At 37.9% G+C, this 230,686-nt stretch carries 192 protein-coding genes, 10 tRNA genes, 1 other RNA gene and 3 pseudogenes (1 of these 206 cut by a window edge); 123 read left to right on the top strand and 83 right to left on the bottom strand.

Features of this window, described 5'->3' with window-relative positions; translation table 11 throughout:
• From GA0116959_RS01035 to GA0116959_RS01015, 5 genes are all read right to left on the bottom strand, one after another.
• Positions 1 to 740, bottom strand: partial view of a BaiN/RdsA family NAD(P)/FAD-dependent oxidoreductase gene (locus GA0116959_RS01035; protein WP_092717405.1) — the 5' portion only. 460 nt of this gene lie to the left of the window's left edge; 740 of the gene's 1,200 nt are visible here — the first part of the coding sequence; the start codon lies at positions 738 to 740; the stop codon falls past the left edge of the window.
• Positions 741 to 795: 55 nt separating this feature from the next.
• Positions 796 to 1,677, bottom strand: coding sequence for a 1-aminocyclopropane-1-carboxylate deaminase/D-cysteine desulfhydrase (locus GA0116959_RS01030; RefSeq protein ID WP_092717533.1), 882 nt, complete (start codon positions 1,675 to 1,677; stop codon positions 796 to 798).
• A 54-nt stretch (positions 1,678 to 1,731) separates the two neighbouring features.
• Positions 1,732 to 2,862, bottom strand: a complete 1,131-nt coding sequence (locus tag GA0116959_RS01025) for an HlyD family secretion protein (RefSeq protein ID WP_092717402.1) — start codon at positions 2,860 to 2,862, stop codon at positions 1,732 to 1,734.
• Between the two features lie 67 nt (positions 2,863 to 2,929).
• A complete protein-coding gene (locus GA0116959_RS01020) occupies positions 2,930 to 4,582 on the bottom strand; it encodes an MFS transporter (RefSeq protein ID WP_092717399.1) in 1,653 nt (550 codons plus the stop codon).
• A gap of 12 nt (positions 4,583 to 4,594) precedes the next feature.
• Complete coding sequence (locus tag GA0116959_RS01015; RefSeq protein ID WP_092717396.1) at positions 4,595 to 5,143, bottom strand: TetR/AcrR family transcriptional regulator; 549 nt, start codon at positions 5,141 to 5,143, stop codon at positions 4,595 to 4,597.
• A 184-nt stretch (positions 5,144 to 5,327) separates the two neighbouring features.
• On the opposite strand from GA0116959_RS01015, the gene GA0116959_RS01010 reads away from it, so the two are divergent.
• Positions 5,328 to 5,519 (top strand): NF038215 family lipoprotein, encoded by a 192-nt coding sequence (locus tag GA0116959_RS01010; RefSeq protein ID WP_092717393.1) that lies wholly within the window; start codon positions 5,328 to 5,330, stop codon positions 5,517 to 5,519.
• 246 nt (positions 5,520 to 5,765) lie between these two features.
• Here the strand turns inward: GA0116959_RS01010 and GA0116959_RS01005 are convergent, their stop codons facing one another.
• Positions 5,766 to 6,221 (bottom strand): DIP1984 family protein, encoded by a 456-nt coding sequence (locus GA0116959_RS01005; protein WP_092717390.1) that lies wholly within the window; start codon positions 6,219 to 6,221, stop codon positions 5,766 to 5,768.
• Between the two features lie 210 nt (positions 6,222 to 6,431).
• On the opposite strand from GA0116959_RS01005, the gene GA0116959_RS01000 reads away from it, so the two are divergent.
• From GA0116959_RS01000 to GA0116959_RS00990, 3 genes are all read left to right on the top strand, one after another.
• Positions 6,432 to 7,055: a LysE family translocator gene (locus GA0116959_RS01000; protein ID WP_092717386.1), complete on the top strand. Its 624-nt coding sequence runs from the start codon at positions 6,432 to 6,434 to the stop codon at positions 7,053 to 7,055.
• 400 nt (positions 7,056 to 7,455) lie between these two features.
• Entirely contained in the window at positions 7,456 to 7,899 is a 444-nt protein-coding gene (locus tag GA0116959_RS00995) for an ABZJ_00895 family protein (RefSeq protein WP_053578547.1), read from the top strand.
• A 69-nt stretch (positions 7,900 to 7,968) separates the two neighbouring features.
• Entirely contained in the window at positions 7,969 to 8,877 is a 909-nt protein-coding gene (locus GA0116959_RS00990) for a TIGR01777 family oxidoreductase (protein WP_092717382.1), read from the top strand.
• Here GA0116959_RS00990 and GA0116959_RS00985 read toward each other — a convergent pair.
• Both GA0116959_RS00985 and hemB read right to left on the bottom strand, forming a co-directional pair.
• On the bottom strand, positions 8,863 to 9,984 hold the full coding sequence (locus GA0116959_RS00985; protein WP_092717379.1) for an NAD(P)/FAD-dependent oxidoreductase: 1,122 nt from the start codon (positions 9,982 to 9,984) through the stop codon (positions 8,863 to 8,865). The genes GA0116959_RS00990 and GA0116959_RS00985 overlap by 15 nt on opposite strands.
• A gap of 18 nt (positions 9,985 to 10,002) precedes the next feature.
• Positions 10,003 to 11,016, bottom strand: a complete 1,014-nt coding sequence (gene hemB, locus GA0116959_RS00980) for a porphobilinogen synthase (RefSeq protein WP_092717376.1) — start codon at positions 11,014 to 11,016, stop codon at positions 10,003 to 10,005.
• 106 nt (positions 11,017 to 11,122) lie between these two features.
• Between hemB and GA0116959_RS00975 the strand changes: the two genes are divergently transcribed.
• The 5 genes from GA0116959_RS00975 (at position 11,123) to GA0116959_RS00955 (ending at position 19,585) form a co-directional block, all read left to right on the top strand.
• Positions 11,123 to 11,620, top strand: coding sequence for a thioesterase family protein (locus tag GA0116959_RS00975; RefSeq protein ID WP_092717531.1), 498 nt, complete (start codon positions 11,123 to 11,125; stop codon positions 11,618 to 11,620).
• A 282-nt stretch (positions 11,621 to 11,902) separates the two neighbouring features.
• Entirely contained in the window at positions 11,903 to 13,054 is a 1,152-nt protein-coding gene (locus tag GA0116959_RS00970) for an HlyD family secretion protein (protein ID WP_092717373.1), read from the top strand.
• 6 nt (positions 13,055 to 13,060) lie between these two features.
• The gene (locus GA0116959_RS00965) at positions 13,061 to 14,593 is read left to right on the top strand and encodes a DHA2 family efflux MFS transporter permease subunit (RefSeq protein ID WP_092717370.1); all 1,533 of its coding nucleotides are present in this window, start codon (positions 13,061 to 13,063) and stop codon (positions 14,591 to 14,593) included.
• Positions 14,594 to 15,178: 585 nt separating this feature from the next.
• Positions 15,179 to 17,368: a TonB-dependent siderophore receptor gene (locus GA0116959_RS00960; RefSeq protein WP_092717367.1), complete on the top strand. Its 2,190-nt coding sequence runs from the start codon at positions 15,179 to 15,181 to the stop codon at positions 17,366 to 17,368.
• A 990-nt stretch (positions 17,369 to 18,358) separates the two neighbouring features.
• Positions 18,359 to 19,585, top strand: coding sequence for an acetamidase/formamidase family protein (locus GA0116959_RS00955; protein ID WP_092717363.1), 1,227 nt, complete (start codon positions 18,359 to 18,361; stop codon positions 19,583 to 19,585).
• 3,083 nt (positions 19,586 to 22,668) lie between these two features.
• Here GA0116959_RS00955 and GA0116959_RS00950 read toward each other — a convergent pair.
• The 4 genes and pseudogenes from GA0116959_RS00950 to ssb form a co-directional block, all read right to left on the bottom strand.
• Positions 22,669 to 22,878: a hypothetical protein gene (locus GA0116959_RS00950; RefSeq protein ID WP_092717359.1), complete on the bottom strand. Its 210-nt coding sequence runs from the start codon at positions 22,876 to 22,878 to the stop codon at positions 22,669 to 22,671.
• Between the two features lie 170 nt (positions 22,879 to 23,048).
• Positions 23,049 to 23,837, bottom strand: coding sequence for a hypothetical protein (locus GA0116959_RS00945; protein ID WP_092717355.1), 789 nt, complete (start codon positions 23,835 to 23,837; stop codon positions 23,049 to 23,051).
• A gap of 130 nt (positions 23,838 to 23,967) precedes the next feature.
• Positions 23,968 to 24,660, bottom strand: coding sequence for a hypothetical protein (locus GA0116959_RS14375; protein ID WP_244878541.1), 693 nt, complete (start codon positions 24,658 to 24,660; stop codon positions 23,968 to 23,970).
• A gap of 90 nt (positions 24,661 to 24,750) precedes the next feature.
• A pseudogene (ssb, locus tag GA0116959_RS00935) lies at positions 24,751 to 25,004 on the bottom strand (single-stranded DNA-binding protein); the annotation flags it as partial.
• Between the two features lie 195 nt (positions 25,005 to 25,199).
• On the opposite strand from ssb, the gene GA0116959_RS00930 reads away from it, so the two are divergent.
• Positions 25,200 to 28,988, top strand: coding sequence for an SIR2 family protein (locus GA0116959_RS00930; RefSeq protein WP_092717352.1), 3,789 nt, complete (start codon positions 25,200 to 25,202; stop codon positions 28,986 to 28,988).
• Positions 28,989 to 29,392: 404 nt separating this feature from the next.
• Here the strand turns inward: GA0116959_RS00930 and GA0116959_RS00925 are convergent, their stop codons facing one another.
• The 9 genes from GA0116959_RS00925 to ssrA all read right to left on the bottom strand — a co-directional run bounded on the left by GA0116959_RS00925 (position 29,393) and on the right by ssrA (position 37,088).
• Complete coding sequence (locus GA0116959_RS00925) at positions 29,393 to 31,864, bottom strand: DUF927 domain-containing protein (protein ID WP_092717349.1); 2,472 nt, start codon at positions 31,862 to 31,864, stop codon at positions 29,393 to 29,395.
• A complete protein-coding gene (locus tag GA0116959_RS00920) occupies positions 31,861 to 32,172 on the bottom strand; it encodes a hypothetical protein (RefSeq protein ID WP_092717346.1) in 312 nt (103 codons plus the stop codon). Before GA0116959_RS00920 ends, GA0116959_RS00925 begins: the two co-directional genes overlap by 4 nt.
• On the bottom strand, positions 32,150 to 32,548 hold the full coding sequence (locus GA0116959_RS00915) for a hypothetical protein (RefSeq protein WP_092717343.1): 399 nt from the start codon (positions 32,546 to 32,548) through the stop codon (positions 32,150 to 32,152). The genes GA0116959_RS00920 and GA0116959_RS00915 overlap by 23 nt, the downstream gene beginning before the upstream one ends.
• Before the next feature lie 2 nt (positions 32,549 to 32,550).
• Positions 32,551 to 33,234 carry a Rha family transcriptional regulator gene (locus tag GA0116959_RS00910; protein WP_092717340.1) on the bottom strand — a complete coding sequence of 228 codons (684 nt, stop codon included), beginning with the start codon at positions 33,232 to 33,234 and terminating at the stop codon, positions 32,551 to 32,553.
• Entirely contained in the window at positions 33,231 to 33,614 is a 384-nt protein-coding gene (locus GA0116959_RS00905; protein WP_092717337.1) for a hypothetical protein, read from the bottom strand. The genes GA0116959_RS00910 and GA0116959_RS00905 overlap by 4 nt, the downstream gene beginning before the upstream one ends.
• Before the next feature lie 3 nt (positions 33,615 to 33,617).
• Positions 33,618 to 33,833 carry a transcriptional regulator gene (locus tag GA0116959_RS00900; protein WP_092717334.1) on the bottom strand — a complete coding sequence of 72 codons (216 nt, stop codon included), beginning with the start codon at positions 33,831 to 33,833 and terminating at the stop codon, positions 33,618 to 33,620.
• 130 nt (positions 33,834 to 33,963) lie between these two features.
• The gene (locus tag GA0116959_RS00895) at positions 33,964 to 35,172 is read right to left on the bottom strand and encodes a hypothetical protein (RefSeq protein ID WP_092717331.1); all 1,209 of its coding nucleotides are present in this window, start codon (positions 35,170 to 35,172) and stop codon (positions 33,964 to 33,966) included.
• A gap of 148 nt (positions 35,173 to 35,320) precedes the next feature.
• Positions 35,321 to 36,550 (bottom strand): tyrosine-type recombinase/integrase, encoded by a 1,230-nt coding sequence (locus tag GA0116959_RS00890; RefSeq protein WP_092717528.1) that lies wholly within the window; start codon positions 36,548 to 36,550, stop codon positions 35,321 to 35,323.
• 179 nt (positions 36,551 to 36,729) lie between these two features.
• Positions 36,730 to 37,088, bottom strand: a transfer-messenger RNA (tmRNA) gene (ssrA, locus tag GA0116959_RS00885).
• 459 nt (positions 37,089 to 37,547) lie between these two features.
• Here ssrA and GA0116959_RS00880 point away from each other — a divergent pair.
• Both GA0116959_RS00880 and apbC read left to right on the top strand, forming a co-directional pair.
• Positions 37,548 to 38,003 carry a hypothetical protein gene (locus tag GA0116959_RS00880; protein WP_092717328.1) on the top strand — a complete coding sequence of 152 codons (456 nt, stop codon included), beginning with the start codon at positions 37,548 to 37,550 and terminating at the stop codon, positions 38,001 to 38,003.
• Positions 38,004 to 38,376: 373 nt separating this feature from the next.
• The gene (gene apbC, locus GA0116959_RS00875) at positions 38,377 to 39,657 is read left to right on the top strand and encodes an iron-sulfur cluster carrier protein ApbC (protein WP_092717325.1); all 1,281 of its coding nucleotides are present in this window, start codon (positions 38,377 to 38,379) and stop codon (positions 39,655 to 39,657) included.
• A gap of 137 nt (positions 39,658 to 39,794) precedes the next feature.
• Here apbC and GA0116959_RS00870 read toward each other — a convergent pair whose 3' ends face one another.
• The gene (locus tag GA0116959_RS00870; RefSeq protein WP_053578518.1) at positions 39,795 to 40,346 is read right to left on the bottom strand and encodes a DUF2062 domain-containing protein; all 552 of its coding nucleotides are present in this window, start codon (positions 40,344 to 40,346) and stop codon (positions 39,795 to 39,797) included.
• 276 nt (positions 40,347 to 40,622) lie between these two features.
• Here GA0116959_RS00870 and GA0116959_RS00865 point away from each other — a divergent pair, with 276 nt between their 5' ends.
• The 7 genes from GA0116959_RS00865 to GA0116959_RS00835 all read left to right on the top strand — a co-directional run bounded on the left by GA0116959_RS00865 (position 40,623) and on the right by GA0116959_RS00835 (position 49,583).
• The gene (locus GA0116959_RS00865; RefSeq protein ID WP_092717322.1) at positions 40,623 to 41,216 is read left to right on the top strand and encodes a LysE family translocator; all 594 of its coding nucleotides are present in this window, start codon (positions 40,623 to 40,625) and stop codon (positions 41,214 to 41,216) included.
• 123 nt (positions 41,217 to 41,339) lie between these two features.
• On the top strand, positions 41,340 to 41,909 hold the full coding sequence (dcd, locus tag GA0116959_RS00860) for a dCTP deaminase (protein WP_053578516.1): 570 nt from the start codon (positions 41,340 to 41,342) through the stop codon (positions 41,907 to 41,909).
• A 243-nt stretch (positions 41,910 to 42,152) separates the two neighbouring features.
• Positions 42,153 to 44,135: a hypothetical protein gene (locus tag GA0116959_RS00855; RefSeq protein ID WP_092717319.1), complete on the top strand. Its 1,983-nt coding sequence runs from the start codon at positions 42,153 to 42,155 to the stop codon at positions 44,133 to 44,135.
• A 9-nt stretch (positions 44,136 to 44,144) separates the two neighbouring features.
• A complete protein-coding gene (locus GA0116959_RS00850) occupies positions 44,145 to 44,840 on the top strand; it encodes a hypothetical protein (RefSeq protein ID WP_092717316.1) in 696 nt (231 codons plus the stop codon).
• Between the two features lie 23 nt (positions 44,841 to 44,863).
• The gene (locus GA0116959_RS00845; RefSeq protein WP_092717313.1) at positions 44,864 to 47,215 is read left to right on the top strand and encodes a DUF6160 family protein; all 2,352 of its coding nucleotides are present in this window, start codon (positions 44,864 to 44,866) and stop codon (positions 47,213 to 47,215) included.
• A gap of 21 nt (positions 47,216 to 47,236) precedes the next feature.
• On the top strand, positions 47,237 to 48,349 hold the full coding sequence (locus tag GA0116959_RS00840; protein ID WP_092717310.1) for a hypothetical protein: 1,113 nt from the start codon (positions 47,237 to 47,239) through the stop codon (positions 48,347 to 48,349).
• Positions 48,350 to 48,563: 214 nt separating this feature from the next.
• Positions 48,564 to 49,583: a DUF6160 family protein gene (locus GA0116959_RS00835; RefSeq protein ID WP_092717306.1), complete on the top strand. Its 1,020-nt coding sequence runs from the start codon at positions 48,564 to 48,566 to the stop codon at positions 49,581 to 49,583.
• Positions 49,584 to 49,664: 81 nt separating this feature from the next.
• On the opposite strand, the gene GA0116959_RS00830 is transcribed toward GA0116959_RS00835, so the two are convergent.
• The 4 genes from GA0116959_RS00830 to GA0116959_RS00815 all read right to left on the bottom strand — a co-directional run bounded on the left by GA0116959_RS00830 (position 49,665) and on the right by GA0116959_RS00815 (position 56,424).
• Entirely contained in the window at positions 49,665 to 51,380 is a 1,716-nt protein-coding gene (locus tag GA0116959_RS00830; RefSeq protein WP_092717303.1) for a proline--tRNA ligase, read from the bottom strand.
• 96 nt (positions 51,381 to 51,476) lie between these two features.
• Entirely contained in the window at positions 51,477 to 54,581 is a 3,105-nt protein-coding gene (locus GA0116959_RS00825; RefSeq protein WP_092717300.1) for an efflux RND transporter permease subunit, read from the bottom strand.
• Between the two features lie 22 nt (positions 54,582 to 54,603).
• Positions 54,604 to 55,728, bottom strand: coding sequence for an efflux RND transporter periplasmic adaptor subunit (locus tag GA0116959_RS00820; protein ID WP_092717297.1), 1,125 nt, complete (start codon positions 55,726 to 55,728; stop codon positions 54,604 to 54,606).
• A 54-nt stretch (positions 55,729 to 55,782) separates the two neighbouring features.
• Entirely contained in the window at positions 55,783 to 56,424 is a 642-nt protein-coding gene (locus GA0116959_RS00815; RefSeq protein WP_092717294.1) for a hypothetical protein, read from the bottom strand.
• A gap of 276 nt (positions 56,425 to 56,700) precedes the next feature.
• On the opposite strand from GA0116959_RS00815, the gene pilG reads away from it, so the two are divergent.
• The 6 genes from pilG to GA0116959_RS00780 all read left to right on the top strand — a co-directional run bounded on the left by pilG (position 56,701) and on the right by GA0116959_RS00780 (position 65,139).
• A complete protein-coding gene (gene pilG / locus GA0116959_RS00810; protein ID WP_092717291.1) occupies positions 56,701 to 57,084 on the top strand; it encodes a twitching motility response regulator PilG in 384 nt (127 codons plus the stop codon).
• Positions 57,085 to 57,107: 23 nt separating this feature from the next.
• Complete coding sequence (locus tag GA0116959_RS00805) at positions 57,108 to 57,476, top strand: response regulator (protein WP_053578506.1); 369 nt, start codon at positions 57,108 to 57,110, stop codon at positions 57,474 to 57,476.
• A gap of 6 nt (positions 57,477 to 57,482) precedes the next feature.
• Positions 57,483 to 58,019, top strand: a complete 537-nt coding sequence (locus GA0116959_RS00800) for a chemotaxis protein CheW (protein ID WP_053578505.1) — start codon at positions 57,483 to 57,485, stop codon at positions 58,017 to 58,019.
• A 42-nt stretch (positions 58,020 to 58,061) separates the two neighbouring features.
• Positions 58,062 to 60,134 (top strand): methyl-accepting chemotaxis protein, encoded by a 2,073-nt coding sequence (locus GA0116959_RS00795; protein ID WP_053578504.1) that lies wholly within the window; start codon positions 58,062 to 58,064, stop codon positions 60,132 to 60,134.
• Positions 60,135 to 60,308: 174 nt separating this feature from the next.
• On the top strand, positions 60,309 to 64,676 hold the full coding sequence (locus GA0116959_RS00785) for a hybrid sensor histidine kinase/response regulator (protein ID WP_092717288.1): 4,368 nt from the start codon (positions 60,309 to 60,311) through the stop codon (positions 64,674 to 64,676).
• A 4-nt stretch (positions 64,677 to 64,680) separates the two neighbouring features.
• A complete protein-coding gene (locus GA0116959_RS00780) occupies positions 64,681 to 65,139 on the top strand; it encodes a hypothetical protein (protein ID WP_053578501.1) in 459 nt (152 codons plus the stop codon).
• A gap of 76 nt (positions 65,140 to 65,215) precedes the next feature.
• On the opposite strand, the gene dapE is transcribed toward GA0116959_RS00780, so the two are convergent.
• The 3 genes from dapE to GA0116959_RS00765 all read right to left on the bottom strand — a co-directional run bounded on the left by dapE (position 65,216) and on the right by GA0116959_RS00765 (position 67,611).
• Complete coding sequence (dapE, locus tag GA0116959_RS00775; protein WP_092717285.1) at positions 65,216 to 66,352, bottom strand: succinyl-diaminopimelate desuccinylase; 1,137 nt, start codon at positions 66,350 to 66,352, stop codon at positions 65,216 to 65,218.
• A gap of 114 nt (positions 66,353 to 66,466) precedes the next feature.
• On the bottom strand, positions 66,467 to 66,619 hold the full coding sequence (locus tag GA0116959_RS00770; RefSeq protein ID WP_171250309.1) for an entericidin A/B family lipoprotein: 153 nt from the start codon (positions 66,617 to 66,619) through the stop codon (positions 66,467 to 66,469).
• A 125-nt stretch (positions 66,620 to 66,744) separates the two neighbouring features.
• Positions 66,745 to 67,611: a DUF1853 family protein gene (locus tag GA0116959_RS00765; protein ID WP_092717282.1), complete on the bottom strand. Its 867-nt coding sequence runs from the start codon at positions 67,609 to 67,611 to the stop codon at positions 66,745 to 66,747.
• A gap of 96 nt (positions 67,612 to 67,707) precedes the next feature.
• Between GA0116959_RS00765 and GA0116959_RS00760 the strand changes: the two genes are divergently transcribed.
• From GA0116959_RS00760 to GA0116959_RS00710, 11 genes are all read left to right on the top strand, one after another.
• Positions 67,708 to 68,091: a YbaN family protein gene (locus GA0116959_RS00760; protein ID WP_092717279.1), complete on the top strand. Its 384-nt coding sequence runs from the start codon at positions 67,708 to 67,710 to the stop codon at positions 68,089 to 68,091.
• A gap of 7 nt (positions 68,092 to 68,098) precedes the next feature.
• Positions 68,099 to 68,614: a cell wall-recycling L,D-carboxypeptidase ElsL gene (gene elsL, locus GA0116959_RS00755; RefSeq protein WP_092717276.1), complete on the top strand. Its 516-nt coding sequence runs from the start codon at positions 68,099 to 68,101 to the stop codon at positions 68,612 to 68,614.
• Between the two features lie 268 nt (positions 68,615 to 68,882).
• A tRNA-Val gene (locus GA0116959_RS00750) sits at positions 68,883 to 68,958 on the top strand.
• Positions 68,959 to 68,982: 24 nt separating this feature from the next.
• Positions 68,983 to 69,059, top strand: a tRNA-Asp gene (locus GA0116959_RS00745).
• A gap of 50 nt (positions 69,060 to 69,109) precedes the next feature.
• Positions 69,110 to 69,186: transfer RNA gene (locus GA0116959_RS00740), tRNA-Asp, on the top strand.
• Positions 69,187 to 69,207: 21 nt separating this feature from the next.
• Positions 69,208 to 69,283 (top strand) — tRNA-Val (locus GA0116959_RS00735).
• 12 nt (positions 69,284 to 69,295) lie between these two features.
• Positions 69,296 to 69,372: transfer RNA gene (locus GA0116959_RS00730), tRNA-Asp, on the top strand.
• Between the two features lie 28 nt (positions 69,373 to 69,400).
• Positions 69,401 to 69,476: transfer RNA gene (locus tag GA0116959_RS00725), tRNA-Val, on the top strand.
• A gap of 38 nt (positions 69,477 to 69,514) precedes the next feature.
• Positions 69,515 to 69,591 (top strand) — tRNA-Asp (locus GA0116959_RS00720).
• Between the two features lie 95 nt (positions 69,592 to 69,686).
• Positions 69,687 to 69,762, top strand: a tRNA-Val gene (locus tag GA0116959_RS00715).
• A gap of 72 nt (positions 69,763 to 69,834) precedes the next feature.
• Positions 69,835 to 70,296, top strand: a complete 462-nt coding sequence (locus GA0116959_RS00710; RefSeq protein WP_092717272.1) for a DUF2750 domain-containing protein — start codon at positions 69,835 to 69,837, stop codon at positions 70,294 to 70,296.
• A gap of 32 nt (positions 70,297 to 70,328) precedes the next feature.
• Here the strand turns inward: GA0116959_RS00710 and GA0116959_RS00705 are convergent, their stop codons facing one another.
• The 4 genes from GA0116959_RS00705 to yccS form a co-directional block, all read right to left on the bottom strand.
• Entirely contained in the window at positions 70,329 to 71,111 is a 783-nt protein-coding gene (locus tag GA0116959_RS00705; protein ID WP_092717269.1) for a YdcF family protein, read from the bottom strand.
• A gap of 122 nt (positions 71,112 to 71,233) precedes the next feature.
• Entirely contained in the window at positions 71,234 to 73,912 is a 2,679-nt protein-coding gene (locus GA0116959_RS00700; RefSeq protein WP_092717266.1) for a PepSY domain-containing protein, read from the bottom strand.
• Between the two features lie 167 nt (positions 73,913 to 74,079).
• Positions 74,080 to 74,640: a YcxB family protein gene (locus tag GA0116959_RS00695; RefSeq protein WP_092717263.1), complete on the bottom strand. Its 561-nt coding sequence runs from the start codon at positions 74,638 to 74,640 to the stop codon at positions 74,080 to 74,082.
• An 85-nt stretch (positions 74,641 to 74,725) separates the two neighbouring features.
• Positions 74,726 to 76,900 (bottom strand): YccS family putative transporter, encoded by a 2,175-nt coding sequence (gene yccS / locus GA0116959_RS00690; protein ID WP_092717260.1) that lies wholly within the window; start codon positions 76,898 to 76,900, stop codon positions 74,726 to 74,728.
• Positions 76,901 to 77,036: 136 nt separating this feature from the next.
• Between yccS and GA0116959_RS00685 the strand changes: the two genes are divergently transcribed.
• Positions 77,037 to 78,245, top strand: coding sequence for a multidrug effflux MFS transporter (locus tag GA0116959_RS00685; RefSeq protein ID WP_092717257.1), 1,209 nt, complete (start codon positions 77,037 to 77,039; stop codon positions 78,243 to 78,245).
• Positions 78,246 to 78,304: 59 nt separating this feature from the next.
• Here GA0116959_RS00685 and GA0116959_RS00680 read toward each other — a convergent pair whose 3' ends face one another.
• The gene (locus tag GA0116959_RS00680; protein ID WP_092717255.1) at positions 78,305 to 79,012 is read right to left on the bottom strand and encodes a nitroreductase; all 708 of its coding nucleotides are present in this window, start codon (positions 79,010 to 79,012) and stop codon (positions 78,305 to 78,307) included.
• 380 nt (positions 79,013 to 79,392) lie between these two features.
• Between GA0116959_RS00680 and GA0116959_RS00675 the strand changes: the two genes are divergently transcribed.
• A complete protein-coding gene (locus GA0116959_RS00675; protein WP_092717251.1) occupies positions 79,393 to 80,694 on the top strand; it encodes a DcaP family trimeric outer membrane transporter in 1,302 nt (433 codons plus the stop codon).
• 561 nt (positions 80,695 to 81,255) lie between these two features.
• Entirely contained in the window at positions 81,256 to 82,485 is a 1,230-nt protein-coding gene (gene gltS / locus GA0116959_RS00670) for a sodium/glutamate symporter (protein WP_053578487.1), read from the top strand.
• A gap of 160 nt (positions 82,486 to 82,645) precedes the next feature.
• Here the strand turns inward: gltS and chrA are convergent, their stop codons facing one another.
• A complete protein-coding gene (chrA, locus tag GA0116959_RS00665) occupies positions 82,646 to 83,848 on the bottom strand; it encodes a chromate efflux transporter (protein ID WP_092717247.1) in 1,203 nt (400 codons plus the stop codon).
• Positions 83,849 to 83,984: 136 nt separating this feature from the next.
• Between chrA and GA0116959_RS00660 the strand changes: the two genes are divergently transcribed.
• Both GA0116959_RS00660 and GA0116959_RS00655 read left to right on the top strand, forming a co-directional pair.
• A complete protein-coding gene (locus tag GA0116959_RS00660; protein WP_092717244.1) occupies positions 83,985 to 84,977 on the top strand; it encodes a patatin-like phospholipase family protein in 993 nt (330 codons plus the stop codon).
• Between the two features lie 308 nt (positions 84,978 to 85,285).
• On the top strand, positions 85,286 to 85,798 hold the full coding sequence (locus tag GA0116959_RS00655; protein ID WP_092717525.1) for an acyl-CoA thioesterase: 513 nt from the start codon (positions 85,286 to 85,288) through the stop codon (positions 85,796 to 85,798).
• 216 nt (positions 85,799 to 86,014) lie between these two features.
• Here the strand turns inward: GA0116959_RS00655 and GA0116959_RS00650 are convergent, their stop codons facing one another.
• On the bottom strand, positions 86,015 to 86,236 hold the full coding sequence (locus GA0116959_RS00650; protein WP_053578483.1) for a hypothetical protein: 222 nt from the start codon (positions 86,234 to 86,236) through the stop codon (positions 86,015 to 86,017).
• A 546-nt stretch (positions 86,237 to 86,782) separates the two neighbouring features.
• Between GA0116959_RS00650 and GA0116959_RS00645 the strand changes: the two genes are divergently transcribed.
• The 4 genes from GA0116959_RS00645 (at position 86,783) to GA0116959_RS00630 (ending at position 91,151) form a co-directional block, all read left to right on the top strand.
• A complete protein-coding gene (locus GA0116959_RS00645) occupies positions 86,783 to 87,787 on the top strand; it encodes a CobW family GTP-binding protein (RefSeq protein WP_092717241.1) in 1,005 nt (334 codons plus the stop codon).
• Between the two features lie 68 nt (positions 87,788 to 87,855).
• Positions 87,856 to 88,386 carry a YaeQ family protein gene (locus GA0116959_RS00640; RefSeq protein WP_092717238.1) on the top strand — a complete coding sequence of 177 codons (531 nt, stop codon included), beginning with the start codon at positions 87,856 to 87,858 and terminating at the stop codon, positions 88,384 to 88,386.
• Positions 88,387 to 88,810: 424 nt separating this feature from the next.
• Positions 88,811 to 89,149 carry an FKBP-type peptidyl-prolyl cis-trans isomerase gene (locus GA0116959_RS00635; RefSeq protein WP_053580242.1) on the top strand — a complete coding sequence of 113 codons (339 nt, stop codon included), beginning with the start codon at positions 88,811 to 88,813 and terminating at the stop codon, positions 89,147 to 89,149.
• 196 nt (positions 89,150 to 89,345) lie between these two features.
• Complete coding sequence (locus GA0116959_RS00630) at positions 89,346 to 91,151, top strand: sensor domain-containing diguanylate cyclase (RefSeq protein ID WP_425304194.1); 1,806 nt, start codon at positions 89,346 to 89,348, stop codon at positions 91,149 to 91,151.
• Here the strand turns inward: GA0116959_RS00630 and GA0116959_RS00625 are convergent.
• Positions 91,146 to 91,589: a GNAT family N-acetyltransferase gene (locus tag GA0116959_RS00625; protein ID WP_092717232.1), complete on the bottom strand. Its 444-nt coding sequence runs from the start codon at positions 91,587 to 91,589 to the stop codon at positions 91,146 to 91,148. The two genes, GA0116959_RS00630 and GA0116959_RS00625, sit on opposite strands and share 6 nt — an antisense overlap.
• Positions 91,590 to 91,846: 257 nt before the next feature.
• On the opposite strand from GA0116959_RS00625, the gene pgaB reads away from it, so the two are divergent.
• The 4 genes from pgaB (at position 91,847) to GA0116959_RS00605 (ending at position 96,254) form a co-directional block, all read left to right on the top strand.
• Complete coding sequence (pgaB, locus tag GA0116959_RS00620; protein ID WP_092717522.1) at positions 91,847 to 93,850, top strand: poly-beta-1,6-N-acetyl-D-glucosamine N-deacetylase PgaB; 2,004 nt, start codon at positions 91,847 to 91,849, stop codon at positions 93,848 to 93,850.
• Positions 93,851 to 93,861: 11 nt separating this feature from the next.
• Positions 93,862 to 95,154 (top strand): poly-beta-1,6-N-acetyl-D-glucosamine synthase, encoded by a 1,293-nt coding sequence (pgaC, locus tag GA0116959_RS00615; protein WP_092717228.1) that lies wholly within the window; start codon positions 93,862 to 93,864, stop codon positions 95,152 to 95,154.
• On the top strand, positions 95,144 to 95,548 hold the full coding sequence (gene pgaD, locus GA0116959_RS00610; protein ID WP_092717225.1) for a poly-beta-1,6-N-acetyl-D-glucosamine biosynthesis protein PgaD: 405 nt from the start codon (positions 95,144 to 95,146) through the stop codon (positions 95,546 to 95,548). The genes pgaC and pgaD overlap by 11 nt, the downstream gene beginning before the upstream one ends.
• Positions 95,549 to 95,768: 220 nt before the next feature.
• Complete coding sequence (locus GA0116959_RS00605) at positions 95,769 to 96,254, top strand: hypothetical protein (protein WP_092717222.1); 486 nt, start codon at positions 95,769 to 95,771, stop codon at positions 96,252 to 96,254.
• 296 nt (positions 96,255 to 96,550) lie between these two features.
• Here GA0116959_RS00605 and GA0116959_RS00600 read toward each other — a convergent pair whose 3' ends face one another.
• On the bottom strand, positions 96,551 to 97,336 hold the full coding sequence (locus tag GA0116959_RS00600) for a crotonase/enoyl-CoA hydratase family protein (protein WP_092717219.1): 786 nt from the start codon (positions 97,334 to 97,336) through the stop codon (positions 96,551 to 96,553).
• Between the two features lie 211 nt (positions 97,337 to 97,547).
• Here GA0116959_RS00600 and pnuC point away from each other — a divergent pair, with 211 nt between their 5' ends.
• The 3 genes from pnuC to GA0116959_RS00585 all read left to right on the top strand — a co-directional run bounded on the left by pnuC (position 97,548) and on the right by GA0116959_RS00585 (position 99,073).
• Positions 97,548 to 98,132: a nicotinamide riboside transporter PnuC gene (gene pnuC / locus GA0116959_RS00595; RefSeq protein WP_092717216.1), complete on the top strand. Its 585-nt coding sequence runs from the start codon at positions 97,548 to 97,550 to the stop codon at positions 98,130 to 98,132.
• A gap of 30 nt (positions 98,133 to 98,162) precedes the next feature.
• Complete coding sequence (locus GA0116959_RS00590; RefSeq protein ID WP_092717213.1) at positions 98,163 to 98,438, top strand: hypothetical protein; 276 nt, start codon at positions 98,163 to 98,165, stop codon at positions 98,436 to 98,438.
• 137 nt (positions 98,439 to 98,575) lie between these two features.
• The gene (locus GA0116959_RS00585; protein ID WP_092717210.1) at positions 98,576 to 99,073 is read left to right on the top strand and encodes a DUF2505 family protein; all 498 of its coding nucleotides are present in this window, start codon (positions 98,576 to 98,578) and stop codon (positions 99,071 to 99,073) included.
• Between the two features lie 170 nt (positions 99,074 to 99,243).
• Here GA0116959_RS00585 and GA0116959_RS14370 read toward each other — a convergent pair whose 3' ends face one another.
• Positions 99,244 to 99,447, bottom strand: a complete 204-nt coding sequence (locus GA0116959_RS14370; protein ID WP_092717206.1) for an amino acid transport protein — start codon at positions 99,445 to 99,447, stop codon at positions 99,244 to 99,246.
• A gap of 160 nt (positions 99,448 to 99,607) precedes the next feature.
• Between GA0116959_RS14370 and def the strand changes: the two genes are divergently transcribed.
• Positions 99,608 to 100,093 carry a peptide deformylase gene (gene def, locus GA0116959_RS00575; RefSeq protein WP_092717203.1) on the top strand — a complete coding sequence of 162 codons (486 nt, stop codon included), beginning with the start codon at positions 99,608 to 99,610 and terminating at the stop codon, positions 100,091 to 100,093.
• Between the two features lie 135 nt (positions 100,094 to 100,228).
• Here the strand turns inward: def and metH are convergent, their stop codons facing one another.
• Complete coding sequence (metH, locus tag GA0116959_RS00570; protein ID WP_092717200.1) at positions 100,229 to 103,921, bottom strand: methionine synthase; 3,693 nt, start codon at positions 103,919 to 103,921, stop codon at positions 100,229 to 100,231.
• Positions 103,922 to 104,347: 426 nt separating this feature from the next.
• Between metH and GA0116959_RS00565 the strand changes: the two genes are divergently transcribed.
• Positions 104,348 to 105,967, top strand: coding sequence for an inorganic phosphate transporter (locus GA0116959_RS00565; protein WP_092717197.1), 1,620 nt, complete (start codon positions 104,348 to 104,350; stop codon positions 105,965 to 105,967).
• An 81-nt stretch (positions 105,968 to 106,048) separates the two neighbouring features.
• Here GA0116959_RS00565 and GA0116959_RS00560 read toward each other — a convergent pair whose 3' ends face one another.
• The 3 genes from GA0116959_RS00560 to GA0116959_RS00550 all read right to left on the bottom strand — a co-directional run bounded on the left by GA0116959_RS00560 (position 106,049) and on the right by GA0116959_RS00550 (position 108,749).
• Positions 106,049 to 107,599: a hypothetical protein gene (locus GA0116959_RS00560; protein ID WP_092717194.1), complete on the bottom strand. Its 1,551-nt coding sequence runs from the start codon at positions 107,597 to 107,599 to the stop codon at positions 106,049 to 106,051.
• Positions 107,600 to 107,779: 180 nt separating this feature from the next.
• Complete coding sequence (locus GA0116959_RS14225; protein ID WP_092717191.1) at positions 107,780 to 107,947, bottom strand: hypothetical protein; 168 nt, start codon at positions 107,945 to 107,947, stop codon at positions 107,780 to 107,782.
• 184 nt (positions 107,948 to 108,131) lie between these two features.
• A complete protein-coding gene (locus GA0116959_RS00550) occupies positions 108,132 to 108,749 on the bottom strand; it encodes a rhomboid family intramembrane serine protease (RefSeq protein ID WP_092717189.1) in 618 nt (205 codons plus the stop codon).
• A gap of 159 nt (positions 108,750 to 108,908) precedes the next feature.
• Here GA0116959_RS00550 and nfuA point away from each other — a divergent pair, with 159 nt between their 5' ends.
• Positions 108,909 to 109,547 (top strand): Fe-S biogenesis protein NfuA, encoded by a 639-nt coding sequence (gene nfuA, locus GA0116959_RS00545; protein ID WP_053578466.1) that lies wholly within the window; start codon positions 108,909 to 108,911, stop codon positions 109,545 to 109,547.
• Between the two features lie 281 nt (positions 109,548 to 109,828).
• Entirely contained in the window at positions 109,829 to 111,883 is a 2,055-nt protein-coding gene (locus GA0116959_RS00540; protein ID WP_092717186.1) for a TonB-dependent receptor domain-containing protein, read from the top strand.
• Positions 111,884 to 111,924: 41 nt separating this feature from the next.
• Here GA0116959_RS00540 and GA0116959_RS00535 read toward each other — a convergent pair whose 3' ends face one another.
• Together GA0116959_RS00535 and GA0116959_RS00530 are read right to left on the bottom strand one after the other, a co-directional pair.
• Positions 111,925 to 112,926 carry a hypothetical protein gene (locus tag GA0116959_RS00535; protein ID WP_092717183.1) on the bottom strand — a complete coding sequence of 334 codons (1,002 nt, stop codon included), beginning with the start codon at positions 112,924 to 112,926 and terminating at the stop codon, positions 111,925 to 111,927.
• A 14-nt stretch (positions 112,927 to 112,940) separates the two neighbouring features.
• Positions 112,941 to 113,969 carry an alpha/beta fold hydrolase gene (locus GA0116959_RS00530; protein WP_092717181.1) on the bottom strand — a complete coding sequence of 343 codons (1,029 nt, stop codon included), beginning with the start codon at positions 113,967 to 113,969 and terminating at the stop codon, positions 112,941 to 112,943.
• Between the two features lie 320 nt (positions 113,970 to 114,289).
• Between GA0116959_RS00530 and GA0116959_RS00525 the strand changes: the two genes are divergently transcribed.
• Complete coding sequence (locus GA0116959_RS00525; protein WP_092717178.1) at positions 114,290 to 114,904, top strand: carbonic anhydrase; 615 nt, start codon at positions 114,290 to 114,292, stop codon at positions 114,902 to 114,904.
• Positions 114,905 to 115,062: 158 nt separating this feature from the next.
• On the opposite strand, the gene GA0116959_RS00520 is transcribed toward GA0116959_RS00525, so the two are convergent.
• Positions 115,063 to 115,692, bottom strand: a complete 630-nt coding sequence (locus tag GA0116959_RS00520; protein ID WP_092717175.1) for an arylesterase — start codon at positions 115,690 to 115,692, stop codon at positions 115,063 to 115,065.
• A gap of 11 nt (positions 115,693 to 115,703) precedes the next feature.
• On the opposite strand from GA0116959_RS00520, the gene GA0116959_RS00515 reads away from it, so the two are divergent.
• The gene (locus tag GA0116959_RS00515; RefSeq protein ID WP_092717173.1) at positions 115,704 to 116,438 is read left to right on the top strand and encodes an ABC transporter ATP-binding protein; all 735 of its coding nucleotides are present in this window, start codon (positions 115,704 to 115,706) and stop codon (positions 116,436 to 116,438) included.
• On the top strand, positions 116,435 to 118,912 hold the full coding sequence (locus GA0116959_RS00510; RefSeq protein WP_092717170.1) for an ABC transporter permease: 2,478 nt from the start codon (positions 116,435 to 116,437) through the stop codon (positions 118,910 to 118,912). Before GA0116959_RS00515 ends, GA0116959_RS00510 begins: the two co-directional genes overlap by 4 nt.
• Positions 118,913 to 118,945: 33 nt before the next feature.
• Here the strand turns inward: GA0116959_RS00510 and GA0116959_RS00505 are convergent, their stop codons facing one another.
• On the bottom strand, positions 118,946 to 119,758 hold the full coding sequence (locus GA0116959_RS00505; RefSeq protein WP_092717167.1) for a rhomboid family intramembrane serine protease: 813 nt from the start codon (positions 119,756 to 119,758) through the stop codon (positions 118,946 to 118,948).
• 80 nt (positions 119,759 to 119,838) lie between these two features.
• On the opposite strand from GA0116959_RS00505, the gene mtgA reads away from it, so the two are divergent.
• The gene (gene mtgA, locus GA0116959_RS00500; RefSeq protein ID WP_092717164.1) at positions 119,839 to 120,513 is read left to right on the top strand and encodes a monofunctional biosynthetic peptidoglycan transglycosylase; all 675 of its coding nucleotides are present in this window, start codon (positions 119,839 to 119,841) and stop codon (positions 120,511 to 120,513) included.
• A gap of 114 nt (positions 120,514 to 120,627) precedes the next feature.
• On the top strand, positions 120,628 to 122,709 hold the full coding sequence (gene ppk1, locus GA0116959_RS00495) for a polyphosphate kinase 1 (RefSeq protein WP_092717161.1): 2,082 nt from the start codon (positions 120,628 to 120,630) through the stop codon (positions 122,707 to 122,709).
• Between the two features lie 63 nt (positions 122,710 to 122,772).
• On the opposite strand, the gene oxyR is transcribed toward ppk1, so the two are convergent.
• The 4 genes from oxyR to rubA all read right to left on the bottom strand — a co-directional run bounded on the left by oxyR (position 122,773) and on the right by rubA (position 126,089).
• Positions 122,773 to 123,678, bottom strand: a complete 906-nt coding sequence (gene oxyR, locus GA0116959_RS00490; protein WP_092717158.1) for a LysR family transcriptional regulator OxyR — start codon at positions 123,676 to 123,678, stop codon at positions 122,773 to 122,775.
• Between the two features lie 6 nt (positions 123,679 to 123,684).
• A complete protein-coding gene (gene estB, locus GA0116959_RS00485) occupies positions 123,685 to 124,629 on the bottom strand; it encodes an esterase EstB (protein WP_053578454.1) in 945 nt (314 codons plus the stop codon).
• A gap of 53 nt (positions 124,630 to 124,682) precedes the next feature.
• Entirely contained in the window at positions 124,683 to 125,861 is a 1,179-nt protein-coding gene (locus GA0116959_RS00480) for an NAD(P)/FAD-dependent oxidoreductase (protein ID WP_092717155.1), read from the bottom strand.
• A gap of 63 nt (positions 125,862 to 125,924) precedes the next feature.
• Positions 125,925 to 126,089, bottom strand: a complete 165-nt coding sequence (gene rubA / locus GA0116959_RS00475; RefSeq protein WP_004694381.1) for a rubredoxin RubA — start codon at positions 126,087 to 126,089, stop codon at positions 125,925 to 125,927.
• Positions 126,090 to 126,614: 525 nt separating this feature from the next.
• On the opposite strand from rubA, the gene GA0116959_RS00470 reads away from it, so the two are divergent.
• Positions 126,615 to 127,157 carry an adenine phosphoribosyltransferase gene (locus GA0116959_RS00470; RefSeq protein ID WP_092717153.1) on the top strand — a complete coding sequence of 181 codons (543 nt, stop codon included), beginning with the start codon at positions 126,615 to 126,617 and terminating at the stop codon, positions 127,155 to 127,157.
• A 38-nt stretch (positions 127,158 to 127,195) separates the two neighbouring features.
• On the opposite strand, the gene GA0116959_RS00465 is transcribed toward GA0116959_RS00470, so the two are convergent.
• Entirely contained in the window at positions 127,196 to 127,702 is a 507-nt protein-coding gene (locus tag GA0116959_RS00465; protein ID WP_092717150.1) for a YqiA/YcfP family alpha/beta fold hydrolase, read from the bottom strand.
• A gap of 598 nt (positions 127,703 to 128,300) precedes the next feature.
• On the opposite strand from GA0116959_RS00465, the gene lysS reads away from it, so the two are divergent.
• Positions 128,301 to 129,827 carry a lysine--tRNA ligase gene (lysS, locus tag GA0116959_RS00460; protein ID WP_053578450.1) on the top strand — a complete coding sequence of 509 codons (1,527 nt, stop codon included), beginning with the start codon at positions 128,301 to 128,303 and terminating at the stop codon, positions 129,825 to 129,827.
• A 143-nt stretch (positions 129,828 to 129,970) separates the two neighbouring features.
• Positions 129,971 to 131,416, top strand: a complete 1,446-nt coding sequence (locus GA0116959_RS00455) for a capsule assembly Wzi family protein (RefSeq protein WP_092717519.1) — start codon at positions 129,971 to 129,973, stop codon at positions 131,414 to 131,416.
• 649 nt (positions 131,417 to 132,065) lie between these two features.
• On the opposite strand, the gene trpS is transcribed toward GA0116959_RS00455, so the two are convergent.
• Positions 132,066 to 133,079 (bottom strand): tryptophan--tRNA ligase, encoded by a 1,014-nt coding sequence (trpS, locus tag GA0116959_RS00450; RefSeq protein ID WP_092717147.1) that lies wholly within the window; start codon positions 133,077 to 133,079, stop codon positions 132,066 to 132,068.
• Positions 133,080 to 133,275: 196 nt separating this feature from the next.
• Between trpS and GA0116959_RS00445 the strand changes: the two genes are divergently transcribed.
• Positions 133,276 to 134,208, top strand: coding sequence for a DUF808 domain-containing protein (locus GA0116959_RS00445; RefSeq protein ID WP_092717143.1), 933 nt, complete (start codon positions 133,276 to 133,278; stop codon positions 134,206 to 134,208).
• 43 nt (positions 134,209 to 134,251) lie between these two features.
• Entirely contained in the window at positions 134,252 to 135,157 is a 906-nt protein-coding gene (gene ypfJ / locus GA0116959_RS00440; RefSeq protein ID WP_092717140.1) for a KPN_02809 family neutral zinc metallopeptidase, read from the top strand.
• Positions 135,158 to 135,212: 55 nt separating this feature from the next.
• Here ypfJ and GA0116959_RS00435 read toward each other — a convergent pair whose 3' ends face one another.
• Positions 135,213 to 135,770 carry a hypothetical protein gene (locus GA0116959_RS00435; protein WP_092717137.1) on the bottom strand — a complete coding sequence of 186 codons (558 nt, stop codon included), beginning with the start codon at positions 135,768 to 135,770 and terminating at the stop codon, positions 135,213 to 135,215.
• A gap of 232 nt (positions 135,771 to 136,002) precedes the next feature.
• Here GA0116959_RS00435 and GA0116959_RS00430 point away from each other — a divergent pair, with 232 nt between their 5' ends.
• Positions 136,003 to 137,502 (top strand): cation:proton antiporter, encoded by a 1,500-nt coding sequence (locus tag GA0116959_RS00430; RefSeq protein WP_092717134.1) that lies wholly within the window; start codon positions 136,003 to 136,005, stop codon positions 137,500 to 137,502.
• Between the two features lie 80 nt (positions 137,503 to 137,582).
• Here GA0116959_RS00430 and GA0116959_RS00425 read toward each other — a convergent pair whose 3' ends face one another.
• On the bottom strand, positions 137,583 to 138,560 hold the full coding sequence (locus GA0116959_RS00425) for an alpha/beta fold hydrolase (protein WP_092717131.1): 978 nt from the start codon (positions 138,558 to 138,560) through the stop codon (positions 137,583 to 137,585).
• A 106-nt stretch (positions 138,561 to 138,666) separates the two neighbouring features.
• On the opposite strand from GA0116959_RS00425, the gene GA0116959_RS00420 reads away from it, so the two are divergent.
• Positions 138,667 to 139,002, top strand: coding sequence for an MGMT family protein (locus GA0116959_RS00420; protein WP_092717128.1), 336 nt, complete (start codon positions 138,667 to 138,669; stop codon positions 139,000 to 139,002).
• A gap of 59 nt (positions 139,003 to 139,061) precedes the next feature.
• Here the strand turns inward: GA0116959_RS00420 and GA0116959_RS00415 are convergent, their stop codons facing one another.
• The 5 genes from GA0116959_RS00415 to carA form a co-directional block, all read right to left on the bottom strand.
• A complete protein-coding gene (locus tag GA0116959_RS00415; protein ID WP_092717125.1) occupies positions 139,062 to 139,508 on the bottom strand; it encodes a universal stress protein in 447 nt (148 codons plus the stop codon).
• Between the two features lie 591 nt (positions 139,509 to 140,099).
• Positions 140,100 to 140,717, bottom strand: a complete 618-nt coding sequence (locus GA0116959_RS00410; RefSeq protein ID WP_092717121.1) for a CatB-related O-acetyltransferase — start codon at positions 140,715 to 140,717, stop codon at positions 140,100 to 140,102.
• A gap of 163 nt (positions 140,718 to 140,880) precedes the next feature.
• The gene (greA, locus tag GA0116959_RS00405) at positions 140,881 to 141,357 is read right to left on the bottom strand and encodes a transcription elongation factor GreA (RefSeq protein ID WP_092717118.1); all 477 of its coding nucleotides are present in this window, start codon (positions 141,355 to 141,357) and stop codon (positions 140,881 to 140,883) included.
• Positions 141,358 to 141,446: 89 nt separating this feature from the next.
• The gene (carB, locus tag GA0116959_RS00400; protein WP_092717115.1) at positions 141,447 to 144,677 is read right to left on the bottom strand and encodes a carbamoyl-phosphate synthase large subunit; all 3,231 of its coding nucleotides are present in this window, start codon (positions 144,675 to 144,677) and stop codon (positions 141,447 to 141,449) included.
• A gap of 14 nt (positions 144,678 to 144,691) precedes the next feature.
• On the bottom strand, positions 144,692 to 145,831 hold the full coding sequence (carA, locus tag GA0116959_RS00395) for a glutamine-hydrolyzing carbamoyl-phosphate synthase small subunit (protein ID WP_092717112.1): 1,140 nt from the start codon (positions 145,829 to 145,831) through the stop codon (positions 144,692 to 144,694).
• A 310-nt stretch (positions 145,832 to 146,141) separates the two neighbouring features.
• Here carA and GA0116959_RS00390 point away from each other — a divergent pair, with 310 nt between their 5' ends.
• Positions 146,142 to 146,615 (top strand): hypothetical protein, encoded by a 474-nt coding sequence (locus tag GA0116959_RS00390; RefSeq protein WP_053578436.1) that lies wholly within the window; start codon positions 146,142 to 146,144, stop codon positions 146,613 to 146,615.
• An 86-nt stretch (positions 146,616 to 146,701) separates the two neighbouring features.
• On the opposite strand, the gene GA0116959_RS00385 is transcribed toward GA0116959_RS00390, so the two are convergent.
• Both GA0116959_RS00385 and yhbY read right to left on the bottom strand, forming a co-directional pair.
• Entirely contained in the window at positions 146,702 to 147,241 is a 540-nt protein-coding gene (locus tag GA0116959_RS00385) for a DOMON-like domain-containing protein (protein WP_053578435.1), read from the bottom strand.
• 5 nt (positions 147,242 to 147,246) lie between these two features.
• Positions 147,247 to 147,570 (bottom strand): ribosome assembly RNA-binding protein YhbY, encoded by a 324-nt coding sequence (gene yhbY / locus GA0116959_RS00380; RefSeq protein WP_053578434.1) that lies wholly within the window; start codon positions 147,568 to 147,570, stop codon positions 147,247 to 147,249.
• A gap of 196 nt (positions 147,571 to 147,766) precedes the next feature.
• Between yhbY and rlmE the strand changes: the two genes are divergently transcribed.
• The 4 genes from rlmE to GA0116959_RS00360 all read left to right on the top strand — a co-directional run bounded on the left by rlmE (position 147,767) and on the right by GA0116959_RS00360 (position 151,865).
• Positions 147,767 to 148,417, top strand: a complete 651-nt coding sequence (gene rlmE / locus GA0116959_RS00375) for a 23S rRNA (uridine(2552)-2'-O)-methyltransferase RlmE (RefSeq protein ID WP_053578433.1) — start codon at positions 147,767 to 147,769, stop codon at positions 148,415 to 148,417.
• Positions 148,418 to 148,548: 131 nt separating this feature from the next.
• Positions 148,549 to 150,438, top strand: a complete 1,890-nt coding sequence (gene ftsH / locus GA0116959_RS00370) for an ATP-dependent zinc metalloprotease FtsH (protein ID WP_053578432.1) — start codon at positions 148,549 to 148,551, stop codon at positions 150,436 to 150,438.
• A gap of 137 nt (positions 150,439 to 150,575) precedes the next feature.
• Positions 150,576 to 151,427, top strand: a complete 852-nt coding sequence (gene folP / locus GA0116959_RS00365) for a dihydropteroate synthase (protein ID WP_092717109.1) — start codon at positions 150,576 to 150,578, stop codon at positions 151,425 to 151,427.
• Positions 151,428 to 151,550: 123 nt separating this feature from the next.
• Positions 151,551 to 151,865 carry a DUF5713 family protein gene (locus tag GA0116959_RS00360; RefSeq protein ID WP_092717106.1) on the top strand — a complete coding sequence of 105 codons (315 nt, stop codon included), beginning with the start codon at positions 151,551 to 151,553 and terminating at the stop codon, positions 151,863 to 151,865.
• 608 nt (positions 151,866 to 152,473) lie between these two features.
• Here the strand turns inward: GA0116959_RS00360 and GA0116959_RS00355 are convergent.
• A tRNA-Leu gene (locus GA0116959_RS00355) sits at positions 152,474 to 152,559 on the bottom strand.
• A gap of 206 nt (positions 152,560 to 152,765) precedes the next feature.
• Between GA0116959_RS00355 and GA0116959_RS00350 the strand changes: the two genes are divergently transcribed.
• Positions 152,766 to 154,529, top strand: coding sequence for an alkaline phosphatase D family protein (locus GA0116959_RS00350; protein WP_092717103.1), 1,764 nt, complete (start codon positions 152,766 to 152,768; stop codon positions 154,527 to 154,529).
• A 43-nt stretch (positions 154,530 to 154,572) separates the two neighbouring features.
• On the opposite strand, the gene GA0116959_RS00345 is transcribed toward GA0116959_RS00350, so the two are convergent.
• The gene (locus tag GA0116959_RS00345) at positions 154,573 to 155,304 is read right to left on the bottom strand and encodes a hypothetical protein (protein ID WP_092717100.1); all 732 of its coding nucleotides are present in this window, start codon (positions 155,302 to 155,304) and stop codon (positions 154,573 to 154,575) included.
• Positions 155,305 to 155,484: 180 nt separating this feature from the next.
• On the opposite strand from GA0116959_RS00345, the gene GA0116959_RS00340 reads away from it, so the two are divergent.
• The gene (locus GA0116959_RS00340; protein WP_092717097.1) at positions 155,485 to 155,994 is read left to right on the top strand and encodes a hypothetical protein; all 510 of its coding nucleotides are present in this window, start codon (positions 155,485 to 155,487) and stop codon (positions 155,992 to 155,994) included.
• Positions 155,995 to 156,052: 58 nt separating this feature from the next.
• On the opposite strand, the gene GA0116959_RS00335 is transcribed toward GA0116959_RS00340, so the two are convergent.
• From GA0116959_RS00335 to GA0116959_RS00325, 3 genes are all read right to left on the bottom strand, one after another.
• On the bottom strand, positions 156,053 to 157,393 hold the full coding sequence (locus GA0116959_RS00335; RefSeq protein WP_053578426.1) for a CitMHS family transporter: 1,341 nt from the start codon (positions 157,391 to 157,393) through the stop codon (positions 156,053 to 156,055).
• Positions 157,394 to 157,870: 477 nt separating this feature from the next.
• Positions 157,871 to 159,202, bottom strand: a complete 1,332-nt coding sequence (gene paeA / locus GA0116959_RS00330) for a polyamine export protein PaeA (protein WP_053578425.1) — start codon at positions 159,200 to 159,202, stop codon at positions 157,871 to 157,873.
• 127 nt (positions 159,203 to 159,329) lie between these two features.
• The gene (locus GA0116959_RS00325; protein WP_053578424.1) at positions 159,330 to 160,319 is read right to left on the bottom strand and encodes a LysR family transcriptional regulator; all 990 of its coding nucleotides are present in this window, start codon (positions 160,317 to 160,319) and stop codon (positions 159,330 to 159,332) included.
• A 745-nt stretch (positions 160,320 to 161,064) separates the two neighbouring features.
• Here GA0116959_RS00325 and GA0116959_RS00320 point away from each other — a divergent pair.
• The gene (locus GA0116959_RS00320) at positions 161,065 to 162,666 is read left to right on the top strand and encodes an isocitrate lyase (RefSeq protein ID WP_092717094.1); all 1,602 of its coding nucleotides are present in this window, start codon (positions 161,065 to 161,067) and stop codon (positions 162,664 to 162,666) included.
• A 134-nt stretch (positions 162,667 to 162,800) separates the two neighbouring features.
• On the opposite strand, the gene GA0116959_RS00315 is transcribed toward GA0116959_RS00320, so the two are convergent.
• Complete coding sequence (locus GA0116959_RS00315) at positions 162,801 to 163,931, bottom strand: glycerophosphodiester phosphodiesterase (protein WP_092717092.1); 1,131 nt, start codon at positions 163,929 to 163,931, stop codon at positions 162,801 to 162,803.
• A 268-nt stretch (positions 163,932 to 164,199) separates the two neighbouring features.
• Here GA0116959_RS00315 and GA0116959_RS00310 point away from each other — a divergent pair, with 268 nt between their 5' ends.
• From GA0116959_RS00310 to GA0116959_RS00295, 4 genes are all read left to right on the top strand, one after another.
• Positions 164,200 to 167,295 (top strand): multidrug efflux RND transporter permease subunit, encoded by a 3,096-nt coding sequence (locus tag GA0116959_RS00310; protein ID WP_092717089.1) that lies wholly within the window; start codon positions 164,200 to 164,202, stop codon positions 167,293 to 167,295.
• A 127-nt stretch (positions 167,296 to 167,422) separates the two neighbouring features.
• Positions 167,423 to 168,784: a magnesium transporter gene (mgtE, locus tag GA0116959_RS00305; protein ID WP_092717086.1), complete on the top strand. Its 1,362-nt coding sequence runs from the start codon at positions 167,423 to 167,425 to the stop codon at positions 168,782 to 168,784.
• Between the two features lie 81 nt (positions 168,785 to 168,865).
• Positions 168,866 to 169,450, top strand: a complete 585-nt coding sequence (locus GA0116959_RS00300; protein WP_092717083.1) for a DUF4112 domain-containing protein — start codon at positions 168,866 to 168,868, stop codon at positions 169,448 to 169,450.
• Positions 169,451 to 169,485: 35 nt separating this feature from the next.
• Positions 169,486 to 169,836, top strand: a complete 351-nt coding sequence (locus tag GA0116959_RS00295; RefSeq protein WP_092717080.1) for a bleomycin resistance protein — start codon at positions 169,486 to 169,488, stop codon at positions 169,834 to 169,836.
• Positions 169,837 to 169,889: 53 nt separating this feature from the next.
• On the opposite strand, the gene htpX is transcribed toward GA0116959_RS00295, so the two are convergent.
• Positions 169,890 to 170,795 (bottom strand): protease HtpX, encoded by a 906-nt coding sequence (htpX, locus tag GA0116959_RS00290; protein ID WP_092717077.1) that lies wholly within the window; start codon positions 170,793 to 170,795, stop codon positions 169,890 to 169,892.
• A gap of 471 nt (positions 170,796 to 171,266) precedes the next feature.
• Positions 171,267 to 172,133 (bottom strand): lytic transglycosylase domain-containing protein, encoded by an 867-nt coding sequence (locus GA0116959_RS00285; RefSeq protein WP_092717074.1) that lies wholly within the window; start codon positions 172,131 to 172,133, stop codon positions 171,267 to 171,269.
• Between the two features lie 498 nt (positions 172,134 to 172,631).
• Here GA0116959_RS00285 and ttcA point away from each other — a divergent pair, with 498 nt between their 5' ends.
• Positions 172,632 to 173,552 carry a tRNA 2-thiocytidine(32) synthetase TtcA gene (gene ttcA / locus GA0116959_RS00280; RefSeq protein ID WP_053578415.1) on the top strand — a complete coding sequence of 307 codons (921 nt, stop codon included), beginning with the start codon at positions 172,632 to 172,634 and terminating at the stop codon, positions 173,550 to 173,552.
• A 214-nt stretch (positions 173,553 to 173,766) separates the two neighbouring features.
• Positions 173,767 to 174,150, top strand: coding sequence for an SCP2 sterol-binding domain-containing protein (locus GA0116959_RS00275; protein ID WP_053578414.1), 384 nt, complete (start codon positions 173,767 to 173,769; stop codon positions 174,148 to 174,150).
• Positions 174,151 to 174,214: 64 nt separating this feature from the next.
• Here the strand turns inward: GA0116959_RS00275 and GA0116959_RS00270 are convergent, their stop codons facing one another.
• The gene (locus GA0116959_RS00270) at positions 174,215 to 175,327 is read right to left on the bottom strand and encodes an MltF family protein (protein ID WP_092717071.1); all 1,113 of its coding nucleotides are present in this window, start codon (positions 175,325 to 175,327) and stop codon (positions 174,215 to 174,217) included.
• Positions 175,328 to 175,691: 364 nt separating this feature from the next.
• Between GA0116959_RS00270 and greB the strand changes: the two genes are divergently transcribed.
• A complete protein-coding gene (gene greB / locus GA0116959_RS00265) occupies positions 175,692 to 176,186 on the top strand; it encodes a transcription elongation factor GreB (RefSeq protein ID WP_092717068.1) in 495 nt (164 codons plus the stop codon).
• A 90-nt stretch (positions 176,187 to 176,276) separates the two neighbouring features.
• Positions 176,277 to 176,366: transfer RNA gene (locus tag GA0116959_RS00260), tRNA-Ser, on the top strand.
• A 442-nt stretch (positions 176,367 to 176,808) separates the two neighbouring features.
• On the opposite strand, the gene GA0116959_RS00250 is transcribed toward GA0116959_RS00260, so the two are convergent.
• The gene (locus GA0116959_RS00250; protein WP_092717065.1) at positions 176,809 to 177,711 is read right to left on the bottom strand and encodes a LysR family transcriptional regulator; all 903 of its coding nucleotides are present in this window, start codon (positions 177,709 to 177,711) and stop codon (positions 176,809 to 176,811) included.
• A gap of 149 nt (positions 177,712 to 177,860) precedes the next feature.
• On the opposite strand from GA0116959_RS00250, the gene GA0116959_RS00245 reads away from it, so the two are divergent.
• From GA0116959_RS00245 to GA0116959_RS00225, 5 genes are all read left to right on the top strand, one after another.
• Positions 177,861 to 178,895 carry a cupin domain-containing protein gene (locus GA0116959_RS00245; RefSeq protein WP_092717062.1) on the top strand — a complete coding sequence of 345 codons (1,035 nt, stop codon included), beginning with the start codon at positions 177,861 to 177,863 and terminating at the stop codon, positions 178,893 to 178,895.
• 22 nt (positions 178,896 to 178,917) lie between these two features.
• Entirely contained in the window at positions 178,918 to 180,138 is a 1,221-nt protein-coding gene (locus GA0116959_RS00240) for a 3-hydroxybenzoate 6-monooxygenase (RefSeq protein WP_092717059.1), read from the top strand.
• Complete coding sequence (maiA, locus tag GA0116959_RS00235; protein ID WP_092717056.1) at positions 180,135 to 180,773, top strand: maleylacetoacetate isomerase; 639 nt, start codon at positions 180,135 to 180,137, stop codon at positions 180,771 to 180,773. The genes GA0116959_RS00240 and maiA overlap by 4 nt, the downstream gene beginning before the upstream one ends.
• A gap of 34 nt (positions 180,774 to 180,807) precedes the next feature.
• The gene (locus tag GA0116959_RS00230) at positions 180,808 to 181,512 is read left to right on the top strand and encodes a fumarylacetoacetate hydrolase family protein (RefSeq protein WP_092717053.1); all 705 of its coding nucleotides are present in this window, start codon (positions 180,808 to 180,810) and stop codon (positions 181,510 to 181,512) included.
• A gap of 90 nt (positions 181,513 to 181,602) precedes the next feature.
• Positions 181,603 to 182,949, top strand: a complete 1,347-nt coding sequence (locus GA0116959_RS00225; protein ID WP_092717049.1) for an MFS transporter — start codon at positions 181,603 to 181,605, stop codon at positions 182,947 to 182,949.
• 241 nt (positions 182,950 to 183,190) lie between these two features.
• Here GA0116959_RS00225 and GA0116959_RS00220 read toward each other — a convergent pair whose 3' ends face one another.
• Complete coding sequence (locus GA0116959_RS00220; RefSeq protein WP_092717046.1) at positions 183,191 to 184,189, bottom strand: NADP-dependent oxidoreductase; 999 nt, start codon at positions 184,187 to 184,189, stop codon at positions 183,191 to 183,193.
• 55 nt (positions 184,190 to 184,244) lie between these two features.
• The gene (locus GA0116959_RS00215; protein WP_092717043.1) at positions 184,245 to 185,048 is read right to left on the bottom strand and encodes an oxidoreductase; all 804 of its coding nucleotides are present in this window, start codon (positions 185,046 to 185,048) and stop codon (positions 184,245 to 184,247) included.
• 379 nt (positions 185,049 to 185,427) lie between these two features.
• Here GA0116959_RS00215 and GA0116959_RS00210 point away from each other — a divergent pair, with 379 nt between their 5' ends.
• From GA0116959_RS00210 to GA0116959_RS00195, 4 genes and pseudogenes are all read left to right on the top strand, one after another.
• Entirely contained in the window at positions 185,428 to 186,276 is an 849-nt protein-coding gene (locus GA0116959_RS00210; RefSeq protein ID WP_244878546.1) for an alpha/beta fold hydrolase, read from the top strand.
• Positions 186,277 to 186,317: 41 nt separating this feature from the next.
• Complete coding sequence (locus GA0116959_RS00205; protein WP_092717037.1) at positions 186,318 to 187,181, top strand: alpha/beta fold hydrolase; 864 nt, start codon at positions 186,318 to 186,320, stop codon at positions 187,179 to 187,181.
• Positions 187,182 to 187,232: 51 nt separating this feature from the next.
• Positions 187,233 to 187,625: a helicase gene (locus tag GA0116959_RS00200; protein WP_092717034.1), complete on the top strand. Its 393-nt coding sequence runs from the start codon at positions 187,233 to 187,235 to the stop codon at positions 187,623 to 187,625.
• 9 nt (positions 187,626 to 187,634) lie between these two features.
• Positions 187,635 to 188,884: pseudogene (locus GA0116959_RS00195) on the top strand (NADH:flavin oxidoreductase/NADH oxidase family protein).
• Between the two features lie 59 nt (positions 188,885 to 188,943).
• Here GA0116959_RS00195 and GA0116959_RS00190 read toward each other — a convergent pair.
• The 3 genes from GA0116959_RS00190 to dsdX all read right to left on the bottom strand — a co-directional run bounded on the left by GA0116959_RS00190 (position 188,944) and on the right by dsdX (position 192,502).
• Entirely contained in the window at positions 188,944 to 189,384 is a 441-nt protein-coding gene (locus GA0116959_RS00190; RefSeq protein ID WP_053578404.1) for a winged helix-turn-helix transcriptional regulator, read from the bottom strand.
• A 430-nt stretch (positions 189,385 to 189,814) separates the two neighbouring features.
• Positions 189,815 to 191,146, bottom strand: a complete 1,332-nt coding sequence (gene dsdA, locus GA0116959_RS00185; protein ID WP_092717031.1) for a D-serine ammonia-lyase — start codon at positions 191,144 to 191,146, stop codon at positions 189,815 to 189,817.
• Positions 191,147 to 191,164: 18 nt separating this feature from the next.
• A complete protein-coding gene (gene dsdX / locus GA0116959_RS00180; RefSeq protein WP_092717028.1) occupies positions 191,165 to 192,502 on the bottom strand; it encodes a D-serine transporter DsdX in 1,338 nt (445 codons plus the stop codon).
• Positions 192,503 to 192,729: 227 nt separating this feature from the next.
• Here dsdX and dsdC point away from each other — a divergent pair, with 227 nt between their 5' ends.
• Entirely contained in the window at positions 192,730 to 193,653 is a 924-nt protein-coding gene (gene dsdC / locus GA0116959_RS00175; protein ID WP_092717025.1) for a DNA-binding transcriptional regulator DsdC, read from the top strand.
• A 101-nt stretch (positions 193,654 to 193,754) separates the two neighbouring features.
• Here the strand turns inward: dsdC and GA0116959_RS14150 are convergent.
• Together GA0116959_RS14150 and GA0116959_RS00170 are read right to left on the bottom strand one after the other, a co-directional pair.
• Positions 193,755 to 193,889, bottom strand: a pseudogene (locus GA0116959_RS14150) (succinyl-CoA--3-ketoacid-CoA transferase); the annotation flags it as partial.
• Between the two features lie 244 nt (positions 193,890 to 194,133).
• Complete coding sequence (locus GA0116959_RS00170; RefSeq protein WP_092717022.1) at positions 194,134 to 195,015, bottom strand: LysR family transcriptional regulator; 882 nt, start codon at positions 195,013 to 195,015, stop codon at positions 194,134 to 194,136.
• A 620-nt stretch (positions 195,016 to 195,635) separates the two neighbouring features.
• On the opposite strand from GA0116959_RS00170, the gene GA0116959_RS00165 reads away from it, so the two are divergent.
• From GA0116959_RS00165 to GA0116959_RS00065, 21 genes are all read left to right on the top strand, one after another.
• Positions 195,636 to 197,060 carry a GntP family permease gene (locus tag GA0116959_RS00165; protein ID WP_092717019.1) on the top strand — a complete coding sequence of 475 codons (1,425 nt, stop codon included), beginning with the start codon at positions 195,636 to 195,638 and terminating at the stop codon, positions 197,058 to 197,060.
• Positions 197,061 to 197,095: 35 nt separating this feature from the next.
• Positions 197,096 to 197,881 (top strand): 3-hydroxybutyrate dehydrogenase, encoded by a 786-nt coding sequence (locus GA0116959_RS00160; RefSeq protein WP_092717016.1) that lies wholly within the window; start codon positions 197,096 to 197,098, stop codon positions 197,879 to 197,881.
• A 552-nt stretch (positions 197,882 to 198,433) separates the two neighbouring features.
• Positions 198,434 to 198,856 (top strand): MarR family winged helix-turn-helix transcriptional regulator, encoded by a 423-nt coding sequence (locus tag GA0116959_RS00155; protein WP_244878540.1) that lies wholly within the window; start codon positions 198,434 to 198,436, stop codon positions 198,854 to 198,856.
• A 1,097-nt stretch (positions 198,857 to 199,953) separates the two neighbouring features.
• Positions 199,954 to 200,766: a hypothetical protein gene (locus tag GA0116959_RS00150; RefSeq protein WP_092717013.1), complete on the top strand. Its 813-nt coding sequence runs from the start codon at positions 199,954 to 199,956 to the stop codon at positions 200,764 to 200,766.
• 20 nt (positions 200,767 to 200,786) lie between these two features.
• Complete coding sequence (locus GA0116959_RS00145; RefSeq protein WP_092717010.1) at positions 200,787 to 202,247, top strand: purine-cytosine permease family protein; 1,461 nt, start codon at positions 200,787 to 200,789, stop codon at positions 202,245 to 202,247.
• Positions 202,248 to 202,263: 16 nt separating this feature from the next.
• Positions 202,264 to 202,953, top strand: a complete 690-nt coding sequence (locus tag GA0116959_RS00140) for a cysteine hydrolase family protein (RefSeq protein WP_092717006.1) — start codon at positions 202,264 to 202,266, stop codon at positions 202,951 to 202,953.
• A 654-nt stretch (positions 202,954 to 203,607) separates the two neighbouring features.
• Positions 203,608 to 204,756 (top strand): FAD-dependent oxidoreductase, encoded by a 1,149-nt coding sequence (locus GA0116959_RS00135; protein ID WP_092717003.1) that lies wholly within the window; start codon positions 203,608 to 203,610, stop codon positions 204,754 to 204,756.
• A complete protein-coding gene (locus GA0116959_RS00130; RefSeq protein WP_092717000.1) occupies positions 204,753 to 205,562 on the top strand; it encodes an alpha/beta fold hydrolase in 810 nt (269 codons plus the stop codon). The genes GA0116959_RS00135 and GA0116959_RS00130 overlap by 4 nt, the downstream gene beginning before the upstream one ends.
• 11 nt (positions 205,563 to 205,573) lie before the next feature.
• A complete protein-coding gene (locus GA0116959_RS00125; protein ID WP_092716997.1) occupies positions 205,574 to 206,326 on the top strand; it encodes a maleate cis-trans isomerase family protein in 753 nt (250 codons plus the stop codon).
• Between the two features lie 22 nt (positions 206,327 to 206,348).
• Positions 206,349 to 206,984, top strand: coding sequence for an N-carbamoylsarcosine amidohydrolase (locus GA0116959_RS00120; RefSeq protein ID WP_092716994.1), 636 nt, complete (start codon positions 206,349 to 206,351; stop codon positions 206,982 to 206,984).
• 86 nt (positions 206,985 to 207,070) lie between these two features.
• Complete coding sequence (locus GA0116959_RS00115; RefSeq protein WP_092716991.1) at positions 207,071 to 207,769, top strand: nitroreductase; 699 nt, start codon at positions 207,071 to 207,073, stop codon at positions 207,767 to 207,769.
• 359 nt (positions 207,770 to 208,128) lie between these two features.
• The gene (locus tag GA0116959_RS00110) at positions 208,129 to 209,172 is read left to right on the top strand and encodes a 2,5-dihydroxypyridine 5,6-dioxygenase (RefSeq protein WP_092716988.1); all 1,044 of its coding nucleotides are present in this window, start codon (positions 208,129 to 208,131) and stop codon (positions 209,170 to 209,172) included.
• A 135-nt stretch (positions 209,173 to 209,307) separates the two neighbouring features.
• Complete coding sequence (locus GA0116959_RS00105; protein WP_092716985.1) at positions 209,308 to 210,252, top strand: PDR/VanB family oxidoreductase; 945 nt, start codon at positions 209,308 to 209,310, stop codon at positions 210,250 to 210,252.
• A gap of 126 nt (positions 210,253 to 210,378) precedes the next feature.
• On the top strand, positions 210,379 to 211,572 hold the full coding sequence (gene fdhA, locus GA0116959_RS00100; protein WP_092716982.1) for a formaldehyde dehydrogenase, glutathione-independent: 1,194 nt from the start codon (positions 210,379 to 210,381) through the stop codon (positions 211,570 to 211,572).
• Positions 211,573 to 211,745: 173 nt separating this feature from the next.
• A complete protein-coding gene (locus tag GA0116959_RS00095; RefSeq protein ID WP_092717513.1) occupies positions 211,746 to 214,133 on the top strand; it encodes an FdhF/YdeP family oxidoreductase in 2,388 nt (795 codons plus the stop codon).
• Between the two features lie 63 nt (positions 214,134 to 214,196).
• Entirely contained in the window at positions 214,197 to 215,000 is an 804-nt protein-coding gene (gene fdhD / locus GA0116959_RS00090) for a formate dehydrogenase accessory sulfurtransferase FdhD (protein ID WP_425304193.1), read from the top strand.
• Position 215,001: 1 nt separating this feature from the next.
• Positions 215,002 to 215,610, top strand: coding sequence for a molybdenum cofactor guanylyltransferase (gene mobA, locus GA0116959_RS00085; protein ID WP_092716979.1), 609 nt, complete (start codon positions 215,002 to 215,004; stop codon positions 215,608 to 215,610).
• Between the two features lie 65 nt (positions 215,611 to 215,675).
• Positions 215,676 to 216,683: a GTP 3',8-cyclase MoaA gene (moaA, locus tag GA0116959_RS00080; protein WP_092716976.1), complete on the top strand. Its 1,008-nt coding sequence runs from the start codon at positions 215,676 to 215,678 to the stop codon at positions 216,681 to 216,683.
• 1 nt (position 216,684) lies between these two features.
• Positions 216,685 to 216,939 (top strand): MoaD/ThiS family protein, encoded by a 255-nt coding sequence (locus GA0116959_RS00075; protein ID WP_092716973.1) that lies wholly within the window; start codon positions 216,685 to 216,687, stop codon positions 216,937 to 216,939.
• 2 nt (positions 216,940 to 216,941) lie between these two features.
• A complete protein-coding gene (locus tag GA0116959_RS00070) occupies positions 216,942 to 217,385 on the top strand; it encodes a molybdenum cofactor biosynthesis protein MoaE (protein ID WP_092716970.1) in 444 nt (147 codons plus the stop codon).
• Positions 217,386 to 217,597: 212 nt separating this feature from the next.
• Positions 217,598 to 218,179 (top strand): TetR family transcriptional regulator, encoded by a 582-nt coding sequence (locus GA0116959_RS00065; RefSeq protein WP_092716967.1) that lies wholly within the window; start codon positions 217,598 to 217,600, stop codon positions 218,177 to 218,179.
• Between the two features lie 32 nt (positions 218,180 to 218,211).
• On the opposite strand, the gene GA0116959_RS00060 is transcribed toward GA0116959_RS00065, so the two are convergent.
• Complete coding sequence (locus GA0116959_RS00060) at positions 218,212 to 219,258, bottom strand: xylose isomerase (RefSeq protein WP_092716963.1); 1,047 nt, start codon at positions 219,256 to 219,258, stop codon at positions 218,212 to 218,214.
• Positions 219,259 to 219,284: 26 nt separating this feature from the next.
• On the bottom strand, positions 219,285 to 220,334 hold the full coding sequence (locus GA0116959_RS00055; protein WP_092716960.1) for an aromatic ring-hydroxylating dioxygenase subunit alpha: 1,050 nt from the start codon (positions 220,332 to 220,334) through the stop codon (positions 219,285 to 219,287).
• Positions 220,335 to 221,375: 1,041 nt separating this feature from the next.
• On the opposite strand from GA0116959_RS00055, the gene moaCB reads away from it, so the two are divergent.
• From moaCB to GA0116959_RS00030, 5 genes are read left to right on the top strand one after another with little or no spacing between them, the layout of a single operon-like run.
• Positions 221,376 to 222,347 (top strand): bifunctional molybdenum cofactor biosynthesis protein MoaC/MoaB, encoded by a 972-nt coding sequence (moaCB, locus tag GA0116959_RS00050; RefSeq protein WP_280513238.1) that lies wholly within the window; start codon positions 221,376 to 221,378, stop codon positions 222,345 to 222,347.
• Positions 222,347 to 223,576: a molybdopterin molybdotransferase MoeA gene (locus GA0116959_RS00045; protein WP_092716954.1), complete on the top strand. Its 1,230-nt coding sequence runs from the start codon at positions 222,347 to 222,349 to the stop codon at positions 223,574 to 223,576. The genes moaCB and GA0116959_RS00045 overlap by 1 nt, the downstream gene beginning before the upstream one ends.
• 22 nt (positions 223,577 to 223,598) lie before the next feature.
• On the top strand, positions 223,599 to 224,348 hold the full coding sequence (modA, locus tag GA0116959_RS00040) for a molybdate ABC transporter substrate-binding protein (RefSeq protein ID WP_092717506.1): 750 nt from the start codon (positions 223,599 to 223,601) through the stop codon (positions 224,346 to 224,348).
• A gap of 27 nt (positions 224,349 to 224,375) precedes the next feature.
• Complete coding sequence (gene modB, locus GA0116959_RS00035; RefSeq protein ID WP_092716951.1) at positions 224,376 to 225,059, top strand: molybdate ABC transporter permease subunit; 684 nt, start codon at positions 224,376 to 224,378, stop codon at positions 225,057 to 225,059.
• A 1-nt stretch (position 225,060) separates the two neighbouring features.
• A complete protein-coding gene (locus GA0116959_RS00030; RefSeq protein ID WP_092716949.1) occupies positions 225,061 to 225,702 on the top strand; it encodes an ATP-binding cassette domain-containing protein in 642 nt (213 codons plus the stop codon).
• A 525-nt stretch (positions 225,703 to 226,227) separates the two neighbouring features.
• Here the strand turns inward: GA0116959_RS00030 and GA0116959_RS00025 are convergent.
• Positions 226,228 to 226,881 (bottom strand): TetR/AcrR family transcriptional regulator, encoded by a 654-nt coding sequence (locus tag GA0116959_RS00025; RefSeq protein ID WP_092716946.1) that lies wholly within the window; start codon positions 226,879 to 226,881, stop codon positions 226,228 to 226,230.
• Between the two features lie 93 nt (positions 226,882 to 226,974).
• On the opposite strand from GA0116959_RS00025, the gene GA0116959_RS00020 reads away from it, so the two are divergent.
• Positions 226,975 to 228,057, top strand: a complete 1,083-nt coding sequence (locus GA0116959_RS00020) for an MBL fold metallo-hydrolase (protein ID WP_244878544.1) — start codon at positions 226,975 to 226,977, stop codon at positions 228,055 to 228,057.
• Complete coding sequence (locus GA0116959_RS00015; protein WP_092716939.1) at positions 228,054 to 228,878, top strand: SDR family NAD(P)-dependent oxidoreductase; 825 nt, start codon at positions 228,054 to 228,056, stop codon at positions 228,876 to 228,878. Before GA0116959_RS00020 ends, GA0116959_RS00015 begins: the two co-directional genes overlap by 4 nt.
• A gap of 147 nt (positions 228,879 to 229,025) precedes the next feature.
• On the opposite strand, the gene GA0116959_RS00010 is transcribed toward GA0116959_RS00015, so the two are convergent.
• Positions 229,026 to 229,970 (bottom strand): LysR substrate-binding domain-containing protein, encoded by a 945-nt coding sequence (locus GA0116959_RS00010; RefSeq protein ID WP_092716936.1) that lies wholly within the window; start codon positions 229,968 to 229,970, stop codon positions 229,026 to 229,028.
• A gap of 249 nt (positions 229,971 to 230,219) precedes the next feature.
• Between GA0116959_RS00010 and GA0116959_RS00005 the strand changes: the two genes are divergently transcribed.
• On the top strand, positions 230,220 to 230,686 hold a 467-nt coding region (locus GA0116959_RS00005), incomplete at its 3' end, for an acyl-CoA dehydrogenase family protein (RefSeq protein ID WP_171256835.1).

The following is a 230,686-nucleotide window of genomic DNA, read 5'->3' as shown; positions in this document are numbered from 1 at the left end:
GAAAGTTGCAATGAACTTGGGCCACTTAAACCTCGATGTGTAAACAGCAAAGCTTCAGTAAAGCTATTTAAATCATTGGATAAAGTCGCATCTACGGCATTGCCACTTAAACGAGTGGTGACTTCTTTAAATTGATCTGAAAAAGTAAAAGGCACTAGGCCTGCACGCGTTGGATAAATATGATGTCCAAACTGTTTGGCAATTTCATATCCAATTCCTGATCCGCCCAATGTTGGAATAGATAAGCCACCTGTTGCGACCACGACAGATTTTGATTGGAAATCACCCATCGAAGTGGACACTTGAAAATTTGAATCATCTAGAGTGCTGACATTCTTGACTTCACAACTGGTCTTAATATCAACTAAGCCTGTTTTCTCACATTCAGCCAAGAGCATCGCCAAAATTTCTTTGGCACCATTTAAGGTAAAAAGCTGGCCATGTTTACGTTCTTCATATTCTATGCCGTGTTCGCACACTAAACCAATAAAATCCCAATTGGTATAACGTGTTAAAGCGGAAATGACAAAATGGGGATTATGAGAAATAAAGTTTTCAGGTTCGACATACAGGTTGGTGAAATTACATTTTCCACCACCAGACATGAGAATTTTTTTACCGACCTTATTGGCTTTTTCCATGACCAAAACTTTACGCCCACGTTGGGCTGCCATATATGCCAACATCAAACCTGATGCACCTGCACCTAAAACAATGACATCATACTGATTTGTAGACATGGACAAACTCATGGGAGATAAAAGCAGGGCATTATAGACAATTTTACACTCAATTTCAGGTTTGATCTCTGTGATTCGTACGTCCTTGTAATCCGCCTGTATGTATAACCAAAATACGTGAACCTTGCGGAAAATAATGATGTTGAATCAAATCCAATATGCCCTTCATCATTTTAGCGGTATACACTTGTTCAAGGGGTATAGCATGCTCTATCTCAAAAGACTGCATAAATTTTAAGAGTTCGGGTGTGGTTTTTGCATAACCTGCACCGCAATAAGCATCGGTCAGTTGCCAGTTTGTTTTCTGCGTCCATTTATGGATATCACGTTTTAAAAAATCGCCTTTTAAGGCAGAAAATCCTAAAATCGTTTGCTGTGCTGAACTGGCTTCAATGAGCCCAGAAATTGTGCCGCCTGTGCCAACTGCACAGCAAATCACATCATAATTTTGTACATCTTCATGAGAGAGGATCTCTTTGCACCCTTGGATCGCAAGTGCATTGGTTCCACCTTCAGGAATAATAAAATATTCAGGAAATTGTTGTGTTAACGCTGTTAGATACTCAGGTTGATCTCTTTGCCGATATTGTTCACGAGACACAAAATGCAGTTGCATCCCCAATTCAGCTGCAAGGTTGAGCGTATGATTGAGTGGCTGATGAGCAAGTTCTTCACCGCGAATGATTCCAACACTTTCAATTCCCAATAAATGAGCCGCATAAGCGGTGGCAGCAATATGATTGGAATAAGCCCCCCCGAAAGTCAGGACTTTATTTAAACCTAGATGGTGTGCTGCACTGAAATTGTATTTTAATTTAAAAAATTTATTGCCTGAAATATAGGGATGAATCTGGTCTAAGCGCTTAACTGTCACTGTAAGTTGACTACTAAGATTCAACTTTTGATAAGTCACAGATTGTGCAATTTGGTCAAAGATGGCTGAATGATTCATCGGACTATTGTTTCCAAAAGCAATATCCATAAATTTTGATTATTTAACATCAGATTGAGTATCCACAGAAGTCACTACCGACATGCCTGGTCGTAAACGTTCGATTCCTTGTTGATTTGAATCAATCGCGATACGCACTGAAATGCGTTGCACTACTTTGGTAAAATTACCTGTAGTATTGTCAGGTTTAAGAACACTAAATTCAGAGCCTGCGGCAGGAGAAATCTCCTCCACTTTCCCTGTAAATTTTTGTTTCCCCATTGCATCCACATGAAACCATGCTTTTTGACCAATATGCATATCAGTAATTTGAGTTTCTTTAAAGTTTGCAATGACCCATGTTTTTGCAGGAATGAGATACATTAATTGTGTACCAGCAGCAACATATTGTCCCACTCGAGGAGTAACCTCTCCAAGCTGACCATCCATGGGGGCTGTAATTACACTATAGTCCTTAGTCGTCATGGCTTGGTCGAGTTTTGCTTGGGCACTTGTGATTTGAGCATTTAAACCTTTTTTCGCCACTTCCGCAGTTTTCAGCGCCTCCTTGGCCACCAAAACATTTGCCTCTGCCTGTTTAACTAAGGCTAAATTATTTTTTACATCTGCTGCGGCTTGGTCTTGTTCAGCTTTTGAAACTGCACCGCTATTCGATAATTGCTGATAACGTTTTAATTGTGTCGAAGAAAGTGCGTAAGCTGCTTGAGTCTGTTCGACTTTGGCTTGAGCTGCAAGAATATCTGCCTGACGTTGTTGAATGGTTTGTGCTTGATTGGCTAAATTGTTTTTAGCTTGATCTACACCCGATTCAGCCTGAGTAATATTTTGGTCATAAGTGGTAGTATCGATATGCAATAACACCTGACCTTTTTTAACATGATCAAAATCATTGACCTGCACATCTTTGATATATCCATTGATTTGCGAAGATAAAATAGTCGTTTTACCCTTAATATAGCTGTTATCTGTCGATTCTATTTCATTTTGAAAAGGCCCAATTTTCCATGCCCATAGAATAATACTTATCCCAATCAGTAAAATAAAAAACATCAAGATGAGAGTACGCTTCGCCGTTGGAATTAATTTACTCGATGGTGGAGGTAAAGTGTCCACGGGTTGCGTTTGAGCAGCATCGACTGTGTTTTCTGGAGTCTCTTGATCCTTTGACATATTATTTTCTCATAAAATATTGAAGCGTACGGGGCAAATTAAATCAGACTGAGAAGATGAAATAATCTTAGGATGTATCTGAGCTGAATGGTTGTTTTCGCAACAAGTATTGACTTTTTAGAATATTAAAGCTGCCCCAAAGCAAAAGTAACAGGGCAAAAATGCCGTTCAATGCAATAACATCATTATATGCACGTACTTGGGCTTCACGATTTACTGTCTGATTTAAGCTGCGTAAGGCCTGATTTTGTTGTAATACGGGGTCTAAAGTGTAGGTTGTTGCATTGTGTTGATAGACTGCAAGCTGTTGAGTAAGCAAAGGGCTGTTTTGTGGCAGTTTGCTGATAATTTCGATACGGTGATTTTGAGTTCTCATATATTGATAGCTAGAAAAAAAAGCATTACCGAGTAAACCGCCGAAAGTTTGGGTCGCAGAAAACAGCACAATAAAAGTGAGTACATAAGAAGGGCCTTTCTGTAAGGCATTAATAAAGCCCGTTAAAAGTAAAGGCCCAATAAATACACCACTGGCAAAACCCACTAAAAACTGACTCGGATAAAAATTGGCTGGCCGAACGTCACTGGTTAAATGTAAATCTAGACCACAGGCGATCAAAACCAGTACCACAGCTAAAACCAGATGCCAGCTAATTCGTTCCTTAGAAAAAGTAACGGTACTAAAAATAGTTCCTGAAATAATCCCGATAGCAATGACTAAATAGAAGGATACAAATTGGTCTGGTCCCATTCCCATGGTTTTGAGGAAGTTTACCGCAGCGTAACTTTGTTCTGACATTAAAAAGCGGATGGCAAGTGCGCCAATAATAAAACGAACAGTAGATGAGGTACCTAGCCAGCGTGTCATGATCAGGGGATTAGCACGAAAATTCTCGTAGGTTAAGCCAATTACAATGAGTACAAATCCAGCAATCAAGGCATAGGCGAGCCACTCTGTATTCAACCACCATAAAATAGGCCCTTGTGTCAGTACAATACAGAGCAGAGCAAAACCGGGCGCCAGTAAGAAAAAAGTGAAAAAATCTTGTTTTTCAAAGGTAGCTATTCTTAAACTACGAGGCAATTTAAGTGAAACCACCATTGCAAGACAACAAAGTGCCAAGCCGAGTTCAAAAGTATAAAGCACAGCCCAATCATCTACATCGACTAAGGCTGGAGAAATAACCCATGCGAGTGGCATCCCGAGTTGTTGAAAACCAAATGCAAGATAAATACCACGACCAAAATTGGCACGTGTAAAAGCCTGCATAATATAATACATACCCAATGAACTTAAGGGCGCAGCCACCATTCCACTGATTAAGCGAACAAATAATGCCATTTCAAAATTATGTACAAACAGATGCAACATTAAAACAAGAATAAAAAGCACTAGACCAATTTCTGAAAATAGTCGCAGCCCATATTGTTGGCGTGCTTTAAATAAAATGAGATTCGAACTCATGTTAGCCATGACATAAGCCGCAGGAATCCATGCAGCTTGGGAGGGAGTTAACCCATACTCTCCCTGAATGAGTGGCAAATTAGCAGTGATAAAACCATTACTTAAACTACCTGAAATTGCGATGAAAACCCCAATCAAAAAATAAAGGATTTTTTTACGCAATGAATGAGCAATGACTGCGGGAGAGCCAGGCAGGGTGGGTTGTTCCTCGGGTGTCCAGTCTGGAGCAGGTTCGAGGAGACGTGGTTCTTTTGCCATGATGATCCCTGCTTAAGCCCGCATACCATTCAATAATAAATCAATTGCTCGGCTTGCTAAAGCCCGTTGTTCATAATCTGTTAAACCTTGAAATGAAGAACGTAAAATCGCGGTTAGCATGGCATAATCTTTGGGAGTCAGATCCGAACGGCATATTTTATGCGCAATCGCTTTATCAATCAGCGGTTGTAAAATCGAATCACGGCGTTGATAAATTTCGATCATAATGGGGTCAGAACGTTCTATCACTCGCCAATATTCCATGAGAGCAGTTAAGTCAGGAAGATGATCAATATGACTTTGAATTAATTGAACGAAACCATCATTAAATTGCGAATAATAATACGCTTTTTTTTCTAGACGCTCTAAAGCCTGCTCAATTAAAGCCAATACTAAAGCCCGACGATCCTTGAAATTACGATAAAATGTTGCGCGTCCTAATTTGGCTTGGTTAATGACCAACTGTAAAGGCGCATTGATACCGTGTAGACGAAATATATCAGTAGCTGCATTTAGAAAAATTTGACGATTTTGTACCGCATTTTCTTGACGTGTTGACATAAAGAATAGATGAATAAAACTGTTTGAATATTTAACGGACATCTTTGTCCGGTGTAAATAGTATACTTTGTATTTATTTGTAATAATATCATAAGGTATTGAATTTAAAATATATATAAATAATGCTTAACTACTTATTAATGTTAAGCTAAAAATAGAATAATATCGAAAAAGAGGATATGTAATGAAAAAACTATCCATGGGTTTGTGTATGAGTCTATTATTGCTGTTAACAGCATGTGATATAAAAAATGACTACAATAAACCTAAAACAGAAGTGAGGACCATGATTATTGGTGGAATGCCTGTACATGATCATGATTATAAAACCGCTCGATTGAGTGCCTTAGAAACCCAAAGTCCAACTCGTGAATAAATTAGAACAGAAGAGGGTGGACATATTGTCAGTACAGGGTAGTGAAGAGTGCAATGTAAGAAGTAACAGATGCGTAGTGCTACGTCAGATGAGTGAAAAATTTGAAGTAGACGTTTTACTTCTTGCATACAGTTTGTCTTATTTGAAACCTTACCCACTGTAAAAAAGGTCTTGTACTCGCCCAATATGTCCGAACTTGTGAGTAAAGAATCACGCTTATATATTTGTCATTCTTTACGAATTTGGTTAGATCAAATCAATTTGCCAATTAGAAGCTTGTATATCTAAATTATTTTGACGTAATTGAGCACTGATATCATCTGCTTGCTTTTGTAAGTCACTCACAGTAATGACTTTAATCCAGCGTATTTCACTTGAGCTATAACGTGCGTTGTCACGACGTGAATGATCAATTGCTTGTTGTAGAATGCGATGTTGGCTAATGAGTGCATCACGTTCATTTAATACTGCTAATAATATACGACCATTGCTGGTTTTGGCTTGCGCATTGGTCGCGTGAATGCGTTGAATCAAATGATGCAACTCAGTATTAACCTGAAAAGCTTCATTTAACAAAACATTGGGATCTTCACTGGGTTGATCGCCTTCCTGAACCAAAACATTTTGATTGATTCGTTGTTGCAAGGAGGCCAATTTGGTTTGTAAATCGCTTCGGAGAAGAAGAGCTTCTGCAAGTTTCATTATTTCCCTATATTCAGATCGACTATTTAATTTTACTCATCATCTTGCAATGAATGATGCTGCTGGGCAATTCTATTTTGTATCTGAAATTTTATAGTGAGAAATCATTTTATTTTCTGATGAAAAAGAAAGATAAAATTTTAGGGTAATCAGCATCTAAAACACGTAGAATTACACAACCCATTTCCTGCATAAATTTAGGTATAAGTTTTGGAATCTTTATTTATCTTAGGCTCAATTACGTTGGCATTGATGTTAGGCGCGATTAGTCCTGGTCCAACGTTTATTTATGTAGCGAAAAATTCAATTGCGATTTCACGTAAACATGGTTTATTTACAGCTTTAGGTACGGGAACTGGGGCCGCATTGTTTGGCTTTTTAGCTGTTATGGGATTACAAGCTGTTTTGTTGGCTGTACCTTCTGCATATTTGCTTTTGAAAGTCTGTGGTGGTTTATATTTACTGTGGTTGGCATATAAAATTATTAAACATGCGAAACAGCCGATGCAAAATACTTTAGGTGATGTACAACCGATGAGTTATGCGCAGGCTTATCGTTTAGGTTTAATCACGCAATTAAGTAATCCAAAAATTGCCATTATTTTAGCCAGTGTGTTTACTGCCTTATTGCCTCAAGACATTCCGAGCTATTTTTATGTGGTTTTACCTATCTTGTGTTTTTTTATTGATGCCAGTTGGTATTCATTGGTTGCTGTTGTGTTGTCAGCAGAAGGACCAAGAAAAGTGTATTTAAAATCGAAAGTTATTTTTGACCGTATTGCGGGTGGTGTGATGACGTTACTGGGATTAAAACTCATTTTTGGTATGAAATAATTTGCTTGACTATCGACCGCAGTTTAGTCGTTTTGAAATTGTTAAATTTACAAAAAACAGAACAAAAAAAATCAGTTATATTTCTTTTAAATACTTGAATTCAGAATAAATCAAATCGCAAAAAAGAAAAGACCGACGATTCGAGTGATGGTGAAATCGTCGGTCAAAGAAATCTGTTTCAAGGTTTAGCAAGGCTGCTGACTGTACCAAAACTTAAAACTAAGTTTATTGCTTTAGGAAAAGTTCACCGAGAATATTGTGGATGCCAGTCCAAATTCGCGGATTTATGAACTTCATGTTCTATATAACGTAGACATTTACAGATTGGTTGACAAGAAAGTGAAAAAAAACTCATTTTTTTCTATACTGATGATCATCATATGATTCAAACAGGTTTAAAGTGTCTTTAACTCGATATTTTTTATGGTTTTTTTTATTTTGTTTTATATTTACCTGCATTTGCGGCGTATTGGCTGCGCTATTGCCAACAGGTATGGGGGGGATTTTAACGATTGTGCCTTATTTAATGGCGATGATTTTAGTCCTTTACAAATTTTTAAAACAGCAGCACCGTGCGCCTACTGATCAAGAACGAAAAAAAATAACACTCGGATTTACCCTTATTTTTTGGGGTTATAACGTATTTTTTTTACTGGTTGGTCTTTTAATTTTCGCCAAAAGTGATCCCGATATTTGGCAAAACTTTCTTTTATATATCAAAAATCCACAGTTTATGAGTGTAGTACTCATCATGTTTTTACTTATCGCAATTCCGCTTTATATTTTGACTTACTGGTTTTATGGCAAGCAAGCACAGCGCATGGCCGATAAGATGTTTGGTTAAAATCATTTGCGCGATGCTTGAAATTTCACTTTAGTTGATCTATAGATAGAAGAACAGTGAGATCATAAAATGCAAAAATCATATGTATTGATTACCGGTGCGAGTGGTTTTATTGGCTCTTATTTAGTGCCTTACTTATTGGCACGTGATTATGGCGTGATAGGGTTATCTCGACAGAAAAAAAATTCATCCGATCATCCGAATCTCACTTGGATTCAGCATTTAGATGAACTAAAAACAGATCAAATTGATTATGTAATTAATCTTGCAGGTGAGAATATTGGACAGTCACGTTGGACAAAGCGCCGAAAACAACAATTAATTGAAAGTCGGGTTAAAATGACCGATCAACTTTATCGTTATCTCGAAAAAAGACAGATTTTCCCCAAACGAATTATTTCGGCTTCCGCAATTGGCTATTATGGTATTGACCCATCAGAACAATGGTCAGGCCTATGTACAGAACAATCTGCACCGCAATCTATTTTTATGTCTGAATTATGTCAGCTTTGGGAGCATGCAGCTTTAAATTTTAAATCACAACATACTAAAATTGTGCGTTTCGGGGTTGTTTTTGCTGGGAAGGGTGGGATTCTTCCACAAATGTTATTACCGATCAAAATGAATTTAATTGGAAAAATTGGACACGGTCGACAACCTGTGGTTTGGGTGCATATTCACGATATATTACGCGCTATTGAGTTTTTAATGATCAATGAAACCAAAGCTCAAGTCTTTAATGTCGTATCACCAGAAAAAATGAATCAAGCAAAGTTTGCACAAATCGCCGCGCAGCAATTACAGCGAAAACCACTTTTAACGCTGCCCAGTGTCATATTGAAAATGCTATTGGGTGAACAATCACAACTGGTTTTGAATGGTCAGTATGTGCAACCGGAAGCCTTATTAGAGGCAGGTTTTGAATTTGAATATCCGTATTTGAAAGCTGCCTTACAAGATCTTTTAGGGCATCGCTAAAAGATCAGTGTTTAACCTTTCTGCGCTATAAAGTGCAGGATCAACCAGTGTGGGTTGGTTAAGAATCAATTGTCTTAATAAACGTGCGGAAGCAGGCCCCATACACAAGCCATTACGGAAATGTCCGAAATTTGCCCATAGATTATTGATATTCGGTATTTTTCCAATATAAGGTACGCCATGCGGAGAACTTGGTCTAAGGCCAGCCCATTGCTTAACAATCGGATATTTTGTCAATTCAGGAACCATTTCAAAACAAGCATCCAAAATCGATTGCTGTGTTCGCGCGTCTGGTGTGATATCAAACCCACAATTTGACATGCTTGAACCGCATACCACATGTCCATCTGCACGAGGAATTAAATACATGACCTTATTCATACACATGCTTGGTAGCCAGTTTTGTGGGGTTTTAAATAACACCATTTGTCCCTGAATAGGTCGAATGGGTATCTCAATATCCAGTTGTGCTGACCACATTTGCGACCATGCTCCTGTTGATATGACAAAATGGTCTGCAAAATAGTGTTGATAATTTTGATCGGTCACAGATTGAATTTTGCCATTCACTTTATTCAGCTGATGAATACAACAGTTTTCAATCAATTCAACTTGTGGGTGTTGTTTTAAATAACGTGTGATCGATTGAAGCAAGCGTGGATTTCGAATATTGGCGATCTGTGGAAAATAAAGCGCGTGTTGAAATTGAGTGCTAATTAAAGGATTGATTTGCTTGATTTGCTTTTGGTGTAAATAATGACATTTCTGCATAGGTTCTTGAAACTTTTGTGCATAGTTTAAACCCTGCTCAAAGTCTGCTTCATCAAAAATCATCATGCCTGTTTCTTGAATTTCAAAGTCAATGCCTGAAACAGGTTTTAATTTTTGATTCCATTCTATATACAATGATTTACCATGGCGTGCCAGTAGGTTGACTGCTGGATCGTATCGCCAAGGATACATTGGGGAAAGAATACCACCGCCTGCCCAAGAGGCTGCCTTCCCAGCACTTTTTTGATCAAAAATAATGACAGAACATCCTTGTTCCACAAGCTCTAAAGCCGACATTAGACCGCTAATGCCTGCTCCAATAATGGCAATTTTCATAGCTTGTGTGATTAACCCTTATTTCATATTTTTAAGTTTAAGTGCAGCTTCTTCTGCAAAATAAGTCCAGATACCATCTGCACCAGCGCGGCGACAACTCATCAAAGACTCAATAATCACATCATCAGATAGCCACCCATTTTGAATTGCGCCTGCGAGCATGGCATATTCGCCACTAACTTGATAAACGAAAGTCGGCACACCAAAAGTATTTTTCACTTCACGAACGATATCTAAATAAGGCATACCTGGTTTGACAATGACCATATCGGCACCTTCTTGAATATCCAGTGCAATTTCATGTAAAGCTTCTACACGGTTGCCAATATCCATTTGGTAATTGTATTTATTACCACCTTTTAAGTTGCTTGATGAACCGACTGCATCACGAAAAGGACCATAAAAGCTTGAGGCATATTTCGCAGAATAAGCCATGATGCTGGTATAAATATGACCATTTGCTTCAAGCGCGGTACGAATTGCTCCAATGCGTCCATCCATCATGTCACTTGGTGCAATTACATCTGCACCTGCTTCAGCATGGCTTAAGGCTTGTTTAATTAAACATTCAACTGTTTCGTCGTTCAGAACATAACCTGTATCATCGATAATACCGTCCTGACCATGAGTGGTATAAGGATCGAGTGCACCATCTGTAATCAGCACCATTTCTGGAAGCTCTTTTTTGAGGAGGCGCAGCGTATTTTGAACGAGGCCATTTTCATTCCATGCTGCTTCAGCGGTTAGGCTTTTATCTTCTTGTGGCGTGACAGGAAAAAGTGCCAATTTTGAAACGCCCAAGTCCAGTAAACGTTCTGCTTTTTTTAACAGCAGATCAGCAGATAAACGCTGAATATTCGGCATACTGGGAATATCTTGGGTTTGATTCTGTCCTGGAAGAACGAATACTGGATAGATGAGATGATCGGTCGTCAGTTGAGTTTCGCGTACCATCGACCGTAATTTGTCATTTTTACGAATTCGGCGCATGCGAGTGGCTGGAAAAGCTGGACGATTGAACGTATAAGTCATAACAATCTCATTGATCAGTATTAAACTAGCGCTATTGTAGCCCTAGAATTAAATTTTGGGGCAAAAGTTAAGTGCTATTTCTCAAATAAAGGTATTCGTGTAGATGATGACTGATTCAGATAAAAAATGGACGGGGAGTATTCATTTGGGCTCGAAAGTGGATATAGATATTGTCCTTAAACAGTTGTGTCATGCATTTAATAGTTCTCCCTACTTTAAACACAACGATATGTTGATGCGTGTGGTCGATGGTCAAATCGAGGCTTATATTGAGATGCAGCCTTTCATGATTGGAAATGTTGCTTTTCAAATCTTACATGGCGGAGTCGCTGCGACTATTCTGGATAGTATTGGTGGAATTGTCGCGATGGGCGAATTGTATAAAAAAGCCGAAGCTGCTGAATTGCCGGACACGATCAAAAAAGTGACCCGTTTGGCCACCGTAGATATGCGTGTGGATTATCTCTCACCTGGTCGAGGGAAATATTTTATTGCACGTGCAGAAACTTTACGTTTAGGTCGGAAGGGCTGCACTATGCGCATGACTTTGGTCAATGATGAAGATAAAGCCATTGCTACAGCAATAGCCTCTTATGCGTTTTAAGGTTGTTTTAAGCTTGGTCAAATAAAATAAAAAGAATTGACTAAATGATTCGGCATAAAATGAAAATTGAGTGCCGAATTTAATTTAAAGACTGATGAGTTACGTTTTTTATTATCACATGATGATTTTTTGTTATTAAAATTGTGCTGACTCTATTAAAGAAAAAATGACTTTCTCATCCAGACCATCTTAGGCAATCGGGTATTTAACCCAGCCCTCTGTTGTAAAGCAGAATGATACACAGGTGGAGGTGACCAAGTTTGTTGGATTTAGGAATAATTGATGACAGATGCTCAAAACACCTCACCCGAATTGGGTCAAATGCCTGAACCTTCAGATACTGTTTTAAAAGCAAAACGCAAAAAAGCATTAGTTTTTGTTGCTCTGATTCTGATCATCGCTGCAATCCTCTATGTACTCTGGTCACTATTTTTTAATCATTCGGTCAGTACTGACAATGCCTATGTAGGTGCAGAAACAGCCTCAATTACCTCTATGGTAAATGGCCAAGTTGAACAAGTGTCGGTGAGTGATACTCAAAGTGTTAAACAGGGTCAATTATTGGTTCGAGTGGACAATCGCGATGCACAGATTGCAGTTGCTCAGGCACAAGCTGAATTGATGAAAGCCAAACGTCAATATAAGCAAACACAAGCCAATAGTAGTGCACTCAATTCTCAGGTCTTTGTCAGTGATGACGGAATTCACAGTGCAGAAGCGCAAGTAGCGAAAGCGAAAACTGAATTGAATAAAGCACAGGATGATTTGTCTCGTCGTCTTAAGTTGAGTGTATCAGGCGCAATTTCTAAAGAAGAGCTGAGTACCGCACAAAGTGCTGTAAATAATGCACAAGCAGGATTTGATTTGGCTCAAGCAGGTTTAGCACAGGCTCAATCGAGTCAGAAAGCCGCACAAAGTACCTTGGCAGCCAATGAAGCACTGATTTTGGGAAGTAATGAAACATCAACGCCCGATGTATTGATTGCACAAGCGCGTTTAAAACAAGCCATGCTAGATTTAGAGCGTACTGAAATTAAAGCGCCATTTGATGGGGTTATCACGCGTCGAAATATACAGGTTGGACAACGTGTTGCTGCGGGCAGTGTTTTGATGATGCTGGTTCCGATGAATAAGCTGTACGTCGATGCCAATTTTAAAGAGAGTCAATTGGCTAAAGTAAAAGCTGATCAGAATGTTATTCTTACTTCTGATCTATATGGCGATGAGGTTGAATTTCATGGAAAAGTTGTAGGCTTTTCAGGGGGTACAGGTTCAGCCTTTGCTTTAATTCCTGCACAAAATGCCACAGGAAACTGGATTAAGGTGGTTCAGCGTTTACCTGTTCGAATTGTACTTGATCCTCAAGAGTTGACGGAGCACCCGTTACGTGTAGGGCTCTCTATGGAAGCGAAAATTAACCTCGCTTCGAAGTAGTTGCCTATGAACCAGAATAGCTATATCCCCTTTGGCGACTTGAAAGGGCCTCGTCTCATCTTTGCTGCTTTTGTGTTGGCTTTAGCCAATTTCATGGTGGTTCTAGATATGACCATTGCCAATGTTTCTGTGCCCCATATAACGGGAAGCTTGGCAGTATCAAGTTCACAAGGGACTTGGGTCATTACTTCCTATGCGGTTGCCGAAGCCATTTGTGTTCCATTGACAGGATGGTTGGCAGGACGTTTTGGTGGCGTTCGGGTTTTTGTTGTCAGTTTGATCGGTTTTACCATTTTTTCTGTATTGTGTGGATTGTCGACAAGTTTGGAGATGTTGGTATTTTGCCGAATAGGGCAGGGTTTATTTGGTGGGCCGATTATGCCACTGAGCCAAACTTTGTTAATGCGTATATTCCCCCCAGAAAAACAGTCCCAAGCCATGGGGATGTGGGCGATGACGACTGTAATTGGACCTATTTTAGGCCCCATTTTAGGTGGCTCTATTAGTGATAATATGTCATGGCACTGGATTTTCTTTATTAATATTCCTGTCGGCATATTCTGTGCACTTGCGGCTATGCGTTTATTAAAACCCGCAGAAACGGCCATTTCAAAAATCAAGATTGATAGTATTGGTTTATTTCTACTGATTATCTGGATTGGTGCATTGCAACTGATGCTCGATCTGGGACACGAAAATGACTGGTTTAATAGCACTTTGATTTGTGCTTTAGCCATTATTACTGTGGTGGGTTTAATCATTTTTATTATTTGGGAACTCACAGAGAGACATCCCGTTGTTAATATTCAGATTTTTCGTTATCGTGGTTTTACTATTTCAGTTTTATCGCTTGCTTTTGCGTTCGGTGCATTCTTTGCCAGTATTGTGCTTATTCCGCAATGGCTACAAATAAATTTGGGTTATACCGCAACGTGGGCAGGTTATCTTACTGCGACTATGGGGTTTGGCAGTTTAACCATGTCACCAATTGTGGCGAAAATGGCCACCAAATATGATCAACGTGGTTTGGCATGTTTTGGTCTGATGATTTTAGCTGTAGTGACCTTAATACGTTCTTTTTGGACAACGGATGCTGATTTTATGGCATTGGCATTACCACAAATTTTGCAAGGTTTTGCGGTCCCTTTTTTCTTTATTCCTTTGTCTAATATGGCCTTGGCTTCTGTTCAGCCACACGAAATGGCCTCTGCGGCAGGTTTAATGAATTTTTTAAGAACCATGGCAGGGGCAATTGGTGCATCTATTGCAGTGACTTTATGGGATGATCATGCCAAAGTCGCACGTAGTGAAATGGTGTCAAACTTGCATGTCAATGAAGTTCAGAATACTTTGATGCAAAAAGGGATGAGTTCTGAGAGTGCTTTAGCGTATATCTCCAGCTTGGTGGATAAAGAAGCTTTAACGTTATCTGCAAATCATGTGTTTTTTATCTTATCGATGATTTTTGTTTTTGCAGCTTTGATTATCTGGTTATGTCCTAAACCTCAAAAAGGCGTCGGTGGACAACCGATTCATTAACAAAATCACCTACTATTCATGATGAATCAAAGATTCTAATACGTATAAAAAAAGCTTTGCTGGATGATCAAGCAAAGCTTTAGTTTTATAAATCATAATTGATGTTGATTTAAGAATTTAGTGAGTGAAATTTAAAAAATAAATGATTATAAGTTCTCGTTTTTTATTTTAAAAGTGAGAGTAAATACAGGGATACAGACTATTTAGTGCTAGTTAATTTTGTTTTAATGTGATTTTAAAGACTGGATTGTCAAGATAAATTCCCTCTATCTAGTACAACAAAATATAGCGCACTTTATACAGGAAAAAAATTGGTATCTCTTGTTACACGTAGTAAAAAAGGCATTTTCATATTATGGTTGAATAGTCTAATAGCACAGCTTTTGAGGGGTTTTTATTAGTGGTGCTATACACCCAAAAATGCTCAGATAAACGTACAACATTACTTTTCATATTTATTGATAATAGCATTCAACAATATTTTTATTAAATTTTAAATAATCTTAGATAAAACTTATTAAATTGACCTTTTTTATTTTTTTAACCGACTTAAAAGTATTATTAATGGTTAAAAGGTCATCGTTCATGTTGTCACAAGACATTCAGAAGACAGATAAAAAATATTTGTCGAAAATGATAAAACTCATTATGGTAGGCACAACATATGTTGCCACTAATAGCCTAGTATCTGCCTCAGATGATATCGCACAAAATAGTACAGCCACTCAAGTACTACCGACGCTTACTGTTACAGCAAATCAGTTAGGTGAAATAACAGAAAATAGTGGCATATATACTCCAGGAGCAATTGCTACAGCAACTCGGTTGGTTTTAAAACCGAAAGAAACACCACAAACGATTAGCGTGATTACCCGTCAAGAAATGGATGACTTTAATTTAAGTTCTATTGATGAGGTAATGCGTCATACACCAGGCGTAAGCGTAGTTACTTACGATAGTGAACGGACTGAATATTATTCACGAGGTTTTGCAATTCAGAACTTTCAATATGACGGTATTCCTATGAATCGTGATTCTGCTTACTCAGCAGGAAACACTTTAAGTGATATGGCTATTTATGACCGTATTGAAGTGCTCAAAGGAGCAACTGGCTTATTGACTGGTATTGGAGATCCAGGAGCAACAATTAACCTGATTCGAAAAAAACCAACTCAAGAGTTTCAGGGCAGTGCTTCAGCCGATCTAGGTTCATGGAATACATACCGGAGTGAAGTGGATTTAAGTGGGCCAATAAATGAATCAGGAACTATCCGTGCTCGTGGTGTTGCTGCTTACCAAGAAAAAGAATCACAACTTGACAACTATGAACGTAAATCTCCTGTTTTCTATGGAATATTAGAAGCTGATCTATCTGAAAATACTTTACTTACTGTGGGTGCTGATTATCAGGACAGTAAGCCCAAAGGATCAACTTGGGGAGGAATCCCAATTTATGATGCGACAGGCCAATTTAATAAAATGCCTAAAAGTTTTAACAACGGAGCAAATTGGAGTAACTGGGAACAATATACACGAACTATATTTTCAACTTTAGAGCATAAATTTGATAATGATTGGATCGCTAAATTGCAATTAAACCACCAAATCAATGAATATGATGCACGTTTGGGTGCTGCCGCAGGTGGCAATCCAAATCCAGTAACTGGGGAAGGTGTTTCTATGTGGCTTGGGAAATACAAAGGTGAAACTAAAAGTAATGCAGCAGACGTATATGCCACAGGGCCATTTCAGCTTTTTGGTCGTCAACATGAGTTAGTGCTCGGTGCAAATATTTCTCAAAGTACTTGGAAAAATAATGGTTATAGCGCTCCTAGTGACTATAAGACCAGTGTAGATCAATATTACCAATGGGATGGCAATGTTCCAGAACCTGACTGGCAAAAAGGTAGTCATTGGAGCAATGACGAAACGACCAAACAAAATGGACTTTACGTTACTTCTCGTTTGAATTTACGTGATGATTTAAAAGTAATTTTAGGTGGGCGTGTTGCAAATTATGAATCAGAAGATACGAAAAAGTCAGGCATATTCGTGCCTTATATCGGCACCGTTTATGATTTAAATGATAATTATTCACTTTATGCAAGTTACAGTACGATATTTAAACCTCAATCTAAAAAAGATATAAATGGGAAAGTTCTTGATCCGCTGGAAGGTGAAAACTACGAAGTGGGAATGAAGGGTGAGTTTTATGGTGGGCGTCTAAATACAAGCTTGGCATATTATCAGCTTACGCAGAACAATTTTGGTAAAGAGCTTCTACTAACTGCAACTCCTGCTGGAGAGATCGCTTATGAAGCGTTACAAGGTGTCAAAACTAAAGGGGCTGAATTAGAAATTACGGGCGAGATTATGCCTGGTTGGAATTTACATGCTGGCTTTAATCATAAGGTTTCAAAGCAGGAAGGTAAGAAAGAAAGTACTTTAACCCCTGAAAATGAATTTACGCTTTATACCAGTTATAAAGTTAATCAATGGGTTGACGGTTTAACCGTAGGTGGTGGTGTACGTTGGCAAGATGAGACATGGGGTGATGTCAGTAATCCACTAGACAAAGACTCATTTAAACATGTCGTATCCGACTATTGGTTAGTTGACGCTATGGCAAATTACGAGGTAAATGACCAGTTATCACTTTCATTTAATGTGAATAATCTTTTAGATGAGAAATATTATACGATTTTTAGCTGGTATAGCACTTATACATGGGGTGAAGGACGTAACTATAATTTAGGACTCAAGTACAAATTTTAAGACATCTTCAGTTTTTATTCGTTTACCATTTAGACTGTTGAGATACAGCCTAAATGGTATTTTAGTTTAAAATGCAATTTCTATTCCATAAAATATCGAATTAAAATATCCATTTCAGCAATTGAAACACATCAGTTCTAATTTCCGTGAGTTCTTCTTTTTAGATGTGTTTCGTTATAAAAAACAGGGCTTATATATTGATTGAATTCACTTAATTTGAGTCCAAAATTTATCTTTGTGGATTTTAAAATTTAAATATTAATACAAGTATTTGATTTTTATGTAATTAAAAAAATTATGTCTGAATGATCTTACTTTTTACTCTTAATCTTCACGTGGAAGTATATCAGTGAGTATCTTTAAGCTTTTACTTGTACATCTGAAATCATAGCTAGCCTATTACACGCGTGTCACACCTGTGTAAAATTTTATCGTGATTATGACTTAGATAAAAAGCGTTCACGTTTTATGTTAATGAAAAGCTTCTTTTTTACATTTCTTCTAGGACCTACTCGAACGGATTCAAAATCCAGTCAAGATTGAGTAGGACACAAGCGTATTTCTTGCATGACGTAGCATGACGTAGCATGACGTAGCATGACGAAACAACGGTGTCTTATTGGACGTAGTAGGACAAAATATAATTATAATGAAATAGCTAAAATCCACTGATAGCAATACTTTGAAGTGGTTTCTATATGTCTTTTTTAACGCACCTCGTTTAACAAAATTATAAATACTCTGTCATGCAAGATTTAAAGTTATTTTGTGATACGGAGCATGACAAAACAACATGTTTAACTTTGAGGGAATAGATAGCAGGTTTTGTAGTCACTTAAGTATTTATGCACCTGATTAGATCGGATGTTTGTAAGTAAATAGTGCATTTTTCATGTAAATTATCCAATAAACCCAATTCTAGCGTGGCATGGAATTTGCTGTAGACGTATTTACAATATTTTTATTTTTCAATTATTAAAGGTATGTTCTATGTTTAAGCACACGCTCATTTCAATATTTATTTTCAGCGCTCTTGGTTCTTCAGCAGCCTATGCAGAAAGTTTTAATATTCTTAAGCAGATATCAAATAAACCTGTTCAGCTCAAAGATGGCGAATACAAAGGCAATTATTATGTTCCTTCGACTTTAGATACGATTACTTGGGGATATTTGCCAAATAAAGATGCTAAGCCTGTTATTTCGGTTCCGTCTGGCAGTGTGGTGACTTTTGATACAGTTTCACATGAAGGTTTACTTGAAGATCAAGGACGCGATGCAGAAAAATTCTTTAAATCTAAAGGCGTGAAAGCCGAATATATTTTAGATGAAGCAAAAAAGATTACTCAATCTAAATTGAGTCATGATTTTCATAAAGATGGTCCACATATTGTGACTGGACCTGTTGAAATTCAAGGTGCTCAACCAGGTGATATCTTAAAAGTAGAAGTGATTAAAGTTGAGCCACGTGTTCCTTATGGCGTCATCTCCAACCGTCATGGTAAAGGTGCACTCGTTGGTGAATTTCCGAAAAAACCAAAACAAGAAAATGCCTCCGCTGCCCATCCTGAACGATATGGCAATGTTTCGGTATTTACCCCTATAGAAAAAAATTCGCAAGGTGAGTATGAAGGTGTCCTAAAAACAGAATCAGGTAAGTCTATTCGTTTCCCACTTTATCCTTTTATGGGGATTATGGGGGTCGCTGCGAATACCTCCGAACCTGTGCATTCTGTTCCGCCAGCAATGTATGGCGGTAACATTGATATTAATGAATTAGGTGCTGGATCAACTGCCTATTATCCTGTGCAAGTCAAAGGTGCTCTCTTCTATACAGGTGATAGTCACTTTGCACAAGGAGATGGTGAAGTAGCTTTGACAGCGCTTGAGGCATCCGCTCGTGCAACGCTTAAATTTACTTTATTAAAAGCAGGTAAAGATAAGATTCCTGGTAAGGAAATTGTACAACCTTTAGCAGAAAATGCTGAGTTTTGGATTACACCAGGATTAGACGAAGACTTAGATGAGGCTATGAAAAAATCCACTCGTGAAGCAATCCGTTTTTTAAATCAGGAATACGGTATTGATGAGGCAATTGCCTATGCTTATTTAAGTGCTGCTACAGATTTTGAAGTTTCACAAGTGGTGGATAAAACCAAAGGAATCCATGCCAAAATACGCAAAGCGGACTTCAAAGAGTTTAGTGAAGAGCAAAAATAAATAGTATTTGTATATATAGAGAAATACAGGGAACGCAGCACTATAACGCTTTTATGTTTGGTTATATTCAGGCATAAAAAAAGGCTTAACCCCTTTAGGATTAAGCCTTTTAGTTCCAAAACTAGGCATATTTTGCCGGTGGCGACAATTGAACAAATATTATAAGTGTATGTTTTATATTGTTTAAATTTTATATAAAAATCCTAGTGTACATGACAGTGTACAAATTACTTGTTGCTAGCCTATTTTCTCTGGGTTTGGTTGTCGTACTGGGTGATGAACTCAAGAGGTAAAAATACCCCCCTTGATACACTCCACTGCGTTTTCATTCTTGATTATTGGCCGATCTATATAGCGGTTTACTGTGTTTTTTCACTGCTCCTCTATTTGGTGGCTCAGGTAGGAGTAGATTCAAAATCCACATTTGGAATGCTGAATTAACTTGGTCACGTTTTAAATGTCAGTAAGTTTGTTCATATCTCCCCCTAGGTAAAAGGGTTAGATTTTATATCCGCATTTCAAATACCAATAAGCCTGATAGATGCTCCCCCAATGGTCGAAGCTCAAACGCTTTGAACCTGTCAAAACCTGACATTTAGTCTTACGTAGTCTTACAATATCGGTATTCGTTAAATACGGCGTAAACCTTGCTGTGTGTATATTTGAGCATGGTTTTGATGGTCTTTTTAATGTGGTGCTGTAAGACAAAAATAAGGTCAAAATTCTTTACGTAGCTATACAAAACTGGGGGGGCTTGATGAAATGGGATTCCCTAAAAATAGCGGTAAACCTTGCTAGATATAGCATTTAAGCAATTTTAATGGTCTTTCTACTGGTGGCCCATCAAGGGAATTAAATAAACGCCGTAAAGAATAATTTAAGGCTGTTTTGTTTTACGTAGTTTTACGGATTGATATGTAGAAAAACACTGTATGCCTTACTGTAACTGACATACATAGCAATTTATATAAATATGCTGTAAAACAAAAAATACTTGGATGTACTTGGATGGATTTTAAATCTGACCAAGTTTTTTCTTTATGATTCTTGATGAAACAAGGCTTTATTCTTAGACGTACTTAGACAGATTGAAATTAATGCCAGATTATTGTGATGTTTGCTACGTATGGCTTTGACATGGCTTTTATGTCGTTTCTTGAATGAGTATTGTCTAAGTAGGATTTTGACTATTTAGGTTGACGTACGTTGACGGAATAGGGTTTCCATAAAACTATCAAAATCCTTTCATCTTATAGCTCTGACCACTGTTTTACAGATGATTTAGCATGTATGCCGTCAACCTAAAATAAGGCTAATCTTGCATGACGTAACATTACAAAACCATATTTCTTGTTGGACGTAGCAGGACGAAGCGCAGTTTTAATATAATAGCTGTATGCCTTGTATAGTTTGGCTTTGACTGCATTTTTATAGGTGCTTTTATGATTGCCTTGTCCAACAAATACAAAAGGCTTGTCATGCAAGATTTTGCGACACGTAGCGACACGGAATTGATTTATTTACCTTGACGTACCTTGACGAAATGCAGTTTTAATAAAATGGCTGTAATGCTTATATAGTAAGGCGTTGATATAGTTTTTATGGTGCTTTTGGGTGGAGTGCTGTCAAGGTAAATTAATGATGTGTCGTATAGCTAAATTTCTCCCTTTCTTGTGCGACGTAGAACGACAAAGCCTATTTTCATTAATGGGCTATAGGCCAAGGATAGTAAGTCTTTAAGACTGTTTTATATTGCTTGCCGTCGTACAAAATACGAAGTTCTTGTATCACTAGAATTAGGGAGATTTTGTTTGACGTAGTTTGACAAAGCGTAGTTTTGGTAATTTGTTTTAAACCCAATGGTAGCAAAGCTTTGAAGCATTTTTATAAGGTATTTATTAACGTACCTTGTCATGCAAGATTTAAGGATGTTTTGTGATACGTAGTGATACAGATATGGATATATGCCTGTATGTTTTCACCCTATTAGATTTGAAATCCATAATGGTGAATTTCAGATTCTAAATCCTGAATTTAGTTATACGTAGTCATACAGATTTACCTTGACGTACCTTGACGAAATATTACTTCTTAAAACCTAGTGAAAATAGCTGTGATACTTTATTCATAAAGGTCTGAGTGCATTTTATTTCTTTTTTCTAGGGTGGTGCTGTCAAGGTAAATGGCTTATGTCCTGTATAACAAAATATACGGCGCTTTCTGCAAGGTGAATGGTATTTCTTGCTATACGTAGCTATACAAAACAGCATTTTCAAGTATGAGTGAATGGCCTGCGAGCACAGCTTTTCAGCTTGTTTTACTGGTAGGTGCTGTATATCTAATTAACAGGACAGAATGTAGCGTTTTCCTTGATGATTCTTGATGAAATGGCACTTATTGAAAACGGCTGCAATCCCCAGTAGATAAGGCCTTGAAGCTGTTTTTAGTGGTTTTATGGTGGAGCTTCATCAAGGAAATATTGAATAAAGCTTATCTGGTATGAAATACGGATTCTTCTTGGACGTACTTGGACGGATTGGAATTTATAAAAAACATATAAATACGCTGTAATGTTCGATTGATAAGGCTTGTATGAAATTTAATAGAATACTTAAGTCATACCTTGTTCAGGTAAATTTTTGGCTGTTTACGTTAACGTACGTTGACAGGATTGGTATTTCACAAAATAGGATAAAGCCTTTTTGTATATGCCTTTAAGCACAATTTAATGCCTTATTTACGCCGTATGCCGTCAACCTAAATTAATATGACTTGTCTAGCCAAATTCATGGCGTTTTTGTCAGTGAAAATGTCAAAACAATTGAGTTGTTTTTTAGTGGTTTATGACTGTCTCAGCACAATTAGATGTCAGAGGATTTGTCTAATTAGACTGTACCGATCTATAGCTGTCTAAGGCATTGACACGTTATCTATCGACTCAGTTGTCATGATTTTCATGATGGCTAAACCAATCTAAAGCCATTTATTCAGTTGTGGTGCAAATACCCATGACTGGTGATTGAATCTGCATGGTGATAATGACCATTCAGCTAATAAAAAGCCCCAAGTTAAGGAGGCTGTTTTTAATCTTCTACGGAAAGGATTGCCACTGTTGTATGAAACAATCCTAGGTCCCCTTCAATGGTTTCGGTGCCAATATGCTCAATTTGATAATTATGTTCACTCAGCATGTGGTTTATCCCTTTTTCAAAACAAATACCACCCACATCAACATTGCGACAATAAGGGCAACTTCTTAAACTATCTGTAGACACCTTAAATATTTGTTTCATCTTTAATTCCTTTAAAGTTTAGTATTTTTATCTCAAGATTGGATCTATAGCTAATCAATCCTGATAGGATTCACTCCAAGTATTTAATTATTTTCCAGACTACAGATTAGTGCAACTACTTTGCTAAGAACTAATAGCCTTAATAATGAGAATAAAAACTATAAAAATGATTATTTACTTTTTAATACGAGTTTTTTTAGCCTTTCATTTAATTCCTTATCAGTTTTTATATCGGTTTTTATACCTATTTCCTGTCTTAAGCTATACATTACATCTACTGCTTTTGTATTTATCTTAATCATAAAGTCATGAATTTTTGGTTCTGCATCGGTGCAAAGTTCTTGAACTAAATCGCCTTTATCTTGTGCAGCCTGTAAATACTTATGAGAAAAATTTAATTTATCGTCAAATATTTGTAATGCATTTTCAATATTTTTCTGCGCAGGATCTTCAACCTGAAGATCTACTAAGCGAGACTTAATTGGCTCTAACTCACTCATAATTTTAAAATAGGTTTTGTAAGCTATTTCACAATCCTGTGAGGCATCAAAAATACTTGATATTGGATCTTCAATTAATTTTAATTCTGTAAAGAAAATTTCATAAAATTCAACGAGCTTAACTTTAGTTTTAGTATCACAAACAAACATTGACTGATCAATCGCTGCAACAAAATTTTCAAATCTTGGTTTAAATTCATCGGATGTCTTTTTAGGATCTACTGTAATCATTGATAAGGAAGCTATCATTCGAGAGTAAGAATCAACGGTTTTTAAATATGTATTTCTTCTTATCTCATCAATTGAGGTTTTTCTTTGTATATGTTTTGCCGTATACCATGAAACCACCAAACCGACTATAAGGCCTAGTGCGGCTATACTTGCTGCAAATATCGTTGCATCAGCTTGTATATTCGCGGCTTGTATGGTTTCAGAAACTATTTGATTTTTTTGGTTCATGCTATTTTCTTAAGTATTTTACAATTTCATTTATAGAAAATATTAACTGATATATTGAGATTCAGTACGACTTAATTCTGAATTTTCGGAGTCCATAAAAAGGGCAAGGTAATTTGAAAAAATAAATATATTACAGCACTCTTAGACCTTTTGAGAGTTCGGTTAAGTTACTTATTTCCAAGCTGAGACTTTCAATTGACTCGCGCTGTCTTTTAAGTCTGCTTAAATAAGACTCCCTGGAATCACCAAACCGATCAATATTCTTTTCCAATAGTGGATATCTCTGGAAAAAGTCTTCATCTTCTTTAAGTTTTTTGCCAATTTGATTTATTTCTTTAAGTATTTTTTTGGAAGCATTATAAAAATCTTTTGCCTCAGAATCTGGTCCAAATGACTTCTCTGTAATTTTTTCCAATGCTATACATTCCAGTGTTATAAGAAATTCTTGTTTCACAATATCTAATGATGCTGCTTCATTATTAATATTTTCATCTCTGCAAACACTTACATATAATTGAGCAAGTTTTTCCAATAAGATATTAATTCTGCTTAAGATAACTTCACTTTCTTGTTCTTTTCTCTTTTCTATATGTTGCACCCTCCAATCACTGAAAAGAATAAATGCAGCAACTGGAGCAAGAAAGGCTGCAGCTAAGGTTAGAGCATCCTTTATAACGTCATATGCAATAGATCGATTAAAGTCATAATCGTAAATCGGGTAATTGCTTTTCAGAAAGAAAGCTATCGCTAAGTACCAAAATATTCCTCCAAAAGTCCAAAATCCGACCTGTTTTATCTTTTCTTCTAAAGTCTTCTTAGTCATAAATCCCCCTAAATTTAAAGAGATATTAGTTTAAATGAGGAAAATACACCATTATTAAAAAAGCCCCATCAAAGGGGCATATAAGCACTAAAGCAATTGCAGAACATCAGCTCGAATCTCGGTTATTTCCTTTTCTGATCCGCTTTGGTCTTTCCATTTACGTGTACGGAATGGGCCCTCTATATAAACCTTTCCGCCTTTCTTAAGGTACTTACTGGCAATCTCAGCTAATCGGTTACTAGTGGCGATTCCGTAGCCTCTTTGCGTTCTCCAGTGGTCTTGTCTTTCTAATGTTCCGAGGTTGCCACGCTGAATGTGGTAATGCTACTACCGTTGGGATCAATTTTTTATTAAGGGAGAGGTTCAGTATGCCAAAATATTGGATAATTCTAAAAGCACGTGAATAAAATTTTTACTAGTTAAATATGAAAAAATAGTAATTATTTTAATAGTAAATCATGTAATTTAAAATGAAATATATATGTTATAAAACAATTATTTAAAAATATATATGCTTTTATATAAAGTTGAGAATTAAAATGCGCTTTACTAAAACTGGTCCTAATATTCCCGATGAATTAATTGAAGCACAAAAAAATGGTGAACTTCTATTTTTCTGTGGTGCGGGGGTTTCGGTTCCAGCTGGATTACCTACTTTTTATAGTTTAACGAAAAAAGTTGCTGAAGAATTACATGCACTAGATGATGAAAATAATGAGATTTCACAATTACTATTTAATTCTCAATTCGATAGAACATTTACAGCCTTAAAAAGAACTTATGGTGATGAGATTGTTGATTCTGTCTTATTAAATGAGCTAAAACTCAAAAAAACTCCATTACTAAGGAATCATGAAAATCTTTTAAAACTTTCGATAAATGAAGAAAAGAAACCATTTCTTATAACAACAAACTTTGATCTACTTTTTGAGAAAGTGGATAAGAAAGTAAAATCTTTTGTTCCACCATATTTACCAGATCTAAAATCTAAAGATCCATTATCAGGCATTGTTTACTTACATGGTAAATGGATAGATCCAAAGAAAAATGAACCTAATAATCTTATTGTTTCATCTCAAGACTTTGGTAGTGCTTATTTATCCCATGGTTGGGCAACAAGATTTTTATCAAATCTATTGACACGCCGTACAGTCGTATTAATTGGTTATTCGGGAGATGATACTTTAGTTCGTTATTTACTTGAGGGACTAAACTCTGAAAATTCGGACAATAAAAATAAGATATATGCCTTTGAACGAGGAGAGCAAAGCAAAATTGATCAAAAGTGGGCTCAGCTTGGTGCTATAGGTATTTCATACCCTAATCATGATGATCTATGGGATACAATTACAGAATGGGCAAAATATGCGGGAGATGATGATAAGTGGAATACTCACATTTTTGAATTTAGTCAAAAAAGCCCAAAAGATTTAGAAGCATTTGAGAGAGGACAGGTTGCCAATTTTATTTCAACATTTAAAGGTGCTCAAAAGTTTCAATTATTTCAGCCCACCCCAAAAGCAGAATGGATTTATGTTTTTGATAAATATATCAGGTTAGGAAAACTTAAAAACGTAAAAAATCAAACTGGTCAAAATCTTATATTAGATCCTATCGATTTATATGGGATAGATACAGATTTTATTCGTTCAGACTTAGAATTAATTCCTAATCATTTAATAAATAATGTTGGTGAAGATTTCATTGATAATTTAAATACTGAGCACTCAGGTAAGCTAAGAGAAAGAATATCAAATTTACGATATCAAAGGTTATGGGCTGTAAACTCAAGAATTACAAGTTTAATAAGATGGCTCGTAAAAGTTATTGAACAACCTGCAGGTATATGGTGGGTCGCCAATCAGAATAACTTACATCCATTAATGACCCGTGAAATTGAAGAGCGAATTACTAAAGAGCCTAATTCATTTTCTGAGAATAAATTAATTTTTTTCAGAAAAATAATATTAAGTCATAAGCTATTAGAAAGACAACCTACAATAACTTGGTATGAATTAAAATTTATAGTAGAGAAAAATGGCAATGTATTTACTGAGTCAAACTTAAAGGATCTGGAGTCATTACTTGAACCAACATTGAGAGTATGTAGTGATTTATCATATATCTCCTATTTGAACACTGAAGAAGATGAGAATCTAAAGATAAATTTTAAAACTCAATTTATTGGTTTTAGTCATGATTCTATTAATGTCCACGAAAACTCATTAATAAATGTTATCAATATCCTCGTAGTGTCATTACTTAAATATATAAAATTGCTTCAACACACCTCTACAACTGTTAGTTCATTTTTAAATTTTGAATATCCCATAATAGCTCTTAAGGATTTTGATAATGAAATGCGAGATGCTTATGAAAATACTGGAAAAATCATTGTTTGGTTAAGCCATTTGATTAACAGGCAACTTCAGATAGATGAAAAGGAGATTTATGCGCTTTCTAAAGAATGGCCAAAAAATGATTCATTTATTTTCAATCGTTTAAGATTATTTGTATGGATGTATTCTCAAAATATTCATGAATTTGATATCGGAAAAAATATCGAAAACTTCTCTGATGATTTTTTTTGGAGCTCAGTTCTAGAGGCGGATCTATTTAAATTTATTTCAAAAAAATGGGATAAAATACCTGAGCAAGATCGCATAATTATCGAAAATAAGATTATAAGATACTATCCAAATAATAAAGATTACGCTGACGACTTATTTGAAAAGAGAAGAATTTATCATACTGGGCGGTTACTAAATCAAATTCGTAATTCGAAAATAGGTTTATCAGAATCAGCTAAAAAAGATTTATTAAAAATAAAATCATCTGATAAATGGAAGAACAGTTTTTTAGATGAAGAACCATTTATTCCTGGTGCTATTTCAGGTTTAGTAAAGACTAATACATCTATAGATATGTTTGATTTAGGGCTAATAACAGATTCAACAAAATTATTGGATGAAATTAAAAAAATTGAGAATGAGAGGAGTGTAGTTCTTGAACAAAATAGACCATTTATTGGTTTAATACAAAAAAATATTCAACATGTTCTAAACATACTTTTAAAAGAGCTTGAGTTGGGTAACTTCCGTGAAGATTTTTGGCAGCAGTTATTTGAAAATATTCCTGAAAGTACAACCCTAGAAGAAAAATTAATTGTGGCTAATGCAATATTTCTTTTACCAAATGAAGTGATTTTTAATTGTCGCTTCAGTCTATCTAGATGGATTGATGAGACACTTGTAAATACCTGTATTTCAAATCATGGACTATTTTGGCAAGTCTGGGATTATGTTTTCAATTCACTAAATACAATAGGTCCAGATGCAACAAAAAGTTCTATCGGTGAAGTTAAACGAGGAGGAAAAGTTATAAATTTATCTCGAAAAACTTTAGATCATGCTTTGAATTCACCTATTGGTAAATTAGTTTATTCAATATTTTCAACTTTTAATGCTTGGAAATTAGACCCTAAGATTTGTAGAAAAAATTATCTTTCAAGATTTGAATTAGCATTAAATAGTGTTGGTGAAGGAGCTGATCATGCGGCAGTGATGATAGCATATCGTTTTAAATTCATTTTTTATCATTATAAACAATGGACTGAACTTAATTTAATTCCACTTTTAAATATAGAGAACCCAGTAAGCGAATCTGTTTGGCATGGAATAATGCTTGAGACACCTCCCCCAAAAGCAGCATTAATCATAAAGCCTTATATAACTTCATTGTTTAAAAATAAAACTGAATGGCTTGGTAGTGAAAAGTTAAAAAATAACTTAGCTACATATCTCGTTATTGTAAGTTACTGGTCATATCCTAAAGCTAAATATTATTCTGATATTGATCTTAGAAATATGATCCGAAATTTTGATAATGATATGCTCTCACATACCTTGTGGGTGTTACAGAAAGTAGTAACTGAACAAAAAAACTGGGCAACATTTGGACGACATTTTATTAAAAATATTTGGCCTAAAGAAATAAGATTTCAAAATTCAAGAACGTCTGAACGATTACTAAATTTAATTTTAGAAACACCTGATAGTTTTGTAGATATTCATAAACATGTAATGCCCTATTTAGGAAAAATAGATTCAGGATCCTTATTTATGTTCAGATTGGTCACAGATGATAAGGTTTTCCTTTTAGAAAAATATCCTGAAGAAATTCTTTTATTATTAGATAAAGTAATAGGTTCAAGAATTGAACATTATGATCATTATTTGAAGGACATATTAGAGAAATTAATTTCAGCGAAACCAACTATTAAAAACCATCCATCATGGAGAAGGTTAAAAGAAATAGCCGAAGATTAAAATCAATGAAATTGAGTAATTTTGCACTTAATTATCTATGTATGTTACAGGAGCAGTATTCCTTAAGATCTTCTTTCCTGCCAGCTATTTTGCTCTTATCCTGTTGGCTCATATATGTGTGTGTTTTGAGGTGGACATGGTGGACAAAGTGGACATTGGTAATTATCTGTATGATTTTAAATAAATAATACCGTCCACCTATGTATCAATTTGCATCATAAAAGGGTGGACATAAAAAATAGATGAAGTGGACAGAATAGATTGCATTGAATCGTGTCCACCTATTAAAATAGATATATTCATATAAAGTGGACATAATAATACCTATATATAACAATAAATTAGATTTCAATATTACTGCTATGTCCACCTTGTCCACTACGTCCACCTTATTAATATAGGTTTCAGGTTTCATTATCTAGACTCTGCATGGCTTCTGCGCTGAAATGCATCATTCTAGGCCGTGTACCATCAGGTAGATTATTACTGCATTTCTTCACATAGAGCTTTTTATCACCCTCTATGAACTCCTTAATCCAGCCATGTTTGATCAATGCCTTTTTTACACTGGCCTCATTCATTCCGATACACATTTCCTTTTTAAACATGGTCGGGGATACCAGGTAAACTTTATCTTCAGGATCATAGTAGCCGACACGGTTATTTATACGTGGGCGTATGACCTCACCGTCTGCTTGCCTGATTACGGTTAGATCCTCAAAACGGCTTGTGCCATTGGCCTCAAAAAATGCCTTAATATGCTCAAGGGTTTTAGTTTCTTCCATATTTTCGCCATTGCCTAGATTACCCAGCCAAGTGTTAAAGCAGTATGCTACTGCCTCAAATGCACGACCTTGTGTCCATCCTGTGATGCCTGCTTGTGTGGCCAGTTCTCCAGCAGTGGCCACAAGTGCAAAACGGCGTAAAACACGGCTAGCTTGCCCATTCTTGATATGAGTGTGCTGTTCAACAAAGCTATCCAGTAAGGCTTGGGCTTTCTGCATGACTGCGTCTTTATCTTGGGTTAGATATTCCAGCCATTTAATTCCTGCATGGCCATAGTGCTGTGATGCCAATTCATTAATGCGGTTACCAATATCTTGTGGTGCTGTGCCATAGTTAATACAGTCAAATACGCCGTATCCTTTACCTGCATCACTGGGGATATGTGCAAAGCGGAGTAATAGCCCTGCATCCAGTTCAATACTGCCACGGCGCAAATGCTCCTCAAGGGTCACTTCACCCGTAGAGGTATACATAAGGCTAAATTGCTTGGCATCGCGGTTTTTACCGGCCTTGGTACTTCGGGCTTTGCCTTGTCCACCAGTCAGCATATAGACAATATCAGACACCGCTTTCGGTACTGCTTGGCGTAGTTCATCCAGGTTTAAAAAGCTATCGTTTCTTAACTCTGCTTCATTCTCTAAGGCGTTGTCCGTGGTGCGCCATGACTTAGAGATATGCTTAGGATTACCCCATATACTGCATGATGCTTTGGTCACGGTACTTTTCCCATCGGTCGATGAACCATAGATGTGAAAACCGCCACTTTCAGCACCTAAAGGCAAAACCAGTTGGCCAGAAAAGGCACTGGAGAAGGCCAGTACAGCTAAAGCATGAGGTTCAATTAACCGGCTAAGTTCCTGCCATTCTTCAAAGCTCCCTGATACGGTGTAAGGGCTTTTACTGTCACTGTGAAAAAGTAGTTCCTCATCTTCACTATTGCCATACGTTTTATTGGGTGTGGCAAAACAAGAGCCATGCCATCCTGCACGATCGACACACCGAAAGCGTTGCTCTATCGGGTAGTCTTGAATGTAGTTAATGAATACATTTTTCTTATAGGCTTGGCGTGGAGGCATCAGGCCATGATTGGCAATAATCTTTAAAGCTTCCTGTGCTTCACCCATGAAATGCTCATAAGGGATTAACAACCGGTGCAGTGTATTGTCCTTATCATGGAACTGTAGAACACGCTTCCAATTGTCATTATTGAGGCTTCGTGCTTCACCTAAAATAATGGCAGAATGACAGATAAACGTCCGTGTCTGTTTAAGTTGGCCTTCCTCATCTCTTTTTTCTTTAATCAGGTAGAGGCCATTGTCCAAAATATGCAGAAATGCGCCGTCATCCATTTTAAAAGGCTTGGCCAAGTGGCCTTTAGGCAAAAAGCTCAGTTTAGGTAGTTGCTCTATCGCTTCATCAAGAAAAGCAGTGACTTCCTCTTTGCTGTCAGTTTTTAATAGCTCAGTCAGAAATTCAGCATCCATGATCTTTTGATACTGATTCAATAATCGGACTGGTGTGTTCTTCTCTAGGCTTTGGAATGCTTCAAGCTGAATATGTTCAGGGCGAACTGGTAGATAGAGCTGCTTGAATCCTGCCTGTGATAACTGCTTAATCACAAATTGAATTTGCTCAAAATCAAATGGCTTAAGTGCTGTTTGTTTAGCATTGCATAGGATAGGGAGTACCACTAATACAACGGCGTAACCGGTTTGAGCAATCTTAAAAAATGTCTCAAGGTTGTGGGTAATAATGACAGGTTTATCCTGGTCAAAATCACCATAGCTTGCAAAGCCTTTGGCCAATCCATCGGGGATGATAGAAACACGCTTTGCATCCTGTAATACAGCACATTGAACAATCTCTAATTGGCCGTTCACGATAGGCAAAATTAAAGGTTGGTCGTAGCTCATACCGTCTATCTCTATATGGCTTTGATCAACATAGATCGGCTGTAATGGATTACCAAAACGCTCAATGATTGAATGGTTTAAATGCGCTATTTCCTGTTGTTTAAATAGGGTGCATTGCGCTAAAATATTGCTAGGCTTATCAAGGTCATGCTGAAAGTTTTGGGCGGTGTTATTCATAGTGACACCGCCTTTTTATTTGCTTCCCATTCTATTTCGAATTTCTGTTCTTGAGCTTGATTAAATTCAGCAGATTCTTGAATCATAGTATTGCTGATTGCAATGAGGCGTTTTAGGTCGTTAAAGCATGACTCAGGGATATTGTAGACATTACTTAGGTATTCTTTGGTGCGTTTAAATTCATTAGCAATAGCCCCTAGCATTACACTTGTGTCAGCCATTTGTTCATAGGCAAGTGAATAGGCATCCACCATGTCACCAGCATCATAAGTTTTAGATGTGTTATTAGAATGAGTTTGTGTAGGCATGATTAATGCGCTCCTGTTGAACTAAAGGAGCTTTGCCATTCACGACCAAATGAGGGTGGCAAAGCTGAAAAGGGTTGGTCGACAGGCTCAACAGGTGACCTGCACATATAAATATGTCCCTCTCCAGCTTCACCATAACATGCGAACGCATAGAGATTTCACGCACAAAAAAAGCCCTTGCGGACTGTGCGCCTGTTGAGAGTTTATAGCCGACCAAAGCTAATTCACCATGAGGGTGAACGCCCTTAGCATAACTAGGCACATCACAGCTTTCAAGACCTAAGATGAAAATTCCTAAAATTAATGCTTTAGATATTGCTGAATTACAACGTTCATTTCGATAAGAAACGAACATTGCAAATGAACGTGTATTCATTCTTATTCTACCTTGCCAAAAAACTTGGCCAATACCTGCATGCCTTTAGGCAGAATGAAAAACTCAATTTTTGTAAAGGTATACGGATCACCATTAGGGCGTATTCTGGCTACTTCCTCATACTTGGTTTCACAATAGTCACGCTCCTGACTGTAGTAGGTCGATGCCCGGGTGTTGTTTAGCATCCGGTCCCAACTATGCTGACGAAGCCAATTCGCGAGAATGGGCTGTTTAATATTCAGAATCTTACATGCCTGTTGAAATTTCACACCTGAAGGAGTCTGAGTTATGGTTTGTATCGACTTTTCCAAACCAATATTTTTATGTTCAAGCTCAATGACCTGTTCTGTATATTCAAGTAAGGCCTTGCGTAGAGCTTGAGGGCTATTTAGATCAACATTAAGCTGTTTAGTCTGTTGTTCTAACTCTTGCCAACGGTCGACAATTTGGGCAGTAAATTCAGGTGATAACCGTGCCACTAGAATCAGGCTGTCACGTTTATTGAGTTCGTAGTAATCAAACCACTGGCCACGGTATTCAAATTTTAGTGGCTCAATTTGAGCGTCTAAAATTTCAGCACCTAATAAATCTTTAATGGTCCTAATTACATTTTTATGTTCTTTGCCAGTCAGCTCTGCAATATCACGGCTAGACATGGTTAATACTGGCATGGTTAATTGATTCATACCTTGTCCCCTATGTTGATTGCATCTAATAAAGTGGCCAGATGATGCATAGCCTGCTGTTCAACATCGAGCATTTGAACAATATGTTTAGGTGATATGTGAATAGTTTTAAGACGTGCAGGGCGGATGTACTCGGCAAGGGCATCAATGCGTTTTTTAACCAGCTCTGTGTATTCCATAGGTTCATCAATGCCAGCTTTAAGACTTCTCTGGTACTGAGTATCTAATACGCCGTATAGGTCATCTAAAGTGGTAGATGTATCTTTTAATTGGCCATGATTATGTGCTGTCACTAAATCACGATTGTAGATGTCCTTTGCCACGGCATTGAGTTGACGGCTGGCATTTAAGGCAATGGCTTTAATTTGTGTTTTAGTCATGAATTAAGCCTCCATCACTGAAAGGCTTTGCTTTTGGCTGTTATGCCATTCAACAAGCTCGGCATAGTCAAAATAGACCGGGGCTTGTTTCGTATCACCTGTTTTTATCGGTCGAGGAAATGCTGCATCAGTACGCACGATATGACGCAATGATTCACGGCTTATGTCCAGTAGTTCACAAGCTGTTTTGAATTGAACGCGGATTGGTTTGATAGTCATTTATGCACCTACATGGCTAAATATTGTTAGTGCATAAAAACAAATTATCTAAGGTGTCATACAAGTGTCACTTCTATAAAAAAAGGTGTCACCTTTAAGTGACACCTTTCTATAATTTAATATAAAACTGTTATTTGTTTGGGTTTGTTATAGCGCAAATTCTTTTAACAAGATTTACTTGTATGATATTTTTGTTTTTTAGAATATTGGTTATAGCAGGGGTATGTTCTTGATGTGGATATTCATTTTCTAAGTATTTGGCTTCCCATGCTTTTATTGCTAACAATAATTCAGGTGCATGATTTGGATGATTTGGATCAAGTGCAGGATGTGTATTATTAATATTAGAACGATGAGGCTCTATAGTGGGCTCTTGCTCAATTTCTGCATTTTTAAGTCGCTCCCATTTTTCACTAAAAAATTTGTCAGTTTCTTGATAGTGATATTCTTTAAAGGTATCTAATTTATTCAATCTTATATCGCCGTATCTTATATTTTCATATAAGGTATGTCCTATTTTTATATCAACAATTAAATCTCTTAATGGCTCGAAATATAACAAGTCATCTTCATCTATTAGAATATGATCTAAATGAAAGTAATCAGTATCAAATCCAAGGTCTATTTTATTAAATTTTGAGTCATCCAAAAAATCTAAAACAAATGATATAGATTTTTCTGAATTTAGTTTATTTAACTTAATAAACTCGCCATTTCCAATACGAATATATACGTCACAATGCTTATAAAACTTTGTTTGTTTTAGAAATTTTGCAATGGTTGCTAGCGGTCTATTAAATCCTTCCGTAAAGTTTTCTATGCAGAATATTAACTCTCTATATTTTTGGCTTTTTTGATTTATAGCATCAATCATGTTGATTGCTTTCTGATTATTCTTTAATGGTCTCCCTAGTTCTATAAGTTCAATTAAATTAAGTATCTTAAATTCTTCTAGTTCCTGAATATCACTTTTCAACCAAACATATTGTTTAAATTGTTTTGTAAATTCACTTTCAGCAATTATTTTATTTTCCAAATGCTCTCCATCTAGGGAGTCACAATTATTGGCTATAAATGCACATAAAGCATCTTTTAACTGCCCTAATCCATATTCATTTTCGTATACTTTTTCTATTAATACTTCATTGCAGATTCTCACTTCAGGTACAACACCACCCTCACATGAATAAGTTGTTATTGACTCAATGGAACTATTTTTTAAAAAGTGTAAAACCTCAAACCATCCTTGATCCGATTTTTCATATAACTTTTCCAATACGTCTAAAACTTTTACATAATTTTCTATTATAGATTTTTGTTTTCCCTCGAATAATCCCATATATGCCTCCCACAGCATCCCCAAGAAATAGCTAAGCCAATCGAATTGGGTATTCGACTTTCGGGAGCAAACCTAGACTTAGCAAACTGAATATAAACGATATTGAACTATATATGTGTATATCTTGGCATTAGTGCGACAAGGTATGTCACTTAACCTTTTTAAATTGAATAATGCTCTGGTCTGCTATTTCCTCTAAATGGGTTGCATACCACTGCATCATATTTGCCCTGTCCTGTAAGTACTGGGCTTTGTTATATACCCCTGCTACGCCGTCCTTCACATGGGCTAAAGCTGCTTCAATATGACGTTCATCAAAACCACGATTATTTAACAAGGTACTGGCGATATGTCTAAAACCATGTGGTGTCTGTCTGCTCTCATATCCCATACGCCGTAAAGCCATAATAAAAACGGTGTCTGATTTGGGTTTGCTCTTGTCTGATCTGCTTGGAAATAAGTACTCTGAATTGGTTTCATAGGTTTTTAATTCTTGAAGTATTACCACTGCTTGAGTGGATAAAGGCACGACATGCTCACGGCGTTTCTTCATTCGATATTCAGGGATATTCCATAAGCCTTGTTCTAAGTCGAACTCATCCCATTTGGCTTCCCTCAGCTCAGTAGGTCGGCAAAACAACATAGCCAAAAGCTGTAAACCCATTCGCACATCAAGGGTCGGGTAGTTGTTAATTGCACGAAGTAGGGCAGGTAATTCCTGTTCACTTACATGAGACATATTCTGCTTCTTGCCTTGCTGTAAGTATTTTTGAATGCCTTCTACTGGGTTGTAATCAATTCGACCTGTAACCTTTGCAAAGTCGTATATATCTCTGCACATGGCGCGAACTCGATTGACTTGTTCATAAATACCTTTCTCTTGTTGTATTCCTTTTAAATGATTCATCCATTCAATCGGTTTTATGGTGGTGTACAAGCGTTTGCCGAAAATAGGGAATACATGCTTCTCTAATGCACCTTTGTTTCGGGTCATGGTGTCTTGTACCCAAGTATTAGTTTTTGTGTCTAGCCATTCACGGGCCAATACTTCAAAGGTGGCATTGTTCTGTTCCAGTTCTTGCCGCTTTCGTTCTTGCTTGGTAATGATTGGATTATCGCCGTGTGAAATATCCTTAATAATCTCGGATGCCTTTTTTCTTGCACCTTTACCTGATAATTCAGGATAAGTACCAATCCCAAGCCACGACCATTTACCATCTGCTTTTTTATATCTGAATAACCATGCCTTTTTACCATCAGGCTTTACACGGAAATACAAGCCATCGCCATCCAACTCTCGGTATTCTTTTAATTCAGGCTCTAAGGTGGCTAATACGGTATCAGCCAATGGCCTACGTTTAATATCTGCTCTTTTCATATCTTGTACACCAGTGAGTTCAACAAAACATGCAATGTACATGACAGTGTACACGGCACATGTACACTGTAGCTAGTTATGTTTAGTTATGTTCAGGCATAAAAAAAGGCTTAACCCCTTTAGGATTAAGCCTTTCAGTTCCAAAACCAGGCATATTTTGCCATGTTTGGGAAGGTATTTGGTGGAGGTGGCGGGAGTTGAACCCGCGTCCGCCAGCATTACGCTCGAGAATACTACATGCTTAGATATCGTCTATTATTTTAACTCTTTGTGACCCGACGAACAGGATACAAATCGCGATCCTCTAAGTTTAGTATAAAGCCCCGAGGCTTGGCTTTATACGGCCTTGTGTGCGTGCGCTTCAGTCGGTCTCTCTAACCACAAGTATTCGGAGAGGCGGACAAGCTGCCCTTAGGCAGCTAGAGCGTATGATTCGTCGTTTGCGACTAAAAAATGCAAATTTGATTTACGAGAGAAAATGCGCTCTCGGCATGCATCTATGAGTTTCATCACCAGCGTCGAAGCCAGAAACACCCCCAAAGTACAAGGCGAGTATAGCACAAGTGCTAGAAATTGCGATGCAATTTCTGAACATTTAGACAGTTAAGCGTGTTTAAGAGTACTATTTACTTCATAGAAAGTTTTTAAAGCCAATTTATCTTATCTGCTATATTGTTCTGGTCATTAGTAAACTTACTAGATTTTCATTAAATTCCTTAAATGATAACCAATAAGTTGGATAAAATAGGATAGATAGAAACTCAACCAAAGCATGAACTTAAAGAGCGATGCACTAATTCATAAATAGATTGAACTGGCATCGAAAAATTCAAAAAAATACCCCCAAATTTGATAAAAAACTATTTCTAAATCAAGAGGGTGGTTTCACTACACTCTGTACAGCATTTGTTTCAAAATGCAGTTTTAGATTTAATTTTTCCTTAAAGACTGTATAACTATTATGAAATAACATGCAGATAATACTGAGGACAATATCATGACCAATGACAATAAATTAGACGATTTAAAAAACAAAGCATCTGACTTGGGAGATGACTTAAAACTTAAAGCGAAAGAAGTTCAACTACAAGGTGAAAAGGTAGTCGATGATTTAAAACATAAAGCATCTGAGGCAAAACTTGAAGGTGAAAAAGCGTTAAATAATCTAAAAGATGACACTCAGACAGAAGAGCAAACAAAAAGTAATGAAAGTTTAGATGACTTAAAAAATCAAGCTACTGAGCTTAAAGATAAAGCACAGGAAAAACTTGAAACCTTAAAAACTGAAGCCAGTCAAAAATTTGAAGAGGCGAAAGTAAAAGCCACCGAATTAAAACAAGAAGCGACTGTTAAATTCGATGAGCTCAAGGCACAAGCGACCACCAAGTTTGATGAGTTAAAGAAAACAGCAACTGAAAAATTGAATAAGTTTAAAAAAGATGATCAAGCGTAATGTTGAATATTTAGTAATTTTAAAATGTAATAATTTTAAATAAGTAACACCATAAAAATAAGACTGTTGATGATTTATGAATGCTTTAACTGATAAAGCTGGATTAAGGATCAGCAGTTTTTTTTAACATTTTGGAATTATAAAAATAAAATATTTATATAGATCAGCAATAAATTTAACTTAAATGAAATTTTTTTAAGTTTCATTAGCATCATTATTTGAATGATTGTGCTCGTTTTTATTTATTGAACTTTAAGTACAACAGGCGCTGATCTGTGGGTTAACTTAAACACCAGATATTAATGATTAACCTTCATCGTATTTAAAGTTAAACTATGACATTCAGTTGTATGTACATACTTGGAGTAAATTTATGTCGTGGCTTTCTTCGCTTAAATCTGTTTTTTCACCGGCTCAGGGGGTGAATGAAGAAGAAATCCAGAATGTGCTGCAAAACTATGTATTGCCAAACTCTTCTCATTTACTAAAAGACCGTATCACTCAAGTGAATGTAGAAGGACAGATATTACAAATTACTGTTCGCACCTATCCCGATGAAGCAGAGGATTTGCAAAAAATTCATGATGATTTAGCAGTAGCACTGGAAAAATGCGGTATTCAAGAATTGAATATGCATGTAATTCAGCAAAAGCATACTCAAGCTGCAAACACTATTCCTCCAAAGCAGGCCGACATTGCTCCTCAAGGTTCGAGTTCAACTCAAACAAAAACTACACCTTCAGCAAATCCAAAACTTCCTCCTACAATTGATGCTTCCGCAAGAACTGATTCAATTGAAGCTCAAAAACAAGAAGACTTAAATAATCCACCTATCCAAAAACCAGCTCCACAACAAAGAGATGTCACAAAACATCCGCGTATTCAAAATATTATTTTGGTTTCATCGGGCAAGGGGGGGGTGGGTAAATCAACCACAACCGTGAATCTTGCACTGGCTTTACAAAAGTTAGGTTTAAAGGTCGGCGTGCTAGATGCTGATATTTATGGCCCAAGCATTCCGACTATGCTCGGAAATGCGGGACGTACTCCAATGATTGAAGCGGAACAATTTGTTCCGATTGAGGCTTATGGCATGGCTGTACTTTCGATTGGGCATTTAACCGGTGATAACAATACACCTGTAGCTTGGCGCGGGCCGAAAGCAACAGGCGCTTTAATGCAATTATTTAATCAGACTTTATGGCCAAATTTAGATGTTTTGATGATCGATATGCCTCCCGGTACAGGAGATATTCAACTCACACTGGCGCAGCGTATTCCAGTCACTGGGGCGGTCATTGTGACTACACCACAAAATGTTGCTTTATTAGATGCGACAAAGGGAATTGAGTTGTTTAATAAGGTTCAAATTCCTGTTATGGGTGTAATAGAAAACATGTCAACCCATATTTGTTCGCACTGTGGGCATGAAGAGCAAATTTTTGGTACAGGAGGAGGAGATCAATTGTCTGCACAATACAATATTCCTTTACTGGGGCGCTTGCCTTTAAATACTCAAATTCGTGAAAATGCTGATGCCGGTAGACCATCCGTTATTGCGGGTGATGATGCAGCCGAAAGCTATATGTTGATTGCAGAAAAAATTATCAATCAATTACCCAAAGTTGAAAAGCCAGAAAACAGAATTTTTTAATTCTAAATTAAACGCTTTAATAAAAGCGAAAAGCAAGAAATGAACGATTTATAAATTGGAGCAGTTAAGGTGTTTTTGTACATTCACCTTAACTGTTTTCAGCTTAAAACTGGTGTAGACAGTATGATTTGCTAAAATTAATATTCGCTTTTAGTTAAACGACGACGTCTATAATGAAGAATAATATTCCAGCGCCAAATAAGACGAGTAAGAATAAAAAATATCAAAGCAAAAATCAGCGCTTCTAGCATTAAACCAGATAATAAAATTTTCGCTAAACTTAAATCGATATGTCCTTCACCAAAATGAGTAATGACGTGACTGATCTGATGCAATACACCCATGATCATATCTTGATCAATCATATTGACCTGAAATATTTTTGCACCCAACCAAAAACCCACATACAAAATAGGAACTAGCGTAAGCGGATTAGTTAGCCAAGCCAAACATAAACTGATCGGTAAATTTACTTCAAAAAGCAATACAGTCAATACAATCAAAATACTATGAAAAGGCAGTGGTAACATGCCCCAAAAAGTGCCAATAAAAATGGCTTTAGAAATAGATTTTCTATTTATATACCACAGCAAAGGATTTAAGGTACGTTGACCAAAAATCTTCATCAATTTCATCTCTGCGATTTTATGCGAAGAGGGAAGCCATGATTGGAAGAATTTTTTTGCCATAAAAATAAGATGCTAAAGTAATGAGGTATTGTGCCTGAAAAGGCCTATGGTATGACAGTTTTAACTAAAAGGACTGTTCATAAAAATACGGTAAAGCATTTTTTGAAATCTTTTATAACAAATGACCGTACAGTTATTACAGTGTTTGCTATATAAGCAATTGAAACTTAATTGTTTATTAAAATATAAATAAATTTTCTAAAAAATATGAAATTCCTCATTTGCTCATTACAATAAATTAATTTAGTCTTCGTGCTCTCTACAGAGAGGTCGCATATGATTTCATGGTTTTTTATCGGTTTGGTTGTGACCATTTTATTGACGCCCGGTCCAACAAATACTTTGCTTGCATCATCTGGGATTCAGGTCGGTGTACGCCAATCATTGCGACTTATTCCCGCAGAATCTATCGGCTATTTAATTTCGATCACCATTTGGGGCGTGATTATTGGAACAGTTTCAAGTGAATTTCCGATCATTCCGATTCTGCTAAAATTATTAAGTGCTTTGTACATTATTTTTCTTGCGATTAAATTGTGGAAAACAGCAGAGATCCAAGCCAGTTACCAACAACCTAGTATTCGTGCTCGTGAATTATTCTGTGCAACATTATTAAACCCTAAAGCACTTTTGTTTGCCTCAGCTATTTTCCCAAGCGCGGCATGGTTAAGTATGCATGCCTATATCATACATATGCTGATGTTCTTGGTTTTAATTATTCCTATTGCCTTGTTCTGGACCTTTATTGGTTCTATTTTAGTGTCCAATAAATTACGTTGGCTGAATCAAACCAATTTGCAAAAAACCGCTTCTTTGGTTTTAGTCAGTTTTTCTATTCCACTGAGTTACTCTGCGCTTTTAAGTCTCTAAAATAAGAGCGTAATACTGATGATGGCAAAAAAGCCGTACAGGCCCTGTTCATGATTTTCATTGTGACCAATTTCAGTTAAAGTACAGCTCAATAATTGATTTAACTCTTTTTGGATAGAAATAATGGCAATTAAGTCTGATCGTTGGATTCGTGAAATGAGCGAAAATCATGGCATGATTGAACCGTATGCAGAAAACCAAGTACGTTATGATGAAGCAGGTGAAAAACTCATCTCTTATGGCGTATCTAGTTATGGTTATGATGTACGTTGTGCACGTGAATTCAAAGTATTTACTAATGTGCATTCCGTGATTGTCGATCCAAAAAACTTTGATGATAAAAGCTTTATCGATATTGAATCTGATGTGTGTATTATTCCACCCAATTCATTTGCTTTAGCACGTACAGTTGAGTATTTTCGTATCCCACGCAATGTTTTAACCATTTGTTTAGGTAAGTCGACCTATGCACGTTGCGGCATTATTGTGAATGTAACGCCTTTGGAACCTGAGTGGGAAGGTCATGTGACGTTAGAATTTTCAAATACAACCAATTTGCCAGCCCGTATTTATGCAGGCGAAGGAGTGGCACAAATGTTGTTTTTTGAATCTGATGAAGTGTGCGAGACATCATATAAAGACCGTGGTGGTAAATACCAAGGTCAAACAGGTGTGACTTTGCCGAAAGCTTAAATTGTATAAATAATTGAATAAGCGGATCATTTTGATCCGCTTATTTTTTATATTATTCATTCATCGGAAATTGGAGACATTTATCCTTTTTTTTTTGCAATTGCATAAATATTCAGCATAATAAAAAGTTGTATAGACTTGGTAAAAGTATTGTTGTAATGACAAATTAAAAAAATGGACGTGCCAAGTTTAGGAAGAAATGAAAATAATGATGCGGAGCATCTGATAAAAAGGAAGGTCTTGATGACTGCACTTCGTTATACGGTAAAATTTAAGAAAACTTTACTGGCTTCACTGATAGGTTTAAGTGTGAGTCAATATACTTTTGCGCTCCAAGAAATTTCTGATGCTGGTTTAAGTGAAGCTACAGGTGAGGGTATTGCCATGCTCCCTGAAAACTTTAGAATGGTTTTTCAAGGGGCGAATGACAACCCTAATTTAACATCGGGTATGGGTATTGATTACCTCGATCGTACTAAAGACACTGGTTATATTCGTTATATTCCAGTCGGGCCACTAACGACAGAAGCCACTGCAAGGGGAGCTCAAAAAGCCGATATTTTCTTATACGGTTTGGCTTTGTCACGTGCAGATACCGATATTAACAATCGTTATAATAGTTCGAGTACAGGTCAGGTTAAATCCTGGGGTACAACGAATAATCCATGGTTGCTCAAAGTACAAACTGCACCAAGTACACCAGATTTTGCTGGGGTAAATAAACCGCTTTCTTATTTAAGTTTTGAAGCACCTGCTTATGATATTGCAGGTTTTACAGGTGCAAATAGTACAGATGATTACCATTTAAAATTAGGTTTGTGGACCGATGTGTTTATGCGTAATCCGACAGTTGCTGCGCCTGATAATAATCCGGCAGGATGGGGCGCGGGATTGTCCAATCGTTTGCGATTACAGGCCATCTGGAATAATTTTAGTATCAATGGTAGTTCGATTAATCTTTTTCAAACTTTGGGTGGTGCAACGACTAGTGGTGGTTTAAGTACATCTTATAATAACACGCTGGGTTTGGCCGGAACTTTACGGTTCAATGGTGGTGATACACAGGCTACAGACACCAGTGGGTTTAAAGCCACCGTAGTCAATGGTACTGCGGCCCGTACCACAACCAATCAGGCAATTTATCTCTACAGTTCGACAGATACAACTCGAGCAACTACTGGAATGGCTAATAATACTTGCCCAGATGTTGCATCTTGTTATCAATATCGGGCACTCCGTACTACAGATACTTACAATGGCGTTTCATATACACTTCCTAGTAATTTATCGGTATTGCGTTTTAGTACTCAAGGTGTTGCTGGTGAGAATGCTTCAACGCCAGCAATTGATAGCGCTGCAACAGCGCCAACATTTGCTGAAAATGAAGGTTTGTTTTTGTATGGAGCCAATTTTAATTTGGTACTGGGTTCGCTCTATCAACCTTTAGTCATAGGTGTAGCCGATGATGGTAAAAACTTGAATATGGAAATCACGCGTATTCCTAATCAGGCCAATGTTTATCAAAAAATTTACACTGATTATGCTAATCCAGCCTCAACGACTTACTTGGGTTCAACTTGTAATGTGTACCAATGTGGTAAAACAGTCGGTGGAACATTTTATCCTGCCACCCACAGCAGTATTACTATAGGTTCTACAAAATATTCTGGTGCTGGCAGTAATCTGGTCACAGGATATAGTGGGGCAGATGCGATTGGAGTTTCTTTTGGCGCATTGAAAAATATAGCAACTTCTAATATCACGCAAAATTATTATCAGCTGCAATCTAAATATCGTCAGAAAAATCAATCAGGTACAACTCCACGATGGGAGTACCTTCAAGATAATGGGACCTATACTTCAGGAGCTACAGCTACTACCGGTACTTACAGTGAATTTAATCTGGCGGATTGGATTAATGTAGGTTCAGTTAATCATGCTACTTTTTCTATTGATCCACGAGTATCTCACGCGGCTTATAAAGTAGAAGGCAGGGTTGATGCTGGAGATTTCTGTACAGGTGCAGTTGCACAAAGTGGCGCTTGTGCTGGAGCAGCATGGGGGGCTTTACCGGGTGCTGTGGTGAATGGTTCATCTTGGGTAAGTAATCCTGGATCTGCAACGCTACCATCTACCCGAGAATATTTTGCGCCTAAAAACTTAGGTTCTGCAGTCATTGATGGCATGTTAATTCAACATATGAAAATTACCACTCGGGGGCTGTAGGAGTAGATGATGAATAAATCAATATTATGTGCTGCACTATGGACTTTAATAAGTGTAAATGCACATGCTGAGTTACAAGCTGTAGAAAATTACGAACTCGCAAAAATAGATGGACAAGCATCTTCTGCTGCAACGATTGATTGGTTACTCAGTCTTAATCAAATAAGTCAAACCAATACGACTTCTGGGTTTCTGGATACTTATTCTTTTGATAGCTCAACGTGTAGTGATTTAAGATTTTGCCGATTTGCAATGTCTTTGAACAATCGGGTAGATGCTGCTGGTAAAAAACAGTGGGTTGTATTCAAAGGTGTTCAAGGCACGATAGATCTGCAACAAGTTCAAATTGATGGGACAGATTTACTTTATAAAAATACAAGTGGCGTAGATCAAATTAAGGCAGCGCTCCAAGTGAGCTTCAGTGAAAAATATCCGATCAGAATTCGTAACTTCGGTTTTAGTGCCTTAGCCATTGAAACAGATACGGTAGCCAATGAAGGAACAAATAATGTTCCAGGTTACTTGGCCATGGGAAATGGTGGGAGCGGAGTAGGCGCTTATGCTGCGGGTAAATATACCAATACGACAAATGCCTTTGATAATGGACGTGAAACGGGTTTTACTGGATTGACCATGAATGGAAATCTTGCCTTACAGGGAAGTTTGAAAATATTTAGCTGTACGAGTGATATGTCTCGTTGCTAGAAATGATCACGGATAGGATGATTATGAAAAAAAATAAAAAATATCAGAAACCCATTTTCCAATTAACGGTATTGGCAGTGAGTTTGTATATAGCAAATAGTCCAGTTTTTGCGATGCAGGAGCTAAATGATACTGCTATGCGTCAGGTTGATGCTCAAGATGGAATTTATATAAATACCGCATACGATAATCTAAATATTGATCGACTCTATTGGGAAGATAAGGCAGGTTTGCCTCTGGGTACCGCTGAAACCAGTCTACGTGCTTATGCAGAAGGCATTGCTATCACAGGTAACAATTTAGGTACAACATATCAAATTCAAACAGGCACAAATGTTTCTGGTAAAGCGGGTATAGATCTGAAAATAGAATCACGCTATGGCACCATTAGTGCGGATAGTTTTCGTTTATGTGATGCAGCAGGAACAAGTTGTGATACCAGTGTAGGTGGGTTAACAGTACAATCCACGGAAAATGCGACATTGCATTTTAAGACACAAGATGGATTATTTAATCAAAATAGTTTATCTGATGCAGAAATATCACTTAAACATATTAATCTTTATCTGACACAGCGAGAAAACGCTGCAGATCCTTCGTCTACTAAGAATCAATTAATTTTTAAAAATTTTAATTTTAATTTTACAGGCAAAGGCTACATGTATGTCGATCCAATCAATGGATTGATACTTGAAACACGAGATGACGGGGCTGTTCATTTAAATCGAGTGTGTGAGGTGGGAGCTGATTGTTCTGGTGGAATGACGTTTGCAAATTCTAAACCCGGTCTAAATATTGATTTGGTCATGAAGAGTAATACGGGGACTAGCTTTAACACCGATAATGCCAAAGGAATGATTCGTTTAGGAGCTTCAGGATATATTCCGAAAGCAAAATTACAATTTCGTGGCACCAATGGTGTAGATAGTGCTGGTGAAGCAATTTTAGGTAAAGCATTCACAAGGAATAGTACCACTCTTACTGCAGCACCGACTGCCAGTACAATTATGGGCAGTACTGGATTAGCGACCCGAATGTATGCTGAGTTCAGTAATGAAAATAATTTACCAAGCGGGGAAGCTGCAACTACACTAGAGTTGGGACATGGTGGTACGCAAGCTTATGGCTTATCTTTTAGTAATCTAAGTCCTTTGTTGGTGCGTAAGCAAAATGGTGGAGGAGCTCTAAATACAGATCGTGCTTATTTTGATTCAGGTAATGTTTATATTAATCTAGCAGATACCAAGCGCATGGCCTTGCCGCAAAATGCTGTACTCAATGCTGCACCATTTTTAACTGGAAATTTGACCGTTCCAGATAACTATTCACAATTACTTCACAGTCGTAGCAGTGGAGCGAATCCACGTTCTCTGGTCATCGCTTCACGTGGTACCAATTTTCAGGCTTTAGCTAGACAAACTCAATTTATTGCCAGTCCAGATGTATATAAAGATGGAATTACTGCAAATGATCCAAGTGGTGGCGGTACATGGGGCTTAGGTTTACCCTTCTATAATCTCAATAGTAATATCGCGCTTTATGGTGGTCCGACAGCTACAGAAGGGAATGGTACGACTGCGGAACGTTTAGGCTTTGCACTTTCTATGGCAACACAAGGGATTAACTATGATTTTACCAAGACCGTTGCTCAGAATCTGGCGTTGGGAAATGATGGATCAAAAACAACCTCAATTATGCTCATTGACGGTAAAAAATATGGTGCTAGCGATAGTAATGGTGATGGTTTAAGAGATGAAGCTTTAACAGGCGATCCTATTAACTACTATCTTGGTATCCGTAATATTGACATGTTGATGAATGGCTATGGCAGTATTGGTCTTGAAGGCGGCAAACTCAATATTAATATTCCGAAGTTTATGCTCGCTGCTGCGGGCCAGTTCGCAGTCGGTTATTTACCAGGATCACAATATAAAACTATTGGTAAAGGTTATGCACCAATTAATGGTTTTATCACGAATAATGATGTGCTGTTCGGTTTACGCTTGCGCATGGAAGGTGGTGTTGACATGGTGATGGTACCAGGGGGTAATACTCTTGATAGCAATTATATTAGTTTTGATGGCACAATGAATCTGACCAATGGTGCGATTCAAATCGTTGAGCCAATTGATAATTCAATTGTTGGGCTGGATAATATCTCAGGTAAAATCAGCTTTAGTAACCAAATTAAAATTAACAAGGATAATGTTGATTTAAATACCTCATTAAGAATTAATCCCAATAATCAGGCTTCGGATGTATTACGCGTTAAAGACTTGAATTTCTATCCAACAGGTGGAACTGCACAGCGTTTAGGTGAAATGGTTTTTACTGGCGGGAAAATTAATAGCCAGTTTAATATCACCCCGCATTAAGTCAGCATAGGAGATAAAAATATGAAAAGGATGAACTATTTAGCAATCGCTATGCTGGGTATGATGAGTGGAAGTGTTTTAGCCGCGACAGGCAATAGTTTAAAGGTATTAACGGACAGTGAGTTGTCGGCAGAAACAGGACAGGCATTATTTAACATGTCTTATATCGGGCCAGGGGGAACCAATCCAAACGTTGACACGGGTTTTTATAAATTAGGAATGGAAGCTCAACTTGATTTAAATGCCAATATTAAAAAACTCCAGTTGGGCTGTGGGGGAGTTAAAGGGGCAGGTTGTGATATTGACCTTGATAACGTGAGTTTTACAGGTATTGTGCCTACTGGTAATATGGCAGGTGGTACAGATGCAGGACCTGCATCGGATTTCACCCTGATTAATCCTTTTTATGAAATTGCCATTAAAAATCCAACCAGTGCTTCTACTCGGGAATTGGTCGGTTTTAAAATAGGTGCCGATTCTATTTGGGGCATGCTCTCGATTGGTAGCCCACCCACGAATGGTAGTGACCCTAATGTTGCAGCTAACCATACAGGTATTAATAGTATCAGTGGTCATATGCCAACCATTATCAATAACGGTATTGTTCCTACTACTATTTGTAGTTATGCACCTACTACACAAAATGGTTGTACGGGTTTTCTAAATTTCGAGCTTACAAGTACCAATTCCACGATTAATGCTAATGAACCTAATACAGGTGATAATTACTTTGATTTATTAATGCAACGTGCTAGTCGAGTTAACTTAAATGGAATTAAAGTAAAATCCTTACTTAATTTAACGATTAATTCAAATTTAGACCAAGATTTAAGATTTATTCATAACATTACTGCAGGTAGTGATCCTAATGGGAATAGAAAATATGATCCTGGTGAAAGTGTAGATAATTTCGGTATATCTGTGCAGGGACAGGATGTCATGTGGAATACCAACGGAAAATGGTTGAATGCACAAAAAGGTTGGTGGATGGAACTGCCAGAAAGTAAAATCGAAAACTTCACCACAAGACGAGTATATACGACGTTGGGTGCAGTATTTGGCTTAGATTTAAAAGATTTGAATCAAAATCAGTTTCCAGTGGATAACTGTTATGGTGGTTTAACATTCTGTTAAATTCAAATTGATAAAAATAATGAACTCATTTTTAGCAATTTTTTAGTCTTAAAATGAATAAATTTTAATGTCGTACATTTAATTTATGGTGTAAATAGTTGAATTTTGTCTAGTGGAATTGTGGTTAAAACCATTTATCTTATACTCATGATGATATGTTTTAACTGTGCTAGACTTTGGACATATTTTAAACACTTGTCTATGGATTAGGACAATGAAAAAAAACAAAAAATTGGGATGCTTGTCTTTATTATTATTAAGTCCAATCACGATGGCGATGCAGCCACTTGATGATCACAGTCTTTCCAATACCACTGGGCAAGATGGTTTAACAGTGGATGTGAGTATTTCAAAAATTGATTTTAATCAAGTAGCAATTATTGATAAAAATGGTTTTACGCCAAACGCGACTACAAAAGCAGCTTTGGTGATGGCAAAAAGTCCTGGTGCTACGGCTCCTATTGGCGTAGATTTTGTTGAAATTTTCAATGCAAATGGCACCATTCAAAATAGTGCTTCACAAGCGTTAAAAGTGGTTGTTGATACAGATGCTGGCTCAGGAATCAATGGTGCATTTGCTAATCTTGCCCTATCTTTAGGCAATCAGGTCAATGGGCTTCGTATACGTCCGTTTTCAGCATATATGGTGCCTGATGGTTCAGATGCTATTTCCTCTGTTCTGGGTTCAACGTATACCCAAAAATCCATTTTTACGACGGGAACGAGTTTAAAAAACAATATTACAGAATTATTACGCAGTAGTAGCAATATTGATATTAAATTTATTGCGGCCAATAAGCCGACTATGAATATTCAATTGGGTCATTCTCCACAAGGTCAATTGATCAAATTTGGTGGTGCAATCGATTCGATTTGTGGGTCGACGACGGCACAACCCGATGGTTGTTCATTTAACTTGGTTTCAGGAAATACGGGTGCACAATTTGATGCACAAATTACAGGTAAAGATGCCAATGGTTTTTCTTTAAATGGTTTTTATCTAAGTTTAGTCAATGATGTCACAAGTGGTTCCGAAAACATTCCGGGTGGAATCGTTTTTGGAAATGAAGGTGTTTCTGATAAGTTGAATATATCTATTAAAAACCTTCAACTTGGAGAGAAAGGGCAATCCAATGCCAATGTATTTAATGGACTACAAAATGGCTCAATGGGTAACATTGGGGCAGTCGGTGTGTCAGCGACAAACCTTAAAGTCAATGTTCGAGGTATGTAACGCCATCATTGTTTTTATCATTTAAGACATATTTTTATCATAAAAAATCCCGCGCTAGGCGGGATTTTCAGGTCATCGTCATTATTGAGCAAGTTTAGCCAAGAGCGCTTCTTTGCTAATATTTATAGACTCTGCATCATTACGACCTTTATATTCAAAAGTGCCTGCATCTAAACCTTTTTCACCGAGTACAATACGATGTGGAATACCTGTTAATTCTAAATCAGAAAATTTAACGCCTGGACGTTCATTACGATCATCAAGAAGTACATCATATCCAGCCGCTTGTAATTCTGTATACAAGGCTTCAGCAGCCTCTACTGTACGTGGGGATTTATGCGCATTCATCGGTACAATCGCAATATCAAAAGGAGCAATCGATTTTGGCCAGATAATTCCTTTATCATCAAAGTTTTGTTCAATTGCAGAAGCAATCACACGTGTAACGCCAATACCGTAACATCCCATAGTGACCACCAAAGGCTTACCATCTTCTCCGAGCACTTTACAATTCAGCGCTTCAGAGTATTTTTGACCCAGTTGGAAAATATGACCGACCTCAATACCGCGTTTAATCTGAATCGTCCCTTGACCATCTGGTGATGGATCACCTTCAACCACATTACGTAAGTCATAAACTTCAGTAAATGTTGCATCACGTTCCCAATTGACACCTGTCGCATGTTGATCGGCGAGATTGGCGCCTGCTACAAAGTCAGACAAGACTGATGCAGCACGGTCTACGATGACAATTAAACCTTTTTCGACTAGACCTTGTGGCCCAATAAAACCTGTAACGAGATCCAGCGCTGCAATTTGCTCTTCTGTTGCAAACGTTAAAGGTGAAGCAATGGCAGCATGTTTTTCAGCTTTAATTTCATTGAGTTCATGGTCACCACGAAGGAATAAGGCAACAACAGGCACTTGACCTTTCTCATCTGGTTTACCTTGAACCAATAATGCTTTAACAGAGTTTTTTGTTTCTGTTTGAAGAAACGTAGACACCTCTGTAATGGTTTTTTGATTGGGCGTATCCACCAGTTTTAATTCTTGAGTCGCAGCCGCACGTTCACCGACTAAAACGGCTTCAGCCATTTCGACATTCGCTGCATAATCAGACTGGGTAGAGAATGCGATATCATCTTCACCACTTGAGGCTAAAACATGGAACTCATGCGAACCTGAACCACCAATTGAACCTGTATCGGCTTGAACTGGACGGAAATCTAAACCTAAACGCGTAAAGATACGGCAATATGTATCGTACATGATGTCATAGGTATTTTGTAATGATGCTTGGTCTACATGGAAAGAATAGGCATCTTTCATAATAAATTCACGAGAACGCATTACGCCAAAACGTGGACGAATTTCATCACGAAATTTGGTTTGAATTTGGTAAAAATTGATTGGAAGTTGTTTGTAACTTTTGAGTTCGTTACGCGCAAGATCGGTAATTACTTCTTCATGGGTAGGACCAAGTACAAAGTCGTTGTTATGACGGTCTTTGAAGCGCAAAAGTTCTGGGCCATATTGAACAAAGCGACCTGATTCTTCCCAAAGACTTGAGGGTTGCGTTACAGGCATAAATACTTCAAGTGAACCGGCACGATTCATTTCTTCACGTACAATCGCTTCCACTTTATTGAGTACACGTACGCCCATCGGTAACCAAGTGTATAAACCTGAAGCCAATTTGCGAATCATTCCCGCACGTAACATAAGTTGATGTGAAATAACTTCAGCATCGTTTGGGGTTTCTCTTAACGTAGCAAACAAAAAGCGACTCGCGCGCATGAAAACTGTCCTAATAACAAAGCGTTAAAGCATAAGATTATATGATAAAAAATGAGGCGAACATTTCAGCATGTCACCTCAGAGTAATGGCATGGATTATGACATGATTTTATGAATTTGGCGCGTCATAAAATTCTTAAAGTCATCCAAGTAAGTAAAGATCACGGGGACAACCACTAAAGTAAGAAGGGTGGAGGTAATCACGCCACCAATCACCGCATGCGCCATAGGTGCACTTTGTTCACCACCTTCACCGAGTCCTAATGCCAGTGGAACCATGCCCATCACCATCGCACTGGTGGTCATTAAAATAGGACGCAAACGGGTCTTCCCTGCTGCAATAATGGCATCAAAGCGCTGTTCACCACGATCCATAGCTTTTTTGATAAAATCAATGAGAAGAATGGCATTTTTAGTGACCAAACCCATCAGCATGATAATGCCAATTATCGAAAATAAATTTAGGGTAGAGTTGAATAAAAATAATGCCAAAAACACCCCAATTAACGAGAGGGGGAGGGAAGCCATAATCGCTGCGGGATGAATAAAACTATTGAATTGTGATCCCAATACAATGTAGATAAATACAATCGAAAGAGTAATGGCCGTCATGGCGTAAGCTGCCGATTCGGCCATATCCTTGTTTGCACCCTGAGTCTCAAAACTATAACCCGCAGGTAACTCAAAATCATCTTGGATTTTTTGAATCTCTTGACCGATATCGCCAGCAGGTCGACCTGCAGTATTGGCTTCGATTAAAACTTCACGGGCTAAATCGCGTCGATTAATTTGCGATGCACCCAAACTTTCTTCAAACTTTGCAACACTTGCCAATGGAACCAAAATGGATTGACCTGAGGCATCTGTTTTTGAGGAGTTGAGATAAAGATATTCAATATCACGGGGCAGAGCGCGGTTGTTTTCACCTAAACGTAAATTGACATCATAGCTTTCACCTTTTTCATCTTGCCAAGAAGTGACATTATCACCTGCAAGTAAAGGCCGAACTACATTGGCTATTTGATTGACAGATAAACCTAAATCACTAGCAAGTAAACGATTAATGTGTACTGCTAAGGTTGGTTTGGGTTCTTTGAGAGAACTCTCCACATCGACCAAGCCATTTACTTTAGAAATTTCTTTCAGGAAACGATCAGATATTTTCTGTAACTCATCAAGTTCAGGGCCTTTAATTGAAATTAAAACTGGTTTTTGTCCACCAGAAACGGTTTCATCTGCAGAAGCAACCGAAGTAATACGGATACCTGCAACGCTTTGTAATCGTTGACGGAATTCATTATTGAGTTGGGTTAAGCTTTTATCACGCTCTAAACGCGGCGTCACACTCACACGTAAAGTGACATGATTTTTACCTCGATCAGTTGCACCATTAATAATTCCGTAAGTATTGAGTACTTCTGGATGCTTACGAATAATGTGCTCAACTTGTAACAGCTTGGCTTGTGAGTATTCAAGTGACGCATTGACAGGCGTTTCAAATTTAATTCGAATTTCGCTTTTGTCTGGTACGGGCACAAATTCGGTCCCAATGAGAGTGGACAGTCCGAAGGCGCCAAAAAGCGAAGCAAGAGCAATCAGCAGGGTCGCCATTCGAAAGCGTAAAGCCAATTTTAATAGTTTTTCATAATAATGACTTAAGTTGTCGAGTTTATTTGAAATCCAATTAAAAAAGCGCTTAATTTTCCCCGGTTTTTGATCGGTGATATTTTTTTCTGCCCAGTGTGCAGAAAGCATGGGGTCAAGGGTAAAACTGACAAACATCGAAATCAGAACAGCAGTACTGACTGTGACACCAAACTGATAAAAGAAGCGACCAATAATACCGCCCATAAAAGCCACAGGTAAAAATACCGCGACAATAGTTAAAGTCGTTGCTAAAACTGCCAGCCCAATTTCTTTTGTGCCATCTAATGCCGCACTTACCGGATCTTTGCCCATATCAGTATGACGAACAATATTTTCTCGTACCACGATCGCATCATCAATGAGTAAGCCAATACTCAGTGAAAGTGCCAACAAAGTCATCATGTTAATCGAGAAACCAAACGCCCAAATAAAGGTCAGTGTGCCGAGCAAAGCAATTGGTAAAGTTAAGCCAGTAATGGCAGTTGAACGAAAAGAACCTAAAAACAGTAAAACAATCAGAACGGCCAAAACTGCGCCTTCAATAATGGTGCGCGCGACATCCTTAATACTGGCACGAATACCTTTGGAACTATCCACCACTACTTTTGCTACAGTTCCTGTGGGTAATTGTTTTTTAATTTGAGTGAGGGCTTTATAGGTGGCATTTACCACTTGGATAACGTTAGCATCGGAACTGCGCAAAATATCGATAGCCACCGCAGTTTGACCATTTAGATAGGCACTTGATTCTAAGTCTGCTTGGCTATCTTCAATTGTTGCAATTTGTTTTAAGAATATCGGTGTACCATTTTTGGTGGCGATAATTAAATCACCGAAAGACTGCGGATGAATAATTTTAGATTTAATTTCGACCACAAGTTCTGAAGACGATTGTTTTAATACTCCAGCAGGAACTTCTATATTTTCATTTTTTAAGGTATTGATGACCTGATCAATACCAATCGCAAAACTTTGTAATTTTTGTGGATTTATTTCAATTCGAATTTGACGTTGCGCATCCCCTAAAAGATTAACTGCCCCTACGCCAGTGACTGTACGAAGTTGTGGCACAATTTTCTGATCTAAATAAGCGCTTAAATCTCTCAATGGTAGGGTTTTAGATTCAAATACGATCGACATGACAGCATTTGCAGTTGGATCATAACGCTCAACAATAGGATCTTGGATTTCATCACGAAATTTGGCAGTTACACTGGAAATTTTATCTCGAATATCTTGAGCTGCAACAGTAGAGGAAACATCTAAATTAAATTCGACAATAATCGTTGAAAGTCCTTCGCTAGACTGAGAAATGACTTGTTTTAAACCAGAAATGGTATTGATCTGTTCTTCCAATTTTTGTGTAATTTCAGATTCAATGGTTTCTGGCGATGCGCCAGGGTAAGTGGTATAGACCACTACAAATGGAAAATCAACATCTGGAAATTCTTCAACGCCCATTCGTTGCCAAGAAGCCAAGCCTAAGACCAATAGGCATAACATCATCATGAGAGTGAAAACAGGGTATTTAACGCTAATTCGGGTCAACCACATAACAATAACCTGTGCTTATTTATTATTTTTGAGTGATGATCACGTCATGATCAAGATCTTGTTCATCAAATTTTATACGGCTAATTTGGTCGCCTTTGTTTAAACCTTGTACCACAGCAGAATTGTCATGATAACGTTGTTCTAAAATCACCAGATGAACTTTTGCAATTTTTTGATTGCGGATGACCCAAACATAGGCTTGATTTTTAATATCTTGAATGACGTCTAGAGGAATTAGCTGACCAGAAACGGGTTGGGAGGCAAGAATATTGCCATCTACAAATGCACCAATACTGATTGAGTGAATGCTTTGGTTCGGTTTTGCAAAAAATTCTAGCTGGCGACTAGCGGGATCTGCGATGGGAGAAATACGCGTTAAAACTGCACTTAGTGAAGCAGGATTACCTTGAATCGTGTATTCAATATTCTGACCCACTTTTAAAGCTGCTTGCATGTCACTGGGTAATTTCGCCTGTATTTCTAAATGTTTTGGGTCGACTATTTCAAATAATGTTTGTCCGACCGTAACTGTTTGTCCTTTTTCTATTTGGCGTTGCGTAATCACACCAGAAATAGGACTTAAAATGGTGCCGTCAAGATTCGCTTTCTGTGCGATATTCACATTTTCCTGTTGGGCTTTTACATTTTCCTGTTGGGCTTGATAGTCGACTGTGGCTTGTTCATATTCCACCTTGGAAATAAAACCTTGATCCAATAACCGTTTTTTTCGCTGCATCATATTTTTAGCGAGCGTGGCTTGTGCTTGAGTCGAACTTAAATTCGCTTTGGCTTGGGCTAAACGTGCGGCATTGTCTGGATTATTTAGGCGAACCAAGATTTGTCCTTGAGATACTGTTTGTCCAACTTGTGCATTGACCTCGGTTGCAGTCGCCGTGATTTGAGCTTGAATGCTGCTTTGATTTACAGCACGAAGAGTGCCTGTAAATGGAGTTTTTGCTACAGCGCTGCCATCTTGTACCAAAACTAAATCTTGGGGGATGAGTTCAATTTTTTTTATCGTTTCAACTGAAGGTTCCACTTCATTTTTTTTGCAAGCGCTTAACATGCTTAGATACAACACACTGCATGTAAAATAGACGATAAAGACATTTAATTTATTGTTTTTAATATGCCTGTAAAGTTGCATGCGTGCTTATCCTTAATCATATGGGGCGACAATTCTGTTTTAGTAGAAAAGCATTTATTCCAATGTTTTTAAACGTGTAATAATATTGTCGTATTTGGTCTGTGTATTACGATAGTAGCTTTGTAATACTTCAATATTATCTTTCCTTTCTTTAATATTTTTCTGATTGTTTTCCAGTGTACTTTTGAGTACGGCAGGAATACCTTGTCCTTTACGTAAGTGTTCCATTTCTTGACGTTTAAAATAAATTCGATCATTTTGCAATTGTTTTAATTGATCTTGCTGAAAAATGATTTGTTTTTTTATTCCTTTTAGAGATTCATTTTTTTTTGTCAGTGCAACTTGAGCATTGCCATAGGCTTTTTTGAGTTTTAAATCTGCTGCATTTTGTCTGGCTTGTGCTGCACGTTGTGGCGCTTTCTTAGCATCTGCTTCACTGTTATATGGGCGATTACGTTGAATCACTTGCATATTTTGGTCTAATGCTTCGTAGCCAAAACGAATATGATTGGGTGTCACATTGCTACTAATATTAGCTACACCTTTATGATCGTAATAGCGGTACCATGTTGGCTTCAAAGGTTCTTGAGCACTCAGATAGACTGATTGAAAAATCATGACGACCAATAAAATGAATTTTCTGGTCATTTTTTTTTGCCCAATGAAAGCAAGTTTTTGTTTAAACTGACTTTGCATTGTATCCCCCAATTTAAAGTTGACTAAACTACTTATTAAAAGTAATAAAAAGGTATATTAGACTCAAAATTGAGAATAAAAAACTCTCTAGAGTCAAAAAAAATGGTTGATCGATGTAAAGTGTGAGATAAGTCTTATTAAAATGCCAAAACGCGTCTTTGTTCTGAAAATGCTCATTGAAAGTGCAAGTAAAGATATGTTAAAAACGTTGGTAACTTGTAATAAAACTCACTACTCAAATTGTTTGTGCATTCTAAAAATGAGAAGGGTCATTAAATGGACGATAAATTCCAAAATCTAAAAGTCATGGTAATTGATGATTCAAAAACGATTCGCCGTACTGCAGAAACATTATTACAGCGTGAAGGATTTGAAGTAGTCACAGCAGTAGACGGTTTTGAGGCATTATCAAAAATTGCAGAAGTTAATCCTGATATTGTATTTGTCGATATCATGATGCCACGCTTAGACGGTTATCAAACGTGTGCATTAATTAAAAACTCTCAAAATTATCAAAATATTCCTGTGATTATGTTATCGAGTAAAGATGGCTTATTTGATCAGGCGAAAGGTCGGGTTGTTGGTTCAGATGAGTATTTAACCAAACCTTTTAGCAAAGACGAATTATTAAATGCAATTCGAAATCACGTCACCGCATAAATTAAATTATATTGGGGAAAATCATGTCACGTATTCTTATCGTTGATGACTCACCAACTGAAACATTTCGTTTTAAAGAAATATTGACCAAACATGGCTTTGATGTTCTTGAAGCTACAAATGGTGCAGATGGCGTCACCATGGCTCAAGCGGAGTTGCCAGATCTTGTATTAATGGATGTGGTGATGCCTGGTGTTAATGGTTTTCAGGCAACACGTCAAATAGCACGCGGTGCGACTACAAAACATATTCCAATCGTGATTGTCAGTACTAAAGATCAGGCTACTGACCGTGTTTGGGGCAAGCGTCAAGGTGCAAGTGATTATTTAACCAAACCTATAGACGAAAAACAATTAATTGATGTGATTAAACAGCACCTCGATGCAGGATAAAACGCTATGGCAGCGAATGGATTTATCGAATTACTTCGGCTGGCTAAACGTGGTAATAAAAACTACGTTACCACCGAAAATGAAATAAACCGTTGGTCAGGCATTGCTTTTGAGATGATGGGGCAATATTTTGTTGCCCCTTTAGGGGAAGTATTTGAAGTAATTTACCCGCCGAAATATACACCTGTTCCAAACACTCAAGCATGGGTCATGGGATTGGCAAATATTCGCGGGCGTTTACTTTCAGTGACTGATTTAGCTCAGTATATTTCGGGTCAAAGAAGTCAGTTTTCACCTACTCAGAAAGTTTTGTGTATTAGTCATAATGACCATTATGTCGGTTTGGTAGTAGATCAAGTTTTGGGAATTCAACACTTTAATAAGAAAAGTTTTTTTTCTAAACAAAGTGAATTGCAAAGTAATTTAACTGAATACTGTCAGGGATGTTTTTATCAACATAACCAGTATTGGCATGTTTTTTTATTTAGTCGATTATTGCAAAATCCAAAATATATGAATGCATCTATAAAATTTATAAATTAATAGTCGCACTAAAGAATAATGGCGAACTTGGGGAGAGGCTGAATGGGCTTTAAACTTAAAAAGAAAAATACAGGTGAAAGCAGTGCTCCTAAAACAAGGAATGCTTTACTCACGAAAATTCAATCCCAAACGGATCAATTATCTCGAGTATTTGGTGATAGTGAAAAGTCTAAGCCATTTCTGTATGGTGCGATTGCAAGTTTATTTTTAGCAACGCTACTGTTGCTCTATTTATTTTATAGTGTTCCACGCAATAACCAATTAACCCAAAGCTTGGGTGACTTGCGTCTTTTATCTCAAACGATTTCGCGTCAAGCAACTGAAGCAACTGCATCTGGAACGAAAGAGTCGATTGACAAACTGATCCAATCTCAAAAGGCATTCACCGAAAATCTTGAAACTGTGAAAGATATTCATTCACAGACAGCAGCTTTGGATGCTGTTGAAAAGCAATGGAAAACTATATCGGACAGCATTGATTTAATTAATTCTCAACAAAAAATCATTAACCAACTGTACGATACCAATATTGCGATTGGTGAAAGTATTCCTGGGATTCAGGCTGAATATAACTTGATGGTTGACCAAATGGCACGTCAAGATATGCCAAGTAATCAGGTGGTACTTGCAAAAAACCAAGTATTTATTGCGGAACGTATTCTTCGCTCTATTAACTCAGTACTTACAGGGAATGATAATTCTCGTGAATCAGCCAATGACTTTAGTGCAGACACTGAAACATTTGGTGCATATTTAAATGCTCAGTTAAATGGAAGTAGTGAGCTTGGGGTGGTACAAATTACTGATCCTGAATTACGTGAATCATTGGTCGGCATTAAGGCTGAATATGATGATGTATTGAAATCAGCTTCTGCAACCATTCTTCAAAACTCTTCACAAATTGTAAAAGTACGCCAAGCGTCTTCGTCTATTTTTGCCCAAGCAGATGAGCTATTAAATAACTTAAATAAATTATCGGGTAGCAGTAATTGGTCTACCACGATTCCTGCCTTGTTAATGATTTTACTGTTAACTGGCTTTTTATATTCGGTCTATAAATTATTGGGACTACGTGGTGAGTCAGATAAAGAACGTGTAGTGCGTTTACAAGAAGAATATGACCGTAATCAGAATGCGATTTTACGTTTACTCGATGAAATTGCCGATTTGGCGGATGGTGATTTGCGTTCATATGCAACGGTATCCGAGGACTTTACTGGTGCGATTGCAGATTCGATTAACTTTGCTATTGACCAGTTACGTGACCTTGTATCGCGTATTACTGATACTTCTCATGAAGTTGCACAATATACTGCCAACACTCAAGGTATTACCAATCAGCTTGCTGAAGCTTCAGAACATCAAGCACAAGAAATTGCAGGGGCATCTGCTGCAATTAATGAAATGGCCATGTCAATTGACCAAGTATCGTCAAATGCGACCGAGTCTGCAGTGGTTGCTGAACGTTCAGTACAAATTGCTGCAAATGGTGCAGATGTTGTAAACCGTTCAATTGAAGGGATGGATACCATTCGTGAGCAGATTCAAGAAACGTCAAAACGTATTAAGCGTTTGGGTGAATCATCACAAGAAATTGGGAACATCGTGGCCTTGATTAACGATATTGCCGATCAAACAAACATTTTGGCACTGAATGCAGCCATTCAGGCATCAATGGCAGGTGAAGCAGGTCGTGGATTTGCCGTAGTTGCAGATGAAGTACAGCGTCTTGCTGAACGTTCAGCCTCTGCAACCAAGCAGATTGAAGGATTGGTAAAAACCATTCAAACCGATACCAATGAAGCTGTAATTTCGATGGAACAAACCACGTCGGAAGTTGTTCGCGGTGCGAACTTATCTAAAGATGCGGGCGTTGCACTAGACGAAATTCAAAATGTATCGGGTAATTTGGCAAAACTGATTGCCAATATTTCGGATGCGGCAAAACTTCAGTCTGCTTCAGCAGGTCATATTGCAACGACCATGAATGTCGTACAGGAAATTACCTCGCAAACGACGACTGCAACTTTTGATACTGCACGATCTGTATCTGAATTGGCGAATATGGCTGAATCTTTACGTGAATCGGTAACAGATTTTAAATTACCTGATTAAGTCTAAAAATAGTGGATGGAACGGTGCATTTTACTCAAGGATGGAATGCACTATTACAAAAACAGATAATGCATCGACAAGATAAACTTAACGTTAAAGTTGGGTCTTGCGTGATGGTGACAATTAAGTTTGATCGCCCTTCTTGGTGGCAGATAAACGTAAGAAGCCTAAACTATGAAAGAAATATTAAAAAATTTAGTTGAAACGACCACGCTTCCTGAAGATAGCTATCTTGATCAGGATGCAGAGATTTTAGAAATTTTTGTTGAAGAAATAGAAGAAATTTTTGTTGAATTGAATCCATTATTAATCGATTGGTTTGCAAACCCGAATGATCCAGAAATTTTAAAGACTATTCGTCGTCATTTTCATACTCTCAAAGGTTCTGGGCGTATGGTGGGGGCGAAGTCTGCAGGCGAGCTTGCTTGGGCTGTAGAAGATAGCTTAAATCGCGTCATTTCAGGTGCAATTCCTTTAGATATGACAGTACAGCGCTATACGCAAACTGTATTTAAAATTTATCAATATAAGTTGTACCCCATTTTTAAAACTGTACAAACGACAGATATCGACTTGCGTCCACTGGTTTTATTAGGTCAACACATACAGCAAAATCGAATTTTAGCACCTGAACTGGAACAGCTCCTTGAGCTGTCTACTACATTGAATGCAGAAAACCAAATTACAGGGTTGGAGTTAGAAGAGTCAGAGTCAAACGCAATTGATAGTCTTGCAAATCAAGCGAGTGACATTGAAGAAACAGTGGCAATCTTTATTGAAGAAGCTGAAGAACATTTGGCGATTATTGAACAATTCTTAAAAAATGAACACAACCAAAGTCAGGGTTATAATAGCTTAATCCGCGCCCTACATACTTTGCGTGGCAGTTCATCCATGGCACAAATTGAACACATTTTTGAAGTCAGCAGTAAGGTTGAAAGTTTATTTAAAACACTTCTACAAGAAGAAATTATTTCGTCTTCAAAGCAAACTGCAATTTTAATGCAATATGCAGAATTTATTGGGGATTATTTACATACCTTAAGGCTGGGACAAACAGAAAAACTCGATACGATTTTTGCAACATTCAATACTGCATGGAATAACTATGGTTTTGCTTCAACTGAATTTGATTCAGAGCTTAATCCTCAAGGGATGGTGTCTAAACTAATTGCTTTAAATATCGATTTATTATTAGATGCAGAATTTGAATTTGAAAAACGTGCTAAATCAGAATATCCAGAATATCTCAAAAAATTAGCTGAGCAAGCACAACAACTTTTAATTCATACAGATAATCGTGCTGCAACAGGAATTTATGATTTTACTCAGGAACTAAAATTAAATTATGAAGCGCTTGTTTTAAAACCAGAATTACTCAATATTGACTATGCTTATGAGCTATTTTCATACGCTCATCAAGAATTTATTCATCTGTTTGATACCTTGGCAGCAGGACAACGTGTCATCTTGACCGATGAAGTACAGAAAATCTTAAGTGATCTTTCTGCTTTTGTGCAACAAGACCTAGAGCAATTTAAAACCACTGAAGCTGTACAAGCAAAACCGCTTGAAACTGTAAATAATCTATCTACAAGTATTGATTTAGCAAAAATTTCTCAAAGAATCCGTTCGGATCGTGCACACATGCAGGCAGAGGATTCCAATCAGGAATTTGATGCCGACCTGTTGGATATTTTCCTTGAAGAAGCTGAAGAGCTATTGGCCGGTATTGACCAAGATTTAAATACTTGGTCAAAAGATTATACAGATACTACATCTCTAAATAATTTAATGCGTTATTTGCACACTTTGAAAGGTGGCGCAAACATGATTTTAGCATCACATATTGGTTTGATTGCGCATGAATTAGAATCAATTTATGAGCGTGTGATTCGTCAACATATTCAAGCCACGCCTCAGCTCATCAGTATTATTCGCCTGATACAAGATGATATTGCCGATCGAATTCAAATTATTCGTGAGCAACACCTTGATTATTCAGGTCGTGAATCTATTGCTATCTTGCAAAATATTCAAGACCTTGCACAAGTTGGAAGCATAGAGGAGCTGGCTTCTGAAATTTCTGAAGTTGCGCATCTAGCTGAGCAACCCGTTGAATCTACCGAAATAGGCCTAACTGAACCAGAGAAAGTTCAGGAAAATATTTCATCTCATCTTGACGCTGCTCATGATCCCGAAGAAAGTATCCGTTCAATTGCGGAAGAAGTATTCTTTGAAGAAGCAGAAGAAATTTTAGATTCTACCGATCAGTTGCTAAAACAGTGGTTTGAGCAGCGTAGCGACCGTAGTTTACTTCTACAATTACAACGTGCAGCCCACAGTATTAAAGGTGGAGCACGAATGGTTGAAAATGAACCCGTCGCTGTTATTTCGTATCAGTTAGAAACGACATTTGAGCAGTTTGCAGTCCATCATTTTAATTCAAATGCTTACGATTCTTTATTGGAAAGTACCTTTATCTGGTTGAGAAAAGCGATTTTCGATCAGGACTATAGTCATTTTGACAGTTTAAAGCTGAGTTTAGAATCTATTGAATTTGTGGATGTTACTGCACAAATTCCAACACGTGTGAGTAAATTTGATCACACTTCTGCGCCTAAAATCATTGAATTTGTTCAAGGAGATGGCACTGAACCGCCTGCGATGTTGGGCGAGTGGGATTCAAGTACTCAATTAGAAAATAATAACGAGATGATTCGTATCTCTGCCGATTTGGTAGAGAAGATGATTGATTTATCTGGCGAAAATGCGATTAACCGATCCCGTATTGAAATGGATTTGGGTCAGCTAGGTCATACTTTAAACGAAATGGAATTGGCGATGAAGCGTTTAGCTGACCAATTACGTCGTATGGAAGGTGAGTTAGAGTCACAAATTATTGCAAAACATGGTTCAGAAAACTCTCGTTATATCGATTTTGATCCGTTAGAGATGGATCAATATTCATCTCTCAATCAATTGTCTAAATCTTTGGCTGAGTCAGCCTCAGATTTGGTCGACTTTAAAACCACTTTGGCTGAAAAAATTCGTGATACTGAAGGATTGTTATTGCAGCAATCACGTATTCAGGCAGAAATTCAAGAAAGTCTGATGCGGACTCGACTGGTGCCTTTCTCGCGTTTATTACCGCGTCTACAGCGCATTGTACGCCAGACTTCCTCTACGTTAAATCGTCCCACGGAATTGGTGGTAAATAACACCGAAGGTGAGCTGGATCGCACGATTTTAGAGCGTTTGGTGACACCATTTGAACATATGTTACGTAATGCGATTGATCATGGTATTGAGGATGCAGAGCAACGCATTCAGACTAAAAAACCTGCAATTGGGCATATTGAACTGAATATTAGCCGTCAGGGCACAGATGTATTGGTGTCTTTTAGTGATGATGGTAAAGGTATTGATGAAAAAAATATTCAACAAAAAGCCTTAAACTTAGGTTTAATTGAAGCTGATCAGTCGTTGGATAAGCGAGAACTTCTTCAATTTATTTTTCATCCAGGTTTTAGTACCGCTAAAGAAGTCACACAAATTTCTGGCCGTGGTGTAGGACTGGATGTTGTTCAAAGTGAGATTAAAGCTTTAGGTGGTCATGTCACAGTTGACTCTGAATTAGGTCAAGGAACCACTTTCACGATTCGAGTACCGACCACCGTATCGGTGAGTGATGCCTTAATGGTTAAAGCGGGAGATCAACAGTTTGCGATTTCTTTGGCCCAAATTGAGCGTATTGTCCGGATTTCACCTTCTGCACTGGAAGACTATTTTAATAGTAAAGAAGATTTCTTTAAAATTGATAATACCAGTTATAAATTGCGCTATTTATCGGAGTTTGTCGCCAATCAACCTCTACCTCGCTTAAGCCATGTTGCACATTCATTGCCTGTATTATTAATTAAAGGCAATAGTGGTCAAACCATCGCATTATTGGTGGATCAATTAATTGGTTCACGCGCACAGATTGTAGTTAAGCCGATAGGGCAGCAGTTCTCAAGCGTAGGCGTGGTGGCAGGCGCAACTATTTTGGGTGATGGGCAGGTTTGTCTGATTTTAGATGGTCAAAATATTGCACGTCAAATTCAAGCGACGCAGCGACTAAAACATGCGGTAGAACAACGTGAATTATCGCGTCATAATGATGCTCGTCGCTTGATCATGATTGTGGATGATTCCGTGACAGTGCGTAAGGTAACCTCTCGTCTGCTGGAGCGTCAGGGCTACGATATTGTAACTGCCAAAGATGGTGTGGATGCAATAGAACAGCTTGAAAGTATAAAACCTGACTTGATGTTGCTTGATATTGAAATGCCGCGTATGGATGGTTTCGAGGTAACCAATTTGGTTCGACATCATGAGATACATAAGGATTTACCTATTATCATGATTACCTCCCGGACAGGTGAAAAACATCGTGAACGTGCATTTAGCCTAGGCGTCTCACATTACATGGGTAAGCCCTTCCAAGAGGCAGAACTTCTCAGCCATGTTGAACACTTGTTAGAGATGAGTCAGGGGTAATCAAATGAGCCAAAATATGATTTCAAATGCTGCTGTTGAAAAAATTAGTCAACAAGAGTTGCATCATCTGATTACTGTATCGACAGGATTTATTGATGCTTACATTATAGATTGCCATGATCGAGAGGCGATGCTGCTACCACAGAATATTGTGTTATCTGCACTCGATAGTGCAACTCAAGTCCCGCATGTAGAATGGCATGAATTGAAACTGCCTGTGTATGCAGTAAATGATCCAGAGCGTAAAACAGGTGTGGCTTTAGTGATTGAAGGTGATGAAATCAATCAGCGTTTTGCTTTAATGTGCAATGAAATGCCGAGAACGATTCGTCTGCGTATTTCTGAATTAATTGATGAAGAACGTCCAGCAAATGATCCCACCATTTTTCAATATGTACGTATGGCAGATCAAAGCTTTCATATACCCAATTTAGTTAACATTCAAAATACTTTGAAGCTTTAATTGAATGCCCATAATCACGATTTATATTAAAAAAAAAGGAACTTATTTAAGTTCCTTTTTTTGATTAACATCCAATTTAATTGGCCAATAAGCCTTCTAAAATTTGTTCATAAATTTCAGCAAGAGGTTCTAAGTCTGCTACGTTCACATGTTCATCAATTTGATGAATACTGGCATTTAAAACACCGAGTTCAAGTACTTGTGCGCCAGTCGGGGCAATAAAGCGGCCATCAGAAGTACCACCAGAAGTCGAAAGTTCAGTTTCGATTCCTGTTACATTACGAATCGCATTTTTCGCAGCATTCACTAATTCTCCTATGGGAGTCAAGAAAGGTAAACCAGACAAGGTCCACTCAATATCATAGTTGACTTGATGACGGTCCAGAATGTTTAAAGTGCGTGATTTAAGCTCTTCTGCTGTAACTTCAGTGGAGTAACGGAAGTTAAACAACAAATCCATCGTACCGGGTACGACATTGGTCGCACCTGTACCCGCAGCAATATTAGAAATTTGGAATGTAGTCGCAGGAAAGTATTCGTTACCATTGTCCCATACGGTATCACACAGTTCAGCTAGTGCTTTAGAGGCAGTATGAATAGGATTAATCGCAAGATGAGGGTAAGCTACATGGCCTTGCTTTCCTTTTACCAGTACTTTGGCATTCAATGAACCACGTCGACCATTTTTAATAATATCACCAAGTTGATGGGTACTTGATGGTTCACCCACTAAACACCACGTCATTTTCTCATTGCGAGCTTCTAACGCTTCAACAACTTTTACTGTGCCATTAATAGATGGACCTTCTTCATCAGAAGTAATCAAAAATGCAATAGAGCCTTTATGGTTTGGATACTTTGCTATGAAACGTTCAGAAGCAACGACCATCGCCGCCAAAGCAGTTTTCATATCTGCACTGCCACGACCATATAGTTTACCATCCCGAATTTCGGGTACAAATGGATCAGAATTCCATGCTTCTAAACTGCCTGTTGGAACCACATCGGTATGTCCCGCAAAACATAAAACGGGTGGTTCAATCCCTTTACGTGCCCATAAATTATCGACATCTTCAAAACGCATAGATTCAATATTAAAGCCAATTTTCTCTAATCGTTCAGCCATAATTTTTTGGCAACAATGATCGATTGGTGTGACAGAAGGTTGACGTAATAATTGTAAACTAAGCTCTAAAGTTTCTGAGTGGTTCATATCGGCTAGATCAATCGAAAATTTGGCAATATAATAGGGGAATGACGAAGATAAGGGGAGTTTTAAATAAAAAAAACCTTATCTAAAGATAAGGCTTTTTCATCAACGAGTGAATTAATTTCTACGGATTTCATCCGAAGTTTTTTCAGCAGTATTGGTTACAGCGTCACCTGCTTTAGATACATCTTTACCCACACCTTTAAATGTATTACAACCCGTTAAAACAAAAGCCATAAGAAGGGAAGCAGCTAGAACTTTTTTCATCATCATCTCCAAATATAAAGTCTTTATTTTGATGTGATCTCAGGTTAATTAATGTGCTCCATAAAAAATATGTGTTTTTGATTGTAGAAAAGTAATTAATTGTTATTACAGCAGTATTCTGGATAAACTTATTCATCAGAAGTGCAAGAAAGTAGTGGAGCTGATCTAAACATATAGAAATTGGATTGATCTTTCTGCCGATATAATCCGTTTGTCCACCAATCTGCTGTTTGGCTGCTGACAGAGTGAGCTGGACAAATCCATTCAAGCCGCTGTAATCGATAAAATCCATCATTTTTATGTGGGATAACACTGCCCCAACATCCTAGACGACGCTCAAGATTCACCCATTCTGGCGTGTCATTTGAGAAATTAAGCGGTACATAGAGTTGACCCTTTAATACGACATAGCGTTGTTCAATTCTATGGTCTAAGGCATCTTCAAATTGAAATTGTTTTTGACTAAAGTGATTAAGTTTACGCAATAAAGTATCACTTCTGTTCAAACCATACCAATACCTTAGAGAAGAGTCGCGTTCGGCCAAATAATATTTTAAAGCAACTTCCCAGTGTTCAACTTGCTGAGTATTCTGATTAAATAAGACAAAATCCAGTTCACCTAAAGTTTTTGCACCTGCTATTTTTTGAATACTATGACCGATTAATTGATAGGGATGATAATCCTGATCAAGTAACCAAAACCAAAGCAGCATTTCAAAACGTAAGCCCAAACGCGTGCTTTTAAGCTGTTGTACAAAAAGCTCAAGGGCTTGTGGATGCTGGTCTAAAAACAATAATCTAGAATGATAATTTTGAAAATGTGTATTCCAAATCTCATTGTTATGTAAATTAAAGGAATGTTTGACAGTAAGTTCTATTGGAATCGAAGCTAAAATATTCGGGCTAAAAATGCAAAAAGCCAATTGACGAACCAGCAAGTGATTAAATTCGAGCCAAGGTTCATCACAATAAAAAGCGGGCTGAGAGGCGAACATAACAACACCTAGCGTTAAATTAAAAGTGCACAATTCCAGCGGATAATGTGTAAAAACACTTTATACTAACGCAATTAGTAGGAAGGCGACTGTGCAATGAAAATATTGTTTTGGCGAAGTTTAGTGGTGATTTTTATCATTCTAGGCTTTATCGGAGCGATTTTACCTGGGATGCCGACCACAGTTTTTTTAATATTGGCTGCATGGGCGGCGTCTAAAGGTTGGCCTCAGATGGATGCTTGGCTGTTGAATCATCCAAAATATGGTACAACTTTAAGATCATGGCGTGAAAACGGTACTGTACCGCGTAAAGCAAAATGGTTAGCTAGCATGATGATGTTGATCAGCGCGGTAGTGATGCTGTTGACCAATGCACCGATCTGGGTCAAGATTTTTACCGATTTAATCATGCTGAGTGTTGCGATTTGGCTGTGGTTACGTCCTGAGCCTTCAGCTTTACCGATTAAAGAAATAGAGTAATCAGCACATGTCATATTCTTTAGAACACGCAGATATCTGGATTGATTTGGCAGAGCAAACTTTAAGTTTGCCTAAACTTGAAAAAAAATATGTAATTTCTTCGGGTAAAAATGGAATAGGCGAACAACAAGATTCAGGTAAAACGCCACGAGGCTGGCATACCGTTGCACTTAAATTTGGTCATCATGCGCCTCAAAATGCAGTTTTTATTGCACGTCAAGCGACTGGAGAAGTGTATAACGCAGCTTTAGCTTCACAATTTCCTGAACGAGATTGGATCTTATCGCGAATTTTGTGGTTGAAAGGTTTGGAAGAAAACTTTAATCAGGGGGAAGGTTGCGATACGTTTAAACGCTATATTTATATTCATGGCACACCCGATACAGAACCAATGGGCATTCCATTATCACATGGCTGTATTCGGATGCGTAATGAAGATGTGTTAGAAGTATTTGATCTTATTTCTGAAGATGCTTTGGTGTATATTTCAGAAAATAGCCTAAAGCTGAAAAAATCATCATAAAAATTAATGTAAACAAATCAGATTTTATAAAAGTATGGGTAAGTCGTGATTTATAAATGTTGATTATGTTTATTTTTTTAGAAAAAATGGATTGGTTTAAATTTACTTTTAGATAAAATAGGCAAAAAATTATAGAAAATGTTTGTTTTTATAGCGAATAACCTATTTTTTAATCACTCAAACATAAAAAAATGAAAACAGGCCGAAAAGCGTTTGACAGGCTGCATAGATTCTCTATAATGCACGACACAAACGATGAAGTCGTGAAGGGCGCTTAGCTCAGTTGGTAGAGCGTCTGCCTTACAAGCAGAATGTCGGCGGTTCGATCCCGTCAGCGCCCACCAAGCCTTTACGTTAAGTACTTTAGTGCAGCGGTAGTTCAGTTGGTTAGAATATCGGCCTGTCACGCCGAGGGTCGCGGGTTCGAGTCCCGTCCGCTGCGCCACTTTAGTTCTTAATACATTGTTTGTACTTTAATAGCGATATTATGTAAGTGCAGCGGTAGTTCAGTTGGTTAGAATATCGGCCTGTCACGCCGAGGGTCGCGGGTTCGAGTCCCGTCCGCTGCGCCATTTACATGATAGACCTTTTAAGGGCGCTTAGCTCAGTTGGTAGAGCGTCTGCCTTACAAGCAGAATGTCGGCGGTTCGATCCCGTCAGCGCCCACCAGATTTTTGTGATGCAGCGGTAGTTCAGTTGGTTAGAATATCGGCCTGTCACGCCGAGGGTCGCGGGTTCGAGTCCCGTCCGCTGCGCCATTTTAAATCGAAATGTTAAACCCTTTAAGGGCGCTTAGCTCAGTTGGTAGAGCGTCTGCCTTACAAGCAGAATGTCGGCGGTTCGATCCCGTCAGCGCCCACCATATCTTCGGATATAAAACTTAGTCAATAAGTTTGAAACGCAGCGGTAGTTCAGTTGGTTAGAATATCGGCCTGTCACGCCGAGGGTCGCGGGTTCGAGTCCCGTCCGCTGCGCCATTTTTCAATATCTTATATAAAAAATGCTTATCAAAAGACTACACATTGCATTTGTCTAGCATCATAAAAGTAACCCTGTTATTTTTTAATTTTAGGGGCGCTTAGCTCAGTTGGTAGAGCGTCTGCCTTACAAGCAGAATGTCGGCGGTTCGATCCCGTCAGCGCCCACCATATATTCTCCTTGCTCAATATCTGTTTTTTTCATAGAATCTGCATCAATAATAATTTTAAATATTGCATACTATGAGAAATCCTTATCAACGTAAAGCTGCCTCCAAAACGCTGCATCCTGCATATAATCCTCAAGATATTTATAAACAATTTATTGAAAATATTGTTGCTCAAAATTCCGTGATTGCATTGTTTGATGAAGGGTGGGCTTTATGTGCAACTCCAACAGGACAGCGAGCATTTGCGATTTGGCAAAATAAAAGTTTGGCAAAATTATTAATTAAAGACCATTGGCATCATTATCAACTTCAGAATATTTCACTCAAAGATTTTGTTGATAAAGTCATTCCTTTTTTGCGCAAAGAAAGCACCTCAGTGTCACTAGATTTAACACCAGAAGGGCAGAATATTTTGGTTGCACCTGAAAAATTGTTATTAGACATCAAAAATTATTTATATCAACTTTATCGACAGAAACCTGAATTATTTAAAGAAACTCATTTACCTTTACCACGCAGTATTCGCTTAAATTAGTTTCTTTAATTTTTAAGAGATTGTCTAAATACTTAATATTCGTTGAGCATCCATCCGCTGATAAAAGCAAAGTATTCTCTTAACCATGAGTTATAACGAATATATAACGGTGTGGTTGCACTCAAGCCAATGATTTGTTGATAGCCTTGTCGTTTAGCAATTGCTTTTGCACGTAAGATGTGGAAATCGCTGGTTGCAATTGCGATTGGTTCACGTAGAGCAATTTGATGTGCTGCAAGCAAGCTTTGGCTATTTTTTAGATTTTGTTCTGTGCTGGTACTTTTATCTTCAAGTAAAATACGAGATTGATCAATTTGATGTTGCTTCTGTAGATATTGAGACATCACTTCAGCTTCGCTGATATTTTGCTGAAAGCCTAATCCACCCGTCATAATAAGTAGGGTCTGAGGATGCTGTTTAGCATAAGCTGCACTCACATCTAGACGGTGTTTGAGGGTGAGAGAAGGTTGGCCATTTTCTATGCCACTTCCGAGTACAATCACTGCGGCACTTGGGGGTGCGATAAGGTGGTGATTAAGAGTAGAAGATAAGTAAATAAAAAATATTAAAATACTACTGAGCCAGAGAAAGAAAGCAGTCCATAACCCAGACCATATTTTCTGCCTAAATTTATTTATCTGAATACAGCTTTGAATCCAATCAAATGCCAAAGCATAAAAAATTAAGCCCATTCCAATAATAACAGGGAGAATAATACCTAAATGGACTTTATTCTGAGAGATGAGATATAGGCCATCAAGTGCCAACAAACCACCTAAGATGAAACTAAGAGAACGTTTTAGGCGGTTAGACATATGCGGTTTCTGAGAAAATAGTCGATTTAGTTTAAACGAATTAAAAATGTTTACTGATAAAAAATCGAGTCTGGGGACTCGATTTTTTATGTTTGGCTGAAATAGGCTTAGATTAATCTTTTTTAGTAAACATCACGACGATAACGCCCTTCCTGACGAAGCAGATCAAGTTTAGATTCACCTAAAATATCAATCAATGCTTGATCTACATCACTGGCCATCCCATTAATACTGCCACAAATATAGATAACGGCATCTTTATCGATCCACGATTGAAGCATCTGGGCTTGCTCACGTAGAAGATGATGAACATACACTTTTTCTGTCTGATCACGCGAGAAAGCCAAATCCAAGCGTTGTAACATGCCTGTCGTTTGCCATGCTTCAATAGTACTTTGATAGAAGAAATCATACTCGCGCTGGCGTTCACCGAAAATAAGCCAGTTTTGTGTATAGTTTTGTCGAGTACGAGCATGTAATAAGCTCATTAAGCCAGCAATGCCAGTACCATTTCCAATACAAATAATTGGACGATTGTCATCAATAAGATGGAAAGATTCATTGGTGCGAATACGCAATCCAATTTCACTATTTAATGCTGTATGTTGTGTTAGCCATCCAGATCCCAAACCGAGTTGACCTTGATGATCTGATTGCTGGCGCACCACCAAACGCAATACCTGCTGAGACGGAATACTGGCAATTGAATATTCACGAGATGGCAATGGACTAAGCTGTTCAAGTAAATGTTCCATATTGGCAAAAGGTTCAACGTCGAGAGTCAAATCTTTATTGCAAAGTGCTTGCTCAATCGAGATTTGTAAGGAATCGACAGGAGTATGGGCGGAAATTTGATGCTTTTGCATAAAGTCTGCAATACGTTCAGCACTATTGCCAGGTTGAATTTCTGCAATATCACCTGCTTGCCAATGAACCTCATGTTTAGGCTGTAATTCAATATTAAATGCAGGCGCACCCAAACTATTTGGATTGAGGATATGGCGTTGTTTAAGCGTCCATAAATCAAAGGTTTTTTCAATATTCATGGCTTGCAGCTCAAGTTTTGTGACTTTTGCTAAAGCGCTATTCCAAGCCTGAATGTGTTCATTGTTGGCATTATCTACTTCAATCAATCCAAATAATGGTTGTGCACCATTTGCATTTAACCAACGGTCTAGCTCATGTCCAAAACTACAAAATGTTTCTGGATATTCGCGTGAACCTAAAGCTAAAACAGCATAATGGAGATGTTTTAAATCCATCTGTTGGGAAAGATTTTTCTTGGTGAAACTTGAGGCTAAATCAGGTGCTTCACCAGTTCCATAGGTACTGACCACAAATAAAATTTGTTCAAAACTTTTAACTTCATCCAAATTCAAGTGTTGTAAGGACTTCACCGTTACAGGTTGATGAGCTTCTTGCAAACTGGTGGCAGTCCGCCATGCTAATTGTTCAGCAGTACCTGTTTGGGTTGCGTAAGTAATCAACCACGGTTTTGCATTTGGATCAATTTTTACGGCTGTCGCAGCAAGGCGAGCTTGTTCAGTTAATTTCTTTTGTTTACGCCGTTTAAGATAAAGCATCCATCCTGTGACAAAGAATAAAGGCATGACCATTGAAGCCAGCATGGCCAAGAATTGATAAACAGGACCAAAGAAACTGCCGCGGTGAACCGGCAGCATGCTGCTCATGATCTTTTCGTTTAACTTTTGATCTTCATACAATTCCATTTTTTCAATGGTTGATGTTTTATAATTGAAAATGGCTTTATTACGTGCTCGTTCATGCTGTGGAATAGCATCTACAAAGTTTAATTCAATTTTACCATCTGGTTTTTTGGGTAAATTTACGGTCAGGGTCGAATAATCACGACCAACTTGAGCATTAAAACCAGTCCATGTTTGGGACAATGCCAAATTGATTTGTTCTACGGATAAACCCTTTTTCTCATTTCTTTGGTTGGAATCTGATTCACCACGATTAGGATTATTTTCTGAGGTTCGGACTGGATTTGATGCAGAGTGTTGGGCTTCATGTTCAGGTTTTTCAAGGCGTTGACGGGTCTGTTCAGGTTTTTGACCTTCTGCATTTTGACCGCGTGATTTGCCTTCTTGCATTTCAGGTTGCGGGCGTTCTACTCCCATCACTTTAAACATGCCATTTCGCCACCAGTCATAAGACCAGTACAAGCCAGTACAAGCCAGGACTAAGTAGAAAATAACCACCCATGTTCCAACAACTGCATGTAAATCCCAAAGAAAATTACGCCCTTTAAGTTTAGGCTTAAGCATGAACCATTGTTTTAAGGAGTGTTTTTTAGGCCAGCGTAAGTATAAACCACTGAGTACAAAAAGAATCAGGATCAGCGCACAAGCACCAGTAATCTGTTTACCGACGGGTCCAACTGTTAAATTACGATGTAACTGTTGAATAAAAGCAAAGAATTCTTTGCCTTTAATTTCAGGTAAGACTTCGGCTGAATAAGGATTGACCATCATGTTGTAACCCCTACGAGCACCTTCTTTAACAATATTGATGCTAGAAGAGGAGGCCGGGTCTTTGACAATGGTTATACTATTAATTTTTATTTGTGGGTCAGTGATTTGAAAGTGCTGATAAAGCTGTGAAGGAGTCAGTTTGGCACGATTTTCGACTTGTACATAATAGCTGTCTGGATTTAACCATTTCTGAATAGGCTGTTCATACGAATAGATGGCGCCAGTCACGCCCATAATCGAAAGAATTAAGCCCGCTGTAATGCCAAGAAACCAATGAATCTGAAAAAATATTTTTTTTAACATGGCAGTCAAAGATACGAAAGATGAACATAATTAGCACGAATTATAACTGAACTTTAAGAAGATAATATGGATTTTGAAGGTAATATTTATTCTCATTATCATTTGTATTCTTTCATTAAAAAGCCTCCACAATTGTGGAGGTTTTTTTAGAGGGTTCACTTAACCCATTAAATCTTGTTCGCTGGGCCCACGCTTTCGATCAAATGTTTACGAATAGTATTAAACGAAAAATTCTTTGAATTTAAACGTTTTGGTAGAACGTAAGCGCCTTGTTGACCTTTTACTTTGAAGTTGACCAGCATAAAGTCAGGCGTGTCATACCATTCATAAATGTCTTTCCAGCCAATCGCACCGACACCTTGTTGTGCACCCATTTGTTGGCGCATCACGATGCCATGCGGTTGTATGCCTAAACGAATGCCTTTAATTTCCTGAACTGGAAATTCATTCATTTTACGTTTTACATACCACTCTAAACCGAACTTGCGCACTAAAATGTACGCCACAACAGCGACCAAAGCGACCCAGCAAAAAATGGTTGAATAGTTTTTCAGTAAAACAATACCGACAATCGATAAAACAGCGATCACGGCCATAATAATCCATGATTTAGTGCTAATTTTATTGGTACTGCGCCATATGGCAAGTTGAGCTTGACGTTGTTCAGCCTCTGAAATTTCATAGTTCACAGGCTGAAGGGTATAAGCGTATAAATTTTTCGCGGTCATAATCAAAATAACAAATTTAGAACTTTAAAAAGTTTAGCATTATTTATCATCATTCAGTGAGTATATTGTTCCAAAATCATCCTATTTATAATGAAGCCAATTCAGTAGATTTTTCATCACGGTCATGACTTAGACTTTGTTTTAAGCGACTGAGCTGTTTCAAGATACTAAACATGAGAGAAAGCTGTTGTAAAACGATCAAAGCACTTTGATCCTCTTCATCATTGTGGGCAAGACGTTGACGAATGGTACTGAGCATATTTTGAATATTAAGATCGGGCATTTCATCTTTGAGTAATGAGCCTTGAATATTGTCTAAACCCAGTTCTAACAATTGAAGGACTTCCTGATCTTTTAATTTTTCACGATGCGCACCCAAAGCAGCAATGTAGCTGAGCAGGGTATGATTTAAACATAAGAATTCGAATGCTAAACTTTTTTGAGTCGGATCAAAATCAGGTTCTGTGGCCAAGGTTGAAATTAGGGAAGCGAGTTCAGCATCATTATTATGTGCAGCACGACGAACCACACGATATTTCAAACCATTATTGCGACCAAATTTATATTGCTCGGTTACTTCTGCCAAATAATTACATTGCGCGGTCAGAGAACGATTGATGGTACGAGACAGACGACGGAACTTCCAGTCCGGAAAAATGAAACTCACACCAAACCATGCCAGTGCACAACCAATTAAGGTGTCTATCATTCTAGGCAAAGCCGCTGCAAAACCTACACCATCGAGATTAAAATTAATCAGCGCTAAAATGGTAACAAAAGCAGTAGCTTGTGCATATTGTTTACTGCGTAATTCAAAGAACAGCACCCCACTTAAAATGAGAACCAATAATTGTCCTTCAATAGATGGAACAAAGTACAAGATGGTATAACCTAAAATAATACCGATCAGTGTACCGACAATACGTAAGCGCAAACGTCGTTTAGTGGCATTAAAATTAGGCTGGCTCACAAAAAGCGCTGTTAGTAATACCCAGTAACCATATTCAATATTGCTGACTTGAACAAACACATAACCAATCAGCAAAACAATGGACACTCGTACAGCATGACGAAATAACACCGATTCTGGGGTCAAATGCTGTTTTATTCGAATGACAATATCATCCCAGCCTTTTAAATCATCATCTTTCAGTTGATTTTCAATATGTTTGGTCTTATCGAATTTGATATGTCGTTCCGTTTCAACATTACGCAGTTGAGCATCAATCGATTTTAAATTTTGATATAAAGCGAAAAGTGCATTGACGGAAACTTGATCATAGTATTGTTCTGCACGTAATTTCTCTAATGACAGTTTTAGATTGGCAAAAGTATGCTTAAAGCGCGTGTTATGTTGGTAGGTTTCGCGGTGTAAAATGCTATAACTCAAATCTTTACATGCTTTGGCCTGAATCGATAAAACACGCTGAAAGCGAAATAAAATATCACTGTGTTCGAAAATTTTAACCAGTTTTTGATAATCAATATGGGCGGAATCTGCACGTTCATGAATGTCTTGAGCCACAAAATAATATTGCAGGCTACGACGAGTATCTTTTTGTCCTCGGTCTCCTTTGAGACGGGTTAAAAGCGCAGTTTTCATTTCATTGAAAATACCCACCAATTTGCCATTTTCCAAAGACAATTCAATCATGGTGTGTTGATAACTGCTAGGCGTCATATCAACATCAAACAAGTTAGATTTAGCAAACAGGAAGTCTGCTAATGAGGAATAGCATTGCGATAATTTATCTTGAACTTGGCGAACAGGAAATAATAAAAAACTAATGGTCGAAATTAAACCATACCAAGCAGCACCGATGACCAAAAGAAGTGCTTGTGTATACCAATGATCGAATAGTCCAACGCCTAACATGGAGTAAACCGAAATAACCAGGCATCCATAGGAAATAGTGGCATAACGTCGACCCAGTGAACCGAGGAGTATCCAGCCGATACAGGAGACAATCAGCCCTAGAGCAAATAAAATGGGATAAGGAAATAAAAGATAAACCGAAACAGCAGTAATGAAAAAACCAATATAGGTATAAATCAGGTTCATAATACGAACCGAAAAACGGTCGTCAATATCACTTAAACCTGCTGCTACAACGCCAAGAGTCAGTGGAATCGTTGCAATTTGATGCCCCATAAAATAGGGAACAAAAGCGGTACCTGAAAATGCAATCACCATCCGTATGTTGTACATGAAGGTGGTGTTGTAAGTGGTTTGCTTAATACGTGTGAGCCAAGATTTCAAGTTATGTCCTTACCCCAAAGTGATCGATGTCGCTTGAAGTGAAATTATGTGATTTTTCACATTCAATTCTTAGAAATAATACGATGTACAGTGTAAGCTAGTCTTTAAAACTCTGATTTAAAAATTAAGTAATTATATGTCTGCACAACCCGCTACTCCACAATATTCTACAGCATGGATTATGCTGTTGGCATTACTGACCTCTTTAGGTCCGTTGTCGATTGATATGTATTTACCCGCCTTGCCGCAAATGGCTCAGGATTTTGGGGTAACTACACAAATGGTTGCCAATACTTTGCCAGCATACTTTTTGGGCTTAGCTCTGGGACAATTATTTTATGGACCGCTCAGTGATCGAATTGGTCGAAAAAAACCCTTATATTTTGGCTTAACGCTCTATATTGTAGCAAGTGCACTGTGTATTTTCGCTACAAATGAGTGGAGTTTAATTGCAGCACGTATTTTACAGGCAGTGGGCGGCTGCGTCGGGGTTGTGATTGCGCGGGCAGCCATTCGTGATCGTTTAGATATGCAGGCTTCTGCACAAGCATTCGCCAGTATGATGATTGTCATGGGAATTGCACCCATTATTGCCCCCAGTTTAGGAGCGATAATACTGAAATTCTTTACTTGGCATGCGGTGTTTGTCTGTCTCATGCTGATGGGGTTAGTATGTTTGCTGTGTGTTCACTTTTTCTTTAAGGAAAGCTTGGCACCAGAACGCCGTTTAAAATTAAACCTGAAACAAATCTTAAATTTATATAGTGTCATTATTAAAGATGGCAGTTTTAGATGGCCGATGTTGGCGGGCTGTTTTTCTGGCGGGGTTTTATTCTGTTATATCAGTGCATCAGCTTCTGTACTAATGGATGACTTTGGTCTAAATCAACAGCAATTTGCCTATGCTTTTGGCTTAAATGCCTTTGGGATTATGTTGTTCTCGACCCTCAATAAAAAATTGGCTTATAAGTTTCATGTATTTACACGTTTGAAAATGGGCGCTGTATTACAACTCTTGGGTGCATTAATTTTATTGATTACTGGTTTTATGCATGATATTGGCTTATGGATTATCATGCTTGGTATGTTTTTAGCGGTGTCTGGTATTGGTTTTACTGGACCAAATGCCATGGCTTTAGCCATGTCTCAGCAAGGGGCACGAGCAGGAACAGCCAGTGCAATTATGGGCAGTATGCAGTTTGCTTGTGGTTTGCTGGGTGGAGTAATTTTGAATTTTCTAGTCTGGAATTCACTTTTAAATATGGGGATCTTGATGTTGATTTTTGTTGGAATTACTATACTTTGCATTCTGAAATTAACATCAAGCTTAGCAACAGAGTCATGATTTGAATTGAATTCATAAAAAAGAGACCTGATTCAGGTCTCTTTTTTTTATAAAGGCATTTATGCGTCTAGAAACACAGTGAATTCTTCAACCGCAAGGCGAGGGGTAATAAACGTATTGATAATATCGTTCGGATCGGCATAACCCAGGGCAATGGTACACACCAATTCTTCATCTTCAGGTGCACCTAGCTCATCCAGTACGACTTGATGAAAATGGTTCCATGCCGCTTGAGGGCAAGTATCTAAGCCACGGGCTTTTGCCGCGACCATAACATTTTGCAGCATCATTGAAATATCCATCTTGGCTCCAATCCCCATGCCTTTATTGACAGTGAAATATAAAGCCACAGGTGCATCAAATAATTCGTAATTACGTAAATGCTGACGCGCCATTTTTTCTTTGTCGCCTTTTTGGATATTCAATAAACCGTATAAACCCCAGCCATTTTCACGACGGCGTTCAATAAACGGAGAAATCCATTTTTCGGGATAATAAGCAAAAGTTTCTTGATATTGTTCAGCAAGTTCAGGCTGTCTGAATATTTCATTCTGTACTTTACAAACCCGTTCGATCATTTTATCGCGTTTTTTGCCCGTCACCACATACACTTTCCAAGGCTGTGTATTGGTACCAGATGGTGCACGACAGGAGACATTCAAAATATCTTTAATGGTTTGCACGTCCACAGCTTTATCTAAAAAAGCGCGAACTGAATGGCGCGATGTAATCGCATCATCTACGTAGCGAACTTGATCCAAATTCATGAAAATTCCTTTTGAAATGATATTTTTTAGCCTTTTCGATTATATACATTCGTCGAATAGCACTTTCTCAGACTTTATGTAAATCTACATTAACTTTAAGAATACATTGACTATATTTTAGATATCAATCTAAAAAAAGAATTATTCTTTAGTTTTTGTTCGATAAAATTGATTTTAATATGGCATATAACTTGCTGTATGCATGACAGCATATAGTTTACATGTGTTGTATTTTTTTAAATATTTTAGGCTTTTCACTGTATTGGTAAGCATAATTTGCATGATTTTTGAGACTTAAAATAAAGAGTGAACTGCCTATTTATTTTTAAGTTTTAAGATCATAGATGCACGGATGCGGAATAATTAAATTGGAGATTAAAATGAGTCGCTTACTCAACGGTAAATTTATGGTTAAAGGTTTAGCACTGGCAATCACTGCGGTTATGGTGAGCACAGCGCATGCAGGTAAAACTGAACAACAACAAATTCAAGAACTACGCAAAGAAGTAGAAGCATTAAAATCCTTAATGCAACAGCAGCATCAAGTTCAGCAGCAACAGCAAACCCAAATTGCGCAAGTTCAGGCTCAACCTGTACAATTGGCCGCTGCTCCAGTAACTAAATCTGAGACTTCATTCACAGGTTTAAAAAGTAAAGCAGGCGCAAGTGTAAACATATACGGCTATGTACGTGGTGATGCCAACTATATTATTGAAGGTGCAGATGATGACTTTAACTCCGTAAGTAAAGTAGGTGGTCCTTCTAGTAGTGATCCTAAATTAGTAAATGATAAATTACGTGCAACGGCAAAAACGACACGTTTAGGTTTAGATTTCAGTACTCCTGTTGAAACTGGCAAAGTTGGCGGTAAAATTGAAGTAGATTTTGCTGGAACCAATGAAGCGCTTCGTATTCGTCATGCTTATTTAACCTACAACGATTGGTTATTTGGTCAAACCACGTCTAACTTCTTATCAAATCATGCACCAGAAATGATCGATTTTGGGACAAACGTGGGCGGTGGTACTGCACGTATTCCGCAAGTACGTTATGGAATGAAGTTAGCGCCTGAGACTCAATTATTCCTTGCGGCTGAAGAAGGAAATAGTGCTGGCGACGGAATTAAATACCGTATTCCAAATTTGACAGCAAAATTAACGCAAGGCTTTGCGGGTGGTCTAGGCTCGGTTTCTGCACGTGCTTTGGTAGAAAATTATAAATCAGATACAGCCAATGATGATGAATTTGGCTATGGTGTTGCACTAGGTGCAAACTATAAAATGTCTGATGTATTAAAAGTATCGGCAGATGTTTCTCATGTAAAAGGCAACAATAACTACTTATATGGAACCAGTGCCAATGATGCTTATGAGGTAGATGTAAATAATAATATTGAGCAGAATGAAGTGACTGCTTTACAAGTCGGTGCAACTTATAAATTTTCGCCTACTTTACGTTCGACACTCGCATACGGTGCGTTATTTGCCGATGATGGCACGGACTATGCTCAGCTGAACGATACCGCAAATGAGACCGTACAACAGGCTTGGATTAACTTTATTTACACACCTGTTGCTCCAATTGACTTGGGTGTAGAATATATTAATGGTAAGCGTGAAACATTTGCAGGCCAAAGTTATAAAGATAATCGTATTGGTTTGATGGCAAAATATAGTTTCTAATTTAAAAACGAAAATCAAAGAGGTGATTTATTCACCTCTTTTTTTGTTTTAAATATTTGTCTTAGTGATTGTTTATTCTAAATATTTATTTTATAAATCAAAATCAAAAAACTATAATTTCAAATGATCGTTAAAAGTGTAAAAAAATAAAAAATTTCCTTAAAATAAATGCATAATGTCGCACTTTTAATCATCTTGATTCTTTAAAAAGAGTCATTCAATTGTCTAGATGAATACTTCAGTCTTGCTGCAAAGATATTAATCTAAATGATTTTAAGGCTAAGAGTGCAAGAAAAATGAAATGCTGACACTGAGGGCGGAAATGAACGATTCGATGGTCTGTTTAAATCAGTGTACCTCGTTTCTCAGCATTTGATGATTTCAATCAAATTGATGTAAGTTCTGAATTTTAACTTGGCTTGGTCGGTAATATTTTTATAAAGAAGCACTTTTGTGAGATTTGGCTACAGTTCAAATCTTCTTATTCTTTATAAAAGCTAAGTTAACATTTATATGGATAGCGTATAAAAAACTATAATTTTGTGCGCTTAGGGAAAATTTATGGATTACATTTTAAATCCAACATTCAGTTTAATGCTTGCTGTGTTGGTGCTCTACATGGGACGTATTTTAAATAAATACATTCCATTTCTGACCAAATATAATATTCCTGAACCTGTGGCTGGTGGTTTAGTCGGTGCGATTATTTTTTATTTATTTCACCATTTTGCGGGTTACACCATTTCAGTCAATAAAGCGATGCAAGATACATTCATGCTCATGTTTTTTGCTTCGATTGGTTTAAGTGCCAACTTTGCCAAATTAAGAGAAGGTGGCAAACCATTATTGATTTTCTTACTGGCTATTTCTGTTTTTGTGATTGTGCAAAATGGCGTAGGTATGGTGGTTGCAAGTGCCGTTGGTCTTGATCCATTAATGGGTGTAATTGCAGGCTCTATTGCTTTAATTGGTGGATTAGGTACAGCAGGTGCTTGGGGGCCAATTTTTGAAACCAAATATGCGGTTGAAGGTGCATTACCGATGGGGATTGCCAGTGCAACCTTTGGTATGGTTTTAGGCGGATTGATGGGTGGGCCTTTGGCACGTTATCTAATTAAAAAGCATCAACTGGCGATGCCTTTAAATTCAGAAGTGCGTAAGGAAAAAGATGCAGCTCCCTTATCTGATCAAGAGTATGCATTTGAAGCACCACACAAAGTTCGTCTGATTACTGCTGACAATGCTGTTGTGACTTTGGGAATGTTTGCTTTTGCTTTGGCTTTTGCAGAAATTTTGAAAAACTTAACCATCGGGACTGCATTTGAGTTGCCTACTTTTGTATGGGCATTGGCAGGCGGTATTTTGCTCCGTAATGTGGTTGAAAGCATTTTTAAACGCGAAATTTTTGATCGTTCAATTGATGTTTTTGGCAATACTGCATTGGCTTTGTATTTAGCGATGGCTTTGGTGTCACTTAAATTATGGCAATTGTCAGATTTGGCGATTCCGATGATTATTCTTCTGATTGCGCAATCGATTGCGATGTGGCTTTTTGCTGTTTATGTTTCATTCCGAGTGATGGGCAAAAACTATGATTCTGCTGTATTGGCATCTGGATTATGTGGTTTCGGAATGGGGGCAACGCCAAATGCGATTGCGAATATGCAAGCGATTACCAATATGTACGGTCCATCTCATAAAGCATTTTTAATTGTACCTTTGGTGGGTGCATTTTTCATTGATTTGGTGAATGTCGTGGTGATTCAAGGCATTTTACAATTCTTTGGTTAATCGATTGATTCTAAAAAATGAATTGATTCAAATGCCAGTCAATTGCTGAATTGACTGGCATTTTTTATTTTAGATTGAGCTGTTATTGGGCCAGTAAAAAACACTGTTTGTATCGCTTTAAATCAATAGATTCATGACTGCATGAAATCGTAATTTATCTTCATGTTAAAAGAAAAAATATAATCTGATAGACAAAAACACTACCCACTAAACTGAGCCAAACAGGCAGTTGTGTTTTCAATAATCCAACCACCACAGTGACAAAAATGAAATCGGTAAAATGAATAATCGAATCTGTAGCCATTTCAATGAGCAAGTAAAGAAGTAGACTGACGACGCCTGCATTAATACCGATAACAGCATGACGAATATCGGTCTGATTCATCCACCATGACCAATAAGGTAAGGTTGCAAAAATAAGAAAAAAAGAGGGCAGAAAAATACTGATCGTCGCAATTCCAGCATTCAATACGGGATAATCAGTAATGGGAATTAAAGCGCCTATATAACTTGCAAAACTAAATAACGGACCAGGCATAAGTTGAGCAAAAGCATAGCCTAAATCAAACTTTTCCGCTGAAACTAAATTGCTGGTGACAAAATCCTGATGTAAAAAAGGTAAAATAATATGCCCCCCGCCAAACACTAGAGAAGCGGTGCGATAAAAACTTTCAAAAAATGTCACAGCCTGAAAAGTAGCGAAAAATTGAAATAGACAAAATGGCAAAATAAACAGAAGCAGCCAAAAGAAAGCATTCATTTTTTGGGTCAAAGAAACTTGGCTGATGAAAGCCTGATCAACAGATTTTTTCCCCTGAACAAGCGGAGAAAACCGGTTAAAGCCTATTCCCACGAGCGCTGCGATAGAAATGATGAGAATTTGATTGATGGCTAAGTCGAGGGTGTAAAGTAGCAAGGTACAACTCAACATCAAGATGTATTGCCACAGTTGCGTACAAAAACTACGTAACATTTGCCAAAACGCCCAAATGACCACTGCTAATACAACCAATTGAATATTGTGAAAAAATGCTGAAGATATGAATGGAAAAAATGATTGACCTAAAACGGCAATTAAGGTCATGAGTATGGCAGAAGGTAAGGTAAAACCTAACCATGCCAGAACAGCGCCGTAATAGCCTTTTTTGACATAACCGATAGCCAGCCCGACTTGACTGCTGGTCGGTCCAGGTAATATTTGTGCCAATGCGACCAGTTGAGCGTATTCAGCATCATCTAACCAGTTTAATTGTTTCACACAAGTTTGATGAAAAAATACCAAATGTGCAGCAGGACCACCAAATGACAGGCAACCGAGTTTTAAAAACGTAAAAAAAATGGTGTGATAATAAAGTATAGGCATGGTTGCTTTTAGTGAAGGTGAACGGTTTAAAGTGTAATATTTTGAGATGACGGTTTAACGAAACACTACATTTTTGTTTTAAAATTGCGCATACACTAAGCAACGCTTAAAAGGCATACTTAATTTTTTATAGTCGATGATATGTATGAAATATAGCTTTATTGCTTGTACTCTATTTATTTTAGCAGGGTGTCAAAGTATTCCGCAGTCCAGTATTACTAAGGGATCGGTCAGTTTATCTGAATCTACCTTAGCTGAAGCTCAAGTGCATACAGATCGTTTGGACTTTAAAAAATTAAAAAAACAAGAAAAACGTCCCATTGTTGCTTTGGTGCTCGGAAGTGGTGGAGCACGTGGTTATGCTCATATCGGTGTCATTCAAGTCTTAGAACAACACGGTATTCATCCTGATTTTATTGTGGGAACCAGTGCAGGCAGTATTGTGGGTTCCATTTACGCCAGCGGTAAAACAGCAAACGAATTGCGTGATATTGCTTTAAATATGAAAGCCAATGATGTACGAGATGTAAAAATTGATTTAAAAGGTTTCTTTGACGGTAAAAAAGTAGAAAACTATGTCAATGAACAAGTGAATAATACCCCTCTAGAAAAGCTGAAAACGCCCATGTATGTGGTGGCAACGCAATTAAAAGAAGGCAAAAAAGTGGTCTTTAACTATGGGAATACTGGACAGGCCGTACGTGCTTCGGTCTCTATTCCGAGCATGTTTGTTCCCACAAAAATTGGTGAAGATGAATATGTAGATGGCGGCTTGGTGAGTCCTGTACCTGTGGAAGTAGCGCATGATTTAGGTGCAGATATTATAATTGCAGTTGATATTTTGGCACAGCCTATTCACACAGAAACCAGTAATGTATGGGGGTTGTTTAATCAAAATATTAATATTATGCAAAATCATCTAGCCAGAGAAGAATTGCAATATGCAGATGTGATCATTCAACCTGAGTTAAAAGAAAAAGCGCATATTTTCGATGTGAAAAATCGTGAAATCACGATCCAAGCGGGAAGGGATGCTGCACAAAAACAACTCAATGCTATTTTTACTGCTATTGCTCAAAAGAACGATTCATCTCCTGTTAAAACGCGACAACTCACTGCTCAAGATTAATTTAACGTGATCTGATATAGAGAATTTAAGGCAGGCTAGGCCTCTTAAAGGGCTTAAATACTGGATATTTTTGACTACAATGAAAGTATAAAAGTTATCGATGATTTTTATTACCGCGATTTTCATTTTTTGATTCGTTTATCTGCACTGACTAGAGTTGAAAGTTTATAAATATAGATTTCTGAATGGAAATAAAATTAGTATAAATAATAATGATGGCTTTCTGGCGCAATAAGCCCGCCAAGCGTGTTGAAAAAAGTTATAATCACGGCCAATACTATTGTCTGCTAAAGAGTCTAGAGAAAGCGATGTCCCCATTAGATCAAATTGCTCCAGTATTAGATGACCAGTCTGAATTAACCATGTCTGTTTTAATGACGCCAGATATGGCCAATTTTTCAGGAAATGTGCATGGTGGAACAATTTTAAAGTTATTGGATCAAGTCGCGTACGCTTGTGCTAGCCGATACTCAGGCAGTTATGTGGTGACTTTGTCAGTAGATAAAGTCAATTTTAAAGAACCCATTCATGTGGGTGAGCTGGTCACTTTTTTGGCCAGTGTGAATCATGTAGGACGTACGTCCATGGAAATTGGTATTCGTGTAGAAGCACAAAATATTCAAAAACGTACTGTTCGCCATACCAATAGCTGTTATTTCACTATGGTCGCTGTAGATGAAAAAGGCAAACCACAAAAAATTCCAGCACTGGCTTTAGACAACGACTGGAAGCGGTGTCGTTTTGAAGCTGCTGAACAGCGTAAAGTGGCTCGTTTACAAGAGAGTCATCACCCATCTTGCAGTATTTATAAAAAATCATAAGTATTATTGAATATTAAGTAATATTCAAAGTATGGAATCAAGAAATCGCATTTATGCGGTTTTTTTAGTTTTATAAGATTATTTTTAAATTTTAAATAGATTTAAAAAATAGAATGTCAAAAAAGAAGCTGGATGAGTATTAAATCCAGCTTCTAGACTTAATGATTAATTTGCACAAATTAAAGCAAATAATTCATGAAGACTTCATTTTAAAAATTATTGAGCGGCTGATGGTGCTGGTGCTTCTTGTGCAGCTGCTTCTGATGCAGGTTGATTTGAAGAAGGTTGGCCAGCGGCAGATCCAAGATTTGTTGTTTCAGGTTGCTCTTGCGTAGAAACGACCACTTTTTCTTGAGTTTTTTGTTCAGCAGTTGCAGCAAAAGTAGTTGCAGTGGCAAAAGCAAAAGTAGAAGCAAGTAAGATTTGAGTTAATTTCATTTTAGGCATCCTTAATATTCATTAAAAAATTAAACAGTTCATATTTACCATCACATAAACACGAACTGGAGCTCATGCTAAAGTTGTTCGAGTTCAGGATCAATCAAAGCAACAAAGTGAAACAGTTCAATTAACGTGAAAAATACATGTCATGATTTAATGTTAATTTCATGTAACAAATCGCTTTAAAAGTGGACATAAAATGTATGTAGATATTTCTATTTGTGCTTATTGATCATTTTTACTCACCGAGATAAAACAAAAAATTAAAAAAATCAGGTTTATGAGCACTATATTTTTTTCTAAAAATGTAAATATATATTTCATTTTTCAAATTAAAATAGAATTAGTGGTTTAAAAGGTCGCTAAACATATAAATCACAGTTGAGCAGAAGTGGGTCAAAGTAAAAAAAATTAAAGGATGTGAGCATTGCATGGAGTTCACGTTAAAAAAGACCAAAGTAGTTTAAAATGACAAAATGCCTGATAGCATTTATCCAATTTTGCTTTATATAAAGCGCTCCTAAAGTTGATAGAGATTAAGTTTTGAAACTCATTCCTGCCATAAAAGCCGTTCCCACCCATATTATTTCTGGATTTTTAGGTGCGGGTAAAACGACATTGTTGAAATATCTACTAACTCAAAAGCCTGAACATGAAGTATGGGCCGTACTGATGAATGAGTTTGGTCAAATTGGTGTAGATCAGCACATGTTGACCCAAACTGAAGGCTATGAAGTGAAAGAATTACTGGGAGGCTGTTTGTGTTGTAGCAGTCAATTGCCAATGCAAATCGCATTGTCCAGATTAATCTCAGAAACTCAGCCAGATCGCTTGTTTATTGAACCGACCGGCCTCGGACATCCAGCGCAACTTTTGGAACAATTGACTGAACCGCATTGGCAGCAAAATATTGCGATGCAGGCGCTCATCACTGTAATTGATGGCTCACGTTTACATGATGAGGCTTGGAGTAAGCAGAATTTATATACAGATCAGTTAAAAGCGGCACAAATAATGATCGTCTCTCATGTGGATAGAATGAAGTCTGTAGATGATCAAGCCTTATATAATTTAAAAAATGAATATCAGGCTTATCAGCAAACATGGCTGATGAGCACTCAAGGCGAAATTCCACTTGAACAAATCAATCTACCTTATAGCGGGATCAAACGTAAAATTCAGCCTCTGCTTCATTTACAAAAAAAAATAGCGGTTGGGCAGAGTCTGCCTGAGATTAAAAAATTGCCTTATCATTATGTTGAAACAGCGCAAGGCTATAGCATTGCAGGTTGGAAGCTGCCAAAACGTTGGCTTTTTGATTTTTATCCTTTATTGGATTTGTTATGTGAGCAACAAAATTGGTTGAGAATCAAAGGTATTTTTTATACCAATCAAGGCTGGAAAACATTTAATTTTAATCCTTCTCAATTTAATTATCAGTCTGCGGAAGAAAATATTGATAACCGAATTGAAATTATTGTACAACACCAGCGAGATTGGCAATTATTTGAAGAACAACTGTTTAAATGTCAGTTGAAGTCTGACTAAATTTAAAAACAGCACAGCAAAAACTGTTTAAATCTTATATGCTAAGCGCCAAATTTGAGGACTTTTTTATGGCGCTTAAAGCGACGATTTATAAGGCTGATTTAAATATCGCCAATATGGATACTCACCAATATGGTGATTATCAATTGACTATGGCTTTGCATCCATCTGAAACCATTGAACGATTGATGGTGCGTATTTTGGCTTATGCACGTTTTGCCGATGATGCTTTGGAATTTACCAAAGATCTATTTGAAACAGATGAACCTGCTTTATGGCAAAAAGACTTAACGGGTCAACTGATCAAATGGATTGAAGTCGGCAGTCCAGACGAAGATAAAGTCAAAAAAGCCAGTGCACGTTGTAAACAAGTTGCGGTAGTCACTTATGGAAATTCAGTAGATGAATGGTATAAGCGCAACAGCAAATTAAAAACTTTAAGCAATGTTCAAGTTTGGAAGCTCTCTACTGCAACCACAGAAGCACTGCCGCAACTGTGTGCACGTACCATGCAGCTTCAGTTAAATGTCATGGACGGTGAATGGACGATCATTGGGGATGATGCACAAGTGTTGGTTGAATGGGAACAATTACAGTAATCTTGATGAGGATGCGGGCTTAGGCTTGCATCCTACAAGCAAAATTGTTTATGTAAAAACGACAAAAAATACTCATATGCTTAGTAAGATGACTATGGATTTAAGCTTTTTCCATGATTGCTCGCAGAGATTGAACCCAAAAAGCATGATGACCTTATATTTTCATTAGAAGAAAATGATGTAGGTGAGCAGTAAGCACTTTTAAGTATTATTCATTTAAGCGAACGTATATAGTTCACAAAAAGTATTACAAGGTCTGATGGGGGAGTGGATGAAAATCATCAAAAAATCTCTCTTTCATTTAGTCCATCATAATAGTGATCAGAAACTGCATTTTTAATCCCTTCTGAGTTAAAGCCTAAAAAATCAGTCAATTCGGTTTATAATGAGTTTTGAATTTTATGCCAATCTCAGGTAAATGATCATGACAAACGAACTTGAAATTATTGATTTAAAAGTGGGTGAAGGGAAGGAAGCAGTTAAAGGCGCGCTCATTACCACGCATTATACGGGCTGGTTAGAAGATGGAACCAAGTTTGATTCTTCAATTGACCGTGGCAATTATTTTGAAACAGTGATTGGAACAGGTCGAGTAATCAAAGGTTGGGATCAGGGCATTATGGGCATGAAAGTAGGCGGCAAGCGAAAATTGTTGGTGCCTGCACATTTGGCTTATGGCGAACGAAAAATGGGTAAAGTTATTCCAGCAAATTCTAATTTGGTTTTTGAAATTGAGCTATTTGATGTCAAAACACGAGATTAATGGCTGATTAATAAATATCCTACAAGATAAATGGATGTATCTTGTAGATACTGAAAAAAAAAGTTTAAACTTTATTTTTTAAGCGTTACATTAGAAATCAGCTAAGCGTAATTAAAGGATGATTCGCTTTTTGTATAAGATCAATAATTCAATTAATATTACTCAATTTTTTCTTTTTGCCTGTTTATTAATAGTCATGGGCTGTTCACGTGTTTGGGCACTCTACGAACCAGCAACGGATGAATTTTATTTAAATCAACCTTTATTAAACCAAGTTGAATTTACTGAAAAGAGCACATCCCCATTAAAAGGAATGTGGCAGTATTATCCTGAACAATTTATTGTCAATCCCAGTGCTATTTTAAAGTCACAGGCGGTGGCTTTACCGATTTCATTCAAGGAAATTACGGGGAAAAATCAGACTTACGGCACATTCATTGGTCATTTTAAAATCCCTAAAGAATATATCGGTCGTCGTATTGCGGTGTATATTCCAAATCAATATGGTGCTTATCGGATGTATTTAAATGGAGATTTTATTCTTCGTTTAGGTGAAATTTCAGAAAATGCAAAAAATCAAGAAACCGAAAGTGCGCCAAGAATTGCTTATTTTGTATTGGAAAAAGAATATTTTTCTTTAACTTTTCAAGTCTCAAATTTTAATGCTTTGCACGGTGGATTAGAAAATCCGATGCGAATTGGAATTGCAAAAATTATCGCTTTGCAGTTCCAACAATTTATGATGAGCATCGGTTTGATGTGCGGTGCAGTCTTGGGTGTGGGCTTATTTACCCTCATGTTCTCGGTTTTCCAGCGATCTATTGGGCGCAGTAGTGTTCGGGTTTTTGTATTTGGCCTTTTTATTATATTTTTGGCTTTACATAATCTGTTTTCAGCGCCTTATGCGTATACCGCATTTATGAATATTAGTTGGTTATGGGGCGCACGTTTAGAAAGTTTATTTACTTATTTGACTATTGGATTTTTCCTCAGTTATATGTATTTACTGAATTGGCGCTATTTGCACCCAGTGGTATATGTGCTCGCCATGTTTTTACTTCTGGTCAATATTTTGGTCACGGTATTTACCTTGCCTGAAGTGTTTCAACCGTTGGCATTTTACAGTTCAGTCCTGAGTCTGGTGATTGTTTCAAATTTTGCCTATGGTTTTTATTTAACGCTTAAACATAAAAAAAACTATTCCACGACCAATGTATGGGCAGTCATTTTACTTTGTGTCACTTTTACACATGACTTTTTATTGACGCTTAATCTGATCGACTCATTCAATCTTTCTTTTATTTCGACCAGTTTTTATGCTTTATTGATTATGTTTCAACAATCCAAAAATTATGCGCGTCATTCTTATCATATTGAGCAGTTAAATAATAACTTAATTGAATTAAACAGTTCTTTGGACCAAAAAGTCCAAGAGCGTACTTCTCAATTAAGTTTATTAAATGAAAAGCTAGAACAGCAAATTCAAATTGATCCATTAACAGGTGCTTTTAACCGCCGAGCTTTAAATATTGAAATACAGCGGTTGTTTACATTTACTCAAAATCATAGCAATAGCACCTTGGCCTTCGCGATGTTAGATGTCGATTTTTTTAAAAATTATAATGATTATTATGGACATTTGAATGGCGATATTGTTTTACAGGATTTGGTTAAAGTTATTCAACAGACCTTACCAGACTCTGCATATGTCGCCCGTTATGGCGGCGAGGAGTTTGCCATTATTTTGCATAATATTCCCACAGTGGTCGTACTCAATGTGATGCAACAGGTTTTAGATGCAGTGAGAAAAAAACAGTTTGAACATCTGAACCGACCTGACCATAAACAATATGTCACTTTAAGCATGGGAGTAGCATGGATGGCACGAGAAAAACCCTATGCCAATATTCATGAATTAATGAAAGCAGCAGATGTTCAATTGTATGTTGCAAAACACGCAGGGCGAGACCAGTATCAACCACGCTCTCCCGAGATATTATAGGGAGCGAATCATTACAATGGGAGCACTCTGATCAGCCGGAAATACTTGCTTTTCAAAGGCATATTTTTGATAAAAAGGTAAGGCAGTTAAAGTGCTATCTACAGTTATTTCTGACCATTTGTGTTGCTGTGCTTGTGCAATAACATGAAAAAGTAATGATTTTCCAATGCCTTGCTGCTGTGATTCGGGTAAAACATAATGTAGTAGAATCTTTCCTTGATCGCTGACTAAAATAAATCCTAATATATGGTTATTAATGACATGTACCCAACTATCGTTATAATGCATCCATAATAAAATATTAGTCTGAGTGATATTTTCCAAGCAAATTTGTATGTCACTTTCACGGCGCTGATGATCTAAAATACAAGAACGAATACTGGTATGAATCAGTTGAACAACAGTGGGAATATCTTGAATTTGTGCAGTTCTAATCATGATGAATTATTTTATCAATTTAAGCACGCTATTTGAATGTAATTACATGATTTATAAAATAGCGATCTTGTTGCATTTTTAAGAGTTTTATTTTTCAGAATCAATTCTACTTTTTAAGATTCATTTCAGTTTAATTTGATAAAAAGATCATCTGAAATAACGCAATATCATGCCTCTTTAAAAAAGGAAAGCGCAATGACCCATTGATGGATGATGCGTGATATTGGACAAATAAAATGATTTTTGAGCACCCATCAATGCAAACTCGCTTGCTTTCAACCTTGCTTTCAACCTTGCTTTCCGCTTCGCTTTCTTTGGCTTTATGGCAAATACCCCATTTGGCTTGGAGTAAGGCACCAGAACCGTCTAATACTCTCACGGTGATTGGTTATCATGAAATTATTAACAGTAAAAATGCGCTGATTCCGCAATATGCTGTCACCACCCAACAGTTCCAGCGACATATTCTTTGGCTGCAAAAAAATGCCTACCATTTTATTAGTATTGACCAGTTGATTCAGGCACATCAAGGCAAATACCATTTACCTCAAAAACCAGTTTTATTAACGGTGGATGATGGTTATGCTTCTTTTTATCAAAATGCCTATCCGATTGTAAAAGCCAATAAAATTCCAGTGGTATTGGCAGTGGTGGGTTCATGGCTACAGCCCAAAGAAGGGCAAAAGGTTGATTTTTCAGGTGAGTCGATTCAACGTAATCAGATGTTGTCTTGGGCAGAACTAAAAGAAATGCAAAATAGTGGTTGGGTAGAAATTGCCAATCATAGCTATGATTTACACCGAGGGATTTTGGCCAATCCACAAGGTAATCTTGAGCCAGCAGCCGTAACGCGCTTATATGATCCTAAAACGGCCAGTTATGAAAATGACATGGCTTATGAGCAGCGTATTAGCCGTGATTTAAAAAAGAACAATGAAATTTTGATCGCACATGGATTGAAATCACCGCGTGTAATGGTGTGGCCTTATGGTCACTATAATATGCAAACAGTCAATATTGCCAAAACAGCAGGTATGCCGATTGCCATTAGTCTAGATGATGGTGCAAATTCCGTGAAAAAATCACTGGGCCAACTGAATCGTATTTTGGTTGAAGGGGATATGACTACAGCGGATTTGGCGCAGGAAATTCAAAATCGTCAGAAAAACCTGGGTGACAATAATCGTCCACAAAAAATCATGCATATTGATTTAGATTATATTTATGACAAAGACCCGATACAACAAGAACGTAATTTAGGTCATTTACTTGATCGGATTGTCGCGATGAAGGTCAATACTGTCTATTTACAAGCCTTTTCTGATCCTGATGCGAATGGTTCGGCAGACATGGTCTATTTCCCTAATCATTATTTACCTATGCGTGCAGATTTGTTTAACCGTGTGGCTTGGCAAATTCAGACCCGCACTCCAGTCAGTCGTGTGTATGCATGGATGCCATTATTGGCTTGGGAATTACCTGCCGATAATCCAGTATCTCAAGATGTAGTAGAAACGCAGCAAGCACAGAATAATCAACATTTGAATATGGGATATCATCGTCTGAGTCCATTCTCGGCAGATGCTCGTCAAACAATTCGTGGTATTTATCAAGATTTGGCTAAATCAGTGCCTTTTAATGGCATTTTGTTTCACGACGATACTACCTTGTCAGATTATGAAGATGCCAGTCCAGAGGCTATGCAAGCTTATGCCGCTATTGGGTTACCCCGCGATTTGGCAGAAATTCGGAGTAACGAAGCAGACTTACAAAAATGGACTGCTTTTAAAACGCAATATATTGATGATTTTGCAATGCAACTGGCACAGGAGTTACGCCAGTATCATCCATTTTTACTGACAGCACGTAATTTGTATGCGCAAGTGGCTTTAAAACCCTATGCAGAAAATTGGTATTCACAGTCTTTGGAGCAGTCCTTAAATCGTTATGATTTTACTGCAATTATGGCCATGCCCTATATGGAGCAAGCACCGAATAATGATGTTTTTTATCACGATATTTTAAACCGCGTAAAGCAATTTCCAAATGGAATTCATAAAACGGTTTTTGAGTTACAAGCAGTGAATTGGCGCACCAATCAAAAAGTACCATCAGAAGAAATGGCTGCCACTATTCAGTCTTTATATGAACAGGGGGCAATGCATGTGGCGTATTATCCAGATGATCCGATTCAAGAGCATCCTGATCCTCAAGTATTACATAAAGCATTTGATTTGAAATCAAACAAACTTATTCCTTAAAGGAATTTTATATGTCAACGCTACACTATTTTTGGCATTCTGCATTGCACTTTGTCTTTTACTATCCATTGTTTATGTCGTATTTATGGATGATTGGCGCGCTTATCTTTTATTGGAACGAAAGACAACTAACACCCTATCAACAACCAGGAATACTTCCATTTTATCCGAAAGTGGCGGTGTTGGTGCCTTGCTTTAATGAAGGTGAGAATGCCGAAGAAACACTAAGTCACGCTTTGGCACTGAATTATCCCCATTTTGAGGTGATTGCAATTAATGATGGCAGTTCAGATCACACCGCAGAAGTTTTAAATCGTCTAGCCAAGCAACATGAAAAATTACGCGTGGTACATTTGGCGCAAAATCAGGGCAAAGCCATGGCGTTACAAGCAGGTAGTGTAGTAACGGATGCCGAATATTTACTGGGCATTGATGGCGATGCTTTACTTGATCCACATGCTGCAACGTGGATGCTGAAACATTTTATTGAAGATGAAACGGTGGCAGCCGTTACGGGGAATCCTCGAATTCGCACCCGTTCAACTTTAATTGGACGTATTCAAGTCGGAGAATTCTCATCCATTGTCGGCATGATTAAACGTGCTCAACAAAGTTTTGGACGACTGTTTACCGTCTCTGGCGTGATCACTGCATTTCGTAAAAGTGCTGTGCATGAAGTAGGGTATTGGTCTGCAGATATGTTGACCGAAGACATTGATATTAGTTGGAAATTACAACGTGCTGGCTGGAATATTCATTTTGAACCCAATGCTTTGGTTTGGATTCTAATGCCAGAAACATTCAACGGCTTGTGGAAGCAACGATTACGCTGGGCGATGGGTGGGGCACAAGTACTCATTAAAAATATTGATGTACTGTTTAAACCTAAACTTAACTTTTTATGGCCACTCATTTTTGAATTAATTTTGACTTTGCTGTGGTCATATTTAATGTTATTTATGTTGCTGGTTTGGTTATTACACTTTATTCCATCGTTGGGAATTACGGGTATTAATTCCCCATTTTTGCCTTACGGAACAGGAATGCTACTTGGTGGAACATGTTTGTTGCAATTTGCAATCAGTCAATGGATGGACAGCCGTTACGAACCAAGATTAGGCAAAAATTATTTTTGGATGATTTGGTATCCGTTTGTTTTTTGGCTGATTACACTGTCCGCCAGTATTGTGGCCTTCCCCAAAGTATTATTTCGTGGTCAAGGTCAACGCGCACGATGGGTCAGTCCTGACCGAGGAATGCGTGATCCAACTTTAAATGATGTGAGTATTATCGATGAAAAGTAATCCTTTAATTATTGATTTACGACATTATTTACCTTGGCATAAACGCTATGCATCTAATACCTCGACTGCAATACTGTGGGCTGTTTGGTTACTTCTTTGGCGACCTGTATTGCTGATTGCAGGAATCTTGGGCTTGCAAAAGCAACATGTTTTTTCAGCGTTTGGTTTAGGGATAGAACACGGTATAAGTGCTTTACTCTTGTGTACTGTGATTTTATTGTTATGGTCGAACTATATGCCTGCTTACTGCGTAAAGAAAATAGCGCATAAAACTATTCATGAGTATGGAGATTACTTTAATTTAACTGTACAAGAAATTGAGTATGGCCAGCAACAGAAAGTCTGTGTAATCCATCATGATGAATACGGTAAAATTGTTCGTATTGAATCATAATTTTCCACTTTGGCTCATATTAAAAAAATCCCTCAATATGGATAAAAAATTGGGGATTTTTATTGTATTCATTTTAATTGTTTTTTATAATTTAAAACAATAACTTGAAGCATTTAAAAAAGAATATAGAACAACTAAAAAGCCAGAAAATGTATGATTTTTGCTCAAACTGGTTTATATATTATAAAGATAATTACTATTTACGCGTGAGAGTGACGTTATGGTCAAAATACTTTTGTGCTTATGTTTTTTTATTGGATTGATTGTCATTTGGAAAGTGGGTTTTAAAATGTATATTCACCACTATCATCAGCGGCGTAAAACACAGCAAACAGAACCCTCAACTTCCGCTGTTTCATTTTTGAGTAGTGACCTGTCAACACTATCTGAACCACGTCTAGATGAAGTAGAAGAATATGAACAACAACTTTTTGATGATGTCTGTGAGATATTTTTTGAACATTCCCCGACAGATCGGGATTCAGAACAAGCCGTTGTAATACAAGAAAATCTACTCCGAAAATTGCCTGCGAAAACCCAAACACAAATTCGTCGTCTGGATTTAGAAGAATGGTCGATTTATTGGACTTTTTACGATCAGTCCTTGGAATATTATGTCGGACGTTATGGCGTGTTTTATACGCATGTTGACCGTTTTGGTCAGGAACATAAATTTGAGATTAAGGAAAGATTTAGACAGGTTTAGCTTAGTGACGGTATTGCGTGCAGACCAAAAGATTAATCAATTATTTTATTCAATATAAATATTTAAAGTGTATTCATCTACCTTTACCTAAAAATTTTTTAATCAGTTGGATTTGACCCGCTCTCAGTAAAAAATCTTATTTGCACTATTCATTAAAATAGTACTTTTTCATTTAAGTGACTGGTTTTTTGAATTTTAATAAAAATATCATCTACTTAAGTTTTAAACATTAATCATTAGGTATAGACAGCGTGTATTTAAATGCTTTTAAAATACGTTCAATGATGAGAATTAAATTATTGACCTTTGAACTGTGCAGCACGTCGTTGAAGCATAGCCATCACACCTTCTTGTGCATCTTGTGTTTTTAACAAAGGGCTAAGATGCTGGGGTAAACGGGAAAATGCCATTTCAGTGCCGTACTCAGCGGCATCTTTGGCAGAAGCAAGCGTTGCTTGAACTGCAAGTGGTGCAGCTTGAGCAATATGTCCCGCCAGCTCAAGGGCACGATTGAGTGGTGATTCTGTTGTAATTTCACTGATTAGATTTAAATCGAGTGCTGTTGCTGCATCAAATGCATCGCCTGTAAGTAAGTAGCGCATGGCTTTTGCCCAACCTGCTGCCTGAACAAAACGAACAGTTGCACCGCCAAAAGGTAAAATGCCACGTTGTACTTCCATTTGAGCAAACTGCGTCGTATCTTGTGCAATGACGAGATCGGCATTTAACATCAGTTCGATGCCTGCGGTATAGCAAAAGCCTTGTACTGCAACCACCACAGGTTTTTTACGTACTCGTCCGCTCGTTCCCCAAGGATTAATTTGCATGTCATCAAAAGCAAATATTCCTGTTTCTAATTTGGGCTGCAATTCCACCAAGTCTAGACCTGCAGTAAAATGTTCACCATGTGCAAAAATGACTGCACAACGTAAGTGTGGAAGTTCTTCATACTCAGTCAGTGCCAGTGATAAATCATCAATTAAATGGCTATCAAATGCATTTCGCTTGGCAACACGATCAAGGCCAATTAAAAATAAAGACCCACGTATTTCTCGGCTCACTTTCCCTGGATGATCTGACATAGTTATTTTCCTTGGATCATTTTCTCTATTTTTAAGTGATCTTTAGAAAACTGTCAAATGCTACGTGTTGATTTGAATTTAACCATTAATTTTAAAATCAAAATGGTTATTTTCTGAATCTTACAAGATTCAGAATAGAATTAATTTAGCTTGCGTTCAGCGATTTTTTTTTCATAATAACGGCATTCTCTTTATCTATTTGTTGCTTGTTATGTCACCTTTAGAAATTATTGCAGTCATCATTAGTATTATTGGTGTGACATTAACCATTAGACGAAATATGTGGTGTTGGTGGTTTAACTTTGTGGCCTTTGTACTATATGCCTATTTGTTTTATGAATTTAAGTTATATGGCGAAACTATTTTGCAATTCTTCTTTATGGGGATGAATTTTTATGGTTTCTATTATTGGTTCAAGGGCAAGCAGCAAGACCATGAAATTCGAATTGAACCGATTGCAACCAAAACTGTGATGTTACAAATGTGCTTTGCAGCAATAGGGGGATTAATTTTTGGTTTAATTTTAAAACACTTTACCGATGCTGCTGTACCGATGTTGGATTCACAATTGGCTGCATTTAGTTTATTGGCAACCTATTGGACCAGTCGTAAACATATTGCGACTTGGGTGCTGTGGGTTTTTGTCGATATTGTTTATGTAGGCATGTTTATTTATAAAGATTTATTTCTGACTGCCGGTTTATATACCGCTTTTGTTGCTTTGGCCGCTTTTGGTTGGTGGCAGTGGCAACAAGTGAAAAAGAAACAGGCACACATTCATTTTAAAGGCGTTTAAATATTTTGACTCATCATTGGAATTTTGAATATGTTGATTGATTTTATACAATATCAACTTAGACAATTTGAAGAAATGGCTGCAAGGATTCAGGCTGCACCTGAAAAATATATCACTTTTGATTCAGTCTCCGATTTTTACAAAGCTGAATGGTTAAATGACTTTCCGCGAGGAACAACATGGGCAGCAACAGGATTAGATGATGGGGCTGAACAATTTTATGCCATTGTTGAATATCGAACACATTTCTTGAAAATCTCGTGTACCGATAAAATTGAGATCTGTTATGGCGTACATGGTCAATAGTTTAGAATGTGCGGTCAATGACAATAAAGCGAGAATCCAATTAAATAGAGAGGAATGAAAATACGCTAGATCATTGAATTTCTCTGTGTTGAGAACTCATGATCAGGATAAGCAATAAAAAGATAAAGGACAAAATTATGGCGCACCGTTTTACGATTAACTCTACCATTCAAGGTGTTTCAATTGACGAGTTTAAACGTCTTGCAGCAGATACAAGTTTACACGAAGCGGTGTGTAAACGTATTCCAGGTGAAAAATTAGAAATTATTGAATCTCAAATTAATGGAAATACCTATACGCTGCGCCGTGCTTATAATTTAGATGTGAATATTCCAGATATTGCAAAAAAGCTCCTGAAAGATGCCTTTCGTTTAAAACGTACAGACATTACTGATTTGCAGGCATTAAGTTCTACAATAGAATTGGGTGCAAATTTACCTTTGGAAGCGAACTGCGAACGCTCTGTAACAGGAGATGACCAACAAATTCATATCACTTTAAATTGGCAAGTCAAAGTTAAAGTGCCTTTGGTGGCCGGTATGTTGGAAAAACATGCGGAAGGCGAGATTCGTAAATTTAGTGATGTTGAAATCCAGATTGTTGAAGATGAACTAAAGAAAAATCTCAGCATCTAATCTTTAAATTTTTTAATTCAATCATGTCCGTTCATGCCACTATGTACGGGCATTTTTTTTTTATAATTTTTCATTATTTTATAATTGAAATTATTTCATTGAAAAGCATTTCAATTGATTTAAATCGACTTATGAATAGATGGATGATTAAAATATTCTTATAAAAATATTTAAAGGCGAATAAAATAAGGGAATAAGGAGAATAGTACACCAAGGGCTGATAACCATAAAGTACTGTCAATAAAATAAGAATAGACCATTAGGAGTAACCCACAAACCAAAGGCACCACTTTTTTTTGCTTTTTGCCATATAGGAAATAGCCTAAGCCTATAGAGCTAAAAATTAAACCGAGCAAAAGTTGAGTGGTATTCATATTGATTATGTTTATATAGCATTGGACTGATTATAAAGTAGAAGATTAAATTTAGCTTAAATAATGAAGGTTTTGGGATAAAGAACCGAACTTTTGAAGTTTAAAGTACATTTGCTTTTATTTAAATTTAAAATATATGACTTAAAGTCTAGGAAAAAATATGAGTTCAATTTTAGCTGTAGCCCAACGTGGTGAAGTGATTTTAACGTTAAAAGCTGCATCTGTTACGACCTTGGAATTAAACAGCGCATGGTTAAATGAGTTGGCAGCAGCCATGCAAGCCACCATGCTGGAACGTAATGGTGTCGGAATTGCCGCACCGCAGGTCTATGTGTCTAAACGTGTCATTATAGTGGCTTCACGTCCAAATCCTCGTTATCCCGATGCACCTGAAATGGATGCAGTAGTGATGGTGAATCCTGAAATATTGGAAAAATCTGAAAGTACTATTTTAGGTGAAGAAGGTTGTTTAAGTGTGCTAAATGAACGTGGGCAAGTTGCACGTGCGGAAATGGTCAGAGTGAAATATTTAACACTGCAAGGTGAACTTGTTGAAACAGTCTTTCATGGTTTTCCTGCACGGATTGTGCAACATGAGGTGGATCATTTAGATGGCGTGTTGTTTGTGGAAAGAATAGAGCGTTGATTGGGTAGTTTTTTGAATGAGTGCGAACGAGTCCGAATGTAGCCAGTAGATTTAAAAATAGAGTTGTCATGAATACGAATAGTTTGGAAATGAAAAACCCCTCACTTGGAGGGGTTTATTGAGAAATTGATTTATTTAAATATCAATTGAATCATCTAAATTTGGCATTAACCAACGCTTCGCTTCATCCATTGACCAGCCTTTGCGCTCTGCATAACTGTCTAACTGATCTTGCGCAATCTTACCGACATTAAAGTATTCAGATTGGGGGTTGCTGTAATAAAAACCGCTCACGCTCGAAGGCGGCCACATTGCAAAGCTCGAAGTGAGTTCCGTACCAATGGCATTGGTTGAATCTAACCAGCTAAACAAAGTCGCTTTTTCAGAATGTTCAGGGCATGCAGGGTAACCTGGAGCAGGACGAATTCCGATGTACTTCTCTTTAATCAAATCTTCATTTGACAGTTGTTCTGCTGCTTGATAACCCCAGAACTCTTTACGAATACGTTCGTGCAAATGCTCAGCAAAAGCTTCTGCAAAACGGTCACCCAAAGACTGCGCTAAAATCGCAGAATAATCATCGCCTTTAGCTTTGTATTCATGTGCCATTTCTTCTGCACCGAAAATTGAAACTGTAAAGCCACCTAAGTAATCATCAAGGTTTGTCTCTTCAGGGGCAATAAAATCGGCTAATGAGAAGTTTGGTTTTTTAGAGACTTTGTCTGACTGCTGACGAGTATGTTCAAATTTATGCGTTACGCTTTGATTTTCATCATAAATAGACACCGTATCTGCATCGGTGCGTTTTGCAGGTGCGAGGCTAAATACTGCACGTGCATCAAAACGATTATTTTCGACAATATCTTTTAGCATGATCTGTGCTTGTTCATACAAATCAGTTGCAGCTTCTCCGACGACATCATCGGTTAGAATAGCAGGGAACTTGCCTGCCAAACTCCACGAAATAAAGAACGGTGTCCAGTCAAAATAAGGGACTAACGTCGCTAGCGGATAATTTTTCAGGATGTGCTGACCAAGCATGTTTGGCTGAGGTGGCACATAGTTTGTCCAGTCAATTTTCACGCCATTGGCAATGGATTCTGGATAAGATAATTTCGCTGCTTTGGGTTGTTTGTTAGCAATACGTTCACGAACTTTGGCATATTCTTCACGGTAACCTTTAATGAATTCAGGTTTCATTTCAGGTGAAAGGAGAGAGGTTGCCACACCGACCGCACGAGATGCATCAGCGACATAAATGACGGCATCATTTGAATATTGTGGATCAATTTTAACCGCAGTATGTGCTTTCGATGTGGTTGCACCACCAATCATCAATGGAATATGGAAACCTTTGCGCTGCATTTCTTTGGCAACAAATACCATTTCATCTAAAGATGGCGTGATGAGACCAGATAAACCAATAATATCGACTTTTTCATCAATGGCAGTTTGTAGAATTTTTTCCGCCGGCACCATCACGCCAAGGTCAACAATGTCATAGCCATTACAACCCAAAACAACGCCTACAATATTTTTACCAATATCGTGTACATCGCCTTTTACCGTTGCCATCAAGATTTTACCCTTGGTTTGACCTTCTTCTTTTTCTGCTTCGATGTACGGGTTCAGCCAAGCCACGGCTTGTTTCATTACACGTGCCGATTTCACTACTTGTGGCAAGAACATTTTACCTACGCCAAACAAGTCACCCACCACATTCATGCCAGACATGAGTGGCCCTTCAATCACATCTAAAGGTCGGGTTGATTTTAAACGTGCTTCTTCAGTATCGATATCAATATAAGCGGTAATACCTTTGACTAAGGCATATTCAAGGCGTTTTTCAACAGGTTGATCACGCCATTCAAGATTTTCAGCTTCACGTTGTGCGCCGCCTTTACCACGGTATTGTTCAGCAACTTCAAGTAGCTTTTCTGTAGCATCTTGACCACTTTCACCTTGGTTTTGGTTAAGAACAACATCTTCAACGGCTGCTTTTAATTCTTTCGGAATATCATCATAAATAGCAAGTTGTCCTGCGTTTACAATGCCCATGGTCATGCCTTGTTGAATGGCATGGTAAAGGAATACGGCATGAATCGCTTCACGGACAGGCTCATTACCACGGAATGAGAACGATACGTTCGAGACACCACCAGAAATCATCGCATGGGGAAGGTTTTGTTTAATCCAACCTGTTGCTTCAATGAAATCAACCGCGTAGTTATTGTGTTCTTCAATACCCGTTGCCACAGCAAACACGTTCGGGTCGAAAATAATATCTTCAGCAGGGAAGCCAACGTCGTTCACTAAAACATCATATGAACGCTTACAAATTTCGCGTTTACGCGCTGCTGTATCGGCTTGACCAGCTTCATCAAATGCCATAACAATAACTGCAGCACCATACTGACGGCATAAACGTGCTTTTTCGACAAACTCGTCATAACCTTCTTTTAGAGAAATAGAGTTAACGACAGGTTTTCCTTGCACACATTTCAAGCCTGCTTCAATAATTTCCCATTTTGATGAGTCAATCATGATTGGAACACGAGAAATGTCGGGTTCAGATGCAATCAGGTTCAAGAACGTGACCATTGCTGCTTGCGAATCCAACATGCCTTCATCCATGTTGATGTCGACAATTTGCGCGCCACCTTGAACTTGGTCTAAGGCAACCTCTAAAGCTTCGCTATAATTTTCTTCACGAATTAAACGTGCGAATTTTTTTGAACCTGTAACGTTGGTACGCTCACCGACATTCACAAACAATGAATCTTTGGTGATGTTAAATGGCTCTAAACCTGAAAGACGACAAGCGGGTTCAATGTTTGGAATTTGACGGGGTGTAATATCTTTGACAGCATTATAAATAGCACGAATATGATCTGGCGTTGTACCACAGCAACCACCTGTGATATTGATTAGACCACTTTCTGCAAATTCTTTTAAGAATGCCGCAGTTTCTTCAGGGGTTTCATCATAACCACCGAAAGCATTCGGTAAGCCTGCATTAGGATGTGCTGAAATAAAGGTATTGGCTACATCACCCACTGTTTTTACGTGTGGACGCATGGCATCTGCACCTAGAGCACAGTTAAAACCAATCGAGAGTAAATCGCCGTGACGTACAGAGTTCCAGAAAGCTTCGGCCGTTTGACCCGTTAAAGTACGACCTGAAGCATCGGTAATGGTGCCTGAAATCATCAACGGTAATTCATAACCTAACTGTTTAAAGACTTCTTTGACTGCAAAAATGGCTGCTTTACAGTTCAAAGTATCAAATACAGTTTCAATCAATAAAATATCTGCACCACCTTCAATCAGCGCGTGTGCTGCTTCAATATAGTTTTCTTTGAGTGCATCAAAAGTCACATTACGAAATGCAGGATCATTGACATTCGGTGAAATTGAGCAAGTGCGTGATGTCGGCCCAAGTACACCTGCGACAAAACGAGGTTTGTCAGGGGTTGAATATTTTTTACAGGCTTCTTTGGCAATACGTGCTGCTTCAAAGTTAATCTCATGAACTAAATCTTCCATGTGATAGTCAGACATAGAAACGCGTGTACCATTAAAGCTGTTGGTTTCAATGATATCCGCACCCGCATCTAAGTAATCTTCATGGATACTTTGAATAATGTGTGGTTGGGTCAGCACCAATAAATCGTTATTTCCCTTTAGGTCAGATGCCCAGTCAGCAAAACGCTCACCCCGATAATCTGCTTCTTCTAATTGATGGCGTTGAATCATGGTGCCCATTGCACCATCAATAATTAGAATGCGTTTGGCGAGAAGCTCTTTTAAGGTGGCAAGCGTGGACATAAATAATCCCGATCCAGTGGAATATAAAATGGCTGCTATCTTAGCAGAATTACACTGCTTTTGAGGGATATTCAGCCAAATGGGCCGTTTTCCACTTCAAAATAAACGATTACTGCTTTATTTTTCATCGAATTGAAATATGTCAGGACTACTATGATTTAAGTGAGATCAGCAAAAAATAAGGTAGTGTGCCCATTCATAAATTTTTATACAGATGACTATTTTTGCAATATATCCATGAATGATGATTGAGTTTAAATATTGCAAAGAATAGATTCAAAAAAATATTTCCCAAAATGTGCAGGGGAATGACTTAAATTAAGTCAATTTTTTAATAATTGACTTAATATGGCGCACGCTTGTCATATAATTGTCACAATTAAATTGAACAATAAGGGGATATTATTATCCCTTTGAACCGTTTGCATGAATTCTAATATTCCTCCCGTCCAAGATCAGGTTTCATCAGCGCCACAGAAATCGACGAATGTGCATGTGCCTACACCGAAATTTTTTATGCCGGTGTTTTTAACGGTCATTATTGCAACTTTGGTTTACATTGGTTTTCAGCTTTCTGCTGATTTGTCTCATGTTCCAACTTTAAGTTTATATTCTGTTATCTTGTTGGCTACCGCTTTATTCATTGCTTTGGGCTTTGAGTTTGTCAATGGTTTTCACGACACTGCAAATGCAGTGGCGACAGTCATTTATACCAATGCCTTATCTGCACCAGTTGCGGTAATGTGGGCTGGTTTTTGTAATTTTCTTGGGGTCATGGTTGCAAGCGGGGCAGTGGCCTACGGCATTATTGCTTTGTTGCCGGTCGAGTTAATTATGAATGTTAGCTCAGGCGCTGGTTTTGCCATGGTCTTTGCCATGTTGATTGCAGCCATTCTATGGAATTTGGGTACTTGGTTTTTAGGTATTCCTGCTTCAAGTTCACATACTTTAATCGGTTCGATTTTAGGTGTGGGCATCATGAATTATCTTTTAAATTCAGGAGGTGGAGCAAGTGGTGTAGATATGGATCAGGTGATTAAAGTCGGTAAGGCTTTGTTATTTTCACCTTTGATCGGATTTGCTTTTGCTGCGATTGTATTTTTACTGGTTAAAAAAGTCTTTAAAAAACAAGTAGAATTGTTTCAGCCACCTGAAGGCAACAAGCCACCACCACCGATGATCCGCGCGATTCTGATTTTCACTTGTACAGGGGTGAGTTTTGCTCATGGTTCAAATGATGGTCAGAAGGGTATGGGTTTAATTATGTTGATTCTGATTGGTATTGTTCCTCTGGCTTATTCTCTGAATAAAAATCTAGATGCTCAACATATTCAATCTTTTAATCAACTGTCGAATCAGACTGCAGATATTTTGTATGTAAATCATACAGCAATAACCGATGAAACAGCGCGTAATACATTAACCACATATATTCAAACCAAAGAAATTACACCTGAAGTGGTTCCAGCATTGGCCAGTTTAACCGATCATTTGGGTGACCGTGTTGCGCAATATGGTGACTTAAAAGCCATTCCTGAAGCGGAAGTTTCGATTATTCGCAACGATATGTATTTGAGTAGTACAGCATTTAAGCGTTTGGATAAAGCTGAACAACTGCCTGCCATGTCGCAAGATCAGGGCAAAGCGATTAAAGAATATCGCAGTAAATTAGATTCTTTCCTGCAATATATTCCAACTTGGGTGAAAGTTGCAGTCGCTCTAGCATTGGGCTTAGGCACAATGGTCGGTTGGAAGCGCATCGTGGTCACAGTGGGTGAACGTATTGGTAAAAATCACATGACTTATGGTCAGGGCATGTCAGCAGAATTGGTCGCGATGACCACCATTGCGGCTGCAGATGGTTTTGGTATGCCAGTGTCGACCACACATGTATTAAACAGTGCGGTTGCGGGTACGATGGTTGCCAATAAATCGGGGTTGAATTTTGCCACCGTGAAGGTCATTTTGTCCGCTTGGATTTTCACCTTACCTGCCACCATTTGTTTATCGGGTGGTTTGTACTGGTTATTCTTACAGTTTACTTAAAACTTTGTTTAACTAAAATTTGCCATCAAAAAACGCTGCAAATGCAGCGTTTTTAGTTTTAGAAATATTGTAAAAATAAGCTTATTTTTTCTGTTTGCCTATCATTTTATCTAATCGTAATTTTTGATTGGCAAATCCATACAAAGCAGCAAAAGGTAAAGCACTTCGCGCTAAATAAGCAACACGCCATAAGCCCCCATGATTTGCTCCATGCATCATCAGTTCTAAAGGATGATCTAGATGCATTTCAGGATTGGCGACAGATTCAGGATGACGCAAGTCATGAATCCATAAGGCAGCCATTATTGCATTGGTCGTTTCAGGTTCAAATGATTCAACATCAAACAAGCTGGCCCCATTGAAAGCAGCTTTTAATAATGGATTTTTAGTCACCGAATGGGTGGTGGTCGATGGCGCAATATTAATACTGACCCGTTGCCCAGAATGGCGTGCCAAAGTTGCGCGCCATTGTTGGATGCGTTTTGCTAAAGCATAATTTGGTCCTTGTTCGACCACTAGACAGTCTGCAATTCCATACTCTTTGCCATTCTCTGAGGTAATGAGTGTGTGACGATTTTTTTTGAAAAAATACTGCCCAGAAACGGTCGCAATAGTTTTACTGATCATCTGCTGAGTTTTTGAACGTTGTTGAAATTTTTGACGTGATGCTGTGATGACTTCTTTAGGAACGGCATAGACATCGGTGGGTGTGCACATAAACATTAAACTGGTATCAGATTTTTGCTGACTCACATGTTGCATAATGCTGTCCATCGCCATCGAAACACGCACGTGTTTTTCACCATCTAAATACGCAATTGCTGCCAGATCAAGCTGATGTTCATTTTGACTTAACCAATGCGCAATTTCAGGTGTTTGCGTCAATAAGTCTGCGCCTAATTTTTCTTTCAAAATTGCGGTAGATGTATTTGGACTTAATTTTTCGCTACAAGGTGCGTATAAAGTGGCGTTGCCTTGTTGGATGGTTTTTAAGATTTTGCCCCAAATACGCTGGTTGGGCAGATCGACGGCAACAATATTGGCTTTCCATTTGGATAACCAAGTCAATGGACCTGCTTCTGAACCTGCTCCAAATAATACCAAAGTACGGTCAGAAAGATTAAACCATTCAGGATGCGATTGCGCAGTTCGTAAAGCATCAGCATGACTAGGTTCAATAATGCCAGTATCTTCCCAATGCTGAATTTGCGCGAGTAAAGCTTGCCCTTTTAATTTTTCACCCTTGTAAGGTACATACCATTCAGGTGCAGCATCATTTTCACCTTGAAGTTTAATGGTATATAAATTTTCTATTTTTACATCGTTCATCATATCTTTTAGCAAATAACGTTGACCGTTTCGATAAAAATGAAAACTATGATGTGCTTTATGTAATCCCTGCTTGGCGATGGTAATGGGATGTATACCATTACGAATACCTTGTTCAACCAACATTTTAAAATAATGAGGATAATGCTTACGCCAATTTTTTTCAGCTAAGGCTTTTTGAGAGGACTGGTGATCAACCATTGAAAGGGCTTCAGCAATAATTTCTTTTCCAGTTTGAGAGCTACTGGCTTTATGGCTAGAAGAGGGGATTGGAAATTGAAGACCATCGAATGATGTTGGCATGCAGAACTCGCAAAAGAGAATAATTAATATACAGACGTATACATTATCTATGCCAAATTCACCAATTGATTGGCATTAAGTGACAAAATGAAGTGAATTAATGTCGGATTTAATTGAAAAAATAAAAGCCTTCAGATGGCATATCCAATCGTGAAGGCTAAAATAATGAGTAAATATAGTTTAACAACGGCCTTTTTTAGCCTGACCCGGTGGACAAAAATCACCTCGGTCATGTGGATGAGAACTGCGATCAGGATCAACAACAATACTGCCGTCACGTGTATGAACAGCACAGGAAGTTAAAGCAAAACTTAGGAATAAACTCGTTAGTAACCCTATTTTTCTCATGACATTATCCTTAATTTATCTTCGCTATGTCATTTATTATATGAAATAAAATTGAATAAAATATATACAGAATTGTTATGTGAATGTTTCAAATTAATCAAAAGGTCACTTAAAAATATGAGTGAAAAATAAATATAAAAAAGGATTCTATTTATTAGAATCCCAAAAAGTAATTTAAAATCAATTAAAAGGGCAGTTGCATAAGTTGATTAATGAAGTGTGAAACAATACGTGGTTCTAGAATGATGGTCATAATGACACCATAAGCTGCACCCCATAAATGTGCGCTATGATTAATATTGGAGTTGCCACGTTTGCCTGACCAAATACTGTAGCTCACATATAAGATAGCAAAAATAATCGCTGGAACAGGAATAAAGAAAACAAAAATCAGTTTCCAAGGTTCAAACAAAATATAAGCGAATAAAACCGCTGATACCGCACCTGAAGCACCTAAACTTGCCCAGCGGTGATCATTTTTATGCTTGAGATAACTGGGAATAATTGCAACAATTAAACCGCCCAAATAGAACAACACAAAACCCAGATCAAAAAAATACTGGCGATAGAAGCTCTCAATGACACTACCAAAAAAGAACAAGGTAATCATATTAAAAATAAGATGAGCGCCATCTGCATGAATAAAACCATGGGTGACAAAACGATCATATTGTCCGCGCTGCATTGCCGGTGGCCAAAAAATAAGACGGTTCATGACTTTTTGGTTGGAAAAGGCGATCAGTGAAATAATGACCGTAATCAGAATCAGACTAACAGTATGATTAAAAGGTAAATCGAGCATGAAGTGAAAGTTCAACTTTTCAATATTTATAATTTATAATGCCATTAAAAGTGGGATTAAAATAAACTTTTATAATAATTCCGACAATTTTAGTTGATTTTTTTTTATTACCCCGCATCTTCAGTTAAAATGACAACTTCAGCTTGAGGAAATATTGTTATGTCGACTGAGAACATCAGCACTGCAGTTGCAGAAGAAATTCCAAATTTATTGATTACACCGACAGCGCAAGAGTATTTATTTGACTTGCTGGCAAAACAAAATACGCCTGGCATTGCTGTACGTGTGTTTGTAGAAAATGCGGGTACGCCTCGTGCTGAATGTTGTATGGCTTATAGCGCGCCTGAAGAAATTATTTCTACAGATTACAAACAAGATTATCCAGACTTTGCGGCTTATGTTGATGCACCATCAATTCCTTATCTATTAGATGCAGTGATTGATTACAATAAAGACCGTTTTGGTGGACAATTGACTTTTCGTGCACCCAATTCAAAAGTGCCCCGTGTAGGTGCAGATGCCTCAATTGAAGAGCGTATTACTTATGTCTTGCAAGCCGAAATTAATCCAGGTTTAGCAGGGCATGGCGGTAATTGTGCTTTAGTGGAAATGATCGAAGATGAAGAACACGGTTTAACGGCTGTATTGAAATTTGGTGGTGGTTGCCAAGGTTGTTCAGCGATTGATGTAACCTTAAAACAAGGTGTTGAAACGACTTTAAAACAGCATATTCCTGAACTATCGCGTGTGGTTGACCAAACGGACCACACTCAGGCAGAAGGCGCTTACTTCAAATAAGTTTAAATCAAGAAAAAACCTCCAAATATGGGGGTTTTTTTATGAGAAAAATAAATATGAATTTTGAACTGAGAAAAAGGTTCTTCTTTAAAAAAATCAGATAAAGCTTAAATTAATCTTAAAATAGGTAGCGAATTTAATAATTTTGATTAAAAATTAAACATAAAAACGAATATTAATGATAATAATTATCAATACTAATTGCAATTGAATTACTTTTTGTTACACTGTGCAACGAAAATTGCAATACTTATCCACTATTTGCCACTTGGGGACCTTGAATGACCAAGCGTATTCTTCGATCTGCATTATCGCTTTCAATTTTGTCTATTATTGCATCTGTTGCATCTGCAAATGATGAAAAAATTTCGTCTAGTTCTGAGCCGACCAAACTAGAAACGATTGTGGTCACTGCAGCGGGTTATGAACAAGATGTCAGCAAAGCACCGGCTTCAATGACAGTCATTACTCAGAAAGAATTAGAAACACGACAATATAATGATATTACCGATGTACTGAGAAATACACCGGGCGTAGTTGTTTCAGGGGCTGGGTCTGCGCAAACCATCAGTATTCGTGGCATGGGCTCAAGTTACACTTTATTTTTAGTCAATGGTAAGCGTCAATATTCTAAAGATGTAAATCCAAATGGCGATGACAGTGGTTTTGAGAAGAATATTTTACCGCCAATTTCAGCAATTGAGCGTATTGAAGTCATTCGTGGACCTGCATCTACTTTATATGGAAGTGATGCGATGGGGGGTGTCATCAATATTATTACTAAAAAAGTCAGCGATGAATGGTCAGGTACGGTTGAATTAGGCACGATTTTACAAGATTCGAATAATTCTGGAGAAATTAAGAATGGTTCGGTCTATCTCACTGGGCCTTTGATTGAAAATAAATTGGGAATGCAATTGGGGCTGAATAAACAAAAGCGCGAAGAAGACAGTTATGTTGGTGGCTTTCGTGGCACAGAAATAGAAAGTTTAAATTCTAGACTCACCTATTTAATCAATGATCAACATGATTTAGAGTTTGAAGCCAATTTTACCAAGCAAGAGTCAGAATCTACTGCAGGTAAAACAATTTTAAATACAGGAGCAGATTCTTACGGTCGAAATTATCGTGAAGTATTTGGCTTAACCCACAATGGTACATATAGCGATATATTGAATAGCAGTTCATACATCCAATATGAAAAGTCAAAAAATCCAGATCGTAAAAATGCGACTTCAGGTTTAAGCGGCATTGAACTTGAAACTTGGCTTGCCAATTCGCAGTGGAATTGGCAGTTGAGTAATCATAATTTAATTTCAGGCGTCTATTTTAAAAACGAGTCATTGGTTGATAGTGCAACCAATCAAAATGCAGACATGCCGATAACAGAACTGGAACGTTGGGCATTTGCAGTATTTGCAGAAGATACATGGTCCATTACAGATACATTTAACTTAACCACTGGTTTGCGTTATGACCATGACGAAAACTATGACGGTAATTTTTCTCCACGTGTATATGGTGTCTATAACCCGACCGATGCATGGACGTTTAAAGGCGGTGTATCCACTGGCTACAAACAACCTGACTTAAGACAATCTTCCAGTGAAGTACATTCTGTAACGGGTAAAGGCAGTGCCTTTATTATGGGAAATGATAATTTAAAACCAGAAAAATCGGTGAGTTATGAGCTAGGAACTGCGTGGCAGGGTGACAAGTCCAAAGCTTCACTGACGGCTTTCTATACTGAATATAAAGATAAAATTACTGAAGTACGCGACTGTTCATCACCCAATGGTAATAATAGTGATTCAGCTACATGGGCATGTGAGGATCCATTTGGACGTATAGATGCAGCCACAGGCAATGTACGTTTGTGGAATTTTATTAGTTCCCGAATTAATGTAGATGAAGCGACCATGCAAGGTGTTGAAGCTTCATTTGATACTGAGCTAGCAGAAGGGGTCAATTTAAACACCAATTATACTTACACAGAAACTGAGCAAAAATCGGGTGACTTAAAAGGGCAGCCTTTAAACCAAATACCAAAACATATGTTTAATGCCACTGTAGATTACAACCTCAATGATGCGCTAGATGTTTGGACACGCTTACACTATCGTAGTGAAACCTCGTCTTATTTAGGACGCGCTTCTATGTCTGAGCCGACGCCAGCCTATCAATTTTTAGATGTGGGTTTTAATTATCAGTTTACGCCTAGTTTAAAAGGCAAATTTGGCGTATATAACCTTTTAGATGAAAAAGCAGAAGATGCTGATGGCGATCAGGTTTTAGATGGTCGTCGCTATGGCATTAGTTTTGTTGCTAATTTCTAATAATATTCTTATAAAAATAGCCGCATTTGCGGCTTTTTTATTTAAGGATTTAAAATGTTCTGAGTTGTTTCTGCATAATAAAATTTTTCTAAATAAATTCTTGCTCGAGCTCTTAAATATTTAGACGAAACCATTTTTTGAATGAGAGGAGTCAGCAAAGATTGCAATTCATTTTGAACTAAGCGTTCATCAATATTCAAATCACGTAATAACAAATCAAATGAACGCTCTTGGTTGCGGATGTACCATGTATATATTCCGTCATGAAGTTGTTGTTTTAAATAGTCAGTTTGACGAAGATGATCCCAAATTTCATGGCCTAAACTGACGGTATTGGGCAAGTCCTGAACTTCGATATAATTTCTAAATACAGTCAAGGGCATATCTTTAATTTTATGCCATAAATTGGCTTGAAAGTGATAGAGTTTTTCATCATCAAAGTGTTGATTTAAAACATGTTCACTCATTTGACTTAACTTTAAAATATTTTTTTGTAGATAATGCGCGATCGTTTCATCCAAATTTGAGTCAGTGACCGTTTCTAAAACAGATTTGCCCATTTTCATAAAGCGCGATACGCCAGGAACGCGTTTTGCCATCAGTGAATTATCTAAATAATCTTGAATGGAGTGCTGAATCAATTGACTGATCATGGCTGAAAAAGCGGGATTGTTGACCACTGTTTTAATCAGGCGTTGTCGGTGACCACTTTTACTTGCGACATATTGTGCAATTTTATCAATTGTGCTGACAGGAATAATATCTGCAATCTTGGTATTTTCATTCACTGGGTGAATTAAGGCGAAATGAAGATGTTCCGTGATCTGCTCAATTAAAAAATGAGTGGTCGGTGTCGCTAAAATTTGTTTTTGTAAAAGGTCATGAATATGTTGAAAAGACCAAATATCTTTTAATTTTTGTTGGATGAACCAATGATAAAATTCTAAAAATTCAGTTTGAATCGTGGCAGTATGGGAAAATTCTTGCTCTAAAAAGTCAAGATGAGCTTCAATCAATTGCTCAATCATTGGATATTTTTGCATACTGTCTCTGCATGTTAATTCAAAGGGATAAGTTTATCAGCTAGCGGATTTTTTAACTTTTGTGTTTTAGCCAAAAAAGGTAAATAGTGCAAAGCGACTTGTTGTTGTGCTTCTAATATAGGCATATGACCGACATTATTTAAAATAACCGGCTTTTCTGCACGTTTTAACAAACCGTGTAATTCACTTGCTGCTTCAACATTAATAATTTTATCTTGTTTACCCCAAAGAATTAGTGTCGGTGCTTCTATAGTTCGGGTCAAACGAGCAAAAGATTCTGGTGTGTAAATATGATTTAAAGTGACCAATTGATTAATCATTTTACGGGTTTGAGACGCGTTAGCAATCAGTATTTTTTCTTGGATTTTTTTAAAATAAGGAGGCAAGGTCGGCGGTGTTTGCATGACTTGGTTTAAGACTTCATCTAAGTCACCAGGTTTAGAAACAATCAGGTTTTTGAGAAAATTGGGATCCTTGGTATAAGCGGTATTGGCTTGTTGATAAATACCTGCGCTATTCAGTAAAAATAAACTTTGGGTATCAAAAGGATATTGGGATGCATAAACAGTTGCAATTGATCCACCCAAAGAATGCCCTGCAATATTAAGTTTATCTGCTATATCAAGGGTTTCAACAAAGCGGCGTAAGCGTTCAGTCACATTCGGAATAGAAAGATCAAAATTATCGGCAACTTTTGTTGCACCGTTGCTTGGAAGGTCAGGAATAATGACATGATAATAAGGGGTTAGAAAATGTGCTACACCATTCCAATTGTCGCGGTTACCTGCCAAGCCATGAATTAGCAGAACAGCAGGTTTATTGCGTGCGCCACCTTCGCTATAGCTCCAAGTGACATCATTAATTTGAATCGTTTTACTGATTAAACCTGCAGCATCACGTTGTTTGATTAAATAATCTTGTACAGCAACAGACGGATCTATTTTTTGAGGTAAGGCAGCAAAAGAAAAACAAGAAAAACCGATTGAAATTGCTAAAGCTACACCCTGTAAAAAACGAGATAAATTTAAACTTAGTTGTGTCATTGATCATATCCTTATGTATAAATGACGAAAAAATTGTAGCAAACGCATCAAAAAATAATGAAATTTTGAAGCTATTTATTTTTTAAATATTTGTAGTTTATTGTAATTGCTCTTAGAAAAAAGTCACTTAAATATTTTCACAAATGAGCAAAATAAGGCTTCAAAGCGCAAAAAAATGGATTTTTTATGCCTATTTAAAGATGAGTAAATTTATTTATACGTGAGTTATAAATCGAACAGCTATTCTTTTTGCAAGTGACTTTCAGTTTTCATGAGATTAATATATTACAACTTAAAAACATTTTTGCTGGGAAAAAGAAATGCTAACAGCTCAAGAAGCTTTAGAACGTCTTAAAAAGGGTAACCAACGTTTCGTATCAGGTGACGCCACCTTGACCAAACAACTTTCCCATCAGCAAAGAGCAGAAATGGCGGAAAATCAAAATCCTTTTGCCATTGTTTTGGGCTGTTCTGATTCACGTGTGCCTGCAGAAATGGTGTTTGATCAGGGTTTAGGCGATTTATTCGTGATTCGGGTCGCAGGGAATGTGGTTGCACCGTCACAAGTCGGTAGTGTCGAGTTTGCCGCGGAACGTTATGATTGTGCTGTGGTCATTGTTTTAGGACACAGTCATTGTGGTGCGATTCAAGCCACGATTGATACTTTAATGAATCCAGATCATCCACCCTCATTAAATTTGATGTCGATTGTCAACCGTGTTCGTCCATCGGTTGAAACTTTAATGCAAACTGAATTGAAAAATGATTTATCTAAACTTTCTAAACATGCAGTGCGCTCAAATGTATTTGCCTCAGTCAATCAGCTACGTCATGGTTCTGCCGTTTTAGAACATTTAATTGCTCAAGGTAAGCTGCAAATTATCGGTGCAGAGTATTCTTTAGAAACAGGTGAAGTGTTATTTTTTGATTTTTAAAAGTAGAAAAATAGAGACATAGCTGTATTCGAAAATGCAGTGATAAAACGTATGCCAGTCAGTTAAAAATTGACTGGCTTTTTTATTTTTAAAGCATTATTGAATAATTTAAAAGCGATTAACGCTTATAAAAAAGTTATCCACTGCTCAGCAATTTTTTATAGCGCGCCTTTAATATAAGGATAGGCATTATTAAGTAAAATATTTTGTGCTTTGGCATGTGGATGAACTAAGTCGGACTGCATTAAGCTTTTATTGCCTGCAACACCATGTAGGAAAAAGGGCATTAATTTTACTTTGTGCTGTTGACTCACAATGCTGTAATTTTTTTCAAAAGCTTTGCTATAGGCTGAACCGTAATTTGGCGGAATTTTCATGCCTAACACAATCACTGTGGCTTTGGCTTTCTGGCTGTTTTGAATTAAGGTGGCTAAATTTTTTTGAATGAGTAACGGTGGCTGGCCACGTAAACCATCGTTTCCACCAAGCTCAATTACTACAACGTGGGGTTTATGGGTTTGAAGTAATTTTGGCAATCGTGCAACTGCGCCACTGGTGGTTTCACCACTCACACTGGCATTGACCACTTTATGCTGTTTCGGATACTGTTGGTCGAGGCGCTTTTGTAATAAATGTACCCATCCTTGTTGAGGTTGCATCCCATAAGCTGCACTAATACTGTCACCTAAAATCATAATGGTTTTAGCAGAGCCTAATACAGGTATGCAACATAAGCCAAACAATGCCAAGCAAGGCAATAGACGATTATTTAAATTACGATTTTGCATATAGGAATGTGATGACCCAAATGAACAGCGACAATTCCATCATGCCACAAGTGATTATCTCTGCACAGCAGTTGACACAAAAGATAAAGATTGCAGAAAAAGAGCTATGTATTTTCGAAAATTTAAACTTTGAAATCTATAGTGGTGAACAAATTGCGATTACCGGTCGTTCAGGGTCAGGCAAATCGACACTACTGGGAATTTTGGCTACATTGGATCAAGCCACTTCAGGAGCATTATCGGTATGTGGCGCATCTATTGCTGAACTGAATGAAGAGCAACGTGCATTGGTTCGTTTACAGCATATTGGATTTGTATTTCAATCTTTTCAGTTGTTGCCTCATTTGACCGCTTTAGACAATGTCATGATGCCACTGCGCTTACAAAAGAATTTTAATTTTGCGCTGGCGGAACAAAAGGCTTTGGATTTACTTAAAAAAGTGGGCTTAGAACGCCAAGCCATGCAAACGCCGAAAGTACTTTCAGGTGGAGAACAACAACGTGTTGCAATTGCGAGAGCATTAATCAGTGAACCAAAGATCATTTTTGCAGATGAACCCACGGGTAATTTGGATATGCAAACTGCCCAAGAAATTGAACAATTACTTTTTCAGTTAAATCAAGAATTCGGCACAACACTCATTTTGGTCACGCATGATGCTGAACTGGCAAAACAATGCCAACGTCATTTTGAATTATTTGATGGGGGTTTAATTGAACATATAAAGCAGGGGAGGTCTGAATGAATCCGCTCTTTAAACCACTTTTAACCCAAAGTTTAAAAACCACTGGGATCTATTTATTGATCATTGCTTTAACTTTGGCCATTAGTGCGACCACAGCACTAAAATTTAGCAATGAACAAATTCAAAATGCTGTAGCACTACAAGCCGCAGAAATGCTCGCTGCCGATTTAGTACTTTCAGATAATCAACCGCTTGAAAAGACATGGCAAGAGCAGGCAAATCATTTGTCACTCAAGCAATCGCAAGTCACCACCTTTAGTTCAATGGCACATACAGCTGATCAATTTGTCATGGTCAATGTGAAAGCGATTGATCAAGCTTTTCCTTTACGTGGTGAAATTCGCGTTGTTCCACAAGCAGCCAAAATTCAGGCAGGTGAGGTGTGGTTAAGTTCTCGTGCCATGGATTTATTACATGTGAACGTGGGCGATACGATTAATATTGCTGATGGTACATTTAAAGTTAGTGCGAAAATTCAACATGACTCTAATCAAGAATTAGGATTTTCTGGCTTTTCACCGACGGTCATTATTTCACAAGCTGATGTTGCCAAAACCAATGCTATTCAGGTTGGGAGTCGGGTCGAATATCGCCTCTTACTTGCTGGTGCTGCCCAAAAAATTCAAAATTTTGAACAAGTCTTTAAACAGTCTCAGCAAAAAATACAGAATAAAACAGCTTTAAATCCAGAAATGAACGATCAAAATGGCTTGAAACTGCGTAATGCCAGTGAAGGTAATACGCGTTTAATGAAGCCGATTGCAAACTTGGATACCTTTTTGCAATTAAGCAATATTTTAACAATTTTGTTATGTGGAATTGCAATTGCGTTAACCAGTCAGCGCTATGTACTGCAAAATCAGGATAATATCGCATTAATGCGCTGTATCGGTGCCAGTAAAAGCCAAATTCTGAGTGCTTATTTGCTTTTGCTAGCAGGCGTGCTATTCATGGCTATGCTCATTGGGAGCCTCATCGGGGTTGCATTGGGTTATGGCCTTTTACAATTGATGTTGCAGCTCATTCCGCATCTTCAAATTCAATTTTCTGCCTTGGATATGTTACTGGGACCATTACCGATCGCCATGCTCACCAGTGCTGTGGTTTTGTTAGGCTTTATTGTGCCCAGTTTGTGGCAATTACTAAATACGCCACCTATTCGTGTGATTCGCCAACAAGAGAAATCTGTTCAATCCCTGCTCTGGATGTTACTTATGGGTACAGCCAGTTTAGTGTTGTTTAGTGTCGTCCTGACCGAAAATATAATTTTGACTGCTTGGGTGATTGGGGCAATTATTATTTTATGTGCTGTGTTGTATAGCATTATTTGGAGCTGTTTAAAGTTAATTAGACGTTTGAAATGGTCAATTTCTGCCTACGTGCGTGCACCAAATCAGACGGCTTTTCAAATTACAGCTTTGGCATTGGGGTTAAGTCTAATTACTGTTTTGGCGGTGTTAAGAACTGATTTATTAGAACGATGGCAACAGCAATTGCCTGTTGGGACACCCAATCAATTTGTATATGGTTTACCGCCTTTTGACATGCCTATATTACAGGCAGAACTTGAGCAGCGAAATTGGTCAAGTACACCGTTGTATCCGAATATTCGAGGACGATTGATCGCGAAAAATGATCAACCTTTTTCAAATGAACTACTTAAAAGTAATAATACCTTAAGGCGTGAATTAAATTTAACACAAACCGCACAATATCCGACTGATAATAAAATTGTGCAAGGTTCAGCTGTGCTTCATCAAGCAGGTGATGTCTCAGTCGAAGCCAAGACGGCAGCAGAGCTAGGAATTAAAATTGGTGATCGTCTCACCTTTAGTTTGCCTGAAGGTTTGATTCAAGCCAAAGTGGTGAACTTTCGCAGTGTGGAATGGGAAAGTTTCAGTCCAAATTTTTTCTTTATCTTTGCACCTAAAACGATGGATGAAAATGCGGGCAGTTATTTGGGTAGTTTTTACGTCCCTGAACAAGATAAAAAACAACTGGTATCGGTGATTCAGCAATTTTCTAATACGGTTTTTATCGATGTCAGTTTAATTTTGGATGAAATAAAACGTCTGGTAAATGTATTGGTGCAAATTATCACTGTTTTAGCACTGTTGGTTAGTATTTCTGGAATTTTGGTCTTAATCGCTTGTTTAAATTTATTGATGGATGAGCGTAAGCGTGAAGTGGCTTTATTGCGTTCATTTGGTAGTTCTAAACAAAAACTAAAACAGATGATGACGCTGGAAATTGGTTTTATTGGCTTACTTGCGGGTATTGTTGCTTGTCTTTTTGCAGAGGTCATCAGTGCGGTTGCCAGTCAAAAAATGAATTTGATGGTTCAGATGCATTGGGAGATTTGGCTGATTTTACCTGTGCTTATGAGCATATTATGTGCCTTAATTGGACGTTATCGCCTCAGTTATTTATGTGATATTCCACCTCTACAAAGTTTACGCGAGATCAATCAATAACATATTGATCTCAAATCAAACTTGAAGAGAGCCTTAAAATTGCAGTTGTGCACGCATGGCTGCAAGAATTTCACGCCAAATAGGTTTGAGGATCTGTACTTGTTGCATGCAGTAATCATAAAAGCCATAGCAAAGTGCGATACCGAGGATCAAGCCTAAAGCGAAACCTAACTTAGGTTGGTTTAGCCGTTGTCCGACATACCAAATCAGTGCCATGAATGCCCCCATGAGTAGGCCACCAATATGTGCAGCATTATTAATACCCGACATCGTAAAACCAATAAATAAATTAATGGCCATAATCATGACTAAGGTTTTTTTATCTAAGAGAAAGCGTTGTTTGGGTAATATCGGTAGCAGAGATAAAATAGTTAAGGCACCACCAATGCCCATTACCGCACCCGAAGCACCTGCACTCACTGTGGGGAACAGCTTAGGGTCATTACTTTGCAGCAACTCAAAGGTATTTTGAATATCAATAAAACCGCTCAGCAAGCTGCCCATTAAACCTGCCAAAATATAGAGGCCCAAATAGTAAAAGCGTCCCAAAAGTTGTTCAGCTACACTGCCAAAAATATACAGCGCCCACATATTGAGCATCAAATGAATTAAACCAAAATGAAAAAACATGCTGCTAAAAAGACGCGTAGGTTCCTCTAAAAAAGTTAAAGGTGCGTAATCGGCTCCCCAATCAATCGCATCGACTAAACTTGGGCTGGTAATATTGACGCCTGAGAGTACTTGCCAAATAAATAAACCGACATTGACGGCAATAAAAAATGCAGTTAACCACCAAAGGTGAACTTCTGGTTTACTTCGAATATAGGGTGGCGAGTGTTCAGGCATGCTATTCTTTTATAATCTTTGCTATATTTGGCATTAAGCTTAGCATGAAAAAAATAAATTTTTGGGAGTAACTTACTGACATGAAAGCTTTTATTGTTCGTAGTTTGTTAATACTTGTCAGTTTAGTGCTTTTAGTACAACTTTGGATATTTACAAGTTTGGTCTGGTGGAGAACGCATTCTGTAGAAACCACCATGATGATGCGTTTGGATTACTGGTCTGAACCTTCAAAGCCGATAAAACATGAATGGCGCGATTATGACCAAATCAGTGATTATGTTAAGCATGCAGTGGTTGCAGGTGAAGATGGCAAGTTTTTGCAACATCATGGTTTTGATTGGGCTGGCATTCAGTTTGCTTTAGAACGTAATAAAGACAAAGGCAAAGTGGTGGCAGGTGGCTCGACTATTTCTCAGCAATTGGCAAAAAATTTATTTTTATTTAATCAGCGATCTTTTCTGCGTAAAGGCCAAGAGGCCATAGCCACATGGATGATGGAACGTATTTGGTCTAAACAACGTATTCTAGAAGTCTATTTAAACTCGGTTGAATTTGGCGATAATATCTATGGGATAGAAGCAGCAACTCAGCATTATTTTGGGCGAAGTTCAAAAAGTTTATCACGTGAACAAGCAGCATTTTTGGCAGCCATTTTGCCTAATCCAAAATATTATCAAGATCATCGTGATGACCGAAAATTATTGAATAAAAAACGCATGATTCAAAAATATATGCGTTATAGCAATATTCCTTAATTCAAAAATTGTAATAAAAAGCCCGAATATTTGGGCTTTTTTTTATGAAATTGTCATAATTATAAAGCATACTGATCAAGATATGGATCACTTTCAAATAAGCATAGGTTAGGCATGAATACTGCAGCTGGCACACCTGCTACACAAACAGAATATACATATAATGATCGTTACATTAATCGTGAACTTTCTATTTTAGATTTTCATTTACGTGTGCTTGAGCAGGCTGTCGATCCTTTACATCCTTTACTTGAGCGGATGAATTTCTTGTTGATTTTTTCTCGTAATCTGGATGAGTTTTTTGAAATTCGTTTTGCCGGATTGATGGAGCAACTTGATTTAGGCAATGAAAGTCGGAGTCCAGATGGTCTGACGCCTAAACAAGTTTTAGAAACCATTTCCAAAACTGCCCATGCTGCCATTGAACGTCAATACCGTATTTTAAACGAAGAAATTTTACCTAAATTACGTGAAGAAGATATTTGTTTCTTGCGCCGTGGAGAATTAACACCTGCACAATCGGCGTGGGTAAAAAAATATTTTCAAGAACAAGTGGCACCTGTATTAACCCCGATTAGCTTAGATCCTGCACATCCATTTCCACGCTTGGTCAACAAAAGTTTGAACTTTATTGTGACTCTCGAAGGGAAGGATGCATTTGGTCGTCAAATTGATTTAGCTGTTGTACCTGCACCACGCTCATTGCCACGTGTGGTACGTTTACCTGATGAATTAACCGATGGTAAAGAGCATCATGTTATGCTCTCTGCAATCATTCATGAACATGTCTCAGATTTATTTCCGGGAATGACAGCGACGGGTTGTTACCAGTTTCGGGTCACACGTAATGCAGATTTGGCTTTAAATGAAGATGTGGAAGATTTAGCGCAAGCTTTAAAGGGGGAGTTGAATTCACGTCGTTTTGGGCGTGCAGTACGTTTAGAAGTGACGCATAATTGTCCTGAGCATATTTATCATTATTTACTGAATGAATTTGATCTGGATAAAGAACAGCTTTATAAAGTAGAAGGACCAGTCAATTTGGCACGGTTACTGTCAAATTTTAAGCGTCCTCATTTACGTTATGATTCACATACGCCTATTATTCCAAAAGTCTTAAAAAAATCTGAAAATATTTTTTCTGCCATGCAAAAGCAAGACATTTTGCTCCATCACCCGTTTGAATCATTTGCACCCGTGATTAATTTATTGCGTGAAGCGGCCCGTGATCCGCAAGTACTGGCCATTAAGCAGACGTTATACCGGAGTGGGCCAGATTCCGAAATTGTTCAGGTGCTCGCAGAAGCTGCGCGTAATGGCAAAGAAGTAACCGCAGTGATTGAGCTACGTGCACGCTTTGATGAAGAGTCGAATATTGAAGTTGCAAATGTACTCCAAGAAGCAGGTGCTGTCGTGGTCTATGGCATCGTGGGCTATAAAACCCATGCCAAAATGATTTTGGTCGTGCGCCGTGAAAATAATAAATTGGTACGTTATGTTCATTTAGGCACAGGTAATTATCATGCGGGTAACGCACGGATATATACCGATTATGGTTTGCTCACCACAGACAAAGAATTATGTGAAGATGTGCATCGTATTTTTCAGGAATTGACGGGCATGGGTAAAATGGCCAAACTGAAAAAACTACTTCATGCACCCTTTACCTTACATGCGCAACTTATAAATTATATTGATGAAGAAATTGCCAATGCACTAGCAGGTAAATCTGCACAAATCATTGTTAAAGTGAATGCTTTAACTGAAGTCCAGCTGATTAATAAATTATACGAAGCATCACAAGCGGGTGTGCAGATCGATTTAATTATTCGATCAATTTGCTGTTTACGCCCAGGTTTGCCGGGACTGTCTGAAAATATTCGTGTTCGTTCGATTGTTGGGCGCTTTTTAGAGCATACTCGGGTTTATTACTTTGGGAATAATGGCAATCCACGTATTTACTGTTCAAGTGCAGACTGGATGGATCGTAATTTATTTAACCGTGTTGAAGCGTGTTTTCCAGTAGAAGATCCAGCCTTGAAAAAGCGGATTTATCAGCAAGGTTTACTGACCTATTTAAAAGATAATCAGCAAGCATGGCTGCTTCAAGGAGATGGTACTTGGGTACGTGCACAGCTTGCAGATGGGCAAGAACCACATAATGCGCAAAGAGTTTTATTGAGTAGTATTAAATAGCTCAATCAAATTCTAAATTGAAATAAAAAAAGGAGCATATGCTCCTTTTTTATCAAAAAATTCTTAGTGAAGATGTTGGGTGATTTTTTGCAAAATTTGTAATAGCACATCAAATTCGCTTTGCAACGGTGTGCTCTTACGAGTCAACAGTGCAAGAGTGCGGCTAGGTGCAGCATCAATTGATTTCACGACTAAATCTGGATTGGCTTTAATCATATTGGTATGAATTGCAATTTCAGGCAATAAAGTAAAGCCTAAATTTGAAGACACCATTTCGACCAAAGTCGGTAATGAACTGGCTTTTAACCGGTGATCATTTTTGCGTTCGCCTATTGGACAAGCACTCAAAGTATGATTACGTAAGCAATGACCTTCTTCAAGTAGCACTAAACGCGATAAGTCTAAGTCATCTAAAGAGGTTGCCGTGTTTGGATTGTGGTCTGTTTTATTACAAACCAAATAAAGATTTTCTTTAGCAATTTCAGCGACTTTTAAACCTCGAGTATCAAAAGGAAGTGCCAAAACAATCATATCTAGATTGCCATGTTCCAATTTTTCAACAATTTTTTCACTTTGTGCTTCATGCAAATGCAGTTGAATTTTAGGTAATTGTTTATGCACTTCATCTAAAAGTTGCGACAAAATGAAAGGGGCAATGGTGGGAATAATGCCTAAATGCAAATCACCCGTTAAAGGCTCGCTCATCTCACGACTTAAACGCATCAAGTCCTGTGCATCAGCCAATAGAACACGGGCTCGTGCAACGACTTGCTCGCCCAATGGCGTTAAACGTACATTTTGGCGGTCGCGCTCAACGAGTACCCCACCTAACAAACGCTCTAATTCCATAATCCCGCCTGACAAAGTCGATTGGGTGACAAATGAACGGCGCGCAGCTTCAGTAAAATGCAGCGTTTCAGACAGCGTAACAAGATATGACAGCTGTCTTAAAGAGGGTAATGCAGCCATAGTGTCCTAATGTTCTAATTTAAAGTGATCAGCAAATAGTCCGCTTAGATGTGGAATAAAATGCGGAGGGATATCATGCCCCATTCCATCAATTAATTCAAACTTCGCATTTGTAATTGCCTTTGCAACGGCCTTTCCATGACTCGGGGGTAATAAACGATCACGAGAGCCATGTACCACAAGGGTCGGTTGCTGAATTTGCTTACCTAAAGGTAGCAAAGAACCTGTACATAATATTGCTAAAAACTGTTGAAGTACACCCGCTGGATAATAACTTCTCCGATATAATTTTCTGGCAGTCTGGATAATTTCAATTTGATTGATATATCCCGGTGAACCAATAATATTAAAAACCTTTACACTGTGGTTCACAATACCTTCTTCATCTGAAGATTGAGGTCTGCCGATGAGGCTAAAGAGTTGTTTTGGAAAAGGCGGGGCCAATAATGGTTTATTGTTGCTGGTAAACATTAAACCAAGAGTGGACACTTTTTCAGGATAACGAGCAGCTAAAATTTGCGCAATCATGCCTCCCATGGAAGCACCAATAACGGATACTTTTTCTAATCCTAAATGCTCAATTAATAAAGCTGCATCTTCAGCCATGTCGTATAGATTATAAGGTGCACCTTGATTGCCCAGTCCTAAAGCAAAGCGTCCCATCAATTTAAACGTATTGAGTCGTGGACCTGCATGACGAATTTTTGATGATAACCCGATGTCACGATTGTCAAAACGTATGACTCGATAGCCTTGATCAATGAGTGATTTACAAAAAAAGTCGGGCCAAAACAGCATTTGCGCACCTAAACCCATAATCAGCATAATGGGAGGATGTTCAGGATTTCCTCCCATTTCTACATGTAGCTCAATACCATTACTTAATTTAATTTTTGTTTCATGCATAAAAGAAGTATAGGGTGAGCCTGTAAATTTTAGTGCGCTATTCATTGTTATTTTCCTAAAAAGGACACTTTTAAAAAAATGTCCTTCATATTTAAACCTCAAACGGATGCAGGAATCAAGTCGGGGACAAGTTTAGTCAGTGTTAAGCGTTGTTTTGCAGCAGTAGCTCCTAACAGCACAAAACCACGTAAAGTGTCCTGTTGATCAGTTGCTTTAGCAATCATGCCATCCTCAAGCTCTTCGGTTGTCCACGTGACATCTACATCGATTGGAGCAGGCAATACAGTGAGTGGCGCTGTTGGTGTTTTAACTGCTACAGGCATCGCTGGATAATGAACCTGTGTGTGTTCACCATTTAAAGTTTTTGCTAAAGCACGTGCTTGTTGCATGATGGGCATGACATAAGGCAATAATAAACCATTCACTTCAGCACAATCCCCAATCGCATAAATATCAGCTTGATTGGTTTCTAAAAGCACGTTGGTTACAATACCACGGCTACACAGAATATCTGCTGCTTGCGCCAATTCTAAATTAGGTTGTAAACCAATAGCTGAAAGCACAATATCCGCAATCACAGACTGACCATTGGCCAAAGTGATTTGATAATCACCTTTTTCAATTTTAATAATTTTTTCTACGGTCGTGCCTAGTACAAAATGAATGCCAATATGTTCTAATTTCTCTTGGAATGACGATGAAACATATTCTGGAATTAGGCGGCCCAAAGGTCGAGCTGCCAAATCAATAACTGTGACCTGATGTTCTGTATTTTGTAAGTCATTCGCAAATTCGCAGCCAATTAAACCTGCACCCAAAATTACCACACGTTTGTCTTCACGAATCGCTAAATTCTCACGAAATTTTTTGTAATCGTTCAGATTATTCACCACATGAATATCATCACTACCATCGCCTGCAATGGCCAAACGGATCGGATTTGCGCCTACAGCCAATACAAGTTTCGAATATGTCTGAATATTCTGTTGTCCATTTTTTTCTAAGACAAGTTGATGCTGTTCAGCGTGTATTTCTTTGACCCACGTATTTGACTCAATACGCATTTTGAGCTGATCACCCATTTTAATTGCATCGCCTAAAGCAATTTGTTCAGGGGCTTTTTTTCCTGCTAATGCATTAGACAGCGTAGGTTTTGCATAGTTTATCGCGTCATCTGCACAAATCATGACCAGTTCATGCTCGGGATTTAGCTTGCGAAATTCACGTGCTGCGGTATAACCCGCCATTCCTGAACCAATGATGACGACAGGATGCATATTATTCTCCATATTTTATCAGATATACAAAAGACCATTCACTCTGGTCTTTTGTCTTAATCATTAGATTTCAACCATTTCAAAATCAATTTTTGATACACCGCAATCTGGGCAAGTCCAGTCATCTGGAATATCATCCCATTTTGTACCTGCAACAATACCATCTTGTGGCCAACCTTCAGCTTCGTCATAAATCCATCCACAAACGATGCATTGATACTTTTTCATTTGACTCTCCATAGCACTGACTTTTTAAAATGAAGCCAGTAAAAATTTCATATACAGCTTGACTCTATTGATATGACTTTGATGTACATATTCAAGCGAATTCTTACGCAGTTCTAGCATTAATGTAAAGTAAATATCGGATTTTAGGGTGGGAATTTAAAATCGGAATGGCTGAGCAGGACAAATTGTGTCATAAAAATGCGAAAAATGATTTTATGTCTAACAATCTTCAGGAAGTTGAATAGATTGACATACCTAAAAAGTATTTTAAAACTTTATGAAGAGTGCAGTTTTATAGTTTGACTTGTATGTGATTGTCACTAAAGCATACAAAGAGGTGATTTATTTATTTTTTAATCTATGCAGGTTAAATTAAGTTGCGTTTAAATTTATTATTCATATTTTAAATCAAATATTTATAAGGATTATTTTTGTTGTGTGCTTCGAAGTTAAGAGTAGTTCACTGGTCATTTACGTGATAAAACGGTAAAATTCACATATTGTTTTTTGATATTTCTCTCCCTTATGATGCCTATGTCTACAGTTTTGTGGTCTCACATTCGTCTTGTTCACGATTTTCCTAAACCTGGAATTTGCTTCTTTGATTTGACGCCTCTTTTCATGGAAAATATTGAGTTATTAACCGAGGCTTTAATTGCGAGTATTCCCGTTGAACAACTGGATGCAGTTGAAAGTTTTGTTGCTGTTGAGGCACGTGGTTTTGTACTGGCCAGTTTATTGGCACAACGTTTAAATAAAGGTTTATTACTGGTTCGTAAAGCTGGAAAATTGCCGCCACCAGTGGTAGGTGTGGGTTACAGTCTAGAATATGGAATGGATCGTTTAGAAATGTCTGCTGAGGTGCGTCCTCAAAAGATCATTATCGTTGATGATGTGTTGGCAACAGGCGGTACGCTAAAAGCAGTGCAGCAATTGGTAAATAAGTGTCAGCATGAAATTTTAGGCGCCAGTATTTTCCTTGATTTACCCGATTTACATACAGATTTAGGTTTGAAAATTTGGTCAGTTCTAGATGATAAATCTCAGCCCAAACAAGACGTGGCTTAAGTCGATTAAATAAATAAAACCTTGCTTGACGCAAGGTTTTATTTATTTAAAAAATGAATCTGCATGTGTTGAATCAAACTATTTAAATTTTCAGGACTGGCCAAGCGATGATGCCCACCTTCATAGGCTTGAACCAACATATAAGGTTCGAGTTTCCCCCGTACTGCATACATATCTAAGATTTCATCGCCTAATTCCAAGTAGGCAATCTGTGCCACTTCGTGTTCCAAATCATCTTCATCAATCGGTGGATAGTCTTCACGAAAATTTGGACTTAAACTTGGGTTGGCAATAATCGCAGGAATTTTGTGTAACACTGACATTTTTAAAGCCCAATATGCACCTAGACTATGACCAACTAAAATTTCAGGTTGAATTTTAGCAATAATGTCACGATAAAAATTGGCAACGGTTTGAAAATTTAAATTACGATAATCTATCTCAATGCAAAATTTTTGATTGGCATCAATGGCATGGAATTTTGTCGATTCACGATTAGAATCGAGTCCATGTAAAAATAATATTTTTGAAGTGCATGCATTCATTGTTGTAGGATTCACACTATTTTTATACACCGAAATAAAAAGACTGAAATAGTTTCTTTTTCAACTATTTCACTTCGATGATTGTAGGCAACTCTACTGAATAAAGAAGTTAGATTTTGGTCTAATGCTGAGTATTGAAAGCTGAAAATAACAAAATGTATGCTAGTTATTCTCCATTAGGCGAATGAAATAAAACCTTTATAGAGTAAAAATTTTGTTGCTCTTTTCTTATACATAGACATAGCCCACAATAAAAAATATCCTTAACATGAGGAACGAGAGAAGAATGCTCAGTAAAGGCTTTAATGAAAGAGTGGGGTCACAATATGACACTCAACATTCTTTTAGAAATTTTGAAGAATAAAGATTTGATGGACCAATGAGCTCAAAAGAAGTTTGAATGGGTCAAATTCTGGGTTGAAAACTAAATCAATTGATAAGAACTCTTATGCTGCAGATTAAAAAAATCTGATGAGATTAATTTTAAAAATCATATTTTAGATAAATCAATTCTTTGGAGAGGCAATATTTCATACGAAATTTTGACTACATCTGCTATGCTATGTAACTTCCGTTTTTTACTATATTTGAGGCAGAGATGACGCAACATAACGCTCAATCGACTTCTGAACAACCTATTTCCGAAAACGATTTAATTGCACAGCGTCATGCCAAGTTAAAGCAGATAGAAGAACAGGCAAAGGAAAAGGGAATCAGCCCTTGGCCAAATACATTTAAGCGTGAACATTATGCGCAAGATTTACAAGACCAATTTGCTGAACAGTCTAAAGAAAACATTGAAGCAGGCGAAAAAGTTTATGTAAAAGTGGCTGGTCGTGTCATGTTGAACCGTGGCTCGTTCATTGTCATTCAAGATATGACAGGTCGCATTCAATTATATGTCGCGCGTAAAGAATTAGCACCAGAAGTACTTGAGAGTATTAAAGGTTTAGACCTCGGTGATATTATTGCTGTCGAAGGTTATATCGGGCGTTCTGGCAAAGGCGATTTGTATGTACATATCGAACACTTTGAACTATTAACCAAGTCGCTGCGTCCACTTCCAGACAAATTCCATGGTTTAAACGATACAGAAATGAAGTATCGTAAACGTTATTTAGACTTGATGGTCAATGACGACACACGCAAAACATTTGAAATTCGTGCTCAAGTCGTTGCAGGCATGCGTGCTTATTTAGCGAATGAACGTTTCATGGAAGTTGAAACGCCCATGATGCATGTAATTCCAGGTGGCGCCTCTGCACGACCATTTGAAACACATCACAACGCACTAGATATGCCACTATTTTTGCGTATTGCCCCTGAGCTTTACTTAAAACGTTTAGTAGTGGGTGGTTTTGAGCGTGTATTTGAAATTAATCGTAACTTCCGTAACGAGGGAGTTTCAACACGTCATAATCCAGAATTCACCATGATTGAATTCTATCAAGCTTATGCAGATTATAAAGACTTGATGGAATTGACAGAAAATATGCTAGAAAAATTGGCGTTAGATATTTTGGGTTCAACCGATGTGCCATATCAAGGTGAAGTCTTTAGCTTCAAAGGGCCATTTAAGAAAATCTCAATGTTCGATGCTATTCTTGAACATAATCCGAACCTTACACCAGAAAATGTAGCTGATCGTGAATTCTTAGCGAAATTTATTCAAGAAGAATTAAAAGAAAAAGTTAAACCTGGTTTTGGTTTAGGGCGTCTGCAAACGATTGTGTTTGAAGAAACGGTGGAAACAAAGCTGCGTCAACCAACCTTCATTACTGAATATCCAGCAGAAACTTCGCCATTGGCACGCCGTAATGATACGAATGCGCATATTACGGATCGTTTCGAATTCTTTATTGGGGGGCGTGAATTGGCCAATGGCTTCTCAGAATTAAATGACCCGATTGATCAAGCAGAACGTTTCCAAGCACAAGTGGAAGAAAAGGATGCGGGTGATGATGAAGCAATGCATTACGATGCTGACTTCATTGAAGCACTAGAATATGGTCTTCCTCCAACTGCGGGTCAAGGGATTGGTATTGATCGTTTAGTTATGTTGTTTGCTGATGCAGCTAGCATTCGTGATGTTATTTTATTTCCACATATGCGTCATAAAAACTAACCTTAGTCACAAAATGATAAAAAACCCGCTTAAATGCGGGTTTTTTTATAGATAATTACAACAATACTAAACTTGAATCATTGCAAAAAATGCTCAAAGAAAATAAGGTGTTTGTATAATTAAGCTTTCAGAATGTAATGAAAATGTTTGTTAAAAAAACACTATTGGTCGCGATGTTAACGAGTGCATCTTCAGCATTATTTGCTCAAGGACTGGTTTTAAATGATCAAAATTTAAGAACAGATCTAAATTGGTTGAATCAACAAGGTGTGATTCAAATTAGTACTTCAACTTGGCCGATGAGCGGTGATGAAATTCAACGCTCGCTAAAGTCTGCACAAGTTTCTAATAATACTCAGCAAAAAGTGATTAATTCTGTACAAGCGGCATTAAATGCAGATAACAATATGTTTAAGGCCGGTTTATTTGCTGAGTCTGATTCAAAAAGTATTCCACAAGCATTTGGTGATAAACAGAAAGCCCAATATCAGGCTGCATTAGAATTCAATGCGGGTAATGAAAATTGGGATGCTAAAATTCGTGTCAATGCAGAGAAAGACCCACAGATTGATAATGGTCAAGATGTAAACGTTGAAGGCTCGTACCTTGCTGGGAAATTATGGAATCAATGGGTTATCGCAGGCCAAATTCCGACGTATTGGGGCCCTGGGCATGATGGTAGTTTGATTCGTGGTGATGCCAGTCGTCCTGTGTATGGTGTTACTCTACAGCGTGCAGAACAGTCCGCATTTGACACAAAATGGTTATCATGGATTGGACCTTGGCAATATCAAGCTTTTGGTGGGCAACTAGATGATTATAAAGCGATACCCGATGCAAAATTGGTGGGATTACGTTTAACAGCACAACCTTTACCCTATTTAGAATTAGGTGCTTCACGTGCCATACAATGGGGTGGTGAAGGACGACCTGAAAGTCTAAGTTCACTTTGGGATGCTTTTGTCGGTAATAAAGATAATGGGGGAACAGGAGAACCTGATCCTTCGAACCAAATTGCAGGTTTTGACGGACGCTTAAATTTACAGCCTTTATTTTCTGTCCCGATGAGTATGTACGGTCAATATGTCGGTGAAGATGAAGCAGGCGGTTTGCCTTCTAAAAAAATGTACCTTGCTGGAGTAGATTATTCATCTCACTTCAACAATATGCCTTATCAACTTTATACCGAATGGGCTGATACACGAACCAATGGTGATGTGCGCGGTATTTCTTATAATCATAGTGTATATACAGATGGTTATTATCAGCATGGTTACCCACTTGCACATGCAATGGGTGGAGATGGTGAAATGATTTCAGTGGGCGGAGACATTCGTTTTGACCCTATGAACCGATTAAGTGGACGAGTACTTTTTGCAAAAGTAAATCAATCTGAACGTTTAACCAATCGGGCATTTCCAGAAAAAGACGAAATTAAAGCTTTAGATTTAACGTGGTCACATTATTTAAAACCTGAAATTCCATTAAAAATTAATGGTTGGTTTAGTGATTCAGATATCAATGGAAATGATGGTGGTGCTTCGATTGGAATAGAATTTCCTTTAGATAAAACACTTTTTAGTTATTAATTTAGTCAGTCATTTTGGTTTTAAAAAGTCCTACTGAAGTAGGACTTTTTTTATTTTATATTTTAAAATAAGGTAAATACTGTCGAATAAAAATACATCTACCAATATTTCTTCTTAAATTTGAAAACAAAAAAAACGCAATGATTGGGGTGATCATTGCGTAGAACAACGAATCTGTTTACACAGTTTCGGTTAAGGAGAATGTCAAAACTCTTTAGAGTCTTAAACAATGAAAGCATCATAAAATGAATGATCAGTCATTTCATGATGCTTTGAGTTAAGTTGTGTTAATTAAAGTTAATCACTTTAGGTGAGTGTGATCCATGGCGCTTATTTATAGAGTAAAATTTTTCTAGATTAAAGTAATCTGAATGGATGATGGGTCTTTATGATTGAATCCTAGCGCCTTGTTGATTTAAGAAGATTGAGGGGCTTATCCTTTTAACTCGAATACTGAGAATTGTTTATTGGCGTGATATTCAATTGGATAATTAAATATCAACTGCATGTATGAAAATTATTTGGTAGATAAAATTTAAAGTATGTAATAAGTCTAATTTTATATTCAATAAGATTATAAATTTTAAAAAACCAGTCAATTAAAAAAAGACTGGTTTTTTACTCATAAGAGTGCTTTTAAAATAATGAATTAGAAGCGGAAAACACCTAACCCTTCTTTAATTTCATCTAAAGTATTTTGAGTAATGATACGACATTTATCTGTGCCATCTTTCAAAATATCCATAATGTAGTCTGGGTCTTTTGCAAGCTCCATACGACGCTCACGAATAGGTGTAATCAATTCTTTAAGCACACCCTCAAGACGTTTTTTTACGGTTCCATCACCTAAACCGCCGCGACGATAATGTGCCTTTAATTCTTCAACTTCTGCTTTATTTGAATCAAAAGCATCTAAATAAGTAAATACAATGTTGCCTTCAACTTGACCTGGATCTTCAATTCTTAAATGATTCGGGTCGGTATACATGGCATTGACTGCTTTTTTGATATCTTTGTCAGATGCATCAAGCACAATAGTATTACCCAAAGATTTTGACATTTTGGCTTTGCCATCAAAACCAGGTAGACGACTCATATTTGAAAGTAGAACTTTACACTCTGGTAAAACATCATGACCAATTTGTCGATTTAAGCGACGTACAATTTCATTGGTCTGTTCAATCATCGGAATTTGATCATCACCGACAGGAACGACTGATGCTTTAAAGGCAGTGATGTCAGCCGCTTGTGCAACTGGATAGCATAAGAAGCCTGCAGGAATATCACGTTCGAATCCACGGAGCTGAATTTCTGCTTTAATCGTCGGATTACGTTCTAAACGTGAAACGGTCACGAAATTGAGGTATAACATGGTCAGTTCATTCAGAGCAGGCAAGCATGACTGAACACAAATAGTGGTTTTAGTTGGATCAATCCCGACAGCCAAATAATCGGTTGCAACTTCAAGAATATTACGACGAACCTTTTCGAAGTTATCAGCATTGTCAGTTAAAGCTTGAGCATCAGCAAGCAGCAGATGTTGGTGATGAGAATCTTGTAATCCTACGCGAGAACGCAAAGAACCTACAAAATGACCTAAGTGGAGTTGTCCCGTCGGGCGGTCGCCAGTCAAAATAACAGGACGATTGTCTTGATTACTCATGATCTCTTTATTCCAAAATTGTTAGCACAACATGTATCTGCTGATGAATGGCTATATTGTACGGTATTATTTTTTTTTATGTCAGGCACTATAAAAATACAATATAGAAAAAATGGCCATAATTTAATGAAGTTGATACAGTTTTTTTAAAAATTTGTATTTAATATACTCAATATAAACATTAAGGATAAAAACAATGGCGAGCAGCTTATTAATATTATTAGATGATATTGCAACAGTACTTGATGATGTTGCTGTGATGAGTAAAGTTGCAGCAAAGAAAACGGCTGGGGTTTTGGGAGATGATTTGGCCCTGAATGCACAACAAGTCAGTGGGGTACGTGCTGAACGTGAATTACCTGTGGTGTGGAGTGTAGCCAAAGGTTCCTTTATTAATAAATTAATCTTGGTTCCTTTAGCCCTACTCATCAGTGTGGTTGCCCCATGGTTAATCAATCCACTTTTGATGATTGGTGGTTTATTTCTATGTTATGAAGGAGTCGAAAAAGTTCTTCACAGCTTACATCATAAAAAAGCTAAAACTGAACAAGCTGCTGAGGCTGAATTGAATGCCATAGAAACTGATTTAGCGACATTCGAAAAAGATAAAATCAAAGGTGCAGTTCGTACCGATTTTATTTTGTCCGCTGAAATTGTGGTGATCTCATTGGGAACAGTGGCAGCTGCGACTTTTGGTACTAAAGTCATGGTGCTGTCTGTGATTGCCATTTTAATGACAGTAGGTGTTTATGGTTTTGTGGCCATGATTGTCAAAATTGATGATTTAGGTTTATATTTAACCGAGCAGGCATCTTCACTTAAACAAAGCATTGGGCGTGGATTACTTGCCTTTGCACCTAAATTAATGAAAACGCTAACGATCGTAGGTACAATTGCGATGTTCTTGGTGGGTGGCGGTATTATTACCCACGCCGTTCCTGTTTTGCATCATTTAACTGAAAACTCAGTCAATCATATTGAGCATATTCCCACTTTCGGCAGTATTATCGGGCCACTGACCCCAACTTTAATTAATTTTGTCCTGGGATTTATTGCGGGTATTCTTGTTTTTTTATTGGTGAGTATAATCAAAAAGTTTTGGCCAAAATCGAACAAGACTGCATCATAAAACGATATAAAATAAGATAAATACACGCTGAAGGAATATTACTATGCGCTGGAAAGGACGTCGTGTAAGTTCAAATGTGGAAGACCGTCGCGGTGGAGGCGGAGCTAAAGCAGGGGGAATAAGTATTTTAGGCCTAGTGGTTGCTTTTGTGGCTTGGAAATTTTTTGGCGTTGACCCGCAACAAGCTTATCAAGCAACCAAACAAGTGACTTCACATTCTCAGGTAGCTGAAACCCAAGGTTTGGATAATCCTACACCAGAACAGCAAGAAGCCATGGATTTTGTTGGAACAGTTCTAGCAGATACTGAAGATACGTGGACGCAAGTTTTTCAACAGCAGCTAAATAGCCAATACGTTGCCCCTAAACTGGTGATGTTTAGTGGTGTGGTGAATTCAGGTTGCGGTACAGCACAATCGGCGATGGGACCTTTTTACTGTCCCACAGATCAAAAGGTATATATCGATACCGCTTTTTTTAAAGATATGCGTCAACAAATGGGTATTACGGGTGAGCAAAATACGACTGAACTATCACGTCAAGATCAAGCGGGTGATTTCGCCCAAGCTTATGTCGTTGCACATGAAGTTGGACATCATCTACAAACATTATTAGGTATTTCAGAACAAGTACAGAAAGCACGGGCTCAATCGAGCGAAGTACAAGGCAACCAACTTTCAGTACGTCAGGAATTACAGGCAGATTGTTTTGCTGGCATTTGGGCCAATCATAACCAACAGCGTACCCAATTTTTGGAAGCTGGAGATGTTGAAGAAGCGATGGATGCAGCGCATAAAATTGGTGATGATTATTTACAAAAGCGCTCAACAGGGCAAGTTGTACCCGATAGCTTTACACATGGCAGTAGTGCACAGCGGATGCAATGGTTTCAAACAGGTCTGAAATCTGGGCAGATCAATGATTGTGATACTTTTAATCAGACAATTTAATCAGGTCAAAAAAGAGGATGTGTGCATCCTCTTTTTTATTTCTAAATTTAAAGTGCTATCGGCTTAAAAATTTTTTAAAATTTCGTATAATTTTAACTGATACATACAGCGCCGCAAATGCAAAAAGTAAAATACTAAAAACAATATATTTTAATTTTGAAATATCATTTTGATAAAACTGCTGAATGTGTGCTTTGGAATAATGCAATTGTTGCTGTTTTTGAGTACGACTATCTTGATAATTTAATTGCTGAATATAGGTATGCTGACCTATTTTAAGCAAATCAATTTGACTGATTTGTCGAGTGTGCAGCTGATTGTACTCATCTGTGCAGATATCTTTTAAATAAGGTTCACAATTAATTTTGCTGATAAAACCATTATTAGCAATCACTATGAAAATAGATTGATCGGGACGTTTATTGTTTGAAACCAAAACCAATTGTTCGCTTGAACTTGATTTAAGTGAAAGCATTTTTGCCTGTTTAAAATTTTTCTCAGCGTTTAAAATTTCCTGAGTTTTTGAAAAAACACTCACAAATAAAGCCACGGTAATAATAAAGATAACCACCGCAAAAAAAAGTCGAAATATGGTTTTAACAGTTTGATGCATAGATAAGTTCAACTTAATGCGGAGAGTGGGAGGAGTCTAAGTAGACTAAATCTTCTAAGACGTGTCTATATTAATTGATGGCGATAAATATGTAAAAAAACTTAACTATTTTGTGGGTTAAATAAAAAATGGTTAAACTGTTTCAGCTCATTCATATTAATCAATTCATTATTTTCGATACCCCTTGGATAAATTCACTTTATTCCAATCCTGCGCATACATTGGAACGTTAATGGGAAATTTCTTTTTTCTTCAGGTTTTTACAGTTATTTTTGCTCTCTCGATTGCCACTACTATTTTTAATAAGCGTATTTTAGGTTTTCCTCAAGCGATTGGTGTACCGATTGTTTCAGCAATTTTCGTTTTTATCTTGCAGTGGGGGGCAAGCTTGCTGAGTGGTAACCAGTTTATTACCATTAATATCCATAACATTGAAGAAGCTGTCCGTCATATTGATTTTTATGATTTTTTAATTAACGGGGTTATTTGTTTTATCCTGACCTCTTCGGCTTTAAAGTTTAAAGTTTCAGATTTAAAAAGTCATTGGAAGCCCATCAGTATTTTAGCCAGTATTGCACTGGTTCTTTGTGCAGTTTTTTTTGGGGTAACTTTGTATGGATATCAATTTCTAATTGGAAATCAAGTCGATTTACTGGTTCTGCTTTTATTGGGTGCTGCACTGGGTGCAACTGACCCAATTGGGGTAAAAGGGGTTTTAAGTTCGGTACGCGCGCCTCATCATCTCATTGTAAAGCTTGAAGGAGAATCCTTGTTTAACGATGCAATGTGTATTGCCGTCTTTATGACCTTGTTAAATGTGTTGCAAGGTGAGCATTTCACCATTATTGGTACTTTGGAAACCTTACTGTATGAAATTGTGGTAGCAGTCATAATCGGTTGGGGTTTTGGACTCGGAATTTTAAGATTACTTCGCGGTAAACACGAAATGGAATCCTTGATTTTAACCACAGCCTTATTGGCATGCGGTGCATATCTGGTCGCATTATTAGCACATGCTTCCGCACCAATTGCTTGTGTTATTGGCGGTTTAGTGGTGGGGAATAAATGGAAGGAAATTCTACAAGAACGTGAGATTCGAGAAGTAAATCATTTTTGGCATACCGTGGAAGGGATTATTAATTCATTTTTGTTTACTTTAATTGGTCTAGAGTTGTTTATTTTAGATTTAAGTATCAGTCTGATTTTAGGCGGTATGGTGGCCTTTATGATTTTGCATGCTTCTCGCTTTGCTGCAAATTATTTATCCTTCGCATTTTTTCCCAGTTTTCGAAATAAAAGTTATAACGGCAGCTTGGCTATTTTATCTTGGGGTGGTGTGAGAGGCGGTATTTCATTGGCTTTAATTTTAGCCGTGGCCAATATTCCTGAGCTGAGTGAATATAGTAGTATTCTGATTGGATATACGTTTATTGCTGTTTTAATGTCTGGACTGGTTTGTGGTTTAGGCTTGCCTGCGGTGATGAATGCTTTTTATTATAATCCGCATGAAGAAAAGAATGGGTTTAAAGGCTGGTATCAACGACTTTGTCATAAGATGAATAAAAAAGGTTTCCAGTATATTGTTGGCGAAGATGCACATGGAAATGAAACCATTACGGTGTACAACCCCGATGCTTTGATTGACCAAAAAGCAGATGATGGTGTGGCTGTGATGCATAATCCAGAAAAGGTACATGCTGTAAAACGAATGGAAAGTCCGGATAATTTTTAATACAGTGTAAACAGAGGATAAAAGCCCAAGGTGTGGGCTTTTATCATCAAGTTAATTCGTAGAATCTACAGAGTAAATTTTTATTTGGTTTTTAAAAATTCCAAATAGGGTTGCACCGTTAATTGCTCAGCTTCTAATATCGGCATATGTCCTACGCCTTCTAACAAAATAGGCGGTTGAGCATTTTTGAATAAAGATTTGAGTTCTTGGGCAACTTCAACATTGATAATTTTGTCTTGTTTCCCCCAAATGATTAATGTTGGAACATCAATTGAACGTGCTGCCAGTGCAAAAGAATCAGGCGTGTAAGTTTTAGACATCAGCACAAGTTGATCGACCATTTTTTGAGTATTTTTTGATTGTGAAATCATCATTTTTTCTTGTTCGACTTTTATTTCATTGGGAATAAAAGGTGCAGATGCAGTCGCCAAGTGTATCAATTTATCAAAATCTCCAGTTTTAGATATGACTAGATCCTTTAATAATGCTGGGTCTTTTAAATAGGGGGTATTGGCAGATTTAAAAACGCCTGCACTATCAATCAAAAGTAAAGAATGCGTATTGATTGGATATTGAGCTGTATAAAGCATGGCAATCGCACCTCCCATACTGTGTCCAGCAATGTGCAACTGATGGTCAAACTGTCCTGCTTCAACAAAACGACGAATTTTTTCAGTTAAGTTTGGGATGCTTAAATCGAAATTTTCAGGAACTGATGTTTCACCATGTACAGGCAAGTCTGGAATAACAACGTGATAATAGGGGGTCAAATAACGCGCCATCCGATTCCAATTATCACGAGTTCCGGATAGACCATGAATAAGTAAAAGCGTAGGTTTTGCTGATGAGCCACCTTCACTATAGGTCCAAGTAATATCTTGCACCTTTAATTTTTTTGTGTGTAAACCTGCCCAAGTGCGTTCTTGTTGTAAGATATTTTGGAAATTGAGAGCAGGGGCTGCAAAACTTGTACGGGGTAAAACACTCAAACTCACCGCTGTCACTCCCGTCCAAAGCAGCATAGCGGATAGGCAAAGGGTTGAAAAAGTCCTTTTCATCTATTTTTTCTCATCATTTTTATATTAAGTAAGTCATTAGCATAAAAGAGTTGAGAAATTAAAACATTTGCTTGAAACTTTTAATTGGATATTTTAAGGACAATCTATGCACACCCCTTTAAATACAAAAACTGATGAATTGGCACGTCAAATTTTACAAGTGATTGCTTTAATTCCATATGCAAAAGTAGCCACCTACGGGCAAATTGCAAAGCTGGCAGGTTTACCCAAACATGCTCGTTTAGTTGGATATGTTTTAAAAAATATGGATGCTGATACTGAAATTCCTTGGCATCGTGTGATTAATTCGCAAGGAAAAATTAGCCTGATCAAAGTGAATCTGCAGGGTGAAAATATTCAATCTTTAAAATTACTAGCGGAAGGGATTGTCGTTATTGGGGATAAAATTAATTTAAAGAAATATCAATGGATAAATGATTGATAGCTCAAACAGCAGTCAGTAAAAGTTCCCCAACTTTAGAAAAAGCGGGGAAGAGACGATTAAGATGATTGACGAACAATCAGTACAGGAATATGAGACTCACCTAAGAGACTTTGTGCAACGCTTCCGAGAAAGAACTTCTTAAGACCTGTACGACCATGCGAACCAATAATGATCAGATCTGCATGATTTTCTTCAGCGACTTTGATAATTTCACGATGAATGACTTGTCCTTCAAGAATTTTAGTTTCGACTTCAATGCCATATTGATTGAATTTAACTTTTGCTGCATCGAGAGATTCTAGAATAGACGTACGAGCACGTTCAATTAAGTCATTGGTTTGATGGGCAGAAATATATTCTGCTGCAATATAGGGATCTAACGACAAAACTTGAACCACTATAATTTTACTGCCAAATGCCTGCGCAAATTCAATTGATTTTGCAACAGCAGCATAAGCAGTTTCTGAGCCGTCTACAGGGACTACAATAGTTTGATAAGCCATGTGACTTTCTCCTTGCAATCTTCATTGAATAGATAAACTTAAAATGATGACTCAATTCTCTAAATATAATAAAGATTTGATTTTAATCTGTTTTTAAATAAAAAATATTGATTTCATAGAGATATTTGCTCCAATAAAAAACTTTATTATCATTTAATTTAACATGGATTGTTAAAGTGATGGGTGGGTTGGAACGTATTTATGATTGAATTTGTAAGCAGAATTTTAGTTTGAAAACATATGTAAAAAAGACATCAATCAACTTGAAGAACTTTTACATGATCTGAAAGTAACTTGTTCATACTGAAGTGGAAATGACCGAACAAAACTAACGAAATTAGGCTAAAAATAACTTTGAGGATCATATCGTTATTAAAGTTAATAGTCATTTTAAAGCCAGATTAGGAGATGTAAATCTAGGGACTATTTTAGAAATAGATCAATTATCGGTTTTTATTAAACATGATAAAACAGCTGAGCTAACAAATGAGAGAGCATAAGCTTTTATACTTAATTCAAAATTATTCTGCACTGGCTCTAAAGCGCTGAACTGAATTAATCAGTAGTTGAAATAATATATTGAATCGGGCTTTATTTAAGAAACTCAAATAAAGAATCAACATCCTGCGTCTGTAACTGCTCACGCATTTTTAAAAACTGTTTTTCATCTAAGTCATAAAGTTTAAGTGCAAGCAGTTTTTCTATATCTTCTTCAGGAAAGCGGTGTTTAATGATTTTTGCAGGAACACCGCCCACAACAGCATAGGCTGGCACATCTTTAGTCACCACAGCACCTGTCGCAACCACAGCACCTTCACCTAGCTTTACTCCTTGCATAATCATGGCTCGGCTACCAATCCAGCAACCATCGCCAATAACCGTATCACCAGCAGGGACAAAACTTCGTGTATCAAACGGAAAGGCTGAAATCCAGTCTGTACGATGTAATTGGTTGCCGCCCATCATAATGACGCATTCTGCGCCAAAACAGACAAAGTTGCCGATATAAAGTTGATCTATTGGTTTTTCAACAGTAGTGGGTTTGTCATGCAGATAACGCACTACACAGCGCTCAAAACCTTGATCCCAAAAAGCTGAATAATATGAATAATTCCCTTTAATATGGATATTGGGATTTTTCACTGTTTTTGAAATAAATTCAAATTCACACCAATGTTTCACAGGGGAATTAATCAGTTGCTCAGACATGGGAATACAGTGTGGAAAGTTTGGAAAATTATAACTTAAATAAGACCTCTATCTTTTACGAAAGAGGAATTTTTACTCTCTTTACGAAGGATCAGGGAGAAAACTTAAAAACAAAAAACCCCCGAAAAAATGGGGGTTTTAGGAAGTGATGTATCTTTAAAAATTAAAGATATTCAACTTTTACAATTTCATACTCTACTTCACCTTGTGGTGTCGTAATTTTTGCTTCATCGCCTTCGCTTTTACCCAAAAGACCACGTGCAATTGGAGAGTTCACAGAAATCTTATTAATCTTAAAGTCTGCTTCATCGTCACCTACAATTTTGTAGGTTTTCTTTTCTTCAGTGTCTAAATTTTCGATGGTTACGGTCACACCAAAAACAACACGGCCATTTTGTTCAAGTGATTTTACATCAATTTCTTGAACTGCACCCAGTTTGCCTTCAATATCTTGAATACGACCTTCACAGAAGCCTTGTTGCTCGCGAGCAGCATGATATTCCGCATTTTCCTTCAAATCCCCGTGTTCACGTGCTTCAGCAATTGCCGCAATAATACGTGGACGGTCAATACTTTTTAATTGATATAATTCTTTCTCTAAGGCTACTTTGCCTTCGGGAGTCATAGGATAACGTTGCATTGTTGTCCCTCAAAGTGAGTAAAAAATGAATGGATTCTAAATAAAAAAATCCCGCCACCGATCAGGTGACGGGACCTCTCGATAGATAATTAGCCTGTTGTTAAATCTTGCAAGCGATATACATCCATTGGTAATTTAATGGCTAAAGCTTGGCATACAGCATCAGCACCATTCAAAGTCGTGGTGTAATACACTTTACCTTGAAGTGCAGAACGACGAATCGAGAATGAATCTTGCTGAGCTTGTTTACCTTCAGTGGTATTGATAATGAGGTGAATTTCGCCATTTTTCAAGCGGTCGACAATATTAGGACGACCTTCAGTGACTTTATTCACACGTTCACAAGCAATACCCGCTTCGTTGATGACATCAAATGTACCACCAGTGGCAATCACTTTGAAACCGAAATCAACCAATTGTTTCGCAATACCCACAACACGCGGTTTGTCTGAATCACGAACTGAGATAAATACGTGTTTCACTTCGCCTTCGGTTGGTTTACCTGGTAAACGATCATTCGAGCCTAACACAGCTTTATAGAATGCTTCACCAAATGAAGTACCCACACCCATAACTTCACCTGTAGATTTCATTTCAGGCCCAAGAACAGGGTCAACACCAGGGAATTTTGAAAATGGGAATACCGCTTCTTTTACAGCAAAGTGAGTCGGGATAATTTCTTTAGTAAATCCTTGAGATTCTAAAGATTGACCCGCCATACAACGTGCAGCTACTTTTGCTAAAGATTCGCCAATACATTTAGATACAAACGGCACGGTACGTGATGCACGTGGGTTCACTTCTAAGATGTAAACGTCATTACCTTTTACAGCAAACTGAACGTTCATCAAACCAATCACGCCAAGCTCTTTTGCCATAGCAACAGTTTGACGACGCATTTCGTCCTGAATCTCATTTGAAAGAGAATAAGGAGGAATAGAACATGCAGAGTCACCTGAGTGAATACCTGCTTGTTCAATGTGCTGCATAATACCGCCAATTACAACATCTTTACCGTCAGATACACAGTCTACGTCAACTTCAATGGCATCATCTAAGAAATGATCAAGCAGTACAGGTGCTTCATTTGAGGCTTGAACCGCATCACGCAGGTAGCGTTTAAGTTCGTCATCGTTGTATACGATTTCCATCGCACGACCACCAAGCACGTATGATGGACGAACAACCAATGGATAACCGACTTTAGATGCTTCAGCCATACCTTCTTCAGCAGATTTAACAATGCTATTTTTGGGTTGACGAAGTTGTAAACGTTGAATCATTTGCTGGAAACGTTCACGATCTTCTGCACGGTCAATTGCATCAGGCGACGTACCAATAATTGGTGCGCCTGCTTCTTCTAAAGCACGTGCCAATTTTAAAGGTGTTTGACCACCGTATTGTACGATAATGCCTTTAGGCTTCTCGATACGTACGATTTCAAGCACATCTTCTAAAGTAATCGGTTCGAAATACAAACGATCTGATGTGTCATAGTCCGTTGAAACCGTTTCAGGGTTACAGTTCACCATAATGGTTTCGTAACCGTCTTCACGCATTGCAAGCGCCGCGTGTACACAGCAGTAATCGAACTCGATCCCTTGACCAATACGGTTAGGACCACCACCAATCACCATGATTTTGTCTTTGGTTGATGGATTTGCTTCACATTCTTCATCGTAAGTTGAATACATGTAGGCAGTGTCAGATTCAAACTCTGCTGCACAGGTATCCACACGTTTGTAAACTGGCATAACGCCTAAGTTCCAACGGTGTTTACGGAATTGTTTCTGTGAAATACCCATCAAATCTGCAATACGTAGATCTGACAAGCCTTTACGTTTAAATGCGCGAATGTTGTCGGCATTTAAGTCACCAAAACCTAAAGTTTTAATTTCTTCTTCAGTTTTAATGATGTCTTCGATTTGGATCAAGAACCATTTGTCGATATTGGTTGCAGCAAATACTTCATCCAAACTGAAACCATGACGGAAGGCATCAGCCACATACCAAATACGCTCAGGACCTGGAACTTTAAGCTCTTGCAGTATTTTCTCGCGCGCGCCTTCAGCACCGACAGCAATGTGTTCATCAAAACCACACACGCCCACTTCAAGACCGCGAAGCGCTTTTTGCAGAGATTCTTGGAAGTTACGACCAATGGCCATGACTTCGCCCACAGATTTCATCTGTGTGGTTAGAATAGCTTCAGCTTGCGGGAATTTTTCGAAGTTAAAGCGAGGAATCTTGGTAACCACGTAGTCAATTGATGGTTCAAATGACGCAGGTGTTGCACCACCAGTGATGTCATTTTTCAACTCATCAAGGGTATAGCCCACAGCCAATTTCGCAGCAATACGCGCAATTGGGAAACCTGTTGCTTTTGATGCAAGCGCAGATGAACGTGATACACGCGGGTTCATCTCGATCACCACCATACGACCGTCTTTCGGGTTAATACCGAATTGAACGTTCGAACCACCTGTTTCAACACCAATTTCACGCAGAACTGCAATCGATGCATTACGCATGATTTGGTATTCTTTGTCTGTTAATGTTTGCGCAGGGGCAACAGTGATGGAGTCACCTGTATGCACACCCATTGGGTCGAAGTTTTCAATCGCACATACGATAATACAGTTGTCGTTTTTGTCACGAACAACTTCCATTTCGTATTCTTTCCAACCAATCAATGATTCATCGATTAACAGTTGGTGAGTCGGCGATAGGTCGAAACCGCGTTCACAGATTTCAATGAATTCGTCGCGGTTATAAGCAATACCACCGCCCGAACCGCCCATAGTGAAGGACGGACGAATAATTGAAGGGAAGCCCAATTTTGCTTGAATTTCGAATGCTTCTTCCATAGTACTTGCAACAGCAGCACGAGGACATTCAAGACCAATACGACGCATCGCATCATCAAACAATTTGCGGTCTTCTGCCATTTCAATGGCATCTTTACTCGCACCAATTAATTCAACATTGTATTTTGCTAAAATACCGTGCTCATCCAGTGCAAGCGCACAGTTTAATGCTGTTTGGCCACCCATCGTTGGAAGGACTGCATCTGGACGTTCTTTTTCAATAATTTGTGCAACAGTTTGCCAAGTAATCGGTTCGATATATGTCGCATCTGCCATACTTGGGTCGGTCATAATGGTGGCTGGATTAGAGTTCACCAAAATAACACGGTAGCCTTCTTCACGAAGGGCTTTACATGCTTGCGCACCTGAGTAGTCAAACTCACATGCTTGACCGATCACAATCGGACCTGCACCAATAATTAAGATGCTTTTTATGTCTGTACGTTTAGCCATGATCGCTTCCTTAATTACTGCTTAGATGCTTCGATAAGTTCGATGAAATGATCGAATAATGGGGCACAGTCATGTGGCCCAGGACTTGCTTCAGGGTGACCTTGGAAGCTGAACGCCGGTTTGTCAGTACGATGCATACCTTGAAGGGTTTGATCGAATAATGATTTGTGCGTTGCTTTTAGGTTTGCAGGTAATGTATCAATATCAACTGCAAAGCCATGGTTCTGAGAAGTAATCATCACTGTACCATCTTCAAGATTTTGTACAGGATGGTTGGCACCGTGGTGACCGTGAGGCATTTTCACCGTTTTAGCACCAGAAGCAAGGGCTAGGATTTGGTGACCGAGGCAGATACCAAAGACAGGTAAATTTGTGGTTTCAATAATGGTTTTTACAGCTTCAATTGCATAATCACATGCAGCTGGATCGCCAGGGCCGTTCGATAAGAACACACCATCTGGATTTAATGCGAGAACTGTTTCTGCAGGCGTTTGAGCTGGAACTACAGTCAGTTTGCATCCACGGTCAACCAGCATACGTAAGATGTTGGTTTTGACACCGTAATCATATGCCACAACATGGAATTTAAGTTCAGGTTGAGAGAAGCCTTGACCCAGTGTCCAAGAACCTTCCGTCCATTCAAAACCCGTCGGATCACAGCATTCTTTCGCAAGATCTAAACCATCCAAGCCACCGAAAGCACGTGCTTTTTCTAAAGCTTGTTCTTCTGTGATATTTTCACCAGCAAGAATACAACCATTTTGCGCACCTTTGGCACGTAAAATTCGTGTCAATTTACGTGTGTCAATATCAGCAATCGCGACAACATTGTGTTGTTCTAGGTATTGGCCTAAAGATTGATTAGCACGGAAATTGCTATGCAATAAAGGGAGGTCACGGATAATAAGACCATTTGCCCAAACCTTATGAATTCGACCTGACTCAGTGTCTTCTTCGTTGCAACCTGTATTGCCCACATGTGGGTAAGTCAAAGTTACAAGTTGTTGTGCATAACTTGGGTCAGTCAAAATTTCTTGATAGCCAGTCATGGCAGTATTAAAAACGACTTCACCAGTCGTACTACCCGATGCACCGATAGACGTACCTTTAAAGATCGTTCCATCTGCGAGGGCTAAAATGGCGGGAGTGCTCAAACCAAAGCTCCTGAAATTTAGGCTGTAAAAAAGCGAGTAGACGAAAAAAAAGGAAGGCTATTTTTTTAACCAACCCTCCTATGTCTGCTCGCTTGAACTTAACACGGCATTATACGCAGTAAAGCCTCTAAAGTCCATTTTATTTGTACTGATTATCAAAGATAAATAACATGTATCTTGGTTTGTCGTCTGAGAGAACGCAGTGTAACTAAAATGTAAACAATTGAAAATTGTCTGACAAATCATCGTTTAAATTTTATCAAATCGGATTACTCTAGCATTCTCGAAGCGCAATGACAGGATTATGACCATGACAACAGAACAAAAACAAGCGAAAGCGAAAACATCGATTAAAGAAGTAGTCGCAGAAAGTGCAGAAAAATTAGAGCAAGTGTCTAAAGAAGCACAACAAAAGATTACAGATGCAGCGGTTGAGTCGACAGAAAAAGTTCAAGCTGAGGCAAAAGAATTACAGGCAAATGTACAAGGTCAAATTCAGAACTTAAAGCAAGATCTTCTTCAGCGCATTGACATTATTAAAAAACAATTCAGTTCTTCTCAAAAAGAATTAACTGAATTAAAAGAATTTGTGAAAACTGAACTTAATGCTGTTTTAGAAGATTTAAGTAAACTGGGTAAAGAATTGAAAGATGATGTGAGTCAAATTTCGGTTAAACACAAAGATCAGTTGGCTGAAACTTTTAAACGTTCTAAAGATCATACTTTAGATGTATGGAAGAAAGTGGCAGATAAAACTGAAACTAAGACTACATTAAAAAGTTAAGCTGCTTTTAATAAAAGCACAATTTTATACATAAAAAAGTGAGGTTTAATGCCTCACTTTTTTATTATGGGTATTCTTTAAAAATATTAAAACTGATGTAGCCAATCTCGTTTATTGTGAAAATCTGCATTTGGGCTGCTATGTTGCATCGCGTAGTATTGATCACCTTGTGAGGTTTGAAGCACAGCAGTTAAGCCCAAGAACATATTTGACCACTTTAATTTATGCTTCAACATAAACTCAGTTAAATCTAAAGTGACATTTAAACCGTAATGCGTGCGTTTAAGTTGATTAAGCTCAATGTCATGGGCAGCTTGTGGTGGCATATCCTCAGGATAACGGTACTCCTCAAACTGGTAAACTTGCCAAGCTTGAGAGGGGGAGAGGTTAATTTCCCGGTAATAGTCTTCACCATGTACGCCAATAAAAATTTCATAGCAAGTGTGTTGCCACAAAAAATCTTGACGTGGGTTGCCCTGTAGTAGTTTAGGCCATTGCATGAATTGATTAGGATCACGTAACCAATAGCCCACATTCAAACCATATAGACCTTGTTGTTCAATTGCCCCCACGAGGGAGATAGATTGAAAACGACGATCAAAAGCATTAAGTTCGTAACTGGCCATACTGCTTAACTAGACAAATTTGCGTGGCGTACAAGATTTGAAAGTTTTGGATTTTGTTTGGCTGCTTTTTTATAAAGCAATACAATTTTACCAATCGTTTGCACGATTTCAGCACCGGTTACTTGAGCAATTTCATTCATTGCTGCTACACGTGCTTCACGGTCTTCACCCGCAATTTTCACTTTGATTAATTCGTGATCATTTAAAGCACGATTTGTTTCTTCAACGACATTTTCAGTCAAACCTTGGCCACCCAACATAACCACAGGGTTAAGTGCGTGTCCGATTTGACGCAAACGTTTGCGTTCCTGAATTGATAAAGCCGCCATAGAGATAACCTAATTTTAAAAACGACTTAGTATAGCAAATGCCAAGTTTAAACGCTTTATATTCTGTCGAAATAATCAATTTAGATGATCGAAAAAAACAGCATAAAAGATCGAATTTAGATACAGATGTATACTGCAAGCAGGGTATTTTTCACGTACAATCATGAATTAGAAGTTTTTTATTATTTAGAGAGTTATGGCGACACGCATTACTAACCAAAAGTTATCCAAAAGTAGTCGAGATTGGATGCGAGAACACTTAGATGATCCTTTTGTCAAAAAAGCGCAAAAGGAAGGCTATCGTGCACGTGCCGCTTACAAACTTCTTGAAATGCAAGAAAAATACAAAATTATTAAACCAGGTATGACAGTGGTAGATCTGGGTGCAGCTCCGGGAAGTTGGTCACAAATTGCTGGAAAACTGGTCGGTGATAAGGGTTTATTGATCGCTTCAGATATCTTGGAAATGGATGCTTTGCCTGATGTAACTTTTCTACAAGGCGACTTTCGTGAAGAAGAAGTTTTCGAAAAATTGTTAAATCTTTTAAACGGACGCACCGTAGACGTTGTAATTTCAGATATGGCCCCCAATACATCAGGTAACAAGGCTGTAGATCAACCTCGTCAAATTTACTTGTGTGAACTTGCTTTAGATTTTGCCAATAAGGTTTTAGGACCTAAAGGTCAGTTTGTGGTAAAAGTTTTCCAAGGGATTGGATTTGACGAATTTCGTAAACAAGTGGTAGATAGCTTTGATGTTCTAAAGACAGCAAAACCTGCCGCTTCGCGTACCCGTTCTAAAGAAGTATTTTTGATCGGGCAAGGGCGTAAGAAAGTTTCGAGATAAAGTTTACTTGCCAAGACGTTAAAAATTGTGCATTTTGTACATTTTTAAAATATTGCGAAGCTGATCTTTAGCTTAAATTAAGGTCACCCGTTTTGGGCATGATCAAATTAGATTGATATGGGAATAAAGCTTTGAGCGATCTCTTCAAGAATGCCGTATTGTGGCTGGTTATACTCGGTGTACTGATCCTGATTTTCAGTAACATTAGTGACCGCAATCAACCGACTGCAATGAATTATTCAGAGTTTGTTTCAGCGGTGAATGCTGGTCAAATTAAACAAGTCATCATTGATGGCGAAAGAATCCGTGGTGAAAAATCAAACGGTTCTGAATTTGAAAGTATCCGTCCAGCGGTTCAAGATCCAGAACTGATGCCAAGCCTCATCAAAAATAATGTTGTCGTAGAAGGTACTGCACCTCAGCGTCAAGGTTTATTGATGCAACTTCTTATCGCGAGCTTCCCTGTACTTTTAATCATTTTGTTATTCATGTTCTTTATGCGCAACATGGGTGGCGGTGCAGGTGGTAAAAGTGGTCCAATGAGTTTTGGTAAATCAAAAGCCAAAATGTTGTCTGAAGATCAAATTAAAGTGACCTTTTCAGATGTTGCTGGCTGCGATGAAGCGAAACAAGAAGTAGTCGAAATTGTTGATTTTTTAAAGGATCCAACCAAATTTAAACGTCTCGGCGCGAGTATTCCACGTGGCGTATTAATGGTGGGCCCTCCAGGTACAGGTAAGACTTTGCTTGCTAAAGCGATTGCAGGTGAAGCGAAAGTTCCGTTTTTTAGTATTTCGGGTTCTGACTTTGTTGAAATGTTTGTGGGTGTAGGCGCATCGCGTGTGCGCGACATGTTCGAACAAGCCAAACGTCATGCGCCTTGCATTATCTTTATTGATGAGATTGATGCAGTTGGTCGTCATCGTGGTTCAGGTACAGGTGGTGGTCATGACGAGCGTGAACAGACATTAAACCAGATGTTGGTTGAAATGGATGGCTTTGAAGGTAATGAAGGCATTATCGTGATTGCTGCAACAAACCGTGCCGATGTGCTGGATAAAGCTTTACTCCGTCCGGGTCGTTTTGACCGTCAAGTGATGGTCGGTCTGCCAGATATTAAAGGTCGTGAGCAAATTTTAAATGTTCACATGAAAAAATTGCCTTCAGTGACAGGTGTGGATGTACAAGTGCTTGCACGTGGTACACCGGGTTTCTCTGGTGCACAACTCGCCAATTTAATTAATGAAGCTGCTTTATTTGCTGCACGCCGTAATAAAAATACAGTTGATATGCATGATTTTGAAGATGCAAAAGACAAGCTGTATATGGGGCCTGAGCGTAAATCGATGGTGCTTCGTGATGAAGAACGTCGTGCTACAGCTTATCATGAAGCAGGTCATGCGATTGTCGCTGAAACTTTACCGGGTACAGACCCTGTACATAAAGTGACGATTATGCCGCGTGGTTGGGCTTTGGGTGTGACTTGGCAGTTGCCTGAATTTGATCAAACGAGTCATTACAAACACAAAATGTTGAATGAAATCTCTATTTTGTTTGGTGGTCGTATTGCAGAAGAAGTATTTATTAACCAGATGTCTACGGGTGCTTCGAATGATTTTGAACGTGCAACCAAAATGGCACGTGCGATGGTCACTAAATACGGTATGTCTGATAAAATGGGCGTAATGGTGTATGAAGATGATTCGCAGCAATCATTCATGGGCAGTATCGGTAGCCGTACGATTTCTGAAGCAACGCAACAGCAAGTAGATTTAGAAGTTCGCCGCATTTTGGATGAGCAATATAAAGTAGCGCGAGAAATCTTGGAAAGTAAGCAAGATATTGCGCACGCAATGGTAAAAGCCTTGATGGAATGGGAAACCATTGATCGCGATCAAATCCGTGACATTATGGAAGGTCGTGAACCTCAACCGCCTAAGGTATATATTGCTGAAAATCCAGTAATTGATATTACCCCAACGGATGGTCCACTGACACCACCACCATTGCCTGCAAATTAATTTTTTAAAGTGAAGCTAAGAAGAGTCTCAAAGGAGGCTCTTTTTTATGCCGTAATCATTCAATTTTGAAAATATTTCAGCATCTTTAAAACTCAGCATTGCTACACTGGGATTTGAAGATCTAAGGAAAGTAATAAATGAAGTTAATGCCATTACCTAAACGTGTATTGCAGTGTGGACAACATCATTTAGATTTAGCCCAGCCACATGTAATGGGTATTTTAAATGTAACTCCAGACTCATTTAGTGATGGTGGAAAGCACAATAGTCAAGAGCAGGCTGTAGCGTATGCATTACAAATGATTGCTGATGGTGCGACAGTGATTGATATTGGAGGTGAATCAACCCGACCAGATGCTTTAGTGGTAGAGGTTGAGGAAGAGATACGTCGTGTCGTCCCTGTCGTTGAGGAGCTGGCTCAACATAATGTCATTATTTCCATTGATACCTCGCAACCTGAAGTCATGCGTAAAGCGGTACAAGCAGGAGCGCATATTTGGAATGATGTACGTGCTTTAACACGCCCCAATGCGTTAATCACAGCTGCTGAACTTGATATTCCAGTCATTATTATGCATATGCGTGGCGAACCAACGACTATGAATAATTTGAATCAATATAGTGATGTGACTCAGGATGTTATGGGCGAATTACAACATCGTATCAATGCAGCACTCGCAGTCGGGATAAAACCCGAAAATATCATGATTGATCCAGGTTTTGGTTTTGCTAAAAATGCGCAGCAAAATTTAAAGTTATTACAAGAATTTCATGTATTAACAAGTTTGGGCTATCCGATTCTTTCGGCACTTTCACGTAAACGTTTTATTGGTGAAGTGTTAGATGAATCAAATGCGCAAAACCGTCTAGTGGGTTCTGTGACAGCCCATTTATTGAGTATTCAACAAGGTGCATGCATGGTGCGTGTACATGATGTAAAAGCTACCTCTGATGCTATTAAAATATGGCAGGCGATGAATTACGCTTGATGCACAATTGGAACAGATAAAATTATGAAGCCAGTAAAACTAATATTTTATAGTTTGAGTTGGTAATTTTGTTACTTTGTGTTATACAAGCTCGCTTAAACACGTGAATTTTTTGAGTGCTGTATGTTTGAAGATTTACTTCTCCCTATGTTTGATGATGAATATTATCCCGATATTCTGGTTGCTGAAGTTAAGCAAGTGATTAAACAATTTGCCAAAAAAGTCGCCAAAGCAGATTTGTCTGAAACAGAAATTTATCATTTCGCGGCTGAAACTGTGGTCACCATTAATAAAATGAAGCCACAGTTTGAAGATTTAGATTCTGCTTTAGATGATACGGCAGCAGATTATATCGCTGAAGCCATGATGATGGTGGTGCAAGACAAAGGTTATATTGAAATAGAAATGGAAGAATTGGTATCGAATAGAGAGTGGTAAACTGCTCTCTATTTTTTATTTTTTAGCGCAATATTGTTTAAATCTATCAGATAAATGGCAGCTTTAACCCACTTTAATATCTAAGCAAATTATTATTCTTAAATGATATTTATCATTAAGCGAATGATAAATCCCGAGAATATTGAGCCAATATGTGATCTTTTCCTTTAATAGCGTATCAATTGAGCGTTCATTGTTATCTTTATTAAAATCCAGAATTTAATCAGGAACATGGCCTGAAGCATAGCGATTAAAAATATAACGACCATTTTTGATACTGACCATACTTGGAAATAAACCCCATAGTTTTCTATCTCTTCTTCAAGTTTAACTTGTGGTTGATTTGCTCAACACGTATTTCGTTGAGGCTTTCTGATCATCTCTTTATATAAGCGAAATTTTGAATTTTTCGAAAGCAGTTAAAGTTGTTGCTGAGCTTGAAAGTCAAATAAATACACAGATATGATCTGAAATTAATATTAAAGTTTTTATGATCCACTACTATTATTTTTTTAGAAATGACACTTATCGCTAGAACCAAATTTTAGATATAAAAAAACCAGCTCATAGCTGGAATTTTTATTGCACCATTTTAAGAAGTATCAAAATGGTGCCCGAGGCCAGACTCGAACTGGCACGCTTTGTGGGCGGGGGATTTTAAATCCCCTGTGTCTACCGATTTCACCACTCGGGCATGTGCGCAATAATAGAGGACGAAATAAATCTTGGCAAGTCTCTTTCAGTGTATTTGCTTTCTTTTCAATCAATTCATGTGTTTATCTATGAAAATAATTTATTTTTAATCAAAAAAAAGAAGCTGTCATCATTTCTTCATAAATTTGAGATCATAAGGTAATCCTTAGTTTTTATATTTAAAGAATAAAAAATAAGGATAATCCCATGTCATTTAAAATCTCACGCCGCGAACTTTTACATAAATCTTTGGCCAGCTTAGGTGCTTTATCTTTACCTATTTCATTGACCGCTTGTGATGGCGATTCTGAAGATGGTGTACTGTCAAATAAAGTGAAAGCTGAATTTTTACATGGGGTTGCAAGTGGTGATCCATTACAAGATAAAGTTATTCTTTGGACACGTTTAACACCAAATGATGTATCTGCCCGCTTGGAACTGAGTTGGGAAATTGCTTTAGATCAGCAATTTAAGAATCTAGTCAATTCAGGCAAAGTACAAACTTCACAAGCCCAAGATTTTACTGTCAAAGTTGATGCCAATAAGCTTAGATCAAATCAGCAATACTATTATCGTTTTCATTATGGCAATGTGACTTCTCCCATCGGACAAACCAAAACTTTGCCAGAAAATCCTCAGACGGTCAGTTTTGCAGTGTGTTCTTGCTCGAACTATCCAGCGGGTTATTTCCATGTTTATCGAGAAATTGCCAAACAAAATGTCGATGTGGTGATCCATCTAGGCGATTATATTTATGAATATGGTCAGGGGGGGTATGCCAGTGAAGATGCAGCACGTTTAGGGCGTGAACTGGCTGCAGACAACAATCAAGAAATGATCAAATTAGAAGATTACCGCAAGCGTTATGCTTTATACCGAACAGATCTAGATTTACAAACGGTACACCAACGTCATGCATTTATTGTAATTTGGGATGATCATGAATTGGCGAACGATGCTTGGAAAAATGGCGCAGAAAATCACACTGAAGAGTCCGCGAACAATAAAAATGAGGGGCAATTTATTGAGCGTAAAATAGCTGCTTTACAAGCTTATTTCGAATGGATGCCGATACGTCCTGTTTCAGATCATGATCATTTGAATATTTATCGCCAATTTAATTTTGGCAATTTAGTGCAGTTGAATATGTTGGATACTCGAGTTTTAGCGCGTGATCGACAGTTAAATTATGCAGATTATATGACTGCGCAAGGCATGGATTTCCCGCGCTTTCAACAAGATTTAACCCAAGCGACACGTACTTTAATGGGGGATAAGCAACTGCACTGGTTACAAACACAATTAGAGCAATCTAGTGCAATTTGGAATGTATTAGGTCAGCAAGTGCTTATGAGTAAAATGTTGATTCCCGCGGAACTTTTAGAACCTCTCAGTCAAATGGATATTGTGAACTTAAATCAAAAAATTCCAGAGTTAGTAACATTAAAAATCCGTCTCTTGCAGGGTGATCCAAGTTTAACTGAGATTGAGAAAGCACGTTTGACAGTTGTGGCACCTTATAATTTAGATGCTTGGGATGGTTATTCTGCTGAGCGTGAAAAGCTCTATGCGACCTTAAAAAAAGTGAATAAAAAAGTCGTAGTTTTAGCAGGTGATACTCATAACGCTTGGACATCGGATTTGCATAGTCAAACAGGTGAACATATTGGACTGGAACTGGCGACCAGTTCAGTGTCTTCACCAGGGCTAGAACAATATTTGAATATCCCGTTGGCACAATTACAGCAATTTGAATTGGCTTTCACTACCTTAATTAATGAGCTTAATTACTGTAATTTGAATCAACGTGGTTATTTAACTGTGAATTTTACCGCACAGCAAATGCAAGCGAATTGGGTGTTTGTGAGTAGTATTAAAGAGCAACAATATACAGTCGATCATGATCGTTCTTACCATATTTTAGTCGATACTGTGCTGAGTGATATAAAAGACACCCAAAAAATTGCTTAATATTGGGCGGCAAAAATAGGGTAGGGAAACCCAATTTTTGAATTTACATTAAGCTGTCTAAATAAGTTTCTACGTCTAAATGTTTATGTGTTTTACACAGTTCATTTTCATAACGAATCAGTTGAATATAAAGATCAATAAACTGTTTTTCTTGTTGTTCAAGCAGTTGTCGTGCTTTAGAATTTTTTGCTTTAAACATCGTTTTAAATTTAATTTTTAAAATTTGTTTATATGACCAAAAACATATTCGACGAGTTTCTTGTAAATAGAAATAATGCTCATTTTGAGTATTTTTTCGGAACATATTTTCTTTATAAAAGCGAACAAAACCAAAACTTAAAGCGAAGAAGAATACAATGATTTGTAAAACTAAACTTTCAAGATAAGCAATATTAACCGTTTGAATAATAATCAATATTGCTAATTTAAGAGGTGTATGACGCAACTGTTGGTACAACGAGTTTGAACTATGCTTAATTTGCTTAATCACCAAAGGGGTGTAAAGCATAAAAATTAATAGAATAATTAAGACTGCAATACCATGTGCGCGGAACAGATCAAATTGTGGGAAGTAAAGCGCAATAAAATGACTGAGGCTCATGGAAAAGGAAACAAAAATCATGGCTGCCAATAGCCAAGGAATGAGTTCCTTAAGTTCATCTAAAATTCCTTTGGTTTTAATCATGCTATAAAACAAATAATTTCTTTTAAACGCAGACGGGTATTGTTCCCGCATTTGTTGTAAAAAAAGCGCAGCCTGTTTATTGCTAATCATAAATATCAAAGGAAATTAAAAAGTAGCGCTACTATAAATGATTCACATCATTTTGAATCAAATTATAGATATTTTTTAAATCATCTATGTGGCTGATGTTGCATTCAGTCCGATTTTATTCTGTATTCATGCTTAAATTATGCGAAAATAGATCTTTATTATTTTGTCCAAGGACAGTTCATGACTGATCAATCTCCTGAATCTTTAAGCGATATCGAAATTTTAGACATTTTACAGTCCATGAAAAGCGATGAGCTAAATACTGAAGCGAAAGAGATTATCCGGAATGGTGGTAAAGCTGGTCGTCAAGAAGCGTATAAACAAGCCATTGTTGCTTTACATAATTCTTTTGAAAAAAACTTTGTGGAAGCGGTGACTTTGGCGTTGGGCTTAAATGAAGGTCAAGCGAAAAAGATTAAATATAAAAAAGATCGTATTCGTATTTTAAAAGTACGTGGTATTGATTATATGGCAATTGATGGAGCTGAAACTGCTCAAGTTTTATCCCAAGTGGCTCAAGCGATTGTACGTGAAGATGCAATTGTCACTAACGGCTTGCATAATATTTTCCCATTTTGGAAAGAAGGCTGGCCGATGGTTCAATTTGACAGTGCTTATGCCATTTTAGAAGAAGATATTAGTATCCATTATGCGTTAGTCATTGAAAATCTGCTTGAAAACTTTAAATAATTTTCATTGAAGCAAAAAAAAAGCACCAATTAAATAGGTGCTTTTTTTATGAAAAATTTTAAGACAATGTTGAATAGAATGGGAAAACACCACAAATTATGGCGGCAAACATCATCACTAAGCAGGTGATAATGGCCCACTTAATTGCAAATTTTTGATGTTGGCCTAAATCAATTCCTGCTAAGCCACAGAGTAAATAAGTAGATGGAACTAAAGGCGAGAGTAAATGTACAGGTTGGCCCACGATTGAGGCGCGAGCCATTTCTACTGGGGTAATCCCGTAATGCAAGGCAGCTTCAGAAAGTACAGGAAGGACACCGTAGTAGAAGGCATCATTTGACATAAAGAAGGTCAAAGGCATACTGAGTACTGCGGTAATAGGCGCAAGAAACGGTCCCATACTTTGCGGAATAATGGCCACCAATTCTTTGGACATCGAATCGACCATGCCTGTTCCTGCTAAAATACCAGTAAAGATACCTGCAGCAAAAATAATTCCTACGACATTTAAAGCGCTACCGGCATGGTGAGCAACCAAATCTTTTTGCATATTGATATCTTTATAATTCACCACAAGTGCAATAGCCAAGGCAATCATAAAGAGAATCGACATCGGCAATACGCCTTTGACCAGACAAATCATTAAGCAAATGGTCAATAACGCATTAAACCATCTTAGGTGCGCGCGATTGGCTTCAGGATTTGAAGAAATCTGAATATTATCGCCATGACTTACATCCAGTTCGATAATGCCAAGACGTTTACGTTCCATACGCCCGTACATATAGCCTATAAAGTATAACCAAGCGATAGAACACAGCATTGGAATAATCATAGGGACAAATACATCACTTGGGTCGACATGCAATGCACTGGCTGCACGGGCAGTAGGACCACCCCACGGTGTTAGATTCATAATACCGCTCGCAAGCATCATTAAACAGGCCATCACCAATGGACTCATGCCTAAACGCTTATAGAGTGGTAGCATGGCAGCCACACAGATCATATAGGTGGTCGAACCATCACCGTCTAATGAAACAATTAAAGTTAAGGTAATCGTACCGAGAGTAACTTTTAACGGGTCACCTTTGACCAGTCGTAAAATCCATTTAACCGATGGATCAAATAATCCTGTATCAATCATGATTGCGAAGTATAAGATCGCAAATAACAGCATAACGCCAGTCGGTGCAAGTTTTTTCACACCATCAAGCATCATTTCGCCAAGATTTTGAAGTTCAATGTGACTTAAGCTGTCAAAGAAGAAACCTAATACATAGGCAATGAGAGCAAATATTACGGGAATCAGAGTAAGTGCAACGAGTGCACTCATGCGTCTGGTCATGATTAAATACATAAAGCATAAAATCATGCCGAGACCTAATAAAGTCAGCATGGAAGTTCAGTCCTTTGAAAGTAAATTTACTCTCGTGTTTTTAAATTAATCACTTGGTCGGAACTGATGTTAAGCTATCGTTTAATAAAACTAAATATCAACAAAAAAATGCCTTTTCAATACCTATAAAGCATAAAAATATTCTTTAAATAATAAGGGCTTAAGAGCTAAATAAAATCAATAATTTGACTTAACTTATTGAGAATACTATGAAATTGATGATTATTTACTCGTTTTTATGAGAAGTGATGAAAATTTAAAAAATATGTGGTCAATTTTTGACTTGAAAAATAATATTATTGTTAAGTTTTATTAAATATTTTATCAATTTTTATTAATGGGTTTTATGAAAAAACTGAAAATTTTAATCACATGAATCAAAAAAAATAAGATCAATATTTTGTGATTAAAAAACCCATACTTAGGATGGGTTTTTAAAAAATTTTCTAGCACAAGCTATTGTATAAAATAATAAAGTTAGGTCGGTGGTGATTCATGTTCTTCATTTTCGATTGGTTTTTCGAGTAAACGCGTCACCAAAAGCTGATCAATTTTAAAATGATCGACATCGACTACTTCAAACTTATAACCACCAAAAATAACTGCATCAGCTGGGCGCGGGATTTTTCGTAATTTATACATCATAAAACCTGCGATGGTTTCATAGTTTTCGTCATCTGGCATTTCATCAATTTGAAGCGCATGTTTAATATCTTCAATTGGGGTGCTGCCGTCAATTAACCATGAATTATTATCGCGCTTAATAATTTGTTGATCGGCTTCAATTGGAATAACCCAGTCACCCATTACAGTAATCATGATGTCGGAGAGCGTAATGACACCGACTACAAGAGCATACTCATTAATAACAACTGCAAATTTTTCTTTGGTTGAGCGGAAGCGATCGAGTAATTCAGATAGGGTTAAAGTATCTGGAATCGTCAGTACATTACGAATGGTATTTTCATTGAGCTGTAATAGAGACTGATTATTCAAAATACGGACTAAAATGTCTTTGGCATCAATATAACCAATGACTTCGTCAATATTGGTGCTACACACTACAAATTTGGAATAGGGAAATTCAGCTAATTTTTGACGGATACTGGCTTCAGATTCTTTTAAAGTAAAAAACACCACATTTTCACGGGTGGTCATACTTGAAGGCACATTACGTTCTTCAAGTTCAAATACATTTTCAATAAAATGATGTTCTTGCTTTTGCAGTACACCAGCTTGTGCACCTGCATCCATGACTGCGGAAATATCTGCAAAAGTAATATTGTCATCGCGAATCGTATTGACTTTAAATAAGCGAAACAGCAAATTGGCAATCGCATTGATCATCCAAGCCAAAGGTTTACATATTTTGATAAAAACTTGGATGGGATTAATAACAGAAATAGCAATTTTTTCTGGCGCAATCATGGCCAAGCGTTTTGGCATTAAATCGGCAAAAAGAATAAATAGTGAAGTCACTAAAGTAAAAGACAGGGTAAAACCAATCGTATCTGTCCAAGGTCCTACATATACTCGATCAATCAAGGTAACAAAGTAAGGACGAAAGGCAGCTTCACCTAAAATACCACCTAAAATGGCGATTGCATTTAACCCAATCTGGGAAGCTGCAAAAAATTCGGCAGAATGTTCTTGTAGATTAAGAACTTTTTGTGCCCGATCATCACCAGATTCTGCAAGAATTTTAAGTTTGACTTTACGTGCACCAGCAAGCGCAATTTCAGTTAAAGATAGGAAACCCGCTCCTGTAATGAGTATTGCGATGATGAGGATATTCTGGAAAAGGCTCACAAATTCACCTGTAGATCATCATTATTATGAAATATTTTTAACACAAAAAATGAAAGGCAGTAAGAAAGTTACCACCTGAATCACTACAGTATAATCTTAAAAAAGAAGAATTTAAGTTTTTTTATCATTAATAGTGAGAAAACTGTGAGTTATTCATTAAGAATTCACGATTTTCTTCTTCAATCATCTGTCGAGCTACATACAAGATCAGCTGACGTAACCAGCGATGTGCAGGATGATGATGTAGCAATGGACACCAAGCCATTTTTAATTCAAATTCAGGAATATAAAAAGGAGGATCTTTAATTAAAAGGTTTGCATTATTGGACTGCAAATGTGCGATACGACTTGGAAGCGTTGCAATCAAATCGACATTGGAAGCCAGGAGGGCAGGCATTTGATAGTGACGGGTAAATACTGAAATTTTACGTTTTTGACCAATTCGCTCTAAAGCTTGATCAATCCAGCCCAATCCCGCTTGTTTATCTGGATTGACACCAAAACCTACGCCCATTCCTGTTTTAGACACCCAAATATGCTGAGCATCTAAATAACTTTTTAAATTTAAGTTATTCGCAGCAGGGTGTTTGTTATTGAGCAAGCAGGAAAAACTATCACGCCAAACCAAAACTTGATGAAAGCTTTGTGGAATTTCGTTAAAACGATTAATGGCTAAATCGACTTTCCCTTGTTCCATATCACGGTAAGACACATCACTTGGCGTTAAAAAGTCCAATACAACATTGGGTGCTTCTGAACGTAAGGCTTTGACAAGACGTGGAACCAGAGTCGCTTCTGCATAATCAGAAGTCATGATACGGAAAACGCGATTTGAAGTATAAGGACGGAACTCAGTACGAGGTTCCAAAATCATGGATAAATCGGCCAATGCATCTCGAATACGTGGCTGAAGTTCTAAAGCGCGTTCTGTTGGCGTCATGCCTTCAGAAGAACGAATTAACAGGGGGTCATTAAATAAATTGCGTAAACGACGCAAAATATTACTCATGGCAGGTTGGGTAACACCCAGTTGTTCTGCTGCACGGGTGACATTTTTTTCACGTAAAAGAACATCAAGGTAAATTAATAGATTAAGATCGACCCGTTCCAGATTCATAAAAAAAATACCGATAATAAAGCCATGAAATTGTATTGATTATGCCATAAGCAGCAAGGCTTGTGTAGGAAATATGACGAATAAAAAATCACTTTTAAGGCCAAATTTCAGCATAAAGTCGTATTGTTTTAAGAGCATTTTTTTATTTTTAAGCAACAGAAAAATATCTTATTAAGGATAAAAACTAATCACACTAAATCTATTTGAATCACAAACAATTAGCAACAATGGGTGGTACTGAAAAAATTGAAAGATAAAAATACTGCGATTTAAAAGGCTTTGTATTTTAAATAAGCAATTGAATATTTGCTCAACAAAATAAGCAGTTAAATACCAACAAAGGAAATACTTTTGTGTTAAAAACGCATAAGGCTTGGCTGAGTGAAAATAAAAGTCACAAGCTCAATATTTAAAAAATAAATCATTCAAAACTAAATGAAGACTTTAATTTAATGACCATGTAATAAACAATTTGTATATCTAATAGACGTTTATTGTATTTATTTAAATTTATTTTATATTTATATAACAATGATTTAATTTGCATTATCAAAATTTTAATACGACTTTGATCTATGTATTTTTTAAATAAATACCGAAAATTAATGCAGAATATTGGATTAATTATTTGACTACAACTAAGCTGTGTTCATACCTAGGGAATGGTCTAAATCTGAACAAGTGTACTTAATCAGAGTTAAATCCTCCTACTGATGAAATCCTAAAATTATATACAGGAAATATCATGACTACATACCAAACAGCGATTGATGCAATCCGCGAATTAAAAGCAAAATTCGGTAGCACTTGGCGCGATATTAGCCCAGAAGATGCTGCGCGTATGCAAATGCAAAACCAATTCAAAACTGGTTTAGATATCGCTAAATACACCGCTGCAATTATGCGTCGTGATATGGCTGCTTATGATGCTGACTCTAGCCAATACACTCAGTCTTTAGGCTGCTGGCACGGTTTCATCGCACAACAAAAAATGATTGCGAACAAAAAATACTTCGGCACAACTGACCGTCGTTATATCTACCTTTCAGGTTGGATGGTTGCTGCACTTCGTTCAGAATTTGGTCCACTTCCTGACCAATCTATGCACGAAAAAACTTCTGTACCTGCTTTAATCGAAGAAATCTACACTTTCCTTCGTCAAGCTGATGCGAAAGAATTAAACGACCTTTTCCGTGCGCTTAAAAAAGCAAACGAAGCGGGTGATACGGCTAAAGCTGCTGAAATCACTGCTCAAATCGACGGTTTCCAAACTCACATCGTACCAATTATTGCGGATATCGATGCTGGTTTCGGTAACGAAGAAGCGACTTACTTGCTTGCTCGTAAAATGATTGAAGCGGGTGCGTGTGCACTTCAAATTGAAAACCAAGTATCTGACGCGAAACAATGTGGTCACCAAGCTGGTAAAGTCACTGTTCCACACGAAGATTTCATCTCTAAAATCCATGCATTACGTTATGCATTCTTAGAAATGGGTCTTGACGAAGGTATCATCGTTGCGCGTACTGACTCTGAAGGCGCTGACTTGACTCAAAAAATCCCAGTGGTTAAAGAGCCAGGCGACATTGCTTCTCAATACATCGGTTTCTTAGACACTGTTGAAATTGATATTGCTGATGCGCAAGAAGATGAAATCCTAATCAAGCGTGATGGTAAATTACACCGTCCTAAGCGTTTAGCTTCTGGCTTGTACCAGTTCCGTGCTGACACTCAAATTGACCGTGTTGTACTTGACTGCGTATCTAGCCTTCAAAACGGTGCTGACCTTCTTTGGATCGAAACCGCAACGCCAAACGTTGAAGAAATCGCTCACATGGTTAACCGTGTAAAAGAAACAGTTCCAAATGCGAAGCTTGTTTATAACAACTCACCATCTTTCAACTGGACTTTGAATTTCCGTCAACAGTCTTATGATCGTTGGGTTGCTGAAGGTAAAGATGTTTCTGCTTACGACCGTGCTAAATTAATGAGCGCTGAGTATGATGCTACTGAATTAGCTGCTGATGCAGACGCTAAGATCCGTACATTCCAAGCAGATGCTTCTCGTGAAGCGGGCGTGTTCCATCACTTGATCACACTTCCGACTTACCACACTGCTGCTCTTTCTACGCATGAGCTTGCACAAGGTTACTTCGGTTCTGAGGGTATGTTGGCTTATGTTGCTGGTGTACAACGTAAAGAAATCCGTCAAGGTATTGCTTGTGTTAAACACCAAGCAATGGCGGGTTCTGACATCGGTGATGATCACAAAGAAATCTTCTCTGGTGACAACGCGTTGAAAGCACATGATGATGCTAAAAACACTATGAACCAATTCGGTGGTTAATCCCCCCGACTGATTCAGAGAAAACCCTGCTTATGCAGGGTTTTTTTATGATTGGGCTAAAAATAAAAGCTTAATAATATTTCAATCATTAAATTTTTAATAAATAAAAAATGACTTGAATTGAATTACCGAGATTATTTCAATGACGCTTGATAGTTTAGAAGCGCTTTGCGACCTAATCCTGGATCATCAGTAAAAAGACCATCTACGCCTGCTCGAAAGAACAGTTCATATTCTTTGATTGCACCAGTTTCACAACGCTCGGCTGGATTGACACCACAATCCAGATAATCAGGTAAAAATTCATTTTCTGGACGTAGCGTATAAGGGTGAACTTTAAGCCCCACGGCATGCGCATCTTTTACAAATGAGGTTACTGTTGCAGCTTGTGTATTGGGTAAAATATAGGTTTTACTGGGTCCAACCCCATCAGCATATTTTGCAACTTCTTTTAAGCCTGCCACTGTGGCCATATCACCATAATTGATGGTTAATTTCTGCATTGCGGCATCAGCAGGTTGAGTGGACTTTCCACCATAAAGCTGAATAATTTTAATCTGTTTAATCGAATTAAGTTGATCCAATTGCTCACGCATGGCTTTTAAATTGCTTATTTCAAAAGATTGTAAATATACAGGTGCGATTTCTCGAGTATATTTGTGTTTTGCTAAACTCATCAGTAGCGAATTTTCAAGGGCTAAATTTTGCTGTTGGAAATAAGTCGGATGCTTGGTTTCTATATATAAACCAATAATTTTGCCAGTCTTTTGATAGTGTTGGTCCGCTAATTCAATAATCTGCTCTAAAGTTGGAATATTGTATAAATCATTATATTGCACATTATTGGGACGTATTTGGGGAATTCTTTCACGCGCTTTTAACTGATTCAGTTCGTTTAAGTGAAAGTCTTCGGTGAACCAGCCCGTTAGAGAAACACCATCAATCACTTTGGTGGTCTTTCGATCAGCAAATTGCGGAAGTTCACTGACATTGGTTGTTTCGCCAATTTCGTTTTCATGCCTTGCTACTAAATAGCCATCTTTGGTTGCAACCAAATCGGGTTCAATAAAGTCAGCACCATCATCAATGGCTTTCTGATAAGCTGCCAAAGTATGCTCTGGACGTAAAGCACTGGCACCACGATGGCCTATAATCAAAATTTCAGGTGTATTCACAGTCGGTGGGGCTGCATAAATTGAATCATTATCTTCATTACACGCAGTAAGATTTAAAATCATCAGTGATAAAGCCATTTTTTTTAACATACAGGTTCCAGTGTTGTTGTTATTAATCTGGATACAGTGTTTCTGAAGATTAGTACAAAAATATGACAAGGTCGGAAAACTCACAAGTCTTTACATTGAACAATAGGTCACTCTTCATATTTTCTCCTTATTTAGTATAAAAAATAATTTTTCTGTTAATGGTTGTTGTATTTTGAGTTTTAGTCACTGAATATCCATGTATCTAGGTTAAATTATAAGAACTTTTAATGGTTTAACTTCATCCCTTTTCATACTGTGATTACGTCATATGCTGTCAAAATTTTTTATTGAACGTCCTATTTTTGCCGGTGTATTGGCCATTATTGTGATGGCTTTTGGCCTTTTTGCAGTATTTAGTCTGCCTGTTGAGCGTTATCCCGATATTGCTCCACCTCGTATTACTGTAAGTTCAACCTATACCGGTGCATCGGCTGAAACGGTTGAGGAAAGTGTGACTCAGGTTCTAGAGCAACAGATTAAAGGGATTGATCATTTACTGTATTTTAGTTCCAGTAGTGATTCATCGGGACGTAGTCGAATCAGTATTAGTTTTGAAAATGGGACAGATCCTGATACAGCACAAGTGCAAGTGCAAAATGCAATTAATGGCGTGATTAATCGTTTGCCTGAAGATGTGCAGCGCCAAGGTGTAAACGTATTTAAATCCTTGAGCGACACGCATATGGTCATTGGACTTTATGATGCTTCTGGTAAAAGTGACAATATTGAATTGTCAGATTACATGATGACCTATTTAGAGCAAGAACTGGCACGGATTGAAGGTATTGGCGAAGTCGATGTATTTGGTTCGCAGTATGCTATGCGAATTTGGTTAAATCCTTTAAAACTCAAACAATATAATTTAATTCCCAGTGATATTCGTGCTGCTGTAGAAGCACAAAATACCCAAGTGGCGGCGGGTGCAATTGGTGATTTACCGGTAGTTCAAGATCAATACTTAAATGCAAAAGTCACATCAGGGTCACGCTTAAAAACTGTTTCTGAATTTGAAAATATCATTGTGAAATCTAGCCGTGATGGCAGTTTTATTTATTTAAAAGATGTCGCAAAAATTGAATTGGGTGCGGAAAATTATCAATCTTTTAATACCATTAATGGGTCACCTTCGGCAGGGATGGGTATTTCTTTGGCATCTGGTGCCAATGCTTTAGCAACTTCTGCATTAATTAAAGCTGAAGTCGATCACTTAGCACAACAATTGCCTGATGGGTATAAGCTGGTTTATCCACGAGACAATACGCCCTTTGTACAAGAATCAATTAAAGAAGTGGTTAAAACTTTATTTGAAGCCATTTTATTGGTCATTATTGTGATGTTTGCTTTTCTACAAAATTGGCGTGCCACACTGATTCCGGCCATCACTGTACCTGTGGTGATTTTAGGAACAATGGCAGTGTTGTCCATTTTTGGAATGAGTATTAATACTTTGACCTTGTTTGCCTTGGTTTTGGCGATTGGGTTACTGGTGGATGATGCCATTGTGGTGGTTGAAAATGTTGAACGTCTGATGCATGAGAAAAATTTAACCGCCAAGCAAGCTTCTATTGAATCTATGCAGGAAATTACCGGGGCACTGATCGGAATTACCTTGGTACTTACCGCCGTATTTATTCCGATGGCATTTTTTAGTGGTTCAACAGGTGTCATATATCGTCAGTTTTCGATGACCCTTGTTGCCGCAATGACCTTATCTTTATTGGTGGCACTGATTTTAACACCTGCATTGTGTGCCATTATTTTAAAACCAAATCCTCAACCGGCAAAATGGGCCATTTGGTTTAATCAAAAATTAGATCGCTTAAAGCATCATTATCTCAATTTATCGAGTTTAACCATTCAATATAAAGCAATATCCTTGGTGGTTTTTACTGCGTTGATTATCACTTTTGCTTTGTTTTATCGGGCTTTACCGACCAGTTTCATTCCCAGTGAAGATCAGGGGATTTTAAATGTTCAGTTCCGATTAGCCGATGGAGCCCCCATGTCTAAAAGTCGTGAAATAGGGGAGCAGATTCGACAGTATTTTTTGACTCATGAAAAAGACAATGTCAGTTTGGTTATGGTTCGCTATGGACGTAACTTTTCGGGAACCGGACAGAATTTAGGTCAGGGATTTATTGCACTCAAACATTGGGATGAGCGATCTGGACAAGAAAATTCAGCACAAGCCATTCGTGAACGTGCTTTGAGCCATTTTAAAAGCAATCCGAATGCCAATATTAGTGTGATGTTGCCTTCATCTGTCAGTGGTTTAGGGCAAACCGATGGTTTAGATTTTTGGGTGCGTGATGTAAATGGACAAGGGCGACAATATTTGGATGACCAATTTAAGCAATTGCAACAGCAGGCCAAACAATATAAAACCTTTGAAAATTTAGATAAGCGTTCTAATCCTGATAAGGCTGAATTGAAAGTCAATATTGATCAGAAACTTGCTTTGGCGAATGGATTGTCACAGACGGCAATTAATAGCACGTTGGCCAGTGCGTGGGGAGGCAGTTATATTAATGACTTTATTGACCGTGGTCGGATTAAACGCGTCATTATGCAAGGTGATGCCGAGTTTCGCTCTAAACCTGAAGATTTGAATAATTGGTATGTACGTAATGATTTAAATCAAATGATTTCCTTTGGCAACTTTTCTAATATGAGTTGGAGTGGTGGGCCTGAGGTGGTGAATCGTTATATGGGCTACACCGCATTACAGATGGAAGCGGATACTGCCAAAAATGTCAGTTCAGGTGACGCTATGCAAGATGTGGCTCAATTGATTGGACAGCAATCTGGAATTGATGTCGCATGGAGTGGCTTGTCATTTGAAGAACAGAAATCAAGTCATCAAGCACTTCTCTTGTATTTGGTATCTATTGGCTTTATTTTCTTATGTTTAGCCGCGCTTTATGAAAGCTGGTCTATTCCAAGTGCAGTGATGAGTGCAATTCCTTTGGGGATTGGTGGAAATATTTTATTCAGCTATTTTGCTGGTTTTCCCAATGATATTTATTTTCAGATTGCTTTATTAACCACCATTGGCTTGTCCTGTAAGAATGCGATTTTGATTGTTGAGTTTGCATCCATGGCACAACAACAAGGTCGCAGTGTAATTGAGGCTGCTTTGGAAGGGGCAAGCTTACGTTTACGTCCCATTTTAATGACTTCACTTGCCTTTGGGGCTGGTGTGACGCCGTTGGTTTTTGCTTTTGGTGCAGGTGCTGCCAGTCGTCAGGAAATTGGGGTGAGTGTATTAGGTGGTGTCATTTTCGCAACATTATTGGTGCTTATTTTTATTCCATTTATGTATGTTTTAATTCGCACTTTATTTAAGGCTAAAACTACCACTTAAGCCTCTTTAATTGCTCAGCGTGAAAGAATATATTTAATGCGTGATTAGGCAGAACATGCCATGCTCTGTACTGAAAAAATATAAATGGACTTATGGCCAGCATGGGGCAAATTGAGGAATAGGGAATATGCGTAATCATAATTTTATTGATCTTTTGCATGCTTCTATTCAAAGTTCAATGCAAGATCAAGATATTCAGCAGGCTTTACAGACAATACAAACCTTCAAAGCCGCCGATATCGCAGATTTACTCACGCAATTGCCAATAGAGTCAAGTCAGATCCTGTTGGTCAATTTACCTGCGCGAGCCTATGTATTTTCTTATTTAAAACCAGATCAGCAAATTAAGCTGGCTAAAGTGATTCCTTGGGCTACTTTGGCAGAAATTATTGGTGAAATGCCCTCAGACAAACGTGTTGATATCTTTAAACAGCTTAACTCTGAACAGCAAAATATTCTTTTGCCCGCCTTGGCTCAAGCAAAGCGTGAAGATATTCGTCAGTTAGCCTCCTATGTTGAAGGGACGGCTGGGGCAATTATGAGTTCAGAATACGCCACTTTAAAGCCCAATATGACGGTTCTTGAGGCCATTAAAATGTTGCGTCTGGAAGCGCCCGATACTGAAACCATTTATTTGGCTTATGTATTAGATGCGGCACGTAAATTATTGGGTGTTATCTCGTTAAAAGAATTAATTTTGGCGCAGGAACAGGATTGTATTCAGGATTTGATGACCACAGATTTAATTTTTTCGACCGTGGATACACATCAGGATGAAGTGGTTAAAAAGATTGCCCGTTACGATTTATTGGCCCTGCCCATTGTAGACGAACAGGGTTTCATGGTCGGTATAGTCACCCATGATGACGCAATGGATGTGGCAAATGATGAAGCCACAGAAGATTTTTTAAAAGCAAGCGCTGTGGAAACGAGCCGAAAATTGAGTTTAAAAACAGCACCGATTATTTTGCTCTATCAAAAGCGTGTGTTTTGGTTGGTTATTTTGGTTTTTGGTAGTTTACTGTCTGGGATCGGAATTTCGCATTTTGAAGATATTATTGCAGCCAATATTGTACTGGTATTTTTTCTTCCATTACTGGTTGGCAGTGGAGGGAATGCAGGTTCACAATCGGCGACCTTAATGGTTCGAGCTTTGGCAACGGGTGATGTACAGGTCAAAGACTGGTTTTATTTATTGGGACGTGAAAGTCTAGTGGCCTTGTGTTTGGGCGGTACAATGGCATTTGCAGTTTCAATTTTAGGTTATGTTAGAGGTGATAGCATGATTGCTACGGTGTTAGCGCTCAGCATGCTTGGCATTGTTTTACTGGGTTGTTTAATTGGTATGAGCTTACCTTTTATTTTAAATCATCTAAAACTTGATCCGGCTAGTGCATCAGCCCCATTGGTCACTTCCATTTGTGATGCAACTGGGGTGGTGGTGTATTTATTTATTGCCTCCCAATTACTGACTGGCGTGAGTGGCTAAATCGATTTTGTTCATAGTATCTGGTTGGTTAGATCAGCTAAACTTCATCATAGAAAAAGATTATTTCATTGGAATAAGGTTATGCCACAATTACAAAAAAAAATGAGTCAGCAAGAGGTTATCCGTTTAGAGCGAGATTTGGCGAAATTTGCCAATATGATGGATTCAGTGGTTCGTATTCCATTTACCAAGCAAGGGGTAGGTGCAGATGCTGCTTTAAGTACAATTCCTGTCGCAGGCGATGTCGCTGGGTTTGTACTGACTTGTTATGCCATTTATAAAGCCAAACAAATTGGAGTACCGCAACATAAGCTTAATCCTGTTATGAAATTGGCGATGATGGATGCGGTAGTCGGTTTTATACCGATAGTCGGGACAATATTTGATATTTTCATTCGGCCTAGTCGCAAAGCATTAGCGGTTGTGCACGATCATATTCGAGAGGAATATCAGATTCACAATGATGTGCATGTGGTTCATCCATTTCTGCATGAAAGTTTAGAGCATCGACAGCAAACCTCTGCTTTTTGGCGTAATCCAATGGTTGCATGGATTTGGCTACATCTTCCCGATTTGTTTGGTGCTCTTTTCTTGATTTTACTTTTGGTTGCAATGTGTTTCGGTGGAAGTTGGTTGTGGCAGTGGTTTCAGAGTTTTAATATTTAAAGTTTAAGCAAACAAGAATGAAATGGATAAAATCGATGGATTATATTTCTGCAAATTTACCCGCGATTCAGTTGGATGAAACCCATGATTTTTATAGCGCACTGGGCTTTCAATATACTTATTTTTCTGCTGATTGGATGATTTTGGAACAAGGCAGCTTAAAATTGGAATTTTTTCATCATCCTGAGCTTGATCCACAGGCATCTTGGCATAGTGCTTGTATTCGGGTGCAGGATTTAGCGGCACTTTATCATACTTGGCATGAGGTCAATTGGTCCTTATTTCCACAAGCCAGAATTACCGAAATACAATCGTTAGCTGAAATTGATTTATTTTGTGTGATTGATATTAATGGCAGTTTGTTGCGTTGCATTCAACACAACTAAAAAAAGCCTCTAAAATAGAGACTTTTTACACAGGGTTTATTGATGTAGTGGCATTATGCACAGTCAAGCTGTTGTAAAGCTGCTACACGTTGTTCAATGGATGGATGGGTTTGAAACAAAGCCGCTAAACTGAAGCCTTGTGACTTACCTTCGGTAATGGCAAATGCTTTCATTTCTTTTGGCATCTGATCAGGCAGTTCAGTTTCAGCTTGTAAGCGTAATAATGCAGAGATCATCGCTTGCTTACCTGCTAAACGCGCACCTGCTTCGTCAGCGCGATATTCACGATAACGTGAGAACCACATCACAATAGACGAGGCTAAAATACCAAACACAATATCTAATGCGATGGTAATACCGAAATAAGCCAGTCCTGGCGCTTCGCCATCAGCACGCCCAAAGACATTACGATCAATAAAGTCACCGACAACACGCGCAAAGAACATTACAAAGGCGTTGACTACCCCTTGCACAAGCGCCAAAGTGACCATATCACCATTGGCAACGTGACCAATTTCGTGTGCAAGTACAGCACGCAGTTCGTCTTTGTTCATGCGCTCAAGGAGGCCTGTTGAAACAGCCACTAAAGCATCGTTTTTGTTCCAACCTGTAGCAAAAGCATTTGACTGATAAGACGGGAAAATACCGACTTCAGGCATTTGAATACCAGCGCGTTGCGACAATTGCGCAATTTCTTGTAATAGCCATACTTCTGCTTGGTTACGTGGCGCATTCGGGTCAATCAGTTCAGTACCCGTGGTTTTTTTCGCCATCCATTTAGACATGAATAGAGAAATGAGTGAGCCAACCATACCAAAGACAAAACAGATAACCAGTAGGTTGCCTAGATTTAAGCCACCCGCGCCATGGTAACTACCGACACCGAAGAGTGACAAAATAATGCCAGCTACCACCAGTACCGCGAGGTTGGTAAGCAAAAACAAACCAATCCGCATCATTGAGAGAATCCTCTTATAATAAAAAAATAATCTGATTTATGAATTAAAATCAACATAGTGAATATGAGGGCTATCCCTAAAAAATTCAAGAAAAAAATTGTGGATTGCTCTTGAGTCTATTGTGATTTGATTCATGAGTTACATGTCATACTAAGATGAATACTGAAGATCTAGGCATTCCCATAGGTAGAAGGATAAAAATTAAATAAGAATAAAAATGCATATATTTAAAAATTTTACAATTTAGTCAGATAAAGATTTAAGGAGGGGGTTGAACAGAGCCACAGATACTTTTAGTGAAGCCTAAAAGGGAACAGTGACGAGAAATTTTTCTCACTATGATCATATTTTGAATCATGGACTATCATTACAAAATATTTTCTTGGCATGGAGGAGCTGATAAAAAGAGAGACATAACCACATCAGCTAAAGGGCGGAACTATATTTTAAGTCAGCCCAAACCCCTATATTTTAGTCACTAATCAAAATTTTAGCAGTAGCTGTCGCATGTGCTGTGGTGTAAGAACGCATTGGCGCATCAGTGAAGCTATTATTTGCGGCTGTAATAATCTGACGCTGGGTACTATAACGTGAAGCGGGAAGGATAGAAGTCTCAATGTTATTGGACTGCGCAATAATTTTGGGATTGCTTGATGAATCATCCTGAATTGAGTTTGCACTCAAATTGACACCATTGGAATATAAATTACTATAACGACTGCTGACACGTCGTACATAATCTTGAGTTTCTTTAAAAGGAGGAATACCGCCATATTTGGCTACATTACCTTCACCTGCATTATAGCCTGCCAACACCAAAGAAGTATTGCCATTGAAACGTTTCATTAGCCAAGCCAAATATTTTGCACCTGCCATAATATTTTGATGCGGATCATAGGCGTTGGAAACGTTAAAGCGTCGTGCTGTAGCTGGCATAAGTTGCATTAAACCTTGAGCACCTACAGGCGATCGTGCATTGACATTAAAACCAGATTCGGTGTGCATGACCGCTTTAATCAGACCTTCAGAAATACCATGTTGCGATGCTGCTTGTTTAATAATAGGATCGAATGCATTTTTATTGCGGCTATAACTGGGTAAAACCGCAGCTTCAGAACTGCCCCAATTGCTATAACTGTGGATATTACTGTCTGGATAATAAGTTTTTTTTTCAACTTTTAGATGGCTATAACGACTTTGTTTATTGGTCAGCAGTGTTGTACCATTTGATTCTTTCAATTGATAAATGGTTTGCCCAGCATAACTGTTTACAGTGACAGAATTAACGGTCACACACCCCAAAATATAAAGACCAAAGCTTATAAAATTATTTTTCATTTTTAGAAGGTAGAAAAATCTACTTAAACAGTTCAATCGCAGTTTAACAAAAAACCATCAGATAAAAAGTATTTTCAAAATTATTTCTCTTGAACTTTGTAAAAAAGCAAGGGCTAATCGCTGAGAGAATAATCAAAAAAAAATTTAATTTATTTTTAATCGAGATTGCTTGACTAAGATAAGCTATTGATTATTAATTGAAAATAAATTGATTAAAAAATGATCAATTTAAATAGAAGCCTTAAACAACCAGTCAGAGAACCTGTCAAGCCTTCTGAAATCCACAAAGTTATCCACAGGTTTTGTGGACAACTGTGGAAAAGTACAAACAGTAAGCGTTGAGCTTAAAAATTGAACTCAACAGGTCAAAATAACATGAGTTTAATGACATCAAAATGACAGGGACATTCAATTTTTATTAATTGCATTCTTTTGATGCGAGAGAGAGCCGAATCGGATAAAATTATGCGGTATTTTTATTTATGGTTTATCTCGTCTATGTACTCGCCAGTTGAGTCTGCCCAAGGATTTAATTTCAAACCAGAATTGCCAACAAGTTCGGCATATTATCGTTTGTTGAAAAAGCTCCGCCGTCAAGTGGGTCACGCCATTCGTGATTTTAAAATGCTTGAGGAAGGTGACAAAGTGATGGTGTGTGTGTCTGGAGGGAAAGACAGTTATACCTTGCTTGATATTATGTTGCAGTTTAAGCGAATTGCACCGATTAATTTTGATGTGGTTGCGGTTAATCTTGATCAGAAACAACCCGGTTTCCCTGAAGATATTTTGCCGCGCTATTTAGAAGAAAATAATATTCCGTATTATATTCTGGAAAAAGATACTTATACGATCACCAAAAAATTAACCCCTGAAGGTAAAACCTATTGTGCGGTGTGCTCGCGTTTACGTCGTGGCTCACTGTATGGGTTTGCACAAGAAATTGGTGCAACCAAAGTGGCTTTGGGTCATCATCGCGATGATATTATGGCCACCTTCTTTTTAAACCTGTTCCATGGTGGCAGTTTAAAAGCGATGCCACCGAAACTGTTGTCATCTGACAAGAAAAATATTTTGATTCGTCCACTGGCTTATGTGGAAGAGAAAGACATTATTAAGTACGCTGAAATGCGCCAATTCCCGATTATTCCTTGTAATCTGTGTGGGTCGCAGGAAAATCTTCAGCGCGCGATGATTAACAATATGTTGCGTGAGTGGGATGAACAATATCCAAAGCGTTTGCACAGTATTTTTGGTGCGATGCAAAATGTTTCACCTTCACAATTGGCAGATCGTGAATTATTTGATTTTGAAGCTTTAGATGAACAACGCGAAATTGATTTCACAGGCAATGATGCAACTGAAGATGATGCACTGAACAAACGTATCAATATGGTTAATTTAGGTTTTGCAGTGGAATAATGTAATACTAGGCATCAGTTTTAGGACTGATGTCTAGATCATGTAATTGATTTATAATATAAATGTATAAGAATTATATAAATTGAACGTTTCGTTCAAAAAACTTTAAGCATAAAATAGTTTTACGTGCTATAACAGGCTTCAAGCGAAATAGCTTCACTTAAATGTGGTCTGGATAGGCCACACAAATGAACTAATAAATTGAGGAAACATCATGCCTGCCTTTTTAACTGATGATTGGTTTTCAACTGTAGAAACTTTAACAGCACAAGCAGGTAATTTGAATTTACCACCTGCACTTGCGAATTTAGCCATTAATTTGGTGGTTGCAGACTCAAATGGCAATACAGATTTGTCTTTGGACAGCGGCACAATTAAAAAAGGTCTATCTTCAAATGCGAAAACAACATTGAATATGGATGGCGAAACGCTACGTAAAGTATTCCTAGAATTTGACATGGCAGCAGCTATGCAAGCATTCATGACAGGAAAAATTAAAGTTCAAGGTGATATGTCTCAGTTAATGGCTTTGCAAACGGCTAAACCAAGCCAAGAACAGAAAGATTTATTCAAAAAAGTCCTTGAGCAAACGTCTTAAGATTTTATGAATAAAAAAAGCTGAGTCATCTCGATGACTCAGCTTTTTTTATCACTTGATTCTATTAAATATTGACCAGTTGTGGCGTGGTTTTAATATGTTCCAAATATGAGCGAATACGCGTTACATATTGAACAGCTTGACGATAACGACCATTGCTGGCTTTGTTACGGTCTAAATAAGCGTAGAAATTTACCCAGTTATTCGGATTTTTACCTTGAGCCTTAATTCGTTTTTGAATTTGGTTCACGGCACCTGGCCCCATATTGTAAGCCACCAGCGCATACCAATTACGGTCAGGAAAAGGAATATGCTGATAACGGCTCAACATTAAATCGTAATATTTTGCACCGCCTTGAATACTCTGCACAGGATCATTTCGATTACTGACACCCATTGCTTTAGCCGTATTGTTGGTCAGCATCATTAAACCACGAACGCCAGTAGGAGAAATGGAATTCGGTTTTAAATAGGATTCCTGATAACCAATAGCCGCCAATAGATGCCAATCTAAATCATACTTTTCAGCAGTTTTTTGAAAACTCGCCTTGTAAATAGGCATGCGCTGATTGAGATCACGTTGAATCGTATTCCAAGATTCTTCCTTAACCACATTCTGATTATAGAATGAAGCCAGTTGGCGAATCGCACCTGAGTTCTTACCCTGACAGATAAAACCACTTGCCGTTTGGGTCAGTGGATCATCTGCATGTTTAAATACCCAATTCAAATTGGTATTTAAGCCATTTGTTTGCAAACTACTAATATCCCCACAAGTGGCTGAAAATGAAGTCAACTTGTTTTGTTCAATAGTTCCTACGTTGGCCGTGGTCATGGCAAAGTTTGCCTTACCTTGTGAAACCCATTTCAGTGCTGTGGCATTGTCAGCAACCGTTTTAAAGACTAATTTAACATTTAAACTATTGGCATAATTACGAGCTAAATCATAACCAAAACCGTGCAAATGTGAGCCATCTTTAAAGACTGTAGTTGAGTTTTCAACAGAAACAACGGTTAATTGTTTGTCGCTTACGACTGAATCATATTGAGATGATTTACTGGCATTGATACTGTGAAAAGGAACTAAAAGTGTACCAAATGCAAGAATTTTTAAAGAGAGAGAGAAAGTTAAAGAGTTAAGGCCAAGCCTCACTCCAGAAATTGAACTACTGTGCATGTTGTCTCCGCTACAAGTAATTTATGCCCTAAAAAGTAAAGACAAACATGCCTCAGACTTTTTTCAAGTTTGATAAATTCAATAAGGGTTGGGCAGTCATGACGTCATTCAAAAATGACATGGGATGAAGAAAAATAATGTAGAATTTCTACAAAGGTTAAAAAGTGATCAATTTAAAAAACATGCGCGCATAATAAAGCCGAAAAAAAGACTTGTCAAATTTTGTACGAATTTTTTTAATAAAATGTAACATAACTCATTAATATATCTTGAAAAATAATTTTATACTCTTTAGTTGTGTGTAAATAGTGAATAAAATAGCGCATTATTAACCACAAATTGTAAATCAATAGTCAGAATTATCATGAAATCTAACTTAATTACCCGCACTGGACATGATAAATTAGTCGCTGAATTACAGCAGTTATGGCATCAGGAACGACCGGAGATTACCCAAAAAGTAAATTGGGCGGCAAGTCTTGGCGATCGTAGTGAAAATGCTGATTATAAATACAATAAACAAATACTTAGAAAAATAGATCGTCGCGTTCGTTATTTAGGAAAGCGGTTAGAAGAGCTTAAAATTATCGACTTCTCTCCTGAGCAAACAGGAAAGGTTTATTTTGGTGCTTGGGTAGACATTGAAAATGAGCAAGGTGAGCTAAAAACCTTAAGAGTTGTGGGAGTCGATGAAATTTATGACCATCATCCCCAAAATATTTCAATTGATTCTCCCATGGCACGTGCTTTATTGGGCAAACAAGTCAATGAAGAGATTGAAGTAGTAACACCTTTGGGTAAAAAAATATGGTACATCAATAGTATTCGTTATGAAATGCGCGAAAATATCACCCCTTAAAATATTTTGATTCTATTTTGATCGGTTGATGAGGGAAAAGTATAAAAGTAATTGCCAAAATTGAATTTTATTTATATGATAGCCGCCATTGGAAGCGTGGCAGAGCGGTTTAATGCACCGGTCTTGAAAACCGACGAGGGTTTACCCCCTCCGTGAGTTCGAATCTCACCGCTTCCGCCAAATTTTGAATTAAGCTCTTGTATTTGCAAGGGCTTTTTTCTTGCCTATGGTTTTACCCCATAACCTAATCCACATAAAATTTTGGATGTAAAAATTAAAACAGGATGCTTGAGGAAGGAGTAGGAAATGAGTACAAAAAATTTAAATAATTTTAAACTCAATTCAAGTGTTAAAGAAAATCAGGTAATCGTAAAAGGATTTAAGAACCCAAACCCCATTGTAATTTGAAGTCAGATATTGGAGGGAACATATATCGACTTTCTAATCAAATTATTGTTGATGGCCAGATCATTAGATTAGCTGTAGATAACTGCTTTACTTATCCCAAGAATAAAAAATATCTTCAATTTAAAATGGAAGTTATTTTAAACCATCTTCGGATGGTTTTTTAGGCATAATCTATCAAGGCCAATGGATGGCTATCATTTACATAGATATTAGCTTATTCCATATTAGATTCTGAGAATAGGCGAAAGCATAATCTTCTTAACCATTGGTTACTTGGATTGTTGTGCACACGTGAGTGCCAATGCTGTTTAACACTGTATTGGGGAAAGTTATAAGGTAAATCTAGAATATTTAGTTTTCCTCTAGATAACAGTAATTGACTTAAATAACTTGGAATTGTTGCAATAGCATCAGACTCTTGTACAACCAGACCTACGCCTAAATAACTCGGTAAACGGAGTAAGATATTACGGTTCACCCCGAGTTTTTGTAATTCATGTTCGACGACGTAATGACCACCTGTTGCTAAAATATCAACATGTAATTCATTTCGATATTGCTCATCAGTAATAAAATGGTCTGTTAACCTTGGATGATGTTCACTGGCGACCACCACATAATGTTGTTTAAATAACGTCTGTTGATAGAATCCCGCCTCTAGTTGAGGAATAAACCCGATGGATAAATCAATATGACCCGACGCCATCATGGATTGAGTATTGATATCAATCGGTATGATATTCAAACGAAGAGAAGGGGCATTTTCACGGAAGTAATTAATGAGTTTTGGCAATAAGACCAAGTGACTAATATCGGTCATACTAATATTGAATTCGTAGTTTGATGTTTTTGGATCAAACTCTAAGTTGAATTCATTAATACTTTTTAATTGATTTAAAATATTACTTACAGACTGATAGATATTTTTAGATAAATCAGTAGGCTGCATTTTATTTCCAATACGGACGAACATTGGGTCCTGAAAATGGTCACGCAATTTATTCAGTGCACTACTGACTGTGGGTTGTCCAATTCCTAAATGTTCTGATGCTTTTGACACACTTTGATGTTGATAGATTGCATAAAAAACCTTGAGTAGCCGCGTGTCGATATCCATATTTTAGTTACTTTTTCTGTATTGATTTTATCAATACAGGTTATTGAATTTTCGCTATGGATTCAATATTTTTTGATTGTTAAATTTCCTATCAAGAAAATAATGAAACGACACTGGAATGTGTTGTGAATAAATTCAGAGGATAGGAAATGGAACAACTTGCTCGATTAGAAGATTTACCCCCACGTTATTTAGCCGATTTAAATCAACGTAATTTAGTGCCTTTGTGGCCAAGTCTTCGAGATGTTTTACCCCCACTAAAACCGATTCCAAAGACGCAAGCATTGGTGTGGAAGTTTAATGAAATTAAACCCTTATTAATCGAAGCTGGTGAGTTAACCCCGATTGAAAAAGCTGAACGTCGTGTCTTGGTGCTCGCCAATCCGGGACATGGTTTAGAAAATATGCGTGCAACATCCGTTATTTATTTAGGTATGCAACTACTTTTAGCCAAAGAGTGGGCACCGGCACATCGCCATACACCAAATGCTGTGCGTTTGATCGTTGAAGGTGAAAAAGCGTATACCACTGTTGAAGGTCAAAAATGTGAAATGTCGCATGGAGACCTTATTTTAACACCGTCAGGTTTATGGCATGAACATGGCCATGATGGTGATGAGCCTGTAATTTGGTTAGATGTTCTCGATCTTCCATTGGTGTATTACATGGAAGCTTCTTATGTCGAAGGCGGTGATTGTCAACCCGTACAACGAATTGCAAATAAACCCCGTTATGCGGCAGGTCTTGTACCAAAACATCATCATATTCGTGCCGATCAAGACTATCCAATGTTGCGTTATCCATGGCAAGAAGCCAAGCAGTTACTGATTGATTTAGCACATGAACACACGCAAGCACCTGTACAAATTGCTTATGTGAATCCTGAAACAGGAGAGGATTGTCAAAAAATCATTGGGTATTCGGCACTTATGCTTAGACCAAATGAAACTGTTCAATTGCAACCACGTTCTGCTGCGATGGTATTTCACATCATTGAAGGGCAGGCTCACATTAAAATTGATGAAAAAAATTATGATTTAGAGAAAGCGGATACTGCATGTGCACCGTGTTTTTCTCAAATTGATTTAATCAATACATCATCTGAACCCTGTTTTATTTTTATTGCCGATGAAGCGCCTATTCAGAAAAAATTAGGTCTGTATTCCGTTCGTAATCGTATTTAACACTGTTTTAAAGGATGAAAACATGTCTATTCAAGCACAACCTATTTTAATTGCAGGTGGCGGTATTGGTGGTTTTGCTGCGGCATTGGCTTTAGCAAAACGTGGTTTTAAAGTGCAAGTATTAGAACAAGCACCCGAAATTGGTGAGATTGGGGCAGGGATTCAACTTGGGCCAAATGCGTTTAATGCTTTTGATGCTTTAGGGATTGGTGATCGAGCCCGAGCTCGTGCGGTGTATACCGACTATATGGTGATGCATGATGCTTTGGATGAATATCGTGTCGGTCGGATTGAAACAGGCGATGCGTTTAGAAAACGTTTTGGCAACCCTTATGCCGTGATCCATCGTGCAGATATTCACAGTTCCTTGGTCGAAGGTGCTCAAGAAAACGGTGATATTGAAATTATAACCAACTGCCGTATCACGGAGGTCGCACAGGATGATAATGGTGTCACGGTTACTGATCAAAATGGCCAAACATATGCTGGTCAGGCATTGATTGGTGCGGATGGCGTAAAGTCGATTGTACGCGAAAAGTACGTGGGTGACCTTGCATTAGTGACAGGTCATGTGGTTTATCGTGCCGTGGTGCCTAAAGCAGAATTTCCTGAAGACCTACAATGGAATGCGGCCAGTATTTGGGTTGGGCCAAATTGCCATCTGGTGCATTATCCTTTACGGGGGGGTGAAGAATATAACGTAGTTGTAACTTTCCATAGTCGTGAACAAGAAGAGTGGGGCGTAAAAGATGGCTCTAAAGAAGAAGTGCTGTCTTACTTCCAAAATGTTTGTCCAAAAGCACGGCAACTGATTGAGTTACCAAAATCATGGAAACGCTGGGCGACTGCTGATCGTGATCCGATTGATCAATGGACCTATGGTCGGATGACCTTATTGGGAGACGCGGCACATCCGACGACTCAATATATGGCACAAGGGGCCTGTATGGCGATGGAAGATGCAGTCACTTTAGGGGAAGCACTGCGTATTAGCGACAATAATATTACCCAAGCTTTTGCAATTTATCAGCAAGCACGTGTTTCACGGACAGCCCGTATTGTTTTGTCATCACGCGAGATGGGGAAACTTTATCATGCTCAAGGTGTACAACGTTTAGTACGAAATGATTTATGGCGTGATCGACCAAGTGAGCGTTTTTATGATGCGATGGAATGGCTCTACAATTGGAATGTTGATAACTGCCTAGATGCAGCAAAATACTACACAGGATCAGCAGCATGAAAATGTATGGATTCTTTCGTAGTGGAACATCACATCGCACACGTATTGTGATGAACCTCAAAAAAATTAATTTCGAGTTTGTGCCTATCTCACTCGTAAAAAATCAACATCAGCAGCTCGATTTTAAAAAAATTAATCCGCAGAGTTTTGTTCCTGTTGTAGAAGTCAATGATCGTATTTTGACCCAGAGTCCAGCCATTATTGAATGGCTGGAGGACACTTATCCAGAGCCTCGCTTACTTCCTCAAGAGGCGATACAAGCGGCCAAAGTCCGTGCGATTGCGGCCTTAGTGGGATGTGATATTCACCCCATCAATAACAAGCGTATTTTGGATTATTTACGCAATGTATTAAAGCTGAGTGATGATCAAGTGTTGCAATGGTGTCAACACTGGATTGAAGAGGGATTTACAGCCCTTGAGCAATTATTGCAGCAAGATACTGAACGCGGTGCGTTTTGTGTAGGACATCAACCCAGCATTGCAGATGCTTATGTGATCCCTCAGGTCGACTCTGCCAAGCGTTTTAATGTCAATTTAAGTCAATATCCAATCATTCAATCTATTTATGACGCCTGTATGGCGCTACCAGAGTTTCAAGCAGCAGCGCCAAATAATCAACCTGATGCCGCATAAAAGTACAATATTTTAATGAAAAAGGAAGTGAAGAATGAATTATGTATTTAACCCAATGCCAATTGTAGGCTTACCCATAAAAAACACAGATGCCTTATTTCCTGTTCGTCGTATTTACTGTGTGGGTCGTAACTATGCTGCCCATGCACGTGAAATGGGCTTTGATCCTGATCGTGAACCACCTTTCTTTTTTTGTAAACCGAATGATGCTGAATCGATTGTTTCTGTGCAAGCGGATCAAACGGTGACCATTCCATATCCAGCATTGACATCAAATTATCATTATGAAATCGAGTTGGTGGTTGCGATTGGCAAAGATGCAAAAAATATTTCAGTAGAAGAAGCCGCTGAACATATTTATGGCTATGCCGTAGGTTTAGATATGACCCGACGAGACTTACAAATGGGAATGCGTGAACAAGGCCGTCCATGGGAAATTGGCAAGGCCTTCGATTACTCAGCACCGGTCGGCGTGATTCATCCGATCTCTGAAACGGGTGAATTAAATGCAGCAGATATTCATCTCACCGTGAATGGTGAAACCAAGCAACGCAGTGATGTCACTCACTTGATTTGGAATGTTGCTGAAACAATTGCCAATTTATCAAATTTATTTGAGTTAAAACAAGGAGATTTGATTTTCACAGGCACACCTGAAGGGGTGGGAGCCGTGGTCAAAGGTGATGAAATGCGTGCTGAAGTGGCTGGCTTAACGGGTATTACAGTGAGAGTGGTTTAAGCAAAATCATTATGCCCTTGAGTAGGTTTCTACTGAGGGCATTTGCAATGGATGCATTAATGTCGTGTGATGACACAAAAGGAATATGTTATGTCTCAAAATCAGAAAAATATGGATGTACAAAGTTTCATTGATCAAAACCCATTATCACGTTCACAAAAGTTGATTATGTGGTTGTGTTTTATTATTGTCGCAATTGATGGATTTGATACTGCCGCAGTTGGCTTTATTGCACCCGCTTTAAAAGCTGAATGGGCACTGCAGGCCACTGATTTAGCACCATTATTTGGGGCAGGTTTATTTGGGTTAATGGCGGGTGCACTGATCTTTGGTCCATTGGCAGATAAATTGGGTCGTAAACCAATTCTGATTGGCTCAGTGATTTTATTTGGTTTGGCCAGTTTGATGAGTGCTTATGCACCAGATTTAGAATCTTTAACAATTTGGCGCTTTATTACGGGTCTTGGATTGGGTGGTGCAATGCCAAATGCCATTACCTTAACTGCAGAATATAGCCCAACCAAACGTCGCTCAAGTCTGGTCACATTAATGTTTTGTGGTTTCACGATTGGTTCAGCCTTAGGTGGGATTGCCTCTGCGCAGTTACTTCCACATATTGGTTGGCATGGCATTTTAATGATTGGCGGTATTTTACCGTTATTGACTGTGCCATTTCTAATGCTTTTACTGCCTGAATCTTTACGCTTTATGGTGTTGAAAAATAAAGCACAACACCGTATTCAAGCCATTGTACAACGTATAGCACCCCATTTATCTACGATACCCCATTTAATACCAACGCCTAATGAAACGCAAAATACTGGCATCAAAGCTTTATTTAGCCCTCAATATGCTTTAGGTACGATCCTCATTTGGTGTACGTTTTTCATGAGCTTACTGATCATTTATATGATTTCAAGCTGGATGCCGACGTTATTAACCAATGAAGGATTTAACTTGGTCAATGCATCTTGGTTAACCTCTATTTTCCAAATTGGTGGAACAGTGGGTGCAATTGCAATTGGCATATACATGGATAAAACAGATCCAGCAAAAGTGCTTAGTTTTGTGTATATTTTAGGTGGCATCTTTTTAGTTTGCTTAGGTTTTGGCATTGAACAAGCCAATATGTTGCTGCTGATGTTGGCGATATTTGGGGTTGGCGTAGGCATTAGTGGATCACAAGTTGGGGTAAATGCCTTTACTTCAGGATTTTATCCAACCCATTGCCGTGCAACAGGGGTGAGTTGGGCCAATGCGGTAGGACGATCTGGTTCTGTCGTGGGTTCATTAACAGGTGGATGGTTAATGTCTTTAAACCTGTCTAGTTTCGAAATTATGTCTTTACTGGCTATTCCTGCTTTCTTTGCAGCATTTGCATTATTTATGCTCAAACGAATGAAGGAAAAAACGAATCAGCGTTATGTGGTGATTTAGTCGATTATTCAATTATTCGCAAAGCGTTGGGTTTAAAACCCAACGCTTTAGATATCATTTTACTCTTTAATGTTTATTGATCACTGATTATGTTACACACATCAGCTATTAAATCTTTAGGTTTTTTAAGATAAGGGCTTATCAGATCAAAATGTTGATAACCCCCAAAGGATGAGGTTCAAGCAATCAAACTTCCGTAAATTGACCAAGCTATTTAGCGTTCATGTATTCATCTTTAATATTATTCTGTAATTTTTAAGACAACCTTACCTTTGGCTCGTCCTGTATTTACATATTGAAAAGCATCTTTAATCTCACTCAATTCATAAGTCTTATCAACGATTGGATTTATTTTCCCAGACTCGACTAATTTCGAAATTTTAGATAACTGTTGACCATTCGGCTGCATAAACAAAAATGAGTAGGTGACACCTCTTTTTTTTGCTTTATGACGAATCGACCAGCTTAAAAGCGGGATAATACATTTTAATAACCAGTTGGCATTGATGGCTTCAGCCAAATTTCGGTCAGGTGGTCCAGAAATACTGACAATACGCCCACCACGTTTAAGCACATTTAATGATTTTTCTAAAATACTACCTCCTTGTGTATCCAAGACTACGTCATAGTCTTTAAGTTCCTGCTCAAAATCAGTAGTTTTATAGTCAATGATAATGTCTGCACCCAAGGCTTTAACCCAAGCAATATTTTTACTGCTGGTTGTGGTTGCAACGGTTGCACCTAAATGTTTAGCAAGCTGAATGGCAATCGAGCCTACACCACCTGAACCTGCATGAATCAGTACTTTTTGTCCTGCTTGAACGTTTGCAATTTCAACCAAAGCTTGCCATGCAGTCAATGAAACAAGAGGAAGAGACGCTGCAAGTTCCATAGATATATTGTCAGGTTTAAGTGCAAGTGAGGATTGCTTTACTACAGTATATTCGGCAAAAGCACCATTTAAATCTGTTTTGGCATAGACATTATCACCGACTTTGAATTGAGTTACATTTGCGCCCACTTCAACCACTGTACCTGCAAAATCATTGCCTAAAATAAATGGAAATTGAACAGGTAGAATGGTTTTAAATTCACCCTCTAATACTCTTAAATCAAGTGGATTAATACTGGCTGCATGGACTTTTACGAGGACAGCATGTTCTGTAAGAGCGGATTTGGATTGTTCACCCAGTTGTACGTCATTTATGTTGCCATAGCGTTGAATGTAAGCTGCTTTCATGTAGAACCTCTATTTTTGGATTTTGTTTTTAATGTTTTATCGGTTTAAAACGGGACTAAATTTTCAAGCTACGTTGAATTAATTTATCAAAAATTTTTACTGGCGCAAATTTGCGTAAATTCTTTAAATGTTTTGCTATCTTGCCTGCGGTATAACGCGGCAAAATGTTTCGACTGTTGATGACCGTTAAGATGGTATTGGCGACAACACGGGGTTCATCAGACTGTTGAATTGACTTGATCATTTGCTGGTGCAACTTTTCACGAATTTGTTCATAAATTGTGATTTTGGCATCAGCTTCAAGTAAATTTACTCCCAAAGACGTATTGGTATAAGCAGGTTCTATTAAAGACACTCGAATCCCTTGCGATCTTAATTCATGGTCTATTGACTCTGAATAACCTTCAAGTGCATGTTTTGAAGCGGAATAAAGCGCGCCAAAAGGTGTAGGTAAAAGCCCAAGAATTGAACTGATATTTAAGATTAATCCAGAAGCTTGCTGACGCATAGCAGGAAGTACAGCTCGCGTCATTCGGACAGCACCGAAGAAGTTAGTATCAAAAATTGCCTGAGCCTGTTGCATTGAACTTTCTTCTGCGCCAGCTGGTGCAATAGCAAACCCTGCATTATTAATTAAAACATCAATTCGACCTTCATTTTGAATGACCTTTGCAATGGCTTGAGCGACAGAATCATCTTTATTCACATCTAACTCAATCAAATGGAATTTATATTGAGCAGCATCACTTGTACGTCGACTCGTACCATAAACAATAAATCCTGCTTCGTGTAAAAGCTCTGCTGTGGCTAAACCTATACCTGAAGATGCGCCTGTGATCAGAACGACTTTTGCCGTCATACCGTGTTCCTTATTTTAAAAATGTGGGATGACTGCTTGAACAGTTTCTCCTCGATTTCATCATCATAATCTAAAAATAAAAAAGTTACTACTAAAAAGATAGTTACTATTTTAAAAGACTCCTGTATTGTGAGTATTAATTCGATAGTGAATATTTATTGTTGTAGAAGAGACTGTGTAGACCAACTCAAGATATGAATGATTCCGCAAATGTGAGGGTCTTATTGTTAAGGGAGTGGTTTAGGTATTTAGCTTACTTTAGGAATTAATCATGCGTAATTTATTCAAAAACAGCTTAATTTCAATCGCTTTGGTTGGATCAAGCCCAGTCTATGCCGATGTAAATAAAAACCCAATTCAGAACTCAGGAGCGATTGTCATGGCAGAAAAACAAGATCAATGGACTAATGTTCCAACTCAATTCATTTCAGCCGATGGTATTAACTTCGCTTATCGAGAGTATGGTCAGCACAATGGCGGCACACCGGTGATCTTCTTAAATCATTTGGCTGCTGTACTGGACAATTGGGATCCAAGAATCATTGATGGTATTGCTGCAAAACATCATGTAGTGGTTTTCGACAATCGCGGTGTCGGTGCGTCTACAGGTAAGCCTGCAAAATCAATTGAACAAATGGCAGATGATGCGATTACTTTTATTCAAGCGAAAGGGTTTAAAAAAGTCGATTTATTTGGTTTTTCAATGGGCGGCATGATTTCACAGGAAATCGTTATTAAACAACCAAACTTGATTCGTAAAATGATTTTATCAGGAACTGGACCTGCGGGCGGAACTGGCATCAGTACAGTGGGTCGAGTTTCCAATTGGGATTTAGTCCGTGGTATTGCGACTCGCCAAGATCCTAAAGTTTATTTATTTTTTACTCGTACAGACAATGGTAAAGCTGCTGCAAAAGCATTTGTGCAACGCATAAATGAACGTACTGAAAATCGAGATAAAGAGATCACTATTTCTGCATATCGTGCTCAGCTTAAAGCATTGAAAAAATGGGGAAATAAGAAACCAGCCGATCTTTCTATCATTCAACAGCCTGTATTGGTGGCGAATGGTGATCATGACCGTATGGTTCCAACAGTGAATACCTATGACTTGGCCAAACGCCTCCCAAATAGTGCACTCATCATTTATCCAGATGCAGGGCATGGTGGCATTTTTCAGTTTCATCATGATTTTGTCAAACAATCGCTCACATTTTTAGCTAAATAAAATTAGACCCAACCAAATATTTAAAAATGAGGACAATCAAGATGACCACGATTACACACCTAACCGCTGAAACACAATTTATAGAAATTGATGGAGCAAATTTTGCCTATCGTCGATGGGGTAAGGCAACTACAGAGCAACCTCCTCTATTTTTTCTGCAACATTTCCGTGGTGGTTTAGATAATTGGGATCCGTTAATTACTGATGGACTAGCAGCAGGGCGAGAAGTCATTTTATTCAATGGCCGCGGTGTCGCTTCATCTACAGGTCAGCCACGTACCCGCATTGAAGATATGGCTGATGATGCTGCCGCAGTGATTCGTGCATTGGATTTAACACAAGTCGATCTACTTGGTTTTTCATTGGGAGGATTTCAGGCACAGGATTTAGTGCGTCGTCATCCTGAACTGGTCAGAAAATTAATGCTTTTGGGTACAGGCCCACGAGGTGGAAAACCACGTGGTGATGATCCAGATGTACCAGCTTTGGTCTTGAAACATGCAACCAGTGCTGTGCCTGCTGAAGAGGACTTTCTATTTTTATTTTTTGGTCGATCACCAAAAGCAATTCAAGCAGGTCGTGATTTTTGGCAACGTCGCCATCAACGTCAAGATCAAGATCCAGCAAGTTCTGTTGAGGTAATGCAGGCTCAGATTGAATCCAATATGCACTTTTTACCGAAACTTGATGAACAAGACCCATTTGCACATTTACGTGAGATCAAACAGCCGACTTTTATTCTCAATGGAGTAGATGATGTGATGATTCCGACCATCAATGCCTATCAGATGGCACTGAATATTCCAAATGCACAGCTGTTTATTTATCCAGATGCAGGTCATGGTGCACAGTTTCAGTATCCAGAACGCTTTGTTAAACATGCCATACAGTTTCTAGATGAGTAATTGATCAGAGTTTCCTTCGTTTTTTTATATATTGATGAACTGAGAACTAAAATGATGAAATTTAAACTCTTACTGTGGATGCTGACGAAGCTATTACAACGAGCGGTGAAAAAAGATGCAAAATGTGCTGCATTTGTGAAAGATAAAAATGTCACCTTCCAAATCCAAACGGCAAGTGGTGAAGGACGTTATTTTGAAGTGAAAAATGGCAAGATCAATTCGCATGCAGGACAAACCAAATCTCCCAGTTTTACCTTTACCTTTACCTTTAAAACAGGGAGTAAGGGTTTTGCTGTGCTATCAGCTAAAGATAGTGTCAATACATTTTTAACAGCCCTTAGAACACAGGATCTGGTAATTACTGGAAACTTTGTCGATGTCATGTGGTTTCAAAGTTTAGTGGACTTTATTCAACCTTATTCTCAATCATCTTCAACTGTGTGAGCGAAGCACATGACTCATTTTCAATTAAAAACCAACCTCCTGAATCAGCCTTTAATGTTACCAAATGGTGTTGTGATTCCCAATCGTTTGGCTAAGGCAGCAACCAGTGAAACCTTAGCCACTTATTCCAATAATCCAACTGAAAAGCATATACGTTTATATCAGCGTTGGGCGGCATCAGGAATTGGTATGATTATCACGGGCAACATTATGATTGACCGATGTGCCTTAGGTGAACCACGGAATGTTGTGATTGAAGATGAGCGTGATTTTGCAATTTTACAAAAGTGGGCGAAAAGCGTTACCGAGCAAGGTTCTCAATTGTGGGCGCAACTGAATCATCCGGGAAAACAATCACCAAAAGGGTTAAATGTCCGCAATATTTCTGCATCATCAGTGCCATTTGGGGCTGAAATGCAATCTTTATTTGCGACTCCCGATGAAGCGACTCATGAGGAGATCATAGATATTATCCAGCGCTTTGGTCGTAGTGCACTGATATGTAAAAAAGCTGGATTTAGTGGTGTTGAAATCCATGCTGCACATGGCTATTTGATTAATCAGTTTTTATCGCCATTACATAACTTAAGAAATGATGAGTGGGGTGGCACACCCGAAAAACGTCGTAAATTTCTAATGGACGTTTATGTAGAAATACGAAACAGGTCGGTACAGATTTTCCAATCGCAATTAAACTTAATTCAGCTGATTTTCAAAAAGGTGGCTTTACAGAGGATGACTCTTTAGAAGTCATTAAAGCGTTAGCATCCGCAGGGATTGACCTGATTGAAATATAGGGTGGAACGTATGAGTCTGGTGTAGCTAAGGCACCACAAAAAGCATCAACTGTTGCCCGTGAAGCATTCTTTATTGATTTTGCTGAAAAGGTGAGAGCACAAGTAAAAACGCCTTTGATGGTGACAGGCGGTTTTAGAAGTATTGAAGGAATGAATCAAGCTTTAGATTCAAATGATTTTGATATAGTCGGAATTGCAAGACTTATGGCAATTGATCCTGATGCTCCGAAATATTTGTTAGCTGGAACCAATAGCAAACAAACGGTACAGCCCATAAAAACAGGAATTAAAAAAATAGATCGTCTTGGGATTATGGAAGTGCTGTGGTACACGCAACAACTTAACCGTATTGCTCAAGGTAAAGCACCCAAACCTAAAGAGAGTGGATTATGGGCTTTTATTAAATCTGTTTTAAGGAGTGGTTGGGGAACGTATGCGACGCAACGGACGAGAACAAAATAATGAATCGATTACTTAAATAAACAGCATAAAAAAGCACTCATCTTGAGTGCTTTTTAGTTTTATGGCGTTTGTTGACGAATAGCGCGGGTGCCAATTGCAGCTCCTGTCACTTGATCAATCACGATAGGATTAATTTCAGTACCATTTTCAGCATCAATAAACGTGACCATTTCTTCCGGATGCTCATAAGGTTTGTGTTTGCGTCCCCATGCTCCGATCACAAATAAAACGGGAAGAAAATCTTTGCCTGCTTGAGTGAGTAAATATTCTTCACGTGGCGGATGTTCAGAATATTGTCTTTTTTCCAGTAAATTTTCTTCAACCAATACCGCTAAACGTTTAGTGAGCATGGTGGGAGCAATGCCTAAACTTTTACGAAATTGATCAAAGCGTGTAAAACCTGCATGTGCATCACGTAAAATGAGCATGCTCCATGCATCACCCAAAACGGACAAGCTTCTTGCGATTGGACAGACTTCAAGACTGATATTTTTAGCCATATAAAATGATTAATCTCAATAGTAACTACTATAATAATACTAACACTGTTTGAAATTTTTAACTATCTTGAGTTGAGGCATTCATTCTGAGTCACTGCATTTGTTTGGATTGCTGAGTGAATAATGAATAGTTTAAACAAAGTGAATGGTATTCTATTATGAGATAAAACTGAGTAAAAACCCCCTCAAAATTAAGCCAATAAAACTCAGATTAGAATTGATAAGTTAAATTAATTCAATTGCTTGTTTTTATTTAATTCTGGATATTATGATTTAGAAAAGGATAGGTTTGAAGATGTTTAAACTTCTAAAATTTTTAAAAAGTATACTGATTTTTTTCTTGGTGATACATTAGCTAGGCTGAGCAGACAAAATAGAGGAGATCAAATCCCCCCTGTTTTGGTCTTTAGTCATATATTTTTTAAGGAAATTAAGCTTTAGATTTCGCTAAGTATTTATCCATTTCTTCCGTAGGCACCATACCGCCACCCGTTCCCCAAACAATATGATTGGCATTCTGTAATTGTTGCTCAGTAAAGTGGTGCAGCGTTGCATAATCTTGACATTGACTGATGAGGACAGGACCTAACATTCCAGCCAAAGCCGAAGGTTCTAACTTGAGTTGTTCGGACTGATTTAGCATACCCAGTAATAAATACATGGTTTCGTCATCTAAGGTATAAAAACCGTCAAGCAGTCTTTGCATAGCACGACCAACAAATCCAGATGCACGGCCCACCGCCAAACCATCAGCAGCAGTAATATTATCTATACCAATTTCCTGCACAGAAATTTCATCATGTAAGCCTGTTGCAACACCAAGCAGCATACATGGTGAATGTGTCGGTTCGGCAAAGATGCAATGTACATGATCACCAAATGCCATTTTTAAACCAAATGCCACGCCACCGGGACCGCCACCAACGCCACACGGTAAATAAACAAATAAAGGGTGCTGTTGATCGACAACAATGTTCTGTTGCGCTAACTGGGTTTTTAGGCGCTCTCCAGCAACAGAATAACCTAAGAATAGCGTGCGTGAGTTTTCATCATCAATGAAGAAACAGTTCGGATTTTGTAGGGCTGCTTTTCGTCCTTCTTCAACTGCGACACCGTAATCTTCAACGTATTCAACGACTGTTACGCTGTGAGAACGTAATTTGTCTTTTTTCCATTGACGTGCATCGGCTGACATATGCACAGTCACATCGAAGCCCAATTGCGCGCTCATAATGCCAATCGAAAGTCCTAAGTTTCCTGTAGAACCGACAGCAATACTATATTGGCTAAAAAATTTTTTAAACTCAGGGCTGTTAAGTTTGGTGTAGTTGTCTGAAGTGCTTAATAAGCCAGCTTGTAGTGCAAGTTTTTCGGCATGACAAAGTACTTCATAAATACCACCACGCGCTTTAATTGAACCCGAAATAGGTAAATGACTGTCTTTTTTAAGCCAAAGTTTACCGTGAATGGGGTGTCCAAAATGCTGTTCAAGTTGTTGCTGCATATTTGGAATAGCAGCCAGTTCAGATTCGATAATACCGCCAGTGGCTGCCGTTTCTGGGAAAACTGCCATGAGATAGGGCGCAAAACGTGCTAAACGATCACGAGCATCATCAATATCTGTTTGGTTAAGTCCCACATAAGGTAAACCTTCTGCAAGTGTGGTGAAATGAGGATTAAACCAAGCCGTTTCTTTGAGAGCAATCAGATCCTTAACTATAGGATGTCGCGCAATAAGTTGATTAAGTTGATCAGAATTCATCAGAGTACTCACAAAAGCTTAAATAAAATTAGACAGGAGAAAGGTGCAACCCAGCGCGATCAGTGAGGCAATAAAAGTGGCTGAGGTATAATATTTGAAGGTTTCACTTAAGGTCGCACCACAATATTGTTTAACCAACCAAAATAACGAATCGGTCACGATGGTACAGCCAATCGCACCTGAACCAATCGCAATCGCCATAATTTCAGGGCTAATCTCGGGGTAGAGATGTAACATTGGCGCGACAATCGCAGTCGCTCCCATCATGGCAACGGTTGCTGAACCCACTGCTGCATGTAGAAGCAAGGCAACTAACCATGCCAGTAAAATAGGATGCATGTGTAAATGTGAAAGGAGAACAGCCATGGAATCAGCTAAGCCACTGGCTTTGAGGATGCTGTTAAACGCACCACCCGCACCAATAATTAATAAAATATTTGCAATAGAAGAAAAAGAATTTTCAGTGTCTTTTAATAACGCTGCCATGCTCATACTACGACGTAAGCCCAAGGTGTAATAAGCCACAAAGACTGCAATAAACATGGCGGTAATTGGATTGCCAATAAAGTCTAAAACTTGGGTAAATGTGGTTTGTGGATGCGTGTTTAATTCGGCAATGGTCTTAATGAGCATCAGTCCAATCGGTAAAAACACCGTGAATAAGGTTATTTTTAATGACGGTAAAGTGTGTTCTTCTCTGAGGGTTAAATTCGAAAATTCTTCAGGTACTGCTTTAAAAGGTAAGCGTTTGCCCAATAATTTTAAAAATAACGGGCCACCGATTAGTGCAGCGCTTAAGCCCACGATTAAACCAAAAACAATCACAGTACCAACATCTGCCCCCAGTTTATTGGTGACATAAAGTGCTGCTGGATGGGGTGGAACGACACAATGAACCGCCATTAATGCGGTACACAGTGGAATCGCTAATTTAAATAAAGAGGTTTTGGTGTGTTTAGCAATCGAAAATGCGAGTGGAATTAATAAAACAACGCCAACTTCAACAAATAAGGTAATACCGCACAGTAAGCCAATCAGTACCATAATGATATCGGTAGAGAGCCACTTACAGCGTTGCAGGGAGAGTGCAATACGTTCGGCCGCGCCCGATATTTCCATCATTTTGCCTAGAATAGTACCCAGTGCAATGACTGTTGCAAGGAAACCTAAGGTACTTCCAATCCCATTTTCAATGGCATTGATCATCTCAAGCGGTTGCATTTGCATGGCAAGACCCACAAAAAAACTCGCGAGAAGCAAAGCCAAAAAGGGGTGCAATTTGAACTTTAAAATAGTGAAAATAATTAAACAAATACTGGTGAGTAAGATACCGACATCTAAGAAATTGGCTTCCATACCAGGTGTCTCCGTGACTAAAATTCCTATGAATCTATTTGAGTGCAAGAGAAGAGAGGCGTCAAATGATCAAATTTTACGTTTGCATTAAAATAATTCACCTGAAAAAATGGATTGAAATAAACATTGATCTTTAAATATATTTTGAGTTCCAATGCTCTAGAGGGTGCAGTTAATGAATTTCATTTTCTGATGAATAACATGATCTATGGATTGAGGGAAAATGAATGACCAATGCACATAAAACCCTGACCGGTTTTCAGTTGTCAAAACTGTATACTTTTGAAGTTGCAGCGCGCCACGAGTCATTTGCTTTAGCCGCAGAAGAGTTGTTTTTGACACCCAGTGCAGTGAGCCATCAGATTAATGTGTTAGAAAAAGAACTGAATATCAAACTCTTTTTACGCTTACATCGTAAGGTACAGTTAACCCCTGAGGGCAACCGTGTTTTTTGGGCTTTACAATCCTCATTAGATCATTTAAATACGGAAATTAAAGCTATCCAAAATCAGGCATTGGCAGGATCGCTCACCATTTATGCTAGACCTTCAATTGCACAGTGCTGGTTAGTACCCAAACTTTCTGATTTTATTCAACGTTATCCCTTCATTCTGTTGTCTATTTTGACGGGGAATGAAAATGTTAATTTTCAACGGACAGGCGTTGATTTAGCCCTCTATTTTGACAATCAGCCCTCATTTCAACTGAATTATCAATATTTGATGGATGAATATATTATTCCCGTATGCAGCCCTGAATATGCAGAAAAGTTTAATTTAATGAATACGGTTGAAAATCTAAAGCATTGTACTTTGCTGCATGATTGCCAAGCATGGAGCAATGGGACGGGAACGGATGAATGGAACAGTTGGGCGGCACATTTTAATGTCGATCTTGATACGTCATTGGGGATTAGTTTTGATCGCTCTGATCTTGCCTTAATTGCTGCTAAAAATAATTTAGGCATTACCATGGGCAGAAAAAGATTGGTACAAAAGGACATCGAAAATGGAGAGCTAGTGATGCCATTTCAAGAGATGTATTTACGCTGTGATCAGCACTATTACATCGCCTCATTGAAAGATCGGCAATGGCCTAAAATTGATGCTTTTATTGAATGGCTTACAGTGCAGTCTAAAGACAGTGAATGAGTTGAGTTTTCTGAAAAAATAAATTCGCACAGGAAAATCTCAGTGCATAAAATAAGATGAAGCAAAGCAAATAATATTTTTATTCAAGGTCTTACTTATAACTTACCCGAATTCATTAAGTCTGCATCAACTGTTTTAGCAGTTGGAAATTCATCAATATCCAATAAACCATATTTTCTGACTGTAGCCAAACATTGATGGCTTATGGGAGGTAGGTTGCTAAAGAGAGTAGGTATTCATCCTGTTTATCCTCTATCCATCTTTTTATTATTAGCATTGCATTTGACTTTTTAGACATTGAAACGTTTCTAACGTGCAATGATAAGAGCGCATTAATTTGAAAAATACTGTTTTGAAGAGAGCTGAATGGTTTTATTGTAGTATGAAATTGAAGCCATGATGAGGGGACAGATTGAGTCGTAATCTCAGTATTAAATCAGTTAATTTTTTGGTTAAACCTGATAAAGCGAAGCCAAACCTTTAAAAAGGATGGGCTAATATGGTTTCGATAAACTGGGAGGATATATTGGAAAGTTCAAAATCTTTTTTATAAATAATCCCTACAGGTAAATGTACATTACCGTCATCAATCTCAATTAAAATATTCTTTTCTTGGTCGATAAAATTTTTGAAATGTCTCGGAATTGCACTTACGCCCATTCCAAAGGCAACAAAATGTGAAAGTGAACTAATTTGGTGACATTCAACTTTAAGATCTAATACCACATTGTTTATGCGACAATTTTGTTCAATAACGTGACGAATAATGGAGGGATGCTGCAAAGTAACAAAAGGATAGGAACACAATTCTAACCACGTTACACTTTTTTGTTTTGCCAAGAGATGATCTCGAGGTAACAGGGCGAGAAAATCTTCATTAAATAATGGTCTAAAGATTAACTGATCATTGGGTTTAGGCTCAAAGCAAATTCCAATTTCAAAAATGCCTTCTTGAACATTTTCGATAATTTTTTCATTGGTCACATCATGTATCGAAAAACTAATATTAGGATATTTCTGAGAAAAATCATGCATCACTGCTGGAAGTACTGCATGGGTAGCAAAGGGCATAGAAGCAATACTTAATGTTCCGCGATGTAGTTTAAAACGTTGTTTAACGTCTTTTTCCATATCTTCCCAATTTGCTAAAAGTTTTTTCGCATAAGGAATTAAAGAGAGACCTTCAGTGGTAATTTCGACTCGACGCGTAGTCCGCTTAAATAATTTTCCGCCTAATTCTTCTTCTAAAGTTTTTATACTTAAACTTAATGCAGATTGACTCAAACAAAGCTCATTGGCTGCATTCGCATAACTTAACGTGCGTGCAAGAACTAAAAAAGCTTTTAACTGTTTGAGTGTCATGATTGAACCTGATTAAATTTTTTAATCTCTTCTCAGCTGAACTATGAACTACTGCTGATCGAGCGATTTTTATGGATGTGAAAATAAAAACTCTCTTTATTCCAATGAATTGAAATTGAGTTTTGTATCTGCCAAATTGATTAAAAGAAGTATAGGAGAAATGCAGACAAACTCTGTAGGCAATATGTTTTAAATCAATGAAAAATAGAGCATTCTTAACAATATTCGAAGATCAGAACTCTAGCACAATAATGAATCGTTCTTTCTTCCTCTACCAGAACATCAGCACACACTTTTTTTAATCGACTTTTGTAGATTTTTAAATGTCTATAAAAAATTCTATTTATCAATTTTTCTTCTTGTTCGATGACTATTTTTAAATAATGCAGTGATTGATATGCATTATAGTTTGATTCAATCATTGCTGATAAATGCTTTGAATCATGCATATTAAATGCTTGTCAAAGCTCAAATAGCCAAATTCTGTTGCTTGAACGAAAGGTTAAATTTAAATCTTGATTTGAATGATGAAGATGAATAGATAGAGATGTCCCTACAATATTTAGCATAAATATTGAAATTGGATGGGGCATTGTTTCTTTAAGGATGGAGTAAAAAATATGTGGGATTTAGCAGTCATTTTACTTTCCCTCGGGCTATTGATGTACACCGCCTACAGAGGATTTTCTGTAATTCTAATGGCACCTATTTGTGCTTTATTGGCTGTTGTACTGATTAATCCAGCAAATGTCTTACCTTTTTATTCAGGCATTTTTATGCCGAAAATGGTTGGATTTATTAAAGACTATTTTCTGGTTTTTTTACTGGGTGCAATTTTCGGTAAAGTTGTTGAAATGTCGGGGATTGCGGAGTCGATCGCGAAAACCATTGTCAGTCTGATTGGTTCAAAAAATGCCATGCTGACTGTTGTGCTTTTAGGCGCAATTTTAACTTATAGCGGTGTCAGTTTATTTGTCGTGGTTTTTGCAGTTTATCCATTTGCAAATCAGTTGTTTAGGCAAGCTAATATTCCAAAACGATTAATGCCTGCAACCATTGCACTAGGTGCTTTTTCCTTCACCATGGATGCCTTACCGGGCACCCCACAAATTCAAAATGTCATACCCACCACTTTTTTTGGAACTGATATTTATGCCGCACCTTTTTTAGGCACTCTTGGTGCGATATTTGTGTTGGGCGTTGGCTTAAGCTATCTGGAATGGCGTCGTCGTGTTGCTGCTAGAAATGGGGATGGATATGCCACTGGCGTTACCTTGTCAGACGCTGAGCTACAACAATTAAATGTTGAGTCAGATCCAAAATCAAATGGTTCATTTGCACGTCAATTTTTGGCTTTTGTTCCCCTCATTTTAGTTGCTGTGATGAATAAATATTTATCGACTGCAATTAAAGAGTGGTACCCAAATGGTTTTGATTTCAATGCCATCGGACTTGCCGCGTATACGGTGGATGTGGCAAAAACAGCAGCAATCTGGGCTGTGGGTTTAGCCTTAATTGTTGGGATTATTGCTGCAATTTTATATGATTTTCGCCGTGTTTATAGCAGTTTTAAAGAGGGTGTAAATGCAAGTATTGGGGGAGCTTTACTAGCCGTCATGAACACTGCATCTGAATACGGTTTTGGTGCAATTATTGCTGCTTTGCCTGGTTTTGCAATTATTAGTCATGCACTTGGAAATACCTTTACCAATCCTTTGGTGAATGGCGCAGTCACCACCACTGTTCTTGCAGGTGTGACTGGTTCGGCATCTGGAGGAATGAGCATTGCTTTAAGTGCAATGGCAGATCAATATAATGCTGCGATTGTAGCCATGAATATTCCTCCCGAGGTGATGCATCGTATTGTAGCAATGGCATCAGGCGGTATGGACACTTTACCGCACAATGGGGCAGTGATTACATTGCTTGCGGTAACTGGTCTTACACATAAACAATCTTATAAAGACATTTTTGCGATTACTATTATTAAAACATTAGCCGTCTTTGTTGCGATTGCCGCATTTACTTGGTTTGGTATTGTTTAAAAATCACCCTTTAAAAGAGTAAAATGGAGCAAATAATGAGCCAGATGCTTAAAGATAAAGTTGCCTTTATTACAGGTTCAGCAAGTGGGATAGGACTTGAAATTGCGAAGAAATTTGCGCATGAAGGGGCTAAAGTGGTCATTTCAGACATGAATATTGATAAATGTGCTGAAACTGTGGCTTTGTTAAAAAATGAAGGTTTTGAGGCTTTATCTGCACCTTGTGATGTGACCAATGAACAAGCCTATAAAAGTGCCATCGAGCTTGCACATAAAACATTTGGTCGTGTAGATATTTTAATTAATAATGCAGGATTTCAATATGTTGCTGCAATTGAAGATTTCCCAACAGAGATTTATCAAAAACTGATTAACGTGATGCTGGTGGGTTCTTTCGTTGGGATTAAGCATGTATTTCCGATTATGAAAGCGCAACAATTTGGTCGTGTAATCAATATGGCTTCTATTAATGGCTTGATTGGTTTTGCGGGAAAAGCAGGCTATAACAGCGCTAAACATGGTGTGATTGGTTTAACCAAAGTTGCCGCTTTAGAATGCGCACGCGATGGTATTACCGTAAATGCGCTATGCCCAGGTTATGTTGATACGCCATTGGTTCGCGGACAAATTTCGGATTTGGCAAAAACCAGAAATGTCAGCGAACAAAGTGCTTTAGAAGATGTGATTTTAGCGATGGTGCCACAAAAGCGTTTACTGAATGTTGAAGAAATTGCTGATTATGCAATCTTTTTGGCCAGTGACAAAGCTGGCGGGGTTACAGGTCAGGCAGTTGTGATGGATGGTGGTTATATAACACAATAAATATATTCCGTTGGTGTAGGCATGAACTATTCATAGATTTGAATACATCACTTTTATGATCCAAATTAAATGGGGGGCTTGTTGCCCCTTTATTTTTGAGCCTAAAAACTGATAAAAATATTAATTCATTTAAAAGTCTCTAATCCAGAAGCTCTACTAGAAAAAATCCGAGTAGAGATATTTAGTCACCAAAATGATTGCGCTTTATGTTCAGAATTGAAAAAATTAACAATCCAAAAGTTAATCTTATTGAAGTGGATGTGCTAAATAATTGTTTGACAACATTTTTAAAATTATGATTTTTATATCAGTTCTAGTAAGTTCTGAATATATACCAATAAATTTGAACCGTTTATAAATTTGCTCAGGGTGAATAGAAAAATTTTGAAAAGAAAAATTTAGATCAATAAAGCTTTTGGGTAATTATATTGAGTGAAATGCAATTCTTGTAGAAAATATATATTTTAAACAGAGATAATCCTTAATTTTGTGGAAATTTATAAGGTATACAATGTAATATGCTGTAGATTAAATTTAGTAGGTAAATATATAGTGGATTTGAAAAGTTATAATTTAGAGGACCAAATTGGGTACTTATTGCGTAAGGCATATCAAAGACATTTGGTGATCTTTCAACAGCAGATAGGAGACTCTCAGCTGACGGCTGTTCAGTTCTCTGTATTGTATACTGTTAATTTATTTGAAAAATGTTCACAAAAAGAATTGGTAGAACATACCGCAATTGATCAAGCGACTATTCGTGGGATTGTGGAAAGGTTGATTAAAAGAGATTTATTGAGCCAATATCAAGATCAACAAGATAAGCGTAAGGTCAAAATTAGTATTACTCATGAAGGTCGAAAAGTTTTAGCAGACACTTTAGAAAATGCCAAAAGTATTTCTGAAAAGACACTTGAGCCTTTAAATCCAGCAGAAGCTTTAGCTTTATTACATACCTTAAAAAAAATTACTTAATTTAAAAATAGGAACTCTTTTCATTTGTTTTCTGCATCAATATTTGGTTTTCTATAATTTAATATTCAAGATGAAGGAAAGAGCAAACCTAAATAAATGACTTAAATTATTTTATGATTTATTTTTTACTTTAATTATCAATAATTTATGCATAAAAATATATTCATCGAAATATCAATTCATTTTTATAGCCAATCAAAATAATTATGCTTTTAAAAGCGTTGTATTGCTTAGAGGTTGTTTGATTAAAATATCTACATTTTCTGTAGATATTTATTTGAATCATCATCTATTTATAATTCAATTTATGGGCTAATCATTAAGGCTCAATCATTTTATATTTATCTATATTTCAAGGTTGTAGTGTAAAGACTTTAACTTAGTGTTTTTTCATCTAAAAATTTTTTTTAGGTGCTTTTTTAATTTATGTGAAAAAGGATGCTATGTGCTTTTAATTTTTTTATTGGCATAGGTAAAAAAACGGATAAATAACGATCGATTGTCAAAGAGTAAAAAATATTTGATTTTCTAATAAATAGATTTATATTTTTAAAAAAAAGAACAATGAGAGTGTATAAACTTAAAAAAATAAAAATAAAAACTTGATAGTATTTCTGGTAGTTAGTGTTTATTTTGTTTTAAATTATTGAAAAATATATATTAATATTAATATTTAAATTTTTAAATATAGTATTTGTTTTTTTATAATTAAGTGTGTACCTTATAGTTTGGCTGATCGATATTGATTCAAAACTGAAACCTAGCCGTGAGGCTTAGAATAAAGAAAAGTAAAGAACCAGATAGGAGAGCAAGAGCAATTGAGAAAAAACTAGTTCAAAGTCACCAGTTTTAATTTCTCAATTAGGTCGGGCTGAAATTAGCATTTGAAAATATGGATCAGGCAAAAAATTGGGGGTTAACCCATTCCTGAATTGAATGAGCCACTGTCTTATTCCTTAAGTCAAATGGTTATTTTAGTTGGTAAAAATGTTTTTATAAAATTGGATGGATTCTTATTTTAAATATTAAGTTATTGATTCAATTTTAATTTATTTCACAAGGAACTATGTTTTTTAACATTAAAAAGTGAGAAATTTATGAAATTAAGTACCTGTTTTATTTTGCTTGGAAGCACATTGATTGTACCCGCCTCAGGTTTTGCAAGCACTTGGAATGACAATTCAGTTTCGGTTCGTTATGGAACAGAGTTTTCTGAAGCTGGCGTTGGTAAGGATATTAGCAAAACCATTTTTAATTTCACGCATGCCAGTGGTGATAAATATGGGACTAACTTTTTTACTGTGGATAATTTGATTTCGGATAAAAAAGATTTAGCCGCAAATAGTGATGATGGTGCTCAAGAAATCTATGGTTTTTATCAAAGAACATTATTACTTTCATCGATCCCTCAGCTTAAATCTGAGTATGACACTTTAAATTCATTGGCTGTTTTTGGCCGTGTTGATTATGGTTCAAAAAATACCACTTTTGCATCTAGACCTAGAAAGTATTATTTAGGTTTGACGATGCCTATCCCTATAAAAACGGGGTTCTGGAATGTAGGTCTAGCGGCTTATAAAGAGAATAACCATAACGGTACTATAGGAAAAGAAGTTGAATTTGATACAACTTGGGCTGTTTCGAGTGCATGGAATGTACCGTATGGTCCTGGGAGTTTTGGCGGGTTTATTAATATGATCGGTCCAAAAGGAAATGATGGATTTGGAAATAAAACAAAAACTGAGACGTTATTCCGTGTCAGTTATTTATTTGATGTTGGAAGTACCAATATCAAAATAGGGCCTGCTTATGAGTATTGGCGAAATATGTATGGAAATGATGAGCAGCTAGATGGAACTCATGGCTCAAAAGGAAATGTACCGATGCTGATTTCGCAATTCAAATTTTAAAAAGATTATAGGTGAAGCAGATGACTATTAATGGAAATAATGTCAAATTAAAATATGACGGCGAGTTGGCTAACAGCACTGTGTTAGATGAAGATGCTGAATTGGACGAATCCATGGAAACGGAACATGATGACTATGCACGATCACGTGTGCCTGATCATGCCAAACGTGGTGCAGGTGCTATTCTAAGTGTATTAGTGGGTTTTGTAACGGCTTTCTTCTTTGTTTTAGTCGGGGGGCTGTTTTTAAATAAAAGTGGGGCTTTATCGACCTGGATTGCTTTGGCTATTTCTTTTGCTTTGCTGACTGTTTTAAATTTAATTGTTGCACGCGTAGCATCAAGAGAAGGTTTAACCGCTGAATTAATCACGCGAAGTTGCGGTTTTGGTTCGGTCGGTTCTGTATTTACCACTTTAATTTATGCAGGCACATTTGTGATTTATGCCGGTGCAGAAGGACAAATCCTTGCCCGTTCTATTGATCAAATATGGGACTTGCCCAATCAGGTTTGGTATATCGTTGTGGCGACAATGTTTGTACCAATGGCTTGGAGCGGGATTAGTTCAATGACAAAAATTTTGACTTGGACTGTACCGGTCTATGTCATTTTACTGATTTGGGCGATTATTTCAGGTTATCAACACAATGGTGGAATGCCAACAGGAATGTTTTCTGCCATGCCTGAAGGCGCAGTGGGCGGCGTAATTGGGGTTATTGTTGTACTCTCAGCTTTGGCTGGAACCATTGGAATTAACCCATTTGAAGCCTCTGACTATAATCGTTTTGTCCGTTCCAGTGAGTTTAAGCGCAAAGCATTCATCAGTGTCGTTTTACCCTATGCTTTATTATTTTTTGGTGCAATTCCTTTGGGGATCTATTTTTCTTTAATTACCAAAAGTATTGATCCATCGATTTATTTCATAGGTTTAATTGGTTTAATTCCTGGGGTTGCGTTGGCATGGGTTTCTCAAATTCGCGTAAATTTAACTAATATTCACGTCAGTTCAGTCGCCTATGCTTCAGGTTCTGAAGCCTTAGGTGCCAAAATTTTAGGTCGCAGATTTTGGATTATTGCCGTTACAATTATGACTATTACTTTAATGTGGCTTGATGTTTTAGGAAATCTTTACACATTCTTGGAATGGACAGGTATTTTCTTGCTTTCTTGGTTGGCCTGCGTGGTTGCTGATATTGTGATTGTGCGTGGATTACTCAAAATTGTGACTGGGCCGTTAGAGTTTCGTACTCATAAAATTCGCCGTATTAATCCAGTTGGTGTGTGTGCCTTACTTACCGGAACAGTCACTGCTTCATTGATTTGGATTCTGAATGACAATCCTGTAATCAGTGGAATGTCTGCATATGTGGGTTTTGTTGTAGCATTTGTAGTTCATGTGACTCTAGCCTATATTACTAAAGGACGGACTTATTTTATTGATCAAGATGACAAACGATTGCTCATCAATAAAGTAAAAGCATAACTATGGAGAGTTAAATATGCATAAGACAATGATTTACCCTGAGATACGGGCTAGATACACCAAGTTGAAAGGTGGTCGAGAATTTGCTTTTAACGAAATTAATCCAAGCAAAACAGCACATTTGATTGTGGATATGCAAAATGGTTTTATGTTAGAAGGAACTCCGCTTGAAGTGCCAACCGCACGAAGTATTGTTAAAAATATTAACTCCATTACGCACACTCTAAGAGAACACGGCGGATTAAATATTTTTTTAAGATTTACCACCACCACGGCAAGTGAATGGTCTGTCTACTTTGAGAGCTTTCAAGCCGAAAGTTTTTCTAAAGCACAAGTTGAAGCATTTTCTAAAGACAGTCATTTGCATAATTTGTATAAAGAACTCGATATTCAAGATCAGGATTTAATTGTTGATAAAACAAGATTTAGTGCGTTTACCCAAGGATCTTCGAATGCATTAGAGATTCTTAAAGAAAGAGGCATAGATACTGTTTTAATCTCTGGAACTTTAACAAATTGTTGTTGTGAGGCAACTGCACGCGATGCGCAACAGTTGGGATTCCGCGTTATTTTTATCTGTGATGCAAATGCAGCACTGAGTGATTACGAACACAATACGTCTATTAATTCACTTGCAGCATTATTTGCGGATATAAGAACTACTCAGCAAACAGTAGGATTAATTTTTGGAGAAAAAGCCGCTTAGTAGATTCTAATATTTATGGCGTAGTGTAAAAGTAAAGACTCAGTATAAAAATGCTGAGTCTTTTTTTTTGATCGTTTAGTAGTCTACTTTGATCAATTTTTCTGATCTGAATTTTAATAAAGCTCAATAGATAAATCTTGATTTCATCTTTGATGATGATTATTTAAGATAAATTAAAAAGTTGTTTTAAATTATCTTAAAATTTATTTATAAAATAACACTTTAAATCAGCCTTCAAGCTTGAACCCTAAAAATATCTAGCTCCAATTTACTTTAGGATGATTCCATTTTTATGCTTTAGATTTCTGAATGAAACATTAAGTAGCTCATTTCTATTACATCACAATCGCAAATAAGGCTTTGTAATAGACAGCTTATTGAAAAAGTTTCTACTATTTTTGCTTGTTCAACAGACTTTGAAATGAATTGATAATTGAGTACTTTGATGGCTGGAATATGAATCTTTATAAGTGTCTACACTTTTATTTTGTTTTTATTGTATTTATATATTATACAAAATAATAATAAAATTAATAATTTAAAAATAAACACACAAAATTTGAATAAAAATAATTAAAGCGTATAGACTTTAATTTAAAAATATCGTATATCTATATATAGCTAAGTTAGGCGCTATAAAACAAGGAATGGAAAATGACTGAATCGAAAAAAATTGCGATTATTGGAGCGGGTTTAGGCGGTGCAGCAGCAGGTCGGCTGTTACAACGTGCAGGCTTTGATGTTGATGTTTATGAGCAGGCTCCAGAGTTTTCACGGATCGGAGCAGGGATTCATGTAGGTCCAAATATTGTTAAAATTTTTAGAGAAATGGGCTTAGAACAAGAGTTGGAAGAACTAGGCTGTGATCCAGATGCGTGGACTAGTCGTGATGGTAGTACCGGTGAAATTATTGCGCAAGCCAATGTTCGTGGTTATGGCGCAACTTACATTACTGTGCACCGAGGCGATATGCATGCATTGCAAGTTTCAAGCTTGGACCAAAGTAAGTTGCATTATGGGAAAAAATTAGAGAATGCTGTTCAACATAACGATCGAGTTGAATTAAAGTTTAACGATGGTACAACTGCAACGGTTGACATTGTTATTGGTGCTGATGGCATTAATTCAAAAATTCGTGAGTTATTATTAGGCGAAGAAGCACCTTTATATAGTGGCTGGGTAGGGCATCGTGCGCTCATTAAAGGTGACAAGCTTAAGAAGTTGCAAGCTGAATATGATCTAGATGATTGTGTGAAATGGTGGCATGAAGATCGTCATATGATGGCCTATTACACCACCAAAGAGCGTGATGAATATTACTATGTAACTGGTGTTCCGCATCCACCATTAGACACGCAAGGACGTTCATTTTTAGAAAGTAGTCATGAAGCGATGTATGAAGCTTTTGAAGGATTTCATCCATGTATTCAGGCCATGATTGAAGCCAGTGAAAACATTACAATTTGGCCGTTAAATAACCGAAATCCATTACCCGTGTGGAGTGAAGGTCGTTTTGTTTTACTGGGGGATGCATGTCATCCGATGAAACCACACATGGCACAAGGTGCGGGCATGGCGATTGAAGATGCTGCAATGTTGACGCGCTGTTTGTTGCAAACAGGCCTAGATGACTATACAACAGCCTTTAAATTGTATGAATTAAACCGTAAAGACCGCGCAACGAAAGTACAGGCAGTATCAAATGCCAATACATTTTTGAAACAGCCTGAAGACCCATCTTGGGTATATGCCTATGATGCTTTAACGACACCGATTGTTCAATTGGCGGGGGAAGTCGCATGAGTGCAACTTTCCTATATGGGCAAAATGAATTTGTGAATGGCGTTCGAATTCATTATTTACGTTATGGAGGTAAGGGGCATCCCCTTATTTTAATCCCAGGGATTACCAGTCCAGCCATTACATGGGAATTTGTAGCTGAACGTTTAGGTCAAGTTTTTGATACCTATGTATTGGACGTACGTGGTCGTGGTCTTTCATCGTCAGGACCTGAACACGACTATGGAACAGATGTGTGCGCTCAAGATATTGTGAGCTTCGTACAGAAACTTGGACTTAAAGAATATTCACTGATGGGACACTCTATGGGCGCACGTTTTGCAATTCGCGCCAATGAACTTTCGAATCAGGGTCTTAAACATTTATTTCTGATAGATCCTCCTGTATCTGGACCTGAGAGACGTGCTTATCCAAGTAAATTACCTTGGTATGTTGATTCAATTCAACAAGCCATTCAGGGAATGAATAGTGAAGACATGAAAGTATTTTGCCCGACATGGACAGAAGCGCAATTACAACTGCGCGCTGAATGGCTACATACCTGTTATTTACCTGCAATTATACAAGCGTTTGATGATTTTCATACTTATGACATTCATCAGTATATTTCGCATATCCAAGTACCAACACTTTTAATGGTGGCAGGTAAAGGCGGCGTAATTTTGCCCGAAGATGAACAGGAAATTCAACAGTTAAACCCAAATATCCACGTTAAACATGTACCACAGGCAGGTCATATGATCCCTTGGGATGATCTTGAAGGCTTCTTCACCGTTTTGGGTGAATACCTAGCTCAAAAATTCAATTAAGGAAAATGATTATGGATAAAGTTTATAAAATTGGTCAAATTGTTCCAAGTTCAAATACAACGATGGAAACTGAAATTCCAGCGATGCTTCAGGCACGTCAATTGATTCGACCTGAGCGGTTTACGTTTCACTCGAGTCGTATGCGGATGAAACATGTCAAAAAAGAAGAGCTTGCTGCAATGGATGCACAGTCTGATCGCTGTGCTTTAGAGTTATCAGATGCACGGGTTGACGTATTGGGCTATGCCTGTTTAGTGGCGATTATGTCGATGGGCTTAGGTTATCACCGTGAGTCAGAAAAACGCTTAACGCAAGTCACAGTAGATAATGATGCTGCGGCACAAGTTGTGACCAGTGCAGGTGCGCTTGTTGATGCATTAAAAGTCATGGGTGCAAAAAAAGTCACTGTGGTGACACCTTATATGAAACCCCTTACTGAACTTGTAGTGGATTATATTCGTAACGAAGGTTTTGAGGTTATTGATTATATTGCGCTAGAAATTGCAGACAATATTCAAGTTGCAGCTCATGATCCAGCGAATTTACCTGACATTGTGAGTAAGTTGAATTATCAAGATGCAGATGTGGTGGTGTTGTCGGCTTGTGTTCAAATGCGATCGTTGCCTGCTGTTCCTAAAGTAGAAGCCTTGACAGGGAAGCCTGTGATTTCAGCTTCGATTGCAACGACTTATAGTATGTTAAAAGCACTTGATCTAGAGCCGATTGTACCGGGCGCAGGTGCATTATTGTCTGGCGCGTATTAAGTGTATGGATAAGGTGAATAGAATGTCACAGGAATCATCTGCTGTAGATAATTATAAAGGGGTGTGGGGTAATCGCATTGGCTTTGGAAAAAAGCCTGCATTAATTCTGATTGATTTTATGAAAGGCTATACCACCGAAGGGCAGCCTTTATATGCCCCAGATGTAATTGATGCTGTGAACAACACCACCGAAATTTTGGAGTTGGCTCGTCAACATGACGTTTTAGTGATTCATACCAACATTCGCTATCATTTAACTGATCAAAAAGATGGCGGAATGTGGGTAAAAAAATCTCCAGTGATGCGAGCTATGGTAGTAGGTAATCCTGCTGCTGAATTTTGTGATGAAGTGAAGCCCTTAGCCACAGAGCTGGTGTTAACCAAAAATTATGCCAGTGCATTTTTTGGCACAACTTTAGCTTCTATTTTAGCGGCTGAACAAGTCGATACCGTGGTTTTGGTGGGCTGTTCTACCAGTGGTTGTATTCGGGCATCGGCGGTGGACGCAGTACAGCATGGTTTTAGAACGATTGTAATTCGTGAATGTGTGGGAGATCGTCATCAGGCACCTCACGAAGCCAATTTATTTGATATTGATAGTAAATATGGTGATGTGGTGTTGAAGCAAGAATTTATTGAGTATGTATTAAATAACTAAGCTTATCTTGAGTTAGTCACATGACATTAAGTTGGTAGCTAACTCAAGATGAATCTATTCATGATGTTGGAGATAGAAGTCGTAAGATGGATACAAAGCAAATGATTTCAGCACTTGTTAATTCTCGCCAATCTATACGTGCTTTTACCGATCAAGCTATTTCACAAGATGAAATTCAAGACATATTACAGCTTGCCTCACGCGCACCCTCTGGAACAAATATTCAACCTTGGAAAGTGTATGTCGTGCAGGGTAATAAAAAAGTTGAAATACAAGACGCTGTTAAACAGGCCGTGATAGAGGTGAGTGAAAATCCTGAACTGAAAGGCAAGTACGAAGCTGCTTTTCAATATTATCCAAAGCAATGGTTTGAACCCTATTTATCACGGCGCCGTGCCAATGGATGGGGGTTATATAATTTACTTGATATTCAAAAACATGAAAAACAAAAAATGCATGCGCATTTATTGCGAAATTTTGAATTTTTTGGTGCGCCAGTCGGAGTTTTTTTTACAGCTCATGAAAATCTGCATGTCAGTGCAAAAATGGCCATTGCCATGTTTATGCAAACTTTTATGCTTGTAGCGAAAGCTTATGGTTTTGACAGTTGCCCGCAAGCGGCTTGGAATGATTATCATGAAGTGATTTTACCGCTAGTGGGGGCTAATCCAGACGAACAATTAATTTGTGGTTTGGCACTCGGTTATGCTGATCCTCAACATATCATCAATCAATATTATACACCGCGCATTGCAGTACAAGATTTTACCGTCTTCTTAAGTTGAAGATAACCAGTATTCGAAAGGTAATAATAAGCTATGTGCAAGTATAAAAAATTTTCTGAATAAGCGTATTCGTGTTATTTAAAAAAATTTACGTTTTTTTGTTTTTATCATGTTTTTGTAAAATCTAATTTAATTTTAGTATTTTAAGTCTATACACTTTTTATAAATCCTTTATAAAAATCTATATTTTAATAAAATTAATCATAATTACATGAAAATATATATTTTAATTTAATTGATTAATTCGGTAAAAACAGTTGATATCTGCACTGTATTTGTGTATTTATAGTGTGTACACTTTTAATTAGATATTTTTGATCGGTGTCGCATATATATGTATCAGGGAAGAGGAAAGATAAATGCCAATTAATAATAGTGAGTTCACTCAAAATTTTGAACAGGTTTTAAAGCTGTCAAAAGTAGACGAAACACAAACGGTTGCGATTTTAAAAAGTCATTATTCAGATGAGCGTACTGTAAAGGCTGCAATGGATGCTGCATTACGTTTAAAAGCAAAAGTTTTTATTCTTGAATTACCTTCATTTAATCATCCTATCGCGATGGGAAATGATATGACTGCATATTGTGGAGATACCGCACTCACTGGAAATTTGGCTGCACAACGTGCTTTAGAAGCAGCAGATTTGATCATAGACACGATGATGCTGCTTCATTCTCCAGAGCAAGAGCAAATTTTAAAAACAGGCACAAGAATTATTTTAGCTGTTGAACCACCAGAAGTATTAGCACGTATGCTGCCGACTTTAGACGACAAGCAGCGCGTTATGGCAGCAGAAAAGTTCCTGAAAAAAGCCAAATCCATGCATGTTACTTCAGCAGCAGGTACAGATTTTTATGCACCATTAGGACAATATCCTGCCGTGACAGAATATGGCTTTGCTGACGAACCTGGTCGTTGGGACCATTGGCCAAGTGGGTTCTTGTTTACATGGCCAAATGAAAATAGTGCAGAAGGAACACTGGTTTTAGATGTGGGGGATATTCTATTACCGTTCAAAATGTATGTGCGTGAAAAAGTCACGTTGGAAATTGATAAAGGGTTTATCACTAAAATTCATGGTGGTTTTGAAGCTGAATATCTTCGTGATTATATGAAGTATTTTAAAGATCCTGAAGCATACGGTATTTCACATATCGGGTGGGGTTTACAGCCCCGTGCACAGTGGACAGCAATGGGTTTGCATGACAAGAATGACGGTATGTGTATGGATGCACGAGCATTTGATGGAAACTTTTTATTTTCAACAGGTCCAAATACTGAAGTCGGTGGTAGCCGTAAAACACCTTGTCATATGGATATTCCTTTACGCAATTGCACGGTGAAATTGGATGACATCATGGTGGTTGAAAATGGTAAATCTTTACAATTAGAAGGCATGTAATCGACTCTGATTCAGGTGATAAAAATAGCTTAGATTTTCCAGCGACAACTCAGTAATGCGATGGCGGTAGTGATTAAGGAAAATTGAACTACATCGAGGAATAAAAAGTAAAGAGCACTATTTGGAGTGAGAAAAATGGAAGTTTTAATTAAAGAAGTCATCCCATTAACTTCACAAATTTTGGGTTTTGAGTTGGTTGCAAAAAATGGTTCCAACTTGCCTGAATTTACAGCTGGATCACATATTGATGTGCATTTAGACAATGGCTTAACCCGTCAATATTCGCTAGCAAATTGTAGTACTGAGTCAGATCGTTATGTGATTGGCGTATTAAATGACAGTAATTCACGGGGTGGTTCAAAATTTATTCATGAAAGTTTTCATGTGGGTAAAACCATTACCATTAGTGAACCTCGTAATTTATTTCCAATTTTACCGAGCACAGAAAAAGCGATTTTATTTGCAGGTGGAATTGGGATTACGCCCATTTATGCGATGGCACATGAATTAAGTGCAAAAAATATTGATTTTGAATTGCATTATTTTTCGAGAAGTTATGATGCGTTGGCATTTGCGAAAGAGCTAGAAAGTAAATTTCAGAACCATGTCTATTTTCATCTCGATGATGAGCCAGAAACTAAAGCACAAATGAATCTTTTGCTCGATCAACCTCATGAAAGTAAACATTTGTATGTCTGTGGGCCAAATGGTTTTATGGATTTCGTTATTCAGTCAGCAAGAAAGTTGAAATGGAGTGATGCACAAATACATAAAGAACATTTTGTAGGTGGGAATGTTGAAGCTGGCAACGATAAAGAATTTATTGTGGAAATTAGTGCTACTGGACAGCAATTTGTGGTGCCTAAAGGCCTAACAGTTATTCAGGTTTTGGAAGACCATGATATTTTTATTCCTGTTTCATGTGAGCAGGGTATTTGTGGAACCTGTATCACCAAAGTTGTACAGGGTGAACCAGACCATCGAGATATGTATTTATCAGAAGCAGAAAAAGCTTTAAATACACAGTTTTTACCCTGTTGTTCGCGTGCAAAAACTAAAAAATTAATTATTGAAATTTAAGTTGTCATCCATCTAATTGATTTAGAAATTTAAATTTGAGATGGATAACTGGATTTGAAGGTCATGATTATAGTTCATGTAAAAGATCCTCATGGATCGATTGAATCGAAAAACTAAGGAGTAGTTATGTTTGATAATAGAGGTGTGGTTTATGTGGGTGCAGGGAAGGTGGATATCCAGAAAATTGGCTATCCTAAAATGCATGATCCACGAGGTAAAAAAATAGAACATGCGGTGATCTTAAAGGTCATTTCAACCAATATTTGCGGTTCCGATCAGCATATGGTGCGTGGTCGTACAACTGCACAAGTGGGTTTGGTTTTAGGGCATGAAATTACGGGTGAAGTGATTGAAAAAGGACGTGATGTTCAAAATTTAGAAATTGGTGATTTGGTTTCCGTTCCTTTTAATGTAGCTTGTGGACGCTGTCGATCATGTAAAGAACAAAATACCGGTGTATGTTTAACTGTTAATCCTGCTCGTGCGGGTGGAGCATACGGTTATGTGGATATGGGTGACTGGGTGGGTGGGCAATCTGAATTTGTAATGGTGCCTTATGCCGACTTCAACTTATTGAAATTGCCAGAACGCGATAGAGCGATGGAAAAAATACTTGATTTAACCTGCTTATCGGATATTTTACCCACAGGTTATCATGGCGCTGTAACTGCCGGCGTAAAACCGGGTAGTACAGTATATGTTGCTGGTGCAGGTCCAGTCGGGCTTGCGGCCGCTGCCTCAGCACGTCTTTTAGGTGCAGCCGTGGTTATTGTGGGCGATATTAATCCCGCGCGTATTGCTCACGCTAAAGCTCAAGGTTTTGAGGTGGTTGATCTGTCTAAAGAAACGCCTTTGCATGAACAGATTGCAGATATCTTAAAAGAACCCGAAGTAGATTGTGCGATTGATGCCGTTGGATTCGAGGCACGTGGACATGGACACGCCGGCGTGCAACAAGAAGCCCCCGCCATTGTTTTAAACTCATTGATGCAAGTGACCCGTGTGTCAGGGCAAATTGGTATTCCTGGATTGTATGTAACCGAAGATCCGGGTGCTTTGGACTTGGCTGCCAAAAATGGCAGTTTAAGTATTCGTTTTGGACTGGGTTGGGCCAAATCACACTCTTTCCATACGGGTCAAGCGCCTGTAATGAAGTATAACCGTCAGCTAATGCAAGCGATTATGTGGGGACGTTTAGACATTGCAAAAATTGTGGGAGTAGAAGTCATTAGTTTGGACGACGCACCGCGTGGTTATAATGAATTTGATTTGGGTGTGCCTAAAAAGTTTGTGATAGATCCACATAAAAGTTTTAGTTAGCATGGCTTAGATAAAACATATTTTCCTTGAGTAAAGCGAAGTCGCTTATAACGGGAACATAATGTAGATATTGAATCATGTAAAACTAAAATATGCATAGTGAGTTGAATCGATTGTGTAGTAATTTAAGGATTACTACACCTAGTTTATTGAAATATTAAATGGATATTGATATGGAACAAGATGCGACCAAAACGGATAATCTGGTTCAGAATAAAACTTTTGGAAAAATTGAACCCTATCACCATGCGGCAGGAGGATGGGGAGCGTTATTAAGTGTTGCGCGTAATTTAAAAAAGCAGGAAATTGTAAAAAAAGGCGCGATTACTTTACTTAATGCCAATCAGCCCACGGGTTTTGATTGTCCTGGATGTGCTTGGCCTGAACAGAAAAACAGCCATGCTTTTAATTTTTGTGAAAATGGTGCGAAAGCAATCGCTTTTGAAGCCACCAGTAAACGGGTAAGTGCTGATTTTTTTGCTCAGCACAGTGTCACTTGGTTGTCACAGCAGAGTGATTATTTTCTTGAGCTACAAGGTCGTTTGACCGAGCCGATGCGTTATGACGCAGCGACAGATCATTATGTTCCAATCAGTTGGGATGATGCATTTAAATTAATCGCTGAAAAATTACATGCTTTGAATCATCCAGACGAAGCTGCTTTTTACACCTCTGGTCGTACCAGTAATGAAGCTGCATTTTTATATCAGCTGTTTATTCGCAGTTTTGGCACCAATAATTTTCCTGATTGTTCCAATATGTGTCATGAAGCCACCAGTTATGGTCTGACAGACACCATTGGGCTAGGGAAAGGTACAGTTTCACTTGACGATTTTGAATTGGCCGATGCGATTTTCATTTTTGGCCAGAACCCGGGAACCAATCATCCGCGGATGCTGAGTACTTTACGCGCAGCATCACGCCGTGGTGCGAATATTATTTCGATTAATCCTTTAAAAGAGCGGGGATTACAGCGTTTTCAAGATCCGCAGGATAAATTGGAAATGCTAACCAATGGTAGTACTCCAATTAGTCGCAATTATTTTCAGCCAAAAATTGGTGGAGATTATGCTCTTCTGGTTGGCATGATGAAGCATTTATACGAATGGGACAATGAGCGTAAATTAAAGGATCAGGCTTCTGTTTTTGACCAGAACTTTATTCAAAGCCAGAGTGTAGGTTTCGAAACGATTTTAGCAGAAGTTACGCGCACTTCATGGGCAGATATTCATCAGCAAACTGGATTGTCAGCTCAAGAATTGAAACATTTGGCGACCATGTTTGTAGAGGCTGAACGAGTTATTTTTTGTTGGGGCATGGGCATGACGCAACATCGTCATGGAGTTGCCAATATTCATATGTTGAGTAATTTACTGTTATGCCGTGGGCATATCGGTCGTCCGGGTGCTGGCGCTTGTCCTGTTCGGGGGCACAGTAATGTACAAGGTGACCGCACCATGGGCATTAATGAGCATCCACCTGAAAAGTTACTTGATAATTTAGATCGTGTATTTGCAATGCAGACCCCAAGAAAGCATGGTTTAGGTGTAGTGGACACGATCAAGGCCATGGCCCAAAAACAGATTCGAGTATTTTTTGCGATGGGTGGGAATTTTTCGGAAGCAACGCCGGATACCTTATATACACATTTTGCCTTAAGACAATGCGAGCTAACGGCCCATGTCGCGACGAAATTAAATCGCAGTCATTTAGTTTGTGGTCAAGATGCATTAATTCTACCTTGTTTGGGTAGAACGGAAGTCGATCTACAAAAACACGGACCGCAATCGATTTCGGTTGAAGACTCGATGAGTAATGTACATTTATCGGCTGGTAGAAATGAGCCTGCTTCTGAGCATCTCTTGTCTGAGCCTGATATTGTGGCGCGTTTAGCAGCGCAAGTTTTGCCAAACAGCACAATTCAATGGCGCTGGTATATTGAAAATTATGATCGTATTCGTAATGCCATTGCAGAGGTTTTTGAAGATTTTCATGATTTTAATGTGAAGGTTTATCAGCCGGGTGGTTTTAACTTGGCTCATCCAGCAAATCAGCATGAATGGCGTACACCAAGCCAAAAAGCTGAATTTATAATGACCTCATTAGAGGATGTTTATGCAGACGATGAACATCGTTTTACAGCACAATATAAAACCCAAAAAATCTATACACTCATGACCATGCGCTCGCATGACCAATACAATACTACCTTATATGGTTTAGATGATCGATATCGTGGCGTGTTTGGGTTACGTCGTGTTTTGTTTATGAACGAAACAGATATTTGCGAGGCTGGTTTTGCTGCTGAACAATATGTGGATATTGAAAGTATTTATTCGGATGGCGTAAAACGGGTGGTTCATCAATTTAGAATTGTACCCTATGATATTCCACGTGGCTGTTTAGGTGCATATTATCCTGAAACCAATCCATTGGTAGCTTTAAGCAGTCATGACAAAAGGGCAAAAATTCCAGCCTCTAAAAATATTCCCGTGATTTTACTTCCTGTAAAGCAGATTGAAATGCCTGAAAATTTGGCCGTTCAGTACGAGGAAAATTAGGTCATGTTGCAGAGCAATCTGTTATCCACTTGTTTAAATGGCGAAGTGGTGACCCAAAAAGGTATTGAAAAGCGCACAATGGGCTGTGAAGCAAGAACAGTAACGCGTATCCAAGCAGAGTCTAAAAAAACTCTGGAAGATTTTGTGATCCAAGAGTGCCCTATAGCGTTGGTGTATAACGGTATTTCTCATGTCGTGATGATGGCAACACCGATAGATTTGGTGGAGTTTGCCAAAGGGTTTAGTTTATCAGAAGGAATTATTCCAAATTTGCATGCTTTATATGCGATTGACGTTCAGTACAGTGAACTGGGCATTGTCATAGAGATGAAGATTGCTTCCAGCGCTTTTGTGAAATTAAAGCTGCAACGTCGTCAATTGGTGGGAAGAAGTGGTTGTGGATTGTGTGGAATTGAAAGTTTACAACAATTTGAACAGCTTCTTCCTCAGGTGACCACACCTTTTAACCCACACTGGTTGAATCAAATCGAGCCAGCCGTTAAAAATTTAAATTTTCATCAACCGCTTACAGGTTTAACGGGTGCTGCACATGCGGCTGCTTGGGTGGAGCAGGGAGAAATTAAGGCCATTTTTGAAGATGTTGGACGTCATAATGCTTTAGATAAATTACTGGGCTATCTTGCAATACAAAATATTCAAGTTGCGGAAGGCTTCGTTTTTATGACCAGTCGGGCAAGCTATGAGTTGATTCGTAAATGTGCTCAATTGAATATTGCTATGTTGGCGACTATTTCTGCGCCAAGTACTTTAGCAATTGATTTAGCTAAGCAGGCAGGATTAACCTTAGCAAGTTTTTGCAGAGAAAAACGGTTTGCTTTATATACTCAAATTCAGCAGGAACGTTAAGATGGATGCTATTTTACCCGAAACGGAATTGGTGATTTTGGCGGGTGGTCAAGCGCTTCGGATGCAAGGAAAAAATAAATTATTACAGCAATTTGATACACAGATACAGCTGGTGAAAATTTATCAGGCCTTTTATGATCAGGTGACACAAGTTTGGGTGAACAGCCATCGTGATCATACAATCTATCAAAAAATTCAGCCCAATATAAAGTGCTTCACTGATGAAAATTCAGGATTTGAAGGACCCTTGATGGGTATGCAAACGGCATGGACGCACGTCAAAGCAGATTATATTTTGTTCCTTCCATGCGATATTACGGTTATTCCGAGCTTAATATATCAAGATTTACATCTAGCGTTGAGGAAAAACTCCGCTAGTTTGGTGGCTTATGTTGAAATCAATCATCAAGCTTTATATCCGTTTTGTTTAATTAAACGTAGTGCTGTGAAGGTCATCAAGCAGCATGTAAGTCAAAAAAAGCTGAGCTTAAAAAGATGTTTTGATGCCTTGAATGCCACTGTCGTTAAAGTTAATGAACCCACACTTTATTTTCACAGTATCAATTCGGAACTCGAACTAACCCAGTATCAAAACGCGTTGCCTATATGACAGGGTCAGTCAGTAAATTAAAAGTAATGAATTGAAAAATGGCTTGCATATTGAGGATGATGAAAATGCAAAATACAGCCTCGTTCTGGGTGGATCAATTTGGTCGAGAAAAACGTAAGTTAAGAATATCTGTGACAGATCGTTGTAACTTTAAATGTAGCTACTGTATGCCAGAGCATCCAGAGTGGATGAAGAAGAAAAATTTAGTCAGTTTTGAGGCACTTTATCAATTTTGTGAATTAATGGTTCAAGGCGGTATTGAGAGTATTCGTATTACAGGCGGCGAACCGCTCATGCGTAAAGGCGTTGTGCATTTTATTGAACAATTACAACAGCTCAAGCCTTTGGGCTTAAAACGAATTTCCATGACCACTAATGGACATTATTTAAAAAAATATGCATTGGCTTTAAAGCAAGCAGGGCTAGACGACTTAAATATTAGTTTAGATACGCTAGATGCTGAACAGTTTCACAAGCTTACCAAGAATGATCTAGAGCCAGTTCTGAGCGGAATTGAACAGGCACAGCAGGTCGGATTGGCGGTTAAAATTAATACAGTTCTCATTAATGGACAAAATGAAGATCAAATTTTACCACTGGTGGTTTGGGCAAAAGCCAAAAATATGAGCTTACGTTTTATCGAGTTTATGCCTTTAGATGGCGATGCACATTGGCAAAAGCAAAATGTAATCACGGAACAAGACATATTGACGGTTTTAGCGACTCAATATCAACTTCAATTACAAACTCAAGGAAGTGAACCTGCACGACGATATTTGCTCGATGAACAGTATGAAATAGGGATTATTTCAACCATTAGTCATGCATTTTGCGGCAGTTGCGATCGTATTCGAATGACAGCTCAAGGTGAGTTATATAATTGTTTATTTGCGACTGAAGGCTTGGCTTTAAAACCGCAATTGGATGTTTTATTGGCAAATCCTAATGTTGATTTGAAAAAGCAATTGCAACAGAAAATTCAACAATATGTTTGGGAGAAAGAATCTGGATTTGACGCAATTTATGCGAAAAAACAGCCTCGAAAAATTAGTATGCATATGTTAGGAGGTTAAAATGAATGAAATTAATATTCAAATAGAGGCTTATGGTGGGGTTACGCGGTTTTTACCTGCCGAAACGATTCATTTGAAAGTGGAAAATCCAATTCAGGTTGAACAGGTGTTAAATCAATTAATCAAAAATCATCCTCAAGCTGAACAGGCGATTTCACTCTGTGCCTGCGCTATAGGGGAAAATATTATTTCACGCCATAACACGATTGATTTGGATTGTACCTTGGTTCTATTGTCACCTGTGGCGGGAGGTTAAAGATGACATTTTTCAGAATTCAAGATACTCCACTAAGGGTAGAGAGTTTTGCTCCAATTCAACAATTTCCCCAGTGTGGAGGAATTGGTGTTTTTATTGGAACAGTGCGTAATCATCATGATGGTCAAGCGGTTCAAGCGTTGAAATATACAGCTTATGCACCAGTAGCTGAAAAAATGATTCGTCAAATTGAACAAGATATTCAGCAAAAACATCAAGTACATTATGTGCGGGTGATTCATCGTGTGGGCTATTTGGATATTGGTGAAAAAGCCATTCTCGCAATTGCATATGCAGAACACCGCCGCGAAGCTTTTGCTGCGTGTGAAGAAGCGGTCGAGCGTGTGAAGCATGAAGTTCCAGTATGGAAAGAAGAGTTTTATTTGGATGGAACAAGTCAGTTTGTTTCAGGGTGTTGTATCCGTCATGATCATGCCACGGTGTGAAATTTTAAGCGTAATCAAAATATTGATGTGAATTATTGATTCATCGTCCTATTTTGTGGAGCAATTTTTACTGATTTTTTGGGTATAGATTTGTTGATAGGATCAAACGCGTATTTATGTTAAGGTCAAAAAGAAATGAATAATAGAGTGGTTAATGTGCCTTTAAAAAAAATGCATGCTAAAAAAAAAATCCTGAAGAGTTAAAAAAGCGAATTCTTGATTCTGCGAAAGAAGAATTTTGTAGATATAGTTATACAGGTGCGCGTATCGACCGCATTAGTAGTAATGCTGAAACGACAGATCGAATGTTGTATTACCATTTTGGGAATAAAGAAGAACTCTATCAAATTGTTTTAGAAGAGATGTATAAAGAAATTGTTTTAGCACAAAAAGACTTTCAATTTACTGAAGATAATCCATTGCAGGCCATTAAAGAAATGGTGGCACAATTATGGAATTATTACTTAACCCATCCAAATTTTATTCGATTAGTCATGTCAGAGAATTTGCTTTGTGGCGAATTTTTTGCAAAATCGGAAAAAATTAAGCAAGCTCCTTTGGAATTACTAGAAAAAACAGAAGCGATTTTACAATTGGGGAAAGATCAGGATATTTTTAAACCACAGGCAAAAGCTGAGTTTGTGTTGTTAACCATTATGTCGATGGGATTCTTTTATGTCGGACATCAATATACCTGTAAGCAATGGTTAGATACTGACATGATGCAATCTGAGGCTTGCAGTCAATGGTTGCAGCACATTCAAGAATCAGTGATAAATCAGTTATTAAAATAAAAGGAGCATGTGCTCCTTTTATTTATTTTGATTTAATGTAGGTTTTGCCATGTATTGCGTGTGAATTTGGCAATTTCTGCATTTTGTCCAATTAATGAAAACTTCGCATTTAAGCCATAATCCGGAAGTGTGATCATTTCTGTGGTGATATAACGCAATCTTGAACTTGGATTATCTTTGTGGTTTTTAAGGACTTTTCGAACCACTTCTTTACACGGTTCAACCAAGTGGGCAAACCATTCTGAATGCCATTCACCGGGTTCTGGTTGGGTAAATGGATACAAAATTCCTCGTCCAGGATCACCTGCTTGTACCTTAAAAGAGGGACGTTTAGGCAATAATGCTTTGGTTTCAAATGGGTCATGGGGCGCCCAAATGTTACGTGGTCCATTGGGTGCGACGGAGCGAATTTGTAACCAGCGAATAATATCCTGTTCAATCCATTCATCTACCAAATTGTCTGGTTCAAATGGATCTAAAACGATTTTTCTTTGTTGTACATCCTCCAGAATCCCTGAAACCGCAAGCTCTTGCTGATTGCCGATCTTGAAAATCACATGGCTATAATCTAGAGTAAAATTGAAGGGGATACCACGAGCTTTTACGGCTTGAGCGACAGGCGTAATTCGACGAGGGTCTTCACTCCACATATTGACATGCAATTCAAAGCTCGGTTCGACGCCTTGTTTCATACCTTCATCATAGGCAAATAGGTAATAATCAATCACTTGTTGATTGGAGATTTTATGACCTTGCTGATCATGTGAATAGACCATCATATTATGTGTCGTTGCACCAATTTCATTTGAAAGTGCAAAATTTTGTTTTAAGCGTTCATCATCAGTACCGACTTCATATAACCAACTGGTGGTATGTACAGGAAGATCATATTTCTCAATCAGTGATTTGAACAAATCCATTTGATTTGGTAATGGCATTCGATCAAAAAAGTTAAAAAATTGTGCATCTTTCACCAGACGGAACTGTTCTTCAATACTGGGTTCATCTAAAGATACAGGATGCTCAAAATTTGAATCCTGAACACCACGACCATTACAACCAATTAAAAGCTCATTCATTTTAAACCTACTTTTGACTCTAGTTTTTACACCACTTCAGTGAAAGGAATGCTTTCAAGTTGTTCTTCCTCAATCATTTCTTGCAACATTTGTCGCATTTTGACTGTGGAAACATCAATTGCGATACGTACTCTTTTGAAATCTACAAGTTTGTCTTCATTTTTTTGAATCGCCTGCAAAACAGCTTTATCTTCATCAAATGCCATACGTAAACCTGCCAAAAGTTTGGCGTCTTTTTCTGGATCAGAAGGAATATTTTTGACACAAAGCCAGTGTTGGATGCAGGTACGCTCATCAATTGGGGTGATAAAATGGCAAGCAAACATTTGGATGCAGTTATCTCTATTTCCTTGTTCTGCACCTGTGCCGGTTGGTGCAGAACCAAAGTCAATCATGGCAACAGAAGGGGCAAAATAGTGGTAATAATGCCAACGATCTACATTTCCACCAAAGTCAACTAGACCTTTAAAAACAGGGATAAGGGGGGAATCATTAATCCAGCGCCAAGTCACTACTCGATCTTCGAGACGTTCGTGATGAACTGGTACTTCACCATGCTCTTTGTTAGATAAAGTGGATTGGTGAACGAAAGCAACGTGAGAAGGATCACATAAATTGTCAGCTAAATTTAAATAATTTGCATCGACATGCAATGCATCACCTAGCACATAACTATATTTAGGATCGTGGAATTCTTTGAGGTCAAAGACTTTAGATTTATCTGCTTTTTCCTCATCACCCATCCAAATCCAAACCATTCCCATATTTTCGGTGACAGGGTAGCTACGAACTTGAAGATTAGAAGGAATACGGCGTTGCCCCGGAATTTTTTCACATTGTCCAGAACAATCAAAAGTCATACCATGGTAACCGCATTCAATTGAATCACCGATTAAACGACCAATTGAAAGTGGTGCAAGGCGGTGTGGGCATGCATCTGAAAGTGCAGCAACTTCACCATTTACTTTACGATATACAACAATATCTTCTTCAATAACAGTATGGCGTTTTAAGCTACGTTCAACATTGCTTGACCAAGTTAATGGATACCAAGTATTTCTTAAGTATCTGCTCATTATCAATCTCCATTTGTATTTTGATCGTTGTGATCAATTCACCGATGCTATTTAATTTTTCACTCTTTTAATTATGAAATCGTTTTACTCAGAAGCTGAACCAATCATTCGCTTGCTTAAGCTTGACGATTTTCACTAATTCAAGCCACGACACAATTCTGATTGGCTTTGCAGGACAGTGAAAAATTAACTTTTTGTTTTATTCGTCCTTTATTGCAAATCTGAATGACTACAGATTTACGCGTGATTCTAGAATCACATCCCTGATAAGTGCATGCTTATTTCTTTACGTATAAATAAAAAAATTATTGAAGTGAACACTTAACATGACCTTAAATTAAAACGTTATTGAACAAAGCGCAACCACTTTTTGAAGAAAATACTTAAATAATTTTTCCAATTTTAAAACGAGATTATTTTCTTGTTATTTTATAATAATATAGTGTATAAACTATTAATAACTCGGTTGGAAAAATTTAGTTAAAACTTTTTAAATTAATTTTATATTTTAAGATATTGAATTTAATTGATAAAAATAGGTGAGTATTTTATTGTAAAATTTTGATTACTCTTGGTGTTTTTGTATTTATTAATTTTTTCACTTTATTTTTTTTGGTCAAAAAATAAAGAAGAGCGTTGAGAGCGCTTAGATAATGTTAACGGTAGTGCAGAAGGATGATATATAAAGACTCTTATAGAGCATACTCAAGATGTTGTAATCATGTTTAACAAATTCAAATGTAATTTTAGTTTGTTATTAAGCTAGTTTGTAAGCTGTGTGTTTGACAGACATTATTTAATCTGATGAAGAAACCAAATAAAGGGATTTTTTATTTACAGAGCTGCGTCATATTCTGGCTTGAATTTTGCAATGATGTTCTGGCTTAAGTTTTAAAATAGCTTCAAAAATGAGTAACACAACGAACGATTTTTCTCATCGCTTGAGCTTGGCAGATGATTTTTATCGCTTTATTTTTGGAAACTATATTTTAATTAGAATGGAGCTAAAAGCACTAAAAAAAGCACTAAATACATGTTAATTTGAGTTGCTTAAAAGTAGGAAGATGCAATGAACCAGAGGAAGATGCAATGAAAGATGTAGGGATGAAAGCGGACAGCTATCGTACAGCAGTGGCCACAGGGATTTTACATGCACCGCCTCATTGCATTGAATTGTTGCGTAATGGCAATACCGATAAGGGCGATGCCTTAAAAACTGCTCGTATTGCCGGAATTTTAGCTGCAAAACGCACCGATGAGCTGATTCCACTTTGCCATCCACTGCCAATTTATCGTGCTGATGTAGAGTATGAATTGTTTGAAGCACATGTCGAGATTACCGCAGTGGTCGAAACCATTGGCCCAACAGGGGTTGAAATGGAAGCTTTAACCGCAGTGAGTCTTGCAGGTTTAACGCTTTATGATATGTTAAAACCGCATTGTGAACCCGAAGACCTCAGTTTAGATCAATGCAAATTACAAACGAAAAAGGGTGGGAAATCTCACTTTACGCGTGTGTTAAAGGAAGCATTGTCCGCATCGATTATTGTGTTATCTGATACTGTCGCTGCAGGAAAAAAACCAGATACAGCGGGGCAAAATGTTTTAGAAATATTACAGGAAGCCAATTTTAGCGATATTGCCTATCAAGTTATTCCAGACAGTCCAGAACAATTATTGGCTTTAATCGATCAGCAAAAAAATTACTATCCGTTAATCCTGACTGTGGGTGGTACAGGACTGGGACCAAAAGATTTAACGGTAGAAACCATTCAGCCTTTATTAAAACGAGAAATTCCTGGATTGATGGAAGCTTCGCGAAGTTTTGGACAAAGACGTACACCTTATGCTGCCTTAAGTCGTGGAGTGGCAGGCTATATTGATCAAAGTTTGGTCATGACTTTGCCGGGAAGTCGCCAAGGTGCCAAAGAGTCTCTCATTGCAATATTGCCGGCTTTGGTGCATTTATTTGATGTGCAAAAAAATATTCCGCACCAAGGTGGATATCAATAATGTCAGGATGTGGTGCAGAATCAGGTTTAATAACTGTCGATCAAGCTCTCGATTTAATTTTAGATAAAACCCAAGCTTTAGCGGTAGGGCAACTTGCCTTAAATCAGGCTCTAAATCACTATTTAGCAGAAGATATTTATTCTGAAATAAATCTACCTTTATTTTCACAAAGTGCGGTAGATGGTTATGCCATTTGTGCACAAGCCGAACTTGAGCCAAATGCTATTTTTGAATTAATTGGGGAAGTTCAGGCAGGACATCATTCGGCATTACAATTAAAGTTAGGACAAGCGGTTCGAATTTTCACTGGAGCAAAAATTCCTGTAGGAACAACGACAGTTGCTCGGCAAGAAATAGTAAAAGTTCAAAGTTCATCTACCATTGCAATCACAGAAAATCTAAAAATTCATGCAGATATTCGTGATATAGGTGAAGAAATTGCCATTGGACAATTATTGGCGAAACAAGGTCAAAAGCTGTCTGTCGGAGCGATTGCCTCGTTAAGTATGGCAGGCGTTAAAGCGGTTCAAGTGTTTCAATATCCCAAAGTTGCTGTAGTGATCACGGGTGATGAAATTGCAGAAAATGTAGAAGATGTAGCGTCCGGTAAAATTTTTGATGCCAATGCACCGTTAATTCAAGCTTGGTTTGAAGCTTCAGGGCAACAAATTAAAATTTTTCATGTGGCTGATACAGAATTAGCCGTGCGCTTATTAATTCAAGATTTATCCGAACGTTATGATTTAATTTTAACCACGGGTGGGGTTTCAGTAGGCGATTATGATTTTATTCGGCCCGTAACGCTCAGTTTAGGTTTTGAAGAAATTTTTTGGAAAGTGAAGCAGAAACCGGGTAAACCAATGTTGTTTGCTCACCTTAAGCGAGAAGACCATTCATCTTGTTATTTACTGGGATTACCCGGTAACCCGGCCGCAGTCTATGTGGGTATGCAAATTTACACGACAACTGTATTGAATGCCTTACAGGGATACAAGCACCAACCGAATTGGTTCAGTGCGCTTTTAACTCATGACTTGAAAGTGGATGCTCGAGAACGTTTTTTAAGAATGTCAGCCAGTTTTGATCAAGCCAGTTTGAAGGTTAAAAGTTTATCGAAGCAACAATCACATATGCTCAGTAATTTAATGCATGCTAATTGTTTGGTGCGTATCCCAGCGGGAAAAAACATGCAGGAAGGTCAAATCGTGCAGGGCATATTTATCGATTAAGGAGAAGAGCTTGATCAAAAAAATGGGATGTTTGTTGGTTTTATCGGGGTTATTGTCCACTGCACAAGCAGGTACAGTGAAAGTGTATGCTGCGGCAAGCCTGACCAATGCGATGACGGATATTGCTCATATTTACCAAACCCACTATCCAACCACGAATATTGTGCCTGTATTTGGTGCATCATCTGCTTTAGCAAAACAAGTGGAAGCGGGTGCCAGTAGTGATTTATTTTTTTCTGCAGATCAGGATTGGGTCAATTATCTGGTTCAAAAGAAGGTGATCCACTCAAATGCTGTAAAGCCGTTGCTGTTTAATCAATTGGTTGCGATTAGTCCTCAAAATTTGAATATTGCATTTAAGTCCTCACCTGCATTTAATTTTGCACAATCCTTCAAAGGGCATTTGTGTACAGGGCAAATGGAATCAGTTCCTGTCGGAAAATATGCCAAGCAAAGCCTGATTAAATTAAATTGGTTCGAGTCTTTAAAAGGGCGAATTGTGGGCACGGATGATGTGCGCTCAGCTTTGGCTTTTGTAGAGAGAGAAGAGTGTCAAGTCGGTATCGTTTATAAAACCGATGCTTTAATCAGTCGCAAGGTCAAAATTATTGGTATTTTCCCCGCAAACTCACATAGTCCAATAGTGTATCCTTTGGCTTTGACCAAACAAGGACAAAAGAATAAAGAAGCCGTACAGTTTGAAAAATTTATAAAAAGTAGTAAGCAAGCCAAAGCGATTTTCCAAAAGTATGGTTTCAGTGTTAAATCCTAAAAAAGCTGGCTGAGGGATAAATCGAATATGTTCAGTCCCGATGAGCTGAGTGCCTTATATTTGTCTGCTAAAGTTGCAGGCTTTGCCACATTGTTTTGCTTACCATTTTCAATCGCGCTGGCTTGGGTGTTAGCGAGACATGAATTTCGCCTTAAATTCATGGTGGAAGCTTTATTACAATTACCGATGGTATTGCCGCCCGTTGTACTGGGTTACATGCTTTTGGTTTTGTTTGGCAATCAGGGATTTATTGGAAAATTTTTAAATACATTTGGAATTCAATTGGCCTTTAATTGGAAAGGTGCTGTTTTGGCTTCCATGATTGTGGCTTTTCCATTGATGGTACAACCCATTCGCTTATCTTTTCAATTAATGAATCAACAGCTGGAGCATATTGCAGGTTCACTGGGTGCTGCACCATGGAAAGTATTTTTAACGATTAATTTACCCTTGGCAATTCCTGGAATTGTGATTGGGAGTATTTTATGTTTTAGCCGAAGCTTGGGTGAGTTTGGTGCAACCATTACTTTTGTTGGTAATATTCCAGATGAAACGCGTACTATTCCAATTGCCATTTATTCATTTATGCAACAACCTAATGGAGAAACTATGGCCATGCGCTTAGTCGTACTGTCTTTGGTTTTAGCATTTTCAGCCTTGATCGCCAATTATTTTATTTTACAAAAATATCAGCGTAAATTAGGAGGTTGAAATGTTGCAATGCGATTTTAACTATCAACATGCCGATTTTATCCTGAAGATAAAACTGGATATGCAATCGCAACTTTTAGGGGTTGTTGGAGCATCAGGAAGTGGTAAAAGTACGTTTTTAAAAAATATTGTAGGTTTATTAACACCCACCCAAGGGTGTATTCAATTTCAACAGCAGATTTTGGTGGATACTGAGCAGAAACTTATTGTACCCATGCATCAACGAAAAATTGCATTAATTTTTCAGAATGCCTTGTTATTTCCGCATATGAATGTGCAGCAAAACCTAAATTATGCAGTAAAACTGGTCCCTAAATCTGAGCGAAAATTTCAGTTTGAAGAAATGGTGAAATTATTAGAATTAAAACCACTCCTTCAGCGAAAAGCACATCAACTTTCAGGTGGAGAAGCGCAGCGAGTATCGATTGGACGTGCTTTATTATCTTCACCCAATCTATTGCTTCTTGATGAGCCTTTAACGGGTTTAGACCATCAGCTCAAACAACACATTTTACCTTTTTTTAAACGAATACAAGATGAATTGAATTTGCCCATGATTTATGTCACTCATCACGAGCAAGAATTGGCATTTCTAGATGCTCCTATTTTACAATTGAACCAAGGAAAATTAATAGAAGCTTGAAAATAATAAAAAAAATTGAAATGATCTGGAGCTGAGAGATTTAAAAATAATCAGTTGTTCAATTCAGTTTAAGCTGCCAATCAATAAAAAATTGTCTGTGATAAGAAATGAAGTATTTTAAAAGTTAGAATTTCATCAGAATTTGTAGAGCCAATATCAGCTATCGATTAATTGGTTGCACATTTCATCTTAAAATATACATAGGGGATATTCCTAATTTTGAATGAAAGTTAGATGGTTTTTAGACATATTTTACTGAATTTAGGCCACAAGCAATCTATTCTAAAATGCTAAATTTAAATAAGCATCAGGACTCAAATGAGAACTAGATTGCTTGATCATCATTAAATTAAAAGCATTTTTATTTTTATCGTTAGTTCATGCTATGCGCATCCTAACAATAAAGTATTGTATTTATCCCAGCTCAAGTGAATCCACTGTTTTTAAAAATAATTAGCATTTAAGCAGCTTGAGTAAAATTAAACTGCTGTAAATCTTTAGCGAGAATTACCTTGAAAAATAAAATTAATTTCCCTGATTTCCAGCCATAAAGTTTACTATATTGATAATTTCTTGTACTAATTCTTCAAGGCTTATACTACGATTCATGAGCCATTCAGCCATCATTTCATTAATACCACCCACCATGGCTACAGCCAACCAGTAATAATTTCGTTCAGGGATTTTTTTTTCTTGCATGACGGTATTTAAAAATACTTGAACATAATTGACGATACGATGAATCACTTCACGACGACGTTGCTCGACAGTGGTACTCGCTCCAACCACTTCTAATACACCGATCTGAGCACGTCGTGTATCCGTTAAATAGTGAGTCACCAAAGCTTGAATGACTTGTTGTATCTTTTCCTGCATGTTTTGATGTTCAGCTTGAATGGCAGTCAGTAGCCCTATTTGTAACTCTTCAACCATTTGGTTATAAACAGCGAGTAGTAAAGCTTCACGTCCCTGAAAAGATTGGTAAAAATGTCGAGTGGTGACTTTGGCTTCACTGCATAACGCTTCAATCGTGGTTTGTGCATAACCTTGTGTCGCAAACAGTTGTAAACCTGCTTCTAATAAACGCTCATGCCGTTCCTGTGCACGATCTGTGGCACTTTTTTTCGCATAAATACGTTTAGCTGGGGCAGGTTGCTGTCTATCATTTAAATTTGACAAGAAATCTTTCCTAATATACTTTGCTATTTTTAGTCTGTAAAAAAATAATTTATCCAGACCGATTAATCAACTGACAAGGATACGGCAGTGAGTATGATGACCCCATTTTATCATTTTAAGGGCACACGTGATGCGATTCGTCCTTTAGACCGCATTGATCATATACGTGAAGCCAGCAAAGACTTTCAAAAAACCATGCTGGCAAAGCCAAAAGTGCGTTTTTATAAGTCAATCGAATTAATTCGTGTACCTTATCCTGCAAAATACGGTTATCTCAATGCCTTTACTTTGCCTACGCCTTTTATTCATTTATGTAATAAATTATTCGTGATTCAATTTGACAGTGAAGAAGGGCTTAAGACTTTGTTGGTGAGCCCTTCGGATTGGGAATATCAACGTGAAACACCATTCTTCGCGCAACTTGACCAGAGCGCAGGACCATTTTCCAATCAAATGGAAAAGTTAATCGTGAAGGGTACCAATACCGTTTTAGGCGCGCTACAACAATTGGGTTTAGGTCCTGAAGATATTGACTACATAACTTATGATCATTTGCATACTCAAAATGTGACTCGTTGGCTAGGTGCTAAAGGACAAGCTGCGCTGTTCCCCAATGCTAAATTATTGGTCATGCGTGAAGAATGGGAAAGCACTTTGTCTTTGTTGCCTTGGCAAAATCAATGGTATTGTCCAGACGGAACCTTGGGTATTGATGCAAGTCGGATCGAACTTTTAGATGACAGTGTATTTTTAGGCGATGGTTCGGTCGCATTAATGCGGACCAAAGGGCATACCGAAGGCAATCATTCTATTGTGGCGCATACCGATCAAGGTTTATTGGTCACTTCAGAAAATGGCGTCAGTATGGATTCTTATGCACCGCTCCATTCGAAAATAGCGGGTATTGCCAATTATGCTAAACGAACACAGTCTGAAATTATTATTAATGGCAATACTTTAGAATGTGGCAATGAACAATACTTATCGATGATTCAAGAAAAATCGGTGGCTGGACCTTGGCCGAAAGATGAACGCTTTTTTAATATGGCGTTATCTTCGGAGTCAGACGGTTATTGGTTATTTCCTGCGACTAAACCGACTGTACGTATGGGAGAACTGGAATTTGGACAAATCACCTTGCCAAATCGCTTAACAGGTCAAGGGGTGAGGAAATGAGTCAAGTTTTTATTGTGACAGGAGCAGCTTCAGGTATTGGTCTTGCACTTACTCAGCAATTGTTAAAACAGGGTGCGAAAGTATGTGCCTGCGATATTCAGTTAGCAGAACTGGAAAAATTAAGTCAAAACTTGAACACGGATCAGTTAATGGTTCAGCAACTTGATGTACGACATGTTCAAAATTGGGAAGCAGTGATCCAAAAAGTTTTACAACAATGGCAAAGTATTGATGTGTTATGTAACGTGGCGGGAGTGCTACGTGAAAATTGGGTCGCTGATGCAACAGAGAACGATATCAATTTGCATTTCGATATTAATGTGAAAGGAACGATTCTGGGTACGCAAGCTGTTTTGCCACACATGCTTTCAAAAAATAAAGGTCACATTATCAATATGGCATCGCTTGCCGCTTTATCACCTGTGCCGGGGCTTGCCTTATACAGTGCCAGTAAGTTTGCAGTACGCGGTTATTCTTTAGCTGCGGGTATGGAATTGGCAGAGCAAGGAATAGCAGTGACCACGATCTGTCCTGATGCAGTACAAACGCCGATGTTGGATCAGCAAAAAGATAAAGCACAAGCAGCACTCACTTTTTCGGGTACGCGTGCCTTAACCACTGAGGAGGTGGTAGAGGCAATACTGGGGCCTGCTTTACATGATAAACCCTTAGAAATAGTTCTACCTGCTTGGCGTGGTGTGATTGCTAAAGCGGCCAATGCATTTCCAAGTATTACTGCTCATCAGGTCAAACGAATGCGTGAAATTGGGATGAAACGTCAACAGAAAATCCGACAAGGGAGCGAGAGTACCAAAAAATAAATATATATTTAGATTCAGTGAATATTTGTCAACGAGTCAGACTGGCGGCTGAAATTGAAGCATAAAATGGCAATGACTGATATCGAAAAATGCTGAGTCATCTAAATCTCTGTATTTCTTCTAGAGGCATTGGAGTGTGTTTTCAGTTTACTGCTGATGTGTTGAAATGCTTAATTCCTGCTGAATCCAGTCAATAAATTTTTGGATCAGTGGGGATGATTCTTGACGTGAATGAACCAAATAATAACAACGACTACCCAGTAGTTTTTTACTCGATGCGATGACCAGTTCTTTATTTTGCAGTTCAGACTCAATCAAAATTTGCGGAATCAAGGTCATACCCATGCCTTGTTTTGCTGCCACAGCAAGCATAGAGAATAATTCATGTCGATGCCCAGTAGATACTTTTGGATGAATCATTTCATGGGTTTTAAACCATTCATGCCAAATGCTCGGACGTGTAGTTTGCTGTAAAAGTGGCAGTTGTATCAGTTGTTCAGGACTCAAATCATAGCCAAATTCACTGATCCTCACTGCTTCGGGAAAGTTTTTTAAAATCAGCTGAGGCGAACATACTGCAATCAAATCTTCTTTCATTAAATAATGGGTTTCGGCTCCAGGCCAATGCTGAATTTGTTGAGGTGTACCTGCATAAATTGCAGCATCAAAGATTTTTTCATTAAATAAAAAAGGTTTAGTACTGGTTTCCAAATGAATGGTGATTTCAGGATAAATCTCATTAAAGCGGTGTAGTTTAGGTAGGAGCCAACACGTCGCAAAAGTGGGCACTACGCCTAATTTGAGTGTTCCACCTAAACCTTTGTGTGACATCAAGTCTAAAGTACTTTGTTCTAATCCCAATAAATGTGGCTTGATCAAATTATAATATTGTTGTCCTGCAACGGTCAGTTCTACGCCATGTCGAGTACGGGTAAATAATTCAAGTTGAAGAGAATCTTCAAGTTGTTGAATTTGTCTAGATACCGCACTTTGTGTGATACAGAGTTCTTGTGAGGCATGCGTATAACTTGAATGCTTAGCCGCAGATTCAAAACATAATAAACTTTGCATTGAGGGGATGTTTCGACGCATGCCTTAGATCCTTTTTATCCGCACAAGATATTTAAAAATAGCATATGAAAATCAAAACTGATGAAGTTGTGATGTAAACGTTGCATGATGAGTGAGTACTGCATTAACTCAACTAATTGTTATCTATTTCTTTACATTAAGATATGCATAAATCAAATATCTGCATGCAAAATTATCGTTTGAAACCATAGCTGTTCCACTCTAGGATGAAGCCAGATAAATAGAACATGATACAGTGCAGAGGACGCGATGAATCAGATGATCAATACCGCTAAAAATGAAAAAGTTCAATTCAACTGGCAAGACCCATTTTTAATTGAACAACAATTAACTGAAGATGAACGCATGATTCGTGATACGGCATACGCCTATTGCCAAGACAAACTCATGCCACGTGTGTTAGAACAATTCCGTAATGAACAAACCGATCCCAAGATCTTCCGTGAAATGGGTGAATTGGGTCTTTTGGGTCCGACCATTCCAGAAACATACGGGGGTTCAGGCTTAAATTATGTCAGCTATGGTCTAGTGGCCCGTGAAATTGAACGCGTCGACTCAGGCTACCGCTCTATGGCCAGTGTACAAAGCTCATTGGTGATGGTGCCGATCAATGAATTCGGTTCTGAACAACAAAAACAAAAATATTTACCAAAGCTTGCCACAGGCGAATACATTGGTTGTTTCGGCCTAACGGAACCCGATCATGGTTCGGACCC

The sequence above is a fragment of the Acinetobacter albensis genome, from assembly GCF_900095025.1.
Lineage (GTDB): Bacteria > Pseudomonadota > Gammaproteobacteria > Pseudomonadales > Moraxellaceae > Acinetobacter > Acinetobacter albensis.
This window is presented reverse-complemented; position numbering and strand designations above follow the sequence as displayed.

Coding starts and splice junctions, on each gene's coding strand:
- GA0116959_RS01025 (WP_092717402.1), bottom strand. CDS start 2,862: ATGTCAAAGGATCAAGAGACTCCAGAAAACACAGTCGATGCTGCTCAA.
- GA0116959_RS01020 (WP_092717399.1), bottom strand. CDS start 4,582: ATGGCAAAAGAACCACGTCTCCTCGAACCTGCTCCAGACTGGACACCC.
- GA0116959_RS01015 (WP_092717396.1), bottom strand. CDS start 5,143: ATGTCAACACGTCAAGAAAATGCGGTACAAAATCGTCAAATTTTTCTA.
- GA0116959_RS01010 (WP_092717393.1), top strand. CDS start 5,328: ATGAAAAAACTATCCATGGGTTTGTGTATGAGTCTATTATTGCTGTTA.
- GA0116959_RS01005 (WP_092717390.1), bottom strand. CDS start 6,221: ATGAAACTTGCAGAAGCTCTTCTTCTCCGAAGCGATTTACAAACCAAA.
- GA0116959_RS00990 (WP_092717382.1), top strand. CDS start 7,969: ATGCAAAAATCATATGTATTGATTACCGGTGCGAGTGGTTTTATTGGC.
- GA0116959_RS00985 (WP_092717379.1), bottom strand. CDS start 9,984: ATGAAAATTGCCATTATTGGAGCAGGCATTAGCGGTCTAATGTCGGCT.
- hemB (WP_092717376.1), bottom strand. CDS start 11,016: ATGACTTATACGTTCAATCGTCCAGCTTTTCCAGCCACTCGCATGCGC.
- GA0116959_RS00975 (WP_092717531.1), top strand. CDS start 11,123: ATGACTGATTCAGATAAAAAATGGACGGGGAGTATTCATTTGGGCTCG.
- GA0116959_RS00970 (WP_092717373.1), top strand. CDS start 11,903: ATGACAGATGCTCAAAACACCTCACCCGAATTGGGTCAAATGCCTGAA.
- GA0116959_RS00965 (WP_092717370.1), top strand. CDS start 13,061: ATGAACCAGAATAGCTATATCCCCTTTGGCGACTTGAAAGGGCCTCGT.
- GA0116959_RS00960 (WP_092717367.1), top strand. CDS start 15,179: ATGTTGTCACAAGACATTCAGAAGACAGATAAAAAATATTTGTCGAAA.
- GA0116959_RS00955 (WP_092717363.1), top strand. CDS start 18,359: ATGTTTAAGCACACGCTCATTTCAATATTTATTTTCAGCGCTCTTGGT.
- GA0116959_RS00950 (WP_092717359.1), bottom strand. CDS start 22,878: ATGAAACAAATATTTAAGGTGTCTACAGATAGTTTAAGAAGTTGCCCT.
- GA0116959_RS00945 (WP_092717355.1), bottom strand. CDS start 23,837: ATGAACCAAAAAAATCAAATAGTTTCTGAAACCATACAAGCCGCGAAT.
- GA0116959_RS14375 (WP_244878541.1), bottom strand. CDS start 24,660: ATGACTAAGAAGACTTTAGAAGAAAAGATAAAACAGGTCGGATTTTGG.
- GA0116959_RS00930 (WP_092717352.1), top strand. CDS start 25,200: ATGCGCTTTACTAAAACTGGTCCTAATATTCCCGATGAATTAATTGAA.
- GA0116959_RS00925 (WP_092717349.1), bottom strand. CDS start 31,864: ATGAATAACACCGCCCAAAACTTTCAGCATGACCTTGATAAGCCTAGC.
- GA0116959_RS00920 (WP_092717346.1), bottom strand. CDS start 32,172: ATGCCTACACAAACTCATTCTAATAACACATCTAAAACTTATGATGCT.
- GA0116959_RS00915 (WP_092717343.1), bottom strand. CDS start 32,548: ATGAATACACGTTCATTTGCAATGTTCGTTTCTTATCGAAATGAACGT.
- GA0116959_RS00910 (WP_092717340.1), bottom strand. CDS start 33,234: ATGAATCAATTAACCATGCCAGTATTAACCATGTCTAGCCGTGATATT.
- GA0116959_RS00905 (WP_092717337.1), bottom strand. CDS start 33,614: ATGACTAAAACACAAATTAAAGCCATTGCCTTAAATGCCAGCCGTCAA.
- GA0116959_RS00900 (WP_092717334.1), bottom strand. CDS start 33,833: ATGACTATCAAACCAATCCGCGTTCAATTCAAAACAGCTTGTGAACTA.
- GA0116959_RS00895 (WP_092717331.1), bottom strand. CDS start 35,172: ATGGGATTATTCGAGGGAAAACAAAAATCTATAATAGAAAATTATGTA.
- GA0116959_RS00890 (WP_092717528.1), bottom strand. CDS start 36,550: ATGAAAAGAGCAGATATTAAACGTAGGCCATTGGCTGATACCGTATTA.
- GA0116959_RS00880 (WP_092717328.1), top strand. CDS start 37,548: ATGACCAATGACAATAAATTAGACGATTTAAAAAACAAAGCATCTGAC.
- apbC (WP_092717325.1), top strand. CDS start 38,377: ATGTCGTGGCTTTCTTCGCTTAAATCTGTTTTTTCACCGGCTCAGGGG.
- GA0116959_RS00870 (WP_053578518.1), bottom strand. CDS start 40,346: ATGGCAAAAAAATTCTTCCAATCATGGCTTCCCTCTTCGCATAAAATC.
- GA0116959_RS00865 (WP_092717322.1), top strand. CDS start 40,623: ATGATTTCATGGTTTTTTATCGGTTTGGTTGTGACCATTTTATTGACG.
- dcd (WP_053578516.1), top strand. CDS start 41,340: ATGGCAATTAAGTCTGATCGTTGGATTCGTGAAATGAGCGAAAATCAT.
- GA0116959_RS00855 (WP_092717319.1), top strand. CDS start 42,153: ATGACTGCACTTCGTTATACGGTAAAATTTAAGAAAACTTTACTGGCT.
- GA0116959_RS00850 (WP_092717316.1), top strand. CDS start 44,145: ATGAATAAATCAATATTATGTGCTGCACTATGGACTTTAATAAGTGTA.
- GA0116959_RS00845 (WP_092717313.1), top strand. CDS start 44,864: ATGAAAAAAAATAAAAAATATCAGAAACCCATTTTCCAATTAACGGTA.
- GA0116959_RS00840 (WP_092717310.1), top strand. CDS start 47,237: ATGAAAAGGATGAACTATTTAGCAATCGCTATGCTGGGTATGATGAGT.
- GA0116959_RS00835 (WP_092717306.1), top strand. CDS start 48,564: ATGAAAAAAAACAAAAAATTGGGATGCTTGTCTTTATTATTATTAAGT.
- GA0116959_RS00830 (WP_092717303.1), bottom strand. CDS start 51,380: ATGCGCGCGAGTCGCTTTTTGTTTGCTACGTTAAGAGAAACCCCAAAC.
- GA0116959_RS00825 (WP_092717300.1), bottom strand. CDS start 54,581: ATGTGGTTGACCCGAATTAGCGTTAAATACCCTGTTTTCACTCTCATG.
- GA0116959_RS00820 (WP_092717297.1), bottom strand. CDS start 55,728: ATGCAACTTTACAGGCATATTAAAAACAATAAATTAAATGTCTTTATC.
- GA0116959_RS00815 (WP_092717294.1), bottom strand. CDS start 56,424: ATGCAAAGTCAGTTTAAACAAAAACTTGCTTTCATTGGGCAAAAAAAA.
- pilG (WP_092717291.1), top strand. CDS start 56,701: ATGGACGATAAATTCCAAAATCTAAAAGTCATGGTAATTGATGATTCA.
- GA0116959_RS00805 (WP_053578506.1), top strand. CDS start 57,108: ATGTCACGTATTCTTATCGTTGATGACTCACCAACTGAAACATTTCGT.
- GA0116959_RS00800 (WP_053578505.1), top strand. CDS start 57,483: ATGGCAGCGAATGGATTTATCGAATTACTTCGGCTGGCTAAACGTGGT.
- GA0116959_RS00795 (WP_053578504.1), top strand. CDS start 58,062: ATGGGCTTTAAACTTAAAAAGAAAAATACAGGTGAAAGCAGTGCTCCT.
- GA0116959_RS00785 (WP_092717288.1), top strand. CDS start 60,309: ATGAAAGAAATATTAAAAAATTTAGTTGAAACGACCACGCTTCCTGAA.
- GA0116959_RS00780 (WP_053578501.1), top strand. CDS start 64,681: ATGAGCCAAAATATGATTTCAAATGCTGCTGTTGAAAAAATTAGTCAA.
- dapE (WP_092717285.1), bottom strand. CDS start 66,352: ATGAACCACTCAGAAACTTTAGAGCTTAGTTTACAATTATTACGTCAA.
- GA0116959_RS00770 (WP_171250309.1), bottom strand. CDS start 66,619: ATGATGAAAAAAGTTCTAGCTGCTTCCCTTCTTATGGCTTTTGTTTTA.
- GA0116959_RS00765 (WP_092717282.1), bottom strand. CDS start 67,611: ATGTTCGCCTCTCAGCCCGCTTTTTATTGTGATGAACCTTGGCTCGAA.
- GA0116959_RS00760 (WP_092717279.1), top strand. CDS start 67,708: ATGAAAATATTGTTTTGGCGAAGTTTAGTGGTGATTTTTATCATTCTA.
- elsL (WP_092717276.1), top strand. CDS start 68,099: ATGTCATATTCTTTAGAACACGCAGATATCTGGATTGATTTGGCAGAG.
- GA0116959_RS00710 (WP_092717272.1), top strand. CDS start 69,835: ATGAGAAATCCTTATCAACGTAAAGCTGCCTCCAAAACGCTGCATCCT.
- GA0116959_RS00705 (WP_092717269.1), bottom strand. CDS start 71,111: ATGTCTAACCGCCTAAAACGTTCTCTTAGTTTCATCTTAGGTGGTTTG.
- GA0116959_RS00700 (WP_092717266.1), bottom strand. CDS start 73,912: ATGTTAAAAAAAATATTTTTTCAGATTCATTGGTTTCTTGGCATTACA.
- GA0116959_RS00695 (WP_092717263.1), bottom strand. CDS start 74,640: ATGACCGCGAAAAATTTATACGCTTATACCCTTCAGCCTGTGAACTAT.
- GA0116959_RS00685 (WP_092717257.1), top strand. CDS start 77,037: ATGTCTGCACAACCCGCTACTCCACAATATTCTACAGCATGGATTATG.
- GA0116959_RS00680 (WP_092717255.1), bottom strand. CDS start 79,012: ATGAATTTGGATCAAGTTCGCTACGTAGATGATGCGATTACATCGCGC.
- GA0116959_RS00675 (WP_092717251.1), top strand. CDS start 79,393: ATGAGTCGCTTACTCAACGGTAAATTTATGGTTAAAGGTTTAGCACTG.
- gltS (WP_053578487.1), top strand. CDS start 81,256: ATGGATTACATTTTAAATCCAACATTCAGTTTAATGCTTGCTGTGTTG.
- chrA (WP_092717247.1), bottom strand. CDS start 83,848: ATGCCTATACTTTATTATCACACCATTTTTTTTACGTTTTTAAAACTC.
- GA0116959_RS00660 (WP_092717244.1), top strand. CDS start 83,985: ATGATATGTATGAAATATAGCTTTATTGCTTGTACTCTATTTATTTTA.
- GA0116959_RS00655 (WP_092717525.1), top strand. CDS start 85,286: ATGTCCCCATTAGATCAAATTGCTCCAGTATTAGATGACCAGTCTGAA.
- GA0116959_RS00650 (WP_053578483.1), bottom strand. CDS start 86,236: ATGAAATTAACTCAAATCTTACTTGCTTCTACTTTTGCTTTTGCCACT.
- GA0116959_RS00640 (WP_092717238.1), top strand. CDS start 87,856: ATGGCGCTTAAAGCGACGATTTATAAGGCTGATTTAAATATCGCCAAT.
- GA0116959_RS00635 (WP_053580242.1), top strand. CDS start 88,811: ATGACAAACGAACTTGAAATTATTGATTTAAAAGTGGGTGAAGGGAAG.
- GA0116959_RS00630 (WP_425304194.1), top strand. CDS start 89,346: ATGGGCTGTTCACGTGTTTGGGCACTCTACGAACCAGCAACGGATGAA.
- GA0116959_RS00625 (WP_092717232.1), bottom strand. CDS start 91,589: ATGATTAGAACTGCACAAATTCAAGATATTCCCACTGTTGTTCAACTG.
- pgaB (WP_092717522.1), top strand. CDS start 91,847: ATGCAAACTCGCTTGCTTTCAACCTTGCTTTCAACCTTGCTTTCCGCT.
- pgaC (WP_092717228.1), top strand. CDS start 93,862: ATGTCAACGCTACACTATTTTTGGCATTCTGCATTGCACTTTGTCTTT.
- pgaD (WP_092717225.1), top strand. CDS start 95,144: ATGAAAAGTAATCCTTTAATTATTGATTTACGACATTATTTACCTTGG.
- GA0116959_RS00605 (WP_092717222.1), top strand. CDS start 95,769: ATGGTCAAAATACTTTTGTGCTTATGTTTTTTTATTGGATTGATTGTC.
- GA0116959_RS00600 (WP_092717219.1), bottom strand. CDS start 97,336: ATGTCAGATCATCCAGGGAAAGTGAGCCGAGAAATACGTGGGTCTTTA.
- pnuC (WP_092717216.1), top strand. CDS start 97,548: ATGTCACCTTTAGAAATTATTGCAGTCATCATTAGTATTATTGGTGTG.
- GA0116959_RS00590 (WP_092717213.1), top strand. CDS start 98,163: ATGTTGATTGATTTTATACAATATCAACTTAGACAATTTGAAGAAATG.
- GA0116959_RS00585 (WP_092717210.1), top strand. CDS start 98,576: ATGGCGCACCGTTTTACGATTAACTCTACCATTCAAGGTGTTTCAATT.
- GA0116959_RS14370 (WP_092717206.1), bottom strand. CDS start 99,447: ATGAATACCACTCAACTTTTGCTCGGTTTAATTTTTAGCTCTATAGGC.
- def (WP_092717203.1), top strand. CDS start 99,608: ATGAGTTCAATTTTAGCTGTAGCCCAACGTGGTGAAGTGATTTTAACG.
- metH (WP_092717200.1), bottom strand. CDS start 103,921: ATGTCCACGCTTGCCACCTTAAAAGAGCTTCTCGCCAAACGCATTCTA.
- GA0116959_RS00565 (WP_092717197.1), top strand. CDS start 104,348: ATGAATTCTAATATTCCTCCCGTCCAAGATCAGGTTTCATCAGCGCCA.
- GA0116959_RS00560 (WP_092717194.1), bottom strand. CDS start 107,599: ATGCCAACATCATTCGATGGTCTTCAATTTCCAATCCCCTCTTCTAGC.
- GA0116959_RS14225 (WP_092717191.1), bottom strand. CDS start 107,947: ATGAGAAAAATAGGGTTACTAACGAGTTTATTCCTAAGTTTTGCTTTA.
- GA0116959_RS00550 (WP_092717189.1), bottom strand. CDS start 108,749: ATGCTCGATTTACCTTTTAATCATACTGTTAGTCTGATTCTGATTACG.
- nfuA (WP_053578466.1), top strand. CDS start 108,909: ATGTCGACTGAGAACATCAGCACTGCAGTTGCAGAAGAAATTCCAAAT.
- GA0116959_RS00540 (WP_092717186.1), top strand. CDS start 109,829: ATGACCAAGCGTATTCTTCGATCTGCATTATCGCTTTCAATTTTGTCT.
- GA0116959_RS00535 (WP_092717183.1), bottom strand. CDS start 112,926: ATGCAAAAATATCCAATGATTGAGCAATTGATTGAAGCTCATCTTGAC.
- GA0116959_RS00530 (WP_092717181.1), bottom strand. CDS start 113,969: ATGACACAACTAAGTTTAAATTTATCTCGTTTTTTACAGGGTGTAGCT.
- GA0116959_RS00525 (WP_092717178.1), top strand. CDS start 114,290: ATGCTAACAGCTCAAGAAGCTTTAGAACGTCTTAAAAAGGGTAACCAA.
- GA0116959_RS00520 (WP_092717175.1), bottom strand. CDS start 115,692: ATGCAAAATCGTAATTTAAATAATCGTCTATTGCCTTGCTTGGCATTG.
- GA0116959_RS00515 (WP_092717173.1), top strand. CDS start 115,704: ATGACCCAAATGAACAGCGACAATTCCATCATGCCACAAGTGATTATC.
- GA0116959_RS00510 (WP_092717170.1), top strand. CDS start 116,435: ATGAATCCGCTCTTTAAACCACTTTTAACCCAAAGTTTAAAAACCACT.
- GA0116959_RS00505 (WP_092717167.1), bottom strand. CDS start 119,758: ATGCCTGAACACTCGCCACCCTATATTCGAAGTAAACCAGAAGTTCAC.
- mtgA (WP_092717164.1), top strand. CDS start 119,839: ATGAAAGCTTTTATTGTTCGTAGTTTGTTAATACTTGTCAGTTTAGTG.
- ppk1 (WP_092717161.1), top strand. CDS start 120,628: ATGAATACTGCAGCTGGCACACCTGCTACACAAACAGAATATACATAT.
- oxyR (WP_092717158.1), bottom strand. CDS start 123,678: ATGGCTGCATTACCCTCTTTAAGACAGCTGTCATATCTTGTTACGCTG.
- estB (WP_053578454.1), bottom strand. CDS start 124,629: ATGAATAGCGCACTAAAATTTACAGGCTCACCCTATACTTCTTTTATG.
- GA0116959_RS00480 (WP_092717155.1), bottom strand. CDS start 125,861: ATGCATCCTGTCGTCATCATTGGTTCAGGAATGGCGGGTTATACCGCA.
- rubA (WP_004694381.1), bottom strand. CDS start 126,089: ATGAAAAAGTATCAATGCATCGTTTGTGGATGGATTTATGACGAAGCT.
- GA0116959_RS00470 (WP_092717153.1), top strand. CDS start 126,615: ATGATGCCTATGTCTACAGTTTTGTGGTCTCACATTCGTCTTGTTCAC.
- GA0116959_RS00465 (WP_092717150.1), bottom strand. CDS start 127,702: ATGAATGCATGCACTTCAAAAATATTATTTTTACATGGACTCGATTCT.
- lysS (WP_053578450.1), top strand. CDS start 128,301: ATGACGCAACATAACGCTCAATCGACTTCTGAACAACCTATTTCCGAA.
- GA0116959_RS00455 (WP_092717519.1), top strand. CDS start 129,971: ATGTTTGTTAAAAAAACACTATTGGTCGCGATGTTAACGAGTGCATCT.
- trpS (WP_092717147.1), bottom strand. CDS start 133,079: ATGAGTAATCAAGACAATCGTCCTGTTATTTTGACTGGCGACCGCCCG.
- GA0116959_RS00445 (WP_092717143.1), top strand. CDS start 133,276: ATGGCGAGCAGCTTATTAATATTATTAGATGATATTGCAACAGTACTT.
- ypfJ (WP_092717140.1), top strand. CDS start 134,252: ATGCGCTGGAAAGGACGTCGTGTAAGTTCAAATGTGGAAGACCGTCGC.
- GA0116959_RS00435 (WP_092717137.1), bottom strand. CDS start 135,770: ATGCATCAAACTGTTAAAACCATATTTCGACTTTTTTTTGCGGTGGTT.
- GA0116959_RS00430 (WP_092717134.1), top strand. CDS start 136,003: ATGGGAAATTTCTTTTTTCTTCAGGTTTTTACAGTTATTTTTGCTCTC.
- GA0116959_RS00425 (WP_092717131.1), bottom strand. CDS start 138,560: ATGAAAAGGACTTTTTCAACCCTTTGCCTATCCGCTATGCTGCTTTGG.
- GA0116959_RS00420 (WP_092717128.1), top strand. CDS start 138,667: ATGCACACCCCTTTAAATACAAAAACTGATGAATTGGCACGTCAAATT.
- GA0116959_RS00415 (WP_092717125.1), bottom strand. CDS start 139,508: ATGGCTTATCAAACTATTGTAGTCCCTGTAGACGGCTCAGAAACTGCT.
- GA0116959_RS00410 (WP_092717121.1), bottom strand. CDS start 140,717: ATGTCTGAGCAACTGATTAATTCCCCTGTGAAACATTGGTGTGAATTT.
- greA (WP_092717118.1), bottom strand. CDS start 141,357: ATGCAACGTTATCCTATGACTCCCGAAGGCAAAGTAGCCTTAGAGAAA.
- carB (WP_092717115.1), bottom strand. CDS start 144,677: ATGGCTAAACGTACAGACATAAAAAGCATCTTAATTATTGGTGCAGGT.
- GA0116959_RS00390 (WP_053578436.1), top strand. CDS start 146,142: ATGACAACAGAACAAAAACAAGCGAAAGCGAAAACATCGATTAAAGAA.
- GA0116959_RS00385 (WP_053578435.1), bottom strand. CDS start 147,241: ATGGCCAGTTACGAACTTAATGCTTTTGATCGTCGTTTTCAATCTATC.
- yhbY (WP_053578434.1), bottom strand. CDS start 147,570: ATGGCGGCTTTATCAATTCAGGAACGCAAACGTTTGCGTCAAATCGGA.
- rlmE (WP_053578433.1), top strand. CDS start 147,767: ATGGCGACACGCATTACTAACCAAAAGTTATCCAAAAGTAGTCGAGAT.
- folP (WP_092717109.1), top strand. CDS start 150,576: ATGAAGTTAATGCCATTACCTAAACGTGTATTGCAGTGTGGACAACAT.
- GA0116959_RS00360 (WP_092717106.1), top strand. CDS start 151,551: ATGTTTGAAGATTTACTTCTCCCTATGTTTGATGATGAATATTATCCC.
- GA0116959_RS00350 (WP_092717103.1), top strand. CDS start 152,766: ATGTCATTTAAAATCTCACGCCGCGAACTTTTACATAAATCTTTGGCC.
- GA0116959_RS00345 (WP_092717100.1), bottom strand. CDS start 155,304: ATGATTAGCAATAAACAGGCTGCGCTTTTTTTACAACAAATGCGGGAA.
- GA0116959_RS00340 (WP_092717097.1), top strand. CDS start 155,485: ATGACTGATCAATCTCCTGAATCTTTAAGCGATATCGAAATTTTAGAC.
- GA0116959_RS00335 (WP_053578426.1), bottom strand. CDS start 157,393: ATGCTGACTTTATTAGGTCTCGGCATGATTTTATGCTTTATGTATTTA.
- GA0116959_RS00325 (WP_053578424.1), bottom strand. CDS start 160,319: ATGAATCTGGAACGGGTCGATCTTAATCTATTAATTTACCTTGATGTT.
- GA0116959_RS00320 (WP_092717094.1), top strand. CDS start 161,065: ATGACTACATACCAAACAGCGATTGATGCAATCCGCGAATTAAAAGCA.
- GA0116959_RS00315 (WP_092717092.1), bottom strand. CDS start 163,931: ATGTTAAAAAAAATGGCTTTATCACTGATGATTTTAAATCTTACTGCG.
- GA0116959_RS00310 (WP_092717089.1), top strand. CDS start 164,200: ATGCTGTCAAAATTTTTTATTGAACGTCCTATTTTTGCCGGTGTATTG.
- mgtE (WP_092717086.1), top strand. CDS start 167,423: ATGCGTAATCATAATTTTATTGATCTTTTGCATGCTTCTATTCAAAGT.
- GA0116959_RS00300 (WP_092717083.1), top strand. CDS start 168,866: ATGCCACAATTACAAAAAAAAATGAGTCAGCAAGAGGTTATCCGTTTA.
- GA0116959_RS00295 (WP_092717080.1), top strand. CDS start 169,486: ATGGATTATATTTCTGCAAATTTACCCGCGATTCAGTTGGATGAAACC.
- htpX (WP_092717077.1), bottom strand. CDS start 170,795: ATGATGCGGATTGGTTTGTTTTTGCTTACCAACCTCGCGGTACTGGTG.
- GA0116959_RS00285 (WP_092717074.1), bottom strand. CDS start 172,133: ATGAAAAATAATTTTATAAGCTTTGGTCTTTATATTTTGGGGTGTGTG.
- ttcA (WP_053578415.1), top strand. CDS start 172,632: ATGTACTCGCCAGTTGAGTCTGCCCAAGGATTTAATTTCAAACCAGAA.
- GA0116959_RS00275 (WP_053578414.1), top strand. CDS start 173,767: ATGCCTGCCTTTTTAACTGATGATTGGTTTTCAACTGTAGAAACTTTA.
- GA0116959_RS00270 (WP_092717071.1), bottom strand. CDS start 175,327: ATGCACAGTAGTTCAATTTCTGGAGTGAGGCTTGGCCTTAACTCTTTA.
- greB (WP_092717068.1), top strand. CDS start 175,692: ATGAAATCTAACTTAATTACCCGCACTGGACATGATAAATTAGTCGCT.
- GA0116959_RS00250 (WP_092717065.1), bottom strand. CDS start 177,711: ATGGATATCGACACGCGGCTACTCAAGGTTTTTTATGCAATCTATCAA.
- GA0116959_RS00245 (WP_092717062.1), top strand. CDS start 177,861: ATGGAACAACTTGCTCGATTAGAAGATTTACCCCCACGTTATTTAGCC.
- GA0116959_RS00240 (WP_092717059.1), top strand. CDS start 178,918: ATGTCTATTCAAGCACAACCTATTTTAATTGCAGGTGGCGGTATTGGT.
- maiA (WP_092717056.1), top strand. CDS start 180,135: ATGAAAATGTATGGATTCTTTCGTAGTGGAACATCACATCGCACACGT.
- GA0116959_RS00230 (WP_092717053.1), top strand. CDS start 180,808: ATGAATTATGTATTTAACCCAATGCCAATTGTAGGCTTACCCATAAAA.
- GA0116959_RS00225 (WP_092717049.1), top strand. CDS start 181,603: ATGTCTCAAAATCAGAAAAATATGGATGTACAAAGTTTCATTGATCAA.
- GA0116959_RS00220 (WP_092717046.1), bottom strand. CDS start 184,189: ATGAAAGCAGCTTACATTCAACGCTATGGCAACATAAATGACGTACAA.
- GA0116959_RS00215 (WP_092717043.1), bottom strand. CDS start 185,048: ATGACGGCAAAAGTCGTTCTGATCACAGGCGCATCTTCAGGTATAGGT.
- GA0116959_RS00210 (WP_244878546.1), top strand. CDS start 185,428: ATGGCAGAAAAACAAGATCAATGGACTAATGTTCCAACTCAATTCATT.
- GA0116959_RS00205 (WP_092717037.1), top strand. CDS start 186,318: ATGACCACGATTACACACCTAACCGCTGAAACACAATTTATAGAAATT.
- GA0116959_RS00200 (WP_092717034.1), top strand. CDS start 187,233: ATGATGAAATTTAAACTCTTACTGTGGATGCTGACGAAGCTATTACAA.
- GA0116959_RS00190 (WP_053578404.1), bottom strand. CDS start 189,384: ATGGCTAAAAATATCAGTCTTGAAGTCTGTCCAATCGCAAGAAGCTTG.
- dsdA (WP_092717031.1), bottom strand. CDS start 191,146: ATGAATTCTGATCAACTTAATCAACTTATTGCGCGACATCCTATAGTT.
- dsdX (WP_092717028.1), bottom strand. CDS start 192,502: ATGGAAGCCAATTTCTTAGATGTCGGTATCTTACTCACCAGTATTTGT.
- dsdC (WP_092717025.1), top strand. CDS start 192,730: ATGACCAATGCACATAAAACCCTGACCGGTTTTCAGTTGTCAAAACTG.
- GA0116959_RS00170 (WP_092717022.1), bottom strand. CDS start 195,015: ATGACACTCAAACAGTTAAAAGCTTTTTTAGTTCTTGCACGCACGTTA.
- GA0116959_RS00165 (WP_092717019.1), top strand. CDS start 195,636: ATGTGGGATTTAGCAGTCATTTTACTTTCCCTCGGGCTATTGATGTAC.
- GA0116959_RS00160 (WP_092717016.1), top strand. CDS start 197,096: ATGAGCCAGATGCTTAAAGATAAAGTTGCCTTTATTACAGGTTCAGCA.
- GA0116959_RS00150 (WP_092717013.1), top strand. CDS start 199,954: ATGAAATTAAGTACCTGTTTTATTTTGCTTGGAAGCACATTGATTGTA.
- GA0116959_RS00145 (WP_092717010.1), top strand. CDS start 200,787: ATGACTATTAATGGAAATAATGTCAAATTAAAATATGACGGCGAGTTG.
- GA0116959_RS00140 (WP_092717006.1), top strand. CDS start 202,264: ATGCATAAGACAATGATTTACCCTGAGATACGGGCTAGATACACCAAG.
- GA0116959_RS00135 (WP_092717003.1), top strand. CDS start 203,608: ATGACTGAATCGAAAAAAATTGCGATTATTGGAGCGGGTTTAGGCGGT.
- GA0116959_RS00130 (WP_092717000.1), top strand. CDS start 204,753: ATGAGTGCAACTTTCCTATATGGGCAAAATGAATTTGTGAATGGCGTT.
- GA0116959_RS00125 (WP_092716997.1), top strand. CDS start 205,574: ATGGATAAAGTTTATAAAATTGGTCAAATTGTTCCAAGTTCAAATACA.
- GA0116959_RS00120 (WP_092716994.1), top strand. CDS start 206,349: ATGTCACAGGAATCATCTGCTGTAGATAATTATAAAGGGGTGTGGGGT.
- GA0116959_RS00115 (WP_092716991.1), top strand. CDS start 207,071: ATGGATACAAAGCAAATGATTTCAGCACTTGTTAATTCTCGCCAATCT.
- GA0116959_RS00110 (WP_092716988.1), top strand. CDS start 208,129: ATGCCAATTAATAATAGTGAGTTCACTCAAAATTTTGAACAGGTTTTA.
- GA0116959_RS00105 (WP_092716985.1), top strand. CDS start 209,308: ATGGAAGTTTTAATTAAAGAAGTCATCCCATTAACTTCACAAATTTTG.
- fdhA (WP_092716982.1), top strand. CDS start 210,379: ATGTTTGATAATAGAGGTGTGGTTTATGTGGGTGCAGGGAAGGTGGAT.
- GA0116959_RS00095 (WP_092717513.1), top strand. CDS start 211,746: ATGGAACAAGATGCGACCAAAACGGATAATCTGGTTCAGAATAAAACT.
- mobA (WP_092716979.1), top strand. CDS start 215,002: ATGGATGCTATTTTACCCGAAACGGAATTGGTGATTTTGGCGGGTGGT.
- moaA (WP_092716976.1), top strand. CDS start 215,676: ATGCAAAATACAGCCTCGTTCTGGGTGGATCAATTTGGTCGAGAAAAA.
- GA0116959_RS00075 (WP_092716973.1), top strand. CDS start 216,685: ATGAATGAAATTAATATTCAAATAGAGGCTTATGGTGGGGTTACGCGG.
- GA0116959_RS00070 (WP_092716970.1), top strand. CDS start 216,942: ATGACATTTTTCAGAATTCAAGATACTCCACTAAGGGTAGAGAGTTTT.
- GA0116959_RS00060 (WP_092716963.1), bottom strand. CDS start 219,258: ATGAATGAGCTTTTAATTGGTTGTAATGGTCGTGGTGTTCAGGATTCA.
- GA0116959_RS00055 (WP_092716960.1), bottom strand. CDS start 220,334: ATGAGCAGATACTTAAGAAATACTTGGTATCCATTAACTTGGTCAAGC.
- GA0116959_RS00045 (WP_092716954.1), top strand. CDS start 222,347: ATGTCAGGATGTGGTGCAGAATCAGGTTTAATAACTGTCGATCAAGCT.
- modA (WP_092717506.1), top strand. CDS start 223,599: ATGGGATGTTTGTTGGTTTTATCGGGGTTATTGTCCACTGCACAAGCA.
- modB (WP_092716951.1), top strand. CDS start 224,376: ATGTTCAGTCCCGATGAGCTGAGTGCCTTATATTTGTCTGCTAAAGTT.
- GA0116959_RS00030 (WP_092716949.1), top strand. CDS start 225,061: ATGTTGCAATGCGATTTTAACTATCAACATGCCGATTTTATCCTGAAG.
- GA0116959_RS00020 (WP_244878544.1), top strand. CDS start 226,975: ATGATGACCCCATTTTATCATTTTAAGGGCACACGTGATGCGATTCGT.
- GA0116959_RS00015 (WP_092716939.1), top strand. CDS start 228,054: ATGAGTCAAGTTTTTATTGTGACAGGAGCAGCTTCAGGTATTGGTCTT.
- GA0116959_RS00010 (WP_092716936.1), bottom strand. CDS start 229,970: ATGCGTCGAAACATCCCCTCAATGCAAAGTTTATTATGTTTTGAATCT.